Annotated in this window: 187 protein-coding genes, 1 tRNA gene and 1 riboswitch (2 of these 189 running past the window's edge); of the genes, 83 read left to right on the forward strand and 105 right to left on the reverse strand. The window is 43.0% G+C overall.

The annotated features are described in order from the left end of the window. The 5 genes from AC57BQ_RS20565 to AC57BQ_RS20585 form a co-directional block, all read right to left on the reverse strand. Positions 1-168 carry the 5' end (the start) of a hypothetical protein gene (locus AC57BQ_RS20565; protein ID WP_496408046.1) on the reverse strand. Its footprint begins 378 nt before the window's first position, so 168 of the gene's 546 nt are visible here — the first part of the coding sequence; it begins with the start codon at positions 166-168; its stop codon lies off the left edge, out of view. A gap of 27 nt (positions 169-195) precedes the next feature. Further along, on the reverse strand, positions 196-1,479 hold the full coding sequence (locus tag AC57BQ_RS20570) for a glycoside hydrolase family 99 protein (protein ID WP_496408047.1): 1,284 nt from the start codon (positions 1,477-1,479) through the stop codon (positions 196-198). A 520-nt stretch (positions 1,480-1,999) separates the two neighbouring features. Further along, positions 2,000-3,190 (reverse strand): glycine C-acetyltransferase, encoded by a 1,191-nt coding sequence (kbl, locus tag AC57BQ_RS20575; RefSeq protein ID WP_496408048.1) that lies wholly within the window; start codon positions 3,188-3,190, stop codon positions 2,000-2,002. 113 nt (positions 3,191-3,303) lie between these two features. After that, positions 3,304-4,440: a hypothetical protein gene (locus tag AC57BQ_RS20580; protein WP_496408049.1), complete on the reverse strand. Its 1,137-nt coding sequence runs from the start codon at positions 4,438-4,440 to the stop codon at positions 3,304-3,306. Further along, the gene (locus AC57BQ_RS20585; RefSeq protein WP_496408050.1) at positions 4,440-4,985 is read right to left on the reverse strand and encodes a hypothetical protein; all 546 of its coding nucleotides are present in this window, start codon (positions 4,983-4,985) and stop codon (positions 4,440-4,442) included. Before AC57BQ_RS20585 ends, AC57BQ_RS20580 begins: the two co-directional genes overlap by 1 nt. 628 nt (positions 4,986-5,613) lie before the next feature. Here AC57BQ_RS20585 and AC57BQ_RS20590 point away from each other — a divergent pair. Together AC57BQ_RS20590 and trhO are read left to right on the forward strand one after the other, a co-directional pair. Beyond that, positions 5,614-8,094, forward strand: coding sequence for a DUF5686 family protein (locus AC57BQ_RS20590; RefSeq protein WP_496408051.1), 2,481 nt, complete (start codon positions 5,614-5,616; stop codon positions 8,092-8,094). A 190-nt stretch (positions 8,095-8,284) separates the two neighbouring features. Further along, positions 8,285-9,244 carry an oxygen-dependent tRNA uridine(34) hydroxylase TrhO gene (trhO, locus tag AC57BQ_RS20595; protein WP_496408052.1) on the forward strand — a complete coding sequence of 320 codons (960 nt, stop codon included), beginning with the start codon at positions 8,285-8,287 and terminating at the stop codon, positions 9,242-9,244. 227 nt (positions 9,245-9,471) lie between these two features. Here the strand turns inward: trhO and AC57BQ_RS20600 are convergent, their stop codons facing one another. Continuing rightward, positions 9,472-9,675: a hypothetical protein gene (locus AC57BQ_RS20600; protein ID WP_496408053.1), complete on the reverse strand. Its 204-nt coding sequence runs from the start codon at positions 9,673-9,675 to the stop codon at positions 9,472-9,474. 171 nt (positions 9,676-9,846) lie between these two features. Between AC57BQ_RS20600 and AC57BQ_RS20605 the strand changes: the two genes are divergently transcribed. From AC57BQ_RS20605 to AC57BQ_RS20625, 5 genes are all read left to right on the forward strand, one after another. Then, positions 9,847-12,738 carry a ligand-binding sensor domain-containing protein gene (locus AC57BQ_RS20605; protein WP_496408054.1) on the forward strand — a complete coding sequence of 964 codons (2,892 nt, stop codon included), beginning with the start codon at positions 9,847-9,849 and terminating at the stop codon, positions 12,736-12,738. A 262-nt stretch (positions 12,739-13,000) separates the two neighbouring features. Next, positions 13,001-16,021, forward strand: coding sequence for a SusC/RagA family TonB-linked outer membrane protein (locus tag AC57BQ_RS20610; RefSeq protein ID WP_496408055.1), 3,021 nt, complete (start codon positions 13,001-13,003; stop codon positions 16,019-16,021). A gap of 11 nt (positions 16,022-16,032) precedes the next feature. Further along, positions 16,033-17,517 (forward strand): RagB/SusD family nutrient uptake outer membrane protein, encoded by a 1,485-nt coding sequence (locus tag AC57BQ_RS20615; protein ID WP_496408056.1) that lies wholly within the window; start codon positions 16,033-16,035, stop codon positions 17,515-17,517. 103 nt (positions 17,518-17,620) lie between these two features. Continuing rightward, positions 17,621-18,973: a glucoamylase family protein gene (locus AC57BQ_RS20620; protein ID WP_496408057.1), complete on the forward strand. Its 1,353-nt coding sequence runs from the start codon at positions 17,621-17,623 to the stop codon at positions 18,971-18,973. 111 nt (positions 18,974-19,084) lie between these two features. After that, a complete protein-coding gene (locus AC57BQ_RS20625; RefSeq protein WP_496408058.1) occupies positions 19,085-19,882 on the forward strand; it encodes a carboxylesterase family protein in 798 nt (265 codons plus the stop codon). A gap of 36 nt (positions 19,883-19,918) precedes the next feature. Here the strand turns inward: AC57BQ_RS20625 and AC57BQ_RS20630 are convergent, their stop codons facing one another. From AC57BQ_RS20630 to AC57BQ_RS20650, 5 genes are all read right to left on the reverse strand, one after another. Beyond that, positions 19,919-20,857 carry a glycoside hydrolase family 43 protein gene (locus tag AC57BQ_RS20630; protein ID WP_496408059.1) on the reverse strand — a complete coding sequence of 313 codons (939 nt, stop codon included), beginning with the start codon at positions 20,855-20,857 and terminating at the stop codon, positions 19,919-19,921. An 81-nt stretch (positions 20,858-20,938) separates the two neighbouring features. Continuing rightward, positions 20,939-21,907, reverse strand: coding sequence for a hypothetical protein (locus tag AC57BQ_RS20635; RefSeq protein WP_496408060.1), 969 nt, complete (start codon positions 21,905-21,907; stop codon positions 20,939-20,941). A 92-nt stretch (positions 21,908-21,999) separates the two neighbouring features. Next, positions 22,000-22,215 (reverse strand): DUF2442 domain-containing protein, encoded by a 216-nt coding sequence (locus AC57BQ_RS20640; RefSeq protein ID WP_496408061.1) that lies wholly within the window; start codon positions 22,213-22,215, stop codon positions 22,000-22,002. A 146-nt stretch (positions 22,216-22,361) separates the two neighbouring features. After that, entirely contained in the window at positions 22,362-23,087 is a 726-nt protein-coding gene (locus tag AC57BQ_RS20645) for a YebC/PmpR family DNA-binding transcriptional regulator (protein ID WP_090470379.1), read from the reverse strand. Between the two features lie 117 nt (positions 23,088-23,204). Continuing rightward, complete coding sequence (locus AC57BQ_RS20650) at positions 23,205-24,155, reverse strand: NAD-dependent epimerase/dehydratase family protein (protein ID WP_496408062.1); 951 nt, start codon at positions 24,153-24,155, stop codon at positions 23,205-23,207. A gap of 708 nt (positions 24,156-24,863) precedes the next feature. On the opposite strand from AC57BQ_RS20650, the gene AC57BQ_RS20655 reads away from it, so the two are divergent. The 7 genes from AC57BQ_RS20655 to AC57BQ_RS20685 all read left to right on the forward strand — a co-directional run bounded on the left by AC57BQ_RS20655 (position 24,864) and on the right by AC57BQ_RS20685 (position 32,141). Beyond that, on the forward strand, positions 24,864-25,871 hold the full coding sequence (locus AC57BQ_RS20655) for an aspartate-semialdehyde dehydrogenase (protein WP_496408063.1): 1,008 nt from the start codon (positions 24,864-24,866) through the stop codon (positions 25,869-25,871). 79 nt (positions 25,872-25,950) lie between these two features. Next, positions 25,951-26,733: a hypothetical protein gene (locus AC57BQ_RS20660; protein ID WP_496408064.1), complete on the forward strand. Its 783-nt coding sequence runs from the start codon at positions 25,951-25,953 to the stop codon at positions 26,731-26,733. Positions 26,734-26,767: 34 nt separating this feature from the next. Then, positions 26,768-27,256 (forward strand): hypothetical protein, encoded by a 489-nt coding sequence (locus AC57BQ_RS20665; protein ID WP_496408065.1) that lies wholly within the window; start codon positions 26,768-26,770, stop codon positions 27,254-27,256. 56 nt (positions 27,257-27,312) lie between these two features. Beyond that, on the forward strand, positions 27,313-28,206 hold the full coding sequence (locus tag AC57BQ_RS20670; protein ID WP_496408066.1) for a LysR substrate-binding domain-containing protein: 894 nt from the start codon (positions 27,313-27,315) through the stop codon (positions 28,204-28,206). A gap of 238 nt (positions 28,207-28,444) precedes the next feature. Continuing rightward, positions 28,445-28,648, forward strand: a complete 204-nt coding sequence (locus AC57BQ_RS20675; protein ID WP_496408067.1) for a hypothetical protein — start codon at positions 28,445-28,447, stop codon at positions 28,646-28,648. A gap of 157 nt (positions 28,649-28,805) precedes the next feature. Next, entirely contained in the window at positions 28,806-30,275 is a 1,470-nt protein-coding gene (crtD, locus tag AC57BQ_RS20680; protein ID WP_496408068.1) for a 1-hydroxycarotenoid 3,4-desaturase CrtD, read from the forward strand. A 465-nt stretch (positions 30,276-30,740) separates the two neighbouring features. Then, positions 30,741-32,141 carry an aminopeptidase P family protein gene (locus AC57BQ_RS20685; RefSeq protein ID WP_496408069.1) on the forward strand — a complete coding sequence of 467 codons (1,401 nt, stop codon included), beginning with the start codon at positions 30,741-30,743 and terminating at the stop codon, positions 32,139-32,141. A gap of 126 nt (positions 32,142-32,267) precedes the next feature. Here the strand turns inward: AC57BQ_RS20685 and hemH are convergent, their stop codons facing one another. The 9 genes from hemH to AC57BQ_RS20730 all read right to left on the reverse strand — a co-directional run bounded on the left by hemH (position 32,268) and on the right by AC57BQ_RS20730 (position 40,462). Continuing rightward, the gene (gene hemH, locus AC57BQ_RS20690; protein WP_496408070.1) at positions 32,268-33,287 is read right to left on the reverse strand and encodes a ferrochelatase; all 1,020 of its coding nucleotides are present in this window, start codon (positions 33,285-33,287) and stop codon (positions 32,268-32,270) included. Positions 33,288-33,484: 197 nt separating this feature from the next. Beyond that, positions 33,485-34,183 carry a fatty acid desaturase gene (locus AC57BQ_RS20695; protein WP_496408071.1) on the reverse strand — a complete coding sequence of 233 codons (699 nt, stop codon included), beginning with the start codon at positions 34,181-34,183 and terminating at the stop codon, positions 33,485-33,487. Between the two features lie 30 nt (positions 34,184-34,213). Then, complete coding sequence (locus AC57BQ_RS20700; protein WP_496408072.1) at positions 34,214-35,065, reverse strand: 4-hydroxy-3-methylbut-2-enyl diphosphate reductase; 852 nt, start codon at positions 35,063-35,065, stop codon at positions 34,214-34,216. Positions 35,066-35,270: 205 nt separating this feature from the next. Further along, a complete protein-coding gene (locus AC57BQ_RS20705) occupies positions 35,271-35,927 on the reverse strand; it encodes a carotenoid biosynthesis protein (protein ID WP_496408073.1) in 657 nt (218 codons plus the stop codon). After that, the gene (locus AC57BQ_RS20710) at positions 35,924-37,012 is read right to left on the reverse strand and encodes a glycosyltransferase family 2 protein (protein WP_496408074.1); all 1,089 of its coding nucleotides are present in this window, start codon (positions 37,010-37,012) and stop codon (positions 35,924-35,926) included. Before AC57BQ_RS20710 ends, AC57BQ_RS20705 begins: the two co-directional genes overlap by 4 nt. Positions 37,013-37,014: 2 nt before the next feature. After that, positions 37,015-37,641 carry a lysophospholipid acyltransferase family protein gene (locus AC57BQ_RS20715; protein WP_496408075.1) on the reverse strand — a complete coding sequence of 209 codons (627 nt, stop codon included), beginning with the start codon at positions 37,639-37,641 and terminating at the stop codon, positions 37,015-37,017. A 28-nt stretch (positions 37,642-37,669) separates the two neighbouring features. Then, a complete protein-coding gene (locus AC57BQ_RS20720) occupies positions 37,670-38,293 on the reverse strand; it encodes a 1-acyl-sn-glycerol-3-phosphate acyltransferase (RefSeq protein ID WP_496408076.1) in 624 nt (207 codons plus the stop codon). 3 nt (positions 38,294-38,296) lie between these two features. Beyond that, on the reverse strand, positions 38,297-39,106 hold the full coding sequence (locus tag AC57BQ_RS20725; RefSeq protein ID WP_496408077.1) for an alpha/beta fold hydrolase: 810 nt from the start codon (positions 39,104-39,106) through the stop codon (positions 38,297-38,299). Between the two features lie 111 nt (positions 39,107-39,217). Beyond that, positions 39,218-40,462 (reverse strand): 3-deoxy-D-manno-octulosonic acid transferase, encoded by a 1,245-nt coding sequence (locus tag AC57BQ_RS20730; RefSeq protein WP_496408078.1) that lies wholly within the window; start codon positions 40,460-40,462, stop codon positions 39,218-39,220. Positions 40,463-40,637: 175 nt separating this feature from the next. Here AC57BQ_RS20730 and AC57BQ_RS20735 point away from each other — a divergent pair, with 175 nt between their 5' ends. Genes AC57BQ_RS20735 through AC57BQ_RS20750 form a run of 4 tightly spaced genes read left to right on the forward strand, consistent with a single transcriptional unit; the run spans position 40,638 to position 44,512 of the window. Then, complete coding sequence (locus AC57BQ_RS20735) at positions 40,638-41,621, forward strand: UDP-glucuronic acid decarboxylase family protein (protein WP_496408079.1); 984 nt, start codon at positions 40,638-40,640, stop codon at positions 41,619-41,621. Between the two features lie 18 nt (positions 41,622-41,639). Further along, positions 41,640-42,659: a UDP-glucose 4-epimerase GalE gene (galE, locus tag AC57BQ_RS20740; protein WP_496408080.1), complete on the forward strand. Its 1,020-nt coding sequence runs from the start codon at positions 41,640-41,642 to the stop codon at positions 42,657-42,659. 16 nt (positions 42,660-42,675) lie between these two features. Beyond that, positions 42,676-43,728 (forward strand): dTDP-glucose 4,6-dehydratase, encoded by a 1,053-nt coding sequence (gene rfbB, locus AC57BQ_RS20745; protein ID WP_090470015.1) that lies wholly within the window; start codon positions 42,676-42,678, stop codon positions 43,726-43,728. A 46-nt stretch (positions 43,729-43,774) separates the two neighbouring features. Beyond that, positions 43,775-44,512, forward strand: coding sequence for a tyrosine-protein phosphatase (locus AC57BQ_RS20750; RefSeq protein WP_496408081.1), 738 nt, complete (start codon positions 43,775-43,777; stop codon positions 44,510-44,512). A 104-nt stretch (positions 44,513-44,616) separates the two neighbouring features. Here the strand turns inward: AC57BQ_RS20750 and AC57BQ_RS20755 are convergent, their stop codons facing one another. After that, entirely contained in the window at positions 44,617-45,855 is a 1,239-nt protein-coding gene (locus tag AC57BQ_RS20755) for an ABC transporter permease (RefSeq protein WP_496408082.1), read from the reverse strand. A 145-nt stretch (positions 45,856-46,000) separates the two neighbouring features. On the opposite strand from AC57BQ_RS20755, the gene AC57BQ_RS20760 reads away from it, so the two are divergent. Beyond that, positions 46,001-46,723 carry a TlpA family protein disulfide reductase gene (locus AC57BQ_RS20760; protein ID WP_496408083.1) on the forward strand — a complete coding sequence of 241 codons (723 nt, stop codon included), beginning with the start codon at positions 46,001-46,003 and terminating at the stop codon, positions 46,721-46,723. Between the two features lie 53 nt (positions 46,724-46,776). Here AC57BQ_RS20760 and AC57BQ_RS20765 read toward each other — a convergent pair whose 3' ends face one another. Next, on the reverse strand, positions 46,777-47,124 hold the full coding sequence (locus AC57BQ_RS20765; protein ID WP_496408084.1) for a HesB/IscA family protein: 348 nt from the start codon (positions 47,122-47,124) through the stop codon (positions 46,777-46,779). Positions 47,125-47,216: 92 nt separating this feature from the next. Here AC57BQ_RS20765 and AC57BQ_RS20770 point away from each other — a divergent pair, with 92 nt between their 5' ends. The 3 genes from AC57BQ_RS20770 (at position 47,217) to dnaA (ending at position 51,158) form a co-directional block, all read left to right on the forward strand. Next, positions 47,217-47,747: a DUF7935 family protein gene (locus tag AC57BQ_RS20770; protein WP_496408085.1), complete on the forward strand. Its 531-nt coding sequence runs from the start codon at positions 47,217-47,219 to the stop codon at positions 47,745-47,747. Between the two features lie 4 nt (positions 47,748-47,751). Then, positions 47,752-49,299, forward strand: coding sequence for an acyl-CoA mutase large subunit family protein (locus tag AC57BQ_RS20775; protein WP_496408086.1), 1,548 nt, complete (start codon positions 47,752-47,754; stop codon positions 49,297-49,299). A 434-nt stretch (positions 49,300-49,733) separates the two neighbouring features. Next, positions 49,734-51,158 carry a chromosomal replication initiator protein DnaA gene (dnaA, locus tag AC57BQ_RS20780; protein ID WP_076371801.1) on the forward strand — a complete coding sequence of 475 codons (1,425 nt, stop codon included), beginning with the start codon at positions 49,734-49,736 and terminating at the stop codon, positions 51,156-51,158. A 245-nt stretch (positions 51,159-51,403) separates the two neighbouring features. Here dnaA and AC57BQ_RS20785 read toward each other — a convergent pair whose 3' ends face one another. The 4 genes from AC57BQ_RS20785 to recJ form a co-directional block, all read right to left on the reverse strand. After that, a complete protein-coding gene (locus AC57BQ_RS20785) occupies positions 51,404-51,670 on the reverse strand; it encodes a hypothetical protein (protein ID WP_496408087.1) in 267 nt (88 codons plus the stop codon). Between the two features lie 30 nt (positions 51,671-51,700). Next, a complete protein-coding gene (locus AC57BQ_RS20790) occupies positions 51,701-53,224 on the reverse strand; it encodes a GH3 auxin-responsive promoter family protein (RefSeq protein ID WP_496408088.1) in 1,524 nt (507 codons plus the stop codon). 113 nt (positions 53,225-53,337) lie between these two features. After that, positions 53,338-54,078 carry an LPS export ABC transporter ATP-binding protein gene (lptB, locus tag AC57BQ_RS20795; protein WP_090469995.1) on the reverse strand — a complete coding sequence of 247 codons (741 nt, stop codon included), beginning with the start codon at positions 54,076-54,078 and terminating at the stop codon, positions 53,338-53,340. 116 nt (positions 54,079-54,194) lie between these two features. Next, positions 54,195-55,892, reverse strand: a complete 1,698-nt coding sequence (recJ, locus tag AC57BQ_RS20800) for a single-stranded-DNA-specific exonuclease RecJ (RefSeq protein WP_496408089.1) — start codon at positions 55,890-55,892, stop codon at positions 54,195-54,197. 132 nt (positions 55,893-56,024) lie between these two features. Here recJ and AC57BQ_RS20805 point away from each other — a divergent pair, with 132 nt between their 5' ends. Further along, positions 56,025-56,792 carry an MBL fold metallo-hydrolase gene (locus AC57BQ_RS20805; RefSeq protein WP_496408090.1) on the forward strand — a complete coding sequence of 256 codons (768 nt, stop codon included), beginning with the start codon at positions 56,025-56,027 and terminating at the stop codon, positions 56,790-56,792. Here the strand turns inward: AC57BQ_RS20805 and AC57BQ_RS20810 are convergent. The 3 genes from AC57BQ_RS20810 to AC57BQ_RS20820 all read right to left on the reverse strand — a co-directional run bounded on the left by AC57BQ_RS20810 (position 56,789) and on the right by AC57BQ_RS20820 (position 61,720). Further along, positions 56,789-57,208, reverse strand: a complete 420-nt coding sequence (locus tag AC57BQ_RS20810; RefSeq protein WP_076371791.1) for a response regulator — start codon at positions 57,206-57,208, stop codon at positions 56,789-56,791. The two genes, AC57BQ_RS20805 and AC57BQ_RS20810, sit on opposite strands and share 4 nt — an antisense overlap. A 550-nt stretch (positions 57,209-57,758) precedes the next feature. Then, positions 57,759-60,650, reverse strand: a complete 2,892-nt coding sequence (gene gcvP, locus AC57BQ_RS20815; protein WP_496408091.1) for an aminomethyl-transferring glycine dehydrogenase — start codon at positions 60,648-60,650, stop codon at positions 57,759-57,761. Positions 60,651-60,988: 338 nt separating this feature from the next. Further along, entirely contained in the window at positions 60,989-61,720 is a 732-nt protein-coding gene (locus AC57BQ_RS20820; protein ID WP_496408092.1) for a pyridoxine 5'-phosphate synthase, read from the reverse strand. Between the two features lie 70 nt (positions 61,721-61,790). Between AC57BQ_RS20820 and AC57BQ_RS20825 the strand changes: the two genes are divergently transcribed. From AC57BQ_RS20825 to AC57BQ_RS20835, 3 genes are all read left to right on the forward strand, one after another. Next, positions 61,791-62,330, forward strand: a complete 540-nt coding sequence (locus AC57BQ_RS20825; protein WP_496408093.1) for a hypothetical protein — start codon at positions 61,791-61,793, stop codon at positions 62,328-62,330. After that, positions 62,311-63,309, forward strand: a complete 999-nt coding sequence (locus AC57BQ_RS20830; RefSeq protein ID WP_496408094.1) for a polysaccharide deacetylase family protein — start codon at positions 62,311-62,313, stop codon at positions 63,307-63,309. The genes AC57BQ_RS20825 and AC57BQ_RS20830 overlap by 20 nt, the downstream gene beginning before the upstream one ends. A 406-nt stretch (positions 63,310-63,715) precedes the next feature. Further along, positions 63,716-65,440: an amidohydrolase family protein gene (locus tag AC57BQ_RS20835; protein WP_496408095.1), complete on the forward strand. Its 1,725-nt coding sequence runs from the start codon at positions 63,716-63,718 to the stop codon at positions 65,438-65,440. Positions 65,441-65,451: 11 nt separating this feature from the next. Here the strand turns inward: AC57BQ_RS20835 and AC57BQ_RS20840 are convergent, their stop codons facing one another. Further along, complete coding sequence (locus AC57BQ_RS20840; RefSeq protein WP_496408096.1) at positions 65,452-66,447, reverse strand: serine hydrolase domain-containing protein; 996 nt, start codon at positions 66,445-66,447, stop codon at positions 65,452-65,454. Between the two features lie 190 nt (positions 66,448-66,637). On the opposite strand from AC57BQ_RS20840, the gene AC57BQ_RS20845 reads away from it, so the two are divergent. Genes AC57BQ_RS20845 through AC57BQ_RS20855 form a run of 3 tightly spaced genes read left to right on the forward strand, consistent with a single transcriptional unit; the run spans position 66,638 to position 68,052 of the window. Then, the gene (locus tag AC57BQ_RS20845) at positions 66,638-67,225 is read left to right on the forward strand and encodes a TetR/AcrR family transcriptional regulator (protein ID WP_496408097.1); all 588 of its coding nucleotides are present in this window, start codon (positions 66,638-66,640) and stop codon (positions 67,223-67,225) included. A gap of 49 nt (positions 67,226-67,274) precedes the next feature. After that, complete coding sequence (locus tag AC57BQ_RS20850) at positions 67,275-67,736, forward strand: hypothetical protein (protein ID WP_496408098.1); 462 nt, start codon at positions 67,275-67,277, stop codon at positions 67,734-67,736. A gap of 7 nt (positions 67,737-67,743) precedes the next feature. Further along, positions 67,744-68,052 (forward strand): DUF3817 domain-containing protein, encoded by a 309-nt coding sequence (locus AC57BQ_RS20855; protein ID WP_496408099.1) that lies wholly within the window; start codon positions 67,744-67,746, stop codon positions 68,050-68,052. Between the two features lie 373 nt (positions 68,053-68,425). On the opposite strand, the gene ahcY is transcribed toward AC57BQ_RS20855, so the two are convergent. The 3 genes from ahcY to AC57BQ_RS20870 form a co-directional block, all read right to left on the reverse strand. Next, the gene (ahcY, locus tag AC57BQ_RS20860) at positions 68,426-69,742 is read right to left on the reverse strand and encodes an adenosylhomocysteinase (RefSeq protein ID WP_090469967.1); all 1,317 of its coding nucleotides are present in this window, start codon (positions 69,740-69,742) and stop codon (positions 68,426-68,428) included. Between the two features lie 181 nt (positions 69,743-69,923). Continuing rightward, positions 69,924-70,304, reverse strand: coding sequence for a bactofilin family protein (locus tag AC57BQ_RS20865; protein WP_496408100.1), 381 nt, complete (start codon positions 70,302-70,304; stop codon positions 69,924-69,926). A gap of 84 nt (positions 70,305-70,388) precedes the next feature. Beyond that, entirely contained in the window at positions 70,389-71,162 is a 774-nt protein-coding gene (locus tag AC57BQ_RS20870; protein ID WP_496408101.1) for a M23 family metallopeptidase, read from the reverse strand. Positions 71,163-71,462: 300 nt separating this feature from the next. On the opposite strand from AC57BQ_RS20870, the gene AC57BQ_RS20875 reads away from it, so the two are divergent. Continuing rightward, positions 71,463-71,873: a BrxA/BrxB family bacilliredoxin gene (locus tag AC57BQ_RS20875; RefSeq protein ID WP_090470374.1), complete on the forward strand. Its 411-nt coding sequence runs from the start codon at positions 71,463-71,465 to the stop codon at positions 71,871-71,873. A gap of 64 nt (positions 71,874-71,937) precedes the next feature. Here AC57BQ_RS20875 and AC57BQ_RS20880 read toward each other — a convergent pair whose 3' ends face one another. From AC57BQ_RS20880 to AC57BQ_RS20910, 7 genes are all read right to left on the reverse strand, one after another. Further along, positions 71,938-73,476, reverse strand: a complete 1,539-nt coding sequence (locus AC57BQ_RS20880; RefSeq protein ID WP_496408102.1) for an alpha/beta hydrolase-fold protein — start codon at positions 73,474-73,476, stop codon at positions 71,938-71,940. A gap of 32 nt (positions 73,477-73,508) precedes the next feature. Next, positions 73,509-75,884, reverse strand: coding sequence for an ABC transporter permease (locus tag AC57BQ_RS20885; RefSeq protein ID WP_496408103.1), 2,376 nt, complete (start codon positions 75,882-75,884; stop codon positions 73,509-73,511). A 96-nt stretch (positions 75,885-75,980) separates the two neighbouring features. Beyond that, a complete protein-coding gene (locus AC57BQ_RS20890; RefSeq protein WP_496408104.1) occupies positions 75,981-78,353 on the reverse strand; it encodes an ABC transporter permease in 2,373 nt (790 codons plus the stop codon). A 104-nt stretch (positions 78,354-78,457) separates the two neighbouring features. Next, the gene (locus AC57BQ_RS20895) at positions 78,458-80,854 is read right to left on the reverse strand and encodes an ABC transporter permease (RefSeq protein WP_496408105.1); all 2,397 of its coding nucleotides are present in this window, start codon (positions 80,852-80,854) and stop codon (positions 78,458-78,460) included. A gap of 59 nt (positions 80,855-80,913) precedes the next feature. Then, on the reverse strand, positions 80,914-83,295 hold the full coding sequence (locus AC57BQ_RS20900; RefSeq protein ID WP_496408106.1) for an ABC transporter permease: 2,382 nt from the start codon (positions 83,293-83,295) through the stop codon (positions 80,914-80,916). A gap of 69 nt (positions 83,296-83,364) precedes the next feature. Continuing rightward, entirely contained in the window at positions 83,365-85,752 is a 2,388-nt protein-coding gene (locus tag AC57BQ_RS20905; protein WP_496408107.1) for an ABC transporter permease, read from the reverse strand. 99 nt (positions 85,753-85,851) lie between these two features. Further along, positions 85,852-88,224 (reverse strand): ABC transporter permease, encoded by a 2,373-nt coding sequence (locus AC57BQ_RS20910; protein ID WP_496408108.1) that lies wholly within the window; start codon positions 88,222-88,224, stop codon positions 85,852-85,854. A gap of 283 nt (positions 88,225-88,507) precedes the next feature. On the opposite strand from AC57BQ_RS20910, the gene AC57BQ_RS20915 reads away from it, so the two are divergent. Continuing rightward, a complete protein-coding gene (locus tag AC57BQ_RS20915; protein ID WP_496408109.1) occupies positions 88,508-91,009 on the forward strand; it encodes a M1 family aminopeptidase in 2,502 nt (833 codons plus the stop codon). 180 nt (positions 91,010-91,189) lie between these two features. On the opposite strand, the gene pyrH is transcribed toward AC57BQ_RS20915, so the two are convergent. From pyrH to rplM, 6 genes are all read right to left on the reverse strand, one after another. Continuing rightward, positions 91,190-91,894, reverse strand: coding sequence for a UMP kinase (gene pyrH, locus AC57BQ_RS20920; protein ID WP_090469938.1), 705 nt, complete (start codon positions 91,892-91,894; stop codon positions 91,190-91,192). 141 nt (positions 91,895-92,035) lie between these two features. Continuing rightward, entirely contained in the window at positions 92,036-93,157 is a 1,122-nt protein-coding gene (nagA, locus tag AC57BQ_RS20925; RefSeq protein WP_496408110.1) for an N-acetylglucosamine-6-phosphate deacetylase, read from the reverse strand. Positions 93,158-93,336: 179 nt separating this feature from the next. Then, positions 93,337-94,188 carry a translation elongation factor Ts gene (gene tsf, locus AC57BQ_RS20930; protein ID WP_496408111.1) on the reverse strand — a complete coding sequence of 284 codons (852 nt, stop codon included), beginning with the start codon at positions 94,186-94,188 and terminating at the stop codon, positions 93,337-93,339. Between the two features lie 162 nt (positions 94,189-94,350). Then, positions 94,351-95,211 (reverse strand): 30S ribosomal protein S2, encoded by an 861-nt coding sequence (rpsB, locus tag AC57BQ_RS20935; protein ID WP_090469929.1) that lies wholly within the window; start codon positions 95,209-95,211, stop codon positions 94,351-94,353. An 18-nt stretch (positions 95,212-95,229) separates the two neighbouring features. Beyond that, a complete protein-coding gene (rpsI, locus tag AC57BQ_RS20940) occupies positions 95,230-95,616 on the reverse strand; it encodes a 30S ribosomal protein S9 (protein WP_090469926.1) in 387 nt (128 codons plus the stop codon). A 26-nt stretch (positions 95,617-95,642) separates the two neighbouring features. Next, positions 95,643-96,080, reverse strand: coding sequence for a 50S ribosomal protein L13 (gene rplM / locus AC57BQ_RS20945; RefSeq protein ID WP_076371735.1), 438 nt, complete (start codon positions 96,078-96,080; stop codon positions 95,643-95,645). An 845-nt stretch (positions 96,081-96,925) separates the two neighbouring features. Here rplM and AC57BQ_RS20950 point away from each other — a divergent pair. From AC57BQ_RS20950 to AC57BQ_RS20970, 5 genes are all read left to right on the forward strand, one after another. Further along, complete coding sequence (locus AC57BQ_RS20950; RefSeq protein WP_496408112.1) at positions 96,926-97,783, forward strand: chromate resistance protein ChrB domain-containing protein; 858 nt, start codon at positions 96,926-96,928, stop codon at positions 97,781-97,783. A gap of 63 nt (positions 97,784-97,846) precedes the next feature. Next, positions 97,847-98,836, forward strand: coding sequence for a DUF1259 domain-containing protein (locus tag AC57BQ_RS20955; RefSeq protein ID WP_496408113.1), 990 nt, complete (start codon positions 97,847-97,849; stop codon positions 98,834-98,836). After that, entirely contained in the window at positions 98,836-100,011 is a 1,176-nt protein-coding gene (locus AC57BQ_RS20960) for a chromate transporter (RefSeq protein ID WP_496408114.1), read from the forward strand. The genes AC57BQ_RS20955 and AC57BQ_RS20960 overlap by 1 nt, the downstream gene beginning before the upstream one ends. Before the next feature lies 1 nt (position 100,012). Further along, positions 100,013-100,516, forward strand: a complete 504-nt coding sequence (locus AC57BQ_RS20965; RefSeq protein ID WP_496408115.1) for a hypothetical protein — start codon at positions 100,013-100,015, stop codon at positions 100,514-100,516. 428 nt (positions 100,517-100,944) lie between these two features. Beyond that, positions 100,945-102,231 carry a BamA/TamA family outer membrane protein gene (locus AC57BQ_RS20970; protein ID WP_496408116.1) on the forward strand — a complete coding sequence of 429 codons (1,287 nt, stop codon included), beginning with the start codon at positions 100,945-100,947 and terminating at the stop codon, positions 102,229-102,231. A 106-nt stretch (positions 102,232-102,337) separates the two neighbouring features. On the opposite strand, the gene AC57BQ_RS20975 is transcribed toward AC57BQ_RS20970, so the two are convergent. Then, positions 102,338-102,748, reverse strand: coding sequence for an SPW repeat domain-containing protein (locus tag AC57BQ_RS20975; protein WP_090469909.1), 411 nt, complete (start codon positions 102,746-102,748; stop codon positions 102,338-102,340). A gap of 315 nt (positions 102,749-103,063) precedes the next feature. Here AC57BQ_RS20975 and AC57BQ_RS20980 point away from each other — a divergent pair, with 315 nt between their 5' ends. Beyond that, positions 103,064-103,201: a hypothetical protein gene (locus AC57BQ_RS20980; RefSeq protein ID WP_496408117.1), complete on the forward strand. Its 138-nt coding sequence runs from the start codon at positions 103,064-103,066 to the stop codon at positions 103,199-103,201. 69 nt (positions 103,202-103,270) lie between these two features. Here the strand turns inward: AC57BQ_RS20980 and AC57BQ_RS20985 are convergent, their stop codons facing one another. Beyond that, positions 103,271-105,259 carry a TonB family protein gene (locus tag AC57BQ_RS20985; protein ID WP_496408118.1) on the reverse strand — a complete coding sequence of 663 codons (1,989 nt, stop codon included), beginning with the start codon at positions 105,257-105,259 and terminating at the stop codon, positions 103,271-103,273. Positions 105,260-105,261: 2 nt separating this feature from the next. After that, positions 105,262-105,633, reverse strand: coding sequence for a BlaI/MecI/CopY family transcriptional regulator (locus tag AC57BQ_RS20990; protein WP_496408119.1), 372 nt, complete (start codon positions 105,631-105,633; stop codon positions 105,262-105,264). Between the two features lie 167 nt (positions 105,634-105,800). On the opposite strand from AC57BQ_RS20990, the gene AC57BQ_RS20995 reads away from it, so the two are divergent. Beyond that, a complete protein-coding gene (locus AC57BQ_RS20995; protein ID WP_496408120.1) occupies positions 105,801-107,204 on the forward strand; it encodes an MBL fold metallo-hydrolase RNA specificity domain-containing protein in 1,404 nt (467 codons plus the stop codon). 102 nt (positions 107,205-107,306) lie between these two features. Here AC57BQ_RS20995 and AC57BQ_RS21000 read toward each other — a convergent pair whose 3' ends face one another. Then, complete coding sequence (locus tag AC57BQ_RS21000; RefSeq protein WP_496408121.1) at positions 107,307-108,869, reverse strand: M28 family metallopeptidase; 1,563 nt, start codon at positions 108,867-108,869, stop codon at positions 107,307-107,309. A gap of 563 nt (positions 108,870-109,432) precedes the next feature. On the opposite strand from AC57BQ_RS21000, the gene AC57BQ_RS21005 reads away from it, so the two are divergent. Continuing rightward, entirely contained in the window at positions 109,433-110,044 is a 612-nt protein-coding gene (locus AC57BQ_RS21005) for a hypothetical protein (RefSeq protein WP_496408122.1), read from the forward strand. Between the two features lie 29 nt (positions 110,045-110,073). Further along, a complete protein-coding gene (locus AC57BQ_RS21010; RefSeq protein ID WP_496408123.1) occupies positions 110,074-110,427 on the forward strand; it encodes a bleomycin resistance protein in 354 nt (117 codons plus the stop codon). Here the strand turns inward: AC57BQ_RS21010 and AC57BQ_RS21015 are convergent. The 3 genes from AC57BQ_RS21015 to AC57BQ_RS21025 all read right to left on the reverse strand — a co-directional run bounded on the left by AC57BQ_RS21015 (position 110,424) and on the right by AC57BQ_RS21025 (position 113,676). After that, entirely contained in the window at positions 110,424-111,122 is a 699-nt protein-coding gene (locus AC57BQ_RS21015) for a response regulator transcription factor (RefSeq protein ID WP_496408124.1), read from the reverse strand. The genes AC57BQ_RS21010 and AC57BQ_RS21015 overlap by 4 nt on opposite strands. Positions 111,123-111,209: 87 nt before the next feature. Next, on the reverse strand, positions 111,210-113,018 hold the full coding sequence (locus AC57BQ_RS21020; protein WP_496408125.1) for a sensor histidine kinase: 1,809 nt from the start codon (positions 113,016-113,018) through the stop codon (positions 111,210-111,212). A gap of 289 nt (positions 113,019-113,307) precedes the next feature. Next, positions 113,308-113,676, reverse strand: a complete 369-nt coding sequence (locus AC57BQ_RS21025; RefSeq protein WP_090469888.1) for a DUF3127 domain-containing protein — start codon at positions 113,674-113,676, stop codon at positions 113,308-113,310. Between the two features lie 90 nt (positions 113,677-113,766). Between AC57BQ_RS21025 and AC57BQ_RS21030 the strand changes: the two genes are divergently transcribed. From AC57BQ_RS21030 to AC57BQ_RS21050, 5 genes are all read left to right on the forward strand, one after another. Next, positions 113,767-114,945 (forward strand): THUMP domain-containing class I SAM-dependent RNA methyltransferase, encoded by a 1,179-nt coding sequence (locus AC57BQ_RS21030; RefSeq protein WP_496408126.1) that lies wholly within the window; start codon positions 113,767-113,769, stop codon positions 114,943-114,945. Then, positions 114,946-115,443 (forward strand): hypothetical protein, encoded by a 498-nt coding sequence (locus AC57BQ_RS21035; protein WP_090469882.1) that lies wholly within the window; start codon positions 114,946-114,948, stop codon positions 115,441-115,443. A 203-nt stretch (positions 115,444-115,646) separates the two neighbouring features. Then, complete coding sequence (locus tag AC57BQ_RS21040) at positions 115,647-115,886, forward strand: helix-turn-helix domain-containing protein (protein WP_090469878.1); 240 nt, start codon at positions 115,647-115,649, stop codon at positions 115,884-115,886. Between the two features lie 129 nt (positions 115,887-116,015). After that, a complete protein-coding gene (locus AC57BQ_RS21045) occupies positions 116,016-116,669 on the forward strand; it encodes an HD domain-containing protein (protein ID WP_496408127.1) in 654 nt (217 codons plus the stop codon). Between the two features lie 36 nt (positions 116,670-116,705). Then, positions 116,706-118,016 carry a carbohydrate porin gene (locus tag AC57BQ_RS21050; RefSeq protein WP_496408128.1) on the forward strand — a complete coding sequence of 437 codons (1,311 nt, stop codon included), beginning with the start codon at positions 116,706-116,708 and terminating at the stop codon, positions 118,014-118,016. Positions 118,017-118,019: 3 nt separating this feature from the next. Here the strand turns inward: AC57BQ_RS21050 and AC57BQ_RS21055 are convergent, their stop codons facing one another. After that, on the reverse strand, positions 118,020-118,904 hold the full coding sequence (locus tag AC57BQ_RS21055; protein ID WP_496408129.1) for a UbiA family prenyltransferase: 885 nt from the start codon (positions 118,902-118,904) through the stop codon (positions 118,020-118,022). Between the two features lie 154 nt (positions 118,905-119,058). Here AC57BQ_RS21055 and AC57BQ_RS21060 point away from each other — a divergent pair, with 154 nt between their 5' ends. From AC57BQ_RS21060 to AC57BQ_RS21095, 8 genes are all read left to right on the forward strand, one after another. Then, complete coding sequence (locus tag AC57BQ_RS21060) at positions 119,059-119,595, forward strand: YceI family protein (protein ID WP_496408130.1); 537 nt, start codon at positions 119,059-119,061, stop codon at positions 119,593-119,595. Positions 119,596-119,692: 97 nt separating this feature from the next. Beyond that, positions 119,693-120,802 carry a type III polyketide synthase gene (locus tag AC57BQ_RS21065; RefSeq protein ID WP_496408131.1) on the forward strand — a complete coding sequence of 370 codons (1,110 nt, stop codon included), beginning with the start codon at positions 119,693-119,695 and terminating at the stop codon, positions 120,800-120,802. 3 nt (positions 120,803-120,805) lie between these two features. Then, entirely contained in the window at positions 120,806-121,930 is a 1,125-nt protein-coding gene (locus AC57BQ_RS21070) for an NAD(P)/FAD-dependent oxidoreductase (protein WP_496408132.1), read from the forward strand. 18 nt (positions 121,931-121,948) lie between these two features. Continuing rightward, positions 121,949-122,647, forward strand: coding sequence for a methyltransferase domain-containing protein (locus AC57BQ_RS21075; RefSeq protein ID WP_496408133.1), 699 nt, complete (start codon positions 121,949-121,951; stop codon positions 122,645-122,647). Positions 122,648-122,656: 9 nt separating this feature from the next. Then, on the forward strand, positions 122,657-123,721 hold the full coding sequence (locus tag AC57BQ_RS21080) for a sensor histidine kinase (RefSeq protein WP_496408134.1): 1,065 nt from the start codon (positions 122,657-122,659) through the stop codon (positions 123,719-123,721). A gap of 47 nt (positions 123,722-123,768) precedes the next feature. Beyond that, positions 123,769-124,419 (forward strand): DUF47 domain-containing protein, encoded by a 651-nt coding sequence (locus AC57BQ_RS21085; RefSeq protein ID WP_076371689.1) that lies wholly within the window; start codon positions 123,769-123,771, stop codon positions 124,417-124,419. Between the two features lie 20 nt (positions 124,420-124,439). After that, positions 124,440-125,450: an inorganic phosphate transporter gene (locus AC57BQ_RS21090; protein WP_496408135.1), complete on the forward strand. Its 1,011-nt coding sequence runs from the start codon at positions 124,440-124,442 to the stop codon at positions 125,448-125,450. A 41-nt stretch (positions 125,451-125,491) separates the two neighbouring features. Then, on the forward strand, positions 125,492-126,223 hold the full coding sequence (locus AC57BQ_RS21095; protein ID WP_496408136.1) for a DUF4197 domain-containing protein: 732 nt from the start codon (positions 125,492-125,494) through the stop codon (positions 126,221-126,223). Between the two features lie 66 nt (positions 126,224-126,289). Here the strand turns inward: AC57BQ_RS21095 and AC57BQ_RS21100 are convergent, their stop codons facing one another. Beyond that, the gene (locus AC57BQ_RS21100) at positions 126,290-127,675 is read right to left on the reverse strand and encodes a carboxypeptidase-like regulatory domain-containing protein (protein WP_496408137.1); all 1,386 of its coding nucleotides are present in this window, start codon (positions 127,673-127,675) and stop codon (positions 126,290-126,292) included. Next, the gene (locus AC57BQ_RS21105) at positions 127,665-128,237 is read right to left on the reverse strand and encodes an RNA polymerase sigma factor (protein WP_496408138.1); all 573 of its coding nucleotides are present in this window, start codon (positions 128,235-128,237) and stop codon (positions 127,665-127,667) included. Before AC57BQ_RS21105 ends, AC57BQ_RS21100 begins: the two co-directional genes overlap by 11 nt. Before the next feature lie 170 nt (positions 128,238-128,407). Between AC57BQ_RS21105 and AC57BQ_RS21110 the strand changes: the two genes are divergently transcribed. From AC57BQ_RS21110 to AC57BQ_RS21120, 3 genes are all read left to right on the forward strand, one after another. After that, a complete protein-coding gene (locus AC57BQ_RS21110) occupies positions 128,408-130,354 on the forward strand; it encodes a vWA domain-containing protein (protein ID WP_496408139.1) in 1,947 nt (648 codons plus the stop codon). A 136-nt stretch (positions 130,355-130,490) separates the two neighbouring features. Further along, positions 130,491-131,063: a helix-turn-helix domain-containing protein gene (locus AC57BQ_RS21115; protein ID WP_496408140.1), complete on the forward strand. Its 573-nt coding sequence runs from the start codon at positions 130,491-130,493 to the stop codon at positions 131,061-131,063. A 106-nt stretch (positions 131,064-131,169) separates the two neighbouring features. Continuing rightward, a complete protein-coding gene (locus AC57BQ_RS21120) occupies positions 131,170-131,907 on the forward strand; it encodes a MauE/DoxX family redox-associated membrane protein (RefSeq protein WP_496408141.1) in 738 nt (245 codons plus the stop codon). Positions 131,908-132,500: 593 nt separating this feature from the next. Here the strand turns inward: AC57BQ_RS21120 and AC57BQ_RS21125 are convergent. Next, complete coding sequence (locus AC57BQ_RS21125; RefSeq protein ID WP_496408142.1) at positions 132,501-132,902, reverse strand: EthD family reductase; 402 nt, start codon at positions 132,900-132,902, stop codon at positions 132,501-132,503. Positions 132,903-133,223: 321 nt separating this feature from the next. On the opposite strand from AC57BQ_RS21125, the gene AC57BQ_RS21130 reads away from it, so the two are divergent. After that, entirely contained in the window at positions 133,224-134,114 is an 891-nt protein-coding gene (locus tag AC57BQ_RS21130) for a PfkB family carbohydrate kinase (RefSeq protein WP_496408143.1), read from the forward strand. Positions 134,115-134,193: 79 nt separating this feature from the next. Here AC57BQ_RS21130 and AC57BQ_RS21135 read toward each other — a convergent pair whose 3' ends face one another. The 9 genes from AC57BQ_RS21135 to AC57BQ_RS21175 form a co-directional block, all read right to left on the reverse strand. Next, on the reverse strand, positions 134,194-134,862 hold the full coding sequence (locus tag AC57BQ_RS21135) for a DUF4844 domain-containing protein (RefSeq protein WP_496408144.1): 669 nt from the start codon (positions 134,860-134,862) through the stop codon (positions 134,194-134,196). 486 nt (positions 134,863-135,348) lie between these two features. Then, on the reverse strand, positions 135,349-136,107 hold the full coding sequence (locus AC57BQ_RS21140; RefSeq protein WP_496408145.1) for a tetratricopeptide repeat protein: 759 nt from the start codon (positions 136,105-136,107) through the stop codon (positions 135,349-135,351). 174 nt (positions 136,108-136,281) lie between these two features. Beyond that, the gene (locus tag AC57BQ_RS21145; RefSeq protein WP_496408146.1) at positions 136,282-138,114 is read right to left on the reverse strand and encodes a BatD family protein; all 1,833 of its coding nucleotides are present in this window, start codon (positions 138,112-138,114) and stop codon (positions 136,282-136,284) included. 204 nt (positions 138,115-138,318) lie between these two features. After that, the gene (locus AC57BQ_RS21150) at positions 138,319-139,071 is read right to left on the reverse strand and encodes a tetratricopeptide repeat protein (protein ID WP_496408147.1); all 753 of its coding nucleotides are present in this window, start codon (positions 139,069-139,071) and stop codon (positions 138,319-138,321) included. Next, positions 139,068-140,108, reverse strand: coding sequence for a vWA domain-containing protein (locus AC57BQ_RS21155; protein WP_496408148.1), 1,041 nt, complete (start codon positions 140,106-140,108; stop codon positions 139,068-139,070). The genes AC57BQ_RS21150 and AC57BQ_RS21155 overlap by 4 nt, the downstream gene beginning before the upstream one ends. A 118-nt stretch (positions 140,109-140,226) precedes the next feature. Beyond that, positions 140,227-141,228, reverse strand: a complete 1,002-nt coding sequence (locus tag AC57BQ_RS21160) for a vWA domain-containing protein (protein ID WP_496408149.1) — start codon at positions 141,226-141,228, stop codon at positions 140,227-140,229. Then, positions 141,225-142,205 carry a BatD family protein gene (locus AC57BQ_RS21165; protein ID WP_496408150.1) on the reverse strand — a complete coding sequence of 327 codons (981 nt, stop codon included), beginning with the start codon at positions 142,203-142,205 and terminating at the stop codon, positions 141,225-141,227. The genes AC57BQ_RS21160 and AC57BQ_RS21165 overlap by 4 nt, the downstream gene beginning before the upstream one ends. Next, positions 142,202-143,083 (reverse strand): DUF58 domain-containing protein, encoded by an 882-nt coding sequence (locus tag AC57BQ_RS21170; RefSeq protein ID WP_370998025.1) that lies wholly within the window; start codon positions 143,081-143,083, stop codon positions 142,202-142,204. The genes AC57BQ_RS21165 and AC57BQ_RS21170 overlap by 4 nt, the downstream gene beginning before the upstream one ends. Before the next feature lie 115 nt (positions 143,084-143,198). Beyond that, a complete protein-coding gene (locus AC57BQ_RS21175) occupies positions 143,199-144,254 on the reverse strand; it encodes an AAA family ATPase (protein ID WP_496408151.1) in 1,056 nt (351 codons plus the stop codon). A 480-nt stretch (positions 144,255-144,734) separates the two neighbouring features. Here AC57BQ_RS21175 and AC57BQ_RS21180 point away from each other — a divergent pair, with 480 nt between their 5' ends. After that, positions 144,735-145,817, forward strand: coding sequence for a hypothetical protein (locus AC57BQ_RS21180; RefSeq protein WP_496408152.1), 1,083 nt, complete (start codon positions 144,735-144,737; stop codon positions 145,815-145,817). A gap of 121 nt (positions 145,818-145,938) precedes the next feature. Here AC57BQ_RS21180 and AC57BQ_RS21185 read toward each other — a convergent pair whose 3' ends face one another. Further along, positions 145,939-146,790: a DUF4198 domain-containing protein gene (locus AC57BQ_RS21185; RefSeq protein ID WP_496408153.1), complete on the reverse strand. Its 852-nt coding sequence runs from the start codon at positions 146,788-146,790 to the stop codon at positions 145,939-145,941. A gap of 59 nt (positions 146,791-146,849) precedes the next feature. Between AC57BQ_RS21185 and AC57BQ_RS21190 the strand changes: the two genes are divergently transcribed. Continuing rightward, positions 146,850-148,829, forward strand: a complete 1,980-nt coding sequence (locus AC57BQ_RS21190; RefSeq protein ID WP_496408154.1) for an alpha-ketoacid dehydrogenase subunit alpha/beta — start codon at positions 146,850-146,852, stop codon at positions 148,827-148,829. A gap of 254 nt (positions 148,830-149,083) precedes the next feature. Here AC57BQ_RS21190 and gldD read toward each other — a convergent pair whose 3' ends face one another. The 7 genes from gldD to AC57BQ_RS21225 form a co-directional block, all read right to left on the reverse strand. Continuing rightward, positions 149,084-149,665 (reverse strand): gliding motility lipoprotein GldD, encoded by a 582-nt coding sequence (gldD, locus tag AC57BQ_RS21195; RefSeq protein WP_496408155.1) that lies wholly within the window; start codon positions 149,663-149,665, stop codon positions 149,084-149,086. Further along, entirely contained in the window at positions 149,662-150,462 is an 801-nt protein-coding gene (locus tag AC57BQ_RS21200) for a shikimate dehydrogenase family protein (protein WP_496408156.1), read from the reverse strand. The genes gldD and AC57BQ_RS21200 overlap by 4 nt, the downstream gene beginning before the upstream one ends. Positions 150,463-150,537: 75 nt before the next feature. Beyond that, a complete protein-coding gene (locus AC57BQ_RS21205; protein ID WP_496408157.1) occupies positions 150,538-151,128 on the reverse strand; it encodes an HI_0983 family protein in 591 nt (196 codons plus the stop codon). Continuing rightward, complete coding sequence (locus AC57BQ_RS21210) at positions 151,121-151,867, reverse strand: YoaK family protein (protein WP_496408158.1); 747 nt, start codon at positions 151,865-151,867, stop codon at positions 151,121-151,123. The genes AC57BQ_RS21205 and AC57BQ_RS21210 overlap by 8 nt, the downstream gene beginning before the upstream one ends. A 143-nt stretch (positions 151,868-152,010) precedes the next feature. Continuing rightward, entirely contained in the window at positions 152,011-153,402 is a 1,392-nt protein-coding gene (locus AC57BQ_RS21215) for a discoidin domain-containing protein (RefSeq protein ID WP_496408159.1), read from the reverse strand. Between the two features lie 519 nt (positions 153,403-153,921). Then, positions 153,922-154,683: a phosphosulfolactate synthase gene (locus AC57BQ_RS21220; RefSeq protein ID WP_496408160.1), complete on the reverse strand. Its 762-nt coding sequence runs from the start codon at positions 154,681-154,683 to the stop codon at positions 153,922-153,924. 358 nt (positions 154,684-155,041) lie between these two features. Beyond that, complete coding sequence (locus AC57BQ_RS21225; protein WP_496408161.1) at positions 155,042-156,445, reverse strand: tetratricopeptide repeat protein; 1,404 nt, start codon at positions 156,443-156,445, stop codon at positions 155,042-155,044. 239 nt (positions 156,446-156,684) lie between these two features. On the opposite strand from AC57BQ_RS21225, the gene amaB reads away from it, so the two are divergent. From amaB to AC57BQ_RS21240, 3 genes are all read left to right on the forward strand, one after another. Beyond that, complete coding sequence (amaB, locus tag AC57BQ_RS21230; RefSeq protein WP_496408162.1) at positions 156,685-158,226, forward strand: L-piperidine-6-carboxylate dehydrogenase; 1,542 nt, start codon at positions 156,685-156,687, stop codon at positions 158,224-158,226. A gap of 100 nt (positions 158,227-158,326) precedes the next feature. After that, the gene (locus AC57BQ_RS21235; RefSeq protein ID WP_496408163.1) at positions 158,327-159,973 is read left to right on the forward strand and encodes a S8 family serine peptidase; all 1,647 of its coding nucleotides are present in this window, start codon (positions 158,327-158,329) and stop codon (positions 159,971-159,973) included. A gap of 124 nt (positions 159,974-160,097) precedes the next feature. Next, positions 160,098-161,729: an aminopeptidase P family protein gene (locus AC57BQ_RS21240; RefSeq protein WP_496408164.1), complete on the forward strand. Its 1,632-nt coding sequence runs from the start codon at positions 160,098-160,100 to the stop codon at positions 161,727-161,729. A 232-nt stretch (positions 161,730-161,961) separates the two neighbouring features. On the opposite strand, the gene AC57BQ_RS21245 is transcribed toward AC57BQ_RS21240, so the two are convergent. After that, the gene (locus tag AC57BQ_RS21245) at positions 161,962-162,405 is read right to left on the reverse strand and encodes a DinB family protein (RefSeq protein WP_496408165.1); all 444 of its coding nucleotides are present in this window, start codon (positions 162,403-162,405) and stop codon (positions 161,962-161,964) included. A gap of 24 nt (positions 162,406-162,429) precedes the next feature. Next, positions 162,430-164,334 (reverse strand): beta-N-acetylhexosaminidase, encoded by a 1,905-nt coding sequence (locus tag AC57BQ_RS21250; protein ID WP_496408166.1) that lies wholly within the window; start codon positions 164,332-164,334, stop codon positions 162,430-162,432. Positions 164,335-164,520: 186 nt separating this feature from the next. On the opposite strand from AC57BQ_RS21250, the gene AC57BQ_RS21255 reads away from it, so the two are divergent. Next, positions 164,521-165,912, forward strand: a complete 1,392-nt coding sequence (locus tag AC57BQ_RS21255) for a Gfo/Idh/MocA family protein (RefSeq protein WP_496408167.1) — start codon at positions 164,521-164,523, stop codon at positions 165,910-165,912. Positions 165,913-166,288: 376 nt separating this feature from the next. On the opposite strand, the gene AC57BQ_RS21260 is transcribed toward AC57BQ_RS21255, so the two are convergent. Genes AC57BQ_RS21260 through ileS form a run of 3 tightly spaced genes read right to left on the reverse strand, consistent with a single transcriptional unit; the run spans position 166,289 to position 170,671 of the window. Next, positions 166,289-166,894 carry a lipoprotein signal peptidase gene (locus AC57BQ_RS21260; protein ID WP_496408168.1) on the reverse strand — a complete coding sequence of 202 codons (606 nt, stop codon included), beginning with the start codon at positions 166,892-166,894 and terminating at the stop codon, positions 166,289-166,291. After that, on the reverse strand, positions 166,895-167,278 hold the full coding sequence (locus AC57BQ_RS21265; protein WP_090469766.1) for a TraR/DksA family transcriptional regulator: 384 nt from the start codon (positions 167,276-167,278) through the stop codon (positions 166,895-166,897). Then, on the reverse strand, positions 167,279-170,671 hold the full coding sequence (gene ileS, locus AC57BQ_RS21270; RefSeq protein ID WP_496408169.1) for an isoleucine--tRNA ligase: 3,393 nt from the start codon (positions 170,669-170,671) through the stop codon (positions 167,279-167,281). It lies immediately after the preceding gene. 73 nt (positions 170,672-170,744) lie between these two features. Between ileS and AC57BQ_RS21275 the strand changes: the two genes are divergently transcribed. Next, a complete protein-coding gene (locus AC57BQ_RS21275) occupies positions 170,745-170,948 on the forward strand; it encodes a hypothetical protein (protein ID WP_496408170.1) in 204 nt (67 codons plus the stop codon). Positions 170,949-170,966: 18 nt separating this feature from the next. Then, positions 170,967-171,470 (forward strand): hypothetical protein, encoded by a 504-nt coding sequence (locus tag AC57BQ_RS21280; RefSeq protein ID WP_496408171.1) that lies wholly within the window; start codon positions 170,967-170,969, stop codon positions 171,468-171,470. A 19-nt stretch (positions 171,471-171,489) separates the two neighbouring features. Here AC57BQ_RS21280 and AC57BQ_RS21285 read toward each other — a convergent pair whose 3' ends face one another. Together AC57BQ_RS21285 and AC57BQ_RS21290 are read right to left on the reverse strand one after the other, a co-directional pair. After that, the gene (locus AC57BQ_RS21285; RefSeq protein WP_496408172.1) at positions 171,490-172,266 is read right to left on the reverse strand and encodes an SDR family oxidoreductase; all 777 of its coding nucleotides are present in this window, start codon (positions 172,264-172,266) and stop codon (positions 171,490-171,492) included. Positions 172,267-172,278: 12 nt separating this feature from the next. Continuing rightward, on the reverse strand, positions 172,279-174,615 hold the full coding sequence (locus AC57BQ_RS21290; protein WP_496408173.1) for an efflux RND transporter permease subunit: 2,337 nt from the start codon (positions 174,613-174,615) through the stop codon (positions 172,279-172,281). A 280-nt stretch (positions 174,616-174,895) separates the two neighbouring features. Here AC57BQ_RS21290 and AC57BQ_RS21295 point away from each other — a divergent pair, with 280 nt between their 5' ends. From AC57BQ_RS21295 to AC57BQ_RS21330, 8 genes are all read left to right on the forward strand, one after another. After that, positions 174,896-178,429, forward strand: a complete 3,534-nt coding sequence (locus AC57BQ_RS21295) for a chemotaxis protein CheB (RefSeq protein WP_496408174.1) — start codon at positions 174,896-174,898, stop codon at positions 178,427-178,429. A 410-nt stretch (positions 178,430-178,839) separates the two neighbouring features. Then, positions 178,840-180,282, forward strand: coding sequence for a sensor histidine kinase (locus tag AC57BQ_RS21300; RefSeq protein ID WP_496408175.1), 1,443 nt, complete (start codon positions 178,840-178,842; stop codon positions 180,280-180,282). A 13-nt stretch (positions 180,283-180,295) separates the two neighbouring features. Then, positions 180,296-180,982: a LytR/AlgR family response regulator transcription factor gene (locus AC57BQ_RS21305; protein ID WP_496408176.1), complete on the forward strand. Its 687-nt coding sequence runs from the start codon at positions 180,296-180,298 to the stop codon at positions 180,980-180,982. Between the two features lie 407 nt (positions 180,983-181,389). Then, positions 181,390-181,746, forward strand: a complete 357-nt coding sequence (locus AC57BQ_RS21310) for a diacylglycerol kinase (RefSeq protein ID WP_090470362.1) — start codon at positions 181,390-181,392, stop codon at positions 181,744-181,746. Between the two features lies 1 nt (position 181,747). Continuing rightward, positions 181,748-182,473 (forward strand): DNA repair protein RecO, encoded by a 726-nt coding sequence (recO, locus tag AC57BQ_RS21315; protein ID WP_496408177.1) that lies wholly within the window; start codon positions 181,748-181,750, stop codon positions 182,471-182,473. Between the two features lie 469 nt (positions 182,474-182,942). Beyond that, on the forward strand, positions 182,943-183,470 hold the full coding sequence (locus tag AC57BQ_RS21320; RefSeq protein WP_496408178.1) for a DUF2062 domain-containing protein: 528 nt from the start codon (positions 182,943-182,945) through the stop codon (positions 183,468-183,470). A gap of 947 nt (positions 183,471-184,417) precedes the next feature. After that, positions 184,418-187,579: a SusC/RagA family TonB-linked outer membrane protein gene (locus tag AC57BQ_RS21325; protein ID WP_496408179.1), complete on the forward strand. Its 3,162-nt coding sequence runs from the start codon at positions 184,418-184,420 to the stop codon at positions 187,577-187,579. Positions 187,580-187,597: 18 nt separating this feature from the next. Further along, entirely contained in the window at positions 187,598-189,466 is a 1,869-nt protein-coding gene (locus AC57BQ_RS21330; RefSeq protein WP_496408180.1) for a RagB/SusD family nutrient uptake outer membrane protein, read from the forward strand. Between the two features lie 80 nt (positions 189,467-189,546). Here AC57BQ_RS21330 and AC57BQ_RS21335 read toward each other — a convergent pair whose 3' ends face one another. Beyond that, positions 189,547-190,443, reverse strand: a complete 897-nt coding sequence (locus AC57BQ_RS21335; protein ID WP_496408181.1) for a glycerophosphodiester phosphodiesterase family protein — start codon at positions 190,441-190,443, stop codon at positions 189,547-189,549. A gap of 403 nt (positions 190,444-190,846) precedes the next feature. Between AC57BQ_RS21335 and AC57BQ_RS21340 the strand changes: the two genes are divergently transcribed. Beyond that, on the forward strand, positions 190,847-191,512 hold the full coding sequence (locus tag AC57BQ_RS21340) for a hypothetical protein (RefSeq protein WP_496408182.1): 666 nt from the start codon (positions 190,847-190,849) through the stop codon (positions 191,510-191,512). A 221-nt stretch (positions 191,513-191,733) separates the two neighbouring features. Further along, complete coding sequence (locus AC57BQ_RS21345; protein WP_496408183.1) at positions 191,734-192,279, forward strand: hypothetical protein; 546 nt, start codon at positions 191,734-191,736, stop codon at positions 192,277-192,279. A gap of 66 nt (positions 192,280-192,345) precedes the next feature. On the opposite strand, the gene AC57BQ_RS21350 is transcribed toward AC57BQ_RS21345, so the two are convergent. From AC57BQ_RS21350 to AC57BQ_RS21360, 3 genes are all read right to left on the reverse strand, one after another. Continuing rightward, complete coding sequence (locus AC57BQ_RS21350; protein WP_496408184.1) at positions 192,346-192,891, reverse strand: REP-associated tyrosine transposase; 546 nt, start codon at positions 192,889-192,891, stop codon at positions 192,346-192,348. Positions 192,892-192,971: 80 nt separating this feature from the next. Continuing rightward, positions 192,972-194,468 (reverse strand): SIR2 family protein, encoded by a 1,497-nt coding sequence (locus tag AC57BQ_RS21355; RefSeq protein WP_496408185.1) that lies wholly within the window; start codon positions 194,466-194,468, stop codon positions 192,972-192,974. A 220-nt stretch (positions 194,469-194,688) separates the two neighbouring features. Beyond that, on the reverse strand, positions 194,689-195,372 hold the full coding sequence (locus AC57BQ_RS21360) for a hypothetical protein (protein WP_496408186.1): 684 nt from the start codon (positions 195,370-195,372) through the stop codon (positions 194,689-194,691). Between the two features lie 173 nt (positions 195,373-195,545). Here AC57BQ_RS21360 and AC57BQ_RS21365 point away from each other — a divergent pair, with 173 nt between their 5' ends. Then, positions 195,546-195,737 (forward strand): cold-shock protein, encoded by a 192-nt coding sequence (locus tag AC57BQ_RS21365; protein ID WP_090469705.1) that lies wholly within the window; start codon positions 195,546-195,548, stop codon positions 195,735-195,737. Positions 195,738-195,742: 5 nt separating this feature from the next. Next, on the forward strand, positions 195,743-196,192 hold the full coding sequence (locus AC57BQ_RS21370) for a cold-shock protein (protein WP_496408187.1): 450 nt from the start codon (positions 195,743-195,745) through the stop codon (positions 196,190-196,192). 675 nt (positions 196,193-196,867) lie between these two features. Here the strand turns inward: AC57BQ_RS21370 and AC57BQ_RS21375 are convergent. The 10 genes from AC57BQ_RS21375 to AC57BQ_RS21420 form a co-directional block, all read right to left on the reverse strand. Continuing rightward, positions 196,868-198,004, reverse strand: a complete 1,137-nt coding sequence (locus AC57BQ_RS21375; protein ID WP_496408188.1) for an acyltransferase family protein — start codon at positions 198,002-198,004, stop codon at positions 196,868-196,870. Positions 198,005-198,131: 127 nt separating this feature from the next. After that, the gene (locus AC57BQ_RS21380) at positions 198,132-198,473 is read right to left on the reverse strand and encodes a zinc ribbon domain-containing protein YjdM (RefSeq protein ID WP_496408189.1); all 342 of its coding nucleotides are present in this window, start codon (positions 198,471-198,473) and stop codon (positions 198,132-198,134) included. Positions 198,474-198,729: 256 nt separating this feature from the next. Then, positions 198,730-199,950, reverse strand: coding sequence for an alpha/beta hydrolase (locus tag AC57BQ_RS21385; protein WP_496408190.1), 1,221 nt, complete (start codon positions 199,948-199,950; stop codon positions 198,730-198,732). A gap of 1,243 nt (positions 199,951-201,193) precedes the next feature. Further along, the gene (locus AC57BQ_RS21390) at positions 201,194-201,610 is read right to left on the reverse strand and encodes a hypothetical protein (protein ID WP_496408191.1); all 417 of its coding nucleotides are present in this window, start codon (positions 201,608-201,610) and stop codon (positions 201,194-201,196) included. A gap of 3 nt (positions 201,611-201,613) precedes the next feature. Then, positions 201,614-205,222 (reverse strand): DUF6443 domain-containing protein, encoded by a 3,609-nt coding sequence (locus AC57BQ_RS21395; RefSeq protein ID WP_496408192.1) that lies wholly within the window; start codon positions 205,220-205,222, stop codon positions 201,614-201,616. 34 nt (positions 205,223-205,256) lie between these two features. After that, positions 205,257-208,790, reverse strand: coding sequence for an RHS repeat domain-containing protein (locus tag AC57BQ_RS21400; RefSeq protein ID WP_496408193.1), 3,534 nt, complete (start codon positions 208,788-208,790; stop codon positions 205,257-205,259). Between the two features lie 115 nt (positions 208,791-208,905). Beyond that, the gene (locus tag AC57BQ_RS21405; protein ID WP_496408194.1) at positions 208,906-209,871 is read right to left on the reverse strand and encodes a hypothetical protein; all 966 of its coding nucleotides are present in this window, start codon (positions 209,869-209,871) and stop codon (positions 208,906-208,908) included. Positions 209,872-210,717: 846 nt separating this feature from the next. Beyond that, positions 210,718-210,903, reverse strand: a complete 186-nt coding sequence (locus AC57BQ_RS21410; RefSeq protein WP_496408195.1) for an Arm DNA-binding domain-containing protein — start codon at positions 210,901-210,903, stop codon at positions 210,718-210,720. Between the two features lie 127 nt (positions 210,904-211,030). Further along, positions 211,031-211,105: transfer RNA gene (locus tag AC57BQ_RS21415), tRNA-Val, on the reverse strand. A gap of 117 nt (positions 211,106-211,222) precedes the next feature. Further along, positions 211,223-211,537: a hypothetical protein gene (locus AC57BQ_RS21420; protein WP_496408196.1), complete on the reverse strand. Its 315-nt coding sequence runs from the start codon at positions 211,535-211,537 to the stop codon at positions 211,223-211,225. 575 nt (positions 211,538-212,112) lie between these two features. Between AC57BQ_RS21420 and AC57BQ_RS21425 the strand changes: the two genes are divergently transcribed. Together AC57BQ_RS21425 and AC57BQ_RS21430 are read left to right on the forward strand one after the other, a co-directional pair. Next, a complete protein-coding gene (locus AC57BQ_RS21425) occupies positions 212,113-212,817 on the forward strand; it encodes a ferritin-like domain-containing protein (protein ID WP_496408197.1) in 705 nt (234 codons plus the stop codon). 11 nt (positions 212,818-212,828) lie between these two features. Next, positions 212,829-213,725, forward strand: a complete 897-nt coding sequence (locus tag AC57BQ_RS21430; protein WP_496408198.1) for a ferritin-like domain-containing protein — start codon at positions 212,829-212,831, stop codon at positions 213,723-213,725. A gap of 234 nt (positions 213,726-213,959) precedes the next feature. Here the strand turns inward: AC57BQ_RS21430 and AC57BQ_RS21435 are convergent, their stop codons facing one another. Further along, complete coding sequence (locus tag AC57BQ_RS21435) at positions 213,960-214,406, reverse strand: thioredoxin family protein (RefSeq protein WP_496408199.1); 447 nt, start codon at positions 214,404-214,406, stop codon at positions 213,960-213,962. A 96-nt stretch (positions 214,407-214,502) separates the two neighbouring features. Continuing rightward, the gene (locus AC57BQ_RS21440; protein ID WP_496408200.1) at positions 214,503-216,392 is read right to left on the reverse strand and encodes a DUF6600 domain-containing protein; all 1,890 of its coding nucleotides are present in this window, start codon (positions 216,390-216,392) and stop codon (positions 214,503-214,505) included. 206 nt (positions 216,393-216,598) lie between these two features. Here AC57BQ_RS21440 and AC57BQ_RS21445 point away from each other — a divergent pair, with 206 nt between their 5' ends. Both AC57BQ_RS21445 and AC57BQ_RS21450 read left to right on the forward strand, forming a co-directional pair. Then, positions 216,599-217,561 carry an isopenicillin N synthase family dioxygenase gene (locus tag AC57BQ_RS21445; protein ID WP_496408201.1) on the forward strand — a complete coding sequence of 321 codons (963 nt, stop codon included), beginning with the start codon at positions 216,599-216,601 and terminating at the stop codon, positions 217,559-217,561. A gap of 123 nt (positions 217,562-217,684) precedes the next feature. Beyond that, the gene (locus AC57BQ_RS21450) at positions 217,685-218,359 is read left to right on the forward strand and encodes a CPBP family intramembrane glutamic endopeptidase (protein ID WP_496408202.1); all 675 of its coding nucleotides are present in this window, start codon (positions 217,685-217,687) and stop codon (positions 218,357-218,359) included. Here AC57BQ_RS21450 and AC57BQ_RS21455 read toward each other — a convergent pair. Continuing rightward, positions 218,349-219,605, reverse strand: coding sequence for an MFS transporter (locus AC57BQ_RS21455; protein ID WP_496408203.1), 1,257 nt, complete (start codon positions 219,603-219,605; stop codon positions 218,349-218,351). The genes AC57BQ_RS21450 and AC57BQ_RS21455 overlap by 11 nt on opposite strands. A 142-nt stretch (positions 219,606-219,747) precedes the next feature. On the opposite strand from AC57BQ_RS21455, the gene AC57BQ_RS21460 reads away from it, so the two are divergent. Continuing rightward, a complete protein-coding gene (locus AC57BQ_RS21460) occupies positions 219,748-220,629 on the forward strand; it encodes a LysR substrate-binding domain-containing protein (RefSeq protein WP_496408204.1) in 882 nt (293 codons plus the stop codon). Between the two features lie 12 nt (positions 220,630-220,641). On the opposite strand, the gene AC57BQ_RS21465 is transcribed toward AC57BQ_RS21460, so the two are convergent. The 4 genes from AC57BQ_RS21465 to tilS form a co-directional block, all read right to left on the reverse strand. Next, a complete protein-coding gene (locus tag AC57BQ_RS21465; protein ID WP_496408205.1) occupies positions 220,642-221,586 on the reverse strand; it encodes a hypothetical protein in 945 nt (314 codons plus the stop codon). Between the two features lie 103 nt (positions 221,587-221,689). After that, the gene (locus tag AC57BQ_RS21470) at positions 221,690-222,211 is read right to left on the reverse strand and encodes a GtrA family protein (protein WP_496408206.1); all 522 of its coding nucleotides are present in this window, start codon (positions 222,209-222,211) and stop codon (positions 221,690-221,692) included. Between the two features lie 29 nt (positions 222,212-222,240). Then, entirely contained in the window at positions 222,241-222,723 is a 483-nt protein-coding gene (locus AC57BQ_RS21475) for a hypothetical protein (RefSeq protein WP_090469489.1), read from the reverse strand. Continuing rightward, positions 222,720-224,057 carry a tRNA lysidine(34) synthetase TilS gene (gene tilS / locus AC57BQ_RS21480; RefSeq protein WP_496408207.1) on the reverse strand — a complete coding sequence of 446 codons (1,338 nt, stop codon included), beginning with the start codon at positions 224,055-224,057 and terminating at the stop codon, positions 222,720-222,722. The genes AC57BQ_RS21475 and tilS overlap by 4 nt, the downstream gene beginning before the upstream one ends. 149 nt (positions 224,058-224,206) lie before the next feature. On the opposite strand from tilS, the gene AC57BQ_RS21485 reads away from it, so the two are divergent. After that, complete coding sequence (locus AC57BQ_RS21485) at positions 224,207-227,146, forward strand: OstA-like protein (RefSeq protein ID WP_496408208.1); 2,940 nt, start codon at positions 224,207-224,209, stop codon at positions 227,144-227,146. Positions 227,147-227,610: 464 nt separating this feature from the next. Here the strand turns inward: AC57BQ_RS21485 and AC57BQ_RS21490 are convergent, their stop codons facing one another. From AC57BQ_RS21490 to bshA, 3 genes are all read right to left on the reverse strand, one after another. Continuing rightward, positions 227,611-229,002, reverse strand: a complete 1,392-nt coding sequence (locus AC57BQ_RS21490; protein ID WP_496408209.1) for a voltage-gated chloride channel family protein — start codon at positions 229,000-229,002, stop codon at positions 227,611-227,613. Between the two features lie 261 nt (positions 229,003-229,263). After that, positions 229,264-229,328, reverse strand: a riboswitch (Fluoride riboswitch). 84 nt (positions 229,329-229,412) lie between these two features. Beyond that, on the reverse strand, positions 229,413-229,604 hold the full coding sequence (locus AC57BQ_RS21495) for a hypothetical protein (protein ID WP_090469477.1): 192 nt from the start codon (positions 229,602-229,604) through the stop codon (positions 229,413-229,415). A gap of 198 nt (positions 229,605-229,802) precedes the next feature. Then, positions 229,803-230,686 carry the 3' portion of an N-acetyl-alpha-D-glucosaminyl L-malate synthase BshA gene (gene bshA / locus AC57BQ_RS21500; RefSeq protein WP_090469474.1) on the reverse strand. The gene runs 289 nt beyond the window's last position, so the window shows 884 of its 1,173 coding nt (coding positions 290-1,173); the start codon falls outside the window, past its right edge; its stop codon occupies positions 229,803-229,805.

Consider the following 230,686-nt stretch of genomic DNA (forward strand, 5'->3'; position numbering starts at 1 on the left):
GCCGGTAACCTTGTTTAACTGTTTAACAGTAAATAGCTGAGCAATTAACTGTCCGCATAAGGCAATACCCAACACCCATAACAACAAATTGACAATATATTTATTCCCATTCTTTTTAAAGGATGTATTGATATGATCAATAAAGGCCGGTGATAGTAGTTTGGGCATTATTAAGCACCAAATTACATAATCTTTTTATTTTTTGCTGCTACTAACCGGCGACGGTATACTATCCTGAAGCGGTATCTGCTTACGCATCATTTTGCCTGCATAGCCGGTCAAATACAGGTAATAATCGTTGGGGATATCATCCTCGTACTTCACAAAATTGCTCAAACCTACCGGTGGTTTTTTGGATGCTTTAAGTATAGCCGTGCCTTCATCAACTTCATCAAACATGGCTACGTACAGCATTTCGGCGCCGCTGAATATGGCCCCGGTGATTTGTTTCCAGTAAAACTGCCCCCGGTTACGCGGGATCTGGTTTTGCGGGCTGCGCGGGTTCATATTATGCCAGCTAAAACCCGGAAAAATCACGGGTACATAATCCAGATGGTTGGTTTTGCACCAGGCGATGTCCTCGGCAATGCGGTGTTTAAATTGCGGGTACGATTGCTCGTTATACCGGCCCACAAACCAGGGATGTATAATATCAGCTTTGCGCAGCACATCATGCAGATGCGGGTCTTTTTCGGTATCATTCCCAAAATCGCGCCAGTAGGTGGGTACACCCAGCAGCACAGAACAACCGCCATAAACCGGGTCGTTCTTTAAAAAATCAATGATCTTTTCGGCCTCGGTTAAACCGTAGCGGCGATGGTCGTTAAAGCCGATACCCCACACTGCTACCAAAGGTTTACCATTATGATACAGGTAGGTTTGTTTGTTGCCCCGGTTGGTTAGTTTCAGACTGTTAACCAGGTGTTTCCAGTCTTTGATCACCAGGGAATCGCCACCAGCCTGCATACCCGAAAGGTCATACATCACAGACACAGCCCTGTTATATTTTTGAGCATATTTAAGCACATTGCCCAGTACCACATCATTATGCGCCTTGCCGCGCCCCCTTTGCACATCACCAATAAAACGCTGTACAAATACCCCGTCGATACCGTATTGCTGCATCCATTTAAAGTGGGTTTCGGTAGATGATGCATCGTGCGAGCTGTATAGATAGGCATAGCTACTGTCGGCATGTTTAAAGGGCGTTTTATAGGTTTTTTTGTACTCGCTTACATCGGGCCATACATCAATATTAGTGTGGCCGGGTTCAAATTTCCCGTGCGAATTGTAATGGTTCCAGCCACGACCGCCGCCATCATCTGGGGCATTGAACCAGCCCTGGTAACCGGCCATCACCAGGCCTTTATAACTGGTAAATGCCGAAGTTTTGCTGTGCCTGCTTTGGCTGTAGGCAAAAGTGGTGGTCAGCAACAGTCCTACCAGTAATATGGATTGAAATTTGAAAGAATGAAACATGGGTTTATTATAAAAGGTTATAAAACCCAAATTTGTTGCCGCGGCTTAATTAATTCTTAAAAAATCATTAATTGAAAAATGGTTTAACAAATAAATGATCCGGCGTTTTTATGCACCCTTTAGAAAAACTTTTTAAACCTTAAATTTTAACACTTTTCTGCCCGAAAAGGGGCTAAAAACGTTCAAAAATCAGTTCAAAATCATCGATTTTAACACTTTTTAACAAATTTCAATACAGTTTTGAGCAGTTTTTAAAACTTTAAAAAGTATTAAACAACTAATAACCAATTAACCACATAAAAAACGATCGGTTTTTGGGCCTTATTCCCCTTTAACTAAACAGCCCGGCTTCCTGTTTTCGAGGAGCCGGGCTGCTGTTTTATACAATATACGAAAATTATTCCGGATGCTGAAATGCCTTCTAAGGGTGTCATGCTGAGCACCGTCGAAGCATGGTGGGCAGGCCTCTTCGCTCCACCCTTCGACGAAGCTCAGGGTGACAGCCCTTTTTTCGTATCACTTATTTAATCACACCCAGTTCTTTACCCACCTTGGTAAACGCGGCAATAGCCTTATCCAGGTGGTGGGTATCATGGGCAGCAGAGATCTGTACCCTGATGCGTGCCTTGCCCTGTGGTACTACCGGGTAGTAAAAACCGATCACATAAATACCTTCGTCGAGCATTTTGGCGGCGAACTCCTGGGCCAGTTTGGCATCATATAACATCACCGGTACAATGGGGTGCACACCTGGCTTGATGTCAAAACCGGCTTCGGTCATTTTTTGGCGGAAGTATTGGGTATTGCTTTCCAGCTTATCGCGCAGGGCGGTAGTTTCGCTCAGCATATCCAGTACCGCTATAGAAGCGCCGGTAATGGCTGGTGCCAGGGTATTGGAGAACAGGTATGGGCGCGAACGCTGGCGCAGCATATCAATAATTTCTTTACGCCCAGATGTAAAACCACCCGACGCGCCACCTAAGGCTTTGCCTAAAGTGCCGGTAATAATATCTATCTGGCCCATTACATTATGGTGCTCATGCGTACCGCGACCGGTTTTGCCCATAAAGCCCGAGCAATGGCTCTCATCAATCATTACCAAAGCGTTGTATTGCTCGGCCAGGGCACAAATTTTATCCAGCTGGGCAATGGTTCCGTCCATACTGAAGGCACCGTCGGTAACGATGATGCGGTGGCGCAGATCTTTGGTGGCTTTTAGTTTTTCTTCCAGGTCGGCCATATCATCGTGTTTGTAACGCTGGCGCTGGGCCTTGCATAAACGCACGCCGTCAATGATCGAGGCATGGTTCAGCTCGTCGGATATAATAGCATCCTGCTCATTAAACAGGGGTTCAAAAACACCGCCGTTAGCATCAAATGCCGCGGCATATAATATAGTATCTTCGGTACCTAAAAACTCTGATATTTTAGCTTCCAGCTGTTTGTGGATATCCTGTGTACCGCAAATAAAACGTACAGATGATAAACCATAACCATGGGTATCCATCACGTTTTTTGCCGCCTGTACCACTTTGGCATTGCCAGACAGACCGAGGTAATTGTTAGCACAAAAGTTGATCACTTCTTTACCACCCTGAACGGTAATATCAGCACCCTGTGCCGATGTTATGACGCGTTCTTTTTTATATAACCCTGCATTTTCAATGTCGGCAAGCTCCTGCTGTAAAACCGGCTTTAGTGTATTATACATATCTATACTGTTTTAGAGAGGGCAAAATTAAACATTAACAGGAATTTGAAGAGGGTAATTCGTCATTAGGCAAAATAATGTGGCAGGCCATGGTTGTTTATTGTGAAAAGTGTTCACTGTGCATGTCTTTGCTTGTCAACGTAAAAACTATTTCTTATCATTCTTGAATCGACTCCATCCCTTATACAGTTAGGAATCATTCCCACTCGGTTCCAATCTGTCTTTTTTACCATATCCATACTAATATCCCAAGAAGGATTATTTGAGGCCGGCTTGGTAACGAGATCCGCCACTATATTGTTATCATGTGAGATCAAAAAAATTTCTGTCTCAAATGCATAGGCTCTAACTTGACGATCATCCACCATAGGAACGACCTCCAAATGTGTTTCGTCAGTGCCAAGTAGAACTAGTTTTATACCTACATATAATTCAAATTCTCTACTGGTGATGATGTCCCGCCCTCGAGAAAAGAATAGCACTTTTATTCTGTTTTTTTCTCCCGGAAAACGGGTACTCAATATCTCGTTATAGTCCTCAAATCTGGTATTGTAAAACGTTAAAGTACCTTCACTACTACTTACTTTCTTTTTTTTTGTCCGTTTCAGATTATCTTCGTTTTCAAGGCAAACTTCAACTTCTTCGCTATGCCCTCTGCCTTTCCAGGTGATGTTTAAAGGATCAAGGTCAACCAATATACCACTTGCTTCCTTCACGGTATCCTGGATGTTGATGTCCATTATATCAAAGTCCGGCCCGCACATCTTATCCATTAACTCTAACAATGACTGATGAAGATTATCATATCCTCGTAACTTTGAAGACGGTTTGCTGATTGTTGCACTAGAAAGTATCTGTTTAGTGCCCAGGTCAACAAATTTAACAGTAACTGTCCGTTTGCTTGTATCCGAGCTTTCTTTAGCAGTAGAAGCGAGTACAACAATGTCTGCCTTAATAGCCTTAAGAAAGTTGTTCACTGGTGCCTTTTTTAAATCTTCAATCGTTTGTATCCTCATTTCATTTTGTTCATGCTGCAGCACCGTCCCGTAACTTCTTCTCTCCAATACAACACAGTATTTTTTTGCAGTCAAGATTTCTTCAAAATCATTGGCCATGTCAATCTCCAGAGCCGTGTTTTTTGTACTTAAGTCTGAAAATTTCCAGACATAAATATTTTTGCAATTGCATTGACCGTGACCATTCAAAATTCCACTTATAATAAAAAGAAACACAAAAAGAAGCTTTTTCATTATTCAACTATTAACTGCGCGTTATGACCTGACACGATATTGATTATCTTGGTAAATTCTTTATCATCTTTCTTCAGGGTAATTGTATGAGTACCCTTTTGCAAGCTAATTGTTATGCTGTTTAACGTCGTGGACTCTGGTGCGGATACCACGCCATCAATATATAGGGTTGCATTCTCGTAGTCTGCATTAATCACAATCGTGAGCACTTGTGTGTGTAACGATTCCCCCGTTTGCTTAGGTTGACGTCCTGGTTTCGGCGGGTTCTGTTTTGATTCGTCCTGCCTAACCACAGGTCGTGTGACATCGTTTTTTTCCTTTGTTATCGTGTTATTTGTTCTCTGGATAGAAACCCCGAAGCAGGCTACGCCTATGAGTAATAGGATAAAAATTGCAACCTTTACCTTATCTCCAGATTTTTTAAAAAAATAGAAAGCAAGTATCCCGATGACGATAATCATCAAAGCAAAAATTCCCAAGGTGCTTTTGGCGGCTTCCTTTATGATCTCTGGTATATTGTCCAGTTTCAAACTAGGTTTCTCCACGATTTAGGTTATTTATATTCATCCGTTTCCACCGCTGACTGCTAAGTCAACAAATTGTATTCGGTGTATAAATATATATAATTTTGAACGACATTTTATTGAAGAGTAGAACTGCCCGCCAGGGACCTAAAATAGGGCAACTAAGGGGCTAACAACCTCCCATTCAGGATCTCTCGCAGAGACCCTGAGTTATAGATTGATCTACGGGTCCCCTCAGGGTCCCTTTCAGGAGACCCTGAGGGGACGGGATGAATTTTGGATATCGAACGCCGATCTTTTCTTTTACTTCATTATTCAACATTTGATATTTAAAAGCCCGGGCCGATGTGATTCCTTCCCTCGGGAAGGGGAGGAAGGGGTTTATATACCCTGTAAACTTGCACCACGTATAAACCCCTCCCAGCCAAAATACCATCCATCCGCACCCCTCCCGTGGGGAGGGAACTAAAAAAGCGGGGCCTGTCACCCTGAGCTCCGTCGAAGGGTAGAGCGCAGAGGTCCACCCACCATGCTTCGACGGAGCTCAGCATGACAGCCTTTTTCAATTCCCTGATTCCCTATTGTTAAATATTTATTAAGAGCAGTTTAAAACATTTTGCAGTTAAAACGTATTGATTAGTTATAGAATATGAAAAACTGCATACTATTGATTTTTATAGTGTTATGTGCTATAAATGCTTCGGCACAACAATATTTATTATCGGGCCGGATAGCCGACCAAAACAACAACCTGATCCCCTTCTCGTCTGTATACATTAAAAATTCCACTTATGGCACTACCTCCAATGAGGATGGAGCCTACCAGTTTAAACTGAGGCCTGGTACTTATAGTGTCATTTACCGGGTAGTAGGTTATCAGGAGAAAATTGTTAATGTAACCATAGCCGACCATGACGAGCAACTGGATGTGCAGATGCAGGACGAGGTGTTCGCGACCAACCGTGTGGCATCTGTTTATCAGAAAAACCATGACGCCGGCGATACCATCATGAAACAGGTGATCAAAAAACGCAAGTATTATATAGAGGAAGCCACATCATACTCCTGCGCGGTTTATATTAAAGGCGTACAAAGATTACTGAGCGCGCCCAAATCACTGTTATCACCGGCAGTACGGCAAACCCTTGATCTCGACGCGAACGGCAGGGGGATCCTTTATCAATCGGAGTCGTTATCTGATCTCAGTTTTGAAAAGCCCAATAAAATAAGGGAAATAACCATTGCAAAAAAAACGTCGGGTATTAACACCGCATTCAGCTATACCAAGGCGTCAGATTTGCAGGTGAATTTTTATCAGAATGTATTTTCTATCAATGGCCTGAGCACCCGGGGCTTTGTATCGCCGGTAGCCTCTTTTGCCGGTATTTTTTACCGGTATAAACTGCTGGGCACTTCTGTAGAGAATGGCCGCACCATTGATAAGATACAGGTGATACCCCGTCGCGGGCACGGTCAGTACTTTGAAGGTAATATATATATTGTGGAGGGCGACTGGCGCATATACGCTGCCGATTTGTATGTGACCAACAAGATGAGTAACATCAACCTGATTGATACTTTACAAATAAAACAACAATACATAGCCGTTACCGATAGTGTGTGGATGCCTGCCTCGGTACAGTTTAGCTTTAAAGGGAAGGTATTGGGATTTAGGTTTGGGGGCTATTACAATACCATTTACAATAACTATAAAATTAATCCCACTTTTCCGGATAGATTTTTTACCGGCGAAATATTAAAGGTTGATACCACTGCTAACTCCAAAAAGGAAGATTACTGGGCATCGGCGCGCCCGGTTCCTTTAACCAAAGAGGAGGCGCGTGATAATCAGAAAAAGGACAGCATAGCCGTTTTTAAAAAAACCGACCAGTACCTGGATACCCTGCAACACCACAAAAATCATATCAATTATCCGGGATACCTTATATTTGGGTATCATGCCAGCAACCGCAGTGAAAAAGACTCGTTATACATATATCCTTTCATCCAAACCTTTTATTACAATACGGTGGAGGGCTTTGGCATCAATGCCAAAGTAAGGTATACACACGTTCTGGACAGCCTCAGATCATACAGTATAACACCCGACCTGCGGTATGGCTTCTCCAACAAAACACTCAGCGCCAATATGTATGGTGAGTACCTGAATGATCCTTTTCATAATGCGAAATTCTTTGCCGGCTTTGGCAGCGATGTGCTCGACCTGAATAATGTAGGTACACGGTCGTTATATTTTAATACGCTGAGTACGCTGCTGAGCGAAAATAACTATGTAAAGTATTACCGCTCGCATTACGGCATGTTTGGTTATCAGCGCGAGATATTGAATGGTGTTTTGTTGAACGGTAACCTCAGCTATTCCAGCCGCAGCCAACTATATAATACCTCTTACAGCAAGTTAAAGGATGTGAAAGACCGGGAATTCACCTCCAATAATCCTTTGGCCCCACCGGGAACACCACCTAATGACCATTCGGAATTATTTCCGGATAACCAGGCTCTGGTTTTCGCGGCATCGGCTATCATTACTTTTGATCAGCAGTATGAAACCAGGCCCACTGGCAAATTCAATCTACCGTCCAAATACCCTACCTTAACCGTAAATTACCGTAAGGGTATCAAAAGCGCGTTCGGCTCTGATGTTGATTATGATTTCGCCTCTGCTGATATTTCGCAAAACAACATACGCGTAGGGTTAACCGGGTTCTCGTCGTTTAAGGTATCCGCGGGTGGCTTTTTCAATAATAACAAGCTGTATTATATGGATTATAATCACTTTTTGGGTAATCAGGGTTTAACCTTCGACCCAACCTATGTGGGCAGTTTCCACTTTTTACCTTTCTATACTTATAGCACTAACGGCGCTTTCCTGGAGGCGCATTTTCAACATAACTTTGCCGGGTCGATATTTAACCGGATCCCCATCCTCCGGAAACTAAAACTGGAAGAATTAATAGGTGCCAATTACCTCACCACCAAAGGCAATACCAACTACCGCGAGTTTTACATCGGGGTACAACGCCTTATTTTCAGGGTTGATTATGGTATCTCCTACGCAGGCAACCAGAAATATATACAAGGGTTTAGGATATTTTATGGTATAAGGTAGGCTGAAAGCGCAAAGCTTAAGGCTGAAAGCCAAAAGCACAGAGTGGAAAGCAAAAGGCATAAAGTTGAAAGCGAAATACAGAAAATCTAAGACTGTAAGTAAAAGCTTTATGCCTTCAGCTTTGAGCTTTCCGCTCAAAGCCGTATATTTGCGCCTCATTTAACACCGTTTGCAGCGGTATCAATGGATTATGGCACAATATAATACACTACTATACTATTGTTATTCAACAATAGCAGATGCGGAGCAATTTGCTGCCGATCATTTAAAATTTTGTAAAAGTTTAGGCTTAACCGGTCGCATTATTGTAGCAACCGAGGGACTTAACGGCACCGTTTCTGGCACAGCTGAAGCTTGTAAAACTTATATGGATACGGTACATGCCGATCCACGTTTTGCCGGTATCGATTTTAAGATTGATGTGGTTGACACCCCTTCGTTTGTAAAAATGCACGTGCGGTATAAATCCGAGATCGTACACTCGGGTCTGCGCGATCCTAATGTGATTAACCCGCAGCAGCAAACCGGCAAACACCTGGAACCCAAAGATTTTCTGGCGATGAAGGACCGCGACGATGTAGTGGTGCTTGATGTGCGTTCCAATTACGAACATTCCTTAGGAAAATTCAAAAACGCCTTAACGCTGGATATCGAGAACTTCAGGAATTTTCCGGAGATGATCAACCAGTTGGCCCAATACAAGGATAAAAAGATATTAACCTATTGCACCGGCGGCATTAAATGCGAAAAAGCATCGGCCCTCTTGCTGCATGAAGGCTTTAAGGATGTTTACCAGCTGCATGGCGGTATCATCAAATATGGTAAAGAAGCCGGCGGCGAAGATTTTGAAGGCAAATGTTATGTTTTTGACAATCGCCTTTCTGTTGATGTAAACAGCGTGAACCCGGTGGTGATATCCACCTGTCGCAACTGCGGCAAGGTTACGCCCAAAATGATCAATTGCGCCAATCCGGAGTGTAATGAGCATTTTACCCAGTGCGATGAATGCGGCACTAAAATGGAAGGCTGCTGCAGCGATGCCTGCCAAAGTCACCCCCGCAAAAGAGAGTACGATGGTACTGGTTATTATGTAAAAGTGCCTCAGCCCATAAATACACTGAAAAGAGAAAAGATACAGTTGGCGGAGTAGACTCACCCGGTCTTTGCTTCGCTCGACCACCCTCTCTTCCGCAAGCGGCAAAGAGGGTAAAAGCCTCATAAAAAAACACGTCATTGCGAGCGCAGCGTGGCAATCCCCGACTTACAGAGACACTCTGCCTATCGGGGATTGCCACGTCGTTCCTCCTCGCAATGACGGCGTTGAGGCCCCCCACAAAAAAATCCCCGGTGAAAATATCATCGGGGATTTTTTTATGATTAAGCTTTTTTCTTGGCCGGAGCAGCAGCTGGTTTAGCTGCTTTATAACGCTTATCAGGCGTTCCGTCTTTCTTTAATTTTGTTTTATTTGCCTTGTATCTTTTATCGGCAGTACCGTCTTTTTTGGTTTGTGGTAAAGCGTAAGTGGTAACAGCGCCAAAGCTCATTACAGCGAGCATCAGCATGGTAAAAAGTTTCTTCATGTTTGTTAGTTTATGTTTGTTAACTGCAAGCTACCGAAATAGCATAGTATCTGCAATAGCCATTTCGTGCTTGTTGTAATACAACTATGTAGCTATTATTGTTTTTTAATCCGGTGGGCAAACTGTATTTTCGTACAACTGATCACATTTGGGTATCTGTTATTAAGCACTATGCGTAAAGCTATTTGGATTAGTTTACTCCTGTTTTTCACTGCTATTTTTCATTCCGGCGCGGTTGATATCAAAAGCATAGGTGTTCCGTATGTACAAAACTATACCAAAAATATATACCAGTCGGGCAATCAAAACTGGTCGGTTACGCGCGACGAGCAGGGCATTATGTATTTTGGCAATGCCGAAGGGCTGTTAAGTTTCGACGGCAAATACTGGCAGCAGCACCACATGCCCAATGGCCTTATTGTACGCTCGGTTTTGGCCGATGGTAAGGGCAAAATATACACCGGCGCCTTTGGCCAATTTGGCTACTGGCAGGATGATAACAAAGGTTTCTTAAGGTATAACTCACTGATTAATCTCATCCCCCAAAAATACAGGCCCATTAACGAAGAGATCTGGAAAATATACATCGACGGCGATAGGGTGCTGTTCCAATCATTCGGCGCCATATACATTTATGCAAAGGGCAGTATCAGCGTTGTTAAAGCGCCCAAACCCTATTTATTTTTATTCCAGGCCGGCAAACGCTTTTTTGTGGAACAGGTATCGGCAGGCTTGTTTGAGCTAAAGGGAAATCGACTGGAATATATACAAGGCAGCAATATATTAGGGACCAGCGGTGTACTGTCCATACTCCCGTTTCAGGGTAATAAATATATCATTGGAACCGCGCAAAACGGCCTGTTTATTTATGATGGCATCCATATAAGCCCCTGGGCCAACCAGGCTAACGACTTTTTAAAAACCTACCAGCTTAATAATGGGGCCATGATACCAGGCAAATACTTTGCCTATGGCACCATACTCAATGGTATTGTGATTGTAGATACGGCTGGGCATGTGGTACAACACATTAATAAGGCAAGCGGGCTGCAAAACAATACCGTTTTAAGTTTATATATCGATAGCGAGCAAAACCTTTGGGCGGGACTGGATAATGGCATCGACCGTATTGAGGTAAACTCACCGCTGTATTTTTACTTTGATAAAACAGGTAAGTTCGGGACGGTTTATGCCAGTATCATTTTTAACAATAAAATATACCTGGGCACCAACCAGGGGCTTTTTTACAGCGACTGGATTGCCGATAACAACCAGCTTTTTCAATCATTTGATTTTAAGCTGATACCCGGCTCACAGGGGCAGGTATGGGATCTGTCGTTACAGGACGGGCGCTTGCTTTGCGGTCATAATAATGGCACCTACCAGGTAAACGGCAATACCATTACCAAAATTTCGACGATGACGGGTGGCTGGACCATCAAAAAGCTCAATCACGATCTGTTGATCCAGGGCATCTACAACGGTTTGGTGATCTATAAAAAAGATGCCGCCGGCAACTGGGTATTCAGCCATAAGGTAGAAGGCTTTGGCGAGCCATCGCGCTATGTAGAGCAGGACAGCAAAGGCCAGATCTGGGTAAGCCATGCCTACAAGGGTATTTATAAACTCACCCTGAGCAGCGACCTTAAAAAAGTAACCTCCAGTATATATTACGATAGCAAATATGGCCTGCCGGGTAGCTACAATGTGAACGTTTTCGACCTGGATAACCGCGTAGTATTCTCATCCGACTCGGGTTTTTATATTTATGACGACATTACCGACCGCTTTTTTAAATATACCCAGCTCAATAAAAAACTGGGAACTTTCGCGTCCTCGGGTAAGATCATCAAGGCCCTGGGCAAAAGGTATTGGTTCATTAACCAGGGGCGTGTTGCCCTGGCCGATTTTTCGGTCCCCGGCAAAACCAGCATTGATACCAACAGGTTCACAGTACTTAACGGGCAAATGGTGCAGCATTATGAAACCATCAACCGCATCAATAATTTAACCTACCTCATCAGTATCGACGATGGTTTTGTGATATTGAATGATGGCGACGCGCTTTTACCTAGCCCGGTAAAAATCCCCCAGGTGTTGATACGCCGCATTGAAAACGTGACCGATAAAGTTTACGTGATCAGCGATATGAACAGCATACATAACACTATCGAGATACCTTATTCGCAAAACAATATCCGTATAGCTTATTCATTGCCTTATTACAAACAAGCTAAGATCAAATTTCAATATTACCTGGAAGGATACTCGAGGCAATGGTCTGACTGGGCGCCACAAAGCCAGAAAGAGTTTACCAATCTTAACCAGGGCACTTATCATTTTAAAGTACGGGCCAAGATCAATGATCAAAATGTATCGGCTATAACTACTTTAACCTTTACCGTGCTGCCACCCTGGTATGCGAGTAAATTGGCTATCCTTTTTTATGTGCTATTGCTCATTTTGGCCTATTACCTGGTAAGATATTATTACCGCCTGAAATTAAAGCGCCATCAGCAGCACATACAGGAGAAACTACAAAAGGAAAAGGAAGACTTTTTAAAACAGGAAGCCATTGCCAACGAACAGCATATCATCAATATTAAAAATGAACAGCTGCAGGCCGACCTCGCCGGTAAAAGCCGTGAGCTGGCCAACTCGGCCATGAACCTGGTTTATAAAAACGAATTGCTGCAAAAGATCAGCGAAGAAATAACACACCTGAAAGATAGCTCGGGCAAAAAACTAGCCGACGATCAGTTACGCCGCATACAAAAAGTTATTGACGAGGGCATGAATGATGAGCGCGACTGGAACATATTTGAAAAAAGTTTTAACGAAGCCCACGAAAACTTTTTCAAAAAACTCAAATCCGGGCACCCAGATCTGGTGCCGAATGATCTGAAATTATGCGCTTATCTGCGTATGAACATGAGCAGTAAAGAAATGGCTTCGTTGCTGAATATTTCATTGCGCGGTGTCGAGATACGCCGTTACCGGCTGCGCAAAAAGCTCAACCTGGAGCATGATAAAAACCTTACGGAGTTTCTGATAGAGCTGTAAACACTACATCATTACCTCTCACAGCCTTTATAAATGTTTAGTCGACAGACTTTAATGCTGTAGTACACACACAACCAATTCGCAGTTGTTAATAAATTAACAATCAGATCATTATAAACTAAAACAGTTTCCCTTGAGAAAGTGTTTTATTCATGATGTATTAATGTTGAGTTAATTTTTTTGATAAACGAGTAATATCTCCCCAGCTTTGTAGAACTAATAAACCAATTATTCCATTCTATCATTTTTATTATTAACCACTATGAAGAGATTTTTTACTATTTCGGGGTTAATGTTATTGTTCTTATTTTCTTATGACGCGGCGTTTGCACAAAACGTTACAGTAAAAGGAAAAATAATCGACAATACCGGCCAGGCCTTAATAGGCGTAACTGTTTCGGTAAAGGGAACAACAACAGGAACACAAACAGATGCTAATGGAGCATACTCCATTAGCGCCCCCGGCAACTCCACGCTAAGATTCACTTATTTAGGATACGCCACTCAGGAAACACCGGTTAATAGCCAAACCAGTATCAATATTACACTGTTACCCCAAACTAACGAGCTGCAGCAAATTGTAGTTGTTGGTTACGGCACCCAGCGTAAGCTCGATGTTACCGGCTCCATAGCTACCGTTAAGGGTGCTGATGTGGCCAAACAGGCATCACCAAACGCGATAAGCGGTTTGCAAGGTAAAGTAGCAGGTGTGCAGATCACCAACAATGGTACGCCGGGCAAAGCACCGGATATCACCATTCGTGGTTTGGGTACTATCTATGGTAACACCAAACCCCTTTTTGTGGTCGACGGTGTATGGTACGATGATATCAACTTTCTTAATCCGCAGGATATCGAGAGCTTCAGTATTCTTAAAGATGCCTCAAGTACGGCCATTTATGGTATCAGGGCGGCTAACGGTGTTGTGCTTATCAGCACTAAACGTGGTGTTAAGGGAGCCCCCGTTATCAACTACAATGGCTATGTAGGCGTGCAGGCTGTTACCAACCAGGTAAAAATGGCTAATGGTACCGAATATGCCACCGCTGTAAATGAACTTGCCGCCCTTAACAACGCCGCGCCGCTATTCAGTGATCCGGCAAGCTTTGGAACCGGCACCGATTGGTATAAACAGATCCTGCGCAAAGCCTTTACCACCAACCATGAAATATCAGTAAGCGGAGGTACGGATAAGTACACCTATAACTACTCTTTTGGATATCTTGATCAGGATGGTATTGTTCAAACCAATAATTACAAACGCTACACCCTGCACTTATCAAATGATTTTAAAATTGGTAAAGCAGTAAAATTAGGTTACACTGCCAGTGGATTATCGGACAAATCAAAAGATGTTCCTACAACTATTTTCGGTCAGCTGTTTGGTGCAGCACCTATTTTACCTGTACATAATGCCAACGGTAGCTATGGCGATCCGAATGATTACCATTTAGGCGATGGCAATAACTACAATCCGCAAGCAACAATTGATTTTTATAACCAGCGCAGCAAAAACAAGCGCGTTACCTATAACGTGTACGGAGAAGTTTCGTTCCTGAAAAACTTCAAATTCAGATCGAGCTTTGGCGGTGATGTAAGCCAGAACGAGGTACGGTCATTTGTACCCCTGTACCAGGCTACTGTTAAACAGTTCAGCAACAAAACCAATTTAAATGTTAATCATACCGATACACGCAACTGGATCTGGGAAAACACTTTGACTTATGATGTCAAAATTAAAGATCATAGGTTAACAGCACTGGCAGGTTACAGTGCGCTTGAAAATGTAACCAGGCAAATGGATGGTCAGGCCGATAATGTGCCCTACAAGGCCAATGGCAACCTGCAAACATCCTTTCCTGATACAGCAAAGGTAACTTATCTGGCCACTCCCGCCAGTCAGATACGTACTCGTGCATTATCGCAGTTTGCACGTGTTAATTATTCATATAAGGACAAGTATATGTTAAACGCGTCTATCCGTCGCGATGGGGCTTCACAATTCTACGGTGATCATACTTATGCCTACCTCCCTTCGGTAGGTGCCGGCTGGGTAATTACCAACGAGGATTTCATGAAGAACCAACAGGTGTTCAGCAATCTGAAACTACGCGGGAGCTGGGGTAAGGTGGGTAACTCTGTAGTACCTATTAACCCATCGGTACAAACCATAGCAACAGATCCGTACCTGACAGCCATATTCGGTAATCCGCAGGTAGCTTATCCGGGAGCAAGTATCAATACAGTGGTCCCTTCCGCTATATTGTGGGAAAAAACCGTATCTACAGACTTTGGTTTAGAAGGCGGTTTATTTTCCAATAAACTAACCTTTGAGGCCGATTATTATAACCGCGAAACAAAGGATGCCATTTTCGCTATCCCTGTTGCGGGCTCACTGGGTACTGTTAACAGTTCAATCATAGCCAACCAGGCCAGTATCCGGAACCGCGGTTTTGAGTTTTTAGTAAGCTGGAAAGACAAGGCAAGTGAAAGCTTTTCCTACAGTATCACCGCCAACCTGGGTATCAACAACAACAAGGTACTTAACGTAATAACTGGTCAAAACCCTATTTATGATGGTGGTGCAGGTATTGCCAACGGGGCGCTTGCAACACGCACTGTAGTGGGGCAACCCATAGGTCAGTTTTATGGCTATCAAGTAACCGGGGTCTTCCAAACCGCACAGCAGGTAGCCACTTCAAAGCAGCCAGGCGCAAGTCCGGGTGATTTTATTTACCAGGATACCAATAACGATGGTATTGTTGACAGCCGCGACCGTGTGGCGCTGGGCAGTCCGTTACCTAAATATAACTATGGTATCAACACTTCCTTCACCTATAAAAATTTCGACCTGGCTCTTGACTTTCAGGGTGTAACCGGCGTAAGTGTATATAATGCCAATATTGCCTACCGCTTCGGTAACGAGAACTTCACGCAGGATTTTTATGACCACCGCTGGCATGGTGCCGGTACCTCAAACACTTACCCCTCCGTTAATTTGGGTAAAAATTCCAATGCGGCGCCAAACTCATTTTATGTAGAAAGCGGTGCCTATTTTAGGATGAGGAACGCTCAATTAGGCTATACATTGCCAAGCAGCCTGCTCAGCAAATGGAAAATATCAAAAGTGAGAGTATTCGCCAATGCCCAAAATGCCATCAACATTTTTGGCTATAAAGGTTTCTCGCCTGAGGTAGGCGGCGCTGTCGGTAGCCGTGGCATTGACACCAGCGTTTATCCGTTATATGCAACCTATAATTTTGGCGTTAACGTTACTTTTTAATCAGTATAAAGATGAAGAACAGTAAAAACTTATTCATGCGTAAAGCCCTTATTTTAGGTCTTATTGCATCCACCATATCCATTCAAAGCTGTAAAAAGAGCTTTTTAGATGTTAACCCGGCTCAAAATACGGCAGCCACCCAGTTTTTTAAAACACAGGATGATGCTAATAAGGCAGTTAATGCCATGTACGCCAACCTGCACGAGTGGAACAATATCGCGTTTGCCCCCATCGCTGTTGAAAGTATGGGTTCTGACGATGTAGAAAAAGGCAGTACCGCCAGCGATGCCACCTTTTTTAATGATTACCATAACTTTACTATTACCGCAGGTGATGCCCAGCTGGGCGGTTTCTGGAAAGGGCAATATCAAACCATCAATTTTGCCAACCAGATAATCGTTAATGTACCAGGCATCAGCATGGACGAAGCATTAAAAGCCCGTTATGTGGCCGAGGCCAAATTTATACGTGCCTACGAATATTTCAGGCTGGTTAGGGCTTTCGGCGATGTACCTTTACGCATAACCCTACCTAAAGATGCCTCTGAATATAATCTGCCACGTACCCCAAAAGACCAGGTTTGGGCGCAGATTGAAAAAGATCTGACCGAAGCAACTACCGTATTGCCACAAAGCTACAGCGCTGCCGAAACTGGGCACGTAACCAAGGGTGCTGCTTTAACTATGCATGCCAAAGTAGCCATGTATTTAAAAAAATGGAGCGATGTGGCCACTTACACCACGGCAGTAATGGGCATGGGCTATTCGTTGTATCCTGATTATGAGCAAATGTTCAGAACAACGCACAAAAACAATCAGGAATCTATTTTTGAGATCCAGTGTAACCTGATACCCAACAATCCGCCTGCCTCCAACTCACAGTACTCACAGGTACAGGGCGTACGCGGCGTAACCGGCGGTGGCTGGGGCTTTAACGTACCAAGCCCCCAACTGGCAGCAGCCTATGAAACCGGCGACCCTCGCCGTGATGCCACCATTATATTCAGGGGCGAAACCACACCTGAGGGCGACAAAATTTCGGCAACGGGCGATAACCCAATGTACAATCAGAAATCATACGTACCATTTGCACTTTATGTATCGGGCTTTAACGAAGGCTGCCAGCAAAATAAGATCGTTTTGCGTTATGCCGATGTATTGCTGATGAACGCCGAAGCCAATAATGAATTGGGCAATTCAGGTGCTGCAATAGGTCCGCTGGAACAGGTACGTGCCCGTGCGCGCGGCGTAAATGCTGGTGTATTACCTAAGGTAACTACCACAGATCAGGCCGCGCTTCGCACAGCTATTTACAACGAACGCCGTTTTGAATTTGCGATGGAGTTTGAACGTTATTTTGATGTGATACGCCAGGGACGGGGTACCGCTGTTTTTGGTACACGAGGTTGGAAAGCCGGCAAAAACGAAGTTTGGCCCATCCCGCAAACAGAAATTGACCTGAGTGGTGGCGCCTTAACCCAAAATTCAGGATATTAATTTTTCTATTGGTTTATTTATCGGCTGTCTGTTTCATGGGCAGGCAGCCATTTTTAACCGCTCTTCCGGTTTTGTAAACAAACAAACCGCATATACTATCTACATGAAAAAAATACTGTTAACCCCCTTTTTATTGTGCCTGGCCCTATACTGCCTGGCGCAAAAACCCACTACAGCCAACACTGATACCATTAAAGCTGTTGGCATTATCAAAAACCTCAGTGATAACGCCCTGTTGGATGTGGTACAACGCCAAACGTTCCGTTATTTCTGGGATTTTGGTCACCCGGTAAGCGGCCTGGCCCGTGAGCGCAGCAATACCTCTTTTGATTATGGCAACGAGGTGGTAACCACCGGCGGATCGGGTTTTGGCATCATGTCTATCATCGTGGCCGATAGCCGTAAATGGATAACTCATGAGCAGGCTGTTAACCGCATGGCTAAAATTGTTGAGTTTTTGTATAAAGCCAACTCTTTCCATGGCGCTTTCCCGCATTGGATGAACGGCGAAACCGGCAAGATCATCCCATTTGGCCGCAAGGATGATGGTGGTGATATTGTGGAATCGGCCTACCTTTTCCAGGGCCTGCTTTGTGCCAGGCAATACTTTACAGCCAACACCCCGGACGAACGACGCATACGCGATGTGATCAGCTGGATGTGGGGCGAAATGGAATGGAACTGGTATACCCGCGATGGTAGGGACGCGCTGTACTGGCACTGGAGCCCTAACAATGGCTGGGCCATGAACTTCCCGATACATGGCTTTAATGAATGCCTGATCACCTATGTACTGGCCGCCTCGGCAGAGCGTTACCCTGTAAGTGCTGATGTTTACCACAGGGGCTGGACCCAAAGCGATTTCTTTAAGAACGGCAAAACATTTTATGGTGTAAAACTGCCTTTAGGCTTTGATTATGGCGGACCGCTTTTCTTTTCGCAATACTCCTTCCTGGGCTTAAATCCCAAAGGATTAAAAGACCAGTATGCCGATTACTGGGAGCAGAATAAAAACCATACGTTGATCAATCACGCCTATTGTGTAGATAACCCTAAAAAGTTTAAAGGTTATGGCGAAAACTGTTGGGGACTTACCGCCAGTGATAATTTTGAAGGATATAACGCCCATTCGCCTACTAATGACCTGGGGGTGATCACACCTACCGCGGCACTGTCGGCATTTCCGTACACGCCAGAATACTCTATGAAAGCCCTGCGCCATTTTTATTATGACCTGGGCGATAAGATCTGGGGCGAATATGGTTTTGTTGACGCTTTTAGCGAATCGCATAACTGGTACGCCAAATCATACCTGGCCATTGACCAGGGACCTATCATCGTGATGATCGAAAACTACCGCACCGGATTGTTATGGAAACTGTTCATGAGCTGTCCCGAAGTACAGAAGGGTCTTACCAAACTGGGTTTTGAGAGCCCGGCTATAGCTAAAAAGTAGTGATTTTTATGTTCATTGTTACTGCTGTAAAAAAATATTAAAAAAATGTAGATCAAAAGGCATTAAATTTGTTTAACTAACTATTGAATAAATAGATCTTAAACATAGCCCATGATTCACAAAAAATTTATACTGGGAATGCTAAGTTTACTCTTAGCATTTTCTTTTTCGGCCCGTTCACAAAACTTATCATCTTTTGATCGCGGAAGCTTTGCAATAAAAGGCGATACTTTACCTTACCGTTTATTGTTCCCCAAACATTTTGACCCTACCAAAAAATATCCACTGCTGTTTGTACTGCACGGTGCAGGCGAGCGAGGTAATAATAACGAAGCGCAGTTAAAGTATGGCCCTTCGCGCCTGCTGCAGGATAGTGTGCGGGAAAAATATGAGGCCATTGTGGTTTTCCCGCAGTGCCCGGCAAACAGTTACTGGTCAAACGTGCAGCAGGAAACCGATCCGGCTACCCAGAAACGCAAATTCGTTTTCCAGGTAAATGAGCAGCCTACTACAGCCATGCGCATGTTGATGGGTCTGGTTGATCAGTTTTTGGATAAACCTTTTGTTGATAAACACCGTGTTTATGTAGGCGGCCTGAGCATGGGCGGCATGGGCACGTTTGAAATTATTGGCCGCGAACCCAAGATCTTTGCAGCCGCCTTTGCCATCTGTGGCGGCGATAATACGCTGAACGCCAAAAAATACGCCAAAAAAGTACCGCTTTGGATCTTCCACGGCAGTAAGGACAGTGTTGTTCCGTCTGATCATTCCGAAGTAATGGTAGCTGCTATTAAAGAAGCTGGTGGGAACCCTAAGTTTACCCTTTACCCTGGCGTTGACCATAACAGCTGGGATAATGCTTTTAAGGAACCTGAGCTATTCAGCTGGCTCTTTTCGCACAGTAAATAATAGAATTTTATAGTATGGGTTAAACCCTAACCCATACTATAATTTCATCAACGCGTTCAATTCTTTTTCGCTTACCTGGAAAATGGTACCATGCCTGATACCAGTGGGCAGACTAATCTTATCCGTAATATCCGTCCAGTTTTTAAGATCGGTTGAGCTGATGGCACCATAATGGTGATCCATATACCGGTCAAAATAAACCCGCCATTCCTTACCGATCTTTAAAGTGGTAGGCCCTTCGGCCCAATAATCACCCGTAATTTTACTGCTTGCCGCCGAGTAAGGGCCTGTTAAGCTATTGCTGTAAGCTATTTTTATATTCTTTTGTGGTGGTGTGCGGGTCTCGTCCTTCAGGAACATAACAAAGCGTTTGCCATCTTTTACAATAGTGGCATCTATGGAATTAAAACCAGGGTCATAAAGCAGTTTGGTTTTGCTGTATGTTTTAAAATCTTTGGTAGTAACATAATAAAGCCGGTGATTATACTTACTATCCCCTTCAGAATCTGTAGCGGTAAACTTGCCCGGGATCGTTGTTGCCCAATAGATCATGTAGTTTTTTGTTTTACTATCGTAAGTTATCTCGGGCGCCCAGCAATTGCGGGCTTCGGTTTCATTAGCCATTACGGGTACAAATTGCTGTTCGCTCCAGTGTATCAGATCGGCAGATGATGCGTAGCCAATTCCTCTATCGTTCCAGCTCACGGTCCACACCATATGGAATAAACCATCGGCACCACGAATAATACAGGGATCGCGCATCAGTTTATCATTAGCTACAGTGGGCTTTAAAAATGAGCTGTCCTTTTTTAATGCCGTCCATTGATAACCATCGCGGCTATAGGCCAGGTGCAAACCATCCTGCCCGTTATCTTTAAAATAACAAAACATATAAACCGGTTTTGCAACAGGCCGCTGACTATAAGCAATCGAAAATATCAGGAGCTGAAAAAGGAGAAGGAAACAACGTTTCATGGTTGAATTATAATTGTATTTCTCACAATTATAATCAATTGTTATGGCAAACGAAAGCCCGCTTAAAAATTCCGGAAACAATTACTCGCTTGCTTTTGGGGGGATGTTCTTCATATTAAACCGGGGCTTGTAAGCCGGTTTCGTTGCTGGTTCTTCGGCTGGCGGCGTAACAGTTGGCTGTTCTTCTTCAGGGCCCTGTTCAGCTGTTGGTTCGTTTTCGGCAGGCTTAGGTTTTACCATTCCTGGATTAAATCGTGGCTTAAACCCAAGTTTGGGAGCGGGTGTTTCGGCAGATGCCTCAGGTTCTTCTTTTACCGCTGGTTTCTCTTTCTGCGGTTCTTCTGGCGTAGGTTCATTTTCCGTAGGCTTGGGCTTCATCATGGCCGCATTAAACCGGGGTTTAAAGGCTGGTTTTGCCGGAGTTTGTTCTACAGTGGGAGTCGTATTTTCTTCCTTTGCTTCGGGTTTTTCCTGTGGCTCTGAGGTATCTTCAGCAGGTTTCGGCTTCATCATCGCGGCTTTAAAGCGAGGCTTAAATGCCGGTTTTAGAGCATCGGTAGTAGGGGTAGCATCTTCTTCTTTTGCTTCTGCCTTTTCCTGTGGTTCTGTAGTATCCTCCGCTGGCTTGGGTTTCACCATGCCGGGATTAAACCGGGGTTTAAATACCGGTTTGGCTACGGTTTGATCAGCAGCAGGTGTGGTTTCTTCCGGCTTGGTTTCCTGTTTCTCTTCGGCGGGTTTGGCAACTCCGCCAGCCCTGAATTTAGGCGCGAAACCCAATTTGGGTGATGGCGCAGCGGCCTCTGTCAAGCTTTCGGTAATGGTTTGTTCGGCCAGCGGGTTTTCTATCCTTACTTTTTCCGTTTTTATTTCGGGTGCAGCCGGGAACTGTCGCCTGAGTTTATTGAACCAGTACTTTTTGGTATGGTCGAAACTCTTTTCTCCCATTTGCTCAAAGTGAGTTTTAAATTCAGAAAACAGCGCTGCCTCTGCCGCTTGTAAAGCAACCAGGTCGATCTTTTTCTTTTTAAAAAACTCTTCGAACAACATATTTTTTTGAGACTATTAGAAACAAGAGCCAAGAATCAAGACAAAAATATGGGGTCTGTCTTGATTCCTGACTCTTATCTCTTGCTTCTTTTTTAAAGATCCACATTCACATCCAACTGGTTAAAGTGGATGCCTTTATCGGTTTGTTTCCAGTCATCACGTTCCTCGTCGCTGGCGTTCATCAGCTTGGGGAACCATTCCAACGGGAAAGCCTGTTGTTTGCCATCTGGTTTTTCAACAAAAAGCAAGCCATTGGCAAAGCTTACTTTTACCTTTTTTTCTTCCTTACGTGAACTGAATAGTGGCATGGGGAATTAATTCAAAAGTTAAAATTCAAAAATCAAAAACTATGCCCTGCAAAGTTCGCGATTGCTTCGTCGTCCCTCCTCGCAGTGACAAGTTGTTGTATTTTCTTTTAAAAGCCCTCTCCCTTTAGGGGAGGGTTGGGTGGGGTTTACTCCGCCATATTGTGGTAAACCGCCTGCACGTCGTCGTCCTCTTCCAGGCGATCGATCAGCTTCATGATATCGGTAACCTGCTCTTCGGTAACTTCATGGAATGATTGCGGTACACGCTCCAACTTGGCCGATTTTACTTCAACACCTACTTCTTCCAGCGCTTTCTGCATTTTACCAAAATCTTCAAAAGCGGTATGGATCACACCGATATCTTTACCTTCCTCATCAGCCTCTACAAACAGATCTTCCAAACCAGCGTCTATCAGTTCGAATTCCAGTTCTTCCAGATCACGGTCGCCAGGCTCAAATGTAAAAACAGATTTGCGGGTGAAAATAAAATCCAATGATCCGGTTTTACCCAACGAACCACCGTATTTGGTAAAATAGCTGCGTACGTTGGCTACAGTACGGTTGGTATTATCGGTAGCGGTTTCTACCAATACGGCAACACCGTAGGGCGCATATCCTTCGTATACTAATTCTTCATAATCCTTTTCATCGCGACTGGTAGCTCTTTTTATAGCGGCTTCCACACGATCTTTAGGCATATTTACCGCCTTGGCATTTTGTACTGCGGTGCGCAGGCGCGAGTTGGTAGTAACATCACCACCACCTGCTTTTACGGCCATTACAATCTCTTTGCCTAAACGTGTAAACTGCACGGCCATTTTGGCCCAGCGTTTAAATTTTCTCTCTTTGCGGAATTCAAATGCTCTTCCCATAATTCTTTTTTTGTCCATGGCCCATGGTTCATAGTCCATGGATCAAGCGAATATAATATTTGTTTTATATAAGTGTCAAACCCTTAGCCTTTTGCTTTACGCATTCAGCCTTCGGCTTTATATAACGGTTTTTAAATTAGTCAGCATATCATTGGTCATGGTGGCCAGGTCATATTCCAGCTTCCAGCCCCAGTCTCTTTCGGCATAACTATCGTCAATTGATTTTGGCCAGCTATCAGCAATGGCTTGTCGCGGATCATTTTCGGCATAGCTTATTTCAAAACCGGAAATCTGCTTCTTGATCTCCTCTGCCAGTTGGGTCGGCGTAAAACTGATCCCCGCCAGGTTGTAGGATGAACGAATGGTTAGCTGCTCGGCAGGGGCATCCATTAAAGATATAGTGGCCCTGATGGCATCATCCATATACATCATGGGCAAAGCGGTATCAGCCGATAGAAAGCTGGTATACTTGCCTTTCTTTAAGGCCTCGTGAAATATATGCACGGCATAATCGGTAGTGCCGCCACCCGGATTAGCCCGCCAGCCAATGAGGCCGGGGTAACGGATGCTGCGTACATCCAGTCCGTATTTGGTAAAATAATACTCGCACCAGCGTTCGCCGGCCAGTTTGCTAAAGCCATAAACGGTATTGGGATCCATTACACAATACTGCGGGGTATGAAACTGTGGCGAGTTTGGCCCGAATACCGCGATGGAGCTTGGCCAAAAAACTTTGGCGGTTTTAAACTCCACCGCAAAATCAAGAATGTGGATGAGGCCGGTCATGTTTAGATCCCAGGCCAGTTTGGGTTTTTGTTCGCCTACGGCCGAGAGTATAGCTGCCAGTAGATAAACCTGGGTAGGGCGGTGTTTATCAAATATGTGGTGCAGATTGTCCTTATCCAGCACGTTCACCAGCTCGTACGGACCGCTATGGCGTATGGCATAACCCGGATCATTGATATCGGATGCTATAACGCTTTCGGCTCCATGTATCTTTCTTAAAGCAACAACCAGTTCTGTCCCTATCTGGCCGTTGGCTCCTATCACTAAAATCTTTTCGCTCATGTATAGTTTGAGTTTAGGCAAAGGTAAAAATTTGGGCGAAATGTGTTGAAGGTGTTAGTGAAGTTTATTCGGGCTTGAGTTGCGGTTTTGAATAGTTCAAGACCCGCTCTTGGCCGCGGGAGGGCAAGTTACTTTTTCTTGATAAAAAGTAACCAAAAATCAAGTCACCAGAGAGGCTTCTTTGCCGCACCTAGCCTTTTCCCTGCAAAACGGGCAGAACCAGGGCTGCAATTATTTGCCCCGCTTCGCTCGCTCAAGCCCCGTTCTTCTGCAAAACTTGCTATGCCCCGCATCCGCACAAGCCACCATTGTTCTGCCCGCTTTCGCCCGAAGCTTATCTGCTGACGGGGGAAGAAAAAGAGATCATGTTCCAAACAAATCAATAATTCACTAATTCAATAATTAAAATGCGTTAGCGATAGCAGCGGATACCGGCCCGTGCCTAATGCCTCGTGGCGTATGAGCGAATAGCGCGGGCCGGAGGCAACGCCCTTATTAGAGTTAAGAATCAAGAGATAAGAATTAAGATAAAAGCCTAATACCCTAGCTATTCACATCAATAAGAACGCGAGGAGATTGCCACGCTTCGCTCGCAATGACAATTATATTAATTACATAAACTACCAATCTGATAGATTAAGTTCAATTCCTCAAAAAAAAATCGCATATTTGGAGTTTAACAATTTATTATATAACAAATTAACAAAAATGAAAGTCGCAGTAGTAGGTGCTACAGGATTAGTAGGCACCAAAATGTTGCAGGTTCTTGCAGAACGCAACTTCCCCGTTACAGAATTAATTCCCGTAGCTTCAGAAAAAAGTATTGGTAAAGAAATTACTTTTAATGGTAAGCAGTTTAAGGTGGTTTCTGTTGAGGATGCGATTAAGATGAAGCCGGACGTAGCGATTTTCTCGGCCGGCGGAAGCACTTCATTACAGCAGGCTCCTTTATTTGCAGCTGCTGGTACAACTGTTATTGACAACTCATCGGCATGGCGCATGGATCCTACCAAAAAACTGGTAGTGCCCGAAGTAAATGCTGATGTATTAACCGCTGATGACAAGATCATCGCCAACCCTAATTGCTCCACCATACAAATGGTAGTGGCCTTAAAACCGCTGCACGATAAATACAAAATTAAAAGGGTAGTGGTTTCTACCTATCAATCGGTTACCGGTACCGGTGTAAAAGCTGTTGACCAGTTATTTAACGAGCGTAAGGGTATCGACGGACCAAAGGTTTATCCTTATACAATCGACCTGAACGTGATCCCCCAGATAGATGTTTTCACCGAGAACGGCTATACCAAAGAGGAGATGAAAATGATCCTGGAAACCAAAAAGATCATGGGTGATGATAGCATTAAAGTTACCGCTACTACTGTACGTATCCCGGTTATGGGTGGTCACTCTGAGTCGGTAAACATTGAGTTTTTCAATGATTTTGACCTGACTGAAGTACGTGAACTGTTAGCTAAATCGCCAGGTATTGTTGTAGTTGACGATCCTGCCAACCTGAAATACCCAATGCCGCTTGACGCGCATGACAAAGATGAGGTTTTTGTAGGCCGTATCCGTCGTGACGAAACCCAGGACAATACCCTGAACTGCTGGATAGTATCAGACAACCTGCGTAAAGGTGCTGCTACCAACGCCGTGCAAATTGCCGAATACCTGGTTGCCGCGCATTTGATCGGTCAGCCGGTTGAAGCATAAGTAGAATAATTTAACTTAGATAATATTTTAATAGGGATGATCGGTTGATTATCCCTATTTTTATTGCCTGATGTTTACCATGAAAACCATTAAGCTGATAGTCGTTTTCTGCTGTTGTTTAGCTTCAGCCCATTTATTTGCACAGAATAGTCCGCAGGCTATTGAGGGCGATCTGCTCCGGATACTCAAAAAAGTAAACTATTACGGATCGCACAAAAAAGAGTGGAAAGCGATGGATTCGCTGTTGAAGCAAAACAAGATCTTCGCCGTTAAGCTCAAATATTATACCTCCAAATATCCCGAAACCATTAAACAGCCTTTTACCTCATTGGTTAAAGAGCGTTTGGTAATAGCCACTTCTGCCGATGGTATATTCCGTACCTATTCCTGGAACACACAGCTGGGTGTTAAAGGCTTTGATATTTACAATGTACTGCAATACAAAAACGGGGGGCAAACGGTGTCGTTGTTAAAAATGGATACTATTGGCAAAAAAGGGTATGTATCCCTCTGGTACCCTAAAATATACACTTTTACCACCGCCGGCAAAGTCTATTACCTGGCTACTTATAACTCAGTTTATTCGGCTACAAAAGCAGGGCAGGGCCTGAAAATATTTACTATTGATAAAGGTAAGCTGATTGGTAACCCACCATTTATAAAAACACCTACCGGGGTATACAGCCAGCTGCATTATGATTTTGATGTAAGCTCCATTGCCGACTGGAAATCTTATCCGGCCATTTACTTTGACAAAGCAACCCAAACCATTCATACACCGCTGGTTGATTACAATCATAAAATGACGCATAAGCTAATCACTTATAAATTCACCGGTCGTTTTTTTGAGAAAGTAAAATGATACTGACTAAAGACAAAACCAAAAAATCAATTTTATGGACCGGTTTCTTGAAGTATTCAACGGCGTAGTAGAAAACAACCGTGCAGATCTTGAAAAAAACCAGATCAGTTCATTTGTTGGGTGGTGGTATGACTCATGGGTTTTAAAATTACAGAAAAAGGGCTGGTCGTCACCTGCATTACATGAAAACCCCATTCATTCCGGCATATTTTTCTCCATTTGGTTAACAGAAAAGGATCTGGAGAAATCAATGTTCAATTACAACATCCATGCGCTGAAACTCCGGGAATTGGAGGGATATGCCATCAAAAGCCGTGAATTTGCGAACGACTTCCGGTTGGCATTTACCCCTGATCAATCTTCCTGGAAAAATGTATCCGTAGGTTATGGCCCGCTTACACTCATGCAGGGATACATGCCCCTGGTGCAGGAAAGTTTTGAAAAAGACGTGGATGCCTTGGTTAAAAAATTCATCCCGCTCTGTCCTATTATCGACAAGCTACTTGAAGCAAGAAAAAAGTGAGGCGATCAATCAATTCATCCCCGCTTTTTAAAAAGTTAAAATGATAACTTAGCCAAATGATATCCTTTGCGCACCGTGTGTTTATGGAAGTGGCTGCCAACCTGAGTTTCAGCAAGGCGGCTCAGGTGCTGTTTATTACGCAGCCGGCCATCAGCAAGCATGTAAAAGCCCTGGAAGATCAATATAAAGTACCCCTGTTTGAGCGCAAAGGCAACAGCATCCTACTCACCGATGCCGGCAACAAGCTCAATGAATACCTGCAGCAGGCCACCGAAATTGAGCGAAAGATAGAGTATGACCTTTCGGTACTCAGCAACCTTTCGCAGGCAGCCGGGCATTTGCGTTTGGGGGCCAGTACCACTATCGCCCTGTATATTTTACCCTCTATACTTTCGGGTTTTCAGCGCGAATATGCCAATGTGGATGTGCAACTGGTGAACCGCAACTCGGAATATATCCTGAACGCCCTGCTTAACCACGAGGTCGATATCGGTATTATTGAGGTTGATAACAAGCTCACCACGGTATCTTATACACCATTTATGAGCGATGAGGTGATACCTGTATGCTCGGCTAAAAGTCCGCTGGCTGGTAAGTCGCTTACACTAAAACAACTTTTAAAAACGCCATTGGCAGTGAGGGAACGTGGTTCGGGCACATTGAACGCGGTATTAAAATCATTGTCGGCACTAAACATCAAACCGGCCGACTTATCTGTCAAGATCCGTCTGGGTGGTACCGAGGCCCTGAAAAACTTTCTCCTGGCCGATCAATGCCTGGGCTTTATGCCTCGCCCCTCCATCATCAGGCAGCTGGCCGAGGGCGACCTGGTAGAAGTACCAATTGAAGGCTTAAAGATCACCCGCGATTTCTTTTTCATCCGCCGTAAAGGAACAGAGGATTACGGTCTTACCAGCAACTTTATCAATTTCGCGCTGGGGCATAAATAGCCTCACCCCAGCCCTCTCCTTTGGAGAGGGAGCTAAAAGCAAATTCAAATAAATGATAAATAAAGTTCGTACTTGCGCTCGTTTGCAACGAGTGCTTAACATGGGTTTGCGTTTAAAACGCAATAGCGATACAATCGCCGTACCATAATAAGCACTCGTTGCAAACGAGCGCAAGGCGGGGGCCTTTTGAATTATAATACTTATCTCCTAACTTTATGTGAATTAAACGCAAACAACCATGAAACCGCTTATCCCCATAAAGTATATACTGCCCTTAGGGTTATTCGTGCTGGCTTTAAGCATTATAGTTAAATCTTTGTACCCTTCCGAACCAGATGCCATCGACGGGCTTTTAAAAGGCTTTAGCATTGGCGTGTTGATTTTATACCTTATTCAAAGTTTATACAAACGCAAAGAAACAATAACGGATAAATCCTGTTGAGTATATAGTAAGCTTATTATGCCGAGTTTGTCAACCGGGTACGCTGTGAAGCATGCTCTACAATCATTAAGGACAAATTCAGTACAATAACCTAACTGGGGGTAGAATCATTCGTGGTTCTGCCCTTTTTTATAGCCATAGATTTTATCTTTACCCCATGCCTGTAAAAAAAGTCTTGATCATTGGTGCCGGGATCGCTGGTATAGCTACGGCTATCCGTTTGGCGGTAAAAGGTTACCGGGTTGATATTTTTGAGGCCAATAATTACCCAGGCGGTAAGCTATCCGAGTTTGAGCAGGATGGTTTTAGGTTTGATGCCGGGCCCAGCCTGTTCACCATGCCGCAATATGTGGATGAACTGTTTACCCTCGCCGGTAAAAACCCTGCCGATTTTTTCAACTACCAAAAGCTGGATGTGGTTTGCCGGTATTTTTATGAAGATGGCACCATCCTCAACGCTTATGCCGGTCAGGAGAAATTCGCGGCGGAAGCAAATCAACAAACCGGCGAACCAGTTGATTCCATCAAAAGATATCTTAAAAACAGCGCCAACATCTACAGCATTACCAATCATGTTTTCCTGGAGCGCTCCCTACATCGCCTAAAAACTTATTTACATGGAGATACGGTACGTTCTGTTTTCAGGTTTCCACAGATAGATGCTTTTCGCTCCATGCACAAGGCTAATCAAAGTTTTTTTAAAGATAAACGCCTTACGCAATTTTACGACCGGTACGCTACTTACAATGGTTCCAACCCATATACCGCACCGGCTACATTGAATGTAATCCCACACCTGGAGCAGCATTATGGCGCCTATTTCCCCGAGGGGGGCATGTACAGCATGGTGAGCAGCCTGGTAAAACTGGCAGAATCATTGGGTGTTGTGTTTCATTATAACTCGCCGGTTGAAGAGATCGTTTTGGAAAAGCAAACTGCAAAAGCCATCAAAGTAAAAGACGAGCTGATACCCGCCGACGTCATCATATCCAACATGGATGTTTGGTTTACCTATCACAAGCTGTTAAAACAACATCCACAGCTATTTCCTAAAAAGATCCTAAGGCAGGAACGCAGCAGTTCGGCCCTGATATTTTATTGGGGCATCAGCAAACAATTCGCCCAGCTAAACCTTCATAATATTTTTTTCAGCAAGGATTATAAAGCCGAATTTGATCATATCTGGCAGCAAAAAGATATTTACCATGATCCAACCGTATATCTTAACATCAGCTCCAAATACAAAGCGGATGATGCACCTCCCGACTGTGAGAACTGGTTTACTATGATCAACGTACCCGCCAATAGCGGGCAGGATTGGAACAGTCTGATCAGCACCGCACGCCAAAATATATTAGCCAAACTTAGCCGTATCCTGGCTGAGAATATCAGCAGCTTGATCATATCCGAAAGCATTCTTGATCCGCGCGATATCGAGAGTAAAACATCATCGTACCAGGGATCGTTGTACGGCACCAGCTCCAACAACCAGTTCGCGGCATTTTCACGACATGCCAACCGGTCCTCATCAATTAAAAACCTGTACTTTTGTGGGGGTAGCGTGCATCCGGGCGGTGGCATTCCGCTTTGCCTGCTTTCGGCCAAAATTGTGAGCGATTGGATTTAATTATTGAATTAGTGATTTAGTGAATTATTGATTTTCTTAAAATAATCCTTCTTATCCGTCAGCAGATAAGCTTCGGGCGAAAGCGGGCCGAACGATGGTGGCTTGTGCGGCAGGAAGGGCATTAGCAATTTTGCCTGAAACAAGGGGCATGAGCGAACGAAGTGGGGGCAAAATTAAGCAGCCCGTGGTTCTGTCCGATTTGCAGGGCAAAGGCCTTGTGCGTAAAGAAGCCTCTCTGCTGACTTGATTTTTGGTTACTTTGTATCAAGACAAAGTAACAGCCCCAGCGGCAATTGAGCGCTCTACGATATACTAATCTACGTGCTTATCCCAAAGAGATTGCTTCGTACCTCGCAATGACGCACCGAGAGAACAGCAGGCAAAACGAAGTACAGACCGGATGAGTTGATCCGTTGCATGATAACACAAAAAGCCATTATCTTTACCCCTTCAATATAATAACCTATGAAACTTCAGCTTTTTGACAAACAGGTTTATACCGACAGAAGAAATGTATTAAAGCAAAATATCGGGCAAGATGGTATTATCCTGTTATTAGGTAACGAGGATAGCAGCATGAACTATAAGGATAATTGCTACCCCTTCCGTCAGGACAGTACTTTTCTTTACTACTTCGGCCTCGATGTGCAAAACCTGGCTGCCATAATTGATACCGATACCGGCGAAGAAGTAGTTTTTGGCAACGAACTAACCATTGACGATATCATCTGGACAGGCACCCTGCCTACCGTGCACGAAATGGCGGGGCTGGTTGGCGTTACCCAAACAAAGCCATCTGATCAGGTATTGCACTATGTACACAAGGCTCTGATAGCCGGCAGAAAAGTACATATTTTACCACCTTACCGCCCCGAAAACCGCATGAAACTGGCCAGCTGGTTTAACGTAAGTCTGGATGATGTGCAGGACCACGTATCGATTAAACTCATCAAAGCGGTGATCGCCCAGCGGGTGATCAAAACACCATTGGAAATCCAGGAGATGGAAAAAGCGGTATCTATTAGTGTGGATATGCAGCTGGCGGTTATTAAAGCCACCCGCCCTGGTATTAAGGAATATGAGCTGGTAGCCATAGCCAATGAAGTAGTAGCGGCAGCCAACGGTCGCCTGGGTTACCCGGCCATTATTACCACGCATGGCCAAACGCTACATACCCATTATTATGGTAACACCCTGCAGGATGGTAACATGTTATTGAGCGATATTGGCGCCGAAAATGACATGCACTACGGCGGTGATCTTACCCGCACCTTTCCGGTTGGTCGCAGCTTTACCAATAAGCAAAAAGAATTGTATGAGGTGGTGCTTAACTCCATGAACCACGCCATCAGTCTGCTTAAACCGGGCACACGTTATAAAGACATTCACCTGGCAGCCTGTCAAAAACTGGTAGAGGGATTAAAACAGGTTAACCTGATGAAGGGCGATGCGGCCGAGGCCGTTGCGGCCGGTGCGCATACCATGTTTTTTCAATGCGGCCTGGGTCATATGCTGGGGATGGACACGCATGATATGGAGGACCTGGGCGAGCCATACGTGGGCTATACCGATACCCTGAAAAAAGAAACCGTGTTCGGATTGAAATCCTTGCGCCTTGGTCGCGAGCTGGAAGCGGGCTACGTACTTACCGTGGAACCCGGTATTTACATCATCCCCGAGCTCATAGATCGCTGGAAGGCCGAAAACAAATACGCCGACTTTATCAACTACGATGTACTGAATACCTACCGCGATTTCGGCGGCATCCGTATTGAAGATAACTTTTTGATTACCGATAACGGCAGTCATTTGCTGGGTAAGTATTTACCGAAGACCTTGAAAGAGATTGAGGGATTGAGGGGGTAAAGAATTCTTTTTAATAAAACACGTCATTGCGAGCAGAGCGTGGCAATCCCTAACTGTACAGAGCGGCTCTGCTTATCGGGGATTGCCACGCTCTGCTCGCAATGACGTAATGGTTAAATATTGTTCTTAATTTTCCCTTACCATTTTCTCCAAAGCATCTATCCATATCGGCGAATCGTTCAAACTTTCTACTAACTGAACTTTTTCGCCGCCGAGGGCTTTAAACTCGTCACCGTATTCGGTAGTTACTTCATAAACAGTTTCCAGGCAGTCGGCCACAAAAGCGGGGCAAAATACCAGCAGACTTTTCTTGCCTTCCTTGGCCAGTTTGGCTACAATTTCGCTGGTATAGGGCTGTACCCATGGGTCGTTACCCAGGCGCGATTGAAAGCAGATGGTATATTTATCTTTAGGAATATTCAGTTTTTCGGCGATCAATTGTGCGGTATGATGAGATTGTGCCGAATAACAATTTTTATTGACATCGGTGAGCGTTTGGCAGCAATCGCTCGATTTTAAACAATGTTTTTGGGTATGATCCGCTTTAATCAGTTGTCTTTGTGGTAAACCATGAAAACTGAACAACACGTGATCATAGCTCTCCGGGTTATATTTTTGGGCGTTATCGGCAAAAGTGGCGATCATGCCTTCGTTATCATGAAAAGAGTTCAGGAAAGAGATGTTGGGCTTGGTACCCCAGGCTGCCAATAGTTCCATCACCTTATCATAAACAGAACCGGTACTGGCTGATGCATATTGCGGAAACAGTGCGATAACCTGTATATCATCCACCAAAGCGGCTTTAAGCCTGTTCAACGCCGATTCAATCGAAGGGTTTTGATAACGCATAGCCAACTCCACGATGTATTCATTGCCCAGGCGTTGTTGCAGGGCCTTTTGTTGTAGCAGGCTATAATGCATCAATGGCGACCCTGTTTCCTTATCCCAAATAGCCTGGTATAATTTAGCCGATTTTGGCGCCCTGAAGGGAGCTATTAGTCCACGTACTAAAAGGGTGCGTGATATAGGGTTGATATCAATTACCCTGGGATCCATCAAAAACTCATTCAGATAAGTACGTACATCGGCCGTTGAAGGGCTATCAGGTGTACCTAAATTCACTAATAAAACTGCTTTTTTACCCATAACTATTTCAGCCGCAAAAATATAAAATTATTGCCCCCTAACCCCCTAAAAGGGGAACAATTTACAAATGAATGATTGGTGGCCTTTACTCCGCGCGTCATTGCGAGGCACGAAGCAATCCCCGATAAGCAGAGTGGCCCTGTATAGCATAGAGATTGCTTCGTGCCTCGCAATGACGTTGTTTTTGGCCCGTCCTGCTAATCAAAAGCTCCCCCTTCAGGGGGCTGGGGGGTTTTCCACAATTTCCACCAGGGTATCCCCGGCGAATCATGGTGCTCATAATGATAACCGAAAAAATAACAGCTCAAAAAAGCCAATACATGATTGCGCGATTGGCTCCTGGCAAAATAGGGATTATTGTGCTCGCCTTTGTGTGGCTGATAAGTACCAAAATAAAATAACTGCAGCGTACTTAACAGCGAGGGTACCACCCAAAACATAATCAGATTGGGTTGCGGGATCCACAACTTTAAAATATTGAACAAAACAGCCATCACCACAATTTGCCATACGGATAAATAATTGCGGATAAACCTTACATACCAGCTCCAGAAACCACCCGCATGATAATCCGGATCATCGGCGGTATGCACATGGCTATGATGCTGATGATGTTTGGTATATAGCTTTGGATACCAGAACGAGGCATATAAAAAAGTACAGATATACCCGGTAAGATTATTCAGTGTCCGGTTGGGTGATACGGTGCCGTGCATGGCATCGTGCGCGGTGATGAACAAGCCAGTGTACAGGTGCATTTGAACCAGCACCAACAGATAAACCAGTGGATTAGCAAAGTTGAAATGCCAACGCATTAATAAAATAATGCTGACCGCCCAGCTGCCCATAACCAGCATGGCAATAAATAAACCTGTATTTGAGGGGCTTTTTGGCATGATGCTCATACAACAGCAAAAAGCGTGCTGTTAAAATTGTTCAAGCGCGGCCTTTACGTCCTGCATCAGCCACATGGGGGTTGATGTAGCCCCGGCTATACCAATGGTATCATTTGGTGAAAAGGTAGTCTTATCCAGCTCGCTTGCTGATGATATAAAGTAGGTATTGGGATTATGCTTGCGGCATACTTCAAACAACACCTTCCCGTTTGATGATTTACGGCCCGATACAAAAACGACCTTATCAAATTGGCGCGCAAATTTGGGCAGGTCCTTATCCCGGTTGGATACCTGGCGACAAATGGTATCATTAGCTTTGAGATTGTATCCACGGGATATCAGCTCATCCTTTATACCATAAAACTTTTCCATGCTTTTGGTGGTCTGGGTATACAGCGTAATGTTTTGCGGAAGCTCTACATTGTCTAGCTCGGCAATATCCTGGAAAACTATGGCCTCGTTGTTGGTTTGTCCTTCCAGGCCAATAACTTCGGCATGACCGTGTTTACCAAATATCAGGATCTTCTCCTTAGCATCGTACGATGTTTTAATGCGGTTTTGCAGCTTTAAAACCACCGGACAGGAGGCATCTATCAGGGTAATGTTGTTCTCTAAAGCTATACGGTAAGTATCAGGAGCTTCACCATGTGCGCGGATCAGTACTTTTTCGTTGCGCAGATTTGCCAGTTCGCTATGTTCAATAATGCGCAAACCCAGCGCTTTCAGCCGTTCCACTTCTTCGTCGTTATGCACAATATCGCCCAGGCAATACAGGTAGCCGTCCTCGGCCAGTATTTCTTCGGCCATATCAATAGCATAAACCACCCCGAAACAAAAGCCCGAATCCTGATCAATAGTAACCTTTAACTGATACTCTCCCATGGTGTTGCAAATTTACAGCAAAAATAACCGTTGATGGTAATGATTATGTGATTTCGTTGATTTTTGTTAAAACGATATCCCTTATTTAGCGCAAGCCTGGTGCGTGGATGACTTGTGTTTATGAGCATGTTAAGGGTCAGCCTTCCACAATCTTAAACGCAAGACTTGCGCCAAAGCTTGTAACTCCACCTTTAGGGGGTTGGGGTTAGTTCAGTATCGCCAATCCCATAAAAAACATGAACTGCGCAATAAGCAGCACGGGAGACACTATATTTTGCGGCTTAAACTTAAACTGATCAAAAACAAAGAGCAGCAACGCACTTAACCCAAACCAGCAAACATAATTTTTTAGGGGGATATGGTTATCGGCCCAATGCCAGTAATCAAAATGGATAGCCATCGGTTCTATTAGTATATCCAGCAATACCAGAATAACAGCACCGATCAATATTCTTATGATTTTACTTTTGATGCGGCTTCTTTGCAGCAATACCCCGGTGGAGTAGATGAGTAAAAACCAGTTTACACCTATCATCAGCGGGATCCGGAACAATTGGATACCCAGTGTTTCGCCATAAACATAGTTGCCAAACAGCCAACCGGTATGCACACCTATCAGCTCCGCTGTAAAACCAATAATGAAGATGAACAGGGCAAAAAGAAAAAAGCGGCCATCCAATTGATGATGGTTGTATATAATGACGACCGTCATCAGCAGTAAATGCCAGGGTACCAGTTTTAAAAATAACACGTCGGTTGCCGGCAGGGAGCATCCCACTAAGCCAACCACATGAAATAATATAATGATGATAATGGATACGCGCTGCGATCTTGTAGCGACCCCGTTTAATAGATTTTTCAAATCCTGCGCCCTTTCCATACCGTAGTTTTGGTGAGATGCTTTTGTATGGATAAACCCGCTATGATCAGCATATTGAACATTTGCACCGGGTGCATGATGATGTTACTCACCGGGCTCTGGTCAGATAACAGCGAGATCATGATACGGCTCAATGCAATTAGTCCCAGCATAAAGAATAGCAGGGGCAGGTTTAAGGTCATGCTCACGATCATCGGTCCGCCGATAATAAGTACGATATAAATTAAAAAGCCAATGATGCTGTAATTAAAAGCCGCCAGGAAATTTTTACTAAATCCGTTTATAGCCTCGTTATAATTTTTGTACATACGGCAACTGATCATGCCATTGGCCAGCAGGGCTTCGCCATTATAAGCGTTGGCTTTAATTAACCGCATGATCTCTACATCCTCCACCACTTTATTCTTTACCGCTTTATGCCATTGATGTTGGTGATAAGTAGCGGCATCAAACAGCATAAACTGCCCGCTTGCTGCGGCTACCGAAGCATTTTTTACCAGGTATATCAAGCGTACGGGTAATAAGTTTAACAATATAAAGTGCATGAGCGGCACAACGGCCCTTTCGCCGGGAGTTTCCATTTGTTGATCGGCAAACAGGCTTAGCAAGCCCAACTGGTGCAGATGCATCCGGTGCACCGCGCTATTGATCAAACCATCTTTTACCTCTTCATCGGCATCCAGGAAGAGTAAATAATCACCATCGGCCTGCTGGGCCAGTTGGTGGCAGGCGTGATTTTTACCTATCCAGCCATCCGGTAATTTACCTCCTTTGATCACCCGGAAACGCGGGTGGTTTTCAGCAAAAGTCGAACAAACGGCATAGGTATCATCGGTTGATTCATCATCCAGTATAATCACCTCATAATTTTGATACTCCTGCCGATGGATAGATTGTAGCAACACAAGAATATTATCAGCCTCGTTGCGAGCCGGGATGAGGATAGATACTTTGTCCTGATAGGCCTTAGCTACCCGGTGCAGCTTGGGATTGGATATAAAATTAAACAGGGTTACTGTAAAACGCAGAATAATAAAAAAGAGGGTTATTGATATGGCAATGATCACTTTTATAATATTATTTCGGTTTCACTTTGTTTTGATAAATCATAATGCTGCTGATAAGCCTTTGCAAGCTCATCTATACCTTTATAAGCCGAATTTCCATCGATGCTTTTTAAGTAAACGGTGGCCGTTGGCTTTTTATGTTTTAAGTACTGAATAAATGTTGCCGAAAATACAAGCCTGAAATTATCCCGGGCCTGTTCTATTATCCGCCAGATCCCCTTTTCAAAATATACCTTGTCGACAAAATTCGAATAAAGTTTCCCCTGCGGAAATATCAATACCAGGTTTTGCGGATCATCAAGCAATTGGGCGGCATAGTTTAGTGACTGTAACACATCCCTGGAATTTTTATTGACCGAAAAGGCGCCTGCATATCTTAACGCGGGTGCTTTACGGGCCGTATCTTCCAGCATCATCACGTGGAGTTTCTTTTTTAGCAGCCGACTGTTAACACAGTATAATATCAGTCCGTCCCAAAAACTAAAGTGATTACTGATGAGCAGGATTGATCTTTGAGGATCGGTTTCAATACTGTTAAACGATAAATTATAAAAATGCCTGCCAACTATCCACCTGATATAGTAGTGCATAAAGCGATTAATAAAAAAGTTCTTTTTATCGTACAGCATGCTATCGCAAGTTAACTAATAACAGCTATCAGTGCTCCATATTAGCCTGTTTTTTTAAGGCCTGCTGATGAAAATCGTTGATGTGTTGTTTCAGCTCTTCAAAGGGCACCTCACCCGCAACGCCGCAGTCAAAATGATGCATGTAGGCCCTTGGTTTCAGACCCTCGAAATAATCGATCAGCGTACATTGGTAAACTATCTGGCAGGGGCCTTTGATCTGTTTGATCAACCGCTCAATGCCATTTTCAACATGGATGTACGTTTCATGATTAGAGTAAAGCGCCCCTTGAGGAAATATGGTGACCAGATTTTCCGGGTTATTCAGCAAACCAGCCGAATAGGTAAGCGACTCCAGCATTTCGCGCGAGCCTTTTTTCATGGAAAAAGCCCCCAGGTATTTAAAATACCAGTGTTTTAAAAAATGATCATGCTGCATCATGATATAAAGGCGGCGCTTTAAGTTGTTAAAGGCGGCGTAGTTGGCAAAAAAACCATCCCACCAACTAAAATGATTGGTGAGCAGCAGAATAGAATGCCCCGGGCGCGGTTCAAACGGCTGTATGTTGATCTCCTTAAAATTACGGCCCATCCACCAGCGCATAAAGCGGTAAAACATTCGGCTTAAAGTATCATTCTGGCGCGATGGCAACATAATTTATCGTACTAAATATTCATCCAATGCTTTAATAACCAACCAGTGGCCCAAGGCCAGTTCGTGCACCTCGGCATTATCCAGCTTTTCAATAAAAGGCATCGCTGCCGATTTGGGGAACAGTTTATCATCCTTCCCAAATATCAGCTGGCAATTAATTTTATACTGATTGATCTGAGCGGCTATTTTTTCCACATCGGGTTTCAGTAAACGGATCAAATTTAAGGTATAATAAGTATCCAGCCGTTTTTGTTCGGTATCAATTTCATTATAGGCTATCTGGTACAAATTATTATCTATCATACCTGCCCGTTTTACGGTCCTTAATACAAAAGGGGCCAGCCATTTGCTTTTGGTTACCCTCCGGAACATGAATTTACCCAGCGGGTTGTGCAATAAAAAATGAAAACCTTTATATACCGACAGCCCATCCGGTGCCATTAATATCACATCATCAATTAAGTGAGCGTATTCTTCCAGTAATATCAAAGCCAGGTTGGCGCCTATAGAGTAACCCATCACCGAAAACCGCTGTTCGCCATAGGTTTTAAACCATTCCTGCATATACGTATGCACCATATTTTTGGGCATACCAGCGGTGATCTGCTCTTCTGTCCAGCCTTCCAGCTTACTGCCACCATGAAAGAAATGATCGAAACCGTAAATATGGTATTTGGGTAATATGGACTGTTCAAGCACCTGGAATTGCTTCCCCGTCATGCCATAGCCATGAAAAGCCAGCAGTGGTTTCTCGCCGGTACCATATTCATGAAAATGCGCTTTACCCAAACCGGGCAGATGTAAAAACCCCATTGTACCCCCTAGCCCTGTTTTTTGATGTGCAAATATGCAGATTTCAGATGTGCAGATGAAGAGTAATGAAGAAATCTACACATTTACACATCTTCAGAATCATCTGCACATCTATAATCCGCACATCTGCACATCTATATGTTCCATGATCATTTTTGTTGCCCCCGTATGCTCCTGTACGTAGTTGTATATTTTTTTGCGGGTTGTACTGTAAAATGCCTCGTCGGTGATCAAAGTATCTACAATACCTTTTAGCTGTGTTTCATTGCCAATACTGAAACCAGCTTTTAAAGCTATCAGTTCCCGAGCCTCGTTAAACTTTAAATAATGCGGACCAAAAATTACGGGTAAACCAAAGGCTGCGGCTTCGAGGGTATTGTGGATACCGACACCAAAGCCACCTCCAATGTACGCTATTTCGCCATAGGCATATAAGGATGACAGCATACCGATGTTATCGATGATGAGAGTGGTGAGTTCCTTTTTCGAATTTTGAATTTTGAATTTTGAATTATCTTTCAGTTCCGAATATCTTATTGCTGAACCTTCGGGTAATAGTCCTATCAGGTTGTTTATTTTTTCCTCACCAATCTCATGCGGGGCAAAAATAAATTTCCAGTCCGGGTATAGTACAGGCAAACTGGCCAGCAGCTTCTCATCTTCGGGCCAGGTGCTGCCTGCGATAAAAAGTTTTTGGGTATTCTTAAATTCGCTTACGCCAGCTACCTCTTTCGGGCTTTGCGCGTTGGCCCATACGCGGTCAAAACGGGTGTCGCCGCTTACAGTTATATTGGTAATTCCCAGGTTACTAAGCAGTTGTTTTGAAGGTTCATCCTGCAAAAAGAAGTGGGTAACAAAGCTTAACATTTTACGGTGCAAACCGCCATACCATTTAAAAAACACCTGTCCGGGTCTGAATATACCGGAGACTATATATAATGGAATATTCTGTCGATTCAGTTCATTAAAATAATGATACCAGTATTCATATTTGGTAAATATGGCCATATCCGGTTTTACCGCTGCAATAAAATCGCGGGCATTATCGGGGGTATCCAAAGGCAGGTAGTAAACCGCGTCGGCAAGCGGAGTATTTTTTCGGATCTCATAACCCGAGGGTGAAAAAAAAGTAACTACAATGCTTTTGCCGGGATACTGCTGGCGCATTGCCTCCAGAATTGGCCGCCCTTGTTCAAATTCGCCAAGAGATGCAAAATGGAACCAGATACTGCTATTAAAACGGTCCAGCTTTTGTTGCCGACGCCCGTTTATCCACAGGCCGGCTTTGGCGTTAAAAAACGAAGCGAGCCATATAGCGAAGTAATATAATTTGATCCCAATGTTATATAAAAACATCAATTTAAGTATGAATGATTATCTTAGCCGGGCATAAAAGTAATAACAATAGTTTAATGTTCATTGGCTCATTAGTTCGTTAGTTTATTGGTACCCGTCCTTTGTATCAATTGGTCTGTACCGCGTTCACCAATGAACCATTGAACTAATGAACCAACGAACCAAACAATTAAATATGTCAACTCGTAAACGGATATTAATAACCGGAGCAGCCGGCTTTCTGGGCTCGCACCTGTGCGATAGGTTCATTAAAGAAGACTACCATGTAATTGGCATGGATAACCTGATCACCGGCGATCTGCGTAATATTGAACACTTGTTTAAACTGGAGAATTTTGAGTTTTATAACCATGATGTATCCAAATTTGTATATGTTCCCGGCGAACTGCATTACATATTGCATTTTGCTTCGCCGGCAAGTCCTATTGATTATTTAAAAATACCTATACAAACCTTAAAGGTGGGTTCACTGGGTACGCATAACTTGCTGGGACTGGCCCGGGCCAAAGGTTCCCGGATGCTGATCGCTTCCACATCGGAAGTTTATGGCGACCCGAACGTTAACCCCCAGCCCGAAGAATATTGGGGTAATGTAAACCCGGTAGGCCCAAGGGGTGTTTATGACGAAGCCAAACGTTTCCAGGAAGCCATTACCATGGCTTACCATACCTTTCATGGGCTGGAAACCCGCATCGTACGGATCTTTAATACCTATGGCCCGCGTATGCGCTTAAATGACGGACGTGTATTACCCGCCTTTATTGGCCAGGCTTTAAGGGGTGAATCATTAACCATGTTTGGCGATGGTTCACAAACCCGTTCATTTTGTTATGTAGATGACCTGGTTGAAGGTATCTACCGCCTGTTGCACAGTGATTATGCCCAACCGGTGAACATCGGCAACCCGGATGAGATCACTATTAAACAATTTGGCGAGGAGATCATCAAGCTAACCGGTACCGATCAAAAACTGATCAGCCTGCCTTTGCCGGTTGATGACCCTAAACAACGCCGGCCGGATATCACCAAGGCCAAAGCTATTTTAGGCTGGGAACCCAAAGTATCCAGAAGCGAGGGTTTAAAGATCACGCTGGATTATTTTAAATCCCTGCCCGAAAAAGAAATAAACCACAAAGATTTTGCACACTATAATAAATAATAACATACCTATTTAAAAATGAAGATATTAGTAACCGGCGGTTTAGGTTTTATTGGCTCTCATACCGTTGTTGAATTGGTAAATGCAGGTTACGAACCTGTTATAGTTGATGACCTGTCAAACTCAGATCCTAAAATACTGGATCAGATAGCGCGAATCATAGGTTACAAGCCCGTTTTTCACAAGCTTGACCTAAGCGATGAACATAGTGTAAAAGAACTGGCCGTTAAAGAGCCCGATATTGATGGCATTATTCATTTTGCCGCTTTCAAGGCAGTTGGCGAGTCGGTACAAAAACCGCTTAAATATTACCGCAATAATTTTTACTCCCTCATTAATTTGCTGGAAGCTTATTACGGTAAACCACTGAATTTTATTTTTTCATCAAGCTGCACCGTTTACGGACAACCAGACATATTACCAGTTACCGAGAACGCACCAGTAAAACCAGCTGAATCACCGTATGGCAATACCAAACAAATTGCCGAAGAGATCCTGACCGATATGGTAGCCTCAGGCAGTAACTATAAAGTAATATCATTAAGATATTTTAATCCGGTAGGGGCGCATGAAACCGCATTGATAGGAGAGCTCCCAATTGGTGTGCCGCAAAACCTGGTTCCTTTTATTACCCAGACCGCTATTGGCAAACGCGAAAAATTAACCGTATTTGGCAACGATTACAGCACTGCAGATGGCAGCTGTGTTCGTGACTACATACACGTGGTTGATTTGGCCAAAGCGCATGTGGCCGCCCTTAAACTGGCCGAAAAAGAAAGCTTTACCGGTTATGACGTATTTAATATCGGTACCGGCAATGGCAGCACAGTATTAGAGGTGATACACGCCTTTGAACGCACCACTGGTGTAAAATTAAATTACCAGATTGGCCCGCGCCGTGCAGGCGACGTAGAAAAAGTTTGGGGGGATGTGACCAAATCAACCCATAAACTGGGCTGGAAAGCCGAACTAGGTGTTGAAACCATGATGTTATCGGCCTGGGAATGGGAAAAATATATATCACAAAATCCTTTATAAATTAACAAGCAAACAGATGAAAAAGATCATTATTACAGGTGGTGCTGGTTTTATAGGATCGCATGTGGTGCGTCGTTTTGTAAAAAACTACCCTGATTATACCATTGTTAATTTAGATAAACTAACTTATGCAGGTAATCTGGCAAACCTTACTGATATTGAGAATGAGCCTAATTACCGCTTTGTAAAAGGCGATATAGTTGATATAGCTTTTATTAACGAACTGTTTGCCACCGAACAGCCCGACGCGGTGATACACCTGGCTGCAGAATCACATGTTGACCGCTCTATTGTAAGTCCGCTGGAATTTGTGATGACCAATGTAGTGGGGACCGTTAACCTGCTTAACGCGGCCCGTGAAAACTGGAAAGGCCGTTACGATCAAACCCGTTTTTACCATGTTTCAACCGACGAGGTTTATGGCACCCTGGGCGATGATGGCATGTTTACCGAAGAGACAGCCTATGATCCGCATTCACCATACTCGGCATCAAAAGCAAGTTCAGACCACTTTGTGCGCGCTTACCAGGATACTTATGGTATGAACACCGTACTATCCAATTGCTCTAACAACTACGGCTCTTATCACTTTCCTGAAAAGCTGATACCTTTGGCCATTAATAACATTAAACAAAGCAAACCCGTACCGGTATACGGCAAAGGCGAAAATATACGCGACTGGCTTTGGGTAGAAGATCATGCCCGCGCTATCGACCTTATTTTCCATAAAGCTAAAGCAGGATCAACCTATAACATCGGTGGTCATAACGAATGGAAGAACATTGACCTGATCAATTTGTTATGTACTATACTCGATAAGAAACTGGGCAGGGCCGAAGGAGAATCGGCTAAACTGATCACCTTTGTAACAGACAGGGCGGGACATGATCTAAGATATGCCATAGATGCATCCAAACTTAAAGATGAGTTAGGTTGGGTACCCGGAATAACATTTGAAGAAGGACTGGAAAAAACAGTCGACTGGTACCTGGCTAATGAAGAATGGTTGGAAAACGTTACATCAGGCCATTATCAGCAATACTACAGTGAACAATATGCTAACCGTTAACCACAAGCACCTATGGGCTCCGGAAAAATAATTAACTGCGAATATTATGTTTGGGTTATTTAAAAAGAAAAAGGAAAGGCATGCGAACTTTAACTATGATTCGATCATGGTTGATATGCACTCACATGTATTGCCCGGGATAGATGATGGTGCTAAAACACCAGAAGACTCTATTATCCTGATTCGTAAGATGATAGAGTTGGGGATAAAAAAGATTATTGCGACCCCGCATATAATGGTCGATTTTTACAGGAATACTCCGGAAACCATTAATAACGCGCTTAACATATTAAAGGCCGAACTGATAAAAGAAAACATTGATATACCTGTTGAAGCAGCCGCTGAACACTATTTCGATGAAACCTTTGAAGCCCGTGTAGATGAACGCAAATTGCTTACCATGGGCGATAATTATGCCTTATTTGAGTTTTCGTTCATCAATAAACCGCCAAACGCTATAACGGTTATTCAAAAGATGAACGACATGGGCTATAAACCAATCCTGGCCCATCCAGAAAGGTATCCTTATATGGACCTGGAACAATTTAAAAACCTGCATACCTGGGGTTGTAATTTTCAGTTGAATACCATTTCATTAACCGGATATTATGGCCGTGAAGCAAAGAGAATGGCCGAAAGCTTAATAGATAATGAGCTGGTTGATTTCATATCAAGTGATATGCACCATCCCAAACACGCCGCGGCGTTAAAGGATGCCCTGCGAACTACTTACATTGAGAAACTGCTCTTTGATTACCCGTTGAAGAATACTTTGTTGATGTAAAGGGAGCAGGGATTTTGGGAACAAAGAGCAAGGATATAAAGAGCAAAGAATAAGGAGTAAAAGAAATCTTTGCTCCTTATTCCAAAAATCCTTGGTCCAAAAAATTATTCGTATCTCAACGCTTCTACCGGATCAAGCCTGGAGGCCTTTTTTGCCGGGTAATAGCCCGATATCAAACCAATAAAAGTACATAACAGCACAGCAAAGAACAGCCATGCCCATGGCACCACGAACGTTCCGCTAATTTGAACAGCTATCAGGTTACCTATTGCCATTCCTAACAGTATACCAACAGCTCCGCCTATAAGGCATATTACAATAGCTTCAATTAAAAACTGCTTGCGGATCACCGCTGGTGTTGCCCCTATAGCTTTACGCACACCTATCTCACGCGTACGCTCGGTAACCGATACCAGCATAATGTTCATAAGCCCGATGGCCGCACCGATCAGGGTAATGATACCGATGGCGAAACCCGCGACAGTAATACCCGTTAACTGGCCTGAAAGCTCCTTCTGTATAGAATCGCTTCGGGTAATATCAAAATTTGTATCGTTGGCAATGTTGAGGCCACGAATGTTCCGGAATAAAGAAGTAGCCTCGCCTATGGATGCATCAAGGCCGCCGGGATTTGCAACCTTAATAGTTATAGTGTAGGAGATGTTACGCACCGTATCTATCTGCTTGGCTTTCAATATCGGTATGATACAGAATTTATCACCACCAAATGAACTGGAGCCTTTTGACGCGATTACGCCAACTATGCGATATTTATTACTGCCAATAAAAAGCGACTTGTTTATCGGATCTTCCTTTTTAAAAAGTTTTGATTTGATCTCATCACCAATAAGTACCACATTGGCACCATGTTCCAGTTCCGACGATGAAAAATTACGCCCGAAGGATAATTTTTTGCCGCTGGTAGCCAGGTAATTTTCATTGGAGCCCGAAATAGAAATATTAGGATTTGTTTTTTGATTTCCGTACTTAGCTACTGCCGTACCCGTAACATCCAGATTAATGGCGGTTAAAACCGGTAATTTAAATGTTTTTTTAAATCGTTCGGCCTGATCGTAAGTAACTGCCGGGTAAGCCTTATGATTTCCGCCGTTGCCAAAGTTGAGTCCTTCACCCCGGTTTTGAATGGTGAACGAATTGGCTCCCAGATCGGCAAAGGCATCATTGGTAAACTGCCGTATCCCCTCAATAGCGGTTAAAATACCAACCAGGGCCATAATACCTATAGCGATAATTAACGAGGTAAGCGATGTACGCAGCCTGTTGCCGGCTATAGATTGTAATGCAATAGAGACATTTTCTTTGTAGGAGGTTTTTACCGGCATGGTATAAAAATAAAAAAACTTTGCGGTTTGACTGTGCACTGCATCATTTTGTTACAGCAAACTCAACCGTTATAATAAATAAAATCACAGCTTGCTTGTTTGTATAATAACAATAATCTATTTTCAACGCAAAATAACCTTATCCATGAAGAAGATCCTGCTATTATTCACTATAGCTTTCATTTTTACATTAAGCGCTCAGGCTCAAATTGAGATCACACGCCCTATTGAACAATTGGGGTTTAATGAACACACAATAGTTACCAATGTTCAGGGCAAAAAATACACTTATGAGGATTGGAGCAAATTGATGGCAACGGGTAAATACAAATTAAACCCCGTTAAGCATGATAGCGACAGCACTGCTTTTATACTGATCGAAAGAGATGAAGCCACCGAAAATAAGGTGATGGCTAAAGCCCCAAAACCAGAGGAAACCAAATTTTTTAAAACCGGAAATTCATTTACCTTTTTTGACATGAAGGAGGTAAATGGCACCATGATCAGATCGGCCGATTTAAAAGGGAAAATTGTAGTGCTAAACTTTTGGTTTATAGCCTGCCCGCCATGCAGATATGAAATGCCTGAACTTAACCGCATAGCCGAAGCATATCAAAACCGTACGGATGTTGTGTTTATTGGAATTTCTTTAGACAAAACAGACAATATTGAGCGCTTTCTGAAGGTATCGCCGTTCAAGTATCACATAGTTGGCGACTCTATGCCATTATTTACCTATTATGGTGTTGACCAATGCCCGGCAAGCTTGGTGGTTGATAAAGATGGCATCATCAGGTTTAACAGCCAAGGCTACGGTGAGGGTGCAGTTCCTTACTGGATCAGGAAAACTATTGATGAAATAAAATAACAAACAAAAGGCAACCCATGGGCCGCCTTTTAACAATATCTTAAACCTGTAGTTTATACCGCAAATGAAGTACCACAGCCGCAGGTACTGGCGGCATTGGGGTTATTAAAGGTAAATCCACGAGCGTTCAAACCATCCTGAAAGTCAATTTGCATACCTGCCAGGTACAAGCCATGGGCCTTATGCATAAATACCCTTATGCCATCAATATCATATTCCTGGTCACCATCCTTTTTTTGATCAAAGCCAAGCACATAATTCATGCCCGAGCAGCCACCACCTTCAACACCAACACGCAGGCCAAAATCCTCGCCTATCTCTTGCTGATCCTTTAATTTAAAAAGTTCTTTAACGGCTCCCGGGGTAAAGGTTACCGGTGCAATTTCAACAGCAGTACTCATCTTATTTTTATTTAACTATACAAATATAATGTAAAATGTAGATTTTTGTTGCAACCGGTATTTTATGACCTCAGTTTAACATTTTATAACACATGCAAACATTACCCTATATACTTGATATTTTAAAATATACCGTTGCCGGCATCGGGGTAGTGTGGGTGGCACTATATTTATTTAAACCCTACCTGGATAAAGCCGAGCAAATACAGGTGCTTGAACTAAAAAGGGCCGTTAGTAGTCAAACCCTGCCCTTACGCCTGCAGGCTTATGAGCGGGTTATACTATTTATTGAAAGGGTTAACCCTACCAGCATGCTTATCCGCCTTAACACTCCGGGCCTGTCTGCAGCCGAACTGCACATGATAGTTGTTACCGAGATCAGAAATGAGTTTCAGCATAATGTTACTCAGCAAATTTACGTAAGCGTTAGAGTATGGAATGTAGTAAAAAGAGTAAAGGATGATACGCTGGCCCTGGTGAACAATACCATTAAGGCTCTCCCGCCTGATGCTTCGGGTACTGAGATGAGTAAAACTATCCTGATCCATTTAAGTAAGCTGGAGCAGGACCCATATGAAATAGCCACGGGTTTAGTTAGGCAGGATATAGAAGAATTATTTTAACCACATGGCCGAAAAAAAGTTCAGCACCACATCGGGCATCGAAATTAAGGAAGTATATACCCAGCCATCCGCAATGGATGAGTTACCCGGTGAATTTCCGTTCACCCGCGGCATCCAAAAAGATATGTACCGGGGCAAGGCCTGGACCATGCGCCAGTACGCGGGTTTCTCTACCGCCGAAGAATCCAACAAACGATACCATTATTTGCTGGGCCAGGGTACAACCGGCCTCTCCGTAGCGTTTGACCTGCCCACCCAGATCGGGTATGACTCAGACCATGAGCTTGCCGAGGGCGAAGTGGGTAAAGTAGGTGTAGCTATTGACTCGTTAAAAGATATTGAGATCCTGTTTGATGGCATAGCCCTTAAGGATATCACTACCTCCATGACCATCAATGCTACGGCTCCAATCTTACTGGCTATGTACATAGCCCTGGCTAAAAAACAAGGAGCCGATCTGAAACAGATCTCCGGAACAGTACAGAATGATATATTAAAGGAGTACGCCGCGCGCGGTACATATATATATCCGCCAGCACCATCCATGCGGCTCATTACCGATGTGTTTGAATATTGCAGTAAAGAGGTACCTAAATGGAACACCATATCCATATCCGGCTACCACATCCGCGAAGCCGGTTCAACGGCCGTGCAGGAACTGGCCTTTACCTTAGCCAATGGCAAAGCTTATTTAAAAGCTGCGCTGGATAAGGGGCTCGACATTAATGTATTTGCCAAACGTTTATCTTTCTTTTTCAATTGCCACAATAATTTTTTTGAAGAGATAGCCAAATTCAGGGCAGCCCGTCGCATGTGGGCACACATCACCAAACAATTGGGCGCGACAGATGCCGGCGCGCAAAAGTTACGTTTCCATACCCAAACCGGGGGCTCTACTTTAACGGCGCAGCAACCGTTGAATAACATCATCAGGGTTAGCAACCAGGCCTTGGCTGCGGTATTGGGCGGCACGCAGTCATTACATACCAATGGGTACGATGAAGCTTTATCCTTACCAACAGAGGCCGCGGCCAAAATAGCGTTGCGCACCCAGCAGATCATCGCCTTTGAAAGTGGTGTTACTGATACAGTTGACCCATTGGCCGGCTCTTATTTTATAGAAGCCCTGACCGATGAGATAGAAGCAGCCGCGCAATTATATATTGATAAGATAGATGCCATGGGTGGCGCTGTGAAGGCTATTGAACAGGATTACATCCAGCAGGAGATAGCAGCATCCGCCTACCAGTATCAAAACGATATTGAAAGCGGCGAAAAGGTATTGGTAGGCGTAAATCGCTTTACCCAACAGGAAGCTGCCGAGCTGAATGTTTTCAGGGTTGATGACAGTATCCGTAAGATGCAATCTGAAAAATTATCAACATTAAAGGGCAGCAGAGATAACCAGGCGGTAGCCATAAGTTTACAACAATTGCAGGAAGCAGCCAAAGGTCGGGAAAATTTAATGCCCTTTATCCTCACTGCTGTAGAGTGTTATGCCACATTGGGGGAAATTGCCGATAGCCTGCGCCACGTTTTTGGCGAATATTAACACATGTTGTAAATTTTTTCAGACAGTTATTGTACCCTACTGTTGATAAATAAAACCAATACTTTATTTTATTTACCAGTATACCAGAACATTAATTTTTAACTGTTGCGTTAACATCAAATTGGCTCAACTATTGTGGAAAGCCCTCGTATAAAAAATAATTATTCCCCTGGTAATTATCCTGATTTTTTATTAAATTAATCGGTTCATATTAATTGGGACTAACGGAAATATAATTGCAATTTTTGCTGTTAAAATCAATATTTAATGAGTTTTTTTCATTAAAAAGCTGATTATCATGCCAGAAATTTATTTGCCAAAAAAGTGAAAATTTAATTTTTTTATAAGCTTTTTTTGGCAATATTCGATGTTCCGTAGCAGGCCCAAAAATTGTTTCGCTGGGGGTTGGAAATCAATATATTACTAATATCTATATGGAAAAAACCTGTACTACCGTTTGGAATAGCTGCCTCCAGATCATAAAAGATAACATACCAGCACAAAGCTTTAAAACTTGGTTCGAGCCAATAAAAGCTTTACGTATGGAAGGAAGCGTTCTTACGATACAGGTACCAAGTTTATTCTTTTATGAGTGGCTCGAGGAGCACTATGTAGGTTTACTGCGCAAAACAATCAAAAAACAATTAGGCGACGAAGGGCGTTTAGAGTATAATATTGTTGTGGAGCAATCATCAAGTAAACCATACACCACTAATATGCCTTCGAACGGAAATGGTGCCGAGTCCAAAAATCAGTCAATGCCGATCCCGATCTCGATCAATAAGGACATTAAAAACCCTTTTGTGATCCCCGGCTTGAAAAAATTAAATGTTGATCCGCAGCTAAACAGGAACTACACCTTTGAAAACTTTGTTGAAGGTGATTGCAACCGTTTAGCCCGCTCTGCCGGTTATGCCGTTGCTGCAAAACCAGGTGGTACTTCTTTTAATCCTTTAATGATATATGGCGGTGTTGGTTTAGGTAAAACCCACCTGGCCCAAGCCATTGGTAACGAAATAAAGCGCTCATTGCCCGATAAACTGGTACTTTATGTATCGTGCGAAAAATTTACCCAACAATTTGTTGACGCGCTTAAACACAATAACATTAATGATTTTGTGAATTTTTACCAGGCTATTGATGTACTGATCATGGATGATGTGCACAACTTTGCCGGTAAAGAAAAAACACAGGATTTCTTCTTCCACATCTTTAACCATTTACATCAATCGGGCAAGCAACTGATCATTACATCAGATAAAGCACCAAAGGACCTTGCCGGTTTAGAGGAGCGTTTGCTATCGAGATTTAAATGGGGACTTTCTGCCGATCTGCAGATCCCTGATCTGGAAACCCGTATGGCTATTCTCAAAAACAAGATCTATCAGGACGGCATTGAGCTTTCAAATGATGTAATTGAGTACGTTGCCCACAACATTGATAACAATGTACGTGAGCTGGAAGGCGCTATGGTATCCCTGCTGGCACAATCAACGCTGAACCGTAAAGAGATCGACCTGAATCTGGCCAAGCAAATGTTGAAGAACTTTGTGAAAAACTCATCGAAAGAAATTTCGATGGAGTATATCCAAAGCCTCGTTTGCGAGTATTTTGAAGTGCCTATTGAAATGGTAAAATCACAAACCCGCAAACGCGAAATTGTACAGGCCCGTCAAATATCCATGTACCTGGCCAAAGCCCATACCAAAAGTTCATTAAAATCAATCGGTCACTTCTTTGGCGGCCGCGACCACTCTACAGTAATATACGCCTGCCAAACCGTTGAGGACCTTATTGATACCGATAAGAAATTTAAAGGTTATGTTGCCGACATTCAAAAGAAGCTTAAAATGTCATAACTGACCTATTATCATATTACTATGGGCCCTGTATATCATTTATGCAGGGCTTTTTTTGTTGGATGCTATAACCAGAATCTGTCATGCTGAACTTGTTTCAGCATCCCATTAGCAGGTTTAAAACCATGCTTATCTGTAACTGTGCAAGTGAGATGCCGAAATAAATTCGGCATGACTTTTCAGTTATTGATTTCTCATAAAATCCATCATTGGATAAAGAGGATAGTGGGAATATCTACTTCAAACTATTGTCTTTCGTAATATAAGTAAAGAAAAGTCTGATAGGCAACATCATTAATTTCTTCCTGTGGAAATATATTCGACAAAAATACAAATTTTGACACCTCGTCTAAATCAATATCAAATCCCATGTGTAAAACCATAGTCGCCTCAGTTGCAGTAGCTCCTTTGTTTTTTAATATCTCCAAAACCTGTTTACTTAGTATATCCTTAATTTTTAGGGCTAAGAGTACCCTAAAAAAACTTTCAATTTTCGGATGTAATTTTTTCATTTAGCCTAATCTTAAAGGAATAATGGCACTCTATCCGCCCACCGGCTCCATCATTTTCAAAATGGCATCGATGTATTCGCGGTTGTTGGCCAGGCGGGGTACTTTATGCTGACCCCCAAGTTTCCCTTTTTCTTTCATCCAGTTGAAAAAAGTGCCTTCGGGAGCGCGGCGAACGATGGGGCGGCGCAGGGCCATATCTTTAAAACGCTTGGCATCATAATCGGAGTTGATGCGGCGCAGGGTCTCATCAAGCAGGTCTACAAAACGTTCAAATTCGGCGGGTTTCTTTTCAAACTCGATGATCCATTCATGCGCGCCGCAATCATTACCATTAAAGTAAACGGGGGCTGCCGTGTATTCCCGGATAATGGCACCGGTTTGGCGACAGGCCTCTTCCAGCGCACGTTCGGCGTTGTCAATGATCACCTCTTCACCAAAAGCGTTGATATAATGTTTGGTACGCCCGGTTACCTGTATACGGAAGGGCGCTAAGGACGAAAACCTGATAGTATCTCCGATCATATAGCGCCACAGGCCGGCGTTGGTAGTTATAATGAGGGCATAATTCTTATCCAGTTCCACCTCATCAAGCGTAAGCGTTTTAGGGTTTTCGTCGTGCAGGTTTTCCAGGGGCAAAAATTCGTAGAATATACCATAATCCAGCATCAGGAGCATGTCGCCGGGCTCTTTGGTATCCTGAATGCCAAAGAAGCCCTCTGAGGCATTATAATTCTCCAGATAATACATATCATCACTTGGGATCAACGCCTTAAATTGCTCGCGATATGGGGTAAAATTAACCGCTCCGTGAAAGTACATTTCCAGGTTGGGCCATACTTCGAGCAGGTTTTTTTTGCCGGTAATTTCCAGTATGCGTTTAAACAGCACCAGGTTCCAGGTGGGCACCCCGCTGATGCTGGTTACATTGACATCTTTGGTGGCCTGTGCTATCTTCTCAATTTTTTCTTCAAAATTTTCCAGCAAGGCGATGTCCAGATCGGGGGTGCGGTGAAACTCGGCCCAAAGGGGCAGGTTTTTCATGATCACCGCCGAAAGATCGCCAAAAGAGGTATCAGCACTTAGCTGGCTCATCTGGTGACTACCGCCAAGCGTCAGTATCTTCCCGGTGAACATGCGGGCATTGGGCTGGTTATTAAAATAAATGGTGAGCAGATCTTTTCCGCCTTTAAAATGGCATTCTTCCAGGGCCTCCTCACTCACGGGGATAAACTTGCTCCTGTCGTTAGTAGTACCTGATGATTTGGCAAACCAGCGGATCTCCGAGGGCCACAGCACATTCTTTTCGCCCATGAGCATACGCTCGATATAAGGCTTAAGCGTATCATAGCTTTGTATAGGTACCCGTTCTTTAAACTGATTGAGGTTATCGATGCTTTTATATTGGTATTTGCGCCCCCATTCGGTGTTTTCGGCACCGGATATCAGTTGCTCAAACCACTCCTCCTGCACCTCATTAGGGTACTTCATAAAAAGCTCTATCTGATGGATACGCTTTTTCATGAACCAGGTGAATACCGAATTAAAGATCGTCATAGGTTGTGGAATAGAATCAAGAGGCTAGAGTCAAGAATCAAGATATGAAAAATTTCAGTTAAACATAAAAACCTTTCAACGTATTATTATTACTTTCTTGATTCTTGCCTCTTTTACTGCGGAAATACTTTTCTTTTCAAAACAAAATTCGATCCCAGGTATACCTTACGCACCATTTCATTTTCGGCCAGCACCTCCGGAACGCCCGATTCCAGTATCTTACCTTCAAAAAGCAGGTAAGCACGATCGGTGATAGACAATGTTTCCTGTACGTTGTGATCCGTGATCAGGATACCGATGTTACGGTGCCTTAACTTAGCCACCATAGCCTGGATCTCTTCTACCGCTATCGGATCCACACCGGCAAAGGGCTCATCCAGTAAAATAAAGTTCGGTTCGGCAGCCAGGGCGCGGGCAATTTCGGTACGACGGCGTTCGCCACCTGATAACAGGTCGCCCCGGTTCTTACGAACCTTGTGCAAACTAAATTCGTCAATGAGTTCTTCCAGTTTTTCGCGTTGCCTTTCTTTGGTCATCTTGCCCATTTCCAGCACCGCTTTGATATTATCTTCAACAGAGAGCTTGCGGAACACCGAAGCTTCCTGGGCCAGGTAACCGATACCCTTTTGCGCCCGGCGATACATCGGGTCTTGGGTAATGTTTTGATCATCCAGGTGAATAACGCCTTCATTAGGCTTTATCAACCCAACGATCATATAAAACGAAGTAGTTTTACCGGCACCATTCGGCCCAAGCAAACCAACTATTTCGCCCTGCGATACCTCAAACGACACATCGTTAACAACCGTACGCTGTTTATATTTTTTTACTAAATTATCTGCTCTTAATATCATGTTGCAAATTCAAAAGTCAAAATTCAAAAGTCAAAAAACACATTCCGACTTAAGCTTCGACTTACATGTATACTCCAAAAGTCCTAAATTTTAACTTTTGAATTTTTAATTTTGACTTAAAACCTTATTCCTTTTATATTCAATTGTATAGTACGCCTTTCGCGCCATACGTTTTCTTCAATACTGTAGCAGATGTCAAACGGTACACCCGGCTTTAGCTGCGGCAGATATTCGCCATGGTTAAAGGCGATACAATCAAACGCTGCTGAGCCCTCTTGCATTACCGACATTTTAATATGGGCAGCACCCACCAAAGCGGCATTGCCACTAACATACACATTTTTACTGATGAAAACCGGCGACATATTCTCGGGCCCGAACGGTGCAAACTGGTTCAGGATCCTAAAAAATTTGGGTTCTATCTGGCTTAAACGTAATTCGGCGTCAATTTGTATCTGTTGTATCAATTGTTCAGGCGAGATGGTCGCGCTTACCACTTCTTCAAAGCGCGCTTTAAAGGCTTCCACGTTTTCGGGCTCCATGGTTAAGCCGGCAGCATACTTGTGGCCGCCAAACTGAATGAGCAGATCTTTACACTCGCACAAAGCCTCATAAAGATCATATCCTAATACCGAGCGGGCCGAGCCTGCCACATGCCCGTTGGAGCGGGTAAGCACGATGGTTGGCCGGTAGTATTTTTCGGTGAGGCGCGATGCTACAATACCGATAACCCCTTTATGCCAGTGCTCATTAAATACCACGGTTGATTTACGACCGATCAACTCCTCATCATTATCGATCATATTTAAAGCCTCGCCGGTAATATCCAGATCGTGCCCCTTACGTTCGGTGTTATGGATGTTGATCATCATGCCTTTTTCACGGGCCAATTTTTCGTCGCAGGCTATCAATAGTTCAACCGCGTGTTTGGCATCATCTATCCTGCCGGCGGCATTAATACGTGGGCCCAGCAAAAATACCACATCCGATATGGTTAGGCTGCCTGTTCTGCCGGCAATCTCTACCAGGGTTTTAACCCCCATGCAGGGGGCATTATTGATCTTTTGCAAACCAAAATGAGCCAGGGTGCGGTTTTCGCCGGTGATGTGTACAATATCGCAGGATATGCTGATGGCTACCAGGTCAAGAAAGCGGGCCACCTCTTCAAAGGGGATATCGTGCGTTTCGGCATAAGCCTGGATCAGTTTAAAGCCGATGCCGCAACCCGAGAGTTCTTTATAGGGATATTCGCAATCATGCCGTTTGGGATCAAGTATGGCTACAGCCGCTGGCAGTTCGGCACCAGGAAGGTGGTGGTCACAGATAATAAAATCAACGCCACGGGTATTGGCATAATCAATTTTATCAACCGATTTAATACCGCAGTCCAACGCTATGATGAGGGTAAAACCATTATCAGCGGCATAATCGATACCCTGGGTTGATATCCCATAACCTTCTTTATAACGATCGGGGATATAATATTCCAGGTTTTCGTAGCGCTCTTTAAAAAAGCTGTATACCGTAGCAACGGCAGTAGTGCCATCCACATCATAATCGCCGAAGATCAGTATTTTTTCGCCGGCGGCTATGGCATCTTCAATACGTTCTATAGCCTTTTCCATATCCTTCATCAGGAATGGATCATGCAGGTGCAGGATATCGGGTCTGAAAAAGTAACGCGCCTCATCAAATGTACTTATCCCCCTGTTAACCAGCAGGGTACTTAAAACGGCATCAATATTCAGGTCGGCAGCTAATTTTTTGACCAGTTCATCATCAGCATTTTCCCTTACCGTCCAGCGTTTATTCATACATTTGCAAATAAAAACAGTAAAGATAACTATAGTTAGTATCAAGTAGCGAGTATCAAGTATCAAGATTTTTGAATACTTGCAAAAGTTTTTTGTCTTGCTACTTGATACTAACGACTTGATACTAAAAAAATGGAAATTTTCGCGTTAGGTGAGGGCTCTTATTCGGTTGATGCAAGTAAGAAATTTATTCCTTTTGATCCACAAACCGACAATCCGAAAGATCGCCCCGCATCATTATTTATCCACGTTAACCCTTTCCTGATCAAGACTGATCATGACCTGATCGTGCTGGATACCGGGCTTGGCTTTAAAGATACCCGGGACGAATTATTGCTGCACCAAAACATCCGCAACGCCGGTTTTGATCCGGAGGATGTTACCCTGGTGTTGATGTCGCACCTGCACTATGATCACTCTGGCGGTTTGGTTGTGGAACGGAACGGAAAACTGGAGCCCAGCTTTCCGCAGGCACAACATGTAATACAACGCCAGGAATGGGAAACCGGTTTGGCAGGTAAATCTTCATCATATCATAAAGAAATATTTAAAGCGCTCCAGGGAGTCAATATTACTTTTGTGGAGGGTAGCGGGGAGTTGCAACCAGGTATCAGGTATGAACATTCAGGGGGACATTGCCCTTATCACCAGGTATTCTGGATAGAACTGGAAGGTAAAAAAGTATTTTTTGGGGGCGATGAGCTACCCGAGCCCGAGCAGCTGATCAGAAAGTTTATTGCCAAATATGATATGGATGGCCGTAAGGCGATGCAGTTACGCGAAGAGTATGGAAAAAAGGCAGCAGGGGAAGGTTGGATCTGCCTGTTTTATCATGCTAAATCTTTTGCTATCGGTAATGTAACGCGTAATGACGAACATTTTAAAGTTGAGCCCGCTTAGTTGTGGGCGCCTACTTCAAAAAGTTCTTTTATTTTTTCGACGTTAAGGGGCTTTGATATAAAGTCTTTTACCAGCGGATATGATTTGGCTTTGTTTATATCATTACTGAACACCGATGATGAAATGATATAGATTTTGCTTTTACCCTGCGGATCGATATTCAGGCGCTTAAACTCATCTAAAAATTCCCAGCCATTCATAATAGGCATATTAATGTCCAGCAAAATATAATCAGGCATTTTTGCAGGATCTTTCCGTTGTATATCAGATAATTGTTCAATGGCGAATTTTCCGTTTAAACACGCCATGATCTCCGTATTAAGCAACGCTTTTTTTATTAATTTAATGGAGATGAAATTATTGATCTCATCATCATCAATTAACAATACACTCACAGGTTTATCATTAATGGTCATAAGGCATTTAAAATAGATGTGCTTTGTTATAGATATACTTATACGCTACGTGAAATTAAAAAGTTATATTCCTATAAGTTGTTAAGCCTGGTATTGTTTTAACCGGGTGTATTAATAACCACAAAGTGGGGCGTTTATTTTATACCTACCCATTTTTTCCTGTAAAAACACCAGGCAAAAGTGTATCGAATTTTTTCAATAGCGTTTCAGTAAATTTCTTCTCGAACAATAAAAATACTGCTAAAAAAGCTAAAAATCAATAATTAAAACATCAAAACCGAATTTTAATTATCCAATAAGAAGCTATTGGTGTATTGAAAGTTTAATATACACGCAAATAATGCTCCCAAAAAAATCAGTGAATAAAATGACCAGCCACCAACTAAATGACTAAAAAGAAGAGATGAAAGAAGATGTGCAGATATCAAATTTCAAATGTGCAGATGATTTTTAAACCACCTGCACATTTTTATATTCAATGTCAGATTTCATCTGCACATTTGAAACGGCGCAGCCCTCAACGGAGTTAATCCGCACATCTGCACATCCGTTACTCAATCACGCTTTCTTCAAAAGCATAATCTTCAAGCGGCGGGCATGAGCATATCAATGTCCGGTCGCCATGGGTATCATTAACCCTGCCCACAGATGGCCAGAATTTATAGGCGGCCACATACGGAAGCGGGAATGCCGCTTTTTGACGGCTATAAGTATGCTCCCATTCGTTACCAGTAATTACAGCAGCGGTATGAGGAGCATTTTTTAAAGGGTTATCTGTTTTATCTGAAACGCCTTCGGCCACATCAGCAATTTCATGACGGATAGCGATCATCGCATCGCAAAAACGGTCAAGCTCATGTTTTGGTTCCGATTCGGTTGGTTCAACCATCACCGTACCCGCAACCGGGAACGATACTGTTGGCGCATGGAAACCATAATCCATCAAACGTTTGGCGATATCCGTTACTTCAATACCAAACGATTTAAATGAGCGGCAATCCAGTATCATCTCATGCGCGCAACGACCATTAGCTCCGGTGTATAATACCGGGAAGTGATCCTGCAGGCGTGCTTTGATATAGTTGGCGTTCAATATGGCATAACGGGTAGCATTGGTTAATCCATCGCCGCCCATCATCGCTATATAAGCGTGTGATATAATCAGGATAGAAGCCGAACCCCATGGAGCTGCTGATACCGCGTGGATAGATTTACCCCTGTCGATATCAACTACGGCATGACCTGGTAAATAAGGAACCAGGTGCTTGGCCACACCGATAGGACCCATACCCGGACCACCACCACCATGCGGAATACAGAAGGTCTTGTGCAGGTTGAGGTGGCAAACATCGGCACCGATATTGGCCGGACTTGTCAGGCCTACCTGTGCGTTCATGTTGGCGCCATCCATATAAACCTGGCCGCCGTTCTGGTGTATAATGTCACATATCTCGATGATCGACTCCTCAAATACCCCGTGGGTAGATGGGTAGGTAACCATTAAGCAGGAAAGTTCATCTTTATATTGCTCGGCACGGGCTTTCATATCGGCCACATCAATGTTACCATTATCGTCGCATTTTACTACCACTATCTTCATGCCGGCCATAGCTGCTGATGCAGGGTTGGTACCGTGAGCCGATGATGGGATCAAAGCGATGTTACGGTGATGATCGCCACGGTCATGATGATAAGCGCGGATAACCATTAAACCGGCGTATTCGCCCTGTGCACCGGCGTTTGGCTGTAAGCTCATGGCAGCGAAACCGGTGATCTCGCTCAGCCAGTTGTTGATCTCGTCAAACAGCTGCATATAACCGCCTACCTGGTCGGCAGGGGCAAATGGGTGGATCTTGCTAAACTCGGCCCAGGTAACCGGTACCATTTCGGTAGTAGCGTTCAGTTTCATGGTACATGAACCCAACGCGATCATGGAATGGCAAAGCGAAAGATCTTTGGTCTCCAATGATTTAATATAACGCAGCATTTCATGTTCTGAATGATGCGTATTGAATATGGCGTGCGTTAAATAAGCCGATTGACGTTGCAGATCAGCAGGGATAACTGTTTGCAAATTAGCTTTCAGCTCGTTGATATTAACATCGGTAAGCGATTTGCCTTTTACTTTGGCAAAAAACCTAACCAGCGTTTTAACATCTTCCACAGAAGTAGTTTCATCAAGCGAAATGGTAACTACCGAACCGTTATAGCTCAGGTTCATTTCGTTGTTTAAAGCCTCTGAGTGGATAGGACCGGCTAAATGGGCAACATCAAACTTCAAGGTATCAAAGTACGATTCGTTCAGTTGCTCGTAACCTAATTCGCCAAGGGCTTTAGCTAACAAAACAGCAAGGCCATGGATACGCTCGGCAATTAATTTAACGCCTTGCGGACCATGATATACCGCATACATACCAGCCATAATAGCCAGTAAAGCCTGCGCGGTACAAATATTTGAAGTTGCTTTATCACGGCGGATGTGCTGCTCGCGGGTTTGCAGCGCCATACGCAGGGCGTAGTTACCGGCGCTGTCAATAGTTACACCGATGATACGGCCAGGGATAGAACGTTTGTATTCTTCCTTAGTAGCAAAAAACGCGGCATGCGGACCACCAAAGCCCATAGGTACACCAAAGCGTTGTGAAGAACCCACCACAATATCGGCGCCCCATTCGCCCGGAGGCGTTAACAGCACCAGGCTCATGATATCGGCAACAACGGTTAGTTTAATGCCTTTTTCATGTCCTTTAGCAGCAAAGTCGGCATAGTTATAAACCGCACCGTTACCTGCCGGGTATTGTACAATAGCGCCGAACATATTCTCGGTTAACTCTACTGTACGGTGGTCACCTATCTGCAGTTCGATACCATAAGGTTCTGAACGGGTTTTTAAAATATCAATAGTTTGAGGGAACAATTCCTCAGATACGAAGAAAATATTGGCGCTGCTGTTTTTACGCAGGCTGTACTGCATAAACATCGCTTCGGCAGCGGCAGTACCTTCGTCCAATAACGAAGCATTGGCAATTTCCATCCCGGTAAGGTCGATCACCATGGTCTGGAAGTTAAGCAATGCCTGTAAACGGCCTTGAGCGATCTCGGCCTGGTAAGGGGTGTACTGCGTGTACCAGCCCGGATTTTCCAGGATGTTGCGTTGAATAACGCCCGGAACGATCACATCGTAATAACCTTTACCGATGTATGATTTAAAAACCTTGTTCTTGGAAGCGGTTTGCTTTAAAGTGTTCAGGTAATCAAATTCGCTTTTGGCGGGCGGTAAGTTAAGCGGAGCTTTCAACCTGATCCTGTCAGGCACGGTTTGCGATATCAATTCATCCAGTGAATTTACACCGACAGTTTTTAACATTTTTGCCGTATCGGCCTCATTTGGAGCAATATGTCTCGACTGAAACTTCTCCTGGTAGTCTGCGTTCAACATCATGAATCAAGTGTCCCTCTAAATTTAGCGCAAAGGTACAGTTTTACAACATGAGTAACAATTCTCTAATATATTATTGACAAAGGATTTACAGGGGAGGTGGAATTTCGGAATTCGGATGTTCGATTTCGGAATTAGCCTCAGGGGCAGGAAGCTTTTAATATTGTCAAAAAAGTGGGGTGTCACCCTGAGTACCGTCGAAGGGTCGAGCGTAGAGGCCTACCCACCATGCTTCGACGGTGCTCAGCATGACACCCTTTGGAAAGAACAAAAAATAAATCCGAACGGTGTAGCCCTCTTGAACGCCTTTAAAAAACAAACAAAAGTGAAAAAATCAAAACTCACTCAATCTCCACCGGGACCAGTTGCCGCAGGTATTGTTGAATGGTGTTTTCCAGGCCGTAATAAAGCGCGTCGCTGATGAGCGCGTGGCCTATGCTTACTTCCTGCAACCCGGGAACCAGTTCGGCAAAATATTTCAAATTATTCAGGTCGAGATCATGGCCGGCATTGATACCCAGGCCTGCGGCCTGCGCGGCCTCGGCAGCTTCAATATAGGGCGCTATAGCCAGTTCGCGGCCCTGGTGATAGTGCGTGGCATACCCCTCGGTGTATAGCTCAATACGGTCGGTACCGGTTTTGGCGGCACCCTCCACCATTTTAGCTATTGGGTCAACAAATATGGATACGCGGATCCCGGCTTCTTTAAAAACCGCTATCATATCTTTTAAATAATGGTAATTGGTTATTGTGTCCCAGCCATGGTTGGAGGTGATCTGTCCCAGTACATCGGGCACCAGTGTCACCTGCTCGGGCTTATTGGCCAGCACCAGGTCGATAAATTTTTGTTCCTGGCAATTACCCTCGATATTAAACTCAGTGGTCACTATCTTTTTCAGTTCAAAAACATCATTATACCGGATGTGCCTTTCATCGGGCCGGGGATGTACAGTGATGCCCTGGGCGCCAAAGCGCTCGCAATCTTTGGCAACTTGTATCAGGTCGGGATTGTTACCGCCGCGCGAATTGCGCAGGGTAGCTATTTTATTGATATTGACAGATAAGCGGGTCATGGTTCAAAGTTAATACATCCTTTATACAATAATAAACCTAATCTTATTTACTAAGTTTTATATTTAAGTTATGAAACTTAAACCTGTTATCACAGAAGTGGTTAAATTATTTGTTATTTATATAGTAACCTGGTTACTGCTGCGTTTATTGTTGCCCCCTACCGATAGCAGGGGTATGCTTGATATTAATCTGCACGATACTTATTTTGTTATAGCCATGCCAGCTCTTATAATCCGTGTATTTTTGTTGTTGACAACCCTACTGTATTTGATATGGGAAGGTTTTTATCGCTATAAAAGAACATTACAAAATGTAGTGCTGTTAGTGGCTAACTTTTTATTTATCATTAAGCTTTTCTTCCTGGCTACCTTTGTTTTTAGATTACCCGAGCCAGCAGAATCAGGATGGACGGTATATCCCCCATTATCTCGCTTAGGCCAAACGCAACCAAAACCTCCTAAAACTTTGGAAGAATACGCCATTATAGTTTCGCTGATCAAACAAATTACGCCTATTATTTTCATCGTATTTATGCTGATATTGGTGATAACCGCTATACTTACAGGCAAAAACTGGAATTTGACTAAGAATGAACAAACCCCTGCTTAAATACCTGCTTGCTATATTGATCTTGGGCGGATTACAGTACAGAGCCGCTGCACAAGCCAATTACCGTAAAATAGAAAATTACAAGCCTTTTTATGGCTGGGCGCACCATGCCCCGCAGGATTGGATGATACTGCGCCAATTTGAAAACGAAGGCAAAACCTACTACCTGCTGGTAAACCCGCAAACACTGATCACCAAAATTGACGAGCCTAACTTTTACCAGGTGAAGCCCATGAGCATCACCGAAGCCCGCGATTTCTTTAAAAACACCCCTTACCAGAAAGCACTGCGTAAAGCCGAAAAACAATCGGTAGCCTTGCAGGACGCGGGCATTGAAAGCGGCATCCCCAAAGAAACGGGCATCAGTTTAACGGCCGATCTTTGTCCCTCGCACCGTCCGCTTGACAGGCGCATATTTACCGACATTTTTACGGAGTTTCAGAAAGTAGAGCGTCCGGCCCCCATCGCCCTCTCGGTTACCGGTGTATGGATGCGCCAGCACCCGCAGGACCTGGAATGGCTCAAACAAATGCAGGCCAAACACGAGATCTATATTACCTGGATCAATCACTCTTTTAATCACCGGGTAAGCGCGAAAGCACCGCTCAAAGAAAACTTTTTGCTGGAGCCGGGTACCGATATGAACTATGAGATCCTGGAAACCGAAAAGGCCATGCTCAAAAACGGTCTGCTGCCATCGGTCTTTTTCAGATTCCCGGGTTTGGTGTCGGACCAGCAACTGATATATAAACTAACCGACTATGGCCTGATCCCCATCGGCACCGATGCCTGGCTGGCCAAAGGACAACAACCGCAAGCAGGCAGCATTGTGCTGATCCACGGCAATGGCAACGAGCCCACCGGCGTAAATGATTTCATCAAACTGCTGCAATCCGAAGCCGGTTCCATCGCCAAAAAACAATGGCTGCTGTATGATTTAAGGGAAAGCGTGGAGGAGGAGTTCGAGGGGAGTAATTAACCTTTACCAAGTTTAGGCATTCCCCTCCATATTCCGTATATTTGTATATACAACAGCCCGGTTTTCCTGATCAAAAAGGAAAACCGGGCTGTTTGCTTAAGGGAAAAAAGAGCCAAAAATCAACCATTTTTCACATAGTTATCTGACTATCAAATAATTAATACTTTTTAAAGCTTTCAAAACCCATCAAAAATTTGTTAAAAAGTGTTAAAATGGCGTTAAAACTTTGTTAAAATGGGCAATAATCAAGCGTTTTCATCCTGTTTTGACTAAAAAAGTGTTAAAATTTAAGGTTTAAAAAGTTTTGCGACTGTCTCCAGCCCCGGAAATTCTGCTACCCATTACTACATCTGTTTTATAAATATTAAATTAGCATTTGCCATCTAGCTTATCTTAATAAAAACCTATGAAAACAAAATTCAGCCTGCTCTTTATCGCGGTCATGTACTCCCTGCCCGGGCTCTGCCAAACCTATATTAAAAATGTAACCCTGGTTGATGTTAACCAAAATAAACTATTACCCGGACGAACGGTAGCCATTACCGGGGATATTATTTCGGGGATCTACCCGGCAACCGTAAAAATTCCCGGAAACGCTACAGTGATCAACGGAGAAGGAAAATTCCTGATGCCGGGACTTACCGACTCGCATGTACATTTTTTCCAAAGTGGCGGTCTGTATGCCCGTCCGGATGCTATCGCCCTGCAAAAATATACACCCTACGAAAAAGAAATGGCCTGGACCCACCAGCATATGGAAGATTTTCTGCGCCGCTACACCCGGGTAGGCATCACCACGGTTATTGATCCCGGCGCCAACTTTAACTACCTGGCCCAGCGCGATAGTTTCGCCAATAAAAGTTATGCTCCGGCTATCTATATGGCGGGACCATTACTAACCACCTATGAACCGGAAGTTTATAAAAATCTGGGAAACGACGAGCCATTTAATCTATTTAGCAATACCGCTGAGGCTACCGACCTGTTAGCAAAGCAATTACCACATCGCCCGGATTTTATCAAGATCTGGTACATCGTACTCGGGAAAAATAAAGAGGAAGAAGCTAAAAAATATCAGCCGGCAGTAAAAGCCATTATTGACGAGGCGCATAAAAATCACCTGCGGGTGGCTGTACATGCCACCGAAAGATTGACGGCGCAACTGGCGGTTGAAAGCGGCTGCGATTACCTGGTTCATGAGATAGAAGACGAAGTTGTATCTGCCGATTTTATCAACCTGCTCAAGAAAAACAAAGTTGTACTTTGCCCTACACTGATTGTGATGGATGGCTATTTCAATACCTTTTCGCAAAAAAAGAATTTTTCTTATGATGAACTTATACAGGCCAACCCCGAACAATTGGGTTCCATCAGCGATTTAAAACATTTAGCCGATACTGTGTTGACAGGTCGCTACAAAGCATTAGGTATAGCGAGGGCACGCGCTGCCGCGACAACCGATTCTATCCGGATGGTAAACCTTAAAAAAATGGCTGATGCCGGGGTAATTATCGCCGCTGGCACCGATGCGGGTAATATTGGTACCCAACATGCCTCTTCGCTTTTTACAGAGCTAAAAGCCATGCAACAAAGCGGCATGAGCAACTGGCAGGTGATCCAATCGGCCACCATCAACGGCGCCAAAGCTATTGGTAAAGAAAAAGAGTTTGGCAGCATAGAAAAAGGCAAAAAAGCCGACCTGGTATTACTCAACGGCAACCCCGCCGATCAGTTGGAAAACCTGCAAAAAATAAGCCTGGTGATTAACAAAGGTCATGTCCTTTCGCCGGATACTTTGATCAAGGAAAACCCGTTGGCCCTGGTGCAGCGCCAGTTAAATGCCTACAACCTCCGGAATATCGACGGATTCTTAGAACCCTACGCCGATGATGTAGAACTATATACTTTTCCGGATAAGCTTATAGGCAAAGGAAAAGATAATATGCGTAACCTGTACTCCGCATTTTTTGAGCATGTACCGGCCCTGCATTGCGAAATACAGTCCCGGATTGTAAAAGGCAATGTTGTTATTGATCATGAGCGTGTAACCGGCACTGGCAAACTACTGGATGCCGTAGCTATTTATCATATCGAAAACAATAAGATAAAGAAGGTATATTTTATACAGTAATCCAGCTCAGGTTAGTTTTGCAGTTGCTTAAACAATTCAGGAAAAAGCCTGCCGGTGATCAAGGCGGCCTCTTTAATGGCTGTGGCATCGGCTACGCTGGAGTTGGTCATGATGACGGCTTTTAGGGAAGGGATGATGAACATAAATTGTCCTCCCCAGCCCAGGGCATAGGTTATTTTCGTCCCCTGGTAGTCGGCATGATACCAGCACAGGCCGTATAGGGAATTATCCAGTCCCCAGGGTGTTTTGTAAGTAACTTCGGGGTTGATGATGGAGGCGATCCATTTAGCCGGGATGATTTGCTGGTGATGATATACGCCTTTATTTAATACCAAGTTACCCAATTTCAGCATATCAAGGGAGCGCAGGCGGATGCTTAACAGTCCGCAGCCATCGTAATAACCGTCGTTCATTTTTTTCCAGTCGAAATGGGTAATGCCCAGCGGATCGAACAGGAACTTCTTGGCAAAAGCGCGGGTATCCATTCCCGTACTTTTGGTAATGATGGCCGATAACAAATGTGTAGCCGCGTTATTGTACCGGAACACTTTCCCGGGCTCTGATACCAAGGGCGCTTTGATCACATAACCCGATGGATCGGGAATGTTCAATAAGGCGCCCACATTCACGCCTTCATGATAAAAACCAGAGGCCTGGTTCATCACTTGCCTAATGGTGATATCCTGTTTCCGTTTATCGGTATCCGTTTTCAGTTCCGGGAAAAAGTCAGCCACCTTTTCATCTACCGATTTGATGTAACCTTTATCAATAGCGATACCGATGAGTAAAGCAGTAACACTTTTGGTAAGCGACTGGTCATTAAACAAGGTAGTGCTATCCTGTCCGTTAAAATACTGCTGATGGATGATCTTATCGTTCTTTGAAATAATCAGCGAATAGATCAGTGAATTATTTTTAATATACTCTACGGTATCAATATGGATCTGGGCAAAACTGCTGAAATTACCGATAAAACTCAGGATCAGGAGGAGCGTGATTCTTTTCATAGATTAAAGATAAGCAGGGATATACTCAACCTGTTTTTCTTTTGACTAATGGGGACGGGATTTTGACGAATGGGATTGAGCAAGCTTTATCCTCTACTTAAGTCATTTAAATGTCCTTAATAAAAATCACCTTTGCAATTTACATACTACTTAGTATGTTTGTTATAGAACATACCAAGTAGTATCTTTTATGACTAAAGCAGCAGCAACACGATCAGGCATACTTCAAAGAGCATTTGGCCTGATATACCAAAAAGGCTATCAGGCTACCAGTATTGATGATATACTTGTGGATAGCCCGGTAACCAAGGGCGCTTTTTTCTATCATTTCAAAAACAAGGAAGAAATGGGCCTGGCTATGATACAGGAGGTCATGTATCCCGGGATGTATGAGGCCATGATAACGCCGCTTCATGATTCGGACAAGCCCATTGAGGAGCTTTATTTAATGATGCATAACTTATTATTAAAATCACCATTCTTTCAAGTCAGATATGGTTGCCCGGCGGTAAATCTTATTGAGGAAATGGCCCCCTTGAATACGGCTTTTAAACAGGCCCTGTCAAAACTCATATTACAATGGCAAAAAGCAATTGTAACCAACGTTAACAATGGCAAAAATGCAGGCCATATCAAACCAGATACCGATGCCGGGCAGGTAGCTTGTTTTATAACCGCGGGTTACAGCGGGATACGCAATATAGGCAAGCTTTTAGGTACAGCCTGTTATCATACCTACCTCCATGAACTTAAAAAATACTTAAACCAGCTACAGTAAAAAATTTATCACAAAACATACCATATAGTATGTTTTAATTTACTACCATATGAACACGCTTCTCTTTTTCCATTCTTTATTTCGCTGGCTTGTTTTAGGCAGTTTATTATATGCCATTTACAGATCGTACCGCGGATACTTTAACGATACCCTCTTTACTAAAACCGACGACAGGGTAAGGCACTGGACGGCTACCATCACCCACGTTCAACTCCTGTTAGGTATCATTTTGTACACCCAAAGCGACACCGTTAAAGGCTTATTCAGAGGGCCCGGCAGTGGTGGCCGTATCACAGAACCGGTTTTCTTTGGTATGATCCATATCAGCCTTATGCTAACAGCCATTGTTGTAGTTACTATTGGCTCGGCCAAAGCTAAACGACTCCTGTTTGCCCATGAAAAATTCAGGGTAATGCTTATTAGTTTCAGCATAGCCCTCATTCTTATTTTCATGGCTATTCCCTGGCCATTTTCACCGCTTGCACATCGTCCGTATTTAAGATCATTTTAATCCCCATATGAAAAATTTACTCCAATCAAATACCGGTCGCTTACGTATCATAGCGTTCCTGGAAGGCATATCATTGCTCATCCTCATTTTTATAGCTGTACCCATGAAGTATTTTGGACATGATCCTTCCCTGGTGAAGGCTATGGGTCCAATACATGGGTCCTTATTCCTGCTTTTTGTATTTAATACGCTGAGCGTTGGCGTTGAACAACAATGGAAGTTTAAAACAACTACCTGGAAAGTACTCATTGCCTGCATTATCCCGTTCGGAACATTTTATATCGACAGTAGGATTTTGCGCAAACTGGGAAATTAAAAAAGCGGAACGCCATTATTCCGGTGCTTTTCGATTTTTAATAAACCTGATCATTTCCCAGATGGTGAAAATCAGAAATAGGATAACCAAATGTAAGCCGGTAACAAACATTAGCATTAACCCAGGTCCTAAACTTGCTCCGCCAACACCCAAAAATCGCATAATATACCACCAGCCCGCTAAATTATAAACAACTATGATTAGAAAGTTTACAAGGTAAAACCGCCCCGATTTATTACGAATGATATTTCTTGTCAAAGCACAAATTAAAAGCGTCCCAATTGCAAATATTATCAGCATAAAAGTTAAGGTAAACAAAAAAGGCATGATCCTAAAACCATGCCTTTTTGAATTTTGACTTTTTAATTTTGACTTAGTACCTGTAGTACTCCGGTTTAAACGGACCTTCAACAGTTACGCCAATGTATTCAGCCTGATCCTGGTCAAGTACTTCCAGCTCCACGCCAATTTTGGCCAGGTGTAAGCGGGCAACTTTTTCGTCCAGGTGTTTTGGCAGGGTGTATACTTTGTTTTCGTAAGCAGCACCATTTGTCCAAAGCTCTAACTGGGCTAAAGTTTGGTTGGTGAAGGAGTTACTCATTACAAAGCTTGGATGGCCTGTTGCACAACCCAGGTTCACTAAACGACCCTCGGCCAGTACAATAACATCTTTACCGTTAATGGTATATTTATCAACCTGTGGTTTAATTTCAATTTTGGTATTGCCGTAAGCGCCGTTTAACCAGGCCATATCGATCTCGTTATCAAAGTGACCGATGTTACAAACAATGGCTTTATCTTTCAAAGCGCGGAAATGTTGCTCACGCACAATGTTTTTGTTACCGGTCGCGGTAACTACGATGTCGGCTTCAGCAATAGCAGTACCTAATTTTTTCACTTCAAAACCTTCCATAGCTGCCTGTAATGCGCAGATAGGGTCGATTTCAGTAACAATAACACGTACACCTGAGTTACGTAAGCTATCGGCAGAGCCTTTACCTACGTCGCCATAACCGCAAACAACAGCCACTTTACCAGCCATCATCACATCGGTAGCACGACGGATAGCGTCAACCAATGATTCGCGGCAACCATATTTATTATCGAATTTTGATTTGGTAACTGAATCGTTCACGTTGATAGCAGGCATTGGCAGGGTACCGGCTTTAACACGCTCATATAAACGGTGAACACCAGTAGTAGTTTCTTCTGACAGACCTTTGATATCGCCAATCAGCTCTGGATATTTATCCAGTACCATGTTGGTTAAATCGCCGCCATCATCCAATATCATGTTCAATGGTTTGCGATCTTCGCCAAAATACAAGGTTTGCTCAATACACCAGTCAAACTCTTCGGCGTTCATACCTTTCCAGGCATAAACAGAGATACCGGCAGCAGCAATAGCAGCAGCGGCATGGTCCTGGGTAGAGAATATGTTGCATGACGACCAGGTAACTTCGGCGCCAAGGGCAATTAAAGTTTCAATTAAAACAGCGGTTTGGATGGTCATGTGCAAACAGCCTGCAATACGCGCGCCTTTTAAAGGTTGCGATGGGCCGTATTCTTTACGCAGAGCCATCAGGCCCGGCATTTCAGCTTCGGCCAGCTCAATTTCCTTGCGGCCCCACTCGGCCAATGAAAAATCTTTTACTTTGTATTTAACGAATGCAGTTTCTACTGATGACATAACATTTCAATTTTTATGAGACACAAAAATAAGTCATAAAAACATCAAAATGAAATGAAGGGCATAGTGGGAGTAATTAGTTGCCATAGGATAATTGGACGTTGTACGCTGTACGTGTGACGTGATACGTTTTTAATTAAGTATGATAACGTAAAACGTATCACGTCACACGTAAAACCTTTTACGCTCCCAGAAGCTTTTTATCCGTCGCTTGCATGGTGAGTTTACCGTTGTACACCCCCCCGGTTTCAACCAGCAGAGTTTGTGTACTTATTTCGCCGGTAATTTTACCTGTGGCTTTTATTTCGAGCGAATCGGTTTGGATATCACCCTTAACCGTTCCGTAAACAACAATTTCTTTGGTTTGGATATTCCCGGTGATCACACCTTTTTCGCCCAGTATCAAACCTTCATCAATGGTCACGTTTCCATTTACCTGCCCATCAATACGGACAAAGGCTGGAGCTTTAAGGTTACCATCTAAAATACCGCCATCACCAATCAGGGTGGAGATAGCCTGAAGATCAAGCGCAACTTTATCTTTTTTTCCGAAAATAGCCATTAGAGTTTTGTATGTTTTACGTTGGGCGTTATACGTTCTATGGGGTGTATGGGTTTACTGATTTTGGAATTTATACGTAAAACCTTACTTATTGAGCGTTAAAAAGTTAACCGGGTTGATAGGTCTGCCATTTTTACGTACTTCATAATGCAGGTGTGCACCGGTGGAGTGACCAGTGGAGCCCACCAAACCTATTTCATCCCCAACACTTACTTCCTGACCTACTTTTACTTTGATCTTTGACAGGTGACCATATACAGTCTCCAGGTTATTGATATGCGCAATGCGGATGCAATTGCCATAACCACCACTCCAGCCTGCAAAAACTACTTTGCCGCTGGCGGTACATTTTACTTCGTCGCCTTTGTGGCCTTTAAAGTCGATACCCGGATGGAATTCGGCATGGCCGTCTTCAAACGGATCGTTACGGTAGCCAAAAAATGAAGTAAAGGAACTTATACGCGGATATCCCATTGGCGTAAACGCGATGGTACCCACCAAACGATTCAGATAATCGTTATAAAGGGAATATACTTCTTTATCGCTCAGTTTTTTACCCTCGGCATTATTATCACCGCCAACACCTTTGTTTGAAAAGCCTTTTAGGCCCCGGCGTTTTAAATAACTGTTAATAGTTTTTAACTTTCCCTCAATAGCCTGGATGTATGATTGAGCGCTGCCTTCTTTAACCTCGGCAGATGCCACAGGAACAGCACCTTTTAATTTTATTATCTGCGCAAGCAACTGTTGTTTCTCCTGTTCCTGCTTGGTATTTTCTGCTCTTAAATAGATGACCAAACCAACCAACACTACTACAACAGACAGTGTGCTAAACACATAGTGCCGTATTCTATTCAAATGTTTGGTTTTTATTTGTACCGATCTGGTATGTTGATGGTTCTTGCTAATAATAACAACCGTACTAATTTCAGAAGGTTTTTTGCTCATCAAATTCATTAATTAGGGTACGCAATATACTTATTACAATTTATAAATCAACCCTTGTTGCAAATAAAACAATAACTAATAAGCAATAACGGCTGTGCCTTGGGCAGCCTTTCATCGTCAGCAAAGTGTTATTATTGTGTTTTTTACATACAAGCTGCTAATCATTTGTTATTTTTGTTTGAAGTAAATTTTAGTGTAAACAAAAAAATTATGTATCCGGAATATTTAGTTGCCCCAATGCGGGAAGATTTGACAAGAGTTGGCTTTGAGGAGCTTAAGGATGCCGATGCTGTAAAGCATGCTATTGAAAGCGAAGGCACTGTATTTGTAATGGTAAATTCGGTTTGTGGTTGTGCTGCAGCTAATGCACGCCCTGCAGCAAGAATTGCCGCAGCTAATGAAAAACACCCCGATAAACTGGTAACCGTTTTTGCAGGTATGGAAAAAGACGCTGTTGATGCAGCCCGTAACTATATGCTGCCATATCCACCATCATCACCAGCTATGGCCTTATTTAAAGACGGCAAACTGGTACATATCATCGAACGTCATCAAATTGAAGGTCGTCCGGCACAAATGATTGCTGATAACTTAATTGGTGCGTTTGAACAATATTGCTAATTAAGCTGAATGCTTAAAGCAAAAAGCTGAAAGGAGTTTGATCATCCTTTCAGCTTTTTTGTTTTTATTGATGGTGGTATTGCAACTCAAAAGGTACCGGGATTAGCTTTTCAATATCGGAAATACCGGGTGTGAGGTAAAGTAGTTGCAGGTCAGCGTCTCCTTCTTTCTGGAAGTACTCCACCCGGATGGGATAAAAGCCCTTTTTTAAAGGCAGTATATACGATTTGCCGCCATCACTACTGTGTAAGCCATCATGATCAATCAACAGTTGGTTGTTAATGTATAGTTTTGAGCCATCATCAGAAACCAGTGCAAAAAGATAATAGCCTTCTTCCTTTATTTGCAACCAGCCATCAATAAGCAGTGCAAAGTTATTTTTACCGGGAAGTTTATTCATCTTGAAGGCGGTATCAATAGTTCCTGATTTAAGAGGTTTTAATTTACTAAAATCGGGCACTTTATCCCATTTACCTTCATAATAAGCATAATGAAACCCTCCGGGGATTGAATTTTTCACCTTTGAAACTGAAGGCAGATAGGTTCCTTCTTTAAATTCGCCGATGCTGGAAATATCATACCTGCCACTGTTCGAAAACCGTTTTGCGATCAGTTTTCCCGGTGAGGATAAAGTGAACTCTTTTTTTATTTTTTCAGATGCTAAGGTAGGTTCCGTTCCATCAGTGGTGTATCTTACTCTTGATGTATCGCCGAAATACCGCATTTTAATTGGCTTGTTCTTCAGGAGAGTTCCGTTCGTAGGATGAATTGTGGGACCTTTGGTACCATAACCCCTGTAGATAAACTTCAACCCATCATGCGTGAGCTTTAGTCGCACCGAACTATGGGTTTCATCAGGATACATCACCGTTTTCCAGGTAAAACCTGCAGGAGCCGTTTTTTTAAGTATGGTATCCATGGTATCAATCTTCATGCTTTTACCGTCTTCACTGTCACGGCCGCCCATAAAAAGTGTGGTATTTAAACTAGCTAAAGCAGGTAATTTACTGGCAGCAATTTTGGGCAGATATACCTTATCCCACCAAAGGCTGGGGTCGACCGCAATATATGATTTAAAAGTTTTTGGTTCATTTAACAGCGCGTACACTACAAATAAGCCACCCAATGAATGCCCCCAAAGGATATTATCACCATTGGAGGGATATGTTTTATTAACATATGGGATCAATTCATTTTTAAGAAAACTCAGGAAGTTATTTCCTCCACCCGAAGTTTTCCAATCATCCACATGAGTTGGTGTAAAATCTTTGATGCGATCGATATTTAAAACGCTGACAATAATGGTTGGAGGCATATAGGGTTCCCCCTCTAAAAAGCTCTGGAGCTGAAGGATTAAACCCGTATTCCAGTTGCCCCCATCGAGTACATACAGCATATCGTATTTATCGGTACTGCCTGGCTTATAATTGGAGGGGGTAAATACCTCTATAATTCTTTTCTGTTTTAATATGCCCGAGTTTATAGAGTCGAGCTTGCCGTGATAGGTTTTCGTGACAACGGTGTCTTGTGCCTTGGCTACGTTAAGCAAACTGACAATCGAGATTATCGACAGTAATAAAAAAAGGCGAAGCTTATTTTTCATTTTGGGGATCATTACTCAGTTTTTAAACTCCTTTACTCGCTTCGCAAACTCTTTATAGGGTTGATCAATGCTGCTTTAACCGATTGGAAACTTACAGTGACCATAGCAATGAAAATGATGATCACGCCCGACAGGGCAAACATCCACCATTGTACCGGCGTACGGTAAGCAAAACCCTGCAGCCACTTACCTGTAGCATACCATGCAATAGGCGACGCGATAAACAGGGCGATAACCACCAACACCAAAAACTCTGATGATAATAAAGCAAACAATGAACTTATACTGGCGCCTAAAACTTTACGGATCCCTATCTCTTTAACCCGCTGCTCAGCCGTAAACATAGCCAAGCCAAGCAGGCCCAGGCATGAAATAAATACAGCGAGGAAAGCAAATCCGTTTGATAACTTGCCGACGATCTGCTCGTTTTGATATAGCTTCTGATATTCCTGATCCGAAAAATTATAGGTAAATGGGAATGCCGGGTTGAGCTGGCGGCATAGTTTTTCCATACTGGCCAGCGCTTCACGGGTTTTACCGGGCTCGGTTCTTACCAGGATACTTCCATACGTTTCATGCTCTCTTAATCTTATAATCAATGGCCGTATTTCATCATGCATCGAGTTAAAATGAAAATCTTTTATCAAGCCCACTATCTTTCCCCGGTTTCCCCAAAAAGTGAGGGGCTGACCGATAGGGTCTTTATAACCTATCCTTTTCAATGCCGCCTCATTCAGTATATAACCCACCGAATCTGTTGGATACTCCTTTGAAAAATCGCGACCGGAAAGCACTTTCAACTTCATGGTTTTCACAAAATCATAGCCTACAGAAGCCTGGGTGAACTGAATATTGACGGTTGTATCTTTCCCTGTCCAATTTACCCCGCCTGTACTATTTTGGATGTTGGTGGGTTCGATACTGATGCGGGTTATTGATTGTATCCCGGGCATCCGTAAAGCCTCGTCTTTAAATAAATTGTATTTAGGTAACAGGTCACCTTCAAGCGGTATGTATACCATGTTTTCGCGATCGTACCCCAGGTTTTTTGATTGGATGTAATTCATCTGGCGCGAAATAACAATGGTTCCTGAGATGAGTATAACCGACAGCACAAACTGGAATACAACCAAGCCTTTGCGAAAAAGGGTTGTGCCAACATCCAGCTTCAATGCGCCCTTCAAAACCTTTACCGGGTTAAATGATGATAAAAATAAAGCAGGATAGCTGCCTGATACCAGCCCAGTTATTAAGGTGATTAACCCAAGCTTAACCCAAAAAGAAACCTGGTTAAATGGCAGTTCAATTTGTTTTTGCGTTACCTGGTTAAATACCGGTAGCAATACAACCAACAACAATAAGGATATACTCACCGAGATAGTGGTGATCAATAACGACTCACTGATAAATTGCTGTATTAAAACCCAGCGCTCTGCCCCAACAACTTTACGTACACCAATTTCTTTAGCGCGTTTAACTGAACGGGCGGTGGTTAGGTTCATAAAATTGATACAGGCTATCAACAAAATAAATATGGCTACGATACTAAAAATTCGCACATACTCTATGCGACCTCCCACAAACCGACCTTCCTCAAAGTTGCCATGCAGGTACCCTTCATCAAAACGCTGAATACCCAGATCAATAATAAAAGTTGAAGTTTTGCGAATGGTACCATTATAGGCATCTAAGAAATGGGGTATCTTTTTTTCAAATGCTACAGGATTAGTATTGGGCTTTAACATAATGAAGGTGGCAGGACCCTGGTTGCCCCATTCCCTGGCCCATCCGTTCTCATCCAAAAAGGCATACCAGTTGATCAGGTAATCAAATTTTTGTGAAACGTTTTTAGGCAGATCTTCAAATACTGCGGTTATTGTAAAGTTTTTGCTGTTTTCGTAACGGATAGTTTTACCTATTGCCGCCTGCGGACTTCCAAAAAAGGTGTTAGCCATTTTTCGCGAAATAGCCAGGCTCACTGGTGTATTCAGCGCGCTTTTGGCGTTGCCCTGTAAAAGCTTATAGCTGAATACGGAAAAATAATCAGCCCCGGCGGCAGAACCATCTTGTTTCAGGATCTTATCACCTACCTGGAAAGTATTCGTTTGATCAAAGCCAAAACTGGTTGCGTACTCCACCTCGGGCAGCACTTTTTTCATCTGATCAGCGGTTGGCCCGGGTGTATTATATGAGCCATGTATCTTATGATCATAGTTCTGGCGCTCATATACTGAATATAAGCGGGAACTGTTCTTATGAAAACCATCTACACTCAGTTCATTTTGCACCCATAGCAAAATAAGCAGGCTGCATACCAAACCCACCGATAAACCTGCCACATTAATAAAAGTGTGCGCCTTGTTTTTGACGATGTTTCGCCAGGCGATCTTTAAATAGTTTCTGATCATGATATCCGTTTTTAGCTTAAAGCTAAAGACACAAAGCCTAAAGCTTTTTATTTATACTATTTATTGCTTTCAGCTTTAAGCCTTCGGCTTTTTGCTTTATTCACTCCTTAAACTTTTTATAGGATTAACCAGAGCAGCTTTAACCGCCTGGAAACTAACCGTTAGCATAGCTACGATAACAATAATGCCACCTGCCAAACCAAACATCCACCATTGCATTGGCGTACGGTAGGCAAAACCCTGCAACCATTTACTCATACTGTACCAGGATACCGGTAAAGCAATTAGCAAAGCAATAACTACCAGCACCAAAAATTCCAATGACAATAGGGTAAACAATGAACTTACACTGGCGCCCAGCACTTTGCGGATACCGATCTCTTTTATTCGCTGCTCTGCTGTGAACATAGCCAAGCCCAGCAATCCCAGGCACGAAATAAATATAGCCAGGAAGGCAAACGCATTGGATATTTGGGTTACGATCTCTTCATTCTGGTATAATTTCTGATATTCCTGATCCGAGAAATTATAGGTAAACGGAAATGCAGGATTAATTTGTTTACTCAAGTTTTCCAAACCAGCCAGCGCTTCGCGGGTTTTACCAGGCTGTGTTTTTACCAATACGTTGCCATATTTTTCATCCTCCCGAAGTCTGATCACCAAGGGTTTGATCTGCTCATGCATAGAAGTAAAATGAAAATCTTTGATCACTCCCACTATAACCCCTTTTTTATCCCAAAAAGTGAGTGGTTTGCCTATCGGGTCTGCATATTTTATCCTTTTTAAAGCCGATTCATTAATCAGATATCCTATCGAGTCGGTTGCAAAGGCTTTTGAAAAATCGCGACCGGTTAACATTTTCAGTTTCATGGTTTTCGCAAAATCATAACCAACCGAAACCTGTGTAAACTGTATAATTACATTGGGGTCTTTACCAGTCCAGTTAACATCGCCTGTCCAGTTTTGAATATTTGTTGGGGTGTTACTGATACGGGTAACCGACTGTATCCCGGGCAAGTTTAAAGCTTCGTCTTTAAAAGTGCTGTATTTGTTTATAAGCTCGCCGCTCATTGGGATATATATCAGATTCTCGCGGTCGTACCCCAGATTTTTTGATTGGATGTAGGACATTTGCCTGGAAACAATAATAGTAGCGGTTATCAGGATAACGGATAACGCGAATTGAAATATAACCAGCCCTTTGCGAAACATTGTGGCACCTGAATCTAATTTCAAAGTACCTTTTAACACCTTAACCGGGTTAAATGACGATAGGAATAAAGCAGGATAGCTACCTGATATTAAGCCTGTAATTAAAGTAATGGCCACCAGTTTTAGCCAAAACAAGGGCTGATAAAACGGTAGTTCTATTTCTTTATGGGTAATTTGATTAAATACTGGTAATAATAGTGTTAACAGTACTAATGCTACTACTACTGCCAGTGAAGTCACCAGTAACGATTCGCCTATGAACTGCTTGATCAAAACCGAGCGAACGGCACCAACCACTTTACGCACACCTATTTCACGGGCACGTTTAACCGACCGGGCGGTGGTGAGGTTCATGAAATTGATACAGGCTATCAACAAAATAAAAATGGCGACAATAGTAAACAAACGCACATATTCTATACGGCCGCCTTGTGGTTTTCCCTTTTCAAAATTGCCATGCAGGTAACCATCGCCAAAGCGTTGCAGTCCTAATTCTTCGGTAAAAGTGCCCTTCTTTTGACTTTTGTTTAAGTTATCTAAAAAGTGAGCTATCTTTTTTTCAACTGCGTCCGGATTGGCATCCGCACGCAGCATAATAACTGTAGCCGGCCCATTATTACCCCAGCTTTTGGCCCATTGGTTTTCCTCTATATAATTATACCAGTTCAGGAGGTAATCATATTTCTGCGAGGCGGTATTTGGCAGATCTTCATATACCGCGGTAATGGTAAAATTTTTCCGGTTATCATAGCGGATGGCTTTACCAATGGCGGCTTCGGGGCTGCCAAAAAAAGCCCTGGCCATTTTGCGGGATATAGCCATACTCACCGGCGAATTTAAGGCCGTTTGTACATTCCCCTGCAGCAATGGGATACTAAACATTTTAAAACAATCGGCCCCGGCATCGGTACCATTCATTTTTAATATTTTATCACCAACCTGGAAAGTGTTTTCTTCCCCATAACTGATCCCTGTGCTGGCTTCAATCTCGGGTATCTGTTTTTTTAATTCTTCTGGCAGCAGCCCTGGCGTGCTGTATTGCCCCTCCACCTTATTATCAACATATTGCGTTTCATATACCGAATACAAGCGCTTGCCATTGGCATGATACTGATCCATACTCAGCTCATTTTGTACCCATAATAAAATGAGCAGACTGCAAGCCAAGCCAACCGACAAACCCGCTATATTAATAAAACTATGCGCTTTATTTTTAATCAGGTTTCGCCACGCGATCTTTAAATAGTTCTTGATCATAAACCCCTCCTAACCTCCCCAAAGGGGAGGAATTGTAATTATTTGTTAATTTATTTCAAAACCCAACTGTGCCTCCCTCTCCTTTGAAGAGGGCTGGGGTGAGGTTATTCGCTCCTTAAACTTTTTACCGGGTTGGCCAACGCCGCCCTTATAGCCTGAAAACTTACGGTAACCAGTGTTATTACTATAGCGCCTGCTGCTGATACACCAAATATCCACCAGGAAATTTCTGACCGGTAGGCGTAACCCTGTAACCAGCCATGCATAAAATAATAGGCAACCGGGGATGCTATAAGGAAAGATATCGCTACCAATATCACAAAATCGGTTGACAACAGACGCCAGAGGTTAAATACCGAAGCGCCTAAAACTTTGCGTACACCTATCTCTTTAACACGCTGCTCGGCCATAAAAGTAGCCATACCAAACAGGCCCAGGCAACTGATAAATATGGCCAGGAAGGCGAAAAAGCTGGCCAGTTTACCGATGCGCGTTTCCTCATCAAATTTTTTGGCATATTCCTCATCAGCAAACTTATAATCGAACGGCGCGGCAGGCGAGTATTTCTGGAAGATGGCCGCGATCTTGTCCAATGCATCATGTGTGCTTGCTTGCGGATTAATCTTTACGGATATTACCCCATCTGGATTTTTATCCAAATAAAAAAACGTTTGCTTAACCGGTTCATAGGGCGAACTCATCAACATATCTTTGATCACCCCGATCACCCGGAACGGCTTATCGCCCCATTTTACAATTTCGCCAACCGGGTTTTTAAAGTTCATAAATTTTGCAGCAGCCTCATTAATAACAATACCCGATGAATCTGTTAAAAATGCTTTTGAAAAATCACGGCCACCTTTAAACTGCCAGCCAACCGTTTTTCCAAAATCGTCGGTTACGCCAACAGTCGCAAAATCATCCTGCATCCCGGGAGCTTTTCCTCTCCAGTCAAAACCACTGTTATTGCTCCACACACCTGTAACAGGACTTCCCGATTCGGCTGTTTGTATCGCGGCGCCTGACCTTATTACCTCATCTTTAAATGCGGCGTAGTGATCATGTATATCCTTTGTTTTTTCTACCAGGTATATCAGGCCATCACGGCTATAACCTATAGGCCTGTTCTTGGCAAACTGGATCTGCCTGAAAACAATGATAGTACCTATAATCAATGTAACCGAAACGGTGAACTGCAAAACCACCAGCACCTTGCGCGGTATGGCTGCCAAGCGCCCAACTTTAAATGTACCTTTTAATACTTTGATTGGTTTAAATGACGACAAATAAAGGGCCGGGTAGCTACCCGCGATAATACCGGATACCAGGCTGAATAAAAGGCTCAGGCTCCAAAACCATGGATTGCCCCATAAGATCGACATTTTTTTATCAGCAACACCGTTAAACCAGGGCAGGGCCAGCATCACCAGGATGATGGAAAAAATAAAGGCAAAGGCAACAATCAGCATTGATTCCATAAAAAACTGCCAGATCAGCTGTACACGCTGCGAGCCTATGGCCTTACGGATGCCTACTTCCTTGGCACGTTTCTCGGAACGGGCAGTGCTCAGATTCATAAAATTGATGCAGGCCAGCAATAGTACAAACACACCTATGATGCCAAACATCCATACAAACTGGATGCTGCCACCGGTATTTATACCATTTTTAAACTCCGAGTATAAATGCCATTTGTACATAGGATGCAGAAAAACGGCAGGCTTAAAATCAGCCCCGATTTTATCGCCCTGGGCTGCAATATTAACCAGTTTAAGGTCTTTGATCTTAGCCGATACTTTTTCCCAATCGGCATTAGGGGCCAGCTGAGCAAATATCTGCCACGAATTATTACCCCAGCGGGTGGCCGCGTTTTTAAGCCAGGGCATGGTGGTCATGTACAGATCCCAGGGAGCAAAAAAGGTTACATCCCTAAATTGGGTATTGTTAGGCAGATCCTCATAAACGCCGGTTACCTTAACAACCCACTGGTTATCAATTTTTAAGGTTTTATCCATCGGGTCGGCATCTCCAAAAAGTGTTTTTGCCAGCGATGCGTTAATGATGATAGATGAAAGATCTTTTAATCCGGCACGCGTACCTTTGATCATTTTCAGGCCAAGCATATCTGGAAATTCGGCTTGTACATGGTTGCCCAGCTGCGTAAATTTCTTGTCGCCATAGGTGATAATATGTTCCTGTGTCCAGGTAGAAAGCACTACATACTTAAAATCGCTTTTATATGACTCACGCAATTTTAATCCTAAGGGGATAGGCATAGCGGTTTGGCTGCCCACACTACCGTTAAATGTTTGATGCTGCCAAACCTGTACAATCTTGTCGTAATTAGTAAAGTATTTGTTATACGAAAGCTCATCCCATATCCATAAACCAATCAGCATAGCTACAGCCATACCTACCGATAAACCAGCGATGTTGATAAAGCTGTGCCCCTTATTTTTAATCAGGTTTCGCCAGGCGATCTTTAAATAATTCTTGATCATAATTCTTTAAAATTCTAAACCCTAAATACTAAACTCTAATTTCTAAATCCGAAATTCCCTTACTCGCTCCTTAAGCTTTTTACCGGGTTAGCCAATGCTGCCCTGATACTTTGGTAGCTTATGGTTAGCAATGTTATAATAATTGCGCCCGCCCCGGTTAGCGCAAATATCCACCAGGAAAGTTCGGCCCGGTAAGTGTAGTGCTGCAGCCAGCCGTGCATAAAATAGTAAGCAACCGGGGTGGCTATGAACAATGCAATAATTATCAACGATACAAAATCTCTGGACATTAAGCGCCACAGGCCAAAAACACTTGCACCCAATACCTTGCGCACACCAATTTCCTTTACCCGCTGCTCGGCCATAAAAGATGCCATGCCAAACAGGCCCAGGCAGCTGATAAAAATAGCCAGCATGGCAAAAGAACTTGCCAGCTTACCTATACGCTCTTCGGTAGCAAATTTTCTGGCGTATTCATCATCAGCAAAGCGATACGAAAATGGAACCGAGGGTGAATAAGTTTTACAAATCGCTTCTATTTTGCCAAGCGCGTCATGCGCGCTCATTTTAGGGTTGACCTTGATCAGTACATCATCCATGGCACCACGCCCCATGCGGAAGATACTTTGTTTAACCGGCTCATAAGGCGATTCCATCACCATATCTTTTACTACGCCAATTACGGTCATATCCCACTTGCCTACGCGCACTATTTCACCAACAGGGTTTTTCAGTTCCATATACTTTACGGCAGCCTCATTCAATACAATGGCTGTGGAATCGGCAACCGACTGGCTCGAAAAATCCCTGCCATCTGTAAATTGCCAGCCCACAGTTTTACCATAGTTTGTGCTCACGCTGATATTTCCAAAAAAGGAGGTCATCGATGGATCTTTTCCTTTCCAGCTCACATCGCCCCGGTGGTTGTTTACCCCGGTGGTTGAACTGGTTGATTCTGCTATCTCCGCTACAGCTCCAGATTGGAGCAGATCGGTCCGCAACGCGTCAAAATGTTTATGCAGATCATCATTGGTCACTTCAATATCCACCAGGCCGTCCCGGCTATATCCTACCGGGCGGTTTTTAGCAAACTGTATCTGTTTAAAAACGATAATAGTGCCGATGATCAGGATAACGGATACCGTAAACTGGGTTACCACCAGCACTTTACGCGGAAGCGCTGCAAAACGACCCGCTTTAAAAGTGCCTTTCAATACTTTAACCGGGTTAAATGAAGAAAGATATAAGGCAGGGTAAAGCCCGGCAATTACCCCGGTAAATAAGGTAAAACCTATACAGGCCAGCCAAAAAAACGGAGAGTTCCACAAAATAGCCATCTGTTTACCGGCTATATCATTAAACCAGGGCATCGCCAGCCAAAGCAGTAGTAGCGAAAACGCAAAGGCCAGCGTGGCGATCAGGAACGACTCGCAGAAGAATTGTTTGATTAGTTGCCCGCGTAATGAACCTACAGCTTTACGTATACCTACCTCCTTAGCTCTCTTTTCGCTGCGGGCCGTGCTCAGGTTCATAAAATTGATACAGGCCAGCAGTAACACAAATATGCCTATGATGCCGAAAAGCCATACATATTGGATAGCACCGCCCGTATTAACCCCGTTTTTAAATTCTGAATACAAATGCCATTTGCTCATGGGTTGAAGAAACAGCAGGGGATTAAACTTCTTGTCCTCTCTTTCCAGCTTATCGAGCTTGATGGTTTTTATTTTTGCTGATACTTTGGCCATATCCGCATGATCAGCTATCTGCACATACATGAGCAGGGAATTGTCGCCCCAGTCGGTAGGTGATCTTTCATTACCCGGAGCATGGATATAATATTCCCATGGACCAATAAATGCCACATCGTGAAAGGTTGTATTATTGGGCAGATCTTCATAAACACCCGAAACTTTAAAGCCGTCTTTATTATCCAGCCTGATCACTTTGTTCATGGGGTCGGCATCGCCAAACAATGCTTTGGCTACCGACTGGGAGATCAGTATCGAAGATGGGTCTTTTAATCCGCCACGTGAGCCATGCAGCATCCTGAGCGAAAATATTTCCGGGGCTTCTGCTCCCATAAAATTTCCTTTATAAGAGATCTTTTTATCACCAACATTTAAAATATGGCTGTTTGTCCATGATGACAAGGCCAGATGTTTAAAATCGCTTCCATAGTTTTTGCGCAGCTCCGCATCCAGGGGCAGGGGTATCGGTGCCCCCGTATTGATATTGCCATTAAAAACCTCGTGCTGCATTACTGTGGCTACACGATCATAATTTTGATGATACTTATCAAATGACAATTCATCCCATATCCACAACCCGATCAACATGGCTACGGTCATCCCTACAGCCAACCCGCCGACATTGATAAAAGAAGAAGCCTTATTTTTGATAAGATTTCTCCACGCGATTTTTAAATAGTTCTTTAACATGTTGTACGTTTTATGTTGTACGTAATACGTTTATTTTGCTTTTAGCTTTAGGCCTTCGGCTTTTAGCTGTTATTCGCTTCTTAAACTTTTGATGGGGTTACCCAGCGCTGCCCTGATACTTTGATAACTTATGGTTAATAACGTTATGATAATTGCCCCCGCACCAGTTAATGCAAATATCCACCAGGAAAGTGCGGCGCGGTAAGTATAATGCAGCAGCCAATCATGCATAAAATAGTAAGCAACAGGAGTGGCTATAAACAATGCTATAATTACCAGCAATACAAAATCGCGCGACATTAAGCGCCATAAACTAAATACTGATGCACCTAACACCTTGCGCACACCGATCTCTTTGGTACGTTGCTCGGCCATAAAAGATGCCATACCGAACAGCCCCATACAGCTGATGAAAATGGCCAACAAGGTAAAGAAACCAGCCAGTTTGCCTACACGCTCTTCGTTAGCAAATTTTCGGGCGTACTCTTCATCTGTAAATTTATAATCAAAAGGGCTCGCCGGGTCATATTGTTTAAATACATCTTCAATTTTATGCAATGCCTCGCTGGCACTTTTGCTTGTGTTAAGCTTGATATCAACTATCCCAGGAGCGTAGGGAGCTATATAAAATATAGTTGGTTTTACAGGCTCATAGGGTGATGACATAACCATATCCTTCACTACACCTATAACTTTAAAATCCTTGTACCATTTTATGGTTTCGCCAACCGGGTGTTTAAAGTTCATGAATTTTACAGCCGCTTCGTTCAGCACTATACCCGATGAATCAGTTGAAATATCCCTTGAAAAATCACGCCCGTTGGTAAGCTTCCAACCGGCTGTTTTTCCAAATTCGGGACTTACCGGAACAGTGCCGAAATCATCCTGCAAATTAGGATCCTTATCCCTCCAGGTAAGACCACTATTATTGGAATATACTCCCGTTAGCGGACTATCAGACTCAGCCATTTCAACTATTGCCCCCGATTGCAGCAGGTCATTCCTTACCGCGGTAAAGTGCTGATGAATAGCATCCGTTTTCATTTCCAGCTGTATAAGACCGGTGCGGTCATAGCCTATTGGCCTGTTCTTGGTGAACTGCACCTGTCTGAAAACAATAAGGGTACCTATAATTAGAGTAACAGAAACCGTAAACTGTACAACTACCAGTACCTTGCGGGGCAAGGCTGCAAACTTGCCGGCCTTAAATGTGCCCTTCAAAACTTTTACAGGCTTAAATGATGACAGATAAAAAGCGGGATAACTCCCCGCTATGAGCCCGGTTACCAGGCTAAAGCCAATTCCCAGTATCCAAAACATCGGGTTGGCCCATAATACCTGCATGGTTTTATTGGCTACCTGATTAAACCAGGGTAAAATTAGCACTACAAGAAGTATGGAAAAAAGGAAGGCAAATGCCGAGATCAGCACCGACTCTACCAAAAACTGACTAATTAACTGGCTGCGCAACGATCCTACCGTTTTACGTATACCCACTTCCTTAGCCCGTTTTTCTGACCGGGCTGTACTCAGGTTCATAAAATTGATACAGGCCAGCAGCAGTACAAATACGCCAATAATGCCAAACATCCATACAAATTGTATAGCCCCCCCGGTATTTACACCATTCTTAAACTCCGAGTATAAATGCCATTTGCTTATCGGGTACAAAAACACAGCTGGCTTAAAAGATAAGCCCAGCTTATTGTCCTGAGCAGCAAAAGCAATCATTTTCAAATCTTTTATTTTGGCAGATACCTTGTTTATATCTGCATTGGGGCTTAGCTGCGCAAATAGCTGCCATGAATTATTACCCCAGTTTGTAATGTTTGTTTTTACATGAGTAGTCATGTACAGATCCCAGGGTGCAATAAATGCAATTTCAGCTAAGCTGTTATTATGCGACAGATCTTCGTAAACCCCGGTAACCTTAACGTTCCATTTATTGTCGATCTTTAAGGCTTTAAACATGGGATCAGTATCACCAAAAAGGGCCTTAGCCAGTGATGCAGAGAGCATAACAGATGATGGATCTTTTAGCCCCGACCGTGTGCCTTTGATCATTTTTAAAGTGAACAGGTCTGGCGCTTCGGCCTGCATATAGTTTCCCTGTTGGGTTAGTTTTTTATCACCGAATGCGAGGATGTGCGGGCTTGTCCAGGTTGATAGTACCACATACTTAAAATCATTTTTATAGTCATCCCGCAGTTTATAACCCAACGGCATAGGTATATCCGATTGCGTGCCTACATTACCATTAAAGGTTTGATGCTGCATAACCTGTACCAGCCGGTCATAGTTTTTAAAATACTTGTCGTATGACAGCTCGTCCCATATCCAAAGACCGATGAGCATGGCCACTGCCATACCAACCGAAAGACCAACTACATTAATAAAAGTATGCGCCTTGTTTTTAAGCAAATTACGCCATGCAATTTTTAAATAATTCCTGATCATGATCTGTACTTTTAGCTAAAAGCTAAAGGCACAAAGCCTAAAGCTTTTTAATATATCAAATTTATTGCTTTCGGCTTTATGCCTTCCGCTTTTAGCTTATTACTCGCTCCTTAAACTCTTAACCGGATTAATCAGCGCTGTTTTGGCAGCCTGGAAGCTTACCGTTACCAGTGCTATCACTATGATCATCCCTCCGGAAAGCGCAATCATCCACCATTGAATACTCGTGTGATACGCAAAACCCTGCAGCCATTTGTTCATGGCGTACCAGGCTATAGGCGAAGCAATGACCAGGGCAATGAATACCAGTACCAAAAATTCAGATGATAACAGGTTGAAAAGTGACCCAACACTGGCGCCTAATACCTTGCGGATACCGATCTCTTTTACCCGCTGCTCGGCAGTAAACATAGCTAAGCCTAAAAGCCCCAGGCACGAAATAAAAATAGCCAGGAAAGCAAACGCGTTGGCCAGCTTACCTACTATCTGCTCACTACGGTACAATTTCTGATATTCCTCGTCAGAAAAATAATAAGTGAACGGAAATGCCGGGTTGATCTGTTTGCACAGCGTTTCCAGGCTGGCCAGGGCCTGTTTGGTTTTACCCGGCTCCGTACGGATAAGTAAATTACCATAATTACCGCTTTTACCCAGCCAGATGATCAAAGGATTAATCTGCTCATGCATGGAATCGAAATGAAAATCCTTCACCACACCAATGATCGTACCTTTATTATCCCATAAGGTTAATGATTTACCAATAGGATTGGTGTAGCCTATTCTTTTTAAAGCCGTTTCGTTGATTATGTAGCCGGCAGTATCTGTAGGGAAATCTTTGGAGAAATCGCGCCCGGCCGCCATATTTAATTTTAGTGTACTTATATAATCATAACCAACAGCGCTTTGGTTAAACCTGATCCGGAGATCGGGGTCTTTCCCGGTCCAATCAACACCAACTGTCCCACTGGTCATTTGCGTAGGTCTCGCGCCCGAGACGCTGACCGCCTGGATTCCCGGCATTTTTAAAGCTTCCTGTTTAAACAGATCATATCGTGCGGAAAGCTCACCATCTACCGGTATAAAAATGAGGTTTTCCCGATCATAACCTAAATTACGCGATTGAATAAAGTTCATTTGCCGGGCCACCACAATGGTAGCGGTTACCAGCACTACAGAAAGCACAAACTGAAACACCACCAACCCTTTGCGAAACAAGGTTGTACCAGCCTCCAGTTTAAGAGTCCCCTTTAAAACCGTAACCGGATTAAATGACGACAGGAACAGGGCAGGATAGCTACCTGAAATGAGGCCGGTAATAAGTGTAAGTGATATAACTTTTAGCCAAAATCCGGCTTGATCAAATGGCAGTTCAATTTGTTTTTGGGTTACCTGGTTAAATAAAGGCAACAGCAAAACCAATAACATTAAGGAAATAGCTACTGCAAGCGTAGTAACAAATAATGATTCTCCGATGAATTGTTTGATCAGTACTGACCGTAATGCACCCACTACTTTCCGTACGCCTATTTCCCGGGCCCTTTTTACAGACCGCGCCGTGGTCAGGTTCATAAAATTGATACAGGCTATCAATAAAATAAAAATAGCCACAATACTAAACAGGTTTACATATTCAATACGGCCTGCACCCAGTTTACCATCTTCAAAAGTGCCGTGAAGATACTCCTGGTCGTGCCGCTGTATAGCCAGATCAACCGTAAAAGAGCCTTTCTTTTGGTCCTTGTTATAGTTATCCAGAAAGTGCGTTATCTTTTTTTCAAACAAAGCAGGATCGGCGTCAGCGCGGAGCATAATACTGGTATAAGGTCCGTTATTGTTCCAGTCTTTTGAACTGGGGTTTTCCTCAAGGAAAGTGTACCAGTTCATTACATATTCAAATTTATTGGAAGCGTTGGAGGGCACATCATCAAATACCGCGGTTACTTTAAAGTCCTTTTTATTTTCATAACGGATGGTTTTACCTATAGCCGCCTCGGAGCTACCGAAAAAGTCGCGGGCCATTTTACGCGATATAGCTAAACTAAGCGGTGAATTTAAAGCTGCCTGAGCATTACCCTGTAAAAGCGGATAGCTGAACATTTTAAAAAAATCGGCACCGGCGGCGGCGCCATCCAGTTTTAATACTTTATCGCCAGCCCTAAAGGTACCGCGTTCGTAATAGCTGGCATTAACCGCATACTCAACCTGCGGGAGCACCTTTTTCATTTCATCGGCCAAAATGCCCGGGGTACGGTATTGCCCCGAAATTTTATGGTCAAAATACCGGCGCTCATATACATTATACAAGCGCGATTTATTTTTATGAAAAGCATCAACACTTAACTCATTTTGCACCCACAGCATAATAAGCAGGCTACAAGCCAAACCAATGGAAAGACCAGCTATGTTTATAAATGTATGTGCCTTGTTTCTGAGCAGATTACGCCAGGCAATTTTTAAATAGTTCTTGATCATATTAAAAGCTTGTATTGTTGCGTCCACCACTTAGGATAAAATATTGTGCCATTTATTTAACAAACTAAAAATCAATCAGTTAAACAATAAAACCAACTTACACTGTTCGAATCCGTACAGATGGTGTTCGCTTTTATGCGGGTATATACCGAAATAAATTTTATCTGTCGTAACATATAGTGCGGATAAAACGTCATAGCTACTTAATAAGCTGATGGCGTATCCCTTTTAATTACTCCCTCATTTTATACTTTATTTGAAGACAAAATACTAATATTGTTATATGACTGATCTGAAACCAATTTCAACACTGTTGTTATCTTGTGCGCTAACGGCAGCCCTTACCTCATCGTACGCGCAGCAGGCGCCGAAACCGGACGATCCGGAAATGAAAATTTACCGTGCGGTACCCACCAAGGTTAACGACCTGATACACACCAAACTTGATGTGCGTTTTGACTATAAGAAACGTTACCTATACGGCAAAGAGTGGGTCACCTTAAAGCCCCATTTTTACCCGACCGACAGCTTAAGGCTTGATGCCAAAGGCATGGATCTTAAAAATATATCAGTAGTAAAAAATGGTAAGAATATCCCCCTGAAATTTACTTACCAGGACAGCCTTTCGGTAGCTATAAAGCTGGATAAGGTTTACCATAACAGCGAAAGCTATACCATTTACATTGATTACACCGCCAAGCCAAACGAGTTAAAATCAAAAGGTAGCGCCGCCATAAACGATGCCAAGGGTTTATATTTTATAAACCCCGACGGTACCGAAAAGGATAAACCAACACAGGTTTGGACTCAAGGTGAAACCGAAAGCTCATCGGCCTGGTTCCCAACCATTGATAAACCAAGTCAAAAAACTACCGAAGAGATCACCATGACCGTACCCTCTAAGTACGTTACGTTATCAAACGGAAAACTGGTATCGCAAAAAACCAACGCCGATGGCACCCGTACCGATTATTGGAAAATGGACCTGCCACACTCGCCATACCTGTTTATGATGGCCGTTGGCGATTTCAAGATCTATAAAGACAAATGGCGCAACAAAGAGGTAAACTATTACCTGGAGCCTAAATACGCCCCTTACGCCAAAGAAATATTCGGATTTACACCTGAGGTGATCGAGTTTTACTCTAAAACTTTAGGCGTTGATTATCCATGGAACAAATACGCGCAGATCGTAGTACGCGATTATGTAAGCGGCGCCATGGAAAATACCACGGCTACTTTACACGGCGAATACGTACAGGGTACGCACCGCGAGCTGCTTGACGCTTATTACAACAACGGCCGCAGTACCATTGTACATGAGCTTTTTCACCAGTGGTTTGGCGATTATGTGACCGCCGAGAGCTGGAGCAACCTGACCGTGAACGAGTCATTCGCCAACTTTAGCGAAACCATTTGGGCCGAGCATAAATATGGTAAAGATGCCGGCGACGAGCATAACCATGATGATATGCTGAGCTATTTCAGATCGCCTGATGCCAAAACCAAAGACCTGGTACGTTTTCATTATGACGACAAGGAAGATGTTTTTGATGTAGTTACCTACCAAAAGGGCGGTCGTATTTTAAACATGCTGCGTAACTATCTGGGGGATGCCGCGTTTTTTAAAGGACTGGGTATTTACTTGAAAACAAATGCCTTCAAAAACGGCGAAGCCCAGCAATTACGTTTGGCGCTGGAAGAAGCCAGCGGTTTAGACCTGAACTGGTACTTTAACCAATGGTATTATGGCGCTGGCCACCCCATTTTAAATATCAGTTATAAATGGGATGATGCCACTAAAACCCAAACCGTTTACCTGCAGCAAAACCAGGATGGCCAAACCTTTAAATTGCCTATGGCCATTGATATTTATGCCGGTGGTAAAAAAGAACGTCATAAAGTTTGGATGAATGATAAGGCCGATACCTTAACTTTCCATGTAGCTACCAAACCCGATCTGGTAAATGTGGATGGTGATAAAATTTTGCTGGCCAAAAAAACCGATAATAAGAGCATAGAGGAGTTCTCCTACCAGTACTTTAATGGGCCATTGTATATGGACAGGTATGAGGCCATTGAAGCAGCAGCTGCCAATCAAAAGGAAAAAGCTAATCAAAAAATTATCATAGCTGCTTTAAAAGATAAATACTATGGTTTGCGCATCAAAGCCATTAAAGCATTAAACCTTACCAATGAGGATATTCGTACGGCGGCACAGCCTATACTGGCTTCACTGGCGCAAACCGATGGTAATACACTGGCTAAAGCAGCGGCCATCACCGCTTTAGGCAAGCTTAACGCTTCGGGTAATTCAACCTTATTTAAACAAGCACTTAACAGCGAATCATACGCGGTGCAGGGAGCAGCTTTAACAGCCCTTAGCCAGGTAGATGCAACCGACGCGTTGAAACAAGCCAAAGCGCTTGAAAAGGACAATAAAGGCGCTTTAACCACCGCTATATTTAGCCTGTACGCGACAAAAGGAGGAACAGCCGAGTGGCCTTACGTATTTGATACCTTTAAAAATGCTACTCTACAAAACAAGTTCAACAGCGTTCGGGTACTTGCCGAAATGACCGGCAGGGTTGAAAAACCGGAATATGCCCAACAGGGTATTGCTGAACTTAAAGAGTTTGGTATTAAATATAAAATGTACGGTGCTGACAAATTTATAGCTACCACAATGCAAACTATCAAAACACAACGCACACAATTAAATGACGCTGCGTCGGCAACAGCTGCGGATAACGCAGCTAAGGAACTTGCTCCAGACACCAAATAATTTAAATGCTATTTACGAAAAAGGCCGCTATAAATAGCGGCCTTTTTTGTTGTTTCATCCCCCACGTCATTGCGAGCGCAGCGTGGCAATCCCCGATAAGCAGAGCCGCTCTGTACAGTTAGGGATTGCTTCGTAACTCGCAATGACGCGCGGAAAGGAATGCTCTTGTTGGAATTATATTTAGTGTACCAGTGTACCTACCGCTTCGCCCTGGGCTATTTTCATGAAATTGCCGGATTGGTTCATATCAAACACAATGATCGGTAGTTTATTTTCACGGCAAAGGGTTATGGCGGTCATGTCCATCACGTTCAGACCTTTATCATAAACTTCCTGGAACGATATCTCGTCGTAACGTGTAGCCGATGGATCTTTCTCCGGATCTGCAGTATAAATGCCATCCACGCGGGTACCTTTCAATACCACATCGGCTTTAATTTCAATAGCGCGCAATGATGCGGCTGTATCAGTAGTAAAATATGGATTACCGGTACCGGCGCCAAATATCACAATTTTGCCTACCTCTAAATGGTGCATAGCACGGCGGCGGATGTAAGGCTCACAGATCTGCTCCATTTTAATGGCCGATTGCAGGCGTGTCTCTACACCAATACTTTCCAGCGCGTTTTGCAGCGCCATACAGTTAATTACGGTGGCCAGCATACCCATATAATCGGCCTGGGCACGTTCCATACCCGATTTCTCGGCACTTAATCCCCTGAAAATATTACCGCCACCAACAACAATCGCAATTTCAATACCTGCATCATATACGTTTTTAATGTCATGGGCATATTGCAATACCTGGTTGTTATCAATACCATATTGCCTTGCGCCCATCAGCGATTCGCCCGAAAGTTTGAGTAAGATTCTTTTGTACTTCATCTGGTGTGGTTTGTTATGAATAGAAATAGATGTAATAGGAATAGACAGAACTTGCTTGCGTTTATATCATGAATTGATAAAGCTCTGTTCATATAATGGGTAGTTCGGCAAAAATAAAGAATAAAAGCCAGTGTTAAAATTTTATGTTGTCTTTGTTAAAAAATCACCTTTTAATATGGTGGCTTTTACTTCAAAATCCGCATCAAAAACAACCAAATCGGCATCAAAGTTTTTCTCAATTTTACCTTTTTTTGTTTGTTTGGCTAATTCCGCCGGATATAAGGATGCCATATTTACCGCCTCAGCCAAATCGATACCTACTTTTTTTACACAGTTTTCAACCGCCTTTAGCATGGTTAAGGTAGAGCCAGACAGCGTGCCATCTGGCATCGTATATCTATCGCCCCTTAATTCATGCTGATAGGCTCCTTCTTTGGTGGAGGTAACGGCATCCGTTATTAAAAAAAGCTTATCGCCCAGTTCACGTTTAGCCAAACGGATCATGGCAAAATCAACATGGATGCCATCGGCTACCACACTGGTATACGGCTGCTCTTCAAAAATAGCGGGGATGTAACCCGGTTCACGGTGATGCATTTGCGGCATAGCGTTAAACAGGTGGGTTACTGCCTGTACCGGCTTATTTAAAAACGATTTACCTTCGGCATAAGTAGCATTGCTATGGCCCGATGAAATAATAATGCCCTGGTTAAACAGGTAATCAATTACTTCCTGATCCTGCAGCTCGGGCGCTATGGTGATCATTTTTATCACACCATCGGCACGTTCCAACCAGCCCTTCACTTCGGCCAGCGTAGCTTTCTTGATGAATTTTTCGGGATGCGCTCCTTTTTTTGCCGGATTCAGGTAAGGTCCTTCCAAATGAAGTCCCCAGAAAGCGCCTTTACTTTGCGCACGGTATATTTTGGCAGCATCTATCCCGGCTTCCACAATATCATTGGTATTGGTACCTATGGTGGCAAATACCCCGATAGTTCCCTGGTTCAGCAGATCGTTTTCCAATTGGGCAAGCGCCTCAACTGTAGGTTTACCGGCAAACAGCTGACCGCCACTGCCGTATATCTGCAGGTCGATAAATCCCGGAGCAAGATAGTTCTCCTGCAGATCCTTTTTTACAGCATCCTGCGGGATGGCCGTATCGGCTATTACATCAACGATCTGGCCATCGGAAATTAAAATGGCTTTACCTTCGGTGATCTGGCCACCAGAAATCAATTTAAGATTGTGAAGCGCTGTTATCATGGTAATGATATTTTATTTCACCAAACCGTCATTGCGAGGTACGAAGCAATCTCTACGTAGGCAAATCAAATGTGCATATTTCCTCTGTAAAGCATAGAGATTGCTTCGTACCTCGCAATGACGCGCGGATTTTTATTGCAAAAAAAATCCCCCTCGTTAAAACGAGGGGGATAAAATATTTAAGCTCCTAAAGCTACTCGCTTAAAGGCGGTTACTGTTAACCCCTTTTCAACAGTGCTCAGGAATTGAGCAACGCTTTTTGAAGAATCTTTTACAAACTCCTGGTTTAACAGGGTTGAGTCTTTGTAGAATTTGTTCAGCTTACCTAAAGAGATTTTTTCAACCATTTCTTCTGGTTTGCCTTCTGCACGGATCTGATCTTTAGCGATCTCTAATTCGCGCTCAACAGTAGTAGCATCAACACCGTCTTTATCAACCGCGATTGGGTTCATGGCAGCAATTTGCATTGCTACGTCTTTACCTGCCTCGTCGGCACCTGCCGGGTTTGAATTTAAAGCAACCAATACACCTAAACGGAAGTTACCGTGTACATAAGCGATAACTTTTTCGCCGTTAATAACTTCTAATTTAGATACACCGATCTTTTCACCGATTTTACCGGTTTTGTCAATAACCGCTTCACCAATAGTAGTGGTAGTAGCATCAACATCTATAGAAAGAGCATAAAGCTCTTCGATGCTTTTTGGCTGGTTTTCAACCGCTTTGTTTGCAATTTCATTTGCAAAAGCAATAAACTCAGCATTTTTAGCCACGAAATCAGTTTCGCAGTTCAATTCAATAATTACACCGGTTTTACCATCAGCAGAAGTGCGTGAAATAACAACACCTTCGTTTGATTCTCTGTCCTGACGGCTTGCTGCAACTTTAGCACCTTTTTTTCTTAAAAAATCGATAGCTGCTTCAAAATCACCGTTAGTTTCGGTTAATGCTTTTTTGCAATCCATCATACCGGCACCAGTTTGCTGGCGCAGTTTGTTTACGTCGGCTGCAGATATTTGTACTGTAGACATGTTTTTTGAATTTTAAGTTTTATGTTATCGGTTATGTGTTTGGGCCAAAATTAGCTGGCCTGTATAACCTGCAACTATTTTTAATATTAAAACTATGGGCTGTAAATTGTAATTACAAGAAGAACTTATAACCCACAACTTACAACCCACACTTAATTTCTATTACTCTTCTGTTTCGGCAGCAGGAGCTTCGGCGTCAGTATCGGCCACAACGTCTGCTACTTCAGCAGTTTTGCGGGTCCTTTTAGCACCTTCGGCTCTGTCAGCTACTTCAGGAGCATCAGCTTTTGCTTTAGCAACAGCTGCTTCTTTTTCAGCTTCGTCTTCTTTTTCGCGTTTGCGTTCATCCAAACCTTCTTCGATAGCTTTGATGATAATGCTGGTGATCAATGAAATTGATTTGGTAGCATCGTCATTCGCAGGGATCGGGAAATCGATGTTTGAAGGATCAGAGTTGGTATCAACCATAGCAAATGTAGGGATGTTCAACTTTAATGCTTCAGAAACCGCAATGTGCTCTTTCTTAACGTCGATCAGGAATAATGCTGCAGGTAAACGGTTCAAATCAGAGATACCACCTAAAAGGGTTTCTAATTTGATACGCTCACGCTGAATCATCAGACGTTCTTTTTTAGAAAGGTTGCTGTAAGTACCGTCTTTAGTCAATTTATCGATGTTTGACATCTTTTTGATCGACTTACGTACAGTTGCAAAGTTAGTTAACATACCACCTAACCAACGCTCGGTGATGTATGGCATGTTTACGGTTTTTGCATAATCGGCAACAATATCTTTCGCTTGTTTCTTTGTAGCTACGAATAATACCTTACGGCCTGATTTTACAATTTGTTTTATAGCTGCAGCAGCTTCTTCAACCTTAGTTAAGGTTTTGTTTAAATCGATAATGTGGATACCGTTGCGCTCCATGAAAATGTACTGTGACATTTTCGGATCCCATTTACGGGTAAGGTGACCAAAGTGTACACCTGCATCCAGTAAATCCTGATATGTTGTTCTTGCCATTTTGTTGTCCTCCTTTGATTAACGTTTACTGAATTGGAATCTCTTACGTGCTTTCTTACGACCTGGTTTTTTACGCTCAACCATACGGTCATCACGTGTCATTATACCTTTAGCGCGTAGTGCTGGTTTCTTTTCAGGATCCAGTTCAACAATGGCTTTAGCAATGGCTAAACGAACGGCTTCTGCCTGTCCTTTAATACCACCACCTGCAACATTTACTTTAACATCAAATTTTCCGGTTGAACCAGAAACCTCAGTGCTCTGAGTAACGATGTATTGTAATGGCAATGTTGGGAAGTACTCTTTGTAATCTTTACCGTTTACGATGATCGCACCATTTCCTTCTGAAAGGTAGATGCGGGCAACGGCTGTTTTTCTTCTGCCTGAAGTGTTAGTTGTTGGCATTTTTTTTCTCCTTTAAAAATAAAAAGTTAAATGGTTGTTGGGTTTTGTGCTGCATGAGGATGCTCAGAACCTGCATATACATACAGATTACCAAATAATGCTTTACCCAAACGACTTTTAGGTAACATACCACGCACGGCTTTTTCAATTACGCGTGTTGGATGTTTTGCCATTAACTCCTTAGGAGAAATGAAACGCTGACCACCTGGATAACCAGTGTAAGAAACATATTGCTTTGCGCTGAATTTGTTTCCGGTCAACTTTACCTTGTCTGCATTGATAACTATTACATTATCACCGCAGTCTACGTTCGGGGTGAAATCTGGCTTGGTTTTTCCACGGATGATCATTGCGATCTTCGTAGACAAGCGCCCCAAAATCTCGCCTTGTGCGTCAACAACAACCCATTGTTTGTTAACGGTTTTTTTGTTGGCTGAGACAGTTTTGTAACTTAACGTATTCACTTGCTTTAAATTAAATTGTTTAAACGTTTATTATACCCCGCATTTTCGGGACTGCAAAGATACAGCTATTTATGTTATTTACAAATGGTTTTGAGGAAAATATTGCAATGGTAATTAATGTATTGTCTGAACTTTGATTTTTAGGCGTGGGAGTATGGAGATTTACTTCTTTAAGATTATAGAATAAGCCTGATATCGCCTGAACGGAATAGGTAGAATTTTAGTAAAAAAGAAATTTAATTAATTTGTTTAACCTGGGTTCAGATCAGGGCGTTGCCTGCGGCCCGGGCTATCCGCTCATACTGCACAGGCATTAGCCACAGGCCGGTATCCGCTGCTATCCCTAACGCGGGGTTTGTCTGAACCTTGATTTTAAGGATTTTTCACAAATTACTCTCTTCATTGGTGTTCAAGAGTGCTTCGCAGTTAAGGGATTTACATGATTTCTTTTATCTTTTCCCGTCAGCAGAACAGCTTCGGGCGAAAGCGGGCAGAACAATGGTGGATTGTGCGGTTGCAGGGGCATAGCAAGTTTTTGCTGAAGTTTAGGGAAATGTGCGAACGAAGTTGGGCAAAATAATTGCAGCCCGTGGTTCTGTTCGGTTTGCAGGGCAAAGGCCGGGAGCGCAAAGAAGCATTTCTGCTGACTTGATTTTTGGTTACTTTTTATCAAGAAAAAGTAACTGGCCCTCCCGCGGCCAAGAGCGGGTATACGCCCGGCAAAGCAACTCTGTACCGTTTAGAGATTGCTTCGTTCCTCGCAATGACGTCTTTACCCCGTTGTCTGTGCCCTCACAGACAAATGCCTGCATAAAAGATTACATTTATAGCTAATATTGTAACAAATGAAATGGATCACCCGTGAACGCCCGAAGATCGACCGCATCGCCTGTCCCTGGCTGATCAGGCGCTTTATTGATGCCGAAGCAGAGATCATTTTTGTGCCGTTTGACCAGGTATTGCTAAAGGCCAATGAGTTGGGTGCAACTCCTTTTGACCTCCCTAATGTGGAATACACCCATTACGAAGATCAATGTACTTTCGACTACTTTATTAAAAAGCATCAGCTTAAAGACGCGGCATTAAACAGGATAGCCGCTATTGTTAGGGGCGCGGATACCGACCGCCATGATTTTGCGCCGCAATCTGCGGGACTGGAAGCGATCTTTTCGGGTTTAGCTTACAATATTAAGAACGACCAGGAACTGCTGGAATTGGGGATGACCATTTATGATGGATTGTACAGTTGGGCCAAACACCTGCACCAACTAAAACATACACAGGCAGGCCCGGTTGAGCAAATGCTGCTCGAAGTATTCAATAAGTATATCAAACAAAGCAGTTCTAAAAAAGCACCTGAATGGGCTAAAGAACTGAAAGAGATGATCCAGGATCAGCTGGATACCAATATGACCCTGAGTCTGCAACAGCTATCTGATGAATTGGAGATCAACCCGGCCTACTTGTCACGTGAGTTCTCCAAATATTTTAATGACCTTTCCTTTGGTGATTATATCCGCAAGCTGCGTATTGACAAAGCCAAAAGCTTAATGGATACCACTCATTATTCACTGACAGAGATTGCGTACCTCACCGGCTTTTCCGATCAGAGCCATTTTACCCGGATATTTAAAAAGCAGACCGGCGAAAACCCTTCCGTTTACAAAAGGAATAGTGGTAAAAGTAAAAAGGATACCAAATAGTCAAATCCATACAATTTAAAGATTTACCAAGTGGGTAGTATTGCATTTTAACCAATACATCTCATGGAAACAAACCAATACACCCGCAGGCAAGCCTTACAGGCCACCGCGGTTTTAGGAACAGCTTTACTATTGCCTTTTAATTATGTTAATGCAGTTACGCCGCCACCGGGCAAAACCCCGCCTTTAACAGCCGATGAGATAGCGGCTATTGATACCGCTTTAGGTAAGAAAGGCAGTTATAAAGATGCCGAGCAGGTTTATACCACACCATTGCCACGCAACGACCTCAAGATGAAGATCAAAGGTGAACCGATACCTATCCCCTTTGGTTTCGGCGGCTGGGTATCGTTCAAGAAAACCGCCGACGGCAAATCGGCTATGGTGATGAGCGACACGGTATTGCAAATGGAAGAAGTTAATCCGCTGATTTCTGCTGCCCATGCTAACGGTTTAGAGATAGCCGCTATCCATAACCACTTTTTTTACGAAGAACCGCGCATCTTTTATATGCACATCCATGGCATGGGTACGGTAGCAGAGCTGGCTAAAAAGTACGCCGATACGATCAGGGATAGTAAATTATTCCCGGCTAACCAGCCCGCGCCATCTGCGCCAGCTACAATAACCGGCAAAGAGAACTTTGACCTGCCTGCATTGGATGCCATTGTCAAGTACACGGGAACCGTAAATGGCCCCACTTACAAGTATACCATTGGCCGGGCCGACCTGAAGATCATGATGATGGGTGTGGAAATGACGACAAACATCGGACTGAACAGTTGGGCATCTTTTGCGGGCAGGCAGGATGATGCGCACATCGCGGGGGATATAGCCATGCTACAAGGCGAAGTGAACAGCGTGATCAAAACGTTGCGGGCGCATAACCTCGAAGTGGTAGCCGTGCATAATCACATGCTGGGCGATACCCCCCACATGATTTTCCTGCATTATTATGGCCGTGGTAATGCCACTACACTGGCACAGGGCTTTAGGGCAGCATTAGATGTGCTGGGCAAAAAAGATGGTGATATGGACAACATGAAGATGTAATGAAAGAACAGGCCATTAAACCGGGATATTCCTTATGGGATATTACTATTTATTTCCTGAAGCTGGGTACCTGGGGATTCGGCGGGCCGGTAGCTTTAGTTGGCTATATGCACCGCGACCTGGTAGAAGACAAAGGCTGGCTAACCGAAGAAGAATATAAAGAAGGATTAGCATTAGCGCAATTGGCGCCTGGTCCTTTAGCAGCGCAATTGGGCATTTATATCGGTTTTGTACATCATCGGCTAATCGGTGCCACATTAACCGGGCTGGCTTTTGTATTGCCATCCTTTATTATGGTTGTCTTATTAGGGATGGCTTACCAGTTGTATGGTGGTTTAGCCTGGATGCAGGCGGTTTTCTATGGCGTAGGGGCGGCTGTAATTGGCATTATTACAATGAGTGCCTATAAGCTGACCATTAAGTCCATCAGCAAATTTGAACCTGTGGCGATGAAATCTAAATGGCTGTTATGGTTATTTTATGTGACCGGCATAACCGTTACGGTCATTACGGAACGCGAGGAGATCCTTTTATTCCTGGCCTGCGGTATTTTATATATGGTTATCAAAGCACCACCGCAATGGCTCAAAAAGCCCTCCGTTCTGCCAGCCGGCATATTGGTCAGTACAGGCTTCTGGAAATACGATGGCAAGAATTTGCAAGAGATCGCCTGGTTCTTCGCTAAAGCGGGCGCATTTGTTTTTGGCAGCGGTCTGGCTATCGTGCCCTTCCTGCATGGTGGGGTGGTTAAAGAGTTTGGCTGGCTGAATGAACACCAGTTCATAGACGCGGTTGCTGTGGCCATGATCACGCCGGGCCCTGTAGTGATCACGGTTGGCTTTATCGGCTATCTGGTGGCCGGGTTTCCAGGTGCCTGTGTGGCCGCTTTAGCTACATTTTTACCTTGTTATTTATTTACGGTTGCTCTTGCACCCTCATTTAAGAAGATCGCGAAAAATGCCAGTATCAAAGCTTTTGTAGAGGGTATTACGGCTGCCGTGATCGGCGCTTTGGTCGGCTCAGTTATTGTTATCGGCTTGCGTTCCATCATAGATATTCCGACCGCATTGATCGGTATAGCTGCCGTTTTAGCACTCATCTATATCAAAAAACTACAGGAACCTTATATCATCGGGTTCGCCGCAATCATCGGCATCCTGATCAAAACACTTTAATATGCCAAAACGCCTTACCACAACCTTATTATTATTGCTTTTTTTCAGAATGGGTTTCGCCCAGCAGCCCAACACTTATCCAAAAGTAACAGGTTATTTCAGTATCCTCAATCCAGTTGGCAACTGGACAAAAAATGGGTTTACCAGTAACTTCGGGAATGTTTATACCATAGGTTTTCCCTTTGGCGTCAATATTTTAAAGAGCGATCATTTCGGTGTCAGCTTTGAAGTTGCCCCGGCTATCCGCACGGAAAAGAATATATCAAAGGTGAGTACTGTACTATTCCATCCCGGCGCCATGTTCCGTTTTAGGCACGGGTTTACCTTTATCGGACGAATGGCCTTTGAAACCAATGGGCGCTTTGGACTAACGCCAGTATTTAACCAGGTGATTAAAAAGGGTAAGGATGCCAGTTTTTTTATTTCCGTTCCGTTTCCGGTAAGGTTCGGCAATGATCAGCCAACATCAATCGGTACGGGATTACAATTGGGGGTTTCTTTTTAACTTTATTATCCAAGCATGGCATTGGTTATTCTGCCTAAATTTTCGTATCTTTATTTAAATCAACAGCCCGATTGTCTTTTAGCAGACAACCGGGCTGTTTTGTTAAGAGCAAAACAGAGCCAAAAATCATCCAATTTTAAGTTAAAAAATTGATAATCAACAAATTAATACTTTTTAAAGTTTCAAAAACTGCTCAAAACCGTGTTAAAATTTGTTAAAAAGTGTTAAAATCGATGTTTTCCGAGCAATTTTGAGCTGTTTTTACGCTGTTTCAATAAGAAATTTGTTAAAATTTAAGGTTTAAAAAGTTTTGCCGGTCTGGTTGTCGCTCATGGACTCCCCAAATTTAACAATCAATTATCCGGGGTAGTATTTTAATCGTAACCATATAATTCTATATTAGCGGTAACTCTAAATAATTAATCTAATTGACCCTGTTGATTTGCCGCTATGCGCTTGCCTTTTGCCTGATGATCCTGAGCGAGAACATCCTGTTGGCACAAACAGGTTCTGTGGGCGCTGATTCGCTGGAAACGCAAAGGGATGCCAATGGCATTTTGAGTTCATTTTTCGGCGGCAAAAGCCCCAAAATAGATACCGGCAAAAAAAAGAAGCCTTCTACCTGGTCGGTATTGCCATCAGCAGCTTATAATCCCAGCGTGGGTTTCGCTATAGGGGCTATTACTTCTGGCGGTAAGTATTTTGGAAATCCCGAAAATACCACCATGTCGGTAATCAACGCAGGGGCCTATATCTCTACTAATAAGCTCTCTACATTTGAGTTCAAGCACAACGCGTTTTCGTCCGAAAATATGTGGAACCTTCAGGGCGTTATGCAAATTGGTAAAACCATAGCAAAAGATAATGGCCTGGGTACCGGGCGCCGCAGCTTTGGCGAAGGCGATTTCCACATGGGAGGCCAACATTATGACAATAACCCTGATGAGTACCCAGTGCGGTACGTATACATCAAAATTAATGAGCGGATATACCGTAAACTGGCCAATCATATTTATGCCGGTGCAGGTCTCAGCTTTAATTTTTACAGTCATATTGATGACGATCGTAAAAACATACCGATAACGGCTACCCATAACTTCAGATACAGCATTAAAAATGGCTATTCGCCGGATGCTTACGCGGCTAATGGTGTATTAGTAAACTTTCAATTTAATAACCGCGACCAGCCCAACCGGCCGTTCAGGGGTATTTACGCCGATGTTATTTTAAAAGAAAATGAAACCTGGCTCGGCAGCGAACACAAGGCCTTGCAGCTAAAAATTGAATTCAGGAAATATTGGAGCCTGTCTGACAGTAACCCCGAAAAAGTTTTAGCCTTCTGGCATTGGGCCAATTACCTGCTTAGCGGATCCTTGCCTTATCTTGATCTCCCGGGCACGGGTAGCGATGCTTATGGTCGTATCGGACGGGCTTTTATTATTGGTCGTTTTAAGGGACTCTCATTTGTATATAACGAGATGGAATACCGTTTCCCGATCACCGATAACAAACTCCTGAGCGGTGTTACTTTTGTAAATATCGAATCGGCCAACAACCAACGAGACATTAAGCTGCTCAGATATTGGGAACCAGGGGCAGGGGTAGGGTTACGGTTGCTGTTTAACAAATATACCCGCTCCAACCTGTGTATTGATTATGGCCGGGGCAGTTATGGCTCAAGCGGCTTTTTCTTAGGACTTAATGAAGTGTTTTAATATCGATACTTCGACTTTAGACGTCAATTTTGCAGTACCGGGATCCGGTAAAATAAAAGGGGCGCAAAAATTTGCGCCCCTTTTATTTTATATTTTTAATAATTGCTTAGCTCTCGCGTAGGTTAGCCAAACCACCATCGTAATGATGAACCGGTGGGGTTGAAAATCTTGAACCTTTTGTAAAAGCACCAAAAATAACCAATAACCCACCCATAATTACCTGTGGCCAAAATGTGATGTGGGCGTAATCATATATCCATGGTGAGCAAAACAGGAATGAACCTCCCAGCACATCCAGGAAAAAGTGCATTTGCAAAGGGAACTGTTTAATAAAACCAAACTGATGATTGCTAAAAATTGCCATTATCAGCTGAAACCATCCTAAGATCATGGGTAACAATAAAGCTGCTCCTATTTTATGACCTTCAAAACCAAATAACCATGGTGAAGCAATTAATACTATAGCTATCACGTAGTTAAAAGCTGCATAAAGTGTTGGTGAAATAAAACTTTTCATTTTAAGCGAATTGTATAATTTATCTGTATAAATATATGTGTATCAAAAATTGTTTCAAAGCTAAGCAATTATACAGGCATTTGGTATTAAAATGTGCATAATATAAAAGCTATTATTAATTTAAATAGCTACCTTTAATCGGTTGCTGTAAAAACGGTCAAAGATATAGCGTTTTTAAATTAAAGCAACCTTTTTCTTCTCTAAACCGGGCATTAACTGAATTGACCCGGGAAATACCTTAGGCAACACATACTTATTAACAGGTGTAAATACCCTCCCATCCTGTTATCATTAAACATTAAAAAATATAAAACTATGAGCAAGGACAGACAAGCCGTTAAAGAAAAAAAGAAACCTGCGGCCGAAGGCAGCAAAAAAGCGCCTTCAGACTATCAATCGGGCAAAAAGGACTCTGTAAAGCCGATCATTGAGGCGGCCAAAAAGAAAAAGTAGCAGACATAAACACAAAAACCTTTCATATATTACTATGAAAGGTTTTTTGAGGATAAGACTAAGGCTTTATTAATAACTTTTGGGTTGTTCGGTTTTATCTTTTTGCTTCTTTAATGTGACCACAATAACTCCATTTGCTCCTTTTTTCCCATAAATGGCTGTAGCCGATTGACTTTTAAGTACGCTGAGACTTTCAATATTGTCTGCGTTTAGGTTCGCCATATCCGATTTATCGATCACTTTGCCATCTAACACATATAATGGATCATATTTCGAGATACTCTTATTCGGAAAAACAATAACCGTGGGGTTACGAAAGGTTTTGTCGGTGTTTTGAGCAATCAAGTTAGTTCCATTCTGATCTGTGCCGGTTACTCCCATTTTATCCGGACCCGGCTTTCCTGATTTATCATTATCTAACCTAAAACTGATTGGAACGGAGTATTGAACTCTTACAGTCCTCCCGTTTTGTATGCCTGGTTTCCATTTAGGTGATATGTCCAATACCCGCACCGCTTCTTCGTCAATGGCCGTACTTACTCCCCGCTTTACTACGATGTTTGATAATGAACCATCAACTTCTACAATAAAGCTGGCAATAACACGCCCCTGTACGCCTTTTTCTCTGTCGGCCTTAGGATATTTTACATTACTGGCTAAAAAATTGCCAAAAGCTTCCAGGCCGCCCGGAAATTCAGGTACTTGCTCAACAGAAGTAAATACGGTATTGGTATCGTCATTTGCTGGTTTAGCAGCAACATCATTCAAAGTAAAGCTGATCGGAACGGTATATTGAACCCTTACTTTTTGATGGTTTTGGATACCCGGTTTCCATTTGGGCGATTGTTTCAATACCCTCACCGCTTCGGCATCTATAGTTTTACTTACACCTTTTAAAACCTTCAAACCAGACAAAGCCCCATCTTTTTCGACCACGAAGGTTACAATAACCCTTCCTTGTATCCCGTTATCACGATCGGCTTTAGGATATTTGATGCTTTTGGCTAAAAAATGACCAAAGGCTTCGACTCCACCTGGAAATTCAGGCACTTTTTCAACAGAGGTAAATACATTGCCTTTTTTCCTGACAGTATCTATTCCAATTTCGTGATTGGCATGGGACACCTCCTTTTTTTCTAAAGATCGGTCTTCGTGAATGGCATCGCCTAAAAACGCCGGCGTTGCCGGTGTAGTAAATAATTGGTGAGCGCTGTTATTAATAACGGTAACCGGTTTGCTGTTATGGATAGTTGCTGACGATAAAATAAGCATCAATATAAACAGTGGAGCAGAGAGACCGTATTTAATGAGCGATATGCGCTGTGATTTATTTTTTTGTAACATGATAATACGCTGTTTTAATAAACTGTGATTAAAAAATGGATTAACCAGCTGATGTGCCGGTGCTTCAAATGTTTGACTCAGCAGTAATAAGGCGTATTCGGCTTTGTTGGTGCCAGCTTGTACAGCCTGCCTGTCGGCAATGTATTCATGAATGTGTTTGATAGCGAACCGGTACATATATACTACCGGATTAAACCAGTTAATAATCATAACCAGTTCAATCAGCATTACATCGGCCGAGTGCCATTGTTGTGCATGAACCTGCTCATGAGCCTCAATTATGGTATTATTAGAACTTGCTTCATCCAGCCTTACCGTATTAAAAAAAGAATAAGCGACAGTTGCCTGCGGTTGGTTGATCACTCTTTTTAATTTGATAAGCTGCCAGATGAGCCTTACCGATAAAAACAATATGCCTGTACCATATAAAACAGCCAGTACCTGACCAATACTGATGTGGCTGGCGGCAATAGGTTTAAAACTATAAATCATTACCGGACTGCTATAAATAGTATATTTTACCTGCTGTGTAATAAACAGGTTTTGCACCCAATCTGCCTGGATCATTGGTATAAAGAACGATAATAACGCGGCCGTTACCAGGTAGATGCGGTTAAGCTGAAAAAAAGTTTCTTTCCGCAGCAGTAAAACATAAAATACATAAAACAGTACCAGGTAAATATTTACCAGTAATAAGTATTGCCACCAGCTCATAACTATTGGTCTTTAAGTTTTTCAATCAGTTTCATGATGGCATCTGCCTCTTTCAGGTCTATCTTTTCCTTCTTTACAAAAAAGGACAACATTCGGTTTACCGAGTTATCAAAGTAGCCACTCAATAACTTATCGGCAGCAAAATTCTGGTATTGATCTTTGCTTACTATAGGGTGATACTGATGGCTTTTACCAAATGCCGTGTGCCCTACAAAACCTTTTGTTTCCAATATCCTGATAATGGTTGACACCGTATTATAAGCGGGTTTGGGTTCAGGCAGCTGATCGATCACATCTTTTACATACCCTTTTTCTAATTGCCATAATACCTGCATGATTTGTTCTTCGGCGCGCGTTAATTCTTTAATTTCCATAGTACATTTTGTAAATTTTCTTGATGCATTAACCAACACTGCATCAAATTCTCCAATTGGTTAATCTAAGTTAGATACTATAAATGAAAATAACAACTAAAGTTTTAGTTTTTATTTTTTATCCGCTTTATTGTGCATCTTCGTTAGTAATTTCATACCTATTATAAATGAATATAACCTTTCATGGTGCCGCCCGTAATGTTACCGGCAGCAAACATTTAATCAGATTAAAAGACGATACTTCTATTTTATTGGATTGTGGTATGTTTCAGGGCATGGGCGATCACTCCGAAGATCTCAATGAACATTTTGGTTTTAATCCTAAAAAAGTTAACTATCTGATACTATCGCACGCCCACATCGATCATTGCGGATTGATACCCCGCCTCGTTGCTGAGGGCTTTAATGGTCCTATATTTTGCACATCAGCCACGATGGATCTGGCACGGATTCTTTTACTTGACTCTGCACATATACAAATGCAGGATGTTGCCTATAGCAATAAACACAGAGCGCGAAAAGGTCAGCCACTATTGGAACCGCTTTACACGGATGAGCAGGCGATGGCAGCCCTGCGTCTGTTTAAAATTGTGGAATATCACGAAGAATACGAAATAACACCACGCGTAAAACTCACCTTTACAGATGCCGGGCATATTTTGGGCAGCGCCGCTGTACATTTATCCATCCTTGAAGATGGTAAGACCATACATATTACTTTTAGTGGCGATGTTGGCCGTTATGACGATATGTTACTAAACGATCCCGAAACATTTGAACAGGCCGATTATATTTTGCTGGAATCAACCTACGGCGATTCCCTTCATAAAGAACAGGGACCTATTGAGGATGCCCTGTTGGATATCATCAGGCAAACCTGTCAAATCAAAAAAGGGAAAGTGATCATTCCTGCGTTCAGCGTTGGTCGTACGCAGGAGTTGTTGTATGCCTTAAACGCGCTGGAGTTAAGAGGCGTTTTGCCGGATATAAATTATTATGTAGATAGCCCGTTATCGCAGAAAGCAACCGAGGTGTTGATGAATCATCCGGAAGTATATAACAAAGGGGTAAAAGAGGTTTTAAAAACCGATGCCAACCCTTTTGGCTTTAAAGGTTTACGTTTTATACAATCAACAGAAGAATCAAAAGCGCTGAACAATGACCAACGCCCTTGTGTTATCATCTCCTCATCGGGAATGGCCGAGGCAGGCCGGGTAAAGCATCATATTAAAAACAATATCAATAGTGATAAGAATACCATTTTAATGGTGGGGTATTGCGAGCCGAACTCCCTGGGCGGACATCTGCTTAATGGCGACCATGAGGTACATATCTACGGTGAATTGTATGAAGTAAAGGCCGAAGTAAAATCAATCAGATCAATGAGCGCTCATGGCGATTATGAAGATCTGTTGCATTTTCTGGCCTGCCAGGATGTTGAAAAAGTTAAAAAAATATTCCTGGTTCATGGAGAATATGAGGTACAGCAACACTTTAGCGGCAAGCTGAAAGATGCAGGGTTTAAACAGGTAGAGATCCCCTTTCAGCATCAAAAGATAGAATTGGAATAGTATCTAAATTGTCATTCTGAGCGGAGCGAAGAATCTATCCGCTACCAGTGCGTGTTGAAGATTAGATTCTTCGCTCCGCTCAGAATGACAAAATTTTATTTTTTAATTAGCTGGCTGCACTTTAGGCAATGCTTTTCTTGGTATCATTTCTGCACGCTCTGAGGTGTTGTACACAAAAGATGCGATGATGGTTGCCGCTTGTTTCAGGTCATCTTCGATCAGGCGGTCATAGGTGTCCTGGTTGCTGTGGTGCGTACGTGAACCATAATCAATAGCATCCTGGATAAACTGGAAGCCCGGGATACCCACTGCATCAAACGACTGGTGATCTGTACCGCCAGTGTTGCGGATAGTTACCGTTGTTGCACCCAGATCTTTAAAAGGCTCCAACCAGGTTTTGAATATAGGACCAGCCGCCGAATCACCCTGTAAATAAATACCGCGTATTTTTCCCGTACCATTATCCAGGTTATAATAGGCTGATAATTTGGCCTGCTCTGGTTTTAGCTGCATGGTTTTAGGATCGCCAAAATGATTTAATACATAGCCGCGTGAACCGAACAAACCCTGCTCTTCCGAGCTCCATAGCGCTATGCGTATGGTACGCTTAGGTTTAAAATTGATGGCTTTTAAAATGCGCATGGCTTCCATCATGACCGCACTACCTGCCGCGTTATCAGTAGCGCCTGTAGCCGCATGCCACGAATCAAGGTGACCACCTATCATGATCACCTGTTCTTTTAGTTTTTTATCCGTACCCGGAATTTCGGCAACTACATCATAACCTTGCAGATCGTCGGTTAAAAACTGGGTTTTGATATCAGCCTCCAGCTCAACTTTCTGTCCGGCCTTTGCCAAACGTAAGATCCGTTGATAGTCTTCACTGCTGGTTTCCAGTTCAGGCGATACGGCTTTAGCAGTATCTGCATATGATGCGCCATTGGTGGTAAATACCGTACCGTCTGTTCCGCGAGCCTGGCTTAATACCAACGCCGCTTTTTCATCATGTATAAACGTCCTTAAAGTAGTTTGGAAAGCACGGAGCTTACGCATAGCAGCAAACTGTGGTGAGTTGGCATCAAATTGCCTGCGCCCTGTTGCCGGCTGCATAGTAGCATTGGCCATTTCGGCAAGCTCTTCGTCTGTATAGCGGGCCGCGTCCGATTTAAAGGTACGCTCGGTAAGCGGTTTGGTGTCAAATATCACCACCTTCCCCTGCAGCTTGCCTTTGTATTGATCCAACTCAGCTGCCGAATCAGCTTTTACCACTACAACATCCCCTCTGATCAAACCGCCAGTACCCGGTGTCCAGGCTTTGGGGATAGCTATAATAGCGTGATAGTAAGGCACTGTGATGGCGGCGTAGTTTTTCTGAACTTCCCAGCCTTTGCCAAATTTACCCCAGGCCTCCAGTTTAGCATTGGCCAGGCCCCAGTTTTTCAATTGATTAACAGCCCAGTTCTGCGCACGCTTTAATCCAGGTGAGCCTGCCAAACGGGGACCGGAAACATCCGTGAGGTAAAAAGCGGTTTCCATTACTTTGGAATGGTTTAAGCCCTCCTCGCGGATTTTTTGAACAATGGCCGGGTCGACGGTTTCCTGCGCGAATACAGGTAAGGTAATGCCTGCAGAAATGAGGCATGAAAAAAGTAGTTTTAATTTCATGAATAATAAATTTTGTGATCAGTCAATAACAAATCTATTTATTAATCATCAGAAAAAACAGCAATCCGCTCTTAACAAATCTGTTACAAGAGATTGCTTTAGAACAGGCGGGACATTGTATTAAAAAGTGGGTTTACATGGTTTACACTTTTTATGGTTTACATTAAATTAATTATTTGAAAATCAGATAGTTGATTTTTATTTTCATCAAATACTGGGTTTACAGTGTAAACCATAATATTCTCTGCGAAATACCCCGATGGGGCAATATCATTTAGGTTAAGGAGTTTTGCAAACCTGATCGTGGTTAAAGTTTTGTAGAAAAAGGTCAATTTTAATATTAGTGCCGTAGGTGCTGCACTCAGGTGCATACCTACGGCATGCTAAACTCTTTGTTTATTTTCTACAAAGCTTTTACTCCTACGGAGCATGCTTAACTTAATGACATTCAGTCCCCTCAGAGTCTCCCGAAAGGGACTAATGTTCGGCAATTTGTTACACGAATAGGTTTGGATATATTTGATCATATTTGAGTTATGTCTTAAACCCATACTGAGATAGTCATGAATTTAAAGTTACTCCTGTTGTTGATATATTGGGGGATTGGGATTTACTCTGCTTTTGCTCAATCTACCTCCACCGCTTCCATAACCATCGGCAAAATACCGGAAGCCCGGTTTTCATTCACTAAAAATTGGGCTTATGAATGGGATGTAATAAAAAACAATGATGGAAAATTCGAAAAGACTACTGATGGACAAATACAGCCAGGCGATACTACCCATCTGTATTACACCGCCAATTGTCGAACAAATGTTCAGGGCGGCTATAGTTTAAATTACTGTAACGCGACAAAAAAGGGAGGAACGATAGAATTGACTTTTACAGGTGGTCAACCTGCATTCGGAAGTGAGTATAAAGTATCCATCAAGAATAATCAAATATATTTCGACCCTGATATAGTTTATGAAGACATTATTGAAAACGCTACCACAACCTATAAAACGATCAAAACTAAATTAGTCTTCAATCAAAAGAACTACAGCGCAGCCAAAGCTGTGAGCGGCTATATTAATATCGAATTTAATGAGGTTGCATCTTTACCCAAAAGAAAACCGATAATCCATCAATATTATTTACGCGGATATTTTAAGACACTGGTAAAAGCCCTTTGATAACCTTTTGAAAACCAAATTATATTGCCATGTTACAAACCGCCATTCCTGTTTTAGCTTCACTAAACGAACAGGAAACTGTTCAATTTTATACCGAAAAACTGGGCTTTACGTTCCATGCCAGTTGGGACGGTTACCTGATCATGGATCGCGACGGTATTTATATTCACCTATGGTCCTGCAAAGATCCTGAAATTGCTAAAGCCACCAGTTGTTATATAGTTGTAACCGAGGTAGAAAAATTATATGCGGAATACAAATCGTCGGGGGTTGTTCATCCCAACGGCGAATTACAGGATAAGCCCTGGAAAATGAAAGAATTTAGTATCCTGGACAATAACGGCAATCTGATCGCTTTTGGCCAGGATATTCCGGATAATTAATTGATCAGCAGTTTATAGCCTCGACCGTGTACATTGATGATCTCTACACTGGAATCGTCTTTTAAATACTTGCGGATCTTGCTTAAAAACACATCCATACTACGGCCGTTAAAGTAGTTATCATCATGCCAGATGTTGAGCAAAGCTTCTTCGCGGGTAAGTACTTCATTTTTACGCATACACAATAAGCGGAGCAGCTCAGCCTCTTTGGTTGAAAGTTTTTGCTGGTTATCACCAATGGTGATCATCTGCAAGGTAAAATCAAATACGTACTTGCCAATTTTAAATGAGGTTTGTTTCTCCTCTTCCCGTTTATCCTTATCGGTATTCTCGGTTCTTTTAAGCATGGCATTAATGCGCAGCAATAGTTCCTCGATACGGAAAGGCTTGGTGATGTAATCATCGCCACCCAGATTAAACGCCTGCATCTTGTCTTCGATCATGGCCTTTGCCGTGGCAAAAATAATAGGAACATGCGGATTTATCTTTCTGATTTCCTTACCTAATGTAAAGCCATCTTTTTTGGGCATCATAACATCTAATATCAGCAGGTCATATACCTGCTTGGTAAATGCGCGCAGGCCTTCTTCGCCGTCTTTACATAAAACAACATCAAATTTACCTTTTAACTGCAGGTAATCCTGTAGTAGCGCGCCCAGATTGGCATCATCTTCAACCAGTAGTATTTTTTTCATATTACGTTTACTCCGTGTGGCCGAAAAGGTCGGCACCCCGGAAGATTTGTTTTAACTGTTTTGTCTTTCAGACTTGTCTGAAATCTCTTATACCTGCGAAAACTTAAGCTCAAATTCCGAGCCTTTGTCTTTTTCAGATCTTACACTTATTGCCCCGTTCAATCTTTTTACAATCGTATTCACATAGCTTAAGCCCAAGCCAAAGCCCTTCACATCATGAAGGTTCCCGGTAGGGATACGATAAAATTGTTCAAATATTTTTGTTTGCTGATCACGGCTCATACCTATGCCTTTATCGGCAACCTGAATATGCACCTGCCCGTTTTTAACCAATGTTGTTATGGTAATGTCTGGTGCGTCTGCACTGTATTTTATAGCATTATCAACCAGGTTGTACAACACGTTCGAAAAGTGCAATTCATCGGCTATGATCGTTGTGTTTTCGGCAGTGAGATCAAGCGTGGTTTTGGCATTAAACTTATGCAGTTTAAGCGCCATGCTATCTATTACCACCGTTACCATATCGTTCACATCCAACGGTTTTTTATCAAGCTTAAAATCGTTCTTTTCAATACGGGCGATATTGAGTACCCGTTCAATATGGCTACCCAAACGGGCGTTTTCTTCAAAAATAATATTAGCCAAACGGGATACCCGGCTTTTATCTTCGGCGATCTCAGCATCCTTTAAAGCTTCGCTGGCTATCATAATGGTTGACACCGGGGTTTTAAACTCGTGGGTCATGTTATTGATGAAATCGATCTTCATTTCTGATACCTTTTTTTGCCTGAGGATCGAGAAGATAGTATAACCAAAACAAAATATCAATACCATTAATAATCCACCGGAGGTCCCCATAGTGGCAGTCATATTACGCAATATCAAGGAATTTTTTTGAGGAAAAGTTAACTTGATCTTACCTGGATCATTGATCACATCTTTACCAAAAATGCGGGTTTGATAGGTGTTTGCAGCAATAAACACCGGCTTATTACCATCGTTATCAGTAGCACTTGAAAATATGAGTGAATCGCTGCTGGCGGTTGTTACTTCATAGCTAAAAGGCAAATTGATGCCTTTATCATGCAGTTCAAAACGTAATAAAGAATCAATCCAAAACGGATTTACACGTTTATTCAGTGGCTCGCCCGTTTTACGGTATTCTTCGGCAAGATTCTCTATTACGGTACTTTTACCAACATTTATGTTTTGCAGCGAATCTGTCTCCAGCATTTTCTTGATCTGCGCTACCTGTCGTTCTTTTTGTTTACGGATCTGCTCGCGCTGCCATAAAGGATTTATTTGCGGCACAGAAATCAGCTGTTTTCCAAATTGAGGATCGATATACACATATCTCAAGGTATCATATTTATGCAGTTTTTTAGTACGTATGCTACCGCTGATACGGGTACGCACTATTTGTGGTGTAAACCGGCCGTGCACTACCCCAAGCTCATCAGTATACTCTTCTACCTTTACCTGGAAATCAACTGTACCTTCCTGCTGTAGCAAATTAGCCAATTCATCATCCATCTTTTTATGCATGATCATCCGCTCCAAACTATCACGTAAAAGGGCTATTTTCTTTTCGCGCAGGCTTTGTTTTTTTCTTTTGGGCAGGTATAGTTTATTGGCATCATTTTTTACCACCTTTATTCCAACAGTGGCATCATCTGGGTTGCTTACCTTTCGCTGTGCCTTGTTATTTAAAAAGTTCATGGCATCCTGCTTGCTCACTTTTGACACCACATTGTTAAGCGCCTCGTTTACAGAGCGATCAAACAATTCCGATTGCATCTGGTACGATTGCCGTAAAAAATATAATTGCATGGCCATTACACCGAGCAGTGCAAAACCCATTAACCCAATTATTAAACCGATGCTTCTTTTCTTCATTTGTTAACAAGCAAAATTATTTTAAAATAACCGTACAACAGTCCCTTTTAACAAATTTTAACAATTATCAGCGGCAATAACCTTTTGAAATATAACATTTTGCCTTTTTTCGGGGCCATAAATGGCCTGAATTATACAATATACAAAAATGAAACGGGAAGAGCTGTTAAACGCAGATATGGATAATGTGCGGTAGTATCAAACACGCCTAAATATAAAAAGACCCCTTTTAATATAAAAAGGGATCTTTTTAAAATTGATATAATATCTTTCTTATCGCACAGCGAAATTAGAACGGCAGATCATCATCATCAGCCGAAGAGGCAATATCTGGTGATGGTGCTGCGTATTCTGGTGTTGTAGCGCTACCGGCACCTGCCGCCAGTGCATTAACACGCCATAACTGTAATGAATTGAAATAGCTTTTTTTGCCTGATTTGTCAGTCCACGGACGGCCTTTCAGGTTAAAAAACACTTCTACATCATCGCCTACTTTAACAGCGTCAAGCAGCGCGCAACGGTCCTGTATAGCTTCAAACTTTAAATATTCAGGATATTGAGGGTTCTCAATATATTCAAGTATTAGTTCGCGTTTTTTAAGTGACTCAGTAACCTGCACTGTTGGCGACACTTCATATACCTTACCTTTAACTTCCATAATAATCTTCTCAAAAAAATTTAAAATGTAAAGTTAATAGATAAGAAATTAAAATAGGGTGTTTTTAATTTATAAATTCGCAAAATAAATATGCAAGTTTTCCACACCGAGAGTAAAATCGTAATTACATGCAACAAAAGGCTTTCGCCTTACCTGCAGCAGGAAGTTGAGGCACTGGGTTTTAAACCAACCCGTGTTTTCCAGACAGGGATTGAGCTTCAGGGTACCGTAACCGATACCATTGCGCTTAACCTTAACCTGCGCTGCGCCAGCCAGGTGCTCTATTTACTAAAAAGCTTTAAAGCCGATGATCCCGCACAACTTTATAATGAGCTGGTGACCATTGAGTGGGAAAAACTGATTGATTTTGCCGGATATTTCTCGGTATCGTCAAATGTAAATAACGAACATATCCTTACCCCCCTGTTTGCCAATGTAAAGGTAAAAGATGCCATTGCCGACAGGATAAAATCCATAAAAGGCATACGCCCCAACTCGGGTGCCGAAGCCAACAAAACGCTGATACACCTGTACTGGCAGGATAGCGACGCCGATATTTTTATCGATACCTCGGGCGAAACACTGGCCAAACACAGCTATCGCAAAATACCGGGCAAAGCCCCAATGCTGGAGGCTTTGGCTGCATCAACCGTTATGGCTACCAACTGGGACAGGCAAAGCACATTTATCAACCCCATGTGCGGATCAGGCACACTGGCCATCGAAGCCGCTTTGCTGGCAACCGATAAATGCCCGGGCCTGTTCAGGATGAACTATGGCTTTATGCATATTTTAGGTTACGATGAAACGGTATTTTTTACCGAGCGCCGTAAATTAAAAGATAAGTCGAAAAAAGAGACCGGATTTAAGATCATCGCTACCGATCTATCTGCCGATGCGGTTGACATCGCACAAAAAAACGCAAAAACCGCTGGTGTAGACCATTTGATAGATTTTAACGTTTGTGATTTTGCAGACACCGAAGTTCCTGAAGATGCGGGCATCGTGATGTTTAATCCCGAATACGGCGAACGCCTGGGTGTACACTCCAAACTGGAAGCCACCTATGCACGTATGGGCGATTTTATGAAAAAGAAATGCCTGGGATACCGGGGCTATATTTTCACGGGCAATCCCGATCTGGCTAAAAAGATCGGTCTTCGCCCGTCGCGCAGAATTGAATTTTACAATGGTAAGCTGGATTGCCGTTTACTGGAATATGAGCTGTATGAAGGCAGCAAAAGAGAACCAAAAGAAGTAGAAGTATAAATGAAGAAGATCATATTATTGTCCGCTGCTATTTTATTATCAGCTTACTGCAAGGCACAAACCGAACTGGCATTTCCGTTTCAGGGCGGCGGCGCTGTAATGACCCGCTTTTTCAGGGATAGCCTGAAAGTATCGCCTGAGATCATCAAAAAGAAAGCCAGCGGCACAGCTGTATTTAAATTTACGGCCGATGAAAAGGGCACCATCAAAAAAATAATTGTTTATTATGCTGATGATTATGTGCTAACCCTGCCCATTATTGAAGCACTAAAAAAATCAAATCACAAATGGGTGATCCCTGATCATGAGAAATTACACGATTTCATTATCCCGTTTTCTATCAGCTTTAATCCGCCGGCTATGGCCAGTAATGCAACTATCAAAGAGGCTTACAAATTTTACAGCCAGCGCAAACCCATTATATCTTACAACCAGGTACCATTGGAGTATGCCACCCTGTTACCAACAGTTGTTGTAAGCTACGATATACCGGAATAATAACCATCAGTTTTTAACTGACAAAGCCCATGATCAATTCAATGATCATGGGCTTTGTTTTTGCTTCCCTATTTTCCACCTTCCCGCTTTAATCTTTCAGGCAATACATTTAACCAGTTAAAAAAAATTCAATTAAAAATAAAAAATAGAAATCCATCTGCCCATTAATTTCGTTAGGTATAGATAACCAATATATTACGTAAATGAAAGAGATGCTGAATTTCAAAATAAAGGCGATTGCGGCCAATATCAGAAATACCCGGGAGGGCCTGAATTATACGCAGGAATATCTTGCAGCAAAGTTAAGTATATCGCAAAATGCTTATAGTAAAATTGAACTGGGCTATACTAAAATAACGGTTGAACGGCTTTTTCAAATAGCCGCCATATTAGGCTCGGATGTTCATGACCTGATTGAGACCGAAAAAGTGGCAGCCGCCTGATAAGCTGAAAGCTAAAGGCAGAAAGCCTAATGCTTTCCTTTTTTTATAGCCAACGGTGCTGTTCTTTTTGCTTTGAGCTTTAGGCTTTAAGCTTTTCGCTCCATTAAGCTTTTTCCTTATTTTTGGCTGATGGAACACAGTGAACTGATTGATGCAACCGTACAATTTGTACGCGAAACACTTAAAAATGCCGAAGGTGGCCACGACTGGTGGCATATACAAAGGGTTTGGGTTAATGCCAAATTGATAGCGCAAACAGAAAATGCCGATCTGCTTACGGTTGAACTTGCAGCCTTGTTGCATGACATTGCCGATAGTAAATTCCACAATGGCGACGAGGAAATAGGTCCGCGTACCGCCGGCAATTACCTGCAAAGCATGCATGTAGATGCAGCCGTGGTTGAGCATGTACAGCAGATCATCCGGCACATGTCGTTCAAATCAAGCTTTGATAAACTCACTTTTCACTCCCCCGAACTGGCTATTGTACAGGATGCCGACCGTTTGGATGCTATCGGTGCCATTGGCATTGCCCGGGCTTTTACTTATGGTGGCTTTAAGGGGCGGGAACTGTACAATCCCGAAATTGAACCTAACCTGAATATGAGTAAGGAGGAATATAAAAATACATCGGCCCCAACCATCAACCATTTTTATGAAAAGCTGTTATTGCTAAAAGATAAAATGAATACCTCCACCGGTAAGAAACTGGCTCAGCAACGGCATGATTTTATGGAAGCCTATTTAAAACAATTTTATACGGAATGTGGGATTGTAAACTAAATAAAGTTTAGTTTCTTTGCGCAAAATTTGAGGTTGATGAAAAAAACGATACTGCTAACTACTCTCCTGCTGAACATTACCTTATTTGTATTTGCGCAGGATACCCTAAAACAACAGCGTTTTAATCTCCATTTCCAGCAAACTGTTATTACCCAATACAAGCCATCATTTGGCGCCGATTATACCGGTGCCAACAGCTTGCTTACCAAATCAGAAACTCAAAGTTCCATCACCACCACCCTTTTTGGTGCAGCCCGGTTATGGAAAGGGGCACAAGCTTTCTTTAATCCCGAACTCTCGGGAGGATCGGGCCTGAGCAAAACCCTGGGCGTGGCGGGCTTTCCTAACGGCGAAACGTTTAGGGTAGGCGCTGCGGAACCTAAAATTTATATCGCCCGTCTTTACTTTACCCAGAATTTTGAATGGGGTAAAGAAAAAGACACGCTGACTGATGATAACAACCAATTGGCCGGCTTAAAAAGTAAACGCTACTTTTCCTTTACCGTTGGTAAATTTGGCATGGCCGATTTTTATGACGGCAATGAGTTTAGTCATGACCCGCGCTCACAATTCATGAACTGGGCCTTGATGGATAACGGCGCCTGGGATTATCCGGCCAATACGCGCGGCTACGTTTTGGGTTCACACCTGGAATTGGGTCAGCCTAACTGGACACTGCGTTTTGCCTTCACCATGTCGACCACTACAGCTAATGGCGCCATCTGGGATGCCAAAATAGGCCATGCTAATACCCAAACACTGGAGTATGAGCGCCGTTATACCATCAATGGTAACAAAGGTACTGTGCGGGTATTAGGTTTCAGGAATAATGGCAAAATGGGCACTTACAGCCAGGCCCTGGCACAAAACCCGGTGAACCCAGTAGTTGATACCAACCTTACCTATGGCAAGCACAAATATGGTTTTGGCATCAGTGCCGATCAGTACCTGAGTAAAGATTTTGGGGTATTTGCCAAAGTAAGCTATAACGATGGCAAAACCGAAACCTGGTATTTTACCGAGATCGATCGCTCATTAAGTTTTGGAGGCGTACTTAAAGGTACTTCCTGGAAACGTGGTGATGACGAACTGGCTTTGGCCTTTGTAGCTAATGGACTATCAGCGCCACATCGCAATTACCTGGCAGCCGGAGGCTATGGTTTTATTATTGGCGATGGCAAATTGAATTACGGACACGAGCTGATAGCGGAATTGTACTATAAAATAAATGCTTACCAAAAGAAAGTTTGGCTCACACCCGATTACCAGTTTATTGTGAATCCGGCCTACAATAAAGACCGCGGCCCGGTAAATGTATTATCGTTAAGGGCGCACGTAGAGTTTTAACATCTAACCAAATATCGCCAGCACCCCAAAATAAAGCAACATACACCCGGAGCTTAAAAAGTTCATGCGCATGGCATTTTTATAATCGGCGTTCTCGGTTGATTGGCCAACCTTATAAAACCAGTAGTTAAAAAACAAAAATATAGGCAGGGCGCAAAGCAGAAAAAAGTAAAAATTCAGCATCTGCCCTGCCAAGTGCCAGTAATAATAAGATAAAGCTATCCCCAGGGCAAATAGTGCACCCGAAAAAATAAACGAGCCTTTATAACCCAGCAACAAACTTATCGTGCGATCGCCGCGACGACTATCCTCCGCATGTTGGTAAACCTGGGTAAGCGGGTATGATGCCCCGATAAGGCAGGAGCATATAGCCCCGGCCACAGCAAAACCAATATCCCAATGCCTGAAAAGGCTTAATCCAGCAAGCGCCGAATAAGTGGTATAGTAAATAAATGCCCCCTGGAAAAAGAAAACCGTTAAAAAACTAATAATGGGATATTTTTTTAATCGCGTGGAGGAGTGGCTGTACAGTTTTGACATAATACCGTAAAGCAAAACCGAAAAGGCAAATTCCCAACTGATCAGGAAGCCCAGTAAAAAGGCCGCTATCTCCAGCAGTATCGAAAAATAATACAAACTGATATCCACCTCAGGCGGTTTAGCCAGCAGGGCGATACTTTCCTCGTCGCGGTCAAAATAACTATTATAACCGTTACTTGCTGGGAAGGCCAGTAAGTGCCAGATAAAAAAAACCAAAATTGCCGGCCAAAAATGAACAGCATCTGCCTGGCTAAAAGCAAACAGATACACCGGGAGCAAAAAAACAGAAAACACAAAACGCAGATGCGCCCATGCCGATCGGGTAGGTATTAGCTGTTTCAGGTTCATTTATTGGGCAATTATGATAAATATTATTAAACAAGGAAGGCAACCCTTCGCACTCTCATTAACGTAATAATAGTAAACATGGTTGCCTTGTAGATTACGAATGTAAAAAATGGTGCCTTATAAAATGTTATGTTTGAAAGTACGTTCGTAATTCATGATGAAAAAAATTTATATCGCCGCAGTTTTAGCTTTTTTAGTAGTTAACAGCTTTGCACAGGTAAAAACAACGGTCACCAAATCGGCCATTAGCTTTAAAATTAAAAACATGGGTATCAGTTGTACTGGCGTTTTTAATGGTTTGCAAGCCGATGTACAGTTTAAACCTGCAGACCTTGCCGGTAGCAACATTACAGCCTCGGTTGAAACCGCCACGGTTAATACGGATAACGAGATGCGTGATAATCACCTGAAAAGCACTGATTATTTTGATATAGCTACTTATCCAAAGATCACGCTAAAGTCGGTATCATTTAAACATAAAAGCGGAGACAACTATACCGGTAGTTTTAACGTAACTATAAAAGACAAAACAAAACTGATAGAGGTACCTTTTACTTATACCGAAACGGGTAATACCGCGGTGTTTAATGGTAGCTTTAAAGTAAACCGCAAGGATTTTGGCGTAGGCGGCAACAGCATGGTGCTGGCAGACGAGGCCACGGTTGCGGTAAACACCGAGATCAGCAAGTAGTATATAAGTAGCTAGTATCAAGTATCATGACCGAAGCGTTTTTCACGCAGGATTATCAAAAATCTTGATACTTGATACTAAAACAATAATAATATAAATGGATAGTTGTATCAGTGCCATTGGGATAGCCAATCCCGACAATCGAATAGCTCAAAACGACATTTACCATTTTATGGTGAACGCGTTTGGCTTGGATGCAACTAACGCGGCCCGGCTGAAAAGCATTTATGACCACTCTGGTATTGATCATCGCTATTCGGTGATCCCGGATTTTGGTGCCGGCGATCCATCTCAATATACATTTTTTAAACAATCAACCGATCTGGAACCTTTTCCAGGCACTAAGGAACGGCTTAAACTCTACGAAAAAGAAGCTATTGCCATTGCCATTAAAGCGGTACAAAATTGTCTTGCCGATTTTGACAAAGGTATCTTACAACAAGTCACCCATCTAATCACCGTGAGCTGTACCGGCATGCATGCCCCCGGTATTGATATTGAACTGGTTGAAAAGTTACCGCTTAACCGTGATACGGAGCGCACCTGTATTAATTTTATGGGATGTTATGGCGCCATCAACGCGCTCAAAGTATCCGACTATATTTGCCGGGCCAACCCCGAAGCCAAGGTATTGATCGTAAGCGTTGAACTGTGTACGCTCCATTTTCAAAAAGCAAACACACTTGATAACTGGGTGGCCAATTCCCTGTTTAGCGACGGCGCAGCAGCGGTCTTGGTGGAGAATACCGCCAACCGCTCGGGTTCAGGAACCTATTTTTCTTTAAAGAACTTTTATACCGAATTTGTAACCGAAGCCCGCGATGATATGGGCTGGCACGTTGGCGATACCGGTTTCGAGATGATACTAACTTCAAAGGTATCCAAGCAGATCAAAAAACATATCGGCGCCCTGATGGATCGCTTTTTACATAAAGTAAAAATGGATGCAGGGCAGATCACCGCTTATGCCGTGCACCCGGGTGGCCGCAAGATATTGGAAGCGGTTGAAACCGCGTTGGAACTCCCGGAAGAAAGCAATGCCTTTGCCTATCAAACCTTGCAGGAATACGGCAATATGTCGTCGGCCACTATATTATTTGTATTGCAAAAAATGCTTGCTGCTCAAAATCTCAAGGAACAAAAGATCATGAGCTTTGCCTTTGGCCCAGGTTTAACTGTTGAGGGAATGATACTCGAAATGCATTAAATCATGAGCGATGTAATTATAGTCGGCGGTGGTTTGGCTGGTTTATTCAATGCCATTTTATTGAACCGGGCTGGTCTTAAAGTTACTGTCATCGAAAAAAAGACATACCCCACGCACCGGGTATGCGGCGAATACATCTCCAACGAAGTAATTCCCTTTCTGGACAAACTGAATATCGACCTGGAACCCTTACAGGTTGCCCGGATCAATCGCCTGGAGGTAACCGCGGTATCCGGCACCAAACTCTCGCAAAAGCTTGATCTGGGTGGTTTTGGCCTGAGCCGCTTTACTTTCGACAATCTTTTATACCATAAGGCCATGGCCGAGGGCGTCAATGTACTGCCGGGCACACGTGTAGAAGATATCCGTTTTATTGATGAGCATTTTGAAGTGCTTACACCCGGTAATATTTTGACCGCACCGCTGGTGATAGGTTCATTTGGTAAGCGATCCAATCTCGATCAAAAACTAAAACGCCCTTTCTTTTATAAACGCAGTCCGTACCTGGCCGTCAAGTTTCACGTACGGATGGATTTTCCGGATGATCTTATCCAACTCAATAACTATAAAGACGGGTATTGCGGTGTAAGTAAAACCGATGGCGACCGTTACTGCATGTGCTACATGGCTCACCGGGATGATCTCCGCAAATATGGCACGTTGGAAGCCCTGGAGCAGAACGTGATCCGCAAGAACCCATACTTGGATGATATTTTTAGCCGCGCTGAGTTTCTATTGGAAAAACCCGAAGTGATCAATGAGATCTCCTTCGAAAAAAAGGCCCCCGTTGAAGATCACATCCTCATGAGCGGCGATACCGCCGGCATGATAGCCCCGCTTTGCGGCAACGGGATGACCATGGCCATCCACTCGGCCAAAATATTATCCGAAAAGATCATCGCCCATTATCAGCCTGCAACATTTACTGCCGATAAACGCGCGGCATTAGAAGCCGATTATACCCACAGTTGGAATAAGGAATTTGCCCGGCGCCTTTGGGTTGGCCGGCAGTTGCAACGCTTATTTGGCAATAACAACACTACGGCGCTAACTTTAAATATCCTGAATGGCCTGCCTCCGGTGTCCCGGTTCTTGATCAGTCAAACGCATGGCAAACCTTTTGCCTGATACCGACGTATTCACTATATGCCTGATTTAACCATACGCGCCTCCGATGCCGAAATAATGGACGATTTTGATCTGCCTGCCAGTGAGATTAACCCGGTGTTAGCCGGCTTAGGTAAAGTAAACGCCTTACTGGGCGGGCATAAAAGCCTGATAAAAGCATTGAAAAACTTCCCTGTACGCACCGGCTATTCCATGAGTGATTGGGGTTGCGGTGGAGGTGATGCTTTAATTGCTATTGCCAAATGGGCCGCTAAAAACAATTTACAACTGCATTTAACCGGTATCGATGCCGCGCCTGCTGCTGTTAGTTTTGCCCGCCAGGAATCGGCTGGATTTACTAATATCAACTATTTACAGGCAGATGTTATTACCGATACGGATCGGATCAAAACCTATGATATCATTATCAGCAGCCTGTTCACCCATCATTTTGATGATGAACTGTGGGTAAGGCTCATCAAAAACATGCAGGAATCTGCCCGCAAAGGCATCATCATTACCGATCTGCACCGCCATTGGTTATTGTACTATGCTATTATAGTGATAACCCATGTTTTTACCCGGAGCAAAATGGCACGTAACGATGGGCCGTTGTCAGTAAAACGCGCCTTCAAAAAAGCCGAACTTATTGCCTTATTAAAAAATGCAGAAATTGATAACTATAATTTAACATGGCATTGGCCATTCCGCTGGCAGTTAATCATCTACAAATCGTAACTTTACGATATGAATTTGCGTGTACTGGTTTTAATAACCGCCCTGGGCGTGGCAATTACGCTATCAGCCGTTAACTTTTATTTTCAGCACAAGTGGTACGATGTTATGGTAACCTTCCTGGCTACGCTCATTACCAGCTATGTGGTTTTCTATTACCTGATTGAAAAATACATTTATTCGCGCATTAAGCTGATCTATAAACTCATCCATAATTTAAAGCTGGGCCGCGATCTGCGTGATGCTCTTGGCGAACATGTAAGCGCCAACCCGATCAACGATGTGGAATCAGAAGTGAAGGAATGGGCCAAACAAAAAAAGATCGAGATAGACGAACTGCGCAAACAGGAAAAATTCCGCCGCGACTTCCTGTCCAATATATCGCATGAGTTCAAAACGCCCCTTTTTGCCATACAAGGTTATATTGAGGCTCTGCAGGATGATGATTTCGATGATCGCGACATGGCCCGCCAATTTTTAGACAAAGCCTCTAAAAATGTGGATCGCCTAAGTTATCTGATCAAGGATCTGGATGAGATCTCCAAACTGGAATCGGGCGAAATACCCATCAATTACAGCAAATTCAAGATCAATGATCTCATCAAAGAAGTTTTTGAGTCACTGGAGATCAAAGGCAAGCAATACCATATTAAATTAATATTTAAACAAAAATACGACGAAGGCATTTTAGTATATGCCGACCGGGAGAAAATACGCCAGGTACTGGTTAACCTTATCGACAATTCCTTTAAGTATGGCAAGGAAGAAGGCAGCACTTCAGTTAGTCTGTTTGTACTGCATGACCAGGTGCTGGTTGAAGTAACTGATGATGGTATCGGCATCGAAGAAAAGTTTTTACCACGCTTATTTGAGCGTTTTTACCGTACCGATAGCAGTCGTTCAAGGCAAATTGGCGGCTCAGGCTTAGGGTTGGCCATTGTAAAACATATTATCGAGGCGCACCAGCAAACCATTAATGTGCGCAGCACCGAGGGCCTTGGTTCAACCTTTGGTTTTACACTGCAAATTGCCAAACAAGCCTTACATTTACCCAATATACCAGTGTTGAAAAGTTAACACTAACTTAACATAGCAAACGTACCTTTACCCCAATTTAAAGCATTATGTCACTTAACAGCATATTCCAATACTTTGTACCCAAGGACAAGAAAATATTTTTCCCCTTATTTGAGCAGGCGGCAAGCAATGTAGTTACTATGGCTACCGTATTGGTTGAGGCTGTTAACTCTAACAATCCTGCAACACAGGAAGAGCTTTACAAACAAATAGATAAGTTAGAGAACAAAGGCGATGAGTTAACCCACCAGATATACCTGGAACTGGGCAAAAACTTTATCACCCCGTTTGACCGCGAAGATATACACGCGCTGGCTACCGCTATTGATGACGTAGCTGATTATATTCATGGGGCTGCTAACCGCATGAGTCTTTACAAGATAGATGACTTTAATGAGCATATCCGCAAGCTGTCTGACCTGATATTACAAGCCAGCATCGACCTGGAAAAAGCTGTAAAGGAATTAAAAGACCTCAGGAACGTACGTAATATTGCCGACTCATGCATCAGGATAAACAGTGTGGAAAACCAGGCCGATTATGTATTTGACCGCGCCGTTGCCGATCTTTTCCTTTATGAAAAAGACGCTATCCGCCTTATCAAATACAAAGAAATACTTGCCGCGCTTGAAACTGCTACCGATATGTGCGAAGACGCGGCAAACGTTATGGAATCAATTTTAGTTAAAAACGCTTAAGCATACTTAATCATCACTAAATGGTTACCTCCCTACTTGTTGTCGTAATTGCCCTGGCACTTATTTTTGATTATACCAATGGCTTTCACGATGCAGCCAACTCCATTGCCACTATAGTATCTACCAAAGTATTAACGCCTTTCCAGGCGGTGCTGATGGCGGCAGTATTTAATTTCGCAGCATACTTTTTTATCAAAGATCATAAAGTTGCCAATACGGTTTCCAAAATTGTATTAGAACACTTTGTAACCATTCATGTGATACTGGCAGGCTTAATTGCTGCTATATCATGGAATTTAATAACCTGGTGGTTTGGTATCCCTTCCAGTTCGTCGCACACGCTTATCGGTGGTTTTGCCGGTGCGGGTATGGCTAACGCTATTTACATGCATGCCAATCCGTTAAGTGCTATTGAAACGCATTATGTGCTCACCATTATAGCGTATATTGTTTTAGCGCCATTCATCGGTTTGCTTATCGCTTATATCATTACTATCCTGATACTGCATATATGTAAAAAGGCACGGCCAGCGGTTGCCGAACGCTGGTTTAAAAGACTGCAATTGGTATCGGCAGCAGCCTTAAGTTTTGCGCATGGCGGTAATGATGCTCAAAAGGTAATGGGGATATTATATGTAACCCTGGTTACCTCTAATATCATTAAAACCGGTGCCCCAATGCCCGAGTGGATCCCATTGGCTTGCTATACCGCTATTGCAGCAGGAACCATGTCTGGTGGTTGGAAAATTGTAAAAACTATGGGTTCCAAGATCACTAAGGTAACTCCATTGGAGGGTGTAAGCGCCGAAACTGCAGGTGCTGTTACCTTGTTCATCACAGAAAGATTTGGTATCCCGGTATCAACCACACATACTATCACAGGTTCAATTATTGGTGTAGGTTTAACCAAACGTGTTTCGGCAGTACGCTGGGGCGTAACCATTAACCTGGTTTGGGCCTGGATCATTACCATACCTATATCTGCCCTTATCGCCGCTGGTGTATTTGCACTCATACACATCATCGGATAAGTTTTTTTTATTGCCTGCGTTTTTTACTAAATTTAACCACTATGAGAACAAAGTTTTTAGTAATTACCGGTTTGCTGGCATTTATAACATTAGCCAGCTGCGACACCCTTAATCAGACTGTACAAGCTGCAGTACCATCGGCCCAAACCATACCAACCAATTTAGAGATAGGCAATGGCCTTAAGCAGGCGCTTGAAATAGCCACAGGCAAAAGCTCAGACCAGTTATCGGCCGTTAACGGCTTTTTTGGCAATGCAGCGGTTAAAATACTTTTTCCGCCAGAGGCTCAAAAGGCCGAAAAAACTTTGCGCAGCCTGGGTATGGGCAAACTTTGTGATAATGTGATATTATCGCTTAACCGCGCTGCCGAAGACGCTGCCAAACAAGCTAAGCCCATTTTTGTAGATGCCATTAAGCATATGACGCTGCAAGATGTAACCAATATTTTGATGGGTAACCCGGATGCAGCCACCCAATATTTTGAACGTGCTACTACTCCCCAATTAACTGCTAAATTTAAACCGGTTATACAAACCAGCCTAAACAAAGCCAATGCTACCAAGTATTATACTGATGCTGCAAAGGCCTATAATAAAGTCCCTTTTGTAAAAAAATTGAACCCGGATATCAGTGATTATGCTACCCAAAAAGCTATCTCGGGTTTATTTGTTGAAATAGCTAAGGAAGAACTGAACATTCGTTCCAATTTAGGTGCCCGCACCACACCACTACTGCAAAAGATATTTTCTTTTGCTGATAAGAATAAGAAGTAAAAGCCCGATAAGCAGCATTATTATAAACGAAGGAGCGATGGAAAAACCCATCGCTTTTTTTGTTTCCTATTTCTGCGTCTGGAATTTCACCTTTACAGTAACCGTTTCGGCTTTGTGGTTATTATTCCCGATCCATGAAGGGCCATTTTTGATCAGGTCGATAGCTTTTTGATCAGCTACAGCGTTCAGGCTTTTTTTGACCTTAAAATCACTTAATGATCCGTCGGCGCCTACGGTGAAACTTATATTTACATTGCCGGTGGTACCATCGGGTAAAGTCGCATTGGTTTGCAAGTATTTTTTAAAGCTGCTCCAGCCGGTTTCTGGTTTTGCATTTTGCTGTATTGGTTCAGTTGGGTCACCATCTTTTTTAGTTACCACAACCTCGTTAAGCGAGTTGGAAGCATCCTTAAGCTCAACCCTCAAACTATCTCCTACTTTCGCGCTTATTTGTTTGCGCTCATAACCTATGGATGCAATATCCAGCGTTTCGTTAGCAACAGGCGAGGCCGACAAGGCAAATTTACCATTGGTATCTGTTACGGTTGATTTATTGGTTCCTTTGATACGTATGGCGGCCCCGATAACCGGCGAACCATCACCCTTTGAAATAATAATGCCTGTTATCCGGCTGGCTTCGGCTTGTGATTTTGAATCTGCCGGGATCACAGTTAAGCCATCCACCTTTCCGGGCAACGCGGATGAACCAAAGACTTTTGGTGTCTTTGATCTTCTCAGAGCTATCACATTATCCAGGCTATCCTTTTTACTTTGCGAAGTATAGCCCATTACCACCGTCTCACTTAACTGCTGGGTATTATCGGTTTTATTGGCCTGAGTTTTAACCTCCCGCAAAACTATAGGGGCCGGTTGCTTAGATGCATAATCAGTCGCAGAAGGTGTTGCAGCTTGTTTATTATCCGTAGCAGATATTTCCTGTTGATAAACGGCCTTATCATTGGGTTGGGCAACAGGCTGCTTAATAGCCTCTTTCACTACAGGCGCTGGTTTTATACTTTGGGTCACCAATGCTTCAGGATGAGTGGCAGGTTGATTTGGCGCCGCTACGGTATCTTTAAGTGGTACAGCTTGTGTCTTGTCGGCCTTGGTTTGTTGCACCACATCGGCCACTCTTGCTTTTTCGGGTGCAGGAGATGAGTTTTTGAGCCATAATCCACCAATAGTTAATATCACTAAAACCGATGCTGCTATCGACCATATTTTCCATGAAATAACCCGGCCTCTTTTTTCGGCGGTACGTTCCTGCAGGCGATCTGCCAGTTCCTGCAAGTTCCCCTGCTGATCTTTCGAGGTAGCTTCATAACCTTCCAGGGCATCCATCAAAAATGGATCGTCAAGTGCTTCGCGCTCCAATTGGTGCATGGCCGTAGCATTAAGCTCCCCGTTAAGGTACTTCCTGATCTGCGATATGTCGGCTTTTTTATTGTTCACTGTTCTTCTCCAGGCAAATTTTCAAATTCCTTTTGCCATTTTGTATATAACTTTTCACTTCATTTAAACTAAACCCGGTTATATCAGCCACCTCTTTATAACACTTCTCTTTTAAGTAAAAAAGATCGATGCTTTGCTGCTGCGCCCCGGTTAGTTTATCAATACAACGCTCCAAAGCTTTATAAGCTTCTTCACGGTTATTATCATCAGGATGCAAAAGCGGGGTAAATTCCATAACCTCGTCCAAAGCAACTACTTCTAATTTTTTACCGGCCCTTAACTGCATCAAGCAATAATTGCGCCCCAATACATACAACCAACTCCTGAATATGCTGATGTCATGTTGTTTTACTTTAATAACCAGTTCCTCAAATATCCCCATTACGGCATCCTTAGCCTGTTCTTCATCCTTAAGGTATTTTAGGCAAACACCATAAACCAAAGGCATATACCTTTCATACAGCTGCCCTAAAACAGCAATATCACCGTTATCACGGTAAACAGCTAACAGTTCGGCGTCAGTTGATGAGCTTAGTTTATTTGGTTTGATAAAATTGGTCATTAAACAGTGCCAAAATAAATTTTTTATATCGTTTATGGAAATTAAGCTGCTGTAACATCCTTATTAAAATGAAAGCAAATGTGCAGATTTCAGATGTGCAAATATGCAGATGAGGTTCTGTAGGTATAAAAATCACTAATTCACTAAATCAGTAAATCAATAATTATCAAATGAAACAGCTACTATTCATTTTAATATTCGCGGGCTTAACCGGGTTTAAGCCTGCCACCAACCGCCACATCAGCGGAACGGTTTATGATGATAACAACCAGGTGCTGCCCGGTGCACAGGTAATCATCACCGGCGTCAATCGAGGTACACAGACCGATATCAAAGGCCATTATACTATTGATGTACCCGAAGGCAAAAGCAATCTTACTTTCAGCTTTGTAGGTTTTGAATCGCAAACCATAAAGATTGGCAAAAGCAATACGTTGAATGTTCACCTGAAAGCATCTAACCAGCTACTTAATGAAGTGGAGGTAGTAGGTTACCCCACACAATACAAAAGCAATGTAACTAACGCAGTTGCTACTGTCAATTCAGCTGTCGCCGATAAAATGTATTCTGCACCAGTAGCTGGGGTGGCCGTCAGCAAAAACGTAAGGCATTACAACAAATCTGTCCAGATGAGCCCAATACAAATGATGCCCTCACCGCCGGAGAACACTGAAAGCTATAAAGGCATTAACGAAAATGGGTTTAAAACCGTTGAAAGCGAGCCATTATCTACCTTTTCTGTCGATGTTGACGCGGCATCGTACAGCAATGTAAGGCGTTTTATTAACAATGGTCAACTGCCACCGGCCGATGCGGTACGGATTGAGGAAATGATCAATTACTTTCATTACAATATTGCTGGCCCAATTAATAATGAACCGGTTGCCATACATACCGAACTATCTGCCGCACCGTGGAACAGTAATCACCGCTTGTTACGTATCGGCTTAAAGGCCAAAACCATTGCTAATGATAAACTACCAGCCTCCAACCTGGTATTTTTAATTGACGTTTCCGGGTCGATGTATGAACCTAACAAATTACCGCTGGTACAATCGTCCTTAAAAATGCTGGTTAACCAATTGCGCCCACAAGACAGGGTAGCCATTGTAGTATATGCGGGTGCCGCGGGCGTGGTATTACCTGCAACATCAGGCGATAAAAAGACCACCATTAACAATGCCATTGATAACTTACAGGCTGGCGGCTCAACAGCCGGTGGCGCGGGTATTAAGCTGGCTTACAAAATCGCTATGGAAAACTTTATGAAAGGCGGCAATAACCGGGTAATGCTGGCTACCGACGGCGATTTTAACGTAGGCGTATCCAGTGACGACGATATGGAAAAACTGATTGAGAAAGAACGTGAAAGCGGCATATCCCTATCTGTTTTGGGTTTTGGCATGGGCAACTATAAAGACAGCAAAATGGAAACCCTGGCCGATAAAGGCAATGGTAACTATGCCTACATTGATAATATTACCGAGGCCCGCAAAACACTCATCAGCGAGTTTGGCGGCACCCTGTTCACCATTGCAAAAGACGTAAAGCTACAGGTAGAATTTAACCCGGGCAAAGTACAGGCTTACCGTTTGCTGGGTTACGAAAACCGCGCCCTGAACAAGGAGGATTTTAACAATGATAAAAAAGATGCCGGTGATATGGGCTCTGGCCATACTGTAACGGCTTTTTATGAGATAGTACCCGCCGGTGTTAAAGATGATTATTCGGGCAGCGTTGATCCGCTTAAATATCAAAAACCTAAACCTGTACCGTATTCCAGCACATCTGATGAGATGCTGACCATCAAGTTCCGGTACAAACAACCTACCTCATCAGTAAGTAAAATGAGCCATGTGGAGGTGTATGACAAGCCGGTAGCCCTAAATTCCACATCAACCGATTTTAGGTTTGCGGCTGCTGTAGCTGAGTTTGGCATGTTGCTGCGCGATTCGCAATTCAAACAAAATTCCACCTACGGCCAGGCCATCAAAATGGCCCGTGCCGCCAAAGGTGACGACAGCGAAGGTTACCGTGCAGAGTTCATTAAACTGGCTGAAAGCGCCAAGCTATTGAGCCCTAACAATAAGGTTTTGGCAGCCGACGACGATCAATAAAATAATACAGAACCAGGGATACAGGATCGGTAAGGGGGGGAATGCGTGGCCGGCCTGTATCACCTTTCTGTAAACAAAGCCCCTGCCCATGCAGGGGCTTTGTTGTACCCTAAATTTATGTATAGCTTTACAAAACATGAATGATCCTGTGAAACTGTACATCAAAAACATGGTATGTAACCGCTGCAAAATGGCGGTACAAACCGAACTGGAAAAAGTTGGCCTGGAGCCTTTAAACGTGGAACTTGGCGAAGTAACGTTAAAAAAAGGCCCGGAAGCACAACAGCTTAAAGAACTGGAAAGATCCCTCACATCCCTGGGTTTTGAACTGATAGATAACCAGAAAAGCCGACTGATAGAGCAAATAAAAACAGAGATCATTAAGCTGGTGCACTATACCGATACCTCTAACCCACTAAAACTTTCGGCCATATTGGCCGATCATTTGCACCATGACTACAGCTACCTGAGCAATCTGTTTTCATCAGTAGAGGGCACTACGATAGAAAAATATTACATCGCCCAAAAAATTGAAAAGGTCAAAGAACTCCTCATCTATAATGAGTTGAGCCTGTCAGAGATCTCTTATCAGTTAGGTTACAGCAGCGTGGCGCATCTTTCGGCCCAATTTAAACAGGTAACCGGGATGACGCCATCGCAATTTAAGAGCCTACAAAAGCATGGCCGCAAAAACATCGACGATGTCTAAACGACCTCTTTCCCGATAAAAATCTTATAACAACCATCCATAATTCTGTAAGGCCTGCCGGCTGTGCTGTGAGTAAATTTGTGTTATCAATTTAATCTTACAAATCATGACACATACTTATCAAATATCCGGCATGACCTGCAGCGGTTGTCAGCATAAAGTTGAAACCTTGCTTTCGCAAGTAAAGGATGTACAAAAGGTAGATATCTCCCTTGCCGAAGGTGCTGCCGATATCACCACGGCGCAGCATATCCCAACCACGGTACTGCAGGATGCCTTAAAAGACTATCCCAAATATCAGCTTAGCGAAGCACAGCATACCCACACCATGAGCATGGAGATGGAGGATACTGAAAACCGTACCTGGCTGGCTACCTATAAACCCATATTGCTCATTTTCGGCTATATTTTAACCATAGCTATTATAGCAGGGTATATGGAGCATGGGTTTATGACCATGACCGCCATGCGCATATTTATGAGCGGCTTTTTCCTCACTTTCTCTTTTTTTAAACTGCTTAACCTGCAGGGCTTTGCCGATAGCTACTCGATGTATGACATTGTAGCCAAACACTTTAGGGCATGGGGCTATATATATGCTTTTGTTGAGCTGGGATTAGGCCTGGCTTTCGCGCTGGGTATTCAGCCTTTTGCGGTAAATGCGATCACCTTTGTGGTGATGACGGTAAGTTTGGTCGGTGTGCTGCAAAGTGTGCTGAACAAACGCAAAATTCAGTGTGCCTGTCTCGGTGCGGTTTTTAACCTGCCTATGAGCACCGTTACTATTGTGGAGGATGCCCTGATGATTATGATGAGCGGGATCACTTTGGTGACTATCCTTTAAGAAACTCTTTGGTTACCTAAAAACTTTTTAAAGCTTTATTTTAACACTTTTTTAACTAAAAACAGGGCTAAAACGCATCGAAAACTGCTCAAAATTCATTCAAAACCATCGATTTTAACACTTTTTAACAAATTTTAACACGGTTTAAAAAGTATCAAATTGCTGATATTCAAATAACTATCTATAAAACAGTCGATTTTTGGGCTCGATTTCTTCTTAACAGAACAGCCCGGTTTTCCTTTTTGAGCGGAAAACCGGGCTGTTTATATATACAAATATACGCAATATCCAGACCAGGCGGTAGTGTCTCCGTTTGAATTTAATTAAATGAATGGTATTTTATGATGTGCAATATCTCAAAAAAGATAAACATGCCTATAATCATCCCTAAAGCATAAACACCCAATTTTGCTACTTTTTGCGCATTGGTTTTACCTATAAATTTTTTCCTGTTTATTAAATAAATGATGTAGGTTCCTATTAAAATAATTATTAAAGCCATGATGGGTAATAAAAAAAGCCACTGTTTAGGTGGCTTAAATCTATGAATAAGTTTTTGGAATTAATCCGCCAACCTTACTACTATCCGGGCGCTATTGCACCACCTCGCTGATCTGGATAAGTGGCGTGATATTAGTGTACTTCGGAAAATCAGCCCTGATTTCGTCCAAATGTTTTGCAAGGGCGGTTTCGTAGTCAGAAAGCTTATCGAAATACAAATACCCAATGGCCAGGAACGGAACCGGTGTGCCAGGCGTCCCGCTTGATATGCCTTTATCAATAGCGTAAATTTTGAGATTAAAGAATTTCGCCATCAGGGGCATGTGGTTCTTGGTGTAGTAGTCCATGTCAAAGGTTTTTCCTTCACCATTGGGATAAAGAACGGTTACTTTGATCATTCCTTTTTTTACTTTGGGCGCATCTGTAGTTTGAGCTTGCAGGCAACTTACAGAAAGGCCCAAAAACAGGAGCATTAAAATAGCTTTTGTTTTCATTTTATAGGCTTTTAAGGTTAAATTTAAAGGTATTGAAAAAAGCCGGGATCAACCTAATTTTCGATGGTGACGAAAATAACCGATCCGTAAAATGTTGACTTTCACCTATTATGTGCTGACACCCGGGAACATTACACCCATGGCAGGTTAAGGTTCATTCGCCAGTTAAACAGCTAAAGGTCCATTCTAAAACTACCCACTATATGTCATTTTTTTGCATGTAACCAGCATTATACATTTAAAAACCATCTTATTATCTACCTTTGCGGTTTGCTCCGGATATAAAACATCATGGGCAATTTTTTATAAAAGGGGAATTACATGTACGATATCTGTTGCATAGGGCATATTACTTTGGATAAAGTGGTGACACCACAGGCGGTTAAACACATGGCTGGTGGCACATCTTTTTACTTTTCAAGCGCCATCCGGAATATGGATGTGAGCTATACCTTGGTCACCTCGCTTGCCGAAAACGAAATGCCAACGGTTGAAGCTTTACGCGCCAAGGGTACCGAGGTTCATGTATCTACCTGCGCCCATACCGTATATTTCGAAAATATTTACTCGGGCAACCAGGACCACCGTACCCAACGCGTGCTCCAGAAAGCCGATCCTTTTACTGTTGAACAACTACAAGGCATCGACGCCCAGATCTTTCACTTAGGTCCCTTATTGGCCGATGATATCCCGGTTAGCCTCATCAAAGAGCTAAGCAGCCGCGGCAGGGTATCGTTGGATGCACAAGGTTATTTACGCAAGGTGGAAGATAAAAACGTGATCCCCGTTGACTGGCCTGCCAAAAAAGAAGCCCTGCAATACATCGATATTTTAAAGGTGAACGAGCACGAACTGGAAGCCTTGACCAGATTGACAGATATTAAAAAAGGCGCCTTAGTACTAGCCGACTGGGGCGTGAAAGAGGTAGTGATCACCCTGGGCAGCATGGGCTCCGTAATTTATGCCGATGGTCTTTTTTACAATGTGCCTGCCTATATCCCTACAGCTGTTGTTGATGCTACCGGTTGCGGCGATACCTATATGGCCGGATACTTATACCAGCGCACAAAAGGCGCTTCGTTCCAGGAAGCAGGCGAATTTGCAGCCGCCATGGCCAGCTTTAAAATAGAATCATCAGGACCGTTTACCGGTACTAAAGAAGATGTGCTGAATTTGCAGGAAGTGGGTGAGAAAAACGTTTGCTGTTTATAGTGAATGGTTGATAGACCATGGACCATAGTCGAATAACGAATTGTTTTCGGTGTTCATTTAAACTTTAAACCAAAGTGGCTCAAAATTTATTTTTCTTGAATTTCAACTGATTAACCCGTATGATAGCTTGCTCATAAGTAAATTCCGCCATTCTTACATTTTCAATCCATTGATAATTTCCAAATTTTAATTCTTTCACTCCCGCTCCAATAGATATTAAGTTAAATTCACCACAATTATTACATTTTACGATTAACCAATCTGTTTCCGGAATCCCCGCGTCTGCTTTTATTATATAAGATTCAAGTTCTGTACCGCAGCTACCGCAAGGCTGGATTAATGTATCAATAAGTTTAGTTGGCTGAAAGATATTTCGAATTTTAGAAAGAGTTGTCAATAAAGATCCATATAGCCATTTGTTTAATTTATCGCTAAAATCAATGTTGATATTTTCAGATAGTTCTCCAAAAAGACTGCAAATGAATTCACGTTCTTCGGTATCATAATCCCTTTTGTTTAGTAACAATAAATTAGATTTTAAAATTTCTTGCAACTGCTTTTTTGATGCATTATTATTAATAGCATCCATTAACTGGCTCGCACATGAGTTAAATACGCCATTTAAAACAACACTCATTTCATCACTTGATGGGTTTAGCCCTCTTTCATTCCAGGATGCTATTGAAAATTTATCGCGATTTTTAAATTTCAAAAACGCCTCTAATTGTAGTTCGTTTAGTTGTGACATATTACGGCATATTAATTCGAACATTTAAATCATCAGTGACGGTTTGTTCGAATTAGTTTTAAAGCTACAATTTTCTTACAATCTTCAATAAAGGGGTTCTGTATCTCCACGTAAAATAATAAAAATATTTTTCTTCCCCGTCAGCAGATAAGCTTCGGGCGAAATTAGGCAGAACAATGCTGGCCTGTGCGGTTGCAGGGGCATAGCAAGTTTTTGCTGAAGCGTTGGGAATCGGGCGAACGAAGTGGGGCAAAATAATTGCAGCCCGTGGTTCTGACTGATTTGCGGGGTAAAAGCCTCGTGCGGCAAAGAAGCATTTCTGATGACTTGATTTTTGGTTACTTTGTATCAAGACAAAGTAACAGCCTTAGCGGCAATTGAGCGCTCTACGATAGACTTCTCCGCCCTGTATAGCATAGAGATTGCTTCGTGCCTCGCAATGACGCACCGAGTTGAAGTGCGCATACCTACCTCGTCATACTCTAACTATATCTCCCTTACATCCGTAGCACTTATCCAGCCTTCGTTGCCGTTGGATAGCCTGATCTTTACCCAATCGTTACTATGCTCCAGGATATCTACCTTGGTGCCGTCGTGTAGTACAAACAGGTCTTTCGATTTTAAAGCAGGTTCACTTTTGATGGTTACCGAACCGCTGAAAACAATGGCCTCGTGATGGCTGTCGAAATAATCCGCCTGTCTTCCGGCTATAAAAATGCAAAACAATCCCAAAAACACCAGCGCAATAGCCGAGTAAAAGGAGACTTTTTTAATGGTTACCGATGAGGTAAAGCGATAAAGGATCAATAACCCCGAACCTGCCAGTATCAACAGTACACTCAGCACAGCCAGGGTACCTAAGGAACAGGCCAGGATAAAGCCATGCCACCATTTGGTGATAAAAAACTCGGGGGTTGCTTCCAGCTTATCGGTAGTTTTTAAGTTGGCCAGCTGGATATTGATACGGATATCCTCGTCGCCTGGCGAAAGCTTGTGCGCCTTTTCGTAATACAGCAATGCCGATGGTATATCGTTGTTTTTGTAATAGGCATTACCCAAATTAAAGTAAACCGCTACCGAGCGGTAACCGCCATCAACCAGTTTCTGGTAGGAGGCTATGGCCGCCGGATATTGGGCTTTGGCATATTCGGCATTACCTTTTTTAAACAGCGCCGATGTAGCATCATCGCTGAAAGCCAATAGCGGCGATATGATAAGCAACAATATATATATGATACGCCTCATCAGGGTTAATTATTGAATTAGTGATTTATAACACTTTAAACTATTGGGCCTGTCATCCTGAGCTTGTCGAAGGGCGCGCGCAAAGGCCCACCCACCATGCTTCGACGGGCTCAGCATGACACCCTCTTTAGATTTGAAAATCATAATCATTCGCATATCCGCACATCTGCACATTTATAATTTATCTTCAATGTCATTGATCATGTTTTTTGCTTTGTCAAACATCTGTTGCTCTGATATACCCGATACCGGTGCATAACGTGCCATATCGCACAGGTCAAGCGTATCCAGCAGTTCATTGATCAGTCCTTCATCCAGCGACCGCGCTTTCAGTTCCGAAGCAATTTTTTCACGGTTCAGATCGGCCGCAGCAATATTGAGCTTGTCGCTTAAATAACCGTACAAGCCCCTGAACACGTTTTCATAAAAAGCTTTGGAGTTTTTGGCCGTTAACTGCGCCTGCGCACTGGCCAGGTGTTTGGCTGCTATTCTACCTGCTTTCCTTCTTTTTACCTCAACAATATCGCTGTTATTCTTTTCGTACCATTTACCGTATATCAAGGCGCCTAAAAACAACAGCGGACCAAAAGCCAGTAAACCGTAGTACAAGCCCGAGTCATAAAAACCTTCGCCGTTTTTGGTGATATCGCCACTGGTTTTAATATAACGGATATCCTTGTTCAGCAATTTTACATCCTGCTTATCGGCACCGGAGAATGCGGTCACGTTATTTTCCATGGTTCCCTTGTTCACTTTTACTTTGAAGCCCTGGGTTGGTAACGATACATATTTGCCGGTAGCCGGGTTAAAGTACGAAAACTTAATCGGATCGATTGCAAAATCGCCCTCGTGCCGGGGTATCAGCAGGTAACTATAAAGACGGGTGCCCGTTTCGCCGCTTTCTTTTTCAGCAATGGTATCCTCCGTCTTTGGATCGTATTTCTCAAAATCGGCAGGAAACACAGGGCTTAAAGGCTTTAACAATTTCAGGTTCCCGGTTCCCGAAATTTTAATAGTATAGTTGATCGGCTCATTAGCCTTGATCTCTTTTTTATCTAAAGAGGTACTGATAGCGAATTTACCCACCGCGCCGCCAAAGCCATCCGGTTTTCCTGGTGGTAATGGTTTTACATGAATAATGGTGGGCGTGCTTTTAATTTTGTATTTAACATCATTATAAGTGCCAAAAAACTGCCCGAACATATCATCGTCACTGGCTTTGGCCGCTTCCCGTATCACAAACAGCATGGATATGGGGTCAATGCTGATCGTACCGGTATGCTCAGGGAACAGGATATTCTTTTTCATATCGGCCACGTTGAATTTTACGCCTTTGTAAGTTTCCACATGCCAATTTGGGCTCTGATTTGGATTTTTGATATCCTGGCTAAAAAACCCGTTCAGATCCGGAAGTTTATCCGGTTCGCTGCCCACTATAGCTACCCGCGTATACAATTTGTACGTTAAAGTGATCTGCTCGCCCAGGTACACGTTGCTTTTGTCGACATCGGCCCTGATGAATAATGATTTATTAATATCCGTACCAGGTCTTTTCAACGTAACCCGGTTATCCGGCCCATTTTGCGATTGAGCGGCAGCAGCGGCTGCGGCAGCATTATTTTGTTGAGACGCGCTTCCCTTCACCACTTTTATCCTCATGGGTTTCGTGTTCAGCTGCCGTCCTCCCGAAAAAATAGTTGCCGGCCCAATGGTATAAGTGCCCTCCTTTACCGCAACCAGCACATAACTATAAGCCATGCTCGAGGAAGCGTTACCATTGATAACTTCCATACTGGTAGACACGTTAGGCCCCGACACTACCAGGAAACCGGTAAACGAAGGAGGCGTAAAACGGTCGCCGCTATTATTGATGGTAAAAGTTACTTCAAACTGCTCGGTTGTACTTACTTCTGTTTTACTTGCCGAAGCTGTAAAATGAATATCGGCAGCAAAAAGCAGGCTTGTACTCAGCAGAAATAATAACAATATGCAGTATTTTTTTTTCATTCTTTCAAGTCATGAGTCTTAAGTCCGGAGTCTTAAGTCTGTAGTTCCAAGTAATTTATAAAACGTGCTGTCCGAAGTCTCCGACTTCGGACCATTATGCCTGTAGTTTGCAACTACATAATCAAAATCTGTAGTCTGAAGACTACGAACATAGTCGTCCGAAGTCAGAGACTTCGAACAGCGCAGACTTAAGACTCAAAAGCACTACCATTCTTTTTCTATATGCATTTTAACGCCTTTTTGCTTTTTATTTTTAAGCTTATCCTGCGTTTGTTTTTCGTCGTTGTTCAGGGCTTCCAGCATCCGTTCCGCATCGTCTTTTGATACATTGTTAGGGTTGGGCTGCTGGTCACCGTTGTTTTTGTTCGGGTCGTTTTTATCCTTGCCGTCTTTATTATCCTTATTGTCTTTATTGTCCTTGTTCTTATCGTCGTTCTTTTTGTCCTGATCCTTCTTATCCTTATCTTTATTGTCTTTGTTATCCTTGTTCTTATCTTTATTCTTGTCTTTGTTCTTATCCTTATTTTGTTTTTGCTTCAGCTTCTCCTGCGCATAGGCCAGGTTATAGCGGGTTTCCTCATCATCGGGGTTGTTCAACAATGATTTCTTATAAGCTGTTACGCTTTCTTCCAGTTTTTTTGACTGCAGCATGGAATTACCCAAATTATGATAGGCTTTGGCCAAAACGTCTTTATTCTTGGTTGATGCCGCTATTTTGGTAAACTGCTGCCCTGCGTCGGCATATTTATTCTGCTTATACAAGGCATCGCCCAGGTTAAAGTTACCTGCAACGGTTTTACCTTTTTTACCAACCGATGCCCGGTAATTATTTTCGGCATCCTTATAATTTTGCTGCTGGTACAATTGGTTACCCTTTCTGATATACTTTTTTTCCTGCTGGGCAAAAAGGATAGAAGCCTGCAGTACCAATATGACTACGATGATATATTGCTTCATGACTTTTTTACTTCAAATAATTTTAACCCGCTTAACCGCATGTTTTTACGGTTAGATATAAAAAACTCCGCCACTAATAAAGCCAGCGTTATGGCCAGGAAAAACTGAAAGCGGTCTTCAAAATCCTTGAATGATTTGTTATCATATTCTTTACGCTGAACTTTAGCTACCTGATCCATCACAATGCTTAAACCGCTGTTGGAGTTGTTGGCCCTTACATAAATACCACCACCGGCAGCCGCTATATCCTTCCCCATTTCTTCATTGAGTTTGGTGATGATCTTATTACCGCTTTCGTCGGTACGAAAAGTGCTGTTAGCCTCGTCTGGGTAAAGTGGGATAGAAGCGCCCTCTGCCGAACCTACGCCTATAACATTCACCATTACACCTTTACTTTTGGCCGATGATGCGGCTTCCATGGCGTTATCCTCATGATTTTCGGCATCGGTTATCAGGACTATGGCTTTACCCGTTCCGTTCTTAAAATCAAATGATTTTACACCCAGGTCAATAGCCGCGCCTATAGCCGTACCTTGTGTAGGCACCATGCCCGTGCTTACGGTATTTAAAAACAGCTTAGCTGCCGAGTAATCGGTGGTCATGGGCAATTGTACGTAGGCCTGGCCGGCAAAAACAATCAGACCGATACGGTCATCATGCATCCTGTCCACCAGTTGCGAAATAGCCCGTTTGGCATTTTCCAGGCGGTTTGGTGCCAGGTCACGTGCCAGCATACTATTGGATACATCGAGCAATATCATCAGGTCGGCGCCTTTGCGTTTTACTTCTTCTGTTTTTGAACCCAGCTGCGGATCGGCCATGCCGATGATCAAAAAGGCATAGGCCACCACAAAAAAGATAAACTTGAGCCATGGCCTCGAAAACGAAACCTGCGGCATCATGAGGCGTACCACCTTTTTATCGCCCAATGAGGCAATGGCTTTCCGTTTCCAGCGGCTTACCAGAATAAACAGCAGGACAAATACCGGAATAACCAGCAGTCCCCATAAAATATCTGTATGTGCAAAACGTAGCATCTTATTTTATTATTTGGTATCAAGTAGTTAGTATCAAGTATCAGGACTTTCTTCCTTTTAACAACATCAAGAAGGCGAGGCATCTTGATACTTGATACTAACTACTTGATACTGAAAATCATGTTAAAGCTCCTTTAAACAGGGTATTTTTTAATAAAAATTCAAGCGATAATAATACCAGCGCTATGATGGCCCAGGGCATAAACATTTCTGTTTTTCTGCGAAACTGGGTTACATCAATCTTAGCTTTCTCCAGCTTATCAATCTGTATGTATATCTGCTTCAATGTTTCATTGTCAGTAGCCCTGAAATACTTGCCCCCGGTAATGTTGGCAATTTTTGATAGCGTGCCTTCGTCAATATCAACCTTCATGCGCTGATATTGCACCCCCATTGGTGTGGGCACCGGGTAAGGCGCATAGCCATTGGTACCCAAACCTACGGTATAAACCCTTACGCCAAACTGTTTGGCTATCTCGGCAGCGGTAATAGGCGGAATGGAACCGGAGTTGTTTGAACCATCGGTAAGCAAAATGATCACTTTGCTTTTGGCGGTGCTGGTTCTTAAACGGTTTACGGCCGTAGCCAGACCCATACCTATGGCGGTTCCGTCCTCTATCATCCCGTTTTTGATTTCGGAGAATACGTTGATCAGTACATCATGGTCAATCGTGAGCGGGCACTGTGTAAAACTTTCACCGCTGAAGATCACCAGGCCAATACGATCATCGGGCCGGTTCTTGATAAAATCAATAGCGATATTTTTACCGGCTTCCAGGCGGTTGGGTTTAAAATCCTCGGCCAGCATACTACCCGAAATATCGGAGGCTATCATAATGTCGATACCCTCGGTAGTACTGTTTTGCCAGCTTAATGACGACTGCGGCCTTGCCAGCGCCACGATCAGGGCAGCTATGGCCAATGACCGTATCACGATCCCCACGTGTCTGAAACGGGCTGTATTGCTTTTTTTAATGGCAAAGCTCTTCAAGGTAGGCACACCCAGCGTGCCCTGCAACTGGCGCTGTTTCCAAACGTACCAGGCCACCATTAATGGTATGATGATAAACAACCAGAAAAATCCCGGATGGGCAAATTCTATTCCTTTAAACCAGCTCATTTGTTATCCTCTTGCTTTTCAATGGGTAATTGAATGGCTTGCTGCGTTCTGTTCACAAAGGCAACGGCATTATCCATGCTTTGCTCATTATCCTGCGGCAATGGTTTCTCTTTCGCAAATTTCACCAAATCGGCCAGTATCAGTACCTGGCGCAGCGCATTGCGGTTCTCTTCAGTGATATCCATGTACCGCAGACTGGCAAAGATCTCGTCGGAGGTTTGCTCATGCGCTTTGATCACATAACGGCTTTCCAGGTAATCACGTATAATATCGGTAAGCTCGGTATGGTACTGTTTGGCTTGCTCCTGCTGCCATAGTTTTCGGTTACGCAGTTCGGTTAGTTTTTGCAATGCTAACACATGAATAGGCACAAGCGGTTTTGGCTCTTCAACAACCACCTTCTTTTTATTCTTACTCCTCAGGTAAAAAATCAAAAAGAGTACCCCGCCGATTATGATGGCCGCTTCTATACTGAGCACCAGCACCAGGTTATCCATCAGCCAGTCTAAAAAAGTATATTGAACAACCAGCGGCTGTTTAATATCATAAGCGGCTTTGGTGGTATCTACCGCAACAGTGGCTACTATCAGCTTCAACGGTGCGGTTTTAATCTCAGCACCCTCGGTATGGAACGCGTATGCCGGGATCACATATTCACCACTGTCAAATGCAGTGATCAAATAATGGTGCCCGATGGTTTCGATACTGGCGTCATTTTTATCAACTACAGTATCCGCTTTACCTCCTACGATCAAAATTTTATTGGCGATACTGTCTGCCAGTACCGGGAATTCAACCTTGTCCTTGTCCTTTATGTGTACACGCGCAGTGATGTGCAGCTGAGTTTGTTCACCTATTTTAATAGCCTTACGGTCGAGCCTGGCGTCAACTTCCGCGGTTTGCGCACTGCTTTGGTAAGCAAGTCCGGTAAGCAGTATAGTTAACAGTAGCAGGTGTTTAATAAAGCACTTTATCATCTTTTGCCTTCCCGCTTTTTAAATAATGTCATCAGTGGTTTAACGTATGATTCATGGGTACCAATGCTGGTAAAATCAACACCCGAGCGGCTAAAGGTTTCCCTTAGCTGACCGTTCCTTCTTAACCCTTCGGCTTTAAAAGCGGTGCGTACAGCCTCATCAGAGGTGTTAACCCATAGCAGTTCACCGGTCTCTTCATCCTTCATCGGGATGAGGCCCAGGTTAGGGAACTCTTCTTCATGTTTATCATAAAGACGCAGGGCGATCAGGTCATGCTTTTTATTGGCGATCTTTAATTCATCCTCAAAAGCCGGACTTATAAAATCGGAAATAATAAAAGCGGTACACTTTTTCTTGATGGCCCGGGTAAAGAATTTTAAGGCCTCAGCAACGTTGGTGCCCTTGCTTTCGGGCTTAAAATCGATCAGCTCGCGGATGATCATCAGGATATGGCTGCGGCCTTTTTTGGGCGGGATAAACTTTTCGATCTTATCACTAAAAAACAGCACGCCCACCTTATCATTGTTCTGTATAGCCGAAAATGCCAGTACCGCGCAAAGCTCGGTCGCGATATCCTGCTTTTGCTGATTTTGCGTTCCAAAGTTTTCGGAGCCGCTCACATCAACCAGCAGCATAAAAGTAAGCTCGCGTTCCTCATCAAAAACCTTTACGTAAGGATGGTTAAAACGGGCGGTCACGTTCCAGTCGATGGTGCGGATCTCGTCGCCCAACTGGTATTCGCGCACTTCGCTAAAAGCCATACCACGGCCCTTGAAAGCCGAATGATACTCGCCCGAAAACAGGTGATTGCTCAACCCTCGGGTCTTGATCTCGATCTTCCTTACTTTTTTTAGCAGTTCTTTGGTATCCTTAGCCATAAGAGCCTCACCTAAATCCTCTCCAAAGGAGAGGACTTTTGATTTGCATTTTTATTTTTAATTCTTTTAATCATTTGTTTTACTCCCTCTCCTTTGGAGAGGGCCGGGGTGAGGCCTACGGTACTTCTACCACGTTCAATATCCCTGTAATAATATTTTCTGAGGTGATGTTCTCCGCCTCGGCCTCATAGCTTAAACCTATACGGTGACGCAGTACATCATGGCAGATGGCACGCACATCCTCGGGGATCACATAACCCCTGCGTTTGATGAACGCATAGGCCTTTGCAGCCAGCGCCAGGTTGATACTCGCCCTTGGCGATGCGCCAAAGGTGATCAGGTTTTTATAGTGCGCCAGTTTGGCCTGCTCCGGGTAACGGGTAGCGAAAACAATATCAATAATGTATTGCTCTATCTTCTCGTCCATGTACACTTCCCTTACAATTTTACGGGCGCGTACAATTTCCTCCGGTTTGATGACAGGCGATGGTTTCGGCATACCGCCCGGTAATATATTGGCGCGGATGATGCGTTTCTCTTCTTCCTTATCCGGATAGTTGATCACTACCTTCAGCATAAAACGGTCAACCTGTGCTTCGGGCAGCGGGTAGGTACCTTCCTGCTCAATCGGGTTCTGGGTAGCCAGTACCAGGAAAGGGTTTGGTAGCGGGAAGGTATTATCGCCAATGGTTACCTGGCGTTCCTGCATCGCTTCCAGCAGCGCGCTTTGCACTTTGGCAGGCGCACGGTTGATCTCATCGGCCAGGATAAAGTTGGAGAACAGCGGCCCTTTACGCACAATGAACTCTTCTTTTTTCTGGTTGTATATCATGGTACCCAGCAAATCGGCGGGTAAAAGATCGGGTGTAAACTGGATCCGGCTGTAATCGGCCTGTATGGCTTTAGCCAGCGTATTGATGGCCAACGTTTTTGCCAATCCCGGAACACCTTCCAAAAGGATGTGCCCGTCGGCCAGCAAACCGATCAGTAACCGCTCCACCATATATTTTTGCCCGATGATCACTTTATCCATCTCCAATTTCAGGATATCGATAAAAGCGCTTTCTCTTTGTATCATTTCATTCAGCGCCCTGATATCGGTTGAATACGATAAGCTACCAGGTACAGTGCCTGATGAAACGTTTTCAGTATTACTTTTTAATTCTTCCATGCTTCTTTTTTGTTCGGTAGGCAAACTTACTCACCTTAACATTTTTTCGCCAAAAAAAATGCCCGCTTAAATGTTAAAAATTGTTAAATCTTTGTCGTTCGCCGTAAATATATAGGTTTTTGTCAGCCTAAAGCTCAAAGCAGAAAGCCTAAAGCAATTATTGTATAAAAAGAGGCTTTAATAACTTTTCAGATGCATATCAATGTCGCTGAGTTAAGAAGTTAGCCCCGACCCCATCGGGGTCAAAGCTCGGTAGAAAACAAAAGCACAAAAGTACCGTGCCGTAGGTACGAAACCACAGCGTTTATGTATCAGTGGATTATGTAGCGTACCTACGGCACGCGAAATGCACTGCTATTGGTTTCTACCGAGCTTTAGCAACTACCGGTGCACTTACTAATCGTTAAGTCAATGGCATTACTATGCATTCGGAAATAATCGGCGTTTGTAACCAAATTCTTATAACAGAAACAGAACGATTTGGCTACCTTTAAAGTATTATCAGCTATTGGAATATCCATGTATAAAAAACCTTTGTCGTTCATGCTGTTTATCAGCATATTATTTTTCTCAGGCATTGTTCACAGTCAAACTGCATTTAAAAACATCCCCCTTCCGCCAAACATCAGCAGTGTAAATGAAGAATTTTCGGGCATGACCCTATACGCCGGCCGGGTTTACCTGGAGCCGCAATATGGCAGTCATAAAGAAACCAAACTCGACGGCGACTTTTTTTTATACAGCCTGCTGGCCGATAGCGTTGGCCGAGTGATAGATGGTAAAGACACCGCCCTAACCGCTTACCGGGCTGTCCGCGTTAAAAACCTGGATAAATTGCCCGATTCTGTAAAAACTTATTATGAAGGTTTTGAGGCGATAACCATCGTCAACAATACGGCATATCTGTCTATCGAAACCAATGATACTTACGACTATTGTTTTTTACTCAAAGGCACACTGGATACCCTGCAAAATACCATTACCATCGATCCTCAGCATTTCGTAACCCTTAAAAGGCCCTTGCGTATTAACAATGCGGGTTTTGAAAGTGTAACCTGGCTACCCAAAGAGAAAAAACTACTGGCTTATTATGAGTACAACGGCATGCCCGGCGGTGGTAAAGGATATCTGATTGATACTTCGTTTCAGAAGGCTCCACAATCTGTAAAAGTACCGTTCCTCTATTTCAGGATAACGGATATGGTGGCCACCAAAAAGGATAAGATCTACGGCATCAATTATTTCTGGAATGGCGACTATGATGCTTACCTAAATAACGACCAGCTTAAAAATCAGGAAGAAAATATAAAAACAACCATTCCCGACCTGAAGGATAATATCACCCAAAACCCGGATTATCTGAAAAAGAAAAGCACCAGCTACGGCCGTATCGTGATGCTTAAGAACCGGAAAGATAAACACTGGAAACAAGTAACCTCAGCCTTCCCGGCACCAAAAAATAACTGGGAAGGGATAGCGCTTTACCGTGATGGCGCATTGATTATTACCGATGCCAACCGGAGCAGCAAACAGTTGACTACGTTTGGGTATGTGAAATTGTGATTTGCAGATGTGCAAATTTCAGATGTGCAGATAAAAGGATTTCGGATTAACGAATGATTTAAATATTCTTCTTAAAAAAATTCATCTGCATATCTGAAATTTGCACATCTGCACATCTAACTCAGTGCTTATCCCCAAAGCCAAACTCTTTATAGGTATTGGGCGCGCTATCCGCGTTTTTGAACGCGAAAGTGAAGGTGGCGCCCCAGCTTTCAAAATCGGCATTTTTATCTGTTGACGTCTCCACATGTACCGAGCTGATCATATATACCCCTTCGCGACTTAGTTTAAAATAGATCTGCCCCTTGGCATCAGAACTCAGTTTTTGCGGGAACACATTACCGTTTATAGTCCTGGTGTACACAATTACCACGGCATCCTTTAAAGGTTTTCCCTTAAATAATATCTGTGCGGTCACATCATCGCCATAGCTGCATTTGTATGGGTTTTGCTGTATCACTATTTCGTATGTTTCGCCAAGCGGTTTATCAAAATCCTTACCGTTGGGCTTATCAACCGCTATCAGCGTTTTTAAATACCGGTTTGTTTTTTCGACAAAATATTGCTGGTTGCTGTTTTTGGCATCCTCGGCTATTTTATCCAGGCCTTCATTATCCAAATATTTTAAGAATTTATTTCTTTCCGATTCGATGCTTTCGCTTTTCACCATCTCGATGAGGGCTATTCCGCTATTCTCCAGCTTGTAATTCAGCACATTGGCCGATGTATCTTTGGGGGCCTGTGTCAGGTCGGTCTTTTTTGATCCTTCATACAACATGAACTTGGTCAACTTGGCATCTTTATACCGGTATTCGGCGTCTTTTTGAAAATCATTACCGCTTAACAAGTGCAGACTGAGCTTGTCGCCTTTTTTCATGTTAAAGGATTCCGGCAGCAAAAAATAATCCTGTGAGCTGGCGGCAAACCCAATGATCAGCAAGAGCGTGAGGAGTAAAAGTCCGTTTCGTTTCATAGTTATTAGATAGGATTACCAAACATACAAAGTTTTAAAAACTTCAGTAGTTTTACAGTATGATTTTTGACCGTAAAAGCCTGAATAACGAAAATTTAACATTTTTTTACAAAAAACTGCTGCTGCCGCGCCTCATTGAGGAGAAGATGCTGATCCTTTTACGCCAGGGCCGCATTGGCAAATGGTTTTCGGGAATAGGGCAGGAAGCTATTGCCGTAGGCAGTACGCTGGCCATGCAAAGTGACGAATATATATTGCCCATGCACCGCAACCTGGGTGTTTTTACAACCCGGGATATCCCCCTTTCCAGATTGATGGCCCAGTGGCAGGGTAAGCCTTCGGGTTTTACCAAAGGGCGCGACCGCTCTTTCCATTTCGGCACGCAGGAATATAAGATCATCGGGATGATATCACACCTGGGGCCGCAGCTGGCCCTGGCAGATGGCATTGCCCTGGCCGATGTTTTAGCGGACCGGAAAAGATCGACCCTGGTATTTACCGGCGAAGGTGCAACCAGCGAAGGAGATTTTCATGAGGCTCTCAACATCGCATCGGTTTGGAAACTGCCGGTTATATTTTTGATCGAGAACAATGGCTACGGTCTTTCGACCCCGGTAAATGAGCAATACAATTGTTTAAAATTGGTTGATAAAGCTGTAGGATATGGTATAGAAGGCCGCCGCATTGATGGCAACAACATACTGGAAGTTTATCATACCATTAAAGAGCTCAACGAAAGCATCCGCGAAAACCCGCGACCGGTATTGCTGGAGTGCATGACCTTCCGGATGCGGGGGCATGAGGAGGCTTCGGGCACCAAATACGTTCCGCAGAACTTGTTTGAATGGTGGGCCGGCAAAGACCCGGTGGCCAATTTTGAGCAATACTTATTGGACGAAGGCGTGATCCGCCCGGAGTGGATCCCGGTTTTTAAAAAGGAGATCACTACGCTTATTGAAACAGAATTTGAAAAGGTATATAACGAGGCAGATATTGTACCGGATATAGCAACCGAAGTGCGGGATATGTACCAGCCTTACCAATTCCCGGTAACCCAGCCCTCAACTACACCTGCAACCCATAAACGTTATATTGATGCTATAAGCGATGGCTTGCGCCAGGCTATGCGCAAACACCCTAACCTGGTGATCATGGGGCAAGATATTGCCGAGTACGGTGGCGCTTTTAAGATAACCCAGGGCTTTTTGGAAGAATTTGGCAAGCCCCGTGTGCGTAACACGCCTATTTGCGAATCGGGCATAGTGGGAGCAGGCATGGGCCTGGCGCTGAACGGTTACAAGGCCATTGTTGAAATGCAGTTTGCCGATTTTGTAACCTGCGGCTTTAACCAGATCATTAACAACCTGGCCAAAACACACTATCGCTGGGCGCAGGCGGTTGATATGGTGGTACGGATGCCGACAGGTGCAGGTACAGGCGCCGGACCTTTCCACTCGCAAAGTAACGAGGCCTGGTTCACCAAAACTCCCGGACTTAAAGTGGTTTACCCGGCTTTTCCGGCCGATGCCAAGGGCTTGTTATTGGCCGCTATTGACGACCCTAACCCGGTTATTTATTTTGAACATAAATACCTGTACCGCAGTATCAGCGGTGATGTGCCCGATAACGATGTACTGATAGAAATAGGTAAAGCCAATGTAGTGAAACAGGGCACACAAGCCAGCATTATTACCTTTGGCCTGGGTGTACATTGGGCTTTGGAATATGCCGAAAAACATCCTGAACTATCCCTCGAGGTTATCGACCTGCGCAGTCTGCTGCCCTGGGATCATGAAGCGGTAGAAGAAAGCGTGAGGAAAACAGGGAGAGCCCTCGTATTACACGAGGATACCCTCACCAGCGGTTTTGGCGCGGAGATAGCTGCTCATATAGCCGAGCATTGCTTTAAATACTTGGATGCGCCCATAATGCGTTGCGGCAGCCTGGATACGGCTATCCCCATGAACAAAGCCCTGGAAGACCAGTTTTTGGCGAAGGCGAGATTGGAGGAAACGGTGGAGAAATTGCTGAGTTATTAGCCGACACCGGGGTGTCATGCTGAACTCGTCGAAGCATGGTGGGTAGGCCTCTGCGCGCGACCCTTCGACAAGCTCAGGGTGACAGGCCTTCATGGTTAAAAAAATACGTCATTGCGAGGTACGAAGCAATCTCTACGTGAGTATGTCGGTTATGCCTATTGCTCTGTATAGTTTAGAGATTGCTTCGTACCTCGCAATGACGCGCTTTTATTAAAAATTTGTCTTGTCTCTTGATCCTTATCTCTTGCCTCTACCTACTGTTTCCATTTAAAACTTTTGATCATCACAGCTATATCCTGCTTGATAAAATTAAGCACGGGCTGAATGGAATCCAGGCGGGGTTCGGAGTTAAAGTAGAGGGCGCCGCGCAGGTAATTTTTCGTACTGTCGGTCAGGAAAAACTGTGCCGATGATGCCGCGTTGCCATCAATGGTATAATAGATACCATAAACCTTACGGTCGGTATAACCTATTACACCTTCATCAATAGAAGTGGCTTTTACCGTATGTTTAAAGGCGAAGGTGCGGGCATCTTCCACCAGTTCATTAAATACTTTTTTGGAGGTTACCGGCTGATAGCTTAAATGCAGCGTGGCATGAAATTGCGGAAATTGCATATTTATCCAGCATGGCTTGGCACCCTTGGTCTTATCTGGCTCAATAACCGCGTATTTGGGATAACTGAAAGAATAAGGACAACCTACGTTATAATCCTGGTATTCTTTTTTAGGAAAAGCGATACGAAAATATCCCCTCGGCTTTGGCGAATAATCATGATTACCGCCACATGCCGCCAAAAACAACAGCGCTGCCATCAATAGCCCTGCATATCTCATACGCGATTATCTTTAGCATTCCATATCTCCCATGATCTTTCGGCTTGTAGTACCAGCATTTCGTAACCGTTTTTGGTGGCGGCGCCCTGCTCGCGGCCTTTTCTTAAAAACAAGGTTTCTTCCGGGTTGTAGATCAGGTCGTACAGCAAATGCTCATCGGTTATCGCCTCATAAGGTATCGGCGGGCACTCATCAATCTTAGGTGCCGTGCCAACAGGCGTGGTATTGATAATGATCTTATGCCTTTTGATATCATGCGGTTTCAGATCGCTGAACAGGATATGATCAGGGTGTGGTTTGCGGGTAACGGTTTTATAGGCAATACCCATGTTTTCCAGCACACATTTTACCGCTTGTGCCGCGCCGCCATCGCCCAGTACCAGGGCCTCATCATTAGTATCTTTGATCAAGGGACGAATAGACATCTCGAAACCATACAGGTCGGTATTATAACCTTCCAACCTAAAATCATGTCCCCCTATGCCCACTTCGCCGGTAAAGGCTGCCTGTACGGGACTTTCGGCAATTACACAGATACAGTTTACCGCTCCGGCTTTACGGGCATCATGCTCAATCCAATCCAAGAAAGGCAATACCGCAACTTTATGGGGGATGGTAATGTTCAAACCGCAGATGTCCGGGTGCTCATCCAGCAGGTCCTGCAGGTCCTTGATGTGCTCCAGGGGATACAGCTCATAAGCTGCGTCGGTTATACCTTCGTTCTTGAATTTTCCGGCAAAATATTTCTTTGAAAAAGAATGTGAAAGGGGGTAGCCTATAAGCCCGTATTGTTTCATGGCGTAATATTAGCAAGAAAACAGCCAAGTTTAAATATTGAATTTCAAAAGCAGATCAAGAGAGCATTCGGCTTGCTAAGGTTTGATCTCGATATCCGGGGTTTTATATACCGCTAATTTCTTGAGTTGTTCAATCCTGGTATCCTTTAGAGCAGTAAGGAAGGGAGTTATATTTTTTCCATAAGCCCTTTCGCTTACCCCGATCAATAAAACTCCTTTATGCCCCGCTTTATCCGTGTAATTTTTGTAGCTGTAAATATTGTGCTCAACTATATTTAAACTGCCGTTGCTGCTATCGCTCAATATAAAATCAAGCATTATCTCTCCTTCTTTTTCATAAAGGGCATAGTTAACAACGGGGTCTGATTGCTTTAATTTTTCAAGCTCGGCCTTTTTTTGCTGGGCGAATTGCTTAACTGTTGCTTCGGTTATTGCAAAATCCATCAGCAGCATATGATCAAAATGTTCAGATGTTTCACCAGCCGGCAAATACTCCTGCTTATAATAGTTTTCGGCAGGGTGCGAACTCCATGACAGTTTATAATTTAACTTATCAAAAGATTGCTCTTCGGTAATGTTAAAGTAATTTTTAACATCGGCAGACAATGGAGCAACAAAGCTGCTCAACAGGATCAGGGCTGTAGCTGCTACTAAATTCTTAATCATTTCTTTTAAATCTAAGATACAAAACTTTCGCCTTTTGCCTCCGCCAGCAAATAATAAACGCGATGAGCAAAGTGCCCGCGGGTATAAACAAGGCATAATCATGCATTCGTTTGGTGGTTAAGGCTGCCAAAACGGCGCCTGCTAAAAAACAAACACAAACAAAGCCAAACAACCTGGCCTCGCGCAGGGCCACCGGATCACGTGCAGGCATGGTGCCCCTGAAAAAAGCCTCGGCAAAACGACGCAGGTTGCCGGTGGTCATGACGGAGTTGTAGGTCCATTGTTCCAGTTTGGTAAAGCTGGAGTTTTGCATAGCTGCCACAAGCGATATGGCCAGCACCAACGGGATATCCGGAAACGAATCAGACAGGAATGAGCAGGCTATGAGTACAATGATCTCGAAACCCAGGCAGGTTAAAGCGGGTTTGGGCAGATATTTTAATACCGATGGCAAATGCATGCGATAAGCGATGAACACCCCGATCAAAAATGCTATAATAGGCGGAATGTGGTGCATAGCCTGCTGCCAGTCGCCCATGGCGGCGTACATCCCCAGAAACACCACATTACCTGTCATGGAATTAGCAAATACGCCACCATGCCCAACATAGGTAAATACATCCAAAAAACCGCCAGACAAGGTAAGCAAGGCGGCAACTTCTATAGAATTATCAGAATACACCAGCACCGGCGTTTGGCCGGAATTTTCTGTTGATGAATTTTCAGCTTCTGTGACCATTGCTGTTGTTCGATAGTTTTATAGGTAAATGATATTATGCCCAAGATAGCTAAACAAATTTATGGAATAGGCACAAAAACGAATAAGCCGCGAGGTCTCGCGGCTTATTTACAATTTACTGAGGGTTATTTAAAACAGGGGTTTTACTGATTAACAGCCCATTCGCTCAACTGAAAATCCACACTTCCATTATTGGCGGTTACATACAGGCGATAATACTTGTACGCCGTGGTGTTGGTAAACGAATAGCTTTTGGTTTGATTACGTGAAGGAAAACTTTCATTAGTGCGAACATCCAGCTGGGTAAATGTGGAACCATTATTAGAACCCATTAATTTCCAGCTTTTAGGATCGCGGTCAGGGGCATCATTGCCCGAGGTGAGCGCGTATCCTTTTAATACTACTGCTGATGGATAAGTTAACTGCGCCCAGAAACCGGTATCATAACCCGCCACAAAAAATTTAGAAGCCAGGTTATTATCAATCATTCTTAATGAGCCTTCATTTGCGCCTGCGCCACCGCTGTTTTCTTTACTAACGGTAAGAGTAACGGTTGTTGGGGTACTTCCGGGATAAGTTACATTCGGGAACGTTGCCTTAGCCTGTTCTAATTGAACGGTCCAGTCGTTACCTTGCTCATCCAGGTTTCCAAAAGCGGTAAGGGCCAGCGGTTTCAGATCGGCACCGGCAGCGCCGCTCCAGAAATGTACAAATTCACCAAAACTCAAATCCCTGGTGTATTCGCTGATGTTGGTTACGCCGTTTGAAACCGTATGTTTTGGGAAATTAGCCGCCAGCAAAGTGAAATATTTGTTGAGCACCGCGGTTTTTCCATATTGGGTATAAAGCGGGTACCACCAGTCTTTAAACCAATGTGTATTAGCGCGGGGATAAGGATCTGAGTCCCCTAAAACCAGGTTATACCATCGCTGGGCATCGGCAGTGCGTCCCAGGCCAAGGTATACATCATAAATATACATCTCCATCCATTTGCTGTCATGCCAGATATTAAATGCCGGCGAACCGTGTACATTTTTTGAGGCTCCTTCAACAATGTGCCCAACTTCATGCGTGGTAAGGTCCAGATCGTTACCAGTACCAGCTGTCCAGGCGGTAGTACTGTTTGATCCGCAGTCAATTACGTTTCTATAATCATGACTGGCATCCATATAAGTACTGGGATGCCCTCCGCTATACTTAGCAGTATGCAATATCACGTATAGCTGCGATTCTGCCCCGAATGAACCATAGGTTTTTTTGGTGTAGTTCCAAACCTGGGCCAGATAGGTATTAGGCCAGGTAATACTCCGGTCAACATCGTTATCGTAGTAAACCGCTACGCTGGTGTCGTTAAATACGCGGTTAAGTAGCTGGTTGTGTTCAAACCAATGCTCCTGCCAGGTAAGCGGGGCATCGGCAAGGACAGTGTTTTTCTTAGGATCGTCTTTTGACTGGTCAGTAATCTGGTTTTGTTTAGTGCATGACATGACAGCTCCGAGCAGCAGAACGCTCAAGAACGTGGTTTTGATTTTCATAGTGTTGTGTTTTATAAGGTTGATTAATAAGTTTCATATTAAATACACGCCATACGGCCAAATCATAAAAAGCACTCCCCGATCACCAAATCGCTGTTCTATAAATCATATATTGATAAAACGATTTACTAATATATATAATTATTATATCATTTTGTATTATTTGCCGAAACTTTATTTCCAATACCTTAATAATTATATTATTGATTAAATATGTAGGTATTGTGTATAGCTATGGGTTCTTAAAATGTACTATGATAAGAAGCCCACGTCATTGCGAGCGAAGCGTGGACAACCGACCGGAGGAAGTTCATTAATACCTTTAAAAACAATTAACACATTAATAATCCCCAATTAGCAGGGCCTCTTTGTAAGTAGGGGATTGCCACGTCGTTCCTCCTCGCAATGACGCGCTAAGAAAGAGATGATTACGAAAGCTTCTTTTTCTTTCACTACAAAAAACAAAAAAAGCCTCCAGAAATTAATCCGGAGACTTCTTAATTCATATAGTAAGATCAGTTATAAATTCAAAAAATGGTCAAAAGTATCGCTGCGGATACCTAATCTTAATGTTTCCAGCGGGATAATATCTGTTGGTGCAATATTCCCCAAGCTCACGTTGGCGCCTATGAGTTTAATAAACCAAACCTGCTGCGCTTTTTGCGGAGCCTCCCAAATAATGGTGCCTTCGGGGATTTGGGTCAGGATCTCATCCACCAGGCCCTGCCTTACTTCGCCAGAGTCGCGGTAAATACCTACGTTACCGCTTTCGCGGGCTTCGGCTATTACCTTCCATGAACCTGCCTCAATTTCGGCGTTCATCAGTTTGATCCATTTATATGGTGCAAATATCTTTTGCACATCTTTGGAACCTACTTCCGATATCACGGTAACCTGTTTAGCCAGGCGACTGATATATTCGCATTTGATATCATGCTCAATGGTGATGGATCCGTCAGACACTTCACAATGCTCCAGCTTGTATTTATCCAATAGACGACAGTAATCATCAAACTGATTACGTACAATAAAAGCCTCAAACAAAGTACCGCCAAAATATACGGGGATACCAGCTTCCTGGTACAGTTTTACTTTTTCAGTTAAGTTGGGAGTAACATAGGAGGTTGCCCAACCCAGTTTAACAATATCCGTATAAGCTCCACCTACTTCCAGAAAATCCTCCACCTGCCTTAAACTCAGTCCTTTGTCCATCACCATGGTGATGCCTTTATCGCGGGGTTTAGCTGTACGTTCGGGAAGATCATTGATCATATAATTCATACAATAGATGGTTATAGCCTATAACTAAAAGTTCTAATGGTGCAAATATCCGAAAAAAAACTGACTCAACTATGCAATTGTGCTAATTTCAGATGTGCAAATGATGAAGTTTTTGTAAAATTTATATGGCGATTTAAGGTGCAATATTAATTACGGGCAAAAGGCTTTCACCCTCATGTCATTGCGAGGAGGTACGACAAAGCAATCTCGTAGCTATTCCTACCCATTAGAACGCGAGGGGATTGCCACGCTGCACTCGCAATGACATATTCTCTATAATAAAATGGCGATTGATACTGAAATCAACCGCCATTTTTTTATCATTTGCACATCTGCACATTTAAAATCTGCACATCTGCTATTTCGTATACTTATTAATAATATCCACAATCACTTTGTTTTTTTGCAATTGCGGCAGGTAATCAAAAAGTATATAATGTTTGTCCGGGTCGCTGGTGAGGGCCATTTCCAAATGGTTAAGCGCCTCATTGTATTCGCCTTTGGCAAATAAATAAGCTACCATCCGGTAATAAAGCTCGGCCGCTTCGGGGTTATTTTTGATAGCTTCCGATATGATCTCGATAGCTCCGGGTAGCCTGTCCTGCTCATACAATATAGATGAGTAGTCCAGCCAGGCATCAATATCCAGGGGATTTAGCTCTACCACTTTTTCATAAGCCTGCTCTGCTTCGGTCATGTGGCCCAGCTTATACTCGGCATCGGCTATGGCAAACCAGTAATCGGCATTGGCGATATCCAGGTCGAGCGCTTTTTTATAAAAATGCAGGGCTTCAAAATAGCGTTCCTCAAAATCAAGCGTAACACCTATACCAAACCAGGCATCGGCCAGCTTAGGATCCATTTTAACCGATTTTTTATAAAAGGCGCGGGCATCATCCATTTGCTCCAGCTTTTCGTAACACTCACCAATAGCGCAATAAGTATCGGCATTAGGCTGCTCGTACTCAAAGGTGTGGCGGTATACTTCAATAGCTTCGGCATATTTTTCCAGGTTAACCAGGGCATTACCCTTGTTAAAGTAGGCCGATGCAAAGCTGTCTTTGATCAGGATGGCGTAGTCATAAGCGTCGATAGCTTTTTCAAACAGGCTCAGTTTGGTGTAAGCGTTGCCCAAATTATACCATGCGGCATAACTGTAAGGCTCGTTATCAATATACTGCTGATAAAACTGTACGCTTTCCTGCTGGTTGTCCATTACGTCATAGCAAAAAGCCAGTTCGTAAAGGGCATCCTGGTTTTCCATATTCTGCTTAAGGCAAAGCTTAAGATAGGTTATGGCCGTGTCATAGTCGCCCATGTTTTGGTACACATAGGCAATATGCAGCAGGATCTCGTCGGTTTCTTCAGCCAGGCCCAATGCTTTTTCATAATTTTCCAGGGCTTCGCCATAGCGTTCCATACTTTCGTACAGGTTGCCCCGGATAATATAAATATCAGCATCAGAAGCCTCCAGCATGGCAGCTTTGTCCAAAGCCGCGAATGCTTCGGTTACTTTGTTGGTAACTACCAGTAATTGTGCCTGTTTAATTAAAAAAACCGCTGCAAAAGGGTGTTGGTTACGCGCGTATTCTGCTACTTGCAGAGCCTTGGCCGGATCATTTTTCTCGATGTAGTAGTCGATAATGTTCTCAAACGCCTGGGCATCAAAAAAGTACTGGTCGTGATTACGGATCATCTCCTCGTACCGTTCTACCGAAAACTTTGGATCTTCGGTAAAACCAAATTCAAATTCTTCTTCCATTCAATTTTGTTTGCAGAACATCCGCTTTAGGTTAACAATTGTTATTGTCTTGTAAAGACTTATTGAGTTCAAAATACAACAAGTAAGCCTCCAATAAACAATTTAGTTTTCAACATTCACACATTTTTAACATGATCTGCTTGCAAAGTATTGATAATTAATGACAATCAATTCACGAGCCAAAAGTGCGTAAACTAAAAATTGCCTTAAGATTTTTACCTTTGACAAAAGTAACAATTATGAACCTCGATATTTCAGACATTCTAAAACGTTTACATATAAACGATATTAATGATGCTTTTAGTACAGGAAACCACTGGGGCAGTAGCACCGGGGCTACCGTAAAAGATATTATATCGCCGGTTGACGGCAAAAAAATAGCTTCCGTAAAATTTGCTTCAGAAAACGATTATAACCAGGTAGTTGAGCAAGCCGCCAAGGCTTTTAAAACCTGGCGCAACACCCCTGCACCAAAACGCGGCGAGATCGTGCGCCAGATTGGCGAAGCTTTACGTACCCACAAACACGACCTGGGCAGCCTGGTATCGTACGAAATGGGTAAAAGCCTGCAGGAGGGCCTGGGTGAGGTTCAGGAGATGATTGACATAGCCGACTTTGCTGTTGGTTTGAGCCGTCAGCTTTACGGATTAACCATGCACTCCGAAAGAGCCAATCACCGTATGTATGAGCAATATCATCCGCTGGGCATTGTAGGTATTATTTCGGCATTTAATTTCCCGGTAGCCGTTTGGAGCTGGAATTCCCTGCTGGCCTGGGTTTGCGGCGACGTTTGCATCTGGAAACCATCAGAAAAAACACCATTGACTGCCATTGCCTGTCAGCACATTGCCCAGGAGGTATTTAAAAAGAATAATATTGAAGAGGGGGTATCCAACCTCATCATCGGCGACCGTAACATTGGCGAGCTGATGGCTGCCGATACCCGTGTACCATTGATATCGGCTACCGGATCAACCCGCATGGGTAAGGCGGTTAGCGCGGCAGTAGGTGCCCGTTTAGGTACAAGTCTGCTGGAGTTGGGTGGTAACAACGCTATTATCATCAGCGAAAATGCCGATCTGGATATGTCGCTCATTGGTGCGGTATTTGGCGCGGTAGGTACCGCCGGTCAGCGTTGTACCAGTACACGCAGGCTCATCATCCACGAAAGTGTTTACGATGCCTTTAAACAAAAACTGGTAAATGCCTACAAACAGATCCGTATTGGCAACCCTTTGGATGAACATAACCACATGGGCCCGCTGATTGATCACGACGCTGTGAAGCTATACCTGGACTCTATCGAAAAATGTAAAGCCGAAGGCGGAAAATTCGTAGTAGAGGGCGGCAAGCTTGAGGGGGATAACTATTTATCAGGCTGTTACGTAAAACCCTGCATTGCCGAAGTAGAGAATCACTTTAAAATAGTGCAGCACGAAACTTTTGCGCCGATACTTTATTTGATCAAATACAGCACGCTTGAGGAAGCTATTGATTTGCAGAACGGTGTTCCGCAGGGTTTATCATCGGCTATTATGACTAATAATTTGCGTGAGGCAGAACAATTTTTATCCTATGCTGGTTCTGATTGTGGCATAGCTAATGTAAACATCGGCACATCGGGTGCAGAGATAGGCGGCGCGTTTGGTGGCGAAAAGGAAACCGGCGGCGGTCGCGAATCTGGTTCTGATGCCTGGAAAGTTTACATGAGGCGCCAAACAAATACTATTAATTACTCAAAAACGTTGCCTTTAGCACAAGGGATCAAATTCGACCTATAGTTAGGTGCGGGATCGGGGCGCAGTGTGAGACACACAAAACGCACCTCACTCTCCGCTCCCGCACTTATTTAATGATTTTTTTATTTTCTAATTTTTGTACATGTTCAATTACCGCAATTTATTAATCACCGGCACCACCTTATTAACTGCATTAACATTAAGCCAAACAACTTTTGCACAAGTAATTCCACCATCAGAACCCGAGCCCCCAAAAGGCTGGCAATTGATGGACCTGAAAGAAAATGGTTTTTATGGTATCAGCCTTAAACCCGCTTATCTTTTTTTACAGGGTAAAAAAAGCAAGCCTGTAGTGATAGCTACAATCGATAGCGGTATTGATACTTTGCAAAAAGACCTGAAAAGCATCCTTTGGACCAACACCAAAGAAATCCCGGGTAACGGTATCGACGATGATCATAATGGTTATGTGGATGATATACATGGCTGGAATTTTTTAGGCGGCCCGGATGGCAAAGCTGATTTTAATGAAACCACTGAAGAGGTACGTGAATATAATAAGCTGAAAGGTAAATTTGAAAATATCAGCGATACTAACGCTGTCGATAAAAAACAATACGCTTACTGGAAACGTGTTAAAACCACTTACGACAGCACCGTTAATAAATCGCGTACAGAAACCGAACAGCTGCAACCCATCATGAACGCGCTGATGGTAACCAGCGGTTATATTAAAAGAGGACTTAGCCTGCCGGCCAACGGTACTTTTAAACAAGCCGACCTGGTAAAGCTTAAGCTGGCCAATGATACCCTTACCCAAAGCAAGTATGTTTGGGATTCTATTTTCTCACAAGAGGGCACTAATAAAACCAATGCGGCAATCATCAAAGATCTGAGCGAATATCTGGCCAAATTAAATAATGACCTGTCGCCCGATCTGGAAGCGCGCAAACGCATCGTTGGTGATAATGTAGATAGCATGGACCATAAACCTTATGGCAACAACCTGCTTAAATTTACAGATGCATCACACGGTACAGGTGTAGCCGGTTTGATCGGGGCCATCCGCAACAATGGTTATGGGATCAATGGTGTGGCCGATAACGTACAGATCATGGCTATTAAAGCGGTACCTAACGGGGATGAATATGATAAGGATATTGCCAATGCTATACACTACGCGGTTGATAACGGCGCAAGGATTGTTAACATGAGCTTTGGCAAAAAAATATCGCCGCATAAAGAGTGGCTTGATGAAGCTTTTAAATACGCGGCATCAAAAGATGTACTGCTAGTACAGGCGGCAGGTAACGATAACCAGGATGTGGACGTTACTCCCGATTATCCGAATGATACCTTTTTGGATGGCACCGCCGATGCAGATAACGTGATCAACGTTGGTGCATCAGGTCCTAAATTAGGTGAACACCTGGCCGGTGATTTCTCTAATTACGGCAAAAAGAATGTCGACGTGTTTGCCCCCGGTGTTAAAGTAACTACGGTGGATACCGATGCCGAGTTTATGACCGAAGACGGCACCAGCTTTTCGTCGCCTATTACGGCAGGTGTAGCTGCTTTATTATTGGAATATTATCCAACCCTGAGCGCAAAGCAACTGAAGCAGATCATCCTGCAATCGGCAACACCATTAACCGGTACTATGGTGTTCAGGCCAGGTAGCAAAACCATTAAAGTTGATTTTGCCTCCCTGAGCAAAACCGGTGGTATTGTAAATGCCTACAAAGCACTGCAGATAGCATCCAAAACAAAAGGCGAACGGGCTAATTGATAAACGGATCTCCTATAAAGACTTTAAAATTTAAAAGCCACCCATACCGGTGGCTTTTTTTGTGGTGCTTATTTTTTCTTTTGCTATATCTCTTGTATATTCGATTGTCCCTACAACATCATTTATGAAATTTATTCAAAAAGTATTTTTTGTCGTAGGCACCGCGTGCCTCGGCACTCTCCAGGTTTTTTCGCAAACCGCAGGTAAAACCGAAAATTTACCAACCGATTATCTGAGCAAAGAGTTTCATGCCGGGCGGCGACAGGCCCTACGGGATTTGATGCCGGCAAACTCGGTAACCGTGATATTTTCATATCCCGATCAGGTTTTTTCGAACGACGTCAATTACGTTTATCACGCCAATCCCGATCTTTATTATTTCTCGGGATATAAAGAACCTAATTCGGTGCTGCTGATATTTAAGGATATACAGGCCGATGGCGATAGCAGCTATAATGAATTATTCTTTGTACGCCATCGTGATCCGCTTCGCGAACAGTGGACGGGTAAAAGACTCGGCGTTGAAGGCGTAAAGGCCAAGTTAGGCTTTAAACGTGTTTATAACAGCGAGGCTTTCATGGATTTTCCGATAGATTTTAAAAAATTCAGCGCTGTATTTTATGATAGCTCACCGGAGGATGTTACCGGCGATGGCTCAGCTGGTGAGTTAAAGAATCTGATCAGCACATTTAAAACCAAGGCCTCCGTACCCCATGTAGATAAACAATTACTGGATGATCTGACACTGATTGGTAAATATGCCAGTCCGTCAAACCTCAACCGTCTTGTAACAGGTTACCTGAAACCTAAATTAAATAAAGAAGCCTACAAAAACAGTCCCATCATACAGGAACTAATTAACAAGCCCGATTCTGCAACCCTGGTTGATGTAAAAACAAAGATCATTACCGGCTTTGGGGGTATATCAAGTTATGCTGATTTCACCAATACCCTGCGCGGTATAAAAACACCGGAGGAACTGGTGCTGTTAAAAAAATCTGTAGAGATCTCCAGCATTGCTCATGCCGAGATCATGAGGGCCATAAAACCAAGCCTATCTGAAAGAGAACTGGAAGGTATTTTTATGTATGTGCATAAAAAATATGGCGCCGAGGATGAAGGTTATCCGCCAATAGTGGGTGCCGGGGCCAATGCCTGCATTTTACATTATGAAGAAAACAACGCCACCAAACTGGAGAACCAGCTTACCCTGATGGATGTTGGTGCCGAATACCATGGCTACTCTGCCGATGTCACCCGCACCGTGCCCGCCAACGGAAAGTTTACCGATGAGCAGCGCGCCATCTATCAACTGGTATATGACGCGCAGGAAGAGATCTTTAAACTATGCAAAGAAGGGGTAGTTTATTCCAGCGTGGAGAAAAAGGCGACCGCAGTACTTGCCGCGGGCTTAATTAAGCTGGGTATCATCAAAGATGCATCGGAAGTTAAAAAATATTATCCACACGGCTGTTCGCACCATTTAGGGCTTGATGTGCATGATAAGGGCGCATATAACGGCAACCTGATGGCCAATATGGTTATTACCGTTGAGCCCGGCATTTATATACCAGCTGGCAGTCCTTGCGACAAAAAATGGTGGAATATTGGTGTGCGGATTGAGGATGATGTGCTGATAGGCAAAAATGGCGCCACCCTTTTATCTATAGACGCCCCCCGTAAATGGCAGGATGTAGAGAAAATGGCCGCCGAGAAAAGCATTTTTGATAACGCCAGTTTCCCGGGGTTGAAGTAAATTATTAAAAACACCCGTCATTGCGAGGCACGAAGACAACCGACCGGAGGGAGCTCATTAATACTGATGAAAACAAACACAATATTAATAATCCCCGATAGGCAGAGTCGCTCTGTACAGCATAGAGATTGCTTCGTACCTCGCAATGACGCAAGTATAAGAAAGAGAAAAGGCATCGGTATGACCGATGCCTTTTCTCTTTTTGTTTATCCTTTTACTTAATCCTGCTATTCTACTCCAAAACTCGTCGCAGGTAATTTACCTGGCCGAGGTGATAATTTAAATGGATAGCCAAGCGTATCAATATATAGCTGTTTGGAACTTTCATATCATCAAACATTATCGGGTATTCAGCTTCCATACGCTCATCGTCGAAAGTACTCAGCGTTTTACTGATCATCAGCATAAGCTCTTCCAATTGCGCCACGAGTTCATTCCTGGGTACATCTTTTATGATAAACTCCTGGTCGCGGTTACGAACATATCCGGTTTTCGCAAGCATCGTCCCGATCAGGTAATTGGTGCCTCCAACAACGTGCAGCACCAAGTTACCGCTTGAGTTCTTTATCGTCCCCGCTGTCTTCCACAGGTTTTCTTCATCATTGAATAAGTTGATCTCTTCAATCAACCTGCGGATATCACGCTCATAAAAATTAGCCAGTGTACTATTCAACATAACAATGATATGATCTGTCAGAAATTACTTAACCCTGCTATTCAATTCCGAAATCGGCATAGTTACCATTCTACCAATCGGTTTTTTGCCCCTGTAGGTGATCACCCTAAGCGTTGTTGCATCCTTGGGTGCATCAATGGGTTGGGTATATTTGGGGTAGAAATTATCCGGGAACGAATTATCAAAACTGTAATAAGTATCCAGACCATCTACCTCATTGGTCAGGGTTATTTTTAGCGTGCCATCAGCATTGCGTATGGCGTTGAATGAAGGGTCATAAGCGCTTGGGGCGTATTTGGTTTCGGCAGCGTTAAAACGGTCGAACTGTTTTTCTACTTTGCCGAAGAAATAGGGCCAGCTTTTCTTTTCTTTCGGCGACCATACCGACTCGGCAATAGCCATACCCCTTGGCCAGGTCATATATTCGGCCTGGCGGATGTTATACACCTGCTCGGTCCATAAATTAGCCTGCCCGCCTTTGATCAGTTTCGCGTCGACACTATCTGGCACCGGCTCAAACTCGTATGATTTGCTCAGGCGCAGCGTGGCGTATATCTTTGTTTCGTTCACGCGGTCGCTTTGCATGTAATCCAGGTAAGCAAAAGTGGTTGGGCTCATCACCACCTCATGACCCTGTTTTGCGGCTTCAATACCTCCTTTAATACCTCTCCAGCTCATTACCGCCGCATTTGGACCAAGGCCGCCTTCAATGATCTCGTCCCAGCCCATGAACTTTTTACCTTTCGATTCTACTATCTTTTCTAAACGTTTCTCAAAATAGCTTTGTACCTCCTGTTGTGTTTTCAGTCCCTCTTTGGCCATCAGTGCTTTGATGGCATCGCTTTGCTCCCAGAAATTTTTGGCACATTCATCACCGCCCATGTGTATATATCCAAACGGGAACAGCTGCGCCACCTCGGTTACTACCTTATCCAGGAAAGTGTATACATTTTCATTAGCCGGGCAAAGGGTGTTATCCACAATGGCTCTATTATGCGGACCGCTCCAATCCATGAACGGTTCGCCGGAGTTAACCACGTATTTATCAGCACCGGGCGTGCAGGATAATTCCGGATAAGCTACTACGGCAGCGAGGCTATGCCCCGGTACATCTATCTCGGGTAATATATTTACAAATCGATCTTTAGCATATTGTACCAGCTCGCGGATGTCATCCTGAGTATAAAATCCGCCATAGGTGCGTGGCTCATTATCAGCAGGCGGAGTAAATGTACCAAACTGCCCTACTTTTTTAACGTTATAAGCGCCAACCGAAGTTAGTTTTGGCAGACTCTTGATCTCTACGCGCCAGCCTTCATCATCGGTTAAGTGCAGGTGCAACAGGTTCAGTTTGTACTTCACCATGGCATCTATATATTGTTTTACCTCTGCTTTGGTAAAAAAGTGACGCGCCACATCAAACATTAATCCCCTCCAGGCAAAGCGTGGGTAATCGGTAATTTCTACACAAGGCACCGTCCATTTCACATTTTTCACCAGCTGCGCGCTTTCAATATCGGCAGGCAATAGCTGCATCAGCGTTTGTACACCATAAAACAAACCCGCCGCATCATTAGCCCTGATCACAATCTTTTTGGCTTTTACCGACAGCGTATATCCTTCGGTACCAATAGTTGCATCGGCAGTTTTATTCAGTACAAGCCTGATAGAAGCCGTTGGTGCCACACTTTTTACGATCACGGATGAACCCGCCGCGGTAGTCAGTTTCTTTTTCAGATAAGCAGTTACCGAAGCCAGCTCGGATTGGCTGCCGGCTTCCACAATAACACTTTTAGGCAGCAAGAACTGGCCTGCCAGGCGTGTTGTTTTTACCGGTTCGGGGATAATGGATAAGCCGCTTTGGGCAACCTGGCCAAACGATAGCGCGTGCACAAGGCAACAGCAAAGCAATAAGGATAATTTTTTCATACAGAAGGGATATGTTTTAATTGGGAAACGGTATGCAAATTAAACTTTTTAAATAAAATTAAAAAGTTGCAAGCTAAATTTTGTTGTTTTAAATTGCATATAAATACATCCCGTAGCTGCGCCTGCAGAACATACCCGATTGTACTGAACCAATTATTCATTTACCAGACCTTAAACCATTTACCTATGGCAACAGACAGAAGAAAGTTTTTAAAACAATTTGGCACCTCGGTTCTCCTCACTTCGGCATCGCTCACCAGCCTGGCTGCTAAAGAAGAACATGAAAAAAGAATTTTACAGGCCGAAAAACGTGTAAGTCCTAATGATAAGATCAGGATAGCCACCATAGGCATGGGCATTATGGGTTTTAACGATACCCACGCGGCCCTTACCGTACCGGGTGTGGAACTGGTTGCCGCCTGCGATCTGTACAAAGGCCGCTTGCAAAGGGTTAAGGAAGTTTACGGGCCCAATATTTTTACGACCGACAATTACCATGATATTTTAAACCGCAAGGATATTGATGCCGTTATTGTAGCCACCAGCGATAACTGGCACAGCCCCATATCTATCGAAGCCATGCACAAAGGCAAGGCTGTTTACAGCGAGAAGCCCATGGTGCACCACATCAGCGAGGGATTGAATGAGATAAAGGCTCAGCAGGAAACCAAAGCGGTTTTCCAGGTGGGCAGTCAGCGGGTAAGCGGCATTGCATTTAAAAAAGCACAGGAACTTTACCAGTCGGGCGCCATTGGCAAGATCAACGCGGTAGAAGCCTCCTTTAGCCGGCAAAGCGCACTGGGGGCCTGGCAATATACCATTCCGCTGGATGCATCGCCCCAAACGGTGGGCTGGGAGCAATACCAGGCCAACAGCAAGGTAAAACATGCCTACGATAGTAATCGTTTCTTCAGGTGGCGCAATTACCGCGAATACGGCACTGGTGTAGCCGGCGATCTGTTTGTGCACCTGCTATCGGGCATTCATTTTATAACCGGCTCCAAAGGGCCTAACAAAATATTTTCGATAGGAGGTTTAACTTACTGGAAGGATGGCCGCAATGTGCCTGATGTAATGAGCGCGGTGATCTCTTATCCCGAATCGCCGGAACACCCGGCTTTTCAGGCCACGCTAAGGGTAAATTTTGTAAGCGGTGAAGGTGACCGCGCCTCCACCAGGATCATCGGCTCTGAAGGGGTTATTGACATGAGCGATGGCGGCGGCTTCACCATCCATAAAAGCAAAATGCCGGTAGCGCCGGGTTATGGCGGCTGGGACGCCTTCGGAACTTATCCCGAAGCCATGCAAAAAGCTATTGTAGAGGAGTACAATAAAAAATATTCCGCCGCCGATCAGCAGGCCCCAAAAATGGATGATGTGGTTTACCACGAGCCCGAAGGCTATAACGATTCCAACGAACATTTCGCTAATTTTTTTGATTCGATGCGTACCGGTAGACCTGTGGTGGAGGATGCGGCTTTTGGCTTCCGCGCTGCAGCCCCCTGCCTGGCTTGTAATGATAGTTATTTCGAAAACCGAATCATTAAATGGGATCCGGTGGGTATGAAGTTGGTGTGAAAGAATACAACTCTTTGATTTGTCATCTCGAGCGAGGTACGAGGAGAGATCTTCTGCGCGAAGTAATCTATCGTAAAAGATTTCTCTCTACGTTCGAAATGACACGTGTAAAATAAGTAAGTCATGCCGAATTTATTTCGGCATCCCATCAGCAAGGTGTACAACATGATGGTTAACCTGTCCTGAGGGATCCTGAAACAAGTTCAGGATGACATTTTGGTGGCGACAGGGAGGGGTTTCTGCGCGTGAATAGTCCAATAAACCCCTCCCAGCCCCTCCCAAGGGAGGGAATCGCACTACCCTTTCTTTTGGAATTCGTGCAAAACAAAAAAGCCGCTTAACGCGGCTTTTTCTATTCTTAGTAAAATTTAAATCTTTATTCTTCCACCATTTCGCTGTTGGGGCTGTTTACTTCAGGAACCTCGTGTTTGAAATAGTGTTTCTGAAATATCAATATCATGATTACACCTACGCATATAGAGGCATCGGCAAGGTTAAATACCGGTCTGAAAAACTCAAACGGCTCATTACCCCAAACAGGTACCCAGGCAGGGAATGTTCCCTTGAACAAGGGGAAATAAAACATATCAACCACTCGCCCATGAAATAAGGGGGCGTAATTATACATGATACCATAAAAGGCAGAGTCGATAATATTACCTACCGCACCGGCCAAAATAAGTGCCACATTCATGATGAGGCCACGGTGATATTTATGCTTTATTAAATAAATAAGGCAATAAACAATACCGCATACCGCAAAAATGCGGAACAGCGTTAAAGCCAGTTTACCTGCATCACCTCCCCATTCCATACCAAATGCCATACCATTGTTTTCGGTATAGTGCAACATACCATGGCTACCCAAAAAGCGAATCTCTTCACCCATGAACATATGTGCCCTTACCCAGGTTTTAATGATCTGGTCAAAAAGAATAATAAATATAGCAGTTAGAAAAGGTTTGGTGTAAGCAGCCTTCATTTATTGCTTTAATTTAGCTTCCATAGTTAAGGTGGTGTGCGGCACGGCGCGCAAACGCTCCTTTGGTATCAGTTTACCGGTTTCGCGGCAAATACCATAAGTTTTGTTTTCAATGCGTACCAGGGCGGCTTCCAACTGATCAATAAATTTTTTCTGACGGGCAGCTAACTGGTTAATTTGTTCTTTTTCCAGTGTGGCCGAGCCATCTTCTAATGTTTTATAAGTACCGGCAGTATCGTCAGTTCCGTTAGCGTTTGGCGAACTTAAAGAAGTTGCCAGGGCGTTTAATTCTTCTTTAGCAGAACGCAGTTTATCAAGAATAAGAGCTTTAAACTCTTGCAGGTCTGATTCTGAATATCTGGTTTTTTCGTTTTCTACTTTCATTTATACTTTACTAATAACAATAAAAATTTCATTTCCGTCAATCTCTACTTTATCACCTTCATTTAATTGAGCGTCAAGCACTATGCTCTCAGCTAAAATTTCGGCGCAAATATAGGATAAATTATTTTTTACCGCTTCGCTGATATAAGGATGATCGCTAATGCGAACATTTATCTTATCAGTAACTTCAAAACCTTTTGTTTTACGCAGGTTCTGGATACGGTTTATCAACTCTCTCGCAATACCCTCCTCTTTCAATTCGTTGGTTATGGTAACATCTAAAGCCACAGTTAGTTTGCCCAAATTTGCAACTTGCCATCCGGGAACGTCCTCGGCAATGATCTCCACATCTGCAACCTGTATTAAGTACCTGTTATCAAGCACATTAACACCACCATCGCTTTCCAGTCTGGTTATGTCATCCTGTGTAAAATTATTTATAGCCTCGGCCACAGCCTTCATATCCTTGCCTACTTTTTGACCAAGCGCCTTAAAGTTTGGCTTTATTTTCTTTTTAATGAAGCCTGTGGTGTCGGTAATGTACTCAATATCCTTGATGTTTGTTTCAGACAATATTAATTCTTTTACCTGTTCCACATGATGCTTAAAGCCCTTGTCCAATATAGGTAATAATATTTTGCTGAGCGGCCTGCGAACAGGGATCTCGATCTTTTTACGTAATGATAATACCAATGACGATACATCCTGCGCCAATTGCATACGCTCTTCGAGGTCGGCATCAACCAGCTCATCATGGTAGGTTGGGAAATAAGCCAGGTGTACCGATTCAAATTCCTCTTTACCCGTAACTTTGTTCAAGTCTTTATATAAACTATCGGCAAAGAACGGCGCTATCGGCGCCATTAATTTACTAATGGTAATTAAACAGGTATACAATGTTTGGTAAGCCGACAGCTTATCATCAGAGTTATCTGATTTCCAGAAACGGCGGCGACTTAAGCGGATATACCAGTTGCTAAAATGCGCGTCGACAAACTCCTGTATGGCACGGGCGGCTTTGGTTGGCTCATAATCGGCATAAAAACCATCAACCTCGCGGCTTAGGGTATTTAACAAGGATATCACCCAACGGTCAATTTCCGGACGTTGTGCCAATGCTATCTCGGGCTCACTGTATTTAAACTGATCGATATTGGCATACAGTACAAAGAATGAGTAAGAGTTGTACAGCGTACCAAAAAACTTACGGCGCACCTCGTCAATACCTTCTTCGTTAAATTTCAAGTTATCCCATGGCGCGGCATTGCTGATCATGTACCAGCGGGCCGCGTCGGCTCCATATTGTTCAATCGTCGTAAACGGATCAACAGCATTGCCTAAACGTTTTGACATTTTGTTGCCGTTTTTATCCAGCACCAAGCCGTTTGAAACCACGTTCTTAAACGCGATCCCTTTGTTGCCCACTTTGGCATTCACTGCTTTTACTTCATCACTGCATTCGCTCAGCATTACGGCTATAGCGTGCAGGGTAAAAAACCAGCCACGGGTTTGGTCAACACCTTCGGCAATAAAATCGGCCGGGTAGGCTGCTGCAAATTCTTCTTTATTTTCAAAAGGGAAGTGCCATTGCGCGTATGGCATAGCGCCTGAGTCGAACCAAACGTCGATCAGATCGGGCTCACGGAACATTTTGTTGCCGGCTTGTGAGGTTAATATCACATCATCCACATAAGGGCGGTGCATATCTTCCAGCTTAAAGCCTTCGGGCATAAAACCTGCGGCTATCGCCTTTTCGATCTCGGCATTCAGCTCGGCTATCGAGCCGATACATTTTTCTTCTGATCCATTTTCCTCGCGCCAGATAGGCAACGGCGTACCCCAGTAGCGTGAACGCGACAGGTTCCAATCCACCAGGTTTTCCAGCCAGTTACCAAAACGACCTGTACCGGTTGATTCCGGTTTCCAGTTGATGGTTTTGTTCAGCTCCACCATTTTATCCTTTACCGCGGTGGTACGGATAAACCAGCTATCGAGCGGGTAATATAATATCGGTTCGTCTGAACGCCATGAGTGCGGGTAGCTGTGCTCATATTTTTTAACGTCAAACGCTTTATTGTCTTCTTTTAATTTGATAGAGATCAGTACATCCGTTGCCTTAAAACCAGGCTCGGCCCGCTCTGCATCGCTATAGTATTCTTCTTTAACATAGCGGCCGGCAAAATCGGTCACTTCATCAACAAAACGGCCCTGTTTATTAACCAGGGGAACTTCTTTGCCTGTTTCATCCAATACCATTACCGATGGTACGTTTTGTTCTTTACAGGCCCTGAAATCGTCCGCTCCAAAAACAGAAGCGGTATGCACGATACCTGTACCATCCTCGGTAGTCACAAAGTCGGCCGGGATCACGCGGAATGCGTTTTTCTCCAGGTCTTCATTGCTCACATAAGGCATCAGCTGGTGATAACGCAAGCCGATCAGCTCAACACCTTTAAATTCAGCCCTTACTTCCCAGGGGATAACCTTATCACCACCTTTATAATCCTGAAACGACGCGTTTTCGCCTTCGGCTTTAAAGTATTTGCCAACCAATGCTTTGGCCAATACTACACTAACCGGCTCATAAGTATAAGGGTTAAAAGTGCGCAGCTTTACATAGTCAATATTTTCGCCAATGGCCAGCGCGCAATTTGATGGCAATGTCCATGGGGTGGTAGTCCAGGCCAGTATCGCGGTGTCCTCGTTTACATCCTCAAACAAAACAGGGATCAATGGATGTTGCTGATCATTCTTTAAATGGAACTGGGCCACTATCGAAGTGTCCTTTACCATTTTATAAGTGCCCGGCTGGTTGAGCTCATGCGAGCTTAAGCCGGTACCCGACTTTGGCGAATACGGTTGTACCGTATAACCTTTGTATAAAAGATCATTTTTATAAAACTCCTTCAGGATCCACCAAAGGCTTTCAATGTATTCGTTTTCGTAGGTAACATACGGATCGTCAAGATCAACCCAATAACCCATTTTTTCGGTCAGGTCGTTCCAAACGTCGGTATAACGCATTACCTCTTTGCGGCAGGCATCGTTATAATCCTTAACGCTTATCTTTTTACCAATATCATCCTTGGTTATCCCTAAAGCTTTTTCAACGGCAAGCTCAATGGGCAGGCCATGGGTATCCCAGCCGCCTTTACGCTTTACCTGGAAACCTTTTAACGTTTTGTAACGGCAAAAAATATCTTTTATAGAACGCGCCATCACATGGTGAATACCGGGCATACCATTAGCGCTCGGCGGCCCTTCGTAAAACGTGTAGGGGTTACTTGCCGGACGACTGCTGATACTTTTGCCAAATATGTTGTTCTGCTTCCAAAACTCCAGTATCTCTTTGCCTGTTTGCGATAGGTTTAACTGCTTATATTCCTTATACATCTATATAGTTCACCTCAATTTTTAGAGGTTGCAAAAATACGGAAATTATAAATGATTTTTTTAATTTGGACGAATGAAAAATAAAGTAAGGCGTACGGTGCTGATGTTGTTGGTTGCTGTGATCCTGTTTTCGGCCGCCATGGCCATCCCGGCCTTATACCATTCCAAGTGGAAAGACCTGGTTCAGGGTGCCGCGCTGGGCTTAACCATAGCCGGCATCATCAGTATTATTACCCTGGTTATTGATTATTTACGAGAGACAAAAAAAGGTGCGTAGTTTGGCCCGATATAAATTATGAGAACTTATTTCCTTCTTTTTTTAATGTTAACCGGCAAGCTTTGCTTAGCGCAATCACCTGTTAACTCCAGACCTCCCTTTAATTTAAAACTATTTGTTAATGATAGCACATTTTACGAAGCTCAAATGGCGGCAACAATGTTTGTTATTGACAAAAAAACAATACAAATTTTTCCGGGTGAAAAACTATTTATAGAAGCAGAATTGGCGAATGATAGCCTGGTAAACCTGAAGATAGTTCCGGAAATTATCAATAAAGAAAAAACGCTAACCATAGTTTTTATGCAGGAAAACGAGCACAAACTGCATAAACAAATGAGATTAAGCATTACCAACCCATTTTCAAAACAACTGGAATATAATGCTCAAATCAATTTAATGAAATATAAAAAATGGACTAAAACCTCAGTTATGCCCGCGTTGCCAGGCTTAGAATCGTATGAAATATGGCCAGATATCATCACAACCGCAGTCCTTTATAATTTTCATTTGAAAAACTAAGTCAAATTATTAAGCATAATTAATAAATGCTCCGATTCGCCCCTCCGTCAACCTGTATGGTTGTTCCGGTTATGTAAGCAGCCTGTTCTGATGCCAGGAAGGCAACCAGCGCTGCCAGTTCTTCAGGTTTGCCAATACGGCCAAGTGGAATGCTTTTCGCCCGGTCTTTTATAGCCTGCTCGGGGTCTACGTCTTTTGGTAAGGTATGTTTTATCCTGTCGGTCAGGATCAATCCCGGAGCCACATTATTTACGGTGATATTATAAGGACCAAATTCATCGGCCATTAGTTTGGCCATCCCTACCACGCCCATCCGCATAGTGGTTGACAGCACCGAACCTCCAAGTACCGCCTTTACAGAAACACTAACAATATTGATAATGCGCCCGCTGCCTGTTTTTTGCATATGCGGCAGTACCAACCTGCTCAGGCGCGCAACGCTTAACAGGTTAAGATCAAAAGCTCTTTGCCATTGTTCATCATCAAAATTTTCGAATTTATCAAAAGGGGGGCCACCAGCATTGTTCAGCAATATATCTATCCGACCGAAAGCGTTTGCGGCTTTGCTAACGAAAGCTTCTATCTCGTCGGCTTTGGACACATCAACAGGCATAGCGATCACCTCGTTGCCGGTGATCTGTTTTATTTCAGCAGCGGTTTTATTTAATTCCGCCTCATCGCGCGAGCCAATGATCACTTTTGCACCCTCGGCAGATAAAGCTATTGCTACCGCTTTACCTAATCCTTTGCTGGCTGCTAATACTATAGCTACTTTGTTGTTGAGTTTCAGATCCATTTCAAAGCTGTTTTATTCCTCAATATCCGGTCCTTTTATTTTCTTACGGTCGACGCCGCCATCCAGGCTTAGTAAAAAAGCAGGGAGCAGCGTGAGGTTACTGATCATGGCTACCAAAAGTGTTATGGATAATAAGATACCCAATGCTACGGTTCCGCCAAATTTGGATACCGCGAATATGCCGAAACCAAAGAACAATACCGTCGCGATAAATATCATGCTCACCCCGGTTTCGCGGATCGTGTCTGATACTATCCGTGATATGCTTTTACGCGTATAGCGGAGCTCATGCCGGTAACGGGTTATAAAATAAATAGTCTGATCGGACGAGATCCCCATCGCGATACTAAATATCAGTATGGTTGATGGCTTGAGCGGGATACCAAAAAAACCCATGATCCCTGCCGTTATGATGAGCGGCACCAGGTTGGGCACCAGTGAAATGGCAATCATTTTTACCCCCCTGAACAAGATCCACATCACCCCGGCTATCAGCAAAATGGCCCAGGCCAGGCTTTCGTAAAGGTTTTTGAGCAGGTAATTGGTACCTTTTATAAAAATAATGCTCGAGCCGGTAAGCTCCACATGAAACTTTTTAGGATTAAATATCGAGTCGATACGCGGTTGCAGCTCGGCCAGTACTACATTCATTTTCTTGGACCCGGCATCAATCATTTCAAAAGTTACCCGGGTTGTACGATGATCTTTATCCAGGTAAGTATTCAGCGCGCCGGATGAGCTTTTACCCGAGTTAGCCGCATAGTTCAATATAAAATTCTGCTCCAAACCGTCGGGCAAACGATAGTATTCCGGATTGCCGCCATAAAAGGCCTGGGTCGAGAATTTCAATACCTGGATGAGGGAAATAGAACGGCTGAACTGCGGATACGAGGAGATCAGTTTTTCCAGTTTTTCCACCTTGCGGATCACGGTTTGGTTCACCACACCGTTTTTGCGTTTGGTATCGATACTTACCTCCAAAGGCAGTACCCCGTTAAAATTGGATTCAAAAAACTTCAGATCTTCCAGTGTATTGTTATGCTGCGGCAGGTCATCAACCACATAGCCATTAATATTGATGCGATAAATGCCCGCAGCCGAAATAACCACCAGCACCAGCGTAGTGATATAGATAGCTTTCCGTTTTTGATGTACCAGCGTATCCAGTTTAATCAATAAGGCTTTCATCCACTTACTGTCCTTAATACCGGCTTTTTTTGCCTTTGGGGGGGGCAGGTAACTGAATACAATAGGCACCAGTATCAGGCTCAAAGCAAATGTAGATAGTATGCCCAGCGAGGCCACCAAACCAAACTGGGTAAGCAGTTCGCTGTTGGTAAAGCACAATACGCCAAAACCAATAGCGGTAGTAATGTTGGCAATAAAAGTGGTGATGCCGGCTTTTTCGAGCGCGATGGCCAATGCCTCCATTTTATTGCCCGATATTTCAAACTCGTGATAGTATTTGTTGAGGATAAAAATAGTGTTCGGGATGCCGATAACCACCACCAGCGGCGGGATGATGCCGGTTAAAATGGTCATTTCATAGTGCATCATAAATAGGATGCCCAAACTCCAGAGCACACCCAGCACCACAATAAGTACCGGGAATATCACCGGGAAAAACGACCGGAAAAAGATGAGCAGAATGATAGCCGTGATCAAAATAGACAAGCCCAGGAACATAGAAAACTCATGCGCCACCAGGTCGCCCACAACGGTACGGATCAGCGGCAGGCCCGAGTAATGTACCTTGATGCCATGTTTTTGTTCAAAAGCTTGCCCCAATTGAAGCATTTTGTTAATGATGGGCACACGGAAAGACGTATTGATTATTTTATCGTCAAAAGTAATAGCCATTAAGGTCGACTTGCCATCGTTGCTTAATACCAAACCTTTATAAAACGGCAGGCTTAAAAGCTGCTGCTTTACACTGTCAACCGCCTGCGCAGAGGGTAGCACGCCGGTAACCAATGGCTTTACTATAAAGCGGTGCTGCAGGGTGTCCTTTTGCAAATTGTACACATTAGCAGCCGAAACCACAGCTTTAACACCATTGATCTGTTTAAGCTGTGTGCCGATCAGGTACCAGTCGTTAAACACATCTTTATCAAATATTTTGTCTGATTTGATCCCCAGAACCATCGATGAGGCATCCTGGCCAAAGGTTTGTTTAAACTGGTTATAGCGAATATAGGCCGAATCGGTAACAGGCAGCACTTTGCCCCCGTTAAAGGTTATTTTTACTTTCGACGCCTCAAAACCCATAAAAGCACTCAGTGCCAAAACGCAGATAAGTACGATGAGTCTGTTTTTAAGGATAAAAGAAGCGGTATGTTTCCAGAACATTTGAGTCACATTAAGGGCGCCGCTAAACTACGAAATTTGATTTACCCACCGGCTTAAGATATTGACATTGTGACAAAATCTTAACCTACCGCCTCATTTATAGCACGCGGGAGCAGATAATTTTAATTCATATCAGGTATTTAACACGCCAATGTTAAATGAACATAAATAACAAGGACAGGCCCCTTTTATTCCGGATTTATAGTTGTAAATTTGATTTCTTAATTTACTCATCTCTAAGAATTTAATAAATTCTAATACTGCTCTTTAAGTTCATGCCATGTTCAAAACCGATCCCCATCACATCGTTGCCATTGGCGCCTCCGCGGGCGGTATGGAAGAGATCAATTCCTTTTTTGATCACACCCCTTTAGATGGCGTATCCTATGTAATTATTCAACACTTATCAGCCGATTTTAAAAGCAGGATGCTTGATCTGCTGGTGAGGCACAGTAAGCTTATTGTTGAAGAGGCCGAAGATGGGATGAAAGTGCTATGCAACCAGGTATACCTCATCCCCAGCAATAAGTATATGACCATACGTGGGGGGAACCTGTATTTAACCGAAAAGGAAAAAATTCAGGGTCCACATTTAACCATCAACACCTTTTTTGAGTCCCTTGCTGCAAATTATGGCAAAAAAGCCATTGGTATCATATTCTCCGGCTTAGGCTCTGATGGTACAGAAGGTATAAAGGCTATTAAAAAAGCAGGCGGAATGGTGATGGCCCGCGACCCCGAAACTTCGGAGTTTAGCAGTATGCCTTCTCATGCTATCGCTACAGGATTGGTTGATTTTGTACTGGAACCCGCTTTAATGCCCGGTACCATTGAAGATTATGTAAAATATGGAGGGGATTTAATAGCCTATCAGCAGGAGGATGAAAAAGACCTTTCGGCAATTATCAACCTGATCAAAGAAAGATCACCGCTTGATTTTTCGGACTATAAACAACCAACCATATTACGAAGAACAAAAAGAAGGGCTTCAAGCCATAATTTTAATACGCTGGGAAAATACCTGAGCTATTTAAAAGAAACGCCCATGGAGGTAGATGCCCTGGCCAAGGAGTTCCTCATCAGTGTTACTTCCTTTTTCAGGGATCAGGCAGCTTTTGATTTTATTGAAAGCAAGATATTACCCGATATACTGGAAAAGCTTGCCCCGGAAGAAGAGCTGAAAATGTGGATTGCCGGTTGCGCTACTGGCGAGGAAGTTTACTCATTGGCCATATTGATAGCAGAGCAATTAACAGGCCCGTTATCGGATACGGTAGTAAGGCTGTTCGCGACAGATATTGACAGCGACGCGCTGATTCACGCAGGCAAAGGGGTTTATAGTAAAAACATTGCCCAAAACATGTCTGCGGAGCGGCTCGAAAAGTACTTTTTTAAAGAAGGCGAATTTTACCGGGTAAAACCGGTTATCCGCAAGATGGTGATCTTTGCCAAGCACGACCTTGTTAAAAACCCGCCTTACTGCAATATGCACCTGATCAGCTGTCGCAACCTGCTCATTTATATGACTCTTGTTTTGCAAAAGAAAATATTTGCTATGATGCTTTTTGGCCTCAAAAAAGATGGTTATTTATTTTTAGGATCGAGCGAAAACCCGGTGTCCATCATCAAAAACCTGGAAGTAGTCCATAAAAAATGGAAGATCTATAAAAACCTGGAAACCAAACGGGCCATAAGTTTTGAGGAATTCTCCATGCCCGATGTGCCCGATGCCAAACATACTCCATCCCGCTTTTCACCAGGCCAGATTAAAAACACAAATCATAATAACCTCTCCGAAGAGATCCATGAGAGCCTGGCCCATAAACTGGACTACCTGACTGTTTGTATCGACGAACACAATCAAGTGGTACGGTCATACGGAGATACCACAAAATACCTGCTCCATAAACATTTCAGTTCCGACCTGGCAGAGCTTTTACCCAAACCCCTTGCCGTAGCTTTTAATACCCTGAGTAAAGAGGTTTTAAAAACAAATGAAAATGTGGTGCTTAACGGGATAAAAATTAAGCAGGGCCAGCAGGTGGTTAATGTGAGCCTGTCCATCAGTCCGTTAATATTAAAAGGCAGGGAAAAATTGTTGTGGGTAACTTTCAGTGAAGATAAATCGGCCCTGCCAATACAAAAAAACGCGGTATATGATGAAAAGATCTACCTGGATCAATATATCATTAACCTGGAAGAAGAACGGAAGGACTTACAGGACAAACTTAACCTTTCCAATGAAAAACTGAATACCTCCAACGAGAACATGCAATCTTTTAATGAGGAGCTGATCTCGGCCAATGAGGAAATGCAAAGCACCAACGAAGAAATGCAATCCGTAAATGAGGAACTGCATACCATTAATTCAGATTACCAACTCAAAAACAAAGAACTGCTGGAAATTAATGACGATCTGAATAATTATTTCAGGAGTAATATTAACGGGCAATTATTCATTGATAATGAACTGCGCCTGATGAAATTTTCGCCGGGAACGGTAAAACAGATCAACCTTCTGGAATCAGACGTCGGCAGGCCGCTCAGCAATATTTCTACCAATATCAAATTCGAAACCATTTTAGATGATATTAAAAAGGTATTGGCAGAAGGCTGTGTTATTACCAAAGAAATTGAAACCAATAACGGTAAATGGTACCAGATCATGACCATGCCTTATGTGCAGCTGGCAGATCATAGCAACAATGGCGCTATCATTACTTTTTATGATATCACCGAGTTAAAAAGGATCCAGCGGGAATTCAACATCAGCAGTAAAATGTTGGGTATGGCTATCGACTCTGCCGAAATGGGGATCTGGTCGATAGACGCGACAACCCGTGAATTTATTCCATCACCACGCCTTAAAGAGCTGTTTGGCTTTCATCTTGATGAGCCAATGACTTTTGAATCGGCCATAGCCCAGATCGATAGTGAATACCAGTCCTTACTAAGAAATACGGTTGAAGCAGCCATTGACCGTGGAGAAATATGTGATGTAGAGTTCCCGCTGAAAGGATTTCATGATGGAAAACTGCGCTGGATAAGGGCTAATGGAAACCTTACGCACGACCTGGATGGCAAGCCGGCATATTTTACGGGATTGATGCTGGATGTTACCGTACATAAACAGGACGATATCCGGAAGACCGATTTTATTGCCATGGCGAGCCATGAGCTCAAAACACCACTAACCACACTGCAGGCCTATGTACAGATGCTGGCCGCCAAAGCCAATAAAGCCGGGGATACTTTTGCCGTTGGGGCCCTGGAGAAGGCCAACATACAGGTGAAAAAAATGTCGGCCCTGATCAATGGTTTTTTGAGTGCATCTAGCTTTGAGGCCGGGAAAATTTACCTGAATGAACAGTCTTTTGAGGTGAATACCCTGCTCAAGGAAATTGTGGAAGATATGATGCTGATCACCAAAAGCCACTACATCGTTGTAACCTCCGATTGTGATATTGTGGTTCGTGCCGACAGGGACAAGATAGGCCAGGTGATCACCAACTTTTTAAGCAACGCGATCAAGTATTCGTCAAAAGGAAAAAACATTACAGTTTCCTGCCGGGAAATTAAGGGCCTGGTTGAAGTAAGCATAACAGACGAAGGTTTGGGCATAGCGCTACGGGACCAGGCAAGGCTGTTCGACCGTTATTACCGCATTGAAAGCGAACAAACACAAAACATTTCGGGCTTTGGGCTGGGCCTTTACCTCTCGGCCGAGATCATTCAAAGGCATAAGGGTAAAGTATGGGTGGAAAGTGAAATGGATAAAGGATCAACATTTTACTTTAGTTTGCCATTAGTTTAATTAGCTGATATTGACCTTTATTCCATTAAACCCTTCGGTTAGTGTTGTTGCCTGTGGCTAAAGATGAGCAAGTCATCCTGAACTTGTTTCAGGATCTCTCAGGACAGTTATCCAGCGCATTGTATAACCTGCTTATGGGTTGCCGAAACAAGTTCGGCATGACTTCAGATTTTGTTTCTCACCGCTACCGCAAGCGTCCCGCTTGTGGTAATGTACAATTGAACAGTTGGGCTTTAGCCTGTGGTCGGTGTTATCACCGCACCACCCCTAAATAACTTCCCGATACATTAAAACCGCTAATTTTATTATTCGTCACATTTTTTGATGGGTTTGTCACATTTCAATTTTAACGTCGGCGGGCTTTTGTACTATTGTAGCTGTAAACCAACCGTTCAAAAATCTAACTTATCATGTACAAGCAACTGAATATAAAATTAAAAGGCTTCGCCCTCATTGAATTCTGGATAGTTACCGGCTGCCTGGTACTGTCACTCATTTTATCGGTTATTGACGAGATACGTCTTAACGATATCAATCATACCTATTTTGTGGGCATCATGGCGCCCGTGTTGTTTAACCATATCGTTGTATTTATTTGCTATGGCTTTATTTGCTTTTATATGGTACCCGTGTTTGAAAATCAAACGCATACTTCAGCGGGCGGCACTTTATTTATTTTAATTTTCATGTATGTCTGCATTACGCTGGGCATCATCAACCTTTATTTCGCCACGCTGCTGGCCATCAAGCTGTTATTGGTATTTTTTAACCGCGACACCCGGAACACCGCAAATGCCCTCTATTATGAAGCAACATTACTTACCGCTTCCTGGATACTGCTCATTGTAGCCGCGCTTTATTTAGGGCTACCCGAAGGGGTTAAATTTTTTATCGCGTTTACCGTTCCGGCCATGATCATTGTTTATTTGTACTCGGTACACCACTTGCTCCCGGTTACATTTTTACCCAAAAAGAGCTATGTACGTTACTATGGGCGCATGATGGGCTTAACGCTACTGTCATGTGTAGCCTTACTAATACTGGGCCTCTGTTTTAAAGGCGGCAGCCGGTTGTTAGGGCCAACATCACATGCATTCTCCATCCAGGCCAATACCGACGAAAACCAGATAGCCATTATTGTGATCGGTAATTTTTTTGCCCAGCTCATACTCGTAGCCCCTTTTTCATGGAGTATTTACAAAAGCCGTCATGCCAAAAAGGACGAGGAGATCAAAACACTGAAAACAGAACTGGGTAAATCAGATGCCAGTCTTAATTTTTTAAAATCACAAATAAACCCACACTTTTTATTCAACGCCCTTAATACTTTATACGGCACCGCCCTGCAGGAAAACGCCGAGCGCACCGGCGAGGGGATTCAAAAGCTGGGTGATATGATGCGTTTTATGCTGCAGGAGAACATACAAGATAAAATCGCTTTATCGCGGGATACCGACTATCTGAAGAATTATATCCTGCTGCAAAAATTGCGCACATCCACATCATCCGATATCGTTATCGAAACACAGATAGAAGACATTACCTCCGATCTGATAATAACCCCCATGCTGCTTATCCCCTTTGTAGAGAACGCCTTTAAACACGGTATTAGCCTCATCAGTCCATCACATATTAAAGTTACCCTGAATACCAGCGGCAACACCCTTTATTTTGATGTGCATAACAGTATCCACATTAAACCGGATAATGATCCTGAAAAAGGCCAAAGCGGTATCGGGCTCGAAAATGTGAAACAGCGGTTAACGCTGCTGTATCCGGGTAAGCATGAATTGGTTATCCGTCAAAACGCCGCGGAATTTTTTGTTCATCTGACCTTGCAATTGGATAATTAATTACATTTAAGGAATGATAGCCATTGCCATTGACGACGAACCCATAGCACTTAATATTGTGCAGGCACACGCAGCCAAAGTTCCTTTTGTTGAGCTAAAGGCCGTATTTACCAACGCCTTTGAGGCCCTGGCCTATCTGAGACAAAACAAAACCGACCTGATGTTCCTGGACATCAAAATGCCCGACATCAGCGGTCTTGATTTTTTGAACAGCATCAACAATCCGCCCATGGTAATTTTTACCACAGCTTATTCGGAACACGCCGTAAAAAGCTTTGAGCTTGATGCTGTGGATTACCTGTTAAAACCGTTTTCACTGCCGCGTTTTTTGAAAGCCTGCAACAAAGCACATGAACTGTTCACCTTACGCAATAAACCTGATGCCGGCGAAGAAATAAGCTCCATATTTATCAAAGACGGCTATGAGCAAATTAAAGTTGAACTGAACGATATATTATTTATTGAAGCTGCCGGTAACTACACCCGTATCCACCTGGAGGGCAACCAATCATTAAGCACCCGGATAGCCATAAGCGATATGCTGATGCTGTTGCCCGCCAAAAAGTTTATCCGCACCCACCGGGCATACATTGTTGCCCACAGCAAAGTTGATAAATTTGACCGTACACAAATAAAAATCGGCGACCACAGTATCCCCATCGGAGCCACTTATGCTCAGTGCCTTCAGGAACTTGGCTGAACCCCACACGCTCCTGCTCCTGTTATCCAGAAACCTGCAAGCAGCCAAAAATCACTAATTCACTAATTCAATCAATCAATAATTATCAGTATATTTGTATGTATACAACGGCCCGGTTTTCTGTAAAAAAGGAAAACCGGGCCGTTGTGTTAAGGGGATAAAAGGTCCAAAAATTGGCCATTTTCAATGCAGCTGTTTGACAATCAATAAATTAATACTTTTTAAACCTTTCAAAACCCATCAAAAATTTGTTAAAAAGTGTTAAAATGGATGGTTTTGGATGAGTTTTCGGCAGTTTTTGACCCAATTTCACCCTCTTTTTGGGCAAAAAAGTGTTAAAATTTAAGCTTTAAAAAGTTTTGGGCTTACCAAAATCCATAAATGCCAATAACAATGTATTTTTGTATATGAGAAGACTGATACGCAGTTTTGGTTTTGCCTTTAAAGGTTTGCAATATGCCACCAGTACCCAGCCCAACTTCCGGATACACCTGGTAGCAAGTGTTATTACCATTGGCCTGGGTATCGCCCTGCACCTTTCCGCTGCCGAATGGCAATGGATGGCGCTCAGTATCACCCTGGTGCTGGTAACCGAACTCATCAACACCGCCATTGAAACCCTCACCGACCTGGTTTCGCCTACCTATAATATCAAAGCCGGTCATGTAAAGGATGTGAGCGCGGGCGCGGTTGTGGTTGCCGCGGTATTTGCCCTGGTTACAGGCGGTATCATTTTTATACCTAAACTTATTTTACTGGTATAACATGCTGCATAAAACCCGTGGTATTGTGTTTAAAGCAACCGACTATGGCGAAAGCAGTGTTATTGTACAGCTCTTCACCGAAAAATTTGGCCTGCAATCGTATATCATTAATGGTGCAAAAAAACCCAAGGCCAAAATTGGGCGTAATATGCTGCAACCCCTGCACCTGCTTGACCTGGTTGTTTATCATAAAAATACAGGTAGCGTACAACGCATTTCCGAACTTAAAAATTCGCCGGTACTGCAGAGCATCCCATATGATGTGATCAAAAGCTGTATAGCTATGTTTCTGAACGAAGTGCTGTATAAAGCCGTAAAGCAACAATCGCCCGATGAAAATTTGTTTGATTTTGTATTCAGCGCTATAGAGTGGCTCGATCATCAAACCGGGAGTGTGGCTAACTTTCATCTGCTGTTTTTAGTTCAGCTTACCCGTTACCTGGGTTTTTACCCGGATAGGTATCAGGCCGGTCAGGCAGATTATTTTGACATGAAGAACGGCACATTCAGCAAATATAAACCGGATAGTCTGCTGTATCTGTCGCCGCCCCATACGCAAAACTTTCACCTGCTTTTGCAATGCAGTTTTGAAAATATGCAGCAGTTAAAATGGAGTAATGACGAACGCCGGTACCTGATCCAGAAACTATTGGAGTACTACGCCTTGCACATAGAGGGATTCGGCAATATACGCTCTGCCGATGTGCTGGAGGAAGTATTGTCCTGAAAATCCCTGATCATATTTTATAACAGTAAAGTACAAGGCCCCGAAATAAAAAAAGAGAAAGCCAAAGGCTGCCTCTTTTTCGTTGACTGACCTCATTATTTACCATAAAGAACTAATTGGTTAGATCGATAATAACAATTGTTACAAATATATGCACTATAGAATTAGTAGACTAATTTTTTAATAAAAATTTAACATGCATTACCCTTATAATGTGCATTATAGCTATTGACACCATCAATAAAATACCAGTTTTAAAGTGCATGGCTAATATCTACTGCTTTGGCTCAAACAAATTAAAACGTGGTAAGTAAGGTATCGTAAAGATATTTACCTTTGCCGCCATCGTAATATAAGTGGTTACTTATTAAAAACTTAAAAGTCTGTTAATGTTGTTAAGGGTAAATTTGCAAATAAACATGTCAAAAAAATTGCCCGGGTCGGTTGCCATATATGGATCAAACACACCATGAATAATTCAGAAAAAATAAAAGCAGGGATTCAAAAGCTAAAAACAGCGTGTGTTAACCCCGGATATTTTTTCAAAACTTTTTTCAGCAAAGAAAGGGGCAAGCAGTTTATAAAAAACCATTTGTTTAATCCAGATCAATCGGCACAGCTTAAAGCGCTATCCATTGGTTTTGGTGTATTTATGGGAATAGTACCTATATGGGGCTTTCAGCTAATCGTAGCATTTTCATTGGCTATGTTATTAAAGTTGAATAAGGCGCTTGTTATTTTAGCTGCGCACATCAGTTTTGCCCCCTTAATACCGGCGGTCATATTTTTAAGCTATAAAGCCGGTGGCTATTGGATGGGTGAAAAAAATATCGACATCCCCTTTAACGGAAATATCTCCTTAAAATCGATCAGCCTCCATCTGGAACAATATCTATATGGCAGTATATCGCTTGCCATAGTTGCTGGTGTAACAGCGGGTCTAATAACCTTCGTATTGCTTAAACTTGTAAGCAAAAAAACCATTATGGCTACTTAGGTAACCAAAGGTACATGTGCTATTAAATTCTTTAATCTGTGTACTGCATCTTAATTTAGTTACTGGCTTATTATATTAAAAGAGTTAACGACTAAATATTTGCATATCTCATTATTAAAATATACCCATAAGTTAGCTTTAATGATAAAACCTTTTAACAATAGAGGTTGAAAAGATCTGTTTATTGAAGAAAAACAAGCTAACTATTTATTTATCTGTACATTTCACACTTATTAATAACCCGCAGCCAATGTTTTTTAACGAAAACGTTATCGTAAATAAAAACAGCTAAAACTTATGAAAACCTGATCTCCCGGGATATTTTTGGTAAATACAGTTTAGTATTTTGCCAATTACAAATAATAAGAAGCGCTATAATTAATTATAAAAACAGCTTAATTATTAACCATAAAACTGCTTTATAAACCTGCAAATTTCATTGTCCTGCGAAAACGTGAATACTGTTTGGGCATTACCTTACAGGTGGAATAAAAGCGGCATCCATTAACCCATAACCTTAGATCAATGAAAAAATAAATCAGGCCTTCCAAAAAAAAGAAATCGGCAGTGGGTTCAGCACTACCGAAATCAATACGTACCCCTTTTAGCCAAACAACAACATTGAATGTTGCAGGGATTTTTTTTGCCTAATTCAACCGAAATTTTAATAAGCAATACAAATATGAAGAAAAAATACTCACATTTTGTCATGTAACAACGTGCATTTGTGCATGATAGTATCTGCTGTATACTATCATATTAAAACAGGCTTAACCTAACATGCTACGGTTTAAGTTTCCTGTATTGCATCCATTAAATTTTACGGTCATGAAGGCTACACAGGTTCATTAATGATGGATCTGTATGCCTGTTTATATGGGCAAGATGTGCCTGTTCTATTTAAACCAAAAGCAAACCACTATAAACCAATTAATACTATTAAAATTATGAGAAAACAAATTACTCTCCTCATTTTATTTTTTCTGGCCAGCAGCACGCTTGCGCTGGCCCAGGATCGATCCGTAACGGGTATAGTTAAAGACGACAAGGGTCCGATACCCGGTGTAACTGTTAAAATAAAAGGAACAGGAAAAGGCGTTGCTACTGATGTAAAAGGTCATTACACCCTCAGTGCCCCGGCAAACGCCACGCTGGTGTTTAGCATAGTTGGGTATGCCAGCCAGGAACAACCTGTGAACGACCGAAATCAAATCAACATTACCTTGGCTGAGGACAACAAACAGCTGAACGAGGTTGTAGTTGTTGGTTACGGAACCCGTCAAAAAAAGGATGTTACCGGAGCTGTATCAAGCATAAAAGCCACCCAGCTGGAAAACGAAAATCCAACAAGTATCGGCGACGTGCTTAAAGGCAACATTCCCGGACTTACGGTTAGCATGAATACTTCGCCCAAGGGTGGCGGAGATTTATTGCTCCGCGGAAAATCAACCCTAACCGGAAACACTTCACCATTAATTGTACTGGATGGTGTTATCTATAACGGTCAACTGGCTGATATCAACCCTAATGATGTAGAATCTGTAGACGTACTAAAAGATGCCAGCGCCCTTGCCGTTTACGGTTCACGGTCGGCAGCTGGTGTGGTTGCTATTACTACCAAAAAAGGAAAAACAGGTCCGCCAATTATTACGCTTAATTCAAACTTTGGTATTGCCCAATTGGAGAAAGAACAAAAAGTATATGGCCCGCAAGGATTTTTAGATTGGCGTGCCGATGTAATGCGGAGCATCAATGTTAATAACCCTGATTATGAGTATACCGACCCCAGGAAACTGCCATCAGGCATAACTGTTGATCAATGGATGGCCTTAACAAAGGCCACAGGCGATCCGGTTGACCAATGGTTAAGCAGACTGGGCCTGGTAGCTAACGAAAGGGCCAATTATGCTGCCGGCAAAACTGTTGACTGGTTTGATAAGGTTTTCCGTAATGGCTTCAGGCAGGATCATACCATTAGCATGGCAGGGAAACGTGAAGATGTTAATTATTACATGTCTTTAAACTACACTAAAAACCAAAACCTGATTGCCGGTGGCGATTATAGTAACATACGCGCCCGCTTAAATCTGGAGGGTAAAGCCACTAGTTTTTTAACCGTTGGTATTAATGCTCAATATGCTGTAAGGGATGAGAGTAATCTTCCGGGCAGGAACAGTGACGGTAGTGTCGACAGGCCCCACACTATAGAAGCCGATTGGAATCAAATCACTAACAACTCTCCTTATGGCGATTTTTATAACGCCGATGGTACCTTAAGAAGGATACCTACCGATGATGCCGGACTAAATGCCCGGAATCCATTTTTAAATACACAGTATGATGAAAGCATGAATGTTCAAAATACTTTGTTTGCCAATATTTATGGCCGGGTAACCTTACCACTGGGGATTACTTTTCAAACAAATTTCACGCCCAGTTATGACTCATACCGCACTTTTTATCATAACTCATCGCACAATCCCAATGTAACTGTACCCGGCGGCCAGGCACAGCGCTCCAATGAAAACCGGTACAATTACCAGATAGATAACCTATTGAAATGGAACCATACGTTTAACAATATCCATAACATTGACGTTACCTTCCTGGCTAATACGGAGAAATATCAGTCATGGTATAGCTATGAATACAATGAGGGTTTTAGTCCTAATGATGACCTGAGCTTTCATAACCTTGGCGCGGGTAACAAACCTACAGTAAGCAGCGATGACCGTTACTCTACAGCCAATGCTTATCTGGGGCGTATCAACTATACCTTAATGCAGCGGTATTTGCTTACTGTATCTGTTCGCCGAGATGGATACTCGTTGTTTGGACAAAAGCACCCGAGCGACAATTTCCCATCAGTAGCAGGTGGCTGGATATTTACCGATGAGAATTTCATGAAATCAAACAAATGGTTAAGCTATGGTAAGCTTCGTTTATCATATGGTGTTAATGGCAATCGCGATATCAGGGATGGCAATGGTACTGTTGATCCGAACAGGGCACTTGCGGTAATCACCTCAGATAAATACCCAACGGTTACCCCGGGAGGCACTGCTACAGCAAATTCAGCGCTTTACATCAGCAGAATGGCCAATGCCGATCTGAGATGGGAACGTACCACATCTTTAAATGCGGGTATTGATTTTGCATTATTCAACAGCCGTTTAAACGGTTCAATTGATGTTTACAGCAAAAAAACCACCAACCTCCTTGTGCAAAGAACTTTACCACAAGTTTCTGGCTTTGCTAATGTTATCTCCAACATAGGCCAGGTAAACAACAAAGGGTTTGAGTTTAACCTTACCAGTAAAAACATAGTTAGCAGTAACTTTAACTGGAGCAGCTCATTTAACTTCTTCTTAAATCGGAATAAAATAGTGCATTTATACGGCGAGGCTGATGTAACCAATGCTGATGGAACAGTAAGCCGTGTTGAAAACAGCGATAAAGCCAATGGATGGTTTATCGGTAAGGATATCGACGTTGTTTGGGACTATAAAGTACTAGGCGTTTGGCAAGTTAATGAAAAAGATGAGGCTGCTAAATACGGCGCTGTTCCAGGCGATTTTAAACTGCAAAAACTAGTAAACAGCGGCCCTAACCAATATAAATATACCGATGATGATAAGCAATTCATTGGTTATGAATCGCCAAGGTTTACCTGGTCTTTACGTAATGATTTCAATATTTATAAAAACTTTGATTTTGGATTTTTACTACTCTCCAACTGGGGTCAGCTTAGGCAGTACAACCAGGCTATCAATAACCAGGGCGGGGTGAGTATTTCCAGGACTTCATCATATGTACAACCTTACTGGACACCAAGTAACCCGATAAACGATTATGCCCGCTTAAATTCAGGATCCAGCGGTACAACTGTCAACGTATGGCGTAAGGCTTCTTTCATCAGGCTGAATACCGTTTCATTAGGGTATAACTTTCCAAAATCCTGGCTTACTCCTTTAAAAATACAGAGTGCAAAATTGTATGCTAACGTAAGCAATGCCGCGGTATATGCCCCTCACTGGGATTTTTGGGATCCACAAAACGATGGCCCAACCCCAAGATATATATCAGTAGGTGTAAACGTAGTATTTTAAAAATTTGAACTGATCAACATGAAAACGATAAATAAAAAGATAATAGCAACCATTACTTTAGCCACAGTGCTAATTTCGGGAAGCTGTAAAAAGGATTTTCTTAAACCTAAGGATCTTTCTGACTTTACGCCCGACCTTACGCTAACTTCGGTATCAGCCATGCAGGCAGCGCTTAATTACCTGAATAAAAATTTAAGAGCGGAGTTTTTTGGCGATTCGGCACCGATGCTTACGGAATCCATATTCTCCGACGTAGCGGTTGAAGGTACCACCGATAAAACCACGCCAGCCCAGGATCTGAATGTACGCATTACTCCAACTGCCAACTTAAACAGCGACGATTATAACAAAATTGGCTGGTATTGGAAACAATGGTATCAGGGTGTACGCTATGCCAACACCATCATTTCGCGTATAGACAATGTTAAATATACTTCTGATGCTCAAAGAAACGACATTTTAGGCAGAGCCTATTTTCACAGGGCTTATTGCTATTACCGCCTTGTTCATGAGTTTGGTGATGTACCATGCCCTGTGAAGGAAGAAAGCGTTCCGAATGTTGCTTATGCTTCGGTAAAACGCGAAGTGATATTGGCCCAAATGAAAACCGATTTAGAGTTTGCTCAAAAATGGGTAACCGACGGCGGTAACAAAGGTGACGTTACCAAAGGCGCCGTTAGCCATTTGTTGACCAAGGTAGACCTCTCGCTTGGCAAGTTTGATGATGCCCTTGCTGCAGCTAATTCCGTGATCAATGGTGGCCCTTATCATTTAATGACCGCTCGCTTTGGAAGTACCGGCGCCGATGTTACTAAAAATGTGATCTGGGACCTGCACCGTCCCGACAATAAAGCTCTTGCTTCGAATACAGAGGGCTTATACCTGGTAATTGACCGGGATAACCTGGAAGGTAACACGGCAAACGGATCGCAATTAATGCGTAACTGTACGCCTTTTTACTCGCAGGCTAATGTCATACTAACCCCAGGTAAAAACAAAGCCGGGATAGTTGATGCGGTGACCGCCGAGATTCCGCTGACGCTTTATTATGGCAGGGGAATAGGACGCTATCGTGGAACTCCATATAGCACCAAATACATCTGGACCGATAATACCGATTTAAGGCATGCTCCCGGAAACTGGATGAATATGACCGACCTCGTTTATAATAACCCAGCCTTAAAAACATCGGATCCGGATTGGTACGGCAAACACCTGGAACAATGGACAGCCGCCAACGTTGCTACCCGCTTTTTAAATGGACCAAGAGATACTATCCGTTGCTGGTTTGGCTGGCCGCATTACAAAGTATTTATCAGCTCCACTAACATAGCTACTGATAAATTCTGGAGCCCGCCACGTGGTACAGATACGGATTGGTACGTATTCCGTTTGGCCGAAACCTATTTGTTAAGAGCCGAAGCCTATGTATGGAAAGGTGACCTCAACAGCGCTATGGCCGATCTGAACGTTGTAAGGGCAAGAGCGCAAGCCGCACCTTTAACCGATGCCAGCAAAATCAATATAGGCACCGTTCTTGATGAACGCGCCAGGGAGCTTTACTGGGAAGAACCCCGTAAAACCGAGCTTACCCGTATGGCTTATATTTTTGCGTTAACCGGCAAACCATCCTATACCGGCAAAAGCTATAATGTAAATAACTTCTCCGAATCAAATTTCTTTTATGACCGTATCATGGAGAAGACTGATTTTTATAACAAAGGAGTAGTAACCAACTCTGGCAATAGTTTTACCATATCACCATATCATGTGTTATGGCCCATTCCTAATAGCGACATCCAGTTAAATATTAACGGGCATATCAATCAAAACAAAGGGTATGCTGGTTCGGCAAGCAATGTTCCGGCATTGGACAAGATCCCGTAACATTTACCTTTAATAAAAAAGGGATGGAGCAATGCTCCATCCCTTTTTTATTAAAATACTATCCGTGTAAACTATCTCAATTATTTTGACTGATAACTACCGAATAGTTGCACCAATTTATCCGGGTAGTTACTGATGATACCATCAACACCCAAATTGGCCAGGGCTTTCATGTCTTTTTCTTCATCTACTGTCCAGGGCAATATCAGCATCTTATCGTCATGAACTTTTTTTACGATATCGGCATTTACAAAGGTGTAATACGGACTATAGATATCCGGTGTAAAACCCAATTTCTTAAGATCCTCGTCCACATCTATTTTTCCAACCAGGTAAGAAAGTTTCATCTTAGGATCTGTTTTATGCAAAACCTGCAGCGTTCTTACGTCAAACGACTGAATGATCACCCGCTTGTTGATATGCTTGCTATTGATCACATCCATCATGATCTTAACAAAAACATCAGGTGCTGGGTTATAAATACCATCGCCGGCAGGGGTGCTTTTGGTCTCGATGTTGTAATAAACGGGTTTAAGCTTATTTTTTTTAACGTAAGCCTCCACGCTGTCTATCAGGTCTGATAACAGCGGCTTGTAGGTTTTTAACCTAGCCTGTTTAGGGAAACGAACATTGGGTTTAGTACCCGCATCAAAACGACGGATGCTATCATATGTCATTTTGTACAGGGCCATGCTTTTTTCTTCGGCTGGGGCTATTTCAGAGCCATCCGGCTTAAGCATAATGGCCGATGACATCCATTGATCGTGCGATACCACAACCTTGCCATCGCTGGTTATATTCAGATCGAGCTCCAGGGTTCGTACACCTGTTTTTACACCATTGAGCATAGATGCTATAGTGTTTTCGGGCATCAGCCCCATGCCACCGCGGTGACCTTCCACATCTAATTTTTGCTGGGCAAAAACGGTGCTTAATCCACAAATAAGGGTGCTTAGCGTTAGTCCTATTTTTTTCATTTTTGTAAATTTAGTTCCTTTTTAAGAAGAAAAATAGGTACGGATGGCTTTTGTTAAATTATAGTGTAAAGCCCGGTAGATTTTTTCCGCCGCTAAAATAACAGCCAGCACATTTTCTGTAGATTAAGGATGTATTAAGGTTTTCTGATGTTTCAACAACAGGTAATCACTGAACAAGCTGCTTATTTTCCAAAAAAGTGGGTTTACATGGTTTACACTTTTTATGGTTTACATATTTGCAATTAACTGATAATCAAATAATTAAAGACAATTTAAAGACAAAACACCCCAAATAGTGTAAACCCACTTTCATGAGCTTCTTAGTACAATTAAATTGCTAATATTTTTAGTATTTTTAAATTAAATTGCTTATATTTATAAAAAATAAGGAGAGCAATGCAAAATGAAAACACAGGAATTAGCTTTAGCAAACAGTGAGAAAAAAATTACCGCCCTGATGGCTTTGGAAAAAATCACGGTAAATGATCTGGATAACTTCGATATGGGCGAACGGCAATATTTAGGAGCGGTTTGTACGCAAATGCTGCAAAACTTAAGGGATACGGAAAGGGATGATTTTTTGAGTAAGATAGAACCGATTATGCCGGAAAGCAATAAACAGCAGATCTGGGAATATAACCACCAGGCCATCACCGATGCCATTGCAAGGCTGACCGAACAGCATGGCAGTATGCCCACTAAAAACCACCTGGCCCAGGAAACCGGTTTGAGCCGGCAAACCATCAGCAAACATTTAAAAGAATATCAAACCCATCCCGGGCATGCCGAGCAAATAGAGCAGTTTAAAATAATGGCCCCCATGCTTATGGCCAAAGTATTCCAGTCTGCAACTAAGGGCGATATCAGGGCTGCCAGGCTTTACCTGGAAACCGTTGGCGCAACCGGTAAACAGCAAAACAATACGGTTGTTAAAAGCCAAAACAATCATATCCAGATTAACAATACCATACTGAGCCAGGAAAATCTAAAACGCCTGAGCGCCGAACAGCTTAACCAGATAGAGCATATCGTGGCGAAGGTTTTACCCGAAGGCAAAATGATTGGATAGCCATCCCACTATCCTCTTGTTACTCACACGCCGCAGACCTGCGCATGCTACCGCAAGCGTCCCGCTTGTGGTCTTCATGCTGAGTAACTGAAAGTCTTGCACATTTACCACAAGCGGGACGCTTGCGGTAGCGGGGGATTGGATGTCTACTATTAAGGCATCAAAAAAGATGATCAAATTTTATTATAGATTTATCCTGTAATAAAATTTAAATCAAAATTATGATGCAGATGGCAAAAAGATGGTTCAACATTTTTTTAATAAGTTTTACACTTAGTTTAACAGGTTGTTTTATTAGCGCAGGTACTCACGGTTCTATTAAGGGTTATCAATATTCCACTAAAAAAGAAGACTTACAGAAAGCGGTAATGAGTGTTATAAAAAATAATCCCAATATTTATAGGGATACATCGCTTGATCATTTGGGTAGTTCCCCACTTCTTAACAACACTCAATCATCAGGTGATCAGCAGGCTGGTGAAAACTTCTATAATGACATTAAGCATTATGTAACAATAAAAATAACATCAGGTGTGACTATAAATGAATATACCTTCAGATACTATGGTGCTGATGAAGATTGGGGTACCTCAACCAACTCTGAAATATTTATTTGTTATGCATATGATAAATACCACAATGGCGGCAGTGAGGGAAACGGCAAGGTGACAAAAGATATGGCTAAAAAATTTACGGATGTTTTTGAAAAAGAATTTGTCAGTAAAATTGACAGGGAATTAAATCTAAAACATACAATTGATGAATGAATCTCGTATCTAAACTCCCTCCGCTACCGCAAGCGTCCCGCTTGTGGCAAATGTGCAAGGCTTTGGCTATGTAATTATTACATTCACCAATCCATTTAAACCTGCATAATCCCGTGCGCTGCTATGCAGATATTCATAGTCATGTTCAACTATTCCTGATATAACTGGGTTATTATGAATATAATCTATCTTTTGTTGTATCACTTCTGCACTCCATAGCTCAACTGGCTGATTATGTTGCTGCCAAAATTGATGCTCTGTATTATTACTATTGGCCTGCCCGGCTTTTTTAAATGAATTGAGCAACCATTCTTGTCTGCTTTCCTGATTATTGTCTTTTATTAAATTGATCAGTTGTTTGGCGGTAAAAGATTTAAAGTCGCGTAGTAGGTCCTCAGGTTTTTGAATTGTTGATTTAAAAACCAAATGTAGGTGGCTCGGCATAATACACCATGCGTAAATTTCCATTCCTTTATTTGTAGTACAAAAATTCAGATTTTCGACTATGCAACTGAAATATTCCAACCGGACAAACACATCAATCCAAAACACAGTAGCGAAACTTACAAAGTATAACCCTTCGGCATTTTTAAATTTATAATTACGACTCATCTGTTAAAAATAGCCGCTTTTTCTGTAATTTATACCATGCTTGTTTACCACAAGCGGGACGCTTGCGGTAGCGGGAGAAATTAAACTGAATACTTTTTATAGTCGTATGCACATAGCATTTTCTTATAATCAGATAATTTTTTGTTCGGATAGCCCCTTAAATAATCCTCTACATCTACTAAATTTAAATTACCTTCCATAATAGACCAAAATATTGCATTTGGCTTTGAAGAGGCCGGAATTTGAACTTCCTCTAAAATTTCTTGTACTTTACTATGAGTACTGTGGCAGGTGGATTTTATGCTATTAAACATCAATGTTAGTTTTGCCAATTGATTTTTTTTAAGGCTATCGGTGCTTCTTAGATGTGTATTAATTGTACTAAAAGCAAAAATCGGGAAATAAACATTACTTGGAATGGAATATTTATCAATCAAGCCAAGAATTTGTGAATTGGATTCGTCAATGATTTTAAAATAATTGGAAATAGTTTCCGCAATTGTTGAGAATTGATATTGAATGGTCTTATCAGTGCCTATCGCTAAAATTTTTACCGAGTTTTTTAACTCATCTAAATCCTCCGTAACTTTAACTTGAATGTTTCCCCCTGAGTATATTTCTTTGACTATTGCTTGTACTTTACGCACATCTAATGCAGATATAGGCAAATGAAGATCTGAAAGAGATTTGTAGATGGCGATGAAATTATCAGTCTTTATTTTATTAATCCTTATCATCCCAAAGCCTTCCATATCAATATCGTGTTCAACAATTTCTTCAGAAGCTGAATTTGGATCATATTCAACAAGTAAAAACTGCCCTCTAATTTTATCTGCTTGCTCTGAATTTGGTTCAATATATGTAAAAATAGTTTTTAAGATACTTTTGATATTTTCATCACCAATACTATAACCAAAGAAGATAATTGGATTATGAATAAAAATAGATAGCAACTGCGCCCGGATAAGCTCATATTTTTGGGTAAAGTGAGTGTAATCTGCTGTTGTAATGATCAATCTGCCTACATTAGTTGTACACCCATGTATTTTGTATACAGACCCATAAGGTGTACTTAATAAAATATCATTACCTATTAATTTAGTAAATTCAAACGTTTCCTCTATTAGTCCATCATAGTTAGTTGTAATTATTGAACTAATATTTTTTCTTATTTTTTTCAATTCGGCAAGTTCATCACTTTTAGTCGCCCGATATTGCAATGTGGAAAACAACTGACCTATATATATTTTGAATCTGCTGAGATTAATACTTTGCAACATGTTTTCGTAAAAAATGTCGTTTATAGCTTTAAACTTACCATTACGATCCGCACTTAAATCTCTATTAAATTCAATTTCTAGCTTAGCTGCTATTTTCTCAAATCTATATCTGCCATCTTCTTCACACTCCGCCTTCAAATCAAGATAATATTCATTATTTCCTTTTAGATCAAAAGATATTTTGGCCAACAAACCATCCCACGTATATGAGTTCTCCAAATATCTAAGGCTAAATCCGGTTCCAATAAACAAAACAGGATGATTTGTGTAATTCGAAATAAAGTGAGCTATGTTCATCTATTATAGTATCTTGATTATAAAGGTATTAAAATTATACTCCAATAAAATTTTAGTGAAGAAATGCGTAAGCCACAATAGACGATTGTCATTAAATCCCGAGTTATCAGTATATGCTTTTTAATACGTACTCGCTGGCGTAAGTGTGTCATATGTGTTTCTCTATCAATATCGAAACGCATATATATCAGATGCACATGCGTTCGCCAGCAGGGAGGCTTTATAAATACTTATTGAGTATATCAATGGTATTTTCAAGTAATGGAGCAATTTTACCCCCTAAAACTTGTTGATAACTTGAACACTTCATAATTGAAATATCCACTATAGAACAATAATTGGGATCTACTTTATATTTTTTTGAGTATAGAGAGGACAAATATCTAAATAACGCCTCTGAAAAAATCCCTAAATCACCTGGCTTAAAACCATCCAACCAGCAAATAAACCAAATGCCTCCCACCTTTTGTTCTCCTTTATCTTCATAAGAAAAAACATGATTAGGAATAATTTGTATGGGTATGCCTTTAATACTTAATGTTAATTGAGGGTTTGCATGAAATTGTAGATCTGCTAAAGGGCGCCAGGTCGAGAAATCAAAATCAATATAGTTATGGAGGATTTCAAGATTCCTTTTGTACATTGTTTTTGTAGCTTCGGACTTTGTTGAGTCATATACACTCGCAACATCATCAATTTTTTCTTGGATATATCCATTATTATTATTCTTAAAAGAATTACTTATTCCACTTATGCTTCTTACCCAGTAATTTCCTCCTCCACCATCTGATTCTGGTTTAGTTTTTTTAGGTAACATTAAGTTTTTAGCAAAAGTTGATTGGCTTCTTTCAGATAATCTTCTGAATCTAACCAATTGCATTACAGGCAAGGTTTTGGCAATCATGATAAGTTATTTAGGTTAAAAGTCTAATTTACAAATTCTTATCGTAATTCCTATTATTAACAACTCCTCCCCGCTTAAGGACCCGGGATAACTCCAGTTTTAGCCCTGTTTAACACCAATATGTACAATGCCTAAAATAAATCGTACCTTGCAACTTTATTCAAAACAATATTATGGCATCAGGAACAGTAAAATTTTTTAATGAATCAAAAGGCTTCGGCTTTATTACGCCCAGCAATGGTGGCAAAGACTTGTTTGTACACGTTAGCGGTTTAAGCGGCGAGATCCGCGAAGGTGACGAAGTTACTTTCGATGTGGAAGAAGGCAAAAAAGGCCCCGGTGCAGTTAATGTTAAATTAGTTTAAGCATATTGGGAAGATCGACGGAAACATTCGGTAAAAAGGAAAAAGAGAAGGCCCGCCTTAAGAAGGCTAAAGACAAAAAAGAAAGGGCTGAGGAGAGGAAGGCAAATTCCGGTACAGGTAAGAGTCTGGAAGATATGATGGCTTATATTGATGAGCATGGAAATATCACGTCCACCCCGCCCGACCCTTCACGGAAACTAAAGGTCAACTCGGAGGATATTCAAATCGGCATTGCTAAACGGCAAGATTTGCCACATGACACCGTACGGAACGGCGTAGTTAGTTTTTTTAATGAAGCAAAGGGCTATGGCTTTATCCGCGACCTGCAAACTGAGGAAAGTATTTTTGTGCATATTAACGCCCTCGCAGGACCATTAAAGGAAAATAACCTGGTCACCTTTGAAACCGAGCAAGGGCAAAAGGGTCTGTCCGCAATCAACGTAAAAATAAAATAAATACGCTTGCTGGCACATGGAACCGCATGGTCCGGTGATTTAGAACATCCGCTGGATCACTAAAAATAAAAAGCCTTTAACTTTCGCTAAAGGCTTTTTTTATAATACATCGATCCTGATTTCGTAAGCCTATCGGTTTAATGATATGGTAAAACCGTCCATCATAGGCCTGAATCCCCAAACTTTCATAGGATGCTGTTATCTATATCTCTCCACAAGGTATTAGTGGGCATACATGACGTATTGGTGAACACGGATCGTCCGGACAGCATCTAAAACATAAAGGCGGAATAGAAATACCACCAGTAACATTTTTCATTTGCTCTCTTGTAAGCGTTTTTCCTTCCTGAAAGGCTGAAGCTTTTTCAAATAATTTTTTCATCTCTTTAGTTTGGTTTATAATTTGTTAATTATTAGTTTAAATTTAGCCAAACAGATATTATATTTCAAATATTTAATATAATATTTACCACTATAGTTAATAAACTTTAATATTATTATCTAATTGCTTATGCTTTTACAAGCGCATATGCGTCGGCAAGAAATACTTGCTGTCCGAATGTCTCTGACTTCGGACTACTATACTCAAGGAGTAGATTAGTCATAAAAAAGCCTGATATTTCTATCAGGCTTAAGTGGGTGTTTAAATGATACCCTATCAATAGTTTCTTTAATTTAATCCTTAACCGCCTTTTTCACCAGGAAACGCTTTCTAAGCCATTCGCGAAGGGGTTCATCATAAAATCTCAGGCTCAGCCATGCTATAGCTATAGCGATAATGACCAATCCCAAACCTACCAAAAGGCCCTGGGCCATGGGCACTTTATTATTGCTTACCCATGCGATATGCCAATACATCAGCGGATAATGGGTGATATAAAGCGGGTACGATATGGCCCCGAGAAACTTACAAACCTTGATGGAACTTTTGCTGACCAGCTTCCCGCCCGCACCGATAGCTACAATCAGCGGGAAAATAATGATGATCACAAATGATTCATATATGCCGTTCATCCACAAATGTGTGGGCCCCCCAATCCTGGGCACGGATAAAAAGAGAATAATCAATAAACTGCAAACCGCGAATGCTCCTTTAATATGGATCAGTTTGCCCATACGCATTAACAATACTCCCGCGAAAAACGGATAAAGCAAACGGATAAAGCCAATGCTAACCTGCGTTTTATCAATGCTCCAGCCGCCAATAACGTCGCCTTGCGGTCCCCATACTAAAAAACTAACGAGCCAACCGGCCGATAATATCACAAATATGGTGAGTACCGTTTTTGAAAAATGGCGAATGAACACTGCATAAAGAATATTGGCAATATATTCGTACAAAAGCGACCATGCGGCGCCGTTCAATGGGTGCGTTTCCTGCCAGCCACGGATATCCATGGAGGGAAGCAGCGGAATCATAGTAAAGCCAAGCACCGTCACCAGCAGCAGCTTCCAAACAGGCGTTGCGGCAACAAGTGGCATTGCCGACCCGGCCTGGAAGTAAAAAAGCAATGCGCCAATGATGGTACCTACAATTACCAGGGGCTGCAACCGGATAAGGCGGCGTTTGTAAAAATCCCACTGGGTCATTTTGTCCCAGCGGTCATCATAGGCATAAGCCACCACAAAGCCCGACAATAAGAAAAAGAAATCGACCGCCAAATAGCCGTGATTAATGATCTGGTGAAAACGATCGCCGGAGTAAGTTTCAAATACATGAAATACAACTACCAGGATAGAGGCTACACCACGTAATCCGTCGAGGATTTCATAATGGCTTTTTGATTTGAGATAAACTGGGCTTTGGGTCATTGCCCGGGTAAAATAAGTAAAAATTGAACAGCTTGTATTTGGAAGGTTAATTTTTGTTTGATGGGAGATTTGGGCGAACTATTCTCTCCGATTCTTTCGTATTCCCGAAAGGAAAAGCAATCTATGCTTATGCTTTCTTTACAAACTCAGATTTAAGGGCCATTGCACCGAACCCATCGATCTTGCAGTCAATATTATGGTCGCTATCTACCAGGCGAATGTTTTTAACTTTAGTTCCGGCCTTTATACTTTGTGACGAACCTTTTACCGGGAGATTTTTTATAATTACTATCGCATCGCCATTTTGTAAAATATTGCCGTTGGAATCCTTTACAATAAATTGATCGTTCCCGGTAGTGTTATCTTCTTCGGGCCCCCACTCGTGACCACATTCGGGACACACCAGCAGACCGTTCATTTCATACGTGAAGGTGGATTTGCACAATGGGCAAGGAGTTAGCTCTATCATATCTAAGTTTTGACAAAGGTAAAATTATTGCTCACTTTAGGCAATATCGCATATAAGGTGCTTATCGCGGCCAGGCATAAAAAAAGCCTCACATTTCTGTGAGGCTTTTGATGGTCCCAACTGTAAATATATCGAACCATTTCCAGTCTGATTCGCGTTTAATAGTAAATTTAGCCCGAAAAGCTTTTGGGTTCAAATCATAAATGTGGCAGGTTTCTAATACTACCTTTCATAATTGGTAGAAAGCTTACCTATATTATTTCTGCAACTCCAACAAACGCGATTTAATTTCATTTGACGTGGGATTCAACTCGTTGGCTTTTTTGTATGAAGTGATAGCTTTTTGCTTTTCTCCTTTCATAGCATAAGCTGCGCCCAAAGCGGCAAAGGCCCTTGAAGAATACGGGTAATTAATTGTATTCATTTCCAGTAGCTTAATACCATTATTTAGGGTTGCCGGATTTTTCACTAACCATTGTGCCCAGTTGTTGAAATATGCTTCGTCAGGCAAAATCGGATACCCAAACCTTTGCGATAATCCTTTATAGTGTTTCATAATGATCTCCGCATTGACCTCTTTATCACTTACCGGAGGAAGATCCCAATGGTGATAGATAAATCGAAGTCCATCATAGTATGATTTAATAGGAACAGTCATATGACTCTCAATCGGATAGGGCATATATTCGAAACCTAATCCTTTGATGTTTCGCTTTTTGAGCAAGGAATCAAACTTTAAGACATCGGTATGAAACGGTGATCCAGGTGAAGAAGAATCTTCATTACCATCGCTAAAAAAAAGCGTTTTCGACAAAGTTGATCCTGCTTTCAATCTTTTCTCCGCGAGCTTCAGAAGGTATTTCTGATCCCACCAGAAGGATGGGCTCACGGCAATGTAAGCGTCGAACATATCCGGATAATTAATCAGGCAATTGATGGTTGTCAGCGCTCCGAATGAGTGTCCTGCAAAAATGCGGTAAGGTTGAGTTTTGTAATTTGAAACGACATAGGGCATGAGTTCTTTCTGAATGAATTGAAAAAAATGCTCGTTTCCTCCGCTGTTCTTATACGGGGAATTAGCAGTGGTATCCGGTTTTCCAGAATAATCAGCATTGCTGTGAGATGGAGTGAGGTCACGGTTACGGTCCGTATTTGTTATTCCTACAACGATCAGTGGCGGAATAACATACACATCTTGTCGGCTGAGGTATTTAGAATATTCTACCATTTGGGTGAAATGATTGTCGGCATCCAGAACATATATCACCGGATATTTTTTCTCGGGATTGGCAGAATCTTTCGGTGTGTAGATCAGTATCCTTCGATCTTCGTTAAGAATGTCGGAATGTATCGTTACAACTTCTCCCTGATCAGACTTAATTGGTTCTGCCTTTTGAGCATTTGCTTTAAATGAAAAAAAAAGCGGTAGAATAAAAAATACGAATGTGAAATTCTTTTTTAGGAAACCGGATTTCATATGATCTGGAATGGTGAATTAACTCCAATAATAAGGTTTTTCTTGGTCACTTAATTTAAAATCCTTGAAGAATTTACTTTCAGCAATACGTTTTTGCATAATTCATAACATTGATTAAAAGCTACTTGTGTCATGCATATTATGAAAAGGCCTTAAAACAGAAAAGCCTGATATTTCTATCAGGCTTTCGTGGGAGTTACTGGGTTCGAACCAGTGACCCTCCCGATGTAAGCTTGAGGTCATATCTTTGACTCCACCAAGCTAAAGCCTTTTATTTGCCCTATATGATGAGTTGTACTATCTATGTACTATCAAGGTAACCTTGTAAATAAATTAATGAACTGTATTAGCTAATATAGCTATTTCCTTTGATGCTTCCATATGGTTCAACTTGTGTCTTTCATGATGTTTTTGATTAAAGTGAATAAATAATTATGGTGCCCTAACAAGTGCAAGAATGAATTAAAATGAAAGGAGGAACGGAATAAATGGAAGGCAGTGCGTAGGATAGTGTTTATGCCGGAAATTCCCTGCCTTGTATTTTAGGCTCACACTTAACTTTGCTGAATAATTATTATCTCACTCTCTCTTCCTTTTCGTTCAGCACATTTTACTTTCACTTTCTATATTACTATACCGGTTGACTTTAAAATGTGCAGGTTTGATTGGCAGCTTTAAACTGCGTGAGAATGTAAACTGAGAACATCCCAGAGTATAACTATTTCCTATTTTTTGAGAGTTTTTGTAAGTACCCTTATAGTAGTAAGATTGTTATAAAAACAGGAAATCGGAAAGTGGTTGAAGATGGTTTGAAATGCTATGCCTGTCTACTGTCTTTAAGAGATAGAGTGTTATTTGATTTGCAATTGACTCTATAAGACATTTGAAGCTTGTTCTTATTTAATTCTATTTTGAGGATTGGGGTGGATGGGTTGGGAGTGATTCTAACCTATTCGTCTTAAAAGGTAAACCGTTCAATTATTCATCATGTCAATTATGTTCAGTACCTTTTAATAATATAACCTACCATGTCTTGGTAACTCATTTTACTCTATTGATGGCCTCATTCAACATGCTAAAACAAGGTTAGCTTATAAAAAGTAAAAGCCCAACGCTGTGGTTGGGCTTACTGTTATTGCTGCTTGTTGTTCACACGCCACAGGCGTGCGCCAGCTAAGGTAGTTGGGCTTGGTTGTTACTTATCAATTCTTGTGCATATAACACAAGCGTATGTCAACTATGGCTAATAATAAACAACGTTATAGTGTGTAATTAAAATCATCTTTATAGTTTCAGGAAAAAACAAACAGACTGCCTCATCAGATTCGCCATACCATATGTCTTCCCACATTTTCACTAAATATCTTAAGTCAAACTTATCAATATCGGCAGGATAACTCCAAATCACTATAACAGTTTTAGATTGCAATAATCCCAAAGCTGATAGAGCATTGTTTAATCCCTCTGTAGAATTCAAGTCATCAAACGTTCGATTATGTTTTAAAGCATTCTTTATAAGTTCAAAGAAGGAAGTTTCATAATTCCTTAATCTAGCGTCAAGAAAATCCTTTAAAGAGACAATATCCTCTTCAATTAAATCGTGAAATTGAAAAGGAACATTGTGTGTTTTAATAAATAAATCTTTTTTAAAATTCTCCATTGTTTAAATAGGTTTAATTATAGGAAATGCGCCGTATATCCCACCTGATCCCTTCTTACCCTTAGTCCAATCCCAAAAGTTGATATGAGGAACTGATTCTTTATCCCCCGGTGGTTTGCCAGGGTGGGCGGGATCAAGTCGATACCCTTTTTGTTTATCCCCAGCTGTTGGGCTTCCAAACTTTCCTTTTTCTCCTTTGGGCAAAGGCTTTTCTAACCCTAATTCTTTATGAACTTCAGATAGTGCGCTTTTCACATCTGAAATCTTTATTGTTCTCTCTGCCTGTGTCGCATCCTTTATAACAGTTGCAACAGAACTTTTAACACCTGTAGTTTTAGCAAGTAAGCCGGCAGCTGGTCCATCCATAGGAATAGCACTTGCCATACCAAGTATGGCGTTACCTGTTGCTTTGGCCTTATCCAGAGTAGAAACAAGAGGGCTATTAACTAATGTACGTTGACCACTCGAATAATCAAAGGATGATTCTTCCATTGCTGAAAGATTGCCTCGGCTAGTCAGCGACGTTACAGCTGAACTTATTGTGCTGAAGCCTGAAGTTACACCGTCACGCATTACTCCAAAAAGATTAACTATTATCGATTGGTCATTTCCCGTGATATCATACTCACTTGGCAGTCCACCACAACATCCTTGTGTCTCCATCCCATCAGGATCAATATTTCTGATAGAGTTATCATCACCGTAATTATAAGGACTAAACCTCCTCGTCTTCTCAGCCAGCGGATCCACACTCGTCCACCTTGCAATCACCGGATCATAGAATCGTGCGCCATAATCATATTGGTTCAGTTCATCCTGCAATTCCTTCTTATTGTAAAGGTAATGATTTCTCAAACTCGGTATTGTTCCCCGGGCAACATTTAACCCAAACGGATAATAATCATCTTCACTCGCCTTGCCTTTTACCTGGTCGAACGTTACCCGGTTATTTCCCAGGTGATCTGTCAAGGTATATTCATAGTTCGGCGAAGTTGTCGGGTTCAATATCCGACCTTCCTCGGTCTGCACAAAGTCTATCCCTGTTCCCGTGTATTGTATGCCGTCTATGTATTCCGTTACCGTTGTACCCGAGATCTTCCGCAGTTTTTGACCACTGGCATCATAGGTATAAGTTAGACTTTTACCGGGGATACTGGCCGGCAGGTTCAGCAGGTTATAAGTGATCGTATTGCCCTGGCCATCGCTGGTGGCGTTACCATTGGCATCATAGCCATAACTCCGCGTTACGCCACCGCTGACCGAAGCTAGCTGGTTGGTGATCCCATAATTATAGGTCAGTGTTCCCGCATTGGGCCCAAAGCGGGTCATGGTCTTGATATTGCCATTGGCATCGTAGGTGATACCATTCTCGCTGAAGGCCTCTACGGAATTGCCCGCTATTAAGCGGTTCAGCTGATCGTAATTATAGGTCACATACTTTTGCCCTACGCTGCCTTTATTATACAGTTGTTCGGCAATGTTCCCGTTGTACTCCGGGCTACCGTTATGCGCGGGCACCGGTGTATTGTAATTCAGTGCCATACTAAACAATTTATCTGCCGCCGGGGCTACATTAGGGTCATTAACCTGCGAAAGCCAGCCACGCTCATTATACGCATAGCTGATGTTCTGCAAAAACGAAGACCCGCTGTTGATGCTATGCAGGTGCTTGGTCTTTAACTGTCCGATCTCATTATAATCGGTCTGGCTTAGTAGCACTGTTGTCCCCCCATTGATCTGTTCTTTGGTCTGGAACTTGCGCCCCATGTGGTCGTAGTAATACAAGTTGGAGATAGTCAGTACCGCGCTTGTTGTATTCGTGGTGTTATAATGCTGACGTGTGGTAGAGGTGATGGCATTGGTAAAATCATAACCCGTGGTCACCACATCATAGTTATTGACGTTGGGTGTACCGCCACCCAGGTAGTGCTGCTTATAGTTTTGTATGTTACGGCCAAACCCGTCGTAATAGTTGACATCCCACAGCATATAGGTACTCCCCAGTATATTTACCTTACTGGCTGTAAGCAAACTCTTGGTTTGGGTACTGCCTCCTGATGGCATGGTGCTGAATTTGGCAGGAAACCCGGTGATATTGCTAAAACTATAGTCATCGTAGTAGTTGATACTTAAAGAACTGCTTACTGCCGGGTAGCTAGTGATGCTATAGCCCGTATTGGTATCACTGGTATTGCGCGTATCCCACTGGCTGGCGGCATTATAGATATTGGTTTGCAGCTGTGATTGTGATAAGGCTGATGCATCCGTCCATAAGCCGGTCATGATCACTCTTCCTAAAGCGTCATACTTGGTTACTGTCCATTGCTTGCTGGCTCGCTGAATCGAATCCTGACTGAGCACCGGCTGATCTAGTTTGTTATAGACCATATATTCCCAGCCTTTACCAGGCAGTTTTTTACGGCTTAGCCGGTTACGTTCGTCATAACGGTACTGGTAACATAGGTTATCCAGCACAGGCTGATTAGCTGTAGTCGTGATCCCGGCATCAGCACCACTTAGTGGGGGGAGTACAAAGGCCAGGTTACCCAGGTCATCGTACACGTAATAGGTCGATAGCATCTGTAGCGCCCCCCCGGTATAATTAAACGTACGTTTCAGTACCACATGGCCTTCTTTATCTTTATATTCTTCTGTTGTTCCACCCCTTGAATTACCAAATCCGGTATCTTTCCAGTTTTCGTCCTTGCTTACGGTTACATACAGCTGGCCAGCCGGGTAATAATTGCCCACTGTATTATTGCCTATGGTTAGCGTGCGGCTCTGATTGCTGTTGATGGTCGCGTTATAAAGCGTTACCCGCATGCTTATTGATGTATCGGACATGCTAAAGGCTTTCAGGTTATTGGTGGTATACCCCATTTTTATCGTATGTCCGGTGGTATTCCCTGCAACCGGCTGCCAGGGTGTTCCAGGTGCACCTTGCTCTACTACCCGGTTCAAGGGCGAAGGTTCAAAATTCGTTTGGGCGAAAGGTTGTGGAATTACTACTATACCGTTGCTTTGTTGTGTTCCGCTGGTACCACTGCCTGTTGGATTATAAAAACTACTGGTCCCTGTAGTTAGCGCGTCTGTTTTATAGCTGCCATCGGCGGTAGTTGCCGCATAGGGCAGGTATTTCGTTGCTTCCCTGCCGAACTGGTCATAAACAAATGGCTGCACCAGGTCTTTATTCCCGGCTGAGCCTTTTACCTGCACCGTTTGTAGAGGCCTCCCTAGTCCATCAAAATACTGTACCGTCTGCGTCAGTTCGCAGCTTGTCCTGTTCGCAAAATCTCCTGAGTTGGGCGTAGCGCCTACCGTTTGCATCCCCTCATGCCGTGGCATCGAGGTGACAATATAATTCTGGTTCTGATTAAAACTATTCGCCAGTGGCTGGCAATCCGGATTGGCGATATACAGGCTCAAGCTGCTACCCGGCGCTGCTGTAAAGCTGAAGTTGGGACTCAGCGTAATACTGCCGTAACTGAAATACGAACCGGCAGCCGGTGTTCCCGTCATCGGGGCCGTTACCTGGACTGGTGTTTGCGCTGCTGCATGGAAAGCCCAAAGCCCAAAGCTGAAGGCTAAAAGCAACCTTTTTATGTTTTTCATTGTATATTAAGTCTTTGTAGATTTGTCCTTCAGTTTACTGGCCCTGGTAATGATAGTCCGTATGTTTCACGATATTCCCGTCTTTGTCCTTCACATTAATCAACCGCTGGAAATTGTCATACTCATAAGTTGTTGTCTCACCTTTGGCGTCTGTTAAACTGGTCATTCCTACCAATGGATTATATGTATAGGTCGTCATTTGGGCACCCATAGGATACAACCTTACCTCATCGATATTCCCTATCCCGGAAAGACTGATCGCGGTTTGCCCGGTTATTCTGTGCTCGTAATAAGTCCAGCCATTACTCGTTGCACCTCTTACAGGATAACCAGAAATCGTTCCCGATATATTGAATGGGCTGGCATTCCGCGTCCAATAGGACACCACATAGGTGGTTGCGGCTGTGAGGCCGGTCTTACTCATCGCTCCATTAGTAAGGTTATAAGAATTCACACCAGTAATAGCGCTGGTATTATCACGTACGGTAGAGCCTATTGCCCAATGTCCCGTGCCATCGGCCTCAAAAGATGTATAAGCAATCGATAGGCTGTCGGCATTTTTTACCTGCGCTATTGGATAGGTCTTCTTATAATCCCAAATGTAACTTTCCGAAATACCGGATGTTAGGGATATTGTTAATGGGTTTCCTAAACTGTCGTAGGAATTATAAATGAGTCTTGGTTGATAATGTGTATCCATGCCATACACGGCTGAAGCAGTTCCGTAAGGTAATTGTCCCAACGCTCTATCCGAAAATTTAAATGTAGTCAATGGCACAGGGGTTACAGATTCAAAAACGTACATTTTATCGATAAGTCCCTTTCCCCCTGGCAAATAAGGAGTAAGTTTTCCCAAAGTCACATTCGTATTTGTTCCATCGTACACATAGCTCACTTGCTCTATCGGCACCCCGATCTGGTGGTTAGTTTTCATGTCATCGAGAAATGTGGTGCCAGCTGTGTAATCATTGGGGTAAGTGGATATTGAGGTCAATAATTTACCATCGCTCTTATCGACAACAGTCCTGGTGAGCTGTTGGTGAGCAGGATTATCAAAATAGTTGTTTGTCGTTGTGGTCACGAACTTGGTTGTATCTACCGGATTGAACAACGTTTGTTCGGTTTTTGACTGGTAAAACCAGGAGGAGACTACAGGATACCGCTCTACTTTAAAGGTAGCCAGGGTAACTTGTTGCTGTTTTACGAACTCCGGGCTCTCCTGTGTTAGTTTAAGCCCGTATAAAGAGAATTGGTTAGGCGGAAGGGAGGGGTTGGTATTATCATCCAGATACGCAGAACTCAAATTTACTGTATAGGTGTTCTTAACCCTCCTGTTGATGATATATTGCTGCAAAGCCGCATTGTACAAATAATCCTCCTGGGCCCGCTCTATTCCAGCCATCCAGGTTTTGTCCGTTATGCCGCTGGCCAGCGAAAAATCCCTCACACCGCTTGAAAAATAATGAACGGACTTACCTTGTGTCCCCATAGAGTCGGTCAATATGGTAACTTTCTTATAGCCATAATCATTCCTGTCTCCCTGTCCGATTAAAGGAATTGGAGCGGAGTGGAGCACATGATAATCACATTCGACAACCCCGCCATCTGTACCCAGATGATAAGCTTTGTAAGGGTAATCATAGTTTTGGGGGGTAATCGCGTTATAAAACAGGCTGGTCGCCTGACTGGTATCCGAAAGGGTGTATTTATAAAATTTTTTGACGGGCAATCCGACGACCGTTGAATCTATTGTTTTGGCAATACGGAGCCCACCCATGATATTGTGGTCCAAATGCATAGTCGATTCGTAATGAAGCCAAAGAATTCCGATATTGTTTCTTCTTAAACCAAGTGTGTTCTCGACGATGATCGTATAATTACCAGCAGGAAAAACATTAAGGGCGCCAGGCTGGTTCAATGTTTGGCTTCCATGTCCACTATATCCTAAATGAATCCCGTTGGGACCGTCGATACTGGCAAAGCCCGGATCATGACCGCCAGCGTCCAGATTATAGATAATCGTTGGGGAATAAACGTCATAGTCCAGATGAAAAAAGCAGGTATCCGTTGTATGCGGAAGTGTTCCGCAGTCTACATTATGCTGAACCATTTCAGCGACGTTGCTCCACACCCAATTATCGTTCTGCTCGTACTCAAGTGTTGTTGATCCCCCGGTAGGATACCGGATCTTCGTTAACAGGCCGGTCTTGGTAGATTCAAAGTCAGACTCCAGGTTGCGGCCAGGGTTTCCAACATTTGGAACAACGGGAATGTTTGTGTTACCGCTACCACCGTTATAATAACCCCAGTAATCGGCACCCGAATTAATCCTTGCAGGAAAATTATTGGCTTCATAGTACCCCAATATATAAGGCTGCTTTCCGGACTCGGTAACTGAAGTCAGTTTTAGCCGGCAAAGCAATGCCTTCTGCATACTGTTTGGCGCAGTGTCATATCCGCCGGCCTTAAAATAGTCATGAGTCAGCGCTATCATCTTAATAACTTTTGCTCCTGTACTCACTACCACCTGATCCAACGACGAAGGGACGTTGGCTGTTCCTGCCAGCGAGTTGAGGTCTTGCCTGGCGACTGTGGAATAATTAAAGGAAATGCTCACTGAATTATCGGCAGCGCTAATGGTCTTGATTCGTTTACCGTTCACCGTTTTAACCTTAATACAGGAGCTATTGTGGTCTGTTAATAAGGCGCATTCTCCGGTGAGCTGGCTAAAATATTGTGCCTCTTCGACACCTTCGGAATAATAATAATCCGTGCTTTCATAGGTCAGGTTAACGACATTACCTTTACTGTCGATGATCTGGGTCAGATAAAAGGAGTCGTTCCTGGAAGCAGTTTCTCTTGGCGTCGTCCCAATAGTACAGGAATCCGTAACGAATGAGCTTTCGGTTAACGTGAACAGATACCTTGTGCCTCTTTCGTCCGTAATGGTAAAACCGGATGCACCCCGGTATATTTTTACGCTGCTTGCTGGTATTGTGTGGCCAACTTGTAAGTCTGTATCAAAGAAGAATTTTCCTGACCTACCGCAAAAATTATAGGTCAGTATATCAGGTTCCAGATCTGCCGCGCTCCGACCGCTCACATATGATTTGGCAAATATATAATCCGGGCTCGAACTACTTCCGGAATTTGGATTGAAATTCTTAGGGTCTATAGACACATTCCTGCTGTAAGCAGGGTTAAAGTCGCTCTTATCAACAGAGGAAACTGCTATTACACCGCCCGCCATAAGTGTCCACTCTAATCCCACATTGGTCGATATTTCGTTGACTTTTATGCCGCTTGAACTGTAATTAATCGAGACAGGAACGGATATGTCTCCTTTAGTGAGCGTATAAAATGGGATATCTATATTGGCCATCCCTTTGAATAATCCTACAGGAACATTGCCATATTTACCTAAAGCCCCGGCTTCAGGTGAGGGGGAAATTATTGGTCGTGGCAGTGCATTCTCCGGGGAAGTGTCTCCCCGTCCCTGAGCGTGTGTTTTACAGCAGAAAACAGTAACAAGTATCAGTATAATAAGAATCAGTTGATTTATTTTCATAAAACAATAAGTTTATATTAAGAGTCTATTTTAAAATCACATTAGTCGTAGAATAAATCAATTAACGACATGCTTGTTATGGGTATATCGTTGTTGCTATCCAATAAGTAAGATTTTATCTGTTTTTAGATTGAATTAGTTTGTCGATCTGTTTTTGCTGATTCTCTATTCGCTTGTTCTGCTCAATCAAATACAAAGTCAATTCCTCCACTTTCTTCATCAGCAGTTTATTCATCTCGCCCAGGTTCAATCCATCTTTGGCTATTTGCTGTTCTGATGGAATTTCCGGCAGATGTTGATTCTGATCAATGTAAGCTTTTACTTCCTGAAGGGATGGCAAATGATAGTCCTTTTTGAAAACATAATCAGGCCAGGCCGAATTGAGTTTAACGGTCATGGAAGTGGCGATGACGCTTCCGTTTACGGCTAGTTTATAAGTCGAATTTACTAGATTCCAGTTAGCATTATCCGTCGTGTTTATACCAACGTTTCCTCCAGCAAATGACATTACAGGAATATCTGTACTAGTACCCTTTCTCATAATCCAATTGTATTGTATACTGCTTAATGGTGCATTAAATTGTTGTTCAAGACGTAATCCCCAATTGCTTAAATCACCTAACCAAGTGTATCGTTGTAATATATCAGATTGACCAGATGCTGTTAAGGCGGCTATGTCAAGTTTTCCATTTGGAGTTGCTGTTCCGATACCAATATTACCACTTGTAACCCGAAGTCCACCTCCGGCTATCTCCACATAACTTTTGCCAAATTGATTGCCTGGGTTCAATAAAATCCCCGCGTCCCATTGTAGCTTCATTTGCTGATAATTTGGTGCCGTCCAGGATCCCGGAGTCCTGTATATTCCGTAATTTAACGGAGAACTACTAAGCCAGGTTATCCCACTACTTCCGGTATCGGTAGAAACATTTTGAAAACTTAAATTAGCCTGTGGGTTGTTTGTTCCAATACCAACGTTACCGCCGGTGTAGTAGATATTCGCACCACTAGTTGTCCATTGGGCATGTACTAATGATGAAAAACTTAAAAATAGTGATAGTGAAAAGATGAGTTTCTTCATGATATGATTGTTTTGATGTTGTTATTAAAGTGTAAATAGGCTTACAAATTGTGCAAATATGCTTGACCGGGGTTTTTAATAGCACAAAAGCAGCTAAAAGACGGTAAAAACCGAAATGGCTTTTTTTATTCGTGGCGGTAATATCTTCATGATAAGGAGTTTAGTTATGCTAAAATAAATACTCTTTTATACTAGCAGGCTATATTAACAAACATATTTCTATAAATAACTAATGGTTATTATTTAGAAACAATAAGATGATTTTTACTTAATGATTAACTCAATTAAGATCGTTCCATGGTCGTTTATGGGGTTTATCTATATATTTCTGCTTTATTTATTTTGATAATCGGATGTAATTATTGAGATGCTAATCGAAATAAAAGGACTATTTGAAATTGTTGCTCGTATTTTAAATACCTGGGACATACAAATATACCTGGTTAAAGTTGCTTGGGTGGTGACACTACTTTGTCAGTCAAACTTAATGAGGAAAAGTCTGACGTTGAATAATAAGAAGCTTGTAATTACAATAAGATTCCTTGTACTCCATTTATTGGTTTAGCTGCACGAACTGGATCAAAAGGTTTATCAAACTTAGGTTTAGCTTCTTTACCTTTTAAATCATGTAGCCAGATGCGGCTTTGTACCGGTTCGGTAAGCTCAGTATAGAATCACTTATGAGTTGGTCGGCATATTCTTTAAACTGTTGAATGCGATTAATCTTTGGAGCAACAACGTTTGTGCTCAATCGTTCTTTCAGTTCTCCAAAGCTGAAACTATTTTCACTTTCAAGTTCTATAACCGCCTTTTGTACTTTCAAATAAAACTCAGTTGTCTTCTTGTTTAGAAGGGGGCATTGGGGTGGGCATTGGCTACTTTGCTTTGGGCTTCATCCCAAAATTCTTTCTTAACAAATACCCCTGTGTTTACTGTACTAGTTATTCGATTGTTTGTAATTCTGATTTGGACCGAATAGCTGCCATCTGACTTTGCACGTCTTGTATCTAACAAAACTTTATACGTAACCATAAGATTGTGATTATGGCCACTCCGTTTGTGCAAACAGTGTGCAAACAAACTATAGACGAATAGGGCTTACAGGAATTATCAGCAAATAAAAAACCCCTCAGAATTTAATCTGAAGGGTTTAAAAGTGTGGGAGTTACTGGGTTCGAACCAGTGACCCTCTGCTTGTAAGGCAGATGCTCTGAACCAGCTGAGCTAAACTCCCTTGCTTTTGGGTCTGCAAATATAGAAGTTCTGATCTATTCTTCAAAAAAAAATTTCTAATTTATATTAAACTGCTGATTATTAACAATAAAAACTATATAGCGCGTCTTTTGAGCTCTCACATCGCTATATTATTCCGGCCCGGGCGTGGGTCTTCGGGTAAAATTTCCATATTCGGGGATTGAATATAGCCGGCATACCATTTTATAGCACTAACCAGGTCGATAGCATCTTCGGCGGCAATGTCAATGGTTTCAAATGCAAATAATTTACTATTGGCATAACCATATAACTGCACTTCGTTATCATCGGGCCTAAACTGTTCCACATCAAGGCAATAAACCCTAACCTTTAAGCGGGTATCCCTGGAATGAATAACATCCCGGCAAGGGTTTTTAGGATCGGTTGCCAATAAGTAAACATTATGGTCCATAAATTCATAACAATGTTATGGTAGTATGGTTTCCGGAGTTGGTATTTATATTTTAATAAGCACCAGGCTATTAATTTCCGTGTAACTGAAACCCACATATTGGGAAGTATTTTCTACAACACCTTGATAAACAGTACCCGAATTTGCCTTTTACTTACTTGAATTATAGCTATCGGGCAATTGGCATTGCATTTGAATTAAGTTTATTGCCCTTCTAAAAGGGTTGTTTTTCATAGGTAGATGTAGGGCCGAAACACTGCGAGAGTTTTTCGGCCTTTTTTATTTCCCCAAGGCAAACACTCCAAATTTTTAAATAACAAACCGCGCGGCCTGCCCGCTCCCATCCATTAAAAAATTTTGAAGCTTTTATTTTAACCCTTTCCTGCATAAAACCCGCAGCCATTTATATTCCTGATTTGTTTAATTTAGTTCAGGCTCTTATTTATTTGACAGCCAAAATTAACTTAAAGTAAATCACTCTAATTTGGAGTGAGTTATTTATCTATATACGCCAATCCGGGGTGTTGAAATGGGCGTATATCATCTACAAAACAAATTATTTAAAACTAATTTCTATGAAAACAAACTCACAAGAAAGCATGCTCAATGCAAATATGGCCCGGAGGTCGTTTTTGCGTTATGCTGGTGTTGGTGTTGCTTCCGTGGGCTTATTAGCCACCGCCGCGTCATGCCACAAAGATCATAAGATTAACCCGGGCACCAACGCTATCGATCTGGGCGCTAAAGGCGATATTGCCATTTTGAACTACGCCTACGCCCTGGAACAACTGGAAGCCGCCTTTTACCTGCAGGTAGCCGCTACCCCGTACAGCGGTATCACGTCGTCAGAAACAGCTTTGTTGACCGATATCCGCGATCATGAGGTTTTACACCGTGAATTTTTTAAAGCAGCCCTGGGCGCCAACGCCATCCCGGCTTTAACACCCGACTTTTCTTCCATCAACTTTAGCAACCGCGCCAGTGTATTAGGTGCAGCAGCAGCGTTTGAAGATACCGGCGTTAGCGCTTATGATGGCGCAGGTTACCTGATCGACAATTCGGCTTACTTACTGATAGCCGGTAAAATTGTTTCGGTAGAAGCTCGCCACGCTGCGTTGATCCGCAATCTGATCACACCAGGTTCATTCGCCGGGGCAGATGTAGTTGACCCTACAACCAGCATCAATAAATCAGCAACCATAGCCGATGTTTTGAAGATAGCCAATACCTATTTAAAAACTAAAGTTAGCGCAGTAAATTACGGTTACAAAGCATCTTAAAAAACATCACCATGAATTTATTTAACATCATAGAAGAAATTGAAAATGTTGATCCGGAAGTTTACGGCAGAATAAGCGAACGCCGCGACGTGATCAAAAATATAACCAGCTTTGGTTCAAAAGTAGCCCTGGCTGCCATGCCATTTGCTATTGGTACTATGTTTAAAAAGGCATACGCGCAAAGCTCATCCACACCATCTGTAGTAGCGATATTGAATTACGCGCTTACACTGGAGTACCTGGAATCGGCATTTTACAATGCCGGTAAAGCCAAAGGTACCGCGCTGATACCCGCGGCGGCGGCCACTAATTATTTTAACCAGGTAACTACCGACGAGAACAACCACGTAACCTTTCTGCAAGGTGTTATTACTTCGCTGGGAGCTACACCTGTATCGGCACCAGAAATCGATTTAACAGCCGGTAACGGCTCAGGCGCCGGACCATTTGCTGATGTATTAACCAATTATCAAACTTTTTTAAAGGTGGCCCAGGTATTTGAAGATACAGGCGTACGTGCCTACAAAGGTCAGGCAGCTAACATATTGGCCAACAAGGCAGCGGCAGAGGGCGTAAAAGCCGGTTTATATCAAACTGTATTAACCGCGGCTTTAGGTATCCACGCGGTGGAAGCACGCCATGCATCGGCCATCCGCCAGATACGTGGGGCAACACCATGGATCACCAGTACAGCTACTTTAGGTAATGATACCGGGATAGGTCTTGTAAATGCTAATTACGACGGCGAACAAAATGTAACTCAGGGTGGGGTTGATGTTACTACATTAAAAAACGCAACAGGAGGCAGCACTACCTCGGTTGCCGTAGCTACCGCCGCCTTTGATGAGGCCTTAAGCATGGACCAGGTTTTAAGTATATTACAAGGCAGCTTCCTGGTTAAACACTAAAATTATAGAGTCAAGAAATTAGAATCAAGAATCAGGACTTTTTGATAGATAACACTTACGTGGTTTTATAAACTTCGTAAGTGTTTTTTTGTTCCTGAACATTGCGGCGGATATTCAGTTAAACCAACCATTTAGTCATGCCGAACTTGTTTCGGCATCCCATAAGCAGGGCTTTATACAACAGCATGATAACCTATTCAGAGAGATCCTGAAACAAGTTCAGGATGACTGTGCTTATTTATTCAATCCCTGCACACCAAATTTAATCAGGTCGTCTGGTTTAATAAAGCCTACTGTTCCGTAAACTGGCTTGCCTTTGGCATCAAAAATAATGAGTGTAGGATATGCCCGTAAACCCCATTGAGCGGCAAGCTCCGGGCCCTGGCCTTTTTCCATGTCCATGGCTACGTTTATAAAATTGCTGTTGTAAAAAGCTATTACATCCTTGTTTTTAAAGGTGGTGGCTTTTAGCATTTTACAGGGGCCGCACCAGGTGGCGTAGGCATCAACAAAAATATATTTCTTTTTGGCGGCGGCTTGCTTTAAAGCTTCGCCCCAGGAGTTTTCAATAAAATTAATCTGGCTCGCCTTTTTGTCGCCGTTTTTTTGCGCGTTCCCGTTAAATGGGCATGAGATGAAAAATAAAACGATTATAAGACAGGCAGGAAAAAAGGTTTTCATAATAAAGACTTAAAATATGAGCCATAAAAATAGCACATATAAACCGCTATTGGCTTATATGTGCTATGAATATCTGTTATCAGTTAAACAAACAGCTTATGGTTTGGTACGATGACCTTCGCCCTCTTGCTGTTGTTGTTGTTTCTGGGCCTCTTGCTGCTGACGTTGCTGTGCAGCTTGTTGTTGACGTTGCGCGGCCTGTTGCTGACGCTGAGCGGCTTGCTGTTGTTGCTGAGCCTGTTGGCGCTGAGCAGCTTGTTGTTGCTGCTGACGCTGTGCAGCCTGTTGCTGTTGCTGAGCCTGCTGTTGCTGACGCTGAGCGGCTTGTTGTTGCTGCTGTTGTTGACGCTCTGCCGCTTGCTGTTGTTGAGCCTGTTGCTGCTGACGTTGTGCCTGCTGTTGCTGACGTTGAACGTCCTGCTGCTGACGCTGTGCCTGCTGGCGTTGCTGTTGAACTTCCTGCTGTTGGCGTTGAGCCTGCTGCTGTTGTTGCTTAACTTCCTGCTGCTGACGTTGAGCCTGCTGCTGTTGTTGCTTAACTTCCTGCTGCTGACGTTGAGCTTGGTCACGTTGTTGCTGTACCTCTTGTTGCTGACGCTGTGCTTGCTGGCGTTGCTGCTGTACCTCCTGCTGTTGGCGCTGAGCCTGCTGCTGTTGTTGCTTAACTTCCTGCTGCTGGCGTTGAGCCTGATCACGTTGCTGCTGTACCTCTTGTTGCTGGCGTTGAGCCTGATCACGCTGCTGCTGTACCCCCTGCTGTTGGCGGCGGGCCTGTTCCTGTTGTTGCTTAACTTCCTGCTGCTGGCGTTGAGTCTGCTGCTGTTGCTGCTGAACGGTCTGCTGTTGGCGTTGGCCTTGTTGTTGCTGACGTTGAGCTTCCTGTTGCTGGCGTTGCACCTGTTGCTGGGCTTGTTGGGCCTGCTGAGTTTGCTGCTGGCGTTGCAATTGTTGTTGCTGACGTTGCTGTTCGGCAGGGTTTGCATTAGGCTGCTGCGTACGACCAGGCCTTGCATTTGGTTGCTCAGGGCGTTGGTTTGCAGGCTGTCCCGGCCTTGCGGCGGGTTGGTTATTATTAACCCTTACCAGTCTGTTATTATTGCTTTTCGCTATTTCGGCTAAGCGGGCGACGTTGTTACGGTTTACAGTTGCCTGTCCGCCTACGCGGTGCGCTATCCCATTATTCGGGTTTTCTTTGCGGTACTCAGCAGCATTTACCACCCGTGCAGGTCGTGCATCAGGTGCTTTTCTAATCTCGGGCCTGTAAATATTAAGCCTGTTGTTGGTAATGCTGGTTCTGCCTCCCGGCTGGTTACTATTGTTAACCCGGTATACCTGTACATTTTGACGGGTTACCTGCCTAACTTCATTAACCCGCGGACCGGTTACATAGGTACGGTTATTATAAACATAAGTATTGTTAATAACCGTTGTGTTATGAATAATGTTAACTACACGGGTATGCGGTACATAATAATTATAAATGTTAGGGCGGTTAATATAGGCCTGCGGCGCACATACCCAGTAGTAATCGGGCACACGGTAGCTGTTGCCAAATGAAATATTAATGCTGATACCCGGTGTTAACGGAGCCCATCCGTAATAGCCACCACCGCTTCTCCAGCTTACCCAGGCTGGTGCCCATTCATGACCAGGAATCCATTCCCATCCATAATAGTCATCATAGCGCCAGCGGCCATAGTGAAAGGTGGCCCATCCCCAGGGATAATCAGAAACCCAGGTGTTACCATAATCTGTCATTACCCAATGCCCGCGTGTGGCATAGGGCCTGAATCCTTCTTCGGCATCAGGGATCCAAACATTACCATAGGTAGGGTCATCAACCCAGGTACCATAAGGATCAAGTTCGTCATAGAACTGCTGGTCAGATACATACTCTCCCTGCTGTGCCCTGACTTTATTTGGAGCGGCGAGCATTATTAAAAATGCTACTAAACATAAACCGCTTATTTTTTTTATAGTTTTCATTTGTTCATCAGGATTAAAATGTGACCGGTGTACCCGGTATCAATATAGGTATGACCTATCAAATTATAAAACGTTTAACATTAAAATTGTTTTAACCCGCAACAATATGAATAATTAGAACAAACCTTGTCAGAAATTTTTTATTTATACCTTGCATATGCTATCTTAAAAATTAAATAATTTTACATCCCATTATCGATACCATTATGAGTACAGTAAATATCCCAAGGCTTGATCTGAACAACTATATTAACGGTAGCGCGGCCGACCGTCAGCAATTTTCAGACGATATAGGCAAAGCATTCAATGAAACCGGTTTTGTAACTATTACTAACCATGGCCTGAGCAAACAACTGATAGATGAGCTTTACGAGCAGGTGAAAGCACTTTTTACCCAGCCCGATGTAATTAAACAAAAATATGAGATCCCGGGTCTTGCGGGCCAGCGCGGTTATACCGGCAAAGGCAAAGAAACCGCCAAAGGCTTTAAAACGCCCGACCTGAAAGAATTTTGGCAAATAGGCCAAACTGTTACCGATGGATCGCCCATCAAAGAGCAATATCCGGATAATGTGACTGTTACCGAGCTACCGGCTTTTAACACCACCACCCGTGAAGTTTATAAAAAACTGGAATCGGCAGGTATACACTTGCTGAGGGCTATCGCGCTTTATTTAAATTTAGAGGAAACTTATTTTGATAATAAAGTGCATAATGGCAACTCGATATTACGCACTTTGCATTACTTCCCTATTCTTGATCCGGATTCTGTTCCGGCTGATGCGGTACGGGCAGGGGCGCATGAGGATATTAACCTGATTACCCTGCTGATAGGTGCCAGCGCCGACGGACTGGAGCTGCTTACCCGCGAAGGTACCTGGTTCCCGGTTAAGGCCTTTGGCGAAGACCTGGTAGTTAACGTAGGCGATATGCTGCAACGCTTAACCAATAACAAACTTAAATCAACCACGCACCGGGTAGTAAATCCGCCACGCGAACTGATGAAAAATTCCAGGTACTCGGTTCCGTTTTTCCTGCACCCGGTATCAGACATGGATTTGACCAGCCTGGAAACCTGTATCAACGCCGAGCACCCCAAATTATACCCAGACATTACCGCCGGCGAATACCTGGATGAGCGCTTAAGAGAAATAGGCTTAAAAATGTAGTAAAAAGCTTAAGGCAGAAAGCCCAAAGCAGAAAGCTAAATAAAAAAAGCTTTTTGCTTTGGGCTTTTTGCTTTCTGTTCTCCTTTTTAGTAGTATTGAAATAACTAAACCTTTGAGTGATCAATGATACAATCGGTAAAAAACCAGGAACATATAACCATTATAAAAGGACTTATCCTAACAGTAGTATTATTGGTTTGCTGGTCATTAAGTTCAAGACTGCTGTTACATGACTTTTCAAAAACAACCCAGGTACTGGTATCCAGGATAACTTTTTGGTTGTATACCGGCATCATTTGCCTGTACGCTGTGAGGGAAGAAAAACAGTCTTTTTTATTATGGACTGATAAGAGCTATTCAATAGGCTACTATATACTACATATTATACTTATTTTTTTGGCGATAACTCTGATCGGTGGCTTAGGCTATTTGGTACTCAAATCTTTTGGTTTACTTAAAGTAAGCGACGATATTATATGGATGAGAAAAATAAATGCCCCCGTAAAGCTTTTTGGTGTATTTACCGCAGGCGTTGCAGAGGAATTAATTTTCAGGGGCTATATGATGACCAGGCTATCCCTTTTATTTAAAAACAAGCATCTGCCCATATTCATCTCGGCGATTATATTCGGTGTGGCGCATATCGTGTACGGCACCTTAGCTAATGTGCTATTCCCAACTATTATCGGCATAGTTTTCGGATATCACTACTATAAATACAGGAACATCAAAATGCTCATGATTTGCCATTTCCTGATCGACTTAAACGCGCTGTTCAATACCGCTATCAAGCATTAACCATATTGGTTTTAACATGAGCTTTGTTATCCACATTAGCTTCAAGTCCTTGCTGCCTTCTTTTATACAATACAAACAGGGCGGCAGCCAGTACGCCTATAATGCCTTCAATACAAACGGCACGCCTTGGGCCCATTCCGCTGGCCAGCCAGCCCACCAATAAGCTACCAATCGGGATCATTCCCTGGTAAGCCATTACATAATAGCTGATGGCCCTTGCCCGCATAGTAGGGATAGCATGGGTTTGTATATAAGTATTGATGGCTGATGTTTGCGCCATCATACCTATTCCCGTAAACACCATAAATATTAAAGCGAAGGATAATTTACCGGCATAAGCCACCATCAACACGCTAAGCCCGAAAACCAGGCTGGCGGTTATCATAATTTTGATGAGGTTTTTGTTGGTTTTTAAATTGGCCAGGTAAACCGCGCTGATCACCGATCCTACACCGGCAGCGCTCTCAAACCAGCTGAAAGTTTTGGCATCGCCATTAAATATATCTTTCGCGAAGATGGGCATCAGGGTATTAAAGGGGATAACAAACAAGCTGCTGATGCTCAGCATCACGATCAGGCTGCTCAGATCGCGATCGCCGGACACATATTTAAAACCTTCCTGCAATTCAACCCAGATACTTTTTTCCGACCGGATGATAGCCTTGGTGTTCAGCTTCATCATAAACAAACAACCCAGCACGGGTATATAGCTTAAAAAGTTACCGAAGAAACAAAAATCCTCACCAAAGGTACCCAGGATAATACCTGCCACCGCAGGACCCGCGATCCGCGCTAAATTACTCATGGTGGAGTTAAGGGCGATGGCGTTGGGCAGATCATCCTTATTATCAACCATCTCCATCATTAAGGCCTGGCGGCAGGTAACATCAAAAGCATTAATAATACCCTGAATTAAACTTAAGCCAATAATAGCCGGGATGTTATAAAACTTGAACAAGATCATGAAGGCAAGCGCACCTGCTTGTGCCATGGATATCACCTGTGTTATCACCAGTATGCGGTAACGGTTATGCCTGTCAACAATACTGCCCGCATACGGGGCCAATATCAGCGAAGGGATCAAACTTACAAAGCCAACCACTCCAAGTAAAAGGGCAGAACCAGTAAGCCGGTAAACCAACCAGCTAACGGCAGTTTTTTGCATCCAGGTGCCAATGAGGGATATAGACTGACCATAAAAAAACAGCTTGAAATTTCGGTATTTAAGAGAGCGGAAAACATTCATTGGGGTAATACATAACAAAAGCGCTTCAGGGGAGATCTTAATACAAGACTATTGAAATTCTTTATGATACAAATATCGGGAATGGTGATATATTTGTAAAATAGATTGTTTTAATGATATTGATTAGTAAAACCGATTGATTATGGAATTCAGACAATTGCAATACTTTGTTAAAGCCGCCGAAACCATGAATTTTACCGAGGCGGCTGCCGCGGTTTTTATTACCCAAAGCACTTTATCACAGCAAATTAAACAACTGGAAGAAGAACTGGGGATGCTGCTGTTTGACCGCATTGGTAAACATGTGCGCATTACCGAGGCGGGCCATGTATTTTTAACCCATGCCCGTAAAATATTACTGGACGTGCAAAAAGGCAAGCAAGCCATCACCGAATTAAACAATGCGGCTACCGGCGAATTAAATATAGGGGTATCCTATGCCTTCACCTCCTCGTTATTCCCGGTACTTGCTCCGTTTTCCACCAAATACCCGGGTATTAAAATTTCTATTATTTCTGATAATCATGTAGAACTGGAGAAAAGACTTCGTTTGGCAGAACTGGACCTGATCGTGGCCTATCATAATGAATCAGATGATGAAGATCTGGAAATGCAGCCCCTGTTCAGCTCAAGTATTGTGATGGTGGTTGCTAAAAATAATCCCCTGGCGCAACTCAAAAGTGTAAACCTGAAACAACTGGCCGAGCTTGAGCTGATATTGCCCGGTAAGGGTTTCAGCTCGCGCACATTTATTAATGAATTGTTTTACAAACACAAGATGAGCCCCAATATCAAGATCGAGCTGAATGATGTGCACACACTGCTATCCCTGGTACAGGACGGCGACTGGGCAACCATCCTGAATGAAAAAACCATAATAGGATGGGACAGGTTAGTTGCTATTCCTATAGCAGGACAGGAAGTAAAAAAGCAATCCTATATTCTTTGGCAAAAAGGGGTTTACCGCAAAAAGGCCGCGATATTGTTTACCGAACAACTCATGGAGACCATGAATAACGAATGACTGTAACTTATTCTATTTGGCCGCCGTACGCCCTTCAACGTGTACCGATATGGTGCTGGCATGGGCAAAACCCAGGGTGCTGCCCGGTACAACCTTAAAATAGTATTGCAGATAACTGCTCATGATACCCTGCGACAAGCGAATATAAGTATCCTTAAAATCTTTGTCAGAAAAACCTATCAGCGGCCTTACATAATGCATTTGACCTTTGTCATCAACACATACCTCAAAGGAGTAATAGAAATCCTTATAGGCTTTATTGATGGTGATATCAAAGTTAGGATCGAGATAATCGTCGGACGAATCAAAGTTATTCGTGATATCGGGCGGGGTAATTTTCTGCTTTACCGTTATCTGCGAGCTTCTGCTGATGAGTTGCACAGGTTGGCGGGCCGAAAAAGCTTTGGCAATATTACTGTTAGCTTTGGCTACCAATCCTTTTACAAACAAAGTATCCTTACGGCTGGGATGCCTTAATATGGAGGTATCGGCATGCAGTACGTTTTTCACATAATTGTCGGCATAAAACAACATATATACTTTAGAGCCATTGATATCTATCGAGTCGCCTTTGGCCTGCAGTATCTCCATCACGATGCTGTCTTTGCTCATTTTTTTAATTTTGAGCCATGATCTTGCCGCGTTAAAAATGGAATCGTACCCACGGGTAAGCGGGAAATTGATGAACGCTTTTTTTGTGGGACTATAAATACTCACCGAATCGTCCGACACAAATTTCATTTTCCACTGCGGTTCCAACTGGTAGCCATATTCATTAAATGACAAGCCATTTTTTTGCCGCCTAGCTACTTCGCTATAATCAATACCATTAAAGGCCTTGAATGAGATCAGGTGTTTTTCTTTGGCTCTTGGATCCTTGCATCCGGAGTAAGCAATAGCGGTAATAAGCAGCAACACCGCGCTTAAGTATTTGATGTGATTATGAGTAGAAAGCATATCGGCTTAAAGATATATAATTCTTTATACCGAGATAAATAGTTTAACAATTACCTGTTTGTTTATCGCTTAAACTTTACAAAAACAGTAAAGCTTGCTTTATTTATTGGCCTTCTTTGGCAGATAACGCCGGTTTCTTTTTGCGGAAGAAGAAATGAGTTTGACTATAATAGCTAAAGAACACGATAAATATGGTAGCGATGATCTTGGCCGGGGTTGGATAAAGGCCCATCACATCAACCAGTAATTTCAAAAACACCAGGTTTAGCAGTATACATATGGCGTTAACCATCATAAACCGTGATAGCTGCCCCCTTTTACTCAGGCCCGATTCTTTGAAAACCACATACCTGTTTAAATAAAAACCGGTACAGAATGATATGCTGAACGAAAGCATTTGCGAGGCGATATGCGGGCTCAGTGTATAAAAACCAAGATCGATATTATGCTTTTTAAAAATAAAATTATAACTGAAACTGAAAAGCAGGATGTCAAACACCGTATTACTGCCGCCGCAGGCCGCGTAACGAAAAGTATGAAGCGGCATCCATTTTTTAAATGGTTTATAGAATAGGTCGATAAAATTCAGGATCCCGTGCCTGATAAAATTGTGGACTTTACGCATACCGTTTTTTTAAAATGCAGAACTGCCCATTACCTGGCCATCTCTTCTTTGATCGCCCTCAAAAATTCATTGGCATGTTGCGATCCGATGATGTAAAGCAGGCCGTCCCTATCGGTAAGGTGTATGGCATCATTGCCGGCAGCATAAAAACGGATGGTTCCTTTGGTATGCAGGTTATATACGGGGTTATTGAACAAATAGCGGCTGTACACACCTTTTTCCACTTTCACAATACCGTTCAGGTCTATTTTTACCAGGCGGGTTGTCCATAAACCATTAAGCCTGATGCTTTTATTTTCAACCCGGGTGCTAAAATGCAATAAAAAACCCATGATGATGGATATGATGATAATAGCAAAGCCAACTACTACCAGCAGGTCGCCGTTACGTTCACGTTCATCCGTAAAAAAATAGGCCGCGAAACAAAACATAGCCAAAACCAGGCGTATAGTTATCGGGATAAACTCCCGGCCCAGGTACTGTTTTTCTACAAATATTGCTTTATCGCTCATCTTAATTTATACAGTTCGAAGATAATAACTTTTTTAGTGTTATTGCTCACTTTATACCTTTCATCGGGCCGGTAACCACCAACCCACATCACCTCGCCATTACCATTTACCAGCACCGGCACTTCCTCCTTTTGATTCAACGATATTTTCTGATTGATAAAAAAATCGCTCAGCTTCTTTCGCCCTTTCATGCCCAGAGGATAAAAATGATCGCCCCCCTGCCATGTCCGCAGTGTTAACGGAAATTCCACCAGCTCCGCATCTACAGATACCGCCAACGGGTTATCTTTTATAATCAGCGGACTATCATCATGCAAAACCGTCAATTTATAATTGCCGTAATGCACCTCATGCGTTTTTTCGGCAATAAGAACAGCTTCATGCCTATTGCTTTTCCGTTTCTCCAATATCAGCCTGTCTCGGTCCAGTATCAGTTCATAGTGTGCCGATTCAAATACCCTGCCCGGATGCTTATCCAACGCGGATATCAGGTCATCAACGGCAGTTTCGTTAAAACCGTATGGCTGCAGTAATTTAAACAGCAATAAACGCATAGGGTTTAATTGCCGTATCTCGGTCAGCAATAAATAATTCCCATCCTGTCCATGTTTAATTATTGTTTCACTTAACACAGCTACCTGGTTGTCGAGCAATGTCTCCAGATCGCGGAAATGTTTCAGGTTATTTTCAAATGTTTTTTCCAGGGCTGGGTTTAGTTCTTTCAGTTGAGGTATCACCTCCAGCCTGATCTTATTCCGGGCATATTTGGCCGAAGCGTTGGAGCTGTCCTCTACATAATCCAGCTTATTTTGGTCGATAATAGCGGCAATCTCGTCGCGGTTCAGAAATAGCAGCGGGCGTACCAGAGGCCCATTTTGTGGTAATATACCATGCAAACCTGCTATGCCCGTACCCCGGGTAAGGTTTAACAATATTGTTTCAATTGTGTCGTTTTGGTGGTGTGCAAGCGCAATAACCTGGTAATCTGATTGCTGGCTTATGGTGCCGAACCATTGATAACGCAGTTCGCGCGCGGCCATCTGGATAGATATTTTATTTTCGGCCGCATAATTCCGGGTATCAAAATTAACGGTATGAAAAGGTACACGAAACTGATTGGCCAGATCATTACAAAATGACTGATCACGCAGGGCCTCGTCGCCGCGCAGCTGAAAGTTACAATGAGCAATGCCAAAAGTATAACCGGCCTGCTTTAATAAGTGGGCCATTAAAACAGAATCCATGCCACCGCTCACAGCAGCTAAAATTTTGCTATTGGGCGTAAACAAAGTATTTTGTTCAATAAAATTAACAAACTGTTTAACAGGTAACATTCATCAAAATTATTAAATTATGAGAACCAAGAGTTAAGAATCAAGAATTAAGAGAGAAAAAACATGCTACAAATGACTTTTTTTGTCATGACTCTTGATTCTTAGTTCTTGATTCTCTTTAACCCCAACAAAAAACTAATTTTGCCAACGTGAGTAAATATGTTTTAAGCTTTTTGTTATTGATGCTGGCGGGCAGTGTTATGGCCCAAAAAAAGAAATCAATTGTAAACCTGATACAGTCAGAAAGCAGCACCGTTGCCACAATTAACGGGCGCCAGGTGATTAAGGTTTATAAAGGGGTTTTTAAACAGGATTTCTCGACCCTGCGTTCAGACAGCGCCTACTTTTATCCCAAAGAAAACGCTTTTGATGCCTTCCGCAATGTAAATATCAACCAGGGCGACACGCTGAATATTTTTTCTGATAAGCTCAACTACAACGGTAATACCAAAGTGGCCATCCTTACCGATAATGTAAAAATGGTTGACAGGGACGCCACCTTAACTACCAATTATCTCACCTACAACACCGCTACCCGCTATGGCACCTACACCAGTGGCGGCAAATTGGTGAATAAGGACAATGTGTTGACCAGTAAAAACGGCTATTATTTTGCACAATCGCGCGACGCTTTTTTTAAGTACGATGTAGTGCTCACCACTATTGATGCCATTATTAAAACGGATACGCTGCGCTATAATACAGGTACACGCATATCTTATTTTTACGGCCCAACCAATATCTATGGCAAAAAAGATAAAGACACCCTGTATACCGAAAACGGTTTGTATAATACCATAACTGAACAAGCTTTTTTTGGCAAAAAGAACCTCTACAAGCAAGGCACAAAATCATTAAAAGGCGATAGTTTGTTTTATGACAGGCTTAAGGGCTATGGCCGCGCGGTTAAGAACATCACGTTTAATGATAATGAGCAAAAAATAACGCTCAAAGGCGATCTGGGAACCTATTTTAAAGCCGACGAGCGTACCGTGGTTACAGAAAACGCCTATATGGTGATGATCACCGAACAAAAAGATAGTACCCAAACTGATTCGGCGACGGCAAAAAAACCGCCTGTGGTAGCCAAAAAAGGCAAGGATGCGATAGCGTCTAAAACCAAGGATGGGCCCGAAATTATCAGTATCACCAATATGGCTAAAATGGCCAAGGATCTGAAACCGGGAAACATGGTGAGTAAAACCGATTCGACCCGGATAGATTCGGCAGCGAAGGCTTTGATCAAACAAAACAAAAACATGAAACCGGGCGAAGCGGTTGAGAAACTGACGGAGCTGTCAAAAATGGCCGATGATATCAAGAAAAAAGGCACCATCGGGAAGGCGGATTCTGTTAAAATAGATTCCATGGCGAAAAAGCTCGGCGTGCAAACCAAAAATATAAAGCCCGGCGATGCAGATAAAAAGCTCACGAATATGGCCAAGCTGGCTGCCGATATCAAACCGAAAAATGGAGCTAAACCAATAGCGGCACCGGCAGATACGAACAAACAAGGTGAAAAAGTAAAACGCGACTCGATATTCATGACGGCCGATACGCTGGAAACCCAGATCATGACCTTTAAAAACCTGAAGATATACCAGGAAAAGCAAAGGCTGCTTAATTTCAGGGACACTTCGGCGGCAGGTTTAAAGCGGGCGGTTTTAAACCAGAAACTGAAAGGCATGCCGACGGTTTACCTGCGTGCCCCAAAAGACACCACTTACCTGCACCGCGATTTTTTTGGAAAACCCAAGGTAGATTCGGGCCAGATCAAAAAAGACCTCTTAAACGCCAAAAGAAAGGCGAGACAAGATAGCGTGCGGGCTGTAAACATGAAGAAAGATCCGGTGTTTGCCAGCCGCGAGTTTGATGTGAAAGATACCGCCCGCATCCGGATATTGATCGCCCATCATCATGCTAAAATATTCAAATCGGATTTGCAGGGTAAGGCCGACTCCATTTTTTACAGCAACAGTGATTCCACCATACGTTGTTATGTAAAACCCATGTTCTGGACACAGGGTTCACAGCTTTCGGGCGATACTGTTTACCTCCAAATGCGAAACAAAAAGCTGGATAATATAGAACTGTTCCCATCGGCCTTTGTGGTGAATATCGAGAAGGACGATTCGGTACACTTTAACCAGTCCTCGGGCCGAAAGATGCGGGGTTTCTTTAAAAATGACAAACTTCACCAGCTATACATCGCCGTTAATGCCGAAAGCATTTATTTTAAGCGTGATAGCGGCAAGGTAGCCGGTATGCAACGATCATTAAGCAGCCGCATCCATGTCGTTTTTAAAAATGGCGAAACCAAGGAAGTTACTTTTTTAACCAAGCCCGAAAACCGTTATATCCCCATTGCTAAAGTTACCGAGGAGGATAAACTACTGAAGGGCTTCATCTGGAAGCCTAAGGACCGGCCGGCATCCAAGGAGGCGATCATTCCAACGCGTCATAAAAAATCACCTGCTTCAAAATCGCCACCACCAAAAATTAAGGTGGATAGCTTAACCCAGGCCAAAATGGATAATTTGAAGGGGATGATATTGAAGCTTAGTAAAGATTCGACCAAAGCCGATTCTGTGAAAAAGCTTCAGCTTAACCTTCAACACCTTACTGATTCCATAAGCAAAGCAGCGGCAATCGTAAAAAGTCCGGCATCAAAAGCCAAAGTTGATAGTTTAAGTCAGGCAAAAATTGATAATTTGAAGGGGATGATATTGAAGTTGAGCAAGGACTCAACCAAAGCTGATTCCGTGAAGAAGCTGCAGCTGGTTCTGAAAAACCTTACCGATTCGATAAGTAAGGCGGCAGCTACAGTAAAACCGATTAAAGCTGCAGCTAACCCTACTGCCAATGGCAAGCAGCCTTTAATAAATACGGTTAAGGGTGCGGCTAATAAAGCCGGTGCAGGCAATTTACCAGCCATAAAAGCGATTAAAGATACCACAGGTAAACCCGTTACTGCACCACCAATAATAAAGGCGATCAAGGATACGACGGGCAAAGCTGGAGGAACGCCGCCGCCAATAAAAGCGGTTAAGGATACGACGACCACTCCGGCTAAAAAGCCAGATCAATAAAGCGAGATAGCATAAAAAACATGTCATTGCGAGCGATAGCGTGGCAATCGCATACTATACAGAACCTAAACGTATGGCGCATACCCGCTCTTGGCCGCGGGAGGGCCAGTTACTTTTGTCGCCACAAAAGTAACCAAAAAGGCTTCAGCAGAGAGGCTTCTTTGCCGCACAATGCCTTTACCCTGCAAACCGGGTAGAACCACGGGCTGCAATTATTTTGCCCTACTTCGTTCCCACATCTCCCTGCGCTTCAGCAAAAACTTGCTATGCCCCTGCAGCCGCACAAGCCCACCATCGTTCTGCCTGCTTTCGCCCGAAGCTTATCTGCTGACGGGAAGATTGATAAGATAAAGAAAAAATAAAAAGACGCGTCATTGCGAGGTACGAAGCAATCCCCGATCTACAGAGCGAACTAAAAAGGTTCTCTGTTCAAGTAAATCATTCTTGTTTGATATTTTTATCGCTTATTCATCCCTCTTACCCCCAAACCCATATTTATGCATTTTTTTTTGCACATAGCTTTGCCGGCGATTACCAGCTTCTGAAAGGGTGTCAGCGTCTGAAAAACGGGTATCTGCTACCTTAGGTATGCCAATACGCTGCGCACTGTAAATACCCGAGTGACCACTGAAGAAATAAGCCGTAAAGCAAGCTACCGCAAAAAACAAAACATATTGGCCGCCAAAAAGCTCAACCCCCATAATGGTGCAGGCCAGCGGGGTATTAGTTGCCCCCGCAAAAACCGCGATGAAACCCAACGCTGCAAATAAGCTCACCGGCGCATCCATCAATACCGATAATGTGTTGCCCAATGTAGCCCCGATATAAAAAAGCGGGGTTACCTCGCCACCCTTAAACCCGGTGGCCAGCGTGGTGGTAGTATAAATGGTTTTCCAGAGCCAGCTCCAGGTATGGGCTCCGCTCGCATGGAAGGCCGAAGGGATAGTAACGGCGCCTGCATATTCGGGATCGACACCCAGGCTCAGGTAATCTGGCTTGCCAATCAACGCGGTAAGACCAATAATGATCAGTCCGCCCAATACAGGTATCAACCAGGGAATAGGTATTCGCTTCACAAAAAAATTCTTGATGCCATGTACCATCCAGGCAAACAGATAGCTGGCAAGCCCAAACGCGGCTGACGCGATCATGATCTTAAAAAGCAACACAAAATCAAATGATAAATATGTCGAAAACCAATGCTGCGCTGTTGCAAAAATATCGATATGGTAAGCGGTATGATGAACACCCCAGGCGGCAACCGTAACATCGCCTATGATACTGGCTATAAGGCAAGGCAGCAGCGCATTGTATTGAATGCGACCTATGGTCAATACTTCCATGGCAAATATAGCCCCGGTAAGTGGTGTTCCAAAAACGGCTCCAAAACCCGCGGCAATACCGGCGATGAGCACAATGCGGGTATCATCATTATTCAATTTAAACCAGCCGCTAAACATTTGCGCTATGCTGCCACCTATTTGTACAGCTGTGCCTTCGCGGCCAGCTGAGCCGCCAAACAGATGAGTGATAATAGTAGTAATGAGCACAATAGGGGCCATACGTTTGGGCACGCCGCCGCCAGGCACATGAATTTCATCGATAATAAGATTATTCCCTTTTTCGGCCGATCCGCCGATCAGCTTATAAATAAAATAGATCAATACCCCGGCAACCGGCAACAGGTACAGGATAAACGCATGAGCAAACCTGAAATGGATAGCCCAATTGAGCAGCCATAAAAATAAAGCCACCATACTGCCAATAACTATGGCGATGGGTATAATGATGACCGTCCAGCGGATCAGATGCTTAAGGATCGAAAAATGTTCGGACGTAAAGGGCTTATTGTTCATGAGCGACTAATTTAGGTTGTTTTATTGGGTAACAGAAAACTATACTATTGAGAAGTATGCGGAAATAGCGGACAATACAACCCGACTCTGTAAAGCATACGATTGCTTCGTACCTCGCAATGACATGAAGTAAAACAGATTTTTTACAAGAAGGTAATAGAAATTTCAGCCGGGCATTATGCCGGTATACGTTTAAAACAGATGTGTTGAGTTTTTTTTCCACCTACAAAAAATCAGCACAGGATAAATCCTGCGGGTTAATTTATTGTAGGCGCCATCAGCTTTTTAGGGCGGTTAAGTAGGAAGACACCATTTCCTTTGTACGAATATAGCTCCTTTTTTTATAAAGCCATAATTATCCGGGGTAAGTTTAAAAACAAACCCTTTTCGCGGCATTTAAACTGACCGTTTTAAACGGCCAGCTCAACTTCTTTAATAGAGATGAATAATGTGCGGCCCTGGTATTCTACCCATAGATCAGCGAAGCCATTCCCGTCATAACCCAGAAATTTCATGAAGGGGTTACTGATGTTTAAATTCTTCCATCTTTTACCAATGTACTTAAGTAATTGACCACGTTTTAGGGTTGTGTGCTTTGCCATAAGTTTAATTTTTAAAAGTGAACAGAAAACTAAGTTAGTTAACATCAACGAAAATATTTAACCTTTAGAAAATATTTTTTCAATTGTATCAGGTATGTTACATCCCTTTAGGCTGTCAAATGAATGACCTGAATATAAGAAAAAAAATATCCAGATAGCTAATTAACTTTATATGAGTTAATTGTATTCAGTTTACATTCAGGCAATCTTGGCTTTACCTGTACACAGCTCCTTACACTTGTCTTTACACTTATCAATCACCTCCAGGTAATAATTTTCATATAAAGGCAAAATGGTGGCCAAATCAAACTCCTTAGCCCGGGCCAGGGCGTTTTCTTTAAACTGGTTCAGCCGGTCTTCATCTTCCAGTATATAAATAGCACTTTCGCCCATGCCTTCTACGTCGCCAACATCTTTCAGAAAACCGGTTACACCGTCAACATTTAATTCGGGCAAACCACCCGCATTGGTACTGATCACCGGCACCTTGCAAGCCATAGCCTCCAAAGCGGCCAAACCAAAGCTTTCTGATTGTGATGGCATCAGGAACAGGTCGGCTACCGAAAGTATTTCTTCAATGGCATCCTGCTTACCCAAAAAGCGTACGTTATCGGCAACACCTAAGTCGCGGCATAACTGCTCGCAGCCAGAGCGTTCAGGGCCGTCGCCAACCATGAGTAATTTTGAAGGGATCTTTTTGATTACTTCGGCAAATATCCTCACCACATCTTCGGTACGTTTTACCTTACGGAAGTTGGAAGTATGTACCAGCACTTTTTCACCCGATGGCGCGATGGCCTTTTTAAAATGGTCTTTTGCTTTAAGGCTGAAACGGGTCAGGTCAATAAAGTTGGGAATCACCTTAATATCGGTATCGATCTCAAAAAATTCATAAGTATCGTGCCTCAGGTTTTCGGATACCGCGGTGACACCGTCAGACTGATTGATAGAGAAGGTAACTACCGGCTTAAAAGTGCGATCCTTACCAACCAGAGTAATATCGGTACCGTGTAACGTGGTTACTACGGGGATATAAATACCGTAGGTTAGTAATATTTGTTTAGCCATAAACGCTGCCGAAG

This window comes from Mucilaginibacter sp. BGA-UO-ETr-C110 (assembly GCF_059567985.1).

What these genes read in the sequence shown, in the direction of transcription:
- AC57BQ_RS20570 (WP_496408047.1), bottom strand. Translation starts at nt 1,479, where the DNA reads ATGTTTCATTCTTTCAAATTTCAATCCATATTACTGGTAGGACTGTTG.
- kbl (WP_496408048.1), bottom strand. Translation starts at nt 3,190, where the DNA reads ATGTATAATACACTAAAGCCGGTTTTACAGCAGGAGCTTGCCGACATT.
- AC57BQ_RS20580 (WP_496408049.1), bottom strand. Translation starts at nt 4,440, where the DNA reads ATGAAAAAGCTTCTTTTTGTGTTTCTTTTTATTATAAGTGGAATTTTG.
- AC57BQ_RS20590 (WP_496408051.1), top strand. Translation starts at nt 5,614, where the DNA reads ATGAAAAACTGCATACTATTGATTTTTATAGTGTTATGTGCTATAAAT.
- trhO (WP_496408052.1), top strand. Translation starts at nt 8,285, where the DNA reads ATGGCACAATATAATACACTACTATACTATTGTTATTCAACAATAGCA.
- AC57BQ_RS20600 (WP_496408053.1), bottom strand. Translation starts at nt 9,675, where the DNA reads ATGAAGAAACTTTTTACCATGCTGATGCTCGCTGTAATGAGCTTTGGC.
- AC57BQ_RS20605 (WP_496408054.1), top strand. Translation starts at nt 9,847, where the DNA reads ATGCGTAAAGCTATTTGGATTAGTTTACTCCTGTTTTTCACTGCTATT.
- AC57BQ_RS20610 (WP_496408055.1), top strand. Translation starts at nt 13,001, where the DNA reads ATGAAGAGATTTTTTACTATTTCGGGGTTAATGTTATTGTTCTTATTT.
- AC57BQ_RS20615 (WP_496408056.1), top strand. Translation starts at nt 16,033, where the DNA reads ATGAAGAACAGTAAAAACTTATTCATGCGTAAAGCCCTTATTTTAGGT.
- AC57BQ_RS20620 (WP_496408057.1), top strand. Translation starts at nt 17,621, where the DNA reads ATGAAAAAAATACTGTTAACCCCCTTTTTATTGTGCCTGGCCCTATAC.
- AC57BQ_RS20625 (WP_496408058.1), top strand. Translation starts at nt 19,085, where the DNA reads ATGATTCACAAAAAATTTATACTGGGAATGCTAAGTTTACTCTTAGCA.
- AC57BQ_RS20630 (WP_496408059.1), bottom strand. Translation starts at nt 20,857, where the DNA reads ATGAAACGTTGTTTCCTTCTCCTTTTTCAGCTCCTGATATTTTCGATT.
- AC57BQ_RS20635 (WP_496408060.1), bottom strand. Translation starts at nt 21,907, where the DNA reads ATGTTGTTCGAAGAGTTTTTTAAAAAGAAAAAGATCGACCTGGTTGCT.
- AC57BQ_RS20640 (WP_496408061.1), bottom strand. Translation starts at nt 22,215, where the DNA reads ATGCCACTATTCAGTTCACGTAAGGAAGAAAAAAAGGTAAAAGTAAGC.
- AC57BQ_RS20645 (WP_090470379.1), bottom strand. Translation starts at nt 23,087, where the DNA reads ATGGGAAGAGCATTTGAATTCCGCAAAGAGAGAAAATTTAAACGCTGG.
- AC57BQ_RS20650 (WP_496408062.1), bottom strand. Translation starts at nt 24,155, where the DNA reads ATGAGCGAAAAGATTTTAGTGATAGGAGCCAACGGCCAGATAGGGACA.
- AC57BQ_RS20655 (WP_496408063.1), top strand. Translation starts at nt 24,864, where the DNA reads ATGAAAGTCGCAGTAGTAGGTGCTACAGGATTAGTAGGCACCAAAATG.
- AC57BQ_RS20660 (WP_496408064.1), top strand. Translation starts at nt 25,951, where the DNA reads ATGAAAACCATTAAGCTGATAGTCGTTTTCTGCTGTTGTTTAGCTTCA.
- AC57BQ_RS20665 (WP_496408065.1), top strand. Translation starts at nt 26,768, where the DNA reads ATGGACCGGTTTCTTGAAGTATTCAACGGCGTAGTAGAAAACAACCGT.
- AC57BQ_RS20670 (WP_496408066.1), top strand. Translation starts at nt 27,313, where the DNA reads ATGATATCCTTTGCGCACCGTGTGTTTATGGAAGTGGCTGCCAACCTG.
- AC57BQ_RS20675 (WP_496408067.1), top strand. Translation starts at nt 28,445, where the DNA reads ATGAAACCGCTTATCCCCATAAAGTATATACTGCCCTTAGGGTTATTC.
- crtD (WP_496408068.1), top strand. Translation starts at nt 28,806, where the DNA reads ATGCCTGTAAAAAAAGTCTTGATCATTGGTGCCGGGATCGCTGGTATA.
- AC57BQ_RS20685 (WP_496408069.1), top strand. Translation starts at nt 30,741, where the DNA reads ATGAAACTTCAGCTTTTTGACAAACAGGTTTATACCGACAGAAGAAAT.
- hemH (WP_496408070.1), bottom strand. Translation starts at nt 33,287, where the DNA reads ATGGGTAAAAAAGCAGTTTTATTAGTGAATTTAGGTACACCTGATAGC.
- AC57BQ_RS20695 (WP_496408071.1), bottom strand. Translation starts at nt 34,183, where the DNA reads ATGCCAAAAAGCCCCTCAAATACAGGTTTATTTATTGCCATGCTGGTT.
- AC57BQ_RS20700 (WP_496408072.1), bottom strand. Translation starts at nt 35,065, where the DNA reads ATGGGAGAGTATCAGTTAAAGGTTACTATTGATCAGGATTCGGGCTTT.
- AC57BQ_RS20715 (WP_496408075.1), bottom strand. Translation starts at nt 37,641, where the DNA reads ATGCTGTACGATAAAAAGAACTTTTTTATTAATCGCTTTATGCACTAC.
- AC57BQ_RS20720 (WP_496408076.1), bottom strand. Translation starts at nt 38,293, where the DNA reads ATGTTGCCATCGCGCCAGAATGATACTTTAAGCCGAATGTTTTACCGC.
- AC57BQ_RS20725 (WP_496408077.1), bottom strand. Translation starts at nt 39,106, where the DNA reads ATGGGGTTTTTACATCTGCCCGGTTTGGGTAAAGCGCATTTTCATGAA.
- AC57BQ_RS20730 (WP_496408078.1), bottom strand. Translation starts at nt 40,462, where the DNA reads ATGTTTTTATATAACATTGGGATCAAATTATATTACTTCGCTATATGG.
- AC57BQ_RS20735 (WP_496408079.1), top strand. Translation starts at nt 40,638, where the DNA reads ATGTCAACTCGTAAACGGATATTAATAACCGGAGCAGCCGGCTTTCTG.
- galE (WP_496408080.1), top strand. Translation starts at nt 41,640, where the DNA reads ATGAAGATATTAGTAACCGGCGGTTTAGGTTTTATTGGCTCTCATACC.
- rfbB (WP_090470015.1), top strand. Translation starts at nt 42,676, where the DNA reads ATGAAAAAGATCATTATTACAGGTGGTGCTGGTTTTATAGGATCGCAT.
- AC57BQ_RS20750 (WP_496408081.1), top strand. Translation starts at nt 43,775, where the DNA reads ATGTTTGGGTTATTTAAAAAGAAAAAGGAAAGGCATGCGAACTTTAAC.
- AC57BQ_RS20755 (WP_496408082.1), bottom strand. Translation starts at nt 45,855, where the DNA reads ATGCCGGTAAAAACCTCCTACAAAGAAAATGTCTCTATTGCATTACAA.
- AC57BQ_RS20760 (WP_496408083.1), top strand. Translation starts at nt 46,001, where the DNA reads ATGAAGAAGATCCTGCTATTATTCACTATAGCTTTCATTTTTACATTA.
- AC57BQ_RS20765 (WP_496408084.1), bottom strand. Translation starts at nt 47,124, where the DNA reads ATGAGTACTGCTGTTGAAATTGCACCGGTAACCTTTACCCCGGGAGCC.
- AC57BQ_RS20770 (WP_496408085.1), top strand. Translation starts at nt 47,217, where the DNA reads ATGCAAACATTACCCTATATACTTGATATTTTAAAATATACCGTTGCC.
- AC57BQ_RS20775 (WP_496408086.1), top strand. Translation starts at nt 47,752, where the DNA reads ATGGCCGAAAAAAAGTTCAGCACCACATCGGGCATCGAAATTAAGGAA.
- dnaA (WP_076371801.1), top strand. Translation starts at nt 49,734, where the DNA reads ATGGAAAAAACCTGTACTACCGTTTGGAATAGCTGCCTCCAGATCATA.
- AC57BQ_RS20785 (WP_496408087.1), bottom strand. Translation starts at nt 51,670, where the DNA reads ATGAAAAAATTACATCCGAAAATTGAAAGTTTTTTTAGGGTACTCTTA.
- AC57BQ_RS20790 (WP_496408088.1), bottom strand. Translation starts at nt 53,224, where the DNA reads ATGACGATCTTTAATTCGGTATTCACCTGGTTCATGAAAAAGCGTATC.
- lptB (WP_090469995.1), bottom strand. Translation starts at nt 54,078, where the DNA reads ATGATATTAAGAGCAGATAATTTAGTAAAAAAATATAAACAGCGTACG.
- recJ (WP_496408089.1), bottom strand. Translation starts at nt 55,892, where the DNA reads ATGAATAAACGCTGGACGGTAAGGGAAAATGCTGATGATGAACTGGTC.
- AC57BQ_RS20805 (WP_496408090.1), top strand. Translation starts at nt 56,025, where the DNA reads ATGGAAATTTTCGCGTTAGGTGAGGGCTCTTATTCGGTTGATGCAAGT.
- AC57BQ_RS20810 (WP_076371791.1), bottom strand. Translation starts at nt 57,208, where the DNA reads ATGACCATTAATGATAAACCTGTGAGTGTATTGTTAATTGATGATGAT.
- gcvP (WP_496408091.1), bottom strand. Translation starts at nt 60,650, where the DNA reads ATGATGTTGAACGCAGACTACCAGGAGAAGTTTCAGTCGAGACATATT.
- AC57BQ_RS20820 (WP_496408092.1), bottom strand. Translation starts at nt 61,720, where the DNA reads ATGACCCGCTTATCTGTCAATATCAATAAAATAGCTACCCTGCGCAAT.
- AC57BQ_RS20825 (WP_496408093.1), top strand. Translation starts at nt 61,791, where the DNA reads ATGAAACTTAAACCTGTTATCACAGAAGTGGTTAAATTATTTGTTATT.
- AC57BQ_RS20830 (WP_496408094.1), top strand. Translation starts at nt 62,311, where the DNA reads ATGAACAAACCCCTGCTTAAATACCTGCTTGCTATATTGATCTTGGGC.
- AC57BQ_RS20835 (WP_496408095.1), top strand. Translation starts at nt 63,716, where the DNA reads ATGAAAACAAAATTCAGCCTGCTCTTTATCGCGGTCATGTACTCCCTG.
- AC57BQ_RS20840 (WP_496408096.1), bottom strand. Translation starts at nt 66,447, where the DNA reads ATGAAAAGAATCACGCTCCTCCTGATCCTGAGTTTTATCGGTAATTTC.
- AC57BQ_RS20845 (WP_496408097.1), top strand. Translation starts at nt 66,638, where the DNA reads ATGACTAAAGCAGCAGCAACACGATCAGGCATACTTCAAAGAGCATTT.
- AC57BQ_RS20850 (WP_496408098.1), top strand. Translation starts at nt 67,275, where the DNA reads ATGAACACGCTTCTCTTTTTCCATTCTTTATTTCGCTGGCTTGTTTTA.
- AC57BQ_RS20855 (WP_496408099.1), top strand. Translation starts at nt 67,744, where the DNA reads ATGAAAAATTTACTCCAATCAAATACCGGTCGCTTACGTATCATAGCG.
- ahcY (WP_090469967.1), bottom strand. Translation starts at nt 69,742, where the DNA reads ATGTCATCAGTAGAAACTGCATTCGTTAAATACAAAGTAAAAGATTTT.
- AC57BQ_RS20865 (WP_496408100.1), bottom strand. Translation starts at nt 70,304, where the DNA reads ATGGCTATTTTCGGAAAAAAAGATAAAGTTGCGCTTGATCTTCAGGCT.
- AC57BQ_RS20875 (WP_090470374.1), top strand. Translation starts at nt 71,463, where the DNA reads ATGTATCCGGAATATTTAGTTGCCCCAATGCGGGAAGATTTGACAAGA.
- AC57BQ_RS20880 (WP_496408102.1), bottom strand. Translation starts at nt 73,476, where the DNA reads ATGAAAAATAAGCTTCGCCTTTTTTTATTACTGTCGATAATCTCGATT.
- AC57BQ_RS20885 (WP_496408103.1), bottom strand. Translation starts at nt 75,884, where the DNA reads ATGATCAGAAACTATTTAAAGATCGCCTGGCGAAACATCGTCAAAAAC.
- AC57BQ_RS20890 (WP_496408104.1), bottom strand. Translation starts at nt 78,353, where the DNA reads ATGATCAAGAACTATTTAAAGATCGCGTGGCGAAACCTGATTAAAAAT.
- AC57BQ_RS20895 (WP_496408105.1), bottom strand. Translation starts at nt 80,854, where the DNA reads ATGATCAAGAATTATTTAAAGATCGCCTGGCGAAACCTGATTAAAAAT.
- AC57BQ_RS20900 (WP_496408106.1), bottom strand. Translation starts at nt 83,295, where the DNA reads ATGTTAAAGAACTATTTAAAAATCGCGTGGAGAAATCTTATCAAAAAT.
- AC57BQ_RS20905 (WP_496408107.1), bottom strand. Translation starts at nt 85,752, where the DNA reads ATGATCAGGAATTATTTAAAAATTGCATGGCGTAATTTGCTTAAAAAC.
- AC57BQ_RS20910 (WP_496408108.1), bottom strand. Translation starts at nt 88,224, where the DNA reads ATGATCAAGAACTATTTAAAAATTGCCTGGCGTAATCTGCTCAGAAAC.
- AC57BQ_RS20915 (WP_496408109.1), top strand. Translation starts at nt 88,508, where the DNA reads ATGACTGATCTGAAACCAATTTCAACACTGTTGTTATCTTGTGCGCTA.
- pyrH (WP_090469938.1), bottom strand. Translation starts at nt 91,894, where the DNA reads ATGAAGTACAAAAGAATCTTACTCAAACTTTCGGGCGAATCGCTGATG.
- nagA (WP_496408110.1), bottom strand. Translation starts at nt 93,157, where the DNA reads ATGATAACAGCGCTTCACAATCTTAAATTGATTTCTGGTGGCCAGATC.
- tsf (WP_496408111.1), bottom strand. Translation starts at nt 94,188, where the DNA reads ATGTCTACAGTACAAATATCTGCAGCCGACGTAAACAAACTGCGCCAG.
- rpsB (WP_090469929.1), bottom strand. Translation starts at nt 95,211, where the DNA reads ATGGCAAGAACAACATATCAGGATTTACTGGATGCAGGTGTACACTTT.
- rpsI (WP_090469926.1), bottom strand. Translation starts at nt 95,616, where the DNA reads ATGCCAACAACTAACACTTCAGGCAGAAGAAAAACAGCCGTTGCCCGC.
- AC57BQ_RS20950 (WP_496408112.1), top strand. Translation starts at nt 96,926, where the DNA reads ATGAAATGGATCACCCGTGAACGCCCGAAGATCGACCGCATCGCCTGT.
- AC57BQ_RS20955 (WP_496408113.1), top strand. Translation starts at nt 97,847, where the DNA reads ATGGAAACAAACCAATACACCCGCAGGCAAGCCTTACAGGCCACCGCG.
- AC57BQ_RS20960 (WP_496408114.1), top strand. Translation starts at nt 98,836, where the DNA reads ATGAAAGAACAGGCCATTAAACCGGGATATTCCTTATGGGATATTACT.
- AC57BQ_RS20965 (WP_496408115.1), top strand. Translation starts at nt 100,013, where the DNA reads ATGCCAAAACGCCTTACCACAACCTTATTATTATTGCTTTTTTTCAGA.
- AC57BQ_RS20975 (WP_090469909.1), bottom strand. Translation starts at nt 102,748, where the DNA reads ATGAAAAGTTTTATTTCACCAACACTTTATGCAGCTTTTAACTACGTG.
- AC57BQ_RS20980 (WP_496408117.1), top strand. Translation starts at nt 103,064, where the DNA reads ATGAGCAAGGACAGACAAGCCGTTAAAGAAAAAAAGAAACCTGCGGCC.
- AC57BQ_RS20985 (WP_496408118.1), bottom strand. Translation starts at nt 105,259, where the DNA reads ATGAGCTGGTGGCAATACTTATTACTGGTAAATATTTACCTGGTACTG.
- AC57BQ_RS20990 (WP_496408119.1), bottom strand. Translation starts at nt 105,633, where the DNA reads ATGGAAATTAAAGAATTAACGCGCGCCGAAGAACAAATCATGCAGGTA.
- AC57BQ_RS20995 (WP_496408120.1), top strand. Translation starts at nt 105,801, where the DNA reads ATGAATATAACCTTTCATGGTGCCGCCCGTAATGTTACCGGCAGCAAA.
- AC57BQ_RS21000 (WP_496408121.1), bottom strand. Translation starts at nt 108,869, where the DNA reads ATGAAATTAAAACTACTTTTTTCATGCCTCATTTCTGCAGGCATTACC.
- AC57BQ_RS21005 (WP_496408122.1), top strand. Translation starts at nt 109,433, where the DNA reads ATGAATTTAAAGTTACTCCTGTTGTTGATATATTGGGGGATTGGGATT.
- AC57BQ_RS21010 (WP_496408123.1), top strand. Translation starts at nt 110,074, where the DNA reads ATGTTACAAACCGCCATTCCTGTTTTAGCTTCACTAAACGAACAGGAA.
- AC57BQ_RS21015 (WP_496408124.1), bottom strand. Translation starts at nt 111,122, where the DNA reads ATGAAAAAAATACTACTGGTTGAAGATGATGCCAATCTGGGCGCGCTA.
- AC57BQ_RS21020 (WP_496408125.1), bottom strand. Translation starts at nt 113,018, where the DNA reads ATGAAGAAAAGAAGCATCGGTTTAATAATTGGGTTAATGGGTTTTGCA.
- AC57BQ_RS21025 (WP_090469888.1), bottom strand. Translation starts at nt 113,676, where the DNA reads ATGGAAGTTAAAGGTAAGGTATATGAAGTGTCGCCAACAGTGCAGGTT.
- AC57BQ_RS21030 (WP_496408126.1), top strand. Translation starts at nt 113,767, where the DNA reads ATGCAAGTTTTCCACACCGAGAGTAAAATCGTAATTACATGCAACAAA.
- AC57BQ_RS21035 (WP_090469882.1), top strand. Translation starts at nt 114,946, where the DNA reads ATGAAGAAGATCATATTATTGTCCGCTGCTATTTTATTATCAGCTTAC.
- AC57BQ_RS21040 (WP_090469878.1), top strand. Translation starts at nt 115,647, where the DNA reads ATGAAAGAGATGCTGAATTTCAAAATAAAGGCGATTGCGGCCAATATC.
- AC57BQ_RS21045 (WP_496408127.1), top strand. Translation starts at nt 116,016, where the DNA reads ATGGAACACAGTGAACTGATTGATGCAACCGTACAATTTGTACGCGAA.
- AC57BQ_RS21050 (WP_496408128.1), top strand. Translation starts at nt 116,706, where the DNA reads ATGAAAAAAACGATACTGCTAACTACTCTCCTGCTGAACATTACCTTA.
- AC57BQ_RS21055 (WP_496408129.1), bottom strand. Translation starts at nt 118,904, where the DNA reads ATGAACCTGAAACAGCTAATACCTACCCGATCGGCATGGGCGCATCTG.
- AC57BQ_RS21060 (WP_496408130.1), top strand. Translation starts at nt 119,059, where the DNA reads ATGATGAAAAAAATTTATATCGCCGCAGTTTTAGCTTTTTTAGTAGTT.
- AC57BQ_RS21065 (WP_496408131.1), top strand. Translation starts at nt 119,693, where the DNA reads ATGGATAGTTGTATCAGTGCCATTGGGATAGCCAATCCCGACAATCGA.
- AC57BQ_RS21070 (WP_496408132.1), top strand. Translation starts at nt 120,806, where the DNA reads ATGAGCGATGTAATTATAGTCGGCGGTGGTTTGGCTGGTTTATTCAAT.
- AC57BQ_RS21075 (WP_496408133.1), top strand. Translation starts at nt 121,949, where the DNA reads ATGCCTGATTTAACCATACGCGCCTCCGATGCCGAAATAATGGACGAT.
- AC57BQ_RS21080 (WP_496408134.1), top strand. Translation starts at nt 122,657, where the DNA reads ATGAATTTGCGTGTACTGGTTTTAATAACCGCCCTGGGCGTGGCAATT.
- AC57BQ_RS21085 (WP_076371689.1), top strand. Translation starts at nt 123,769, where the DNA reads ATGTCACTTAACAGCATATTCCAATACTTTGTACCCAAGGACAAGAAA.
- AC57BQ_RS21090 (WP_496408135.1), top strand. Translation starts at nt 124,440, where the DNA reads ATGGTTACCTCCCTACTTGTTGTCGTAATTGCCCTGGCACTTATTTTT.
- AC57BQ_RS21095 (WP_496408136.1), top strand. Translation starts at nt 125,492, where the DNA reads ATGAGAACAAAGTTTTTAGTAATTACCGGTTTGCTGGCATTTATAACA.
- AC57BQ_RS21105 (WP_496408138.1), bottom strand. Translation starts at nt 128,237, where the DNA reads ATGACCAATTTTATCAAACCAAATAAACTAAGCTCATCAACTGACGCC.
- AC57BQ_RS21110 (WP_496408139.1), top strand. Translation starts at nt 128,408, where the DNA reads ATGAAACAGCTACTATTCATTTTAATATTCGCGGGCTTAACCGGGTTT.
- AC57BQ_RS21115 (WP_496408140.1), top strand. Translation starts at nt 130,491, where the DNA reads ATGAATGATCCTGTGAAACTGTACATCAAAAACATGGTATGTAACCGC.
- AC57BQ_RS21120 (WP_496408141.1), top strand. Translation starts at nt 131,170, where the DNA reads ATGACACATACTTATCAAATATCCGGCATGACCTGCAGCGGTTGTCAG.
- AC57BQ_RS21125 (WP_496408142.1), bottom strand. Translation starts at nt 132,902, where the DNA reads ATGAAAACAAAAGCTATTTTAATGCTCCTGTTTTTGGGCCTTTCTGTA.
- AC57BQ_RS21130 (WP_496408143.1), top strand. Translation starts at nt 133,224, where the DNA reads ATGTACGATATCTGTTGCATAGGGCATATTACTTTGGATAAAGTGGTG.
- AC57BQ_RS21135 (WP_496408144.1), bottom strand. Translation starts at nt 134,862, where the DNA reads ATGTCACAACTAAACGAACTACAATTAGAGGCGTTTTTGAAATTTAAA.
- AC57BQ_RS21140 (WP_496408145.1), bottom strand. Translation starts at nt 136,107, where the DNA reads ATGAGGCGTATCATATATATATTGTTGCTTATCATATCGCCGCTATTG.
- AC57BQ_RS21145 (WP_496408146.1), bottom strand. Translation starts at nt 138,114, where the DNA reads ATGAAAAAAAAATACTGCATATTGTTATTATTTCTGCTGAGTACAAGC.
- AC57BQ_RS21150 (WP_496408147.1), bottom strand. Translation starts at nt 139,071, where the DNA reads ATGAAGCAATATATCATCGTAGTCATATTGGTACTGCAGGCTTCTATC.
- AC57BQ_RS21155 (WP_496408148.1), bottom strand. Translation starts at nt 140,108, where the DNA reads ATGCTACGTTTTGCACATACAGATATTTTATGGGGACTGCTGGTTATT.
- AC57BQ_RS21160 (WP_496408149.1), bottom strand. Translation starts at nt 141,228, where the DNA reads ATGAGCTGGTTTAAAGGAATAGAATTTGCCCATCCGGGATTTTTCTGG.
- AC57BQ_RS21165 (WP_496408150.1), bottom strand. Translation starts at nt 142,205, where the DNA reads ATGATAAAGTGCTTTATTAAACACCTGCTACTGTTAACTATACTGCTT.
- AC57BQ_RS21170 (WP_370998025.1), bottom strand. Translation starts at nt 143,083, where the DNA reads ATGGCTAAGGATACCAAAGAACTGCTAAAAAAAGTAAGGAAGATCGAG.
- AC57BQ_RS21175 (WP_496408151.1), bottom strand. Translation starts at nt 144,254, where the DNA reads ATGGAAGAATTAAAAAGTAATACTGAAAACGTTTCATCAGGCACTGTA.
- AC57BQ_RS21185 (WP_496408153.1), bottom strand. Translation starts at nt 146,790, where the DNA reads ATGAAACGAAACGGACTTTTACTCCTCACGCTCTTGCTGATCATTGGG.
- AC57BQ_RS21190 (WP_496408154.1), top strand. Translation starts at nt 146,850, where the DNA reads ATGATTTTTGACCGTAAAAGCCTGAATAACGAAAATTTAACATTTTTT.
- gldD (WP_496408155.1), bottom strand. Translation starts at nt 149,665, where the DNA reads ATGAGATATGCAGGGCTATTGATGGCAGCGCTGTTGTTTTTGGCGGCA.
- AC57BQ_RS21200 (WP_496408156.1), bottom strand. Translation starts at nt 150,462, where the DNA reads ATGAAACAATACGGGCTTATAGGCTACCCCCTTTCACATTCTTTTTCA.
- AC57BQ_RS21205 (WP_496408157.1), bottom strand. Translation starts at nt 151,128, where the DNA reads ATGATTAAGAATTTAGTAGCAGCTACAGCCCTGATCCTGTTGAGCAGC.
- AC57BQ_RS21210 (WP_496408158.1), bottom strand. Translation starts at nt 151,867, where the DNA reads ATGGTCACAGAAGCTGAAAATTCATCAACAGAAAATTCCGGCCAAACG.
- AC57BQ_RS21215 (WP_496408159.1), bottom strand. Translation starts at nt 153,402, where the DNA reads ATGAAAATCAAAACCACGTTCTTGAGCGTTCTGCTGCTCGGAGCTGTC.
- AC57BQ_RS21220 (WP_496408160.1), bottom strand. Translation starts at nt 154,683, where the DNA reads ATGAATTATATGATCAATGATCTTCCCGAACGTACAGCTAAACCCCGC.
- AC57BQ_RS21225 (WP_496408161.1), bottom strand. Translation starts at nt 156,445, where the DNA reads ATGGAAGAAGAATTTGAATTTGGTTTTACCGAAGATCCAAAGTTTTCG.
- amaB (WP_496408162.1), top strand. Translation starts at nt 156,685, where the DNA reads ATGAACCTCGATATTTCAGACATTCTAAAACGTTTACATATAAACGAT.
- AC57BQ_RS21235 (WP_496408163.1), top strand. Translation starts at nt 158,327, where the DNA reads ATGTTCAATTACCGCAATTTATTAATCACCGGCACCACCTTATTAACT.
- AC57BQ_RS21240 (WP_496408164.1), top strand. Translation starts at nt 160,098, where the DNA reads ATGAAATTTATTCAAAAAGTATTTTTTGTCGTAGGCACCGCGTGCCTC.
- AC57BQ_RS21245 (WP_496408165.1), bottom strand. Translation starts at nt 162,405, where the DNA reads ATGTTGAATAGTACACTGGCTAATTTTTATGAGCGTGATATCCGCAGG.
- AC57BQ_RS21250 (WP_496408166.1), bottom strand. Translation starts at nt 164,334, where the DNA reads ATGAAAAAATTATCCTTATTGCTTTGCTGTTGCCTTGTGCACGCGCTA.
- AC57BQ_RS21255 (WP_496408167.1), top strand. Translation starts at nt 164,521, where the DNA reads ATGGCAACAGACAGAAGAAAGTTTTTAAAACAATTTGGCACCTCGGTT.
- AC57BQ_RS21260 (WP_496408168.1), bottom strand. Translation starts at nt 166,894, where the DNA reads ATGAAGGCTGCTTACACCAAACCTTTTCTAACTGCTATATTTATTATT.
- AC57BQ_RS21265 (WP_090469766.1), bottom strand. Translation starts at nt 167,278, where the DNA reads ATGAAAGTAGAAAACGAAAAAACCAGATATTCAGAATCAGACCTGCAA.
- ileS (WP_496408169.1), bottom strand. Translation starts at nt 170,671, where the DNA reads ATGTATAAGGAATATAAGCAGTTAAACCTATCGCAAACAGGCAAAGAG.
- AC57BQ_RS21275 (WP_496408170.1), top strand. Translation starts at nt 170,745, where the DNA reads ATGAAAAATAAAGTAAGGCGTACGGTGCTGATGTTGTTGGTTGCTGTG.
- AC57BQ_RS21280 (WP_496408171.1), top strand. Translation starts at nt 170,967, where the DNA reads ATGAGAACTTATTTCCTTCTTTTTTTAATGTTAACCGGCAAGCTTTGC.
- AC57BQ_RS21285 (WP_496408172.1), bottom strand. Translation starts at nt 172,266, where the DNA reads ATGGATCTGAAACTCAACAACAAAGTAGCTATAGTATTAGCAGCCAGC.
- AC57BQ_RS21290 (WP_496408173.1), bottom strand. Translation starts at nt 174,615, where the DNA reads ATGTTCTGGAAACATACCGCTTCTTTTATCCTTAAAAACAGACTCATC.
- AC57BQ_RS21295 (WP_496408174.1), top strand. Translation starts at nt 174,896, where the DNA reads ATGTTCAAAACCGATCCCCATCACATCGTTGCCATTGGCGCCTCCGCG.
- AC57BQ_RS21300 (WP_496408175.1), top strand. Translation starts at nt 178,840, where the DNA reads ATGTACAAGCAACTGAATATAAAATTAAAAGGCTTCGCCCTCATTGAA.
- AC57BQ_RS21305 (WP_496408176.1), top strand. Translation starts at nt 180,296, where the DNA reads ATGATAGCCATTGCCATTGACGACGAACCCATAGCACTTAATATTGTG.
- AC57BQ_RS21310 (WP_090470362.1), top strand. Translation starts at nt 181,390, where the DNA reads ATGAGAAGACTGATACGCAGTTTTGGTTTTGCCTTTAAAGGTTTGCAA.
- recO (WP_496408177.1), top strand. Translation starts at nt 181,748, where the DNA reads ATGCTGCATAAAACCCGTGGTATTGTGTTTAAAGCAACCGACTATGGC.
- AC57BQ_RS21320 (WP_496408178.1), top strand. Translation starts at nt 182,943, where the DNA reads ATGAATAATTCAGAAAAAATAAAAGCAGGGATTCAAAAGCTAAAAACA.
- AC57BQ_RS21325 (WP_496408179.1), top strand. Translation starts at nt 184,418, where the DNA reads ATGAGAAAACAAATTACTCTCCTCATTTTATTTTTTCTGGCCAGCAGC.
- AC57BQ_RS21330 (WP_496408180.1), top strand. Translation starts at nt 187,598, where the DNA reads ATGAAAACGATAAATAAAAAGATAATAGCAACCATTACTTTAGCCACA.
- AC57BQ_RS21335 (WP_496408181.1), bottom strand. Translation starts at nt 190,443, where the DNA reads ATGAAAAAAATAGGACTAACGCTAAGCACCCTTATTTGTGGATTAAGC.
- AC57BQ_RS21340 (WP_496408182.1), top strand. Translation starts at nt 190,847, where the DNA reads ATGAAAACACAGGAATTAGCTTTAGCAAACAGTGAGAAAAAAATTACC.
- AC57BQ_RS21345 (WP_496408183.1), top strand. Translation starts at nt 191,734, where the DNA reads ATGATGCAGATGGCAAAAAGATGGTTCAACATTTTTTTAATAAGTTTT.
- AC57BQ_RS21350 (WP_496408184.1), bottom strand. Translation starts at nt 192,891, where the DNA reads ATGAGTCGTAATTATAAATTTAAAAATGCCGAAGGGTTATACTTTGTA.
- AC57BQ_RS21355 (WP_496408185.1), bottom strand. Translation starts at nt 194,468, where the DNA reads ATGAACATAGCTCACTTTATTTCGAATTACACAAATCATCCTGTTTTG.
- AC57BQ_RS21360 (WP_496408186.1), bottom strand. Translation starts at nt 195,372, where the DNA reads ATGATTGCCAAAACCTTGCCTGTAATGCAATTGGTTAGATTCAGAAGA.
- AC57BQ_RS21365 (WP_090469705.1), top strand. Translation starts at nt 195,546, where the DNA reads ATGGCATCAGGAACAGTAAAATTTTTTAATGAATCAAAAGGCTTCGGC.
- AC57BQ_RS21375 (WP_496408188.1), bottom strand. Translation starts at nt 198,004, where the DNA reads ATGACCCAAAGCCCAGTTTATCTCAAATCAAAAAGCCATTATGAAATC.
- AC57BQ_RS21380 (WP_496408189.1), bottom strand. Translation starts at nt 198,473, where the DNA reads ATGATAGAGCTAACTCCTTGCCCATTGTGCAAATCCACCTTCACGTAT.
- AC57BQ_RS21385 (WP_496408190.1), bottom strand. Translation starts at nt 199,950, where the DNA reads ATGAAATCCGGTTTCCTAAAAAAGAATTTCACATTCGTATTTTTTATT.
- AC57BQ_RS21390 (WP_496408191.1), bottom strand. Translation starts at nt 201,610, where the DNA reads ATGGAGAATTTTAAAAAAGATTTATTTATTAAAACACACAATGTTCCT.
- AC57BQ_RS21395 (WP_496408192.1), bottom strand. Translation starts at nt 205,222, where the DNA reads ATGAAAAACATAAAAAGGTTGCTTTTAGCCTTCAGCTTTGGGCTTTGG.
- AC57BQ_RS21400 (WP_496408193.1), bottom strand. Translation starts at nt 208,790, where the DNA reads ATGAAAATAAATCAACTGATTCTTATTATACTGATACTTGTTACTGTT.
- AC57BQ_RS21405 (WP_496408194.1), bottom strand. Translation starts at nt 209,871, where the DNA reads ATGAAGAAACTCATCTTTTCACTATCACTATTTTTAAGTTTTTCATCA.
- AC57BQ_RS21410 (WP_496408195.1), bottom strand. Translation starts at nt 210,903, where the DNA reads ATGGTTACGTATAAAGTTTTGTTAGATACAAGACGTGCAAAGTCAGAT.
- AC57BQ_RS21420 (WP_496408196.1), bottom strand. Translation starts at nt 211,537, where the DNA reads ATGGACCATAATGTTTACTTATTGGCAACCGATCCTAAAAACCCTTGC.
- AC57BQ_RS21425 (WP_496408197.1), top strand. Translation starts at nt 212,113, where the DNA reads ATGAAAACAAACTCACAAGAAAGCATGCTCAATGCAAATATGGCCCGG.
- AC57BQ_RS21430 (WP_496408198.1), top strand. Translation starts at nt 212,829, where the DNA reads ATGAATTTATTTAACATCATAGAAGAAATTGAAAATGTTGATCCGGAA.
- AC57BQ_RS21435 (WP_496408199.1), bottom strand. Translation starts at nt 214,406, where the DNA reads ATGAAAACCTTTTTTCCTGCCTGTCTTATAATCGTTTTATTTTTCATC.
- AC57BQ_RS21440 (WP_496408200.1), bottom strand. Translation starts at nt 216,392, where the DNA reads ATGAAAACTATAAAAAAAATAAGCGGTTTATGTTTAGTAGCATTTTTA.
- AC57BQ_RS21445 (WP_496408201.1), top strand. Translation starts at nt 216,599, where the DNA reads ATGAGTACAGTAAATATCCCAAGGCTTGATCTGAACAACTATATTAAC.
- AC57BQ_RS21450 (WP_496408202.1), top strand. Translation starts at nt 217,685, where the DNA reads ATGATACAATCGGTAAAAAACCAGGAACATATAACCATTATAAAAGGA.
- AC57BQ_RS21455 (WP_496408203.1), bottom strand. Translation starts at nt 219,605, where the DNA reads ATGAATGTTTTCCGCTCTCTTAAATACCGAAATTTCAAGCTGTTTTTT.
- AC57BQ_RS21460 (WP_496408204.1), top strand. Translation starts at nt 219,748, where the DNA reads ATGGAATTCAGACAATTGCAATACTTTGTTAAAGCCGCCGAAACCATG.
- AC57BQ_RS21465 (WP_496408205.1), bottom strand. Translation starts at nt 221,586, where the DNA reads ATGCTTTCTACTCATAATCACATCAAATACTTAAGCGCGGTGTTGCTG.
- AC57BQ_RS21470 (WP_496408206.1), bottom strand. Translation starts at nt 222,211, where the DNA reads ATGCGTAAAGTCCACAATTTTATCAGGCACGGGATCCTGAATTTTATC.
- AC57BQ_RS21475 (WP_090469489.1), bottom strand. Translation starts at nt 222,723, where the DNA reads ATGAGCGATAAAGCAATATTTGTAGAAAAACAGTACCTGGGCCGGGAG.
- tilS (WP_496408207.1), bottom strand. Translation starts at nt 224,057, where the DNA reads ATGTTACCTGTTAAACAGTTTGTTAATTTTATTGAACAAAATACTTTG.
- AC57BQ_RS21490 (WP_496408209.1), bottom strand. Translation starts at nt 229,002, where the DNA reads ATGAACAATAAGCCCTTTACGTCCGAACATTTTTCGATCCTTAAGCAT.
- AC57BQ_RS21495 (WP_090469477.1), bottom strand. Translation starts at nt 229,604, where the DNA reads ATGGCAAAGCACACAACCCTAAAACGTGGTCAATTACTTAAGTACATT.